The 223,044-nt window shown below is 63.3% G+C and carries 229 protein-coding genes, 1 tRNA gene and 3 pseudogenes (1 of these 233 only partly in view); 108 read left to right on the top strand and 125 right to left on the bottom strand.

Features of this window, described 5'->3' with window-relative positions; translation table 11 throughout:
* Positions 1-209, bottom strand: partial view of a 3-hydroxyacyl-CoA dehydrogenase gene (locus D3227_RS14450; protein WP_120014802.1) — the 5' end (the start) only. It extends 553 nt beyond the left edge of the window; 209 of the gene's 762 nt are visible here — the first part of the coding sequence; the start codon lies at positions 207-209; its stop codon lies off the left edge, out of view.
* A gap of 70 nt (positions 210-279) precedes the next feature.
* Complete coding sequence (locus D3227_RS14445) at positions 280-816, bottom strand: GNAT family N-acetyltransferase (protein ID WP_120014768.1); 537 nt, start codon at positions 814-816, stop codon at positions 280-282.
* A 275-nt stretch (positions 817-1,091) separates the two neighbouring features.
* Between D3227_RS14445 and D3227_RS14440 the strand changes: the two genes are divergently transcribed.
* Positions 1,092-2,084 (top strand): glutathione S-transferase family protein, encoded by a 993-nt coding sequence (locus D3227_RS14440; protein WP_120014767.1) that lies wholly within the window; start codon positions 1,092-1,094, stop codon positions 2,082-2,084.
* Positions 2,085-2,086: 2 nt separating this feature from the next.
* On the opposite strand, the gene D3227_RS41095 is transcribed toward D3227_RS14440, so the two are convergent.
* Both D3227_RS41095 and D3227_RS14430 read right to left on the bottom strand, forming a co-directional pair.
* Positions 2,087-2,533 carry an ABZJ_00895 family protein gene (locus D3227_RS41095; RefSeq protein WP_147377601.1) on the bottom strand — a complete coding sequence of 149 codons (447 nt, stop codon included), beginning with the start codon at positions 2,531-2,533 and terminating at the stop codon, positions 2,087-2,089.
* 18 nt (positions 2,534-2,551) lie between these two features.
* A complete protein-coding gene (locus D3227_RS14430; protein WP_120014765.1) occupies positions 2,552-3,055 on the bottom strand; it encodes an NUDIX domain-containing protein in 504 nt (167 codons plus the stop codon).
* 50 nt (positions 3,056-3,105) lie between these two features.
* On the opposite strand from D3227_RS14430, the gene D3227_RS14425 reads away from it, so the two are divergent.
* Positions 3,106-4,041: a metallophosphoesterase family protein gene (locus D3227_RS14425; RefSeq protein WP_120014764.1), complete on the top strand. Its 936-nt coding sequence runs from the start codon at positions 3,106-3,108 to the stop codon at positions 4,039-4,041.
* Here D3227_RS14425 and D3227_RS14420 read toward each other — a convergent pair.
* From D3227_RS14420 to leuA, 4 genes are all read right to left on the bottom strand, one after another.
* Complete coding sequence (locus D3227_RS14420) at positions 4,031-4,648, bottom strand: hypothetical protein (RefSeq protein WP_120014801.1); 618 nt, start codon at positions 4,646-4,648, stop codon at positions 4,031-4,033. The two genes, D3227_RS14425 and D3227_RS14420, sit on opposite strands and share 11 nt — an antisense overlap.
* Before the next feature lie 78 nt (positions 4,649-4,726).
* Positions 4,727-5,533 (bottom strand): alpha/beta fold hydrolase, encoded by an 807-nt coding sequence (locus D3227_RS14415; RefSeq protein WP_120014763.1) that lies wholly within the window; start codon positions 5,531-5,533, stop codon positions 4,727-4,729.
* A 119-nt stretch (positions 5,534-5,652) separates the two neighbouring features.
* Positions 5,653-7,425: a tetratricopeptide repeat protein gene (locus D3227_RS14410; RefSeq protein WP_120014762.1), complete on the bottom strand. Its 1,773-nt coding sequence runs from the start codon at positions 7,423-7,425 to the stop codon at positions 5,653-5,655.
* A 178-nt stretch (positions 7,426-7,603) separates the two neighbouring features.
* Positions 7,604-9,343 (bottom strand): 2-isopropylmalate synthase, encoded by a 1,740-nt coding sequence (gene leuA, locus D3227_RS14405; RefSeq protein WP_120014761.1) that lies wholly within the window; start codon positions 9,341-9,343, stop codon positions 7,604-7,606.
* Positions 9,344-9,737: 394 nt separating this feature from the next.
* On the opposite strand from leuA, the gene D3227_RS14395 reads away from it, so the two are divergent.
* The 3 genes from D3227_RS14395 to D3227_RS14385 all read left to right on the top strand — a co-directional run bounded on the left by D3227_RS14395 (position 9,738) and on the right by D3227_RS14385 (position 13,023).
* A complete protein-coding gene (locus D3227_RS14395; protein WP_120014760.1) occupies positions 9,738-10,904 on the top strand; it encodes an ATP-grasp domain-containing protein in 1,167 nt (388 codons plus the stop codon).
* A gap of 4 nt (positions 10,905-10,908) precedes the next feature.
* The gene (locus tag D3227_RS14390) at positions 10,909-11,685 is read left to right on the top strand and encodes an esterase family protein (RefSeq protein WP_120014759.1); all 777 of its coding nucleotides are present in this window, start codon (positions 10,909-10,911) and stop codon (positions 11,683-11,685) included.
* Positions 11,686-11,946: 261 nt separating this feature from the next.
* Positions 11,947-13,023, top strand: a complete 1,077-nt coding sequence (locus D3227_RS14385; protein WP_120014758.1) for a siderophore-interacting protein — start codon at positions 11,947-11,949, stop codon at positions 13,021-13,023.
* Between the two features lie 39 nt (positions 13,024-13,062).
* On the opposite strand, the gene D3227_RS14380 is transcribed toward D3227_RS14385, so the two are convergent.
* From D3227_RS14380 to D3227_RS14360, 5 genes are all read right to left on the bottom strand, one after another.
* Positions 13,063-15,168 carry a TonB-dependent siderophore receptor gene (locus D3227_RS14380; RefSeq protein ID WP_120014757.1) on the bottom strand — a complete coding sequence of 702 codons (2,106 nt, stop codon included), beginning with the start codon at positions 15,166-15,168 and terminating at the stop codon, positions 13,063-13,065.
* Between the two features lie 169 nt (positions 15,169-15,337).
* On the bottom strand, positions 15,338-16,426 hold the full coding sequence (locus tag D3227_RS14375; protein ID WP_120014756.1) for an AbrB family transcriptional regulator: 1,089 nt from the start codon (positions 16,424-16,426) through the stop codon (positions 15,338-15,340).
* A gap of 71 nt (positions 16,427-16,497) precedes the next feature.
* A complete protein-coding gene (locus tag D3227_RS14370) occupies positions 16,498-16,806 on the bottom strand; it encodes a putative quinol monooxygenase (protein ID WP_120014755.1) in 309 nt (102 codons plus the stop codon).
* A gap of 49 nt (positions 16,807-16,855) precedes the next feature.
* Positions 16,856-17,635, bottom strand: a complete 780-nt coding sequence (locus tag D3227_RS14365; RefSeq protein WP_120014754.1) for an SDR family NAD(P)-dependent oxidoreductase — start codon at positions 17,633-17,635, stop codon at positions 16,856-16,858.
* A gap of 76 nt (positions 17,636-17,711) precedes the next feature.
* The gene (locus tag D3227_RS14360) at positions 17,712-18,146 is read right to left on the bottom strand and encodes a DsrE family protein (RefSeq protein WP_120014800.1); all 435 of its coding nucleotides are present in this window, start codon (positions 18,144-18,146) and stop codon (positions 17,712-17,714) included.
* Between the two features lie 97 nt (positions 18,147-18,243).
* Here D3227_RS14360 and D3227_RS14355 point away from each other — a divergent pair, with 97 nt between their 5' ends.
* The 3 genes from D3227_RS14355 to D3227_RS14345 all read left to right on the top strand — a co-directional run bounded on the left by D3227_RS14355 (position 18,244) and on the right by D3227_RS14345 (position 20,040).
* Positions 18,244-19,332 (top strand): hypothetical protein, encoded by a 1,089-nt coding sequence (locus D3227_RS14355; RefSeq protein ID WP_120014753.1) that lies wholly within the window; start codon positions 18,244-18,246, stop codon positions 19,330-19,332.
* Positions 19,333-19,411: 79 nt separating this feature from the next.
* On the top strand, positions 19,412-19,657 hold the full coding sequence (locus tag D3227_RS14350; RefSeq protein WP_120014799.1) for an antitoxin: 246 nt from the start codon (positions 19,412-19,414) through the stop codon (positions 19,655-19,657).
* The gene (locus D3227_RS14345) at positions 19,654-20,040 is read left to right on the top strand and encodes a type II toxin-antitoxin system VapC family toxin (RefSeq protein WP_120014752.1); all 387 of its coding nucleotides are present in this window, start codon (positions 19,654-19,656) and stop codon (positions 20,038-20,040) included. Before D3227_RS14350 ends, D3227_RS14345 begins: the two co-directional genes overlap by 4 nt.
* Before the next feature lie 6 nt (positions 20,041-20,046).
* Here D3227_RS14345 and D3227_RS14340 read toward each other — a convergent pair whose 3' ends face one another.
* The 5 genes from D3227_RS14340 to D3227_RS14320 all read right to left on the bottom strand — a co-directional run bounded on the left by D3227_RS14340 (position 20,047) and on the right by D3227_RS14320 (position 26,445).
* A complete protein-coding gene (locus D3227_RS14340; protein ID WP_208646371.1) occupies positions 20,047-20,976 on the bottom strand; it encodes a cation diffusion facilitator family transporter in 930 nt (309 codons plus the stop codon).
* 23 nt (positions 20,977-20,999) lie between these two features.
* Positions 21,000-23,189, bottom strand: a complete 2,190-nt coding sequence (locus tag D3227_RS14335; protein ID WP_120014798.1) for an anthranilate synthase — start codon at positions 23,187-23,189, stop codon at positions 21,000-21,002.
* A 232-nt stretch (positions 23,190-23,421) separates the two neighbouring features.
* The gene (locus tag D3227_RS14330; RefSeq protein ID WP_120014750.1) at positions 23,422-24,471 is read right to left on the bottom strand and encodes a M14 family metallopeptidase; all 1,050 of its coding nucleotides are present in this window, start codon (positions 24,469-24,471) and stop codon (positions 23,422-23,424) included.
* 139 nt (positions 24,472-24,610) lie between these two features.
* On the bottom strand, positions 24,611-25,987 hold the full coding sequence (locus tag D3227_RS14325) for an FAD-containing oxidoreductase (protein ID WP_120014749.1): 1,377 nt from the start codon (positions 25,985-25,987) through the stop codon (positions 24,611-24,613).
* Entirely contained in the window at positions 25,984-26,445 is a 462-nt protein-coding gene (locus D3227_RS14320) for a DUF4126 domain-containing protein (RefSeq protein ID WP_120014748.1), read from the bottom strand. Before D3227_RS14320 ends, D3227_RS14325 begins: the two co-directional genes overlap by 4 nt.
* A gap of 155 nt (positions 26,446-26,600) precedes the next feature.
* Here D3227_RS14320 and D3227_RS14315 point away from each other — a divergent pair, with 155 nt between their 5' ends.
* Positions 26,601-27,158 (top strand): sugar O-acetyltransferase, encoded by a 558-nt coding sequence (locus D3227_RS14315; RefSeq protein ID WP_120014747.1) that lies wholly within the window; start codon positions 26,601-26,603, stop codon positions 27,156-27,158.
* Positions 27,159-27,179: 21 nt separating this feature from the next.
* Here D3227_RS14315 and D3227_RS14310 read toward each other — a convergent pair whose 3' ends face one another.
* Positions 27,180-28,166, bottom strand: coding sequence for a helix-turn-helix domain-containing protein (locus D3227_RS14310; RefSeq protein WP_120014746.1), 987 nt, complete (start codon positions 28,164-28,166; stop codon positions 27,180-27,182).
* 126 nt (positions 28,167-28,292) lie between these two features.
* On the opposite strand from D3227_RS14310, the gene D3227_RS14305 reads away from it, so the two are divergent.
* Entirely contained in the window at positions 28,293-28,940 is a 648-nt protein-coding gene (locus D3227_RS14305) for a cysteine hydrolase family protein (protein ID WP_120014797.1), read from the top strand.
* Positions 28,941-29,458: 518 nt separating this feature from the next.
* On the top strand, positions 29,459-30,823 hold the full coding sequence (locus D3227_RS14300; protein WP_120014745.1) for a hypothetical protein: 1,365 nt from the start codon (positions 29,459-29,461) through the stop codon (positions 30,821-30,823).
* 111 nt (positions 30,824-30,934) lie between these two features.
* Here D3227_RS14300 and D3227_RS14295 read toward each other — a convergent pair whose 3' ends face one another.
* The 8 genes from D3227_RS14295 to D3227_RS14260 form a co-directional block, all read right to left on the bottom strand.
* Positions 30,935-32,614, bottom strand: a complete 1,680-nt coding sequence (locus D3227_RS14295) for a formate--tetrahydrofolate ligase (RefSeq protein WP_120014744.1) — start codon at positions 32,612-32,614, stop codon at positions 30,935-30,937.
* A gap of 430 nt (positions 32,615-33,044) precedes the next feature.
* A complete protein-coding gene (locus D3227_RS14290; RefSeq protein WP_120014743.1) occupies positions 33,045-34,166 on the bottom strand; it encodes a DUF2333 family protein in 1,122 nt (373 codons plus the stop codon).
* A 16-nt stretch (positions 34,167-34,182) separates the two neighbouring features.
* Positions 34,183-35,487, bottom strand: a complete 1,305-nt coding sequence (locus D3227_RS14285; RefSeq protein WP_120014742.1) for a DUF6638 family protein — start codon at positions 35,485-35,487, stop codon at positions 34,183-34,185.
* 9 nt (positions 35,488-35,496) lie between these two features.
* On the bottom strand, positions 35,497-37,407 hold the full coding sequence (locus D3227_RS14280; RefSeq protein ID WP_120014741.1) for an ATP-binding protein: 1,911 nt from the start codon (positions 37,405-37,407) through the stop codon (positions 35,497-35,499).
* A 24-nt stretch (positions 37,408-37,431) separates the two neighbouring features.
* Positions 37,432-38,577: a hypothetical protein gene (locus tag D3227_RS14275; protein ID WP_120014740.1), complete on the bottom strand. Its 1,146-nt coding sequence runs from the start codon at positions 38,575-38,577 to the stop codon at positions 37,432-37,434.
* Between the two features lie 35 nt (positions 38,578-38,612).
* Positions 38,613-39,701 carry a hypothetical protein gene (locus D3227_RS14270; protein ID WP_120014739.1) on the bottom strand — a complete coding sequence of 363 codons (1,089 nt, stop codon included), beginning with the start codon at positions 39,699-39,701 and terminating at the stop codon, positions 38,613-38,615.
* Positions 39,702-40,021: 320 nt separating this feature from the next.
* Positions 40,022-40,411: a c-type cytochrome gene (locus D3227_RS14265; protein ID WP_120014738.1), complete on the bottom strand. Its 390-nt coding sequence runs from the start codon at positions 40,409-40,411 to the stop codon at positions 40,022-40,024.
* 103 nt (positions 40,412-40,514) lie between these two features.
* Positions 40,515-41,126, bottom strand: a complete 612-nt coding sequence (locus D3227_RS14260) for a thymidine kinase (RefSeq protein ID WP_120014737.1) — start codon at positions 41,124-41,126, stop codon at positions 40,515-40,517.
* Between the two features lie 239 nt (positions 41,127-41,365).
* Here D3227_RS14260 and D3227_RS14255 point away from each other — a divergent pair, with 239 nt between their 5' ends.
* The 5 genes from D3227_RS14255 (at position 41,366) to D3227_RS14235 (ending at position 45,977) form a co-directional block, all read left to right on the top strand.
* On the top strand, positions 41,366-42,301 hold the full coding sequence (locus tag D3227_RS14255; protein ID WP_120014736.1) for a choline ABC transporter substrate-binding protein: 936 nt from the start codon (positions 41,366-41,368) through the stop codon (positions 42,299-42,301).
* Positions 42,302-42,420: 119 nt separating this feature from the next.
* On the top strand, positions 42,421-43,275 hold the full coding sequence (choW, locus tag D3227_RS14250; protein WP_120014735.1) for a choline ABC transporter permease subunit: 855 nt from the start codon (positions 42,421-42,423) through the stop codon (positions 43,273-43,275).
* Complete coding sequence (choV, locus tag D3227_RS14245; protein WP_120014734.1) at positions 43,272-44,453, top strand: choline ABC transporter ATP-binding protein; 1,182 nt, start codon at positions 43,272-43,274, stop codon at positions 44,451-44,453. Before choW ends, choV begins: the two co-directional genes overlap by 4 nt.
* An 86-nt stretch (positions 44,454-44,539) precedes the next feature.
* Positions 44,540-44,755, top strand: coding sequence for a hypothetical protein (locus D3227_RS14240; RefSeq protein WP_147377600.1), 216 nt, complete (start codon positions 44,540-44,542; stop codon positions 44,753-44,755).
* A gap of 184 nt (positions 44,756-44,939) precedes the next feature.
* Complete coding sequence (locus D3227_RS14235; RefSeq protein ID WP_120014732.1) at positions 44,940-45,977, top strand: MBL fold metallo-hydrolase; 1,038 nt, start codon at positions 44,940-44,942, stop codon at positions 45,975-45,977.
* A gap of 93 nt (positions 45,978-46,070) precedes the next feature.
* Here D3227_RS14235 and D3227_RS14230 read toward each other — a convergent pair whose 3' ends face one another.
* Complete coding sequence (locus D3227_RS14230) at positions 46,071-48,104, bottom strand: tetratricopeptide repeat protein (protein ID WP_167480694.1); 2,034 nt, start codon at positions 48,102-48,104, stop codon at positions 46,071-46,073.
* Positions 48,105-48,311: 207 nt separating this feature from the next.
* On the opposite strand from D3227_RS14230, the gene D3227_RS14225 reads away from it, so the two are divergent.
* From D3227_RS14225 to D3227_RS14215, 3 genes are read left to right on the top strand one after another with little or no spacing between them, the layout of a single operon-like run.
* Entirely contained in the window at positions 48,312-49,397 is a 1,086-nt protein-coding gene (locus tag D3227_RS14225) for a PLP-dependent cysteine synthase family protein (protein WP_120014731.1), read from the top strand.
* A 26-nt stretch (positions 49,398-49,423) separates the two neighbouring features.
* A complete protein-coding gene (locus D3227_RS14220) occupies positions 49,424-50,896 on the top strand; it encodes a pyridoxal phosphate-dependent decarboxylase family protein (protein ID WP_120014730.1) in 1,473 nt (490 codons plus the stop codon).
* Positions 50,897-50,919: 23 nt separating this feature from the next.
* Positions 50,920-51,750, top strand: a complete 831-nt coding sequence (locus D3227_RS14215; protein WP_120014729.1) for an alpha/beta fold hydrolase — start codon at positions 50,920-50,922, stop codon at positions 51,748-51,750.
* Positions 51,751-51,754: 4 nt separating this feature from the next.
* Here the strand turns inward: D3227_RS14215 and D3227_RS14210 are convergent, their stop codons facing one another.
* The 3 genes from D3227_RS14210 to D3227_RS14200 form a co-directional block, all read right to left on the bottom strand.
* The gene (locus D3227_RS14210; RefSeq protein ID WP_120014728.1) at positions 51,755-52,129 is read right to left on the bottom strand and encodes a YciI family protein; all 375 of its coding nucleotides are present in this window, start codon (positions 52,127-52,129) and stop codon (positions 51,755-51,757) included.
* Between the two features lie 93 nt (positions 52,130-52,222).
* On the bottom strand, positions 52,223-53,632 hold the full coding sequence (locus D3227_RS14205; protein WP_120014727.1) for an ATP-binding protein: 1,410 nt from the start codon (positions 53,630-53,632) through the stop codon (positions 52,223-52,225).
* Positions 53,629-54,345, bottom strand: coding sequence for a response regulator (locus tag D3227_RS14200; protein WP_040582875.1), 717 nt, complete (start codon positions 54,343-54,345; stop codon positions 53,629-53,631). Before D3227_RS14200 ends, D3227_RS14205 begins: the two co-directional genes overlap by 4 nt.
* A gap of 234 nt (positions 54,346-54,579) precedes the next feature.
* Between D3227_RS14200 and D3227_RS14195 the strand changes: the two genes are divergently transcribed.
* From D3227_RS14195 to clpS, 4 genes are all read left to right on the top strand, one after another.
* A complete protein-coding gene (locus tag D3227_RS14195; protein WP_120014726.1) occupies positions 54,580-54,882 on the top strand; it encodes a hypothetical protein in 303 nt (100 codons plus the stop codon).
* 38 nt (positions 54,883-54,920) lie between these two features.
* Entirely contained in the window at positions 54,921-55,166 is a 246-nt protein-coding gene (locus D3227_RS14190; protein ID WP_120014725.1) for a hypothetical protein, read from the top strand.
* A gap of 174 nt (positions 55,167-55,340) precedes the next feature.
* Positions 55,341-55,703, top strand: a complete 363-nt coding sequence (locus D3227_RS14185; RefSeq protein ID WP_120014724.1) for a hypothetical protein — start codon at positions 55,341-55,343, stop codon at positions 55,701-55,703.
* A 136-nt stretch (positions 55,704-55,839) separates the two neighbouring features.
* Positions 55,840-56,145, top strand: a complete 306-nt coding sequence (gene clpS / locus D3227_RS14180; RefSeq protein ID WP_120014723.1) for an ATP-dependent Clp protease adapter ClpS — start codon at positions 55,840-55,842, stop codon at positions 56,143-56,145.
* A 6-nt stretch (positions 56,146-56,151) separates the two neighbouring features.
* Here the strand turns inward: clpS and D3227_RS14175 are convergent, their stop codons facing one another.
* The 4 genes from D3227_RS14175 to D3227_RS14160 are packed head-to-tail and all read right to left on the bottom strand — an operon-like array spanning position 56,152 to position 62,977.
* On the bottom strand, positions 56,152-58,239 hold the full coding sequence (locus D3227_RS14175; protein ID WP_120014722.1) for a hypothetical protein: 2,088 nt from the start codon (positions 58,237-58,239) through the stop codon (positions 56,152-56,154).
* A 3-nt stretch (positions 58,240-58,242) separates the two neighbouring features.
* The gene (locus tag D3227_RS14170) at positions 58,243-61,062 is read right to left on the bottom strand and encodes a DUF4159 domain-containing protein (RefSeq protein WP_120014721.1); all 2,820 of its coding nucleotides are present in this window, start codon (positions 61,060-61,062) and stop codon (positions 58,243-58,245) included.
* Positions 61,059-61,973, bottom strand: a complete 915-nt coding sequence (locus D3227_RS14165) for a DUF58 domain-containing protein (protein ID WP_120014720.1) — start codon at positions 61,971-61,973, stop codon at positions 61,059-61,061. Before D3227_RS14165 ends, D3227_RS14170 begins: the two co-directional genes overlap by 4 nt.
* A complete protein-coding gene (locus tag D3227_RS14160) occupies positions 61,973-62,977 on the bottom strand; it encodes an AAA family ATPase (RefSeq protein WP_120014719.1) in 1,005 nt (334 codons plus the stop codon). The genes D3227_RS14165 and D3227_RS14160 overlap by 1 nt, the downstream gene beginning before the upstream one ends.
* Before the next feature lie 146 nt (positions 62,978-63,123).
* Between D3227_RS14160 and D3227_RS14155 the strand changes: the two genes are divergently transcribed.
* Genes D3227_RS14155 through D3227_RS14145 form a run of 3 tightly spaced genes read left to right on the top strand, consistent with a single transcriptional unit; the run spans position 63,124 to position 65,653 of the window.
* On the top strand, positions 63,124-63,753 hold the full coding sequence (locus D3227_RS14155) for a DUF1285 domain-containing protein (protein WP_120014718.1): 630 nt from the start codon (positions 63,124-63,126) through the stop codon (positions 63,751-63,753).
* Positions 63,753-64,385 (top strand): CoA pyrophosphatase, encoded by a 633-nt coding sequence (locus D3227_RS14150; protein ID WP_120014717.1) that lies wholly within the window; start codon positions 63,753-63,755, stop codon positions 64,383-64,385. Before D3227_RS14155 ends, D3227_RS14150 begins: the two co-directional genes overlap by 1 nt.
* Positions 64,382-65,653 carry a CCA tRNA nucleotidyltransferase gene (locus D3227_RS14145; RefSeq protein ID WP_167480690.1) on the top strand — a complete coding sequence of 424 codons (1,272 nt, stop codon included), beginning with the start codon at positions 64,382-64,384 and terminating at the stop codon, positions 65,651-65,653. The genes D3227_RS14150 and D3227_RS14145 overlap by 4 nt, the downstream gene beginning before the upstream one ends.
* A gap of 2 nt (positions 65,654-65,655) precedes the next feature.
* Here the strand turns inward: D3227_RS14145 and D3227_RS14140 are convergent, their stop codons facing one another.
* The 3 genes from D3227_RS14140 to hemF form a co-directional block, all read right to left on the bottom strand.
* Positions 65,656-65,841 (bottom strand): DUF1059 domain-containing protein, encoded by a 186-nt coding sequence (locus tag D3227_RS14140; protein WP_006202582.1) that lies wholly within the window; start codon positions 65,839-65,841, stop codon positions 65,656-65,658.
* A 265-nt stretch (positions 65,842-66,106) separates the two neighbouring features.
* Positions 66,107-66,550, bottom strand: a complete 444-nt coding sequence (locus tag D3227_RS42670) for a DUF1344 domain-containing protein (RefSeq protein WP_245451752.1) — start codon at positions 66,548-66,550, stop codon at positions 66,107-66,109.
* Positions 66,551-66,612: 62 nt separating this feature from the next.
* Positions 66,613-67,527, bottom strand: coding sequence for an oxygen-dependent coproporphyrinogen oxidase (gene hemF / locus D3227_RS14130; RefSeq protein WP_120014715.1), 915 nt, complete (start codon positions 67,525-67,527; stop codon positions 66,613-66,615).
* 105 nt (positions 67,528-67,632) lie between these two features.
* On the opposite strand from hemF, the gene D3227_RS14125 reads away from it, so the two are divergent.
* Positions 67,633-67,890 (top strand): hypothetical protein, encoded by a 258-nt coding sequence (locus D3227_RS14125; protein WP_120014714.1) that lies wholly within the window; start codon positions 67,633-67,635, stop codon positions 67,888-67,890.
* Here D3227_RS14125 and soxR read toward each other — a convergent pair.
* Together soxR and D3227_RS14115 are read right to left on the bottom strand one after the other, a co-directional pair.
* On the bottom strand, positions 67,887-68,333 hold the full coding sequence (gene soxR / locus D3227_RS14120; protein ID WP_120014713.1) for a redox-sensitive transcriptional activator SoxR: 447 nt from the start codon (positions 68,331-68,333) through the stop codon (positions 67,887-67,889). The genes D3227_RS14125 and soxR overlap by 4 nt on opposite strands.
* A gap of 153 nt (positions 68,334-68,486) precedes the next feature.
* Positions 68,487-68,945 (bottom strand): tRNA (cytidine(34)-2'-O)-methyltransferase, encoded by a 459-nt coding sequence (locus D3227_RS14115; protein WP_120014712.1) that lies wholly within the window; start codon positions 68,943-68,945, stop codon positions 68,487-68,489.
* Positions 68,946-69,390: 445 nt separating this feature from the next.
* Here D3227_RS14115 and D3227_RS14110 point away from each other — a divergent pair, with 445 nt between their 5' ends.
* From D3227_RS14110 to D3227_RS14090, 4 genes are all read left to right on the top strand, one after another.
* A complete protein-coding gene (locus tag D3227_RS14110; RefSeq protein WP_245451751.1) occupies positions 69,391-69,789 on the top strand; it encodes a hypothetical protein in 399 nt (132 codons plus the stop codon).
* A 25-nt stretch (positions 69,790-69,814) separates the two neighbouring features.
* Positions 69,815-71,710: an ABC transporter ATP-binding protein gene (locus tag D3227_RS14105; RefSeq protein ID WP_120014710.1), complete on the top strand. Its 1,896-nt coding sequence runs from the start codon at positions 69,815-69,817 to the stop codon at positions 71,708-71,710.
* Positions 71,707-73,590 carry an ABC transporter ATP-binding protein gene (locus D3227_RS14100; protein WP_120014709.1) on the top strand — a complete coding sequence of 628 codons (1,884 nt, stop codon included), beginning with the start codon at positions 71,707-71,709 and terminating at the stop codon, positions 73,588-73,590. The genes D3227_RS14105 and D3227_RS14100 overlap by 4 nt, the downstream gene beginning before the upstream one ends.
* A 150-nt stretch (positions 73,591-73,740) precedes the next feature.
* Positions 73,741-74,049, top strand: a complete 309-nt coding sequence (locus D3227_RS14090) for a DUF6665 family protein (protein WP_120014708.1) — start codon at positions 73,741-73,743, stop codon at positions 74,047-74,049.
* 46 nt (positions 74,050-74,095) lie between these two features.
* On the opposite strand, the gene D3227_RS14085 is transcribed toward D3227_RS14090, so the two are convergent.
* A complete protein-coding gene (locus tag D3227_RS14085; protein ID WP_120014707.1) occupies positions 74,096-74,440 on the bottom strand; it encodes a cupin domain-containing protein in 345 nt (114 codons plus the stop codon).
* Between the two features lie 314 nt (positions 74,441-74,754).
* Between D3227_RS14085 and petA the strand changes: the two genes are divergently transcribed.
* From petA to D3227_RS14060, 5 genes are all read left to right on the top strand, one after another.
* Positions 74,755-75,315: a ubiquinol-cytochrome c reductase iron-sulfur subunit gene (gene petA, locus D3227_RS14080; RefSeq protein WP_120014706.1), complete on the top strand. Its 561-nt coding sequence runs from the start codon at positions 74,755-74,757 to the stop codon at positions 75,313-75,315.
* 16 nt (positions 75,316-75,331) lie between these two features.
* Complete coding sequence (locus tag D3227_RS14075; protein WP_120014705.1) at positions 75,332-76,633, top strand: cytochrome b; 1,302 nt, start codon at positions 75,332-75,334, stop codon at positions 76,631-76,633.
* A gap of 27 nt (positions 76,634-76,660) precedes the next feature.
* Positions 76,661-77,518, top strand: a complete 858-nt coding sequence (locus D3227_RS14070) for a cytochrome c1 (RefSeq protein WP_120014704.1) — start codon at positions 76,661-76,663, stop codon at positions 77,516-77,518.
* Between the two features lie 302 nt (positions 77,519-77,820).
* Positions 77,821-78,966: an alpha-hydroxy acid oxidase gene (locus D3227_RS14065; protein ID WP_120014795.1), complete on the top strand. Its 1,146-nt coding sequence runs from the start codon at positions 77,821-77,823 to the stop codon at positions 78,964-78,966.
* A gap of 91 nt (positions 78,967-79,057) precedes the next feature.
* A complete protein-coding gene (locus D3227_RS14060) occupies positions 79,058-79,603 on the top strand; it encodes an adenine phosphoribosyltransferase (RefSeq protein ID WP_120014794.1) in 546 nt (181 codons plus the stop codon).
* 10 nt (positions 79,604-79,613) lie between these two features.
* Here the strand turns inward: D3227_RS14060 and D3227_RS14055 are convergent, their stop codons facing one another.
* From D3227_RS14055 to D3227_RS14025, 7 genes are all read right to left on the bottom strand, one after another.
* Positions 79,614-80,084, bottom strand: coding sequence for a MaoC family dehydratase (locus tag D3227_RS14055; protein WP_120014703.1), 471 nt, complete (start codon positions 80,082-80,084; stop codon positions 79,614-79,616).
* Positions 80,081-80,542: a MaoC family dehydratase gene (locus D3227_RS14050; protein ID WP_120014702.1), complete on the bottom strand. Its 462-nt coding sequence runs from the start codon at positions 80,540-80,542 to the stop codon at positions 80,081-80,083. Before D3227_RS14050 ends, D3227_RS14055 begins: the two co-directional genes overlap by 4 nt.
* Before the next feature lie 143 nt (positions 80,543-80,685).
* A complete protein-coding gene (corA, locus tag D3227_RS14045; RefSeq protein WP_120014701.1) occupies positions 80,686-81,660 on the bottom strand; it encodes a magnesium/cobalt transporter CorA in 975 nt (324 codons plus the stop codon).
* 83 nt (positions 81,661-81,743) lie between these two features.
* Positions 81,744-82,847, bottom strand: coding sequence for a redox-regulated ATPase YchF (gene ychF / locus D3227_RS14040; protein ID WP_120014700.1), 1,104 nt, complete (start codon positions 82,845-82,847; stop codon positions 81,744-81,746).
* Between the two features lie 96 nt (positions 82,848-82,943).
* Complete coding sequence (pth, locus tag D3227_RS14035) at positions 82,944-83,669, bottom strand: aminoacyl-tRNA hydrolase (protein ID WP_120014699.1); 726 nt, start codon at positions 83,667-83,669, stop codon at positions 82,944-82,946.
* A gap of 23 nt (positions 83,670-83,692) precedes the next feature.
* Complete coding sequence (locus tag D3227_RS14030; RefSeq protein WP_120014698.1) at positions 83,693-84,334, bottom strand: 50S ribosomal protein L25/general stress protein Ctc; 642 nt, start codon at positions 84,332-84,334, stop codon at positions 83,693-83,695.
* Positions 84,335-84,561: 227 nt separating this feature from the next.
* Complete coding sequence (locus D3227_RS14025; RefSeq protein ID WP_120014697.1) at positions 84,562-85,800, bottom strand: MFS transporter; 1,239 nt, start codon at positions 85,798-85,800, stop codon at positions 84,562-84,564.
* Between the two features lie 123 nt (positions 85,801-85,923).
* On the opposite strand from D3227_RS14025, the gene D3227_RS14020 reads away from it, so the two are divergent.
* The gene (locus tag D3227_RS14020) at positions 85,924-86,808 is read left to right on the top strand and encodes an AraC family transcriptional regulator (RefSeq protein WP_120014696.1); all 885 of its coding nucleotides are present in this window, start codon (positions 85,924-85,926) and stop codon (positions 86,806-86,808) included.
* Here the strand turns inward: D3227_RS14020 and D3227_RS14015 are convergent.
* From D3227_RS14015 to D3227_RS13985, 7 genes are all read right to left on the bottom strand, one after another.
* Positions 86,805-87,740 (bottom strand): ribose-phosphate pyrophosphokinase, encoded by a 936-nt coding sequence (locus D3227_RS14015; protein ID WP_120014695.1) that lies wholly within the window; start codon positions 87,738-87,740, stop codon positions 86,805-86,807. The two genes, D3227_RS14020 and D3227_RS14015, sit on opposite strands and share 4 nt — an antisense overlap.
* 155 nt (positions 87,741-87,895) lie before the next feature.
* A complete protein-coding gene (locus tag D3227_RS14010) occupies positions 87,896-88,507 on the bottom strand; it encodes a hypothetical protein (protein ID WP_120014694.1) in 612 nt (203 codons plus the stop codon).
* Positions 88,508-88,567: 60 nt separating this feature from the next.
* Positions 88,568-89,719, bottom strand: coding sequence for a M24 family metallopeptidase (locus D3227_RS14005; protein ID WP_120014693.1), 1,152 nt, complete (start codon positions 89,717-89,719; stop codon positions 88,568-88,570).
* Positions 89,719-90,513: a peptidoglycan editing factor PgeF gene (gene pgeF / locus D3227_RS14000; protein WP_120014692.1), complete on the bottom strand. Its 795-nt coding sequence runs from the start codon at positions 90,511-90,513 to the stop codon at positions 89,719-89,721. Before pgeF ends, D3227_RS14005 begins: the two co-directional genes overlap by 1 nt.
* 91 nt (positions 90,514-90,604) lie before the next feature.
* On the bottom strand, positions 90,605-91,672 hold the full coding sequence (locus D3227_RS13995) for a class I SAM-dependent methyltransferase (protein ID WP_120014691.1): 1,068 nt from the start codon (positions 91,670-91,672) through the stop codon (positions 90,605-90,607).
* Positions 91,669-92,523: a prolipoprotein diacylglyceryl transferase gene (gene lgt, locus D3227_RS13990; protein WP_120014690.1), complete on the bottom strand. Its 855-nt coding sequence runs from the start codon at positions 92,521-92,523 to the stop codon at positions 91,669-91,671. The genes D3227_RS13995 and lgt overlap by 4 nt, the downstream gene beginning before the upstream one ends.
* A 103-nt stretch (positions 92,524-92,626) precedes the next feature.
* Complete coding sequence (locus D3227_RS13985) at positions 92,627-92,866, bottom strand: BrnA antitoxin family protein (RefSeq protein ID WP_120014689.1); 240 nt, start codon at positions 92,864-92,866, stop codon at positions 92,627-92,629.
* Positions 92,867-93,043: 177 nt separating this feature from the next.
* Here D3227_RS13985 and D3227_RS13980 point away from each other — a divergent pair, with 177 nt between their 5' ends.
* The 3 genes from D3227_RS13980 (at position 93,044) to D3227_RS13970 (ending at position 94,528) form a co-directional block, all read left to right on the top strand.
* The gene (locus D3227_RS13980) at positions 93,044-93,346 is read left to right on the top strand and encodes an accessory factor UbiK family protein (protein WP_120014688.1); all 303 of its coding nucleotides are present in this window, start codon (positions 93,044-93,046) and stop codon (positions 93,344-93,346) included.
* Between the two features lie 316 nt (positions 93,347-93,662).
* Positions 93,663-94,163: a type III secretion system chaperone family protein gene (locus D3227_RS13975; protein WP_006202532.1), complete on the top strand. Its 501-nt coding sequence runs from the start codon at positions 93,663-93,665 to the stop codon at positions 94,161-94,163.
* Positions 94,164-94,168: 5 nt separating this feature from the next.
* Entirely contained in the window at positions 94,169-94,528 is a 360-nt protein-coding gene (locus tag D3227_RS13970; protein WP_120014687.1) for a tRNA-binding protein, read from the top strand.
* A gap of 75 nt (positions 94,529-94,603) precedes the next feature.
* Here D3227_RS13970 and D3227_RS13965 read toward each other — a convergent pair whose 3' ends face one another.
* From D3227_RS13965 to D3227_RS13950, 4 genes are all read right to left on the bottom strand, one after another.
* Positions 94,604-95,626, bottom strand: coding sequence for a glycosyltransferase family 4 protein (locus D3227_RS13965; RefSeq protein ID WP_120014686.1), 1,023 nt, complete (start codon positions 95,624-95,626; stop codon positions 94,604-94,606).
* A 207-nt stretch (positions 95,627-95,833) separates the two neighbouring features.
* Positions 95,834-97,249, bottom strand: coding sequence for a sensor histidine kinase (locus tag D3227_RS13960; protein ID WP_120014685.1), 1,416 nt, complete (start codon positions 97,247-97,249; stop codon positions 95,834-95,836).
* 51 nt (positions 97,250-97,300) lie between these two features.
* Complete coding sequence (locus tag D3227_RS13955) at positions 97,301-98,020, bottom strand: response regulator (protein WP_120014684.1); 720 nt, start codon at positions 98,018-98,020, stop codon at positions 97,301-97,303.
* Positions 98,007-98,540, bottom strand: coding sequence for a MarR family winged helix-turn-helix transcriptional regulator (locus D3227_RS13950; protein ID WP_120014683.1), 534 nt, complete (start codon positions 98,538-98,540; stop codon positions 98,007-98,009). The genes D3227_RS13955 and D3227_RS13950 overlap by 14 nt, the downstream gene beginning before the upstream one ends.
* A gap of 246 nt (positions 98,541-98,786) precedes the next feature.
* On the opposite strand from D3227_RS13950, the gene D3227_RS13945 reads away from it, so the two are divergent.
* The 3 genes from D3227_RS13945 to D3227_RS13935 all read left to right on the top strand — a co-directional run bounded on the left by D3227_RS13945 (position 98,787) and on the right by D3227_RS13935 (position 100,963).
* Positions 98,787-99,680 (top strand): branched-chain amino acid aminotransferase, encoded by an 894-nt coding sequence (locus D3227_RS13945; RefSeq protein WP_120014682.1) that lies wholly within the window; start codon positions 98,787-98,789, stop codon positions 99,678-99,680.
* Positions 99,681-99,825: 145 nt separating this feature from the next.
* Complete coding sequence (locus D3227_RS13940) at positions 99,826-100,143, top strand: hypothetical protein (RefSeq protein ID WP_120014681.1); 318 nt, start codon at positions 99,826-99,828, stop codon at positions 100,141-100,143.
* 178 nt (positions 100,144-100,321) lie between these two features.
* Positions 100,322-100,963: an MBL fold metallo-hydrolase gene (locus D3227_RS13935; protein ID WP_120014793.1), complete on the top strand. Its 642-nt coding sequence runs from the start codon at positions 100,322-100,324 to the stop codon at positions 100,961-100,963.
* A gap of 222 nt (positions 100,964-101,185) precedes the next feature.
* Here the strand turns inward: D3227_RS13935 and D3227_RS13930 are convergent, their stop codons facing one another.
* From D3227_RS13930 to D3227_RS13920, 3 genes are all read right to left on the bottom strand, one after another.
* Positions 101,186-101,602: a BA14K family protein gene (locus tag D3227_RS13930; RefSeq protein WP_120014680.1), complete on the bottom strand. Its 417-nt coding sequence runs from the start codon at positions 101,600-101,602 to the stop codon at positions 101,186-101,188.
* Between the two features lie 193 nt (positions 101,603-101,795).
* Positions 101,796-102,008 carry a cold-shock protein gene (locus D3227_RS13925; protein ID WP_006202521.1) on the bottom strand — a complete coding sequence of 71 codons (213 nt, stop codon included), beginning with the start codon at positions 102,006-102,008 and terminating at the stop codon, positions 101,796-101,798.
* 247 nt (positions 102,009-102,255) lie between these two features.
* Positions 102,256-102,468 (bottom strand): cold-shock protein, encoded by a 213-nt coding sequence (locus D3227_RS13920; protein WP_006202520.1) that lies wholly within the window; start codon positions 102,466-102,468, stop codon positions 102,256-102,258.
* A gap of 525 nt (positions 102,469-102,993) precedes the next feature.
* On the opposite strand from D3227_RS13920, the gene D3227_RS13915 reads away from it, so the two are divergent.
* Both D3227_RS13915 and D3227_RS13910 read left to right on the top strand, forming a co-directional pair.
* Positions 102,994-103,395, top strand: a complete 402-nt coding sequence (locus D3227_RS13915) for a Kazal-type serine protease inhibitor family protein (RefSeq protein ID WP_120014679.1) — start codon at positions 102,994-102,996, stop codon at positions 103,393-103,395.
* 268 nt (positions 103,396-103,663) lie between these two features.
* A complete protein-coding gene (locus D3227_RS13910; protein ID WP_120014792.1) occupies positions 103,664-105,295 on the top strand; it encodes a tetratricopeptide repeat-containing sulfotransferase family protein in 1,632 nt (543 codons plus the stop codon).
* 57 nt (positions 105,296-105,352) lie between these two features.
* Here D3227_RS13910 and D3227_RS13905 read toward each other — a convergent pair whose 3' ends face one another.
* From D3227_RS13905 to D3227_RS13885, 6 genes are all read right to left on the bottom strand, one after another.
* Positions 105,353-105,706, bottom strand: coding sequence for a DUF1428 domain-containing protein (locus D3227_RS13905; protein ID WP_120014678.1), 354 nt, complete (start codon positions 105,704-105,706; stop codon positions 105,353-105,355).
* Positions 105,707-105,786: 80 nt separating this feature from the next.
* Positions 105,787-106,212: a VOC family protein gene (locus D3227_RS13900; RefSeq protein WP_120014677.1), complete on the bottom strand. Its 426-nt coding sequence runs from the start codon at positions 106,210-106,212 to the stop codon at positions 105,787-105,789.
* A 188-nt stretch (positions 106,213-106,400) separates the two neighbouring features.
* On the bottom strand, positions 106,401-106,574 hold the full coding sequence (locus D3227_RS41565) for a hypothetical protein (protein ID WP_167480689.1): 174 nt from the start codon (positions 106,572-106,574) through the stop codon (positions 106,401-106,403).
* 167 nt (positions 106,575-106,741) lie between these two features.
* Positions 106,742-108,268: an ABC-F family ATP-binding cassette domain-containing protein gene (locus tag D3227_RS13895; protein ID WP_120014676.1), complete on the bottom strand. Its 1,527-nt coding sequence runs from the start codon at positions 108,266-108,268 to the stop codon at positions 106,742-106,744.
* 380 nt (positions 108,269-108,648) lie between these two features.
* On the bottom strand, positions 108,649-111,795 hold the full coding sequence (gene uvrB / locus D3227_RS13890; RefSeq protein WP_120014675.1) for an excinuclease ABC subunit UvrB: 3,147 nt from the start codon (positions 111,793-111,795) through the stop codon (positions 108,649-108,651).
* Positions 111,796-111,914: 119 nt separating this feature from the next.
* Positions 111,915-113,165: a hypothetical protein gene (locus D3227_RS13885; protein ID WP_120014674.1), complete on the bottom strand. Its 1,251-nt coding sequence runs from the start codon at positions 113,163-113,165 to the stop codon at positions 111,915-111,917.
* Between the two features lie 166 nt (positions 113,166-113,331).
* Here D3227_RS13885 and D3227_RS13880 point away from each other — a divergent pair, with 166 nt between their 5' ends.
* Together D3227_RS13880 and D3227_RS13875 are read left to right on the top strand one after the other, a co-directional pair.
* On the top strand, positions 113,332-114,387 hold the full coding sequence (locus D3227_RS13880) for a CapA family protein (protein ID WP_120014791.1): 1,056 nt from the start codon (positions 113,332-113,334) through the stop codon (positions 114,385-114,387).
* Positions 114,388-114,463: 76 nt separating this feature from the next.
* Positions 114,464-115,435, top strand: coding sequence for a DUF3137 domain-containing protein (locus tag D3227_RS13875; RefSeq protein WP_120014673.1), 972 nt, complete (start codon positions 114,464-114,466; stop codon positions 115,433-115,435).
* Between the two features lie 95 nt (positions 115,436-115,530).
* On the opposite strand, the gene D3227_RS42665 is transcribed toward D3227_RS13875, so the two are convergent.
* Positions 115,531-115,737 (bottom strand): DUF2314 domain-containing protein, encoded by a 207-nt coding sequence (locus tag D3227_RS42665; RefSeq protein WP_245451756.1) that lies wholly within the window; start codon positions 115,735-115,737, stop codon positions 115,531-115,533.
* Positions 115,738-116,012: 275 nt separating this feature from the next.
* A complete protein-coding gene (locus D3227_RS13865) occupies positions 116,013-116,270 on the bottom strand; it encodes a SemiSWEET family sugar transporter (RefSeq protein WP_245451749.1) in 258 nt (85 codons plus the stop codon).
* 308 nt (positions 116,271-116,578) lie between these two features.
* On the opposite strand from D3227_RS13865, the gene D3227_RS13860 reads away from it, so the two are divergent.
* Entirely contained in the window at positions 116,579-117,205 is a 627-nt protein-coding gene (locus D3227_RS13860) for a hypothetical protein (RefSeq protein ID WP_120014671.1), read from the top strand.
* Positions 117,206-117,215: 10 nt separating this feature from the next.
* Here D3227_RS13860 and D3227_RS13855 read toward each other — a convergent pair whose 3' ends face one another.
* Entirely contained in the window at positions 117,216-117,731 is a 516-nt protein-coding gene (locus D3227_RS13855; protein ID WP_120014670.1) for a hypothetical protein, read from the bottom strand.
* Positions 117,732-118,652: 921 nt separating this feature from the next.
* Here D3227_RS13855 and D3227_RS13850 point away from each other — a divergent pair.
* Positions 118,653-119,591 carry a diacylglycerol/lipid kinase family protein gene (locus tag D3227_RS13850; protein WP_120014669.1) on the top strand — a complete coding sequence of 313 codons (939 nt, stop codon included), beginning with the start codon at positions 118,653-118,655 and terminating at the stop codon, positions 119,589-119,591.
* Positions 119,592-119,683: 92 nt separating this feature from the next.
* On the opposite strand, the gene D3227_RS13845 is transcribed toward D3227_RS13850, so the two are convergent.
* The 3 genes from D3227_RS13845 to D3227_RS13835 are packed head-to-tail and all read right to left on the bottom strand — an operon-like array spanning position 119,684 to position 123,422.
* Positions 119,684-120,601 (bottom strand): NAD(P)-dependent oxidoreductase, encoded by a 918-nt coding sequence (locus tag D3227_RS13845; protein WP_120014668.1) that lies wholly within the window; start codon positions 120,599-120,601, stop codon positions 119,684-119,686.
* Positions 120,598-121,809 carry a mandelate racemase/muconate lactonizing enzyme family protein gene (locus D3227_RS13840; RefSeq protein ID WP_120014667.1) on the bottom strand — a complete coding sequence of 404 codons (1,212 nt, stop codon included), beginning with the start codon at positions 121,807-121,809 and terminating at the stop codon, positions 120,598-120,600. Before D3227_RS13840 ends, D3227_RS13845 begins: the two co-directional genes overlap by 4 nt.
* Complete coding sequence (locus tag D3227_RS13835; protein ID WP_120014666.1) at positions 121,806-123,422, bottom strand: GMC family oxidoreductase; 1,617 nt, start codon at positions 123,420-123,422, stop codon at positions 121,806-121,808. The genes D3227_RS13840 and D3227_RS13835 overlap by 4 nt, the downstream gene beginning before the upstream one ends.
* A gap of 212 nt (positions 123,423-123,634) precedes the next feature.
* Between D3227_RS13835 and D3227_RS13830 the strand changes: the two genes are divergently transcribed.
* Positions 123,635-124,030, top strand: coding sequence for an acyl-CoA thioesterase (locus tag D3227_RS13830; RefSeq protein ID WP_120014665.1), 396 nt, complete (start codon positions 123,635-123,637; stop codon positions 124,028-124,030).
* Between the two features lie 504 nt (positions 124,031-124,534).
* On the opposite strand, the gene D3227_RS13825 is transcribed toward D3227_RS13830, so the two are convergent.
* Entirely contained in the window at positions 124,535-124,903 is a 369-nt protein-coding gene (locus tag D3227_RS13825) for a winged helix-turn-helix transcriptional regulator (RefSeq protein WP_167480688.1), read from the bottom strand.
* Positions 124,904-124,996: 93 nt separating this feature from the next.
* Here D3227_RS13825 and D3227_RS13820 point away from each other — a divergent pair, with 93 nt between their 5' ends.
* Positions 124,997-125,602: an NADPH-dependent FMN reductase gene (locus tag D3227_RS13820; RefSeq protein ID WP_120014663.1), complete on the top strand. Its 606-nt coding sequence runs from the start codon at positions 124,997-124,999 to the stop codon at positions 125,600-125,602.
* 55 nt (positions 125,603-125,657) lie between these two features.
* Here the strand turns inward: D3227_RS13820 and D3227_RS13815 are convergent, their stop codons facing one another.
* A complete protein-coding gene (locus D3227_RS13815; protein ID WP_120014662.1) occupies positions 125,658-126,059 on the bottom strand; it encodes a winged helix-turn-helix transcriptional regulator in 402 nt (133 codons plus the stop codon).
* A gap of 92 nt (positions 126,060-126,151) precedes the next feature.
* Here D3227_RS13815 and D3227_RS13810 point away from each other — a divergent pair, with 92 nt between their 5' ends.
* Complete coding sequence (locus tag D3227_RS13810) at positions 126,152-127,132, top strand: quinone oxidoreductase family protein (protein WP_120014661.1); 981 nt, start codon at positions 126,152-126,154, stop codon at positions 127,130-127,132.
* Positions 127,133-127,146: 14 nt separating this feature from the next.
* Here the strand turns inward: D3227_RS13810 and D3227_RS13805 are convergent, their stop codons facing one another.
* The gene (locus D3227_RS13805) at positions 127,147-128,448 is read right to left on the bottom strand and encodes a glucoamylase family protein (RefSeq protein WP_120014660.1); all 1,302 of its coding nucleotides are present in this window, start codon (positions 128,446-128,448) and stop codon (positions 127,147-127,149) included.
* A gap of 396 nt (positions 128,449-128,844) precedes the next feature.
* Here D3227_RS13805 and D3227_RS13800 point away from each other — a divergent pair, with 396 nt between their 5' ends.
* The gene (locus tag D3227_RS13800) at positions 128,845-130,089 is read left to right on the top strand and encodes a flavin-containing monooxygenase (RefSeq protein WP_120014659.1); all 1,245 of its coding nucleotides are present in this window, start codon (positions 128,845-128,847) and stop codon (positions 130,087-130,089) included.
* A gap of 123 nt (positions 130,090-130,212) precedes the next feature.
* On the opposite strand, the gene D3227_RS13795 is transcribed toward D3227_RS13800, so the two are convergent.
* From D3227_RS13795 to D3227_RS13775, 5 genes are all read right to left on the bottom strand, one after another.
* A complete protein-coding gene (locus D3227_RS13795) occupies positions 130,213-131,523 on the bottom strand; it encodes a hemolysin family protein (RefSeq protein ID WP_120014658.1) in 1,311 nt (436 codons plus the stop codon).
* Between the two features lie 103 nt (positions 131,524-131,626).
* Positions 131,627-132,334, bottom strand: a complete 708-nt coding sequence (locus D3227_RS13790) for an LssY C-terminal domain-containing protein (protein ID WP_120014657.1) — start codon at positions 132,332-132,334, stop codon at positions 131,627-131,629.
* Between the two features lie 73 nt (positions 132,335-132,407).
* Entirely contained in the window at positions 132,408-133,232 is an 825-nt protein-coding gene (locus D3227_RS13785) for an extensin-like domain-containing protein (RefSeq protein ID WP_120014656.1), read from the bottom strand.
* 121 nt (positions 133,233-133,353) lie between these two features.
* Positions 133,354-134,250 carry an extensin family protein gene (locus D3227_RS13780; RefSeq protein ID WP_167480687.1) on the bottom strand — a complete coding sequence of 299 codons (897 nt, stop codon included), beginning with the start codon at positions 134,248-134,250 and terminating at the stop codon, positions 133,354-133,356.
* A 109-nt stretch (positions 134,251-134,359) separates the two neighbouring features.
* A complete protein-coding gene (locus D3227_RS13775; RefSeq protein WP_120014654.1) occupies positions 134,360-134,785 on the bottom strand; it encodes a DUF3775 domain-containing protein in 426 nt (141 codons plus the stop codon).
* Positions 134,786-134,965: 180 nt separating this feature from the next.
* Between D3227_RS13775 and D3227_RS13770 the strand changes: the two genes are divergently transcribed.
* Positions 134,966-135,505, top strand: a complete 540-nt coding sequence (locus D3227_RS13770) for a tetratricopeptide repeat protein (RefSeq protein ID WP_120014653.1) — start codon at positions 134,966-134,968, stop codon at positions 135,503-135,505.
* Between the two features lie 270 nt (positions 135,506-135,775).
* The gene (greA, locus tag D3227_RS13765; RefSeq protein ID WP_120014652.1) at positions 135,776-136,249 is read left to right on the top strand and encodes a transcription elongation factor GreA; all 474 of its coding nucleotides are present in this window, start codon (positions 135,776-135,778) and stop codon (positions 136,247-136,249) included.
* Between the two features lie 232 nt (positions 136,250-136,481).
* On the opposite strand, the gene waaC is transcribed toward greA, so the two are convergent.
* The 3 genes from waaC to rfaD are packed head-to-tail and all read right to left on the bottom strand — an operon-like array spanning position 136,482 to position 139,392.
* A complete protein-coding gene (gene waaC / locus D3227_RS13755) occupies positions 136,482-137,465 on the bottom strand; it encodes a lipopolysaccharide heptosyltransferase I (protein ID WP_120014651.1) in 984 nt (327 codons plus the stop codon).
* Positions 137,462-138,469, bottom strand: a complete 1,008-nt coding sequence (gene waaF, locus D3227_RS13750; protein ID WP_120014650.1) for a lipopolysaccharide heptosyltransferase II — start codon at positions 138,467-138,469, stop codon at positions 137,462-137,464. Before waaF ends, waaC begins: the two co-directional genes overlap by 4 nt.
* Positions 138,442-139,392, bottom strand: coding sequence for an ADP-glyceromanno-heptose 6-epimerase (gene rfaD / locus D3227_RS13745; RefSeq protein WP_120014649.1), 951 nt, complete (start codon positions 139,390-139,392; stop codon positions 138,442-138,444). The genes waaF and rfaD overlap by 28 nt, the downstream gene beginning before the upstream one ends.
* Before the next feature lie 161 nt (positions 139,393-139,553).
* Between rfaD and D3227_RS13740 the strand changes: the two genes are divergently transcribed.
* The 4 genes from D3227_RS13740 to D3227_RS13725 all read left to right on the top strand — a co-directional run bounded on the left by D3227_RS13740 (position 139,554) and on the right by D3227_RS13725 (position 143,042).
* On the top strand, positions 139,554-140,186 hold the full coding sequence (locus D3227_RS13740) for a LysE family translocator (RefSeq protein ID WP_120014790.1): 633 nt from the start codon (positions 139,554-139,556) through the stop codon (positions 140,184-140,186).
* 144 nt (positions 140,187-140,330) lie between these two features.
* Positions 140,331-141,818, top strand: a complete 1,488-nt coding sequence (gene rfaE1 / locus D3227_RS13735) for a D-glycero-beta-D-manno-heptose-7-phosphate kinase (protein ID WP_120014648.1) — start codon at positions 140,331-140,333, stop codon at positions 141,816-141,818.
* Positions 141,819-141,826: 8 nt separating this feature from the next.
* On the top strand, positions 141,827-142,399 hold the full coding sequence (locus D3227_RS13730; protein WP_120014647.1) for a D-sedoheptulose-7-phosphate isomerase: 573 nt from the start codon (positions 141,827-141,829) through the stop codon (positions 142,397-142,399).
* A complete protein-coding gene (locus tag D3227_RS13725) occupies positions 142,392-143,042 on the top strand; it encodes a D-glycero-alpha-D-manno-heptose-1,7-bisphosphate 7-phosphatase (RefSeq protein WP_120014646.1) in 651 nt (216 codons plus the stop codon). The genes D3227_RS13730 and D3227_RS13725 overlap by 8 nt, the downstream gene beginning before the upstream one ends.
* On the opposite strand, the gene D3227_RS13720 is transcribed toward D3227_RS13725, so the two are convergent.
* Entirely contained in the window at positions 143,029-143,508 is a 480-nt protein-coding gene (locus D3227_RS13720) for an Lrp/AsnC family transcriptional regulator (RefSeq protein WP_120014645.1), read from the bottom strand. The genes D3227_RS13725 and D3227_RS13720 overlap by 14 nt on opposite strands.
* 243 nt (positions 143,509-143,751) lie before the next feature.
* Between D3227_RS13720 and trxB the strand changes: the two genes are divergently transcribed.
* Positions 143,752-144,726 carry a thioredoxin-disulfide reductase gene (gene trxB, locus D3227_RS13715; RefSeq protein WP_120014789.1) on the top strand — a complete coding sequence of 325 codons (975 nt, stop codon included), beginning with the start codon at positions 143,752-143,754 and terminating at the stop codon, positions 144,724-144,726.
* A 72-nt stretch (positions 144,727-144,798) separates the two neighbouring features.
* Positions 144,799-145,695: a LysR family transcriptional regulator gene (locus tag D3227_RS13710; protein ID WP_120014644.1), complete on the top strand. Its 897-nt coding sequence runs from the start codon at positions 144,799-144,801 to the stop codon at positions 145,693-145,695.
* Positions 145,696-145,761: 66 nt separating this feature from the next.
* Here D3227_RS13710 and D3227_RS13705 read toward each other — a convergent pair whose 3' ends face one another.
* The 3 genes from D3227_RS13705 to D3227_RS13695 form a co-directional block, all read right to left on the bottom strand.
* Positions 145,762-146,259 (bottom strand): methyltransferase family protein, encoded by a 498-nt coding sequence (locus tag D3227_RS13705; protein WP_120014643.1) that lies wholly within the window; start codon positions 146,257-146,259, stop codon positions 145,762-145,764.
* Between the two features lie 673 nt (positions 146,260-146,932).
* Positions 146,933-148,984, bottom strand: coding sequence for an elongation factor G (locus tag D3227_RS13700; RefSeq protein WP_120014642.1), 2,052 nt, complete (start codon positions 148,982-148,984; stop codon positions 146,933-146,935).
* A gap of 240 nt (positions 148,985-149,224) precedes the next feature.
* Positions 149,225-150,091 (bottom strand): alpha/beta fold hydrolase, encoded by an 867-nt coding sequence (locus tag D3227_RS13695; RefSeq protein WP_120014641.1) that lies wholly within the window; start codon positions 150,089-150,091, stop codon positions 149,225-149,227.
* Between the two features lie 141 nt (positions 150,092-150,232).
* Between D3227_RS13695 and D3227_RS13690 the strand changes: the two genes are divergently transcribed.
* Positions 150,233-150,781 carry a methyltransferase family protein gene (locus tag D3227_RS13690; protein WP_167480686.1) on the top strand — a complete coding sequence of 183 codons (549 nt, stop codon included), beginning with the start codon at positions 150,233-150,235 and terminating at the stop codon, positions 150,779-150,781.
* Positions 150,782-150,930: 149 nt separating this feature from the next.
* Positions 150,931-151,326, top strand: coding sequence for a (R)-mandelonitrile lyase (locus D3227_RS13685; RefSeq protein WP_120014788.1), 396 nt, complete (start codon positions 150,931-150,933; stop codon positions 151,324-151,326).
* A gap of 70 nt (positions 151,327-151,396) precedes the next feature.
* Here the strand turns inward: D3227_RS13685 and D3227_RS13680 are convergent, their stop codons facing one another.
* Positions 151,397-152,599, bottom strand: a complete 1,203-nt coding sequence (locus D3227_RS13680) for a pyridoxal phosphate-dependent aminotransferase (protein WP_120014639.1) — start codon at positions 152,597-152,599, stop codon at positions 151,397-151,399.
* Positions 152,600-152,798: 199 nt separating this feature from the next.
* On the opposite strand from D3227_RS13680, the gene D3227_RS13675 reads away from it, so the two are divergent.
* From D3227_RS13675 to D3227_RS13665, 3 genes are all read left to right on the top strand, one after another.
* Positions 152,799-153,698 (top strand): EAL domain-containing protein, encoded by a 900-nt coding sequence (locus D3227_RS13675; protein ID WP_120014638.1) that lies wholly within the window; start codon positions 152,799-152,801, stop codon positions 153,696-153,698.
* Positions 153,695-154,555 carry an EAL domain-containing protein gene (locus D3227_RS13670; protein ID WP_120014637.1) on the top strand — a complete coding sequence of 287 codons (861 nt, stop codon included), beginning with the start codon at positions 153,695-153,697 and terminating at the stop codon, positions 154,553-154,555. The genes D3227_RS13675 and D3227_RS13670 overlap by 4 nt, the downstream gene beginning before the upstream one ends.
* An 84-nt stretch (positions 154,556-154,639) precedes the next feature.
* Positions 154,640-155,248: a glutathione S-transferase family protein gene (locus tag D3227_RS13665; RefSeq protein WP_120014636.1), complete on the top strand. Its 609-nt coding sequence runs from the start codon at positions 154,640-154,642 to the stop codon at positions 155,246-155,248.
* A gap of 339 nt (positions 155,249-155,587) precedes the next feature.
* Here the strand turns inward: D3227_RS13665 and D3227_RS13660 are convergent, their stop codons facing one another.
* Positions 155,588-155,800, bottom strand: a complete 213-nt coding sequence (locus D3227_RS13660) for a cold-shock protein (protein ID WP_006202464.1) — start codon at positions 155,798-155,800, stop codon at positions 155,588-155,590.
* Positions 155,801-156,134: 334 nt separating this feature from the next.
* Here D3227_RS13660 and D3227_RS13655 point away from each other — a divergent pair, with 334 nt between their 5' ends.
* Positions 156,135-156,458 carry a hypothetical protein gene (locus D3227_RS13655; RefSeq protein ID WP_120014635.1) on the top strand — a complete coding sequence of 108 codons (324 nt, stop codon included), beginning with the start codon at positions 156,135-156,137 and terminating at the stop codon, positions 156,456-156,458.
* Positions 156,459-156,516: 58 nt separating this feature from the next.
* Here D3227_RS13655 and D3227_RS13650 read toward each other — a convergent pair whose 3' ends face one another.
* The gene (locus tag D3227_RS13650; RefSeq protein ID WP_120014634.1) at positions 156,517-157,086 is read right to left on the bottom strand and encodes a methylated-DNA--[protein]-cysteine S-methyltransferase; all 570 of its coding nucleotides are present in this window, start codon (positions 157,084-157,086) and stop codon (positions 156,517-156,519) included.
* Positions 157,087-157,246: 160 nt separating this feature from the next.
* Here D3227_RS13650 and D3227_RS13645 point away from each other — a divergent pair, with 160 nt between their 5' ends.
* The 3 genes from D3227_RS13645 to D3227_RS13635 all read left to right on the top strand — a co-directional run bounded on the left by D3227_RS13645 (position 157,247) and on the right by D3227_RS13635 (position 160,545).
* Positions 157,247-158,185, top strand: coding sequence for a lytic transglycosylase domain-containing protein (locus D3227_RS13645; RefSeq protein WP_245451748.1), 939 nt, complete (start codon positions 157,247-157,249; stop codon positions 158,183-158,185).
* 5 nt (positions 158,186-158,190) lie between these two features.
* Positions 158,191-158,679 carry a GNAT family N-acetyltransferase gene (locus D3227_RS13640; protein WP_120014633.1) on the top strand — a complete coding sequence of 163 codons (489 nt, stop codon included), beginning with the start codon at positions 158,191-158,193 and terminating at the stop codon, positions 158,677-158,679.
* A gap of 183 nt (positions 158,680-158,862) precedes the next feature.
* On the top strand, positions 158,863-160,545 hold the full coding sequence (locus tag D3227_RS13635; protein ID WP_245451747.1) for a peroxidase family protein: 1,683 nt from the start codon (positions 158,863-158,865) through the stop codon (positions 160,543-160,545).
* A gap of 278 nt (positions 160,546-160,823) precedes the next feature.
* Here the strand turns inward: D3227_RS13635 and D3227_RS13630 are convergent, their stop codons facing one another.
* The gene (locus D3227_RS13630; RefSeq protein WP_120014631.1) at positions 160,824-161,168 is read right to left on the bottom strand and encodes a hypothetical protein; all 345 of its coding nucleotides are present in this window, start codon (positions 161,166-161,168) and stop codon (positions 160,824-160,826) included.
* 204 nt (positions 161,169-161,372) lie between these two features.
* Between D3227_RS13630 and D3227_RS13625 the strand changes: the two genes are divergently transcribed.
* The 3 genes from D3227_RS13625 to D3227_RS13615 all read left to right on the top strand — a co-directional run bounded on the left by D3227_RS13625 (position 161,373) and on the right by D3227_RS13615 (position 163,310).
* Positions 161,373-161,789 (top strand): lysozyme inhibitor LprI family protein, encoded by a 417-nt coding sequence (locus D3227_RS13625; protein WP_120014786.1) that lies wholly within the window; start codon positions 161,373-161,375, stop codon positions 161,787-161,789.
* A gap of 138 nt (positions 161,790-161,927) precedes the next feature.
* A complete protein-coding gene (locus D3227_RS13620; RefSeq protein ID WP_120014785.1) occupies positions 161,928-162,671 on the top strand; it encodes a DUF899 family protein in 744 nt (247 codons plus the stop codon).
* Positions 162,672-162,845: 174 nt separating this feature from the next.
* The gene (locus D3227_RS13615) at positions 162,846-163,310 is read left to right on the top strand and encodes a cupin domain-containing protein (protein WP_120014630.1); all 465 of its coding nucleotides are present in this window, start codon (positions 162,846-162,848) and stop codon (positions 163,308-163,310) included.
* 7 nt (positions 163,311-163,317) lie between these two features.
* Here D3227_RS13615 and D3227_RS13610 read toward each other — a convergent pair whose 3' ends face one another.
* Positions 163,318-163,638 carry a DUF1476 domain-containing protein gene (locus D3227_RS13610; RefSeq protein WP_120014629.1) on the bottom strand — a complete coding sequence of 107 codons (321 nt, stop codon included), beginning with the start codon at positions 163,636-163,638 and terminating at the stop codon, positions 163,318-163,320.
* Positions 163,639-163,912: 274 nt separating this feature from the next.
* Here D3227_RS13610 and D3227_RS13605 point away from each other — a divergent pair, with 274 nt between their 5' ends.
* The 4 genes from D3227_RS13605 to D3227_RS13590 all read left to right on the top strand — a co-directional run bounded on the left by D3227_RS13605 (position 163,913) and on the right by D3227_RS13590 (position 165,576).
* Complete coding sequence (locus D3227_RS13605) at positions 163,913-164,302, top strand: DUF6152 family protein (protein WP_120014628.1); 390 nt, start codon at positions 163,913-163,915, stop codon at positions 164,300-164,302.
* On the top strand, positions 164,303-164,770 hold the full coding sequence (locus tag D3227_RS13600; protein WP_120014627.1) for a hypothetical protein: 468 nt from the start codon (positions 164,303-164,305) through the stop codon (positions 164,768-164,770).
* Positions 164,771-164,842: 72 nt separating this feature from the next.
* On the top strand, positions 164,843-165,235 hold the full coding sequence (locus D3227_RS13595) for a Rid family hydrolase (protein ID WP_120014626.1): 393 nt from the start codon (positions 164,843-164,845) through the stop codon (positions 165,233-165,235).
* 41 nt (positions 165,236-165,276) lie between these two features.
* On the top strand, positions 165,277-165,576 hold the full coding sequence (locus D3227_RS13590) for an FAD-dependent monooxygenase (protein WP_120014625.1): 300 nt from the start codon (positions 165,277-165,279) through the stop codon (positions 165,574-165,576).
* A 50-nt stretch (positions 165,577-165,626) separates the two neighbouring features.
* Here D3227_RS13590 and carB read toward each other — a convergent pair whose 3' ends face one another.
* The 4 genes from carB to D3227_RS13570 all read right to left on the bottom strand — a co-directional run bounded on the left by carB (position 165,627) and on the right by D3227_RS13570 (position 171,543).
* The gene (gene carB / locus D3227_RS13585) at positions 165,627-169,130 is read right to left on the bottom strand and encodes a carbamoyl-phosphate synthase large subunit (RefSeq protein ID WP_120014624.1); all 3,504 of its coding nucleotides are present in this window, start codon (positions 169,128-169,130) and stop codon (positions 165,627-165,629) included.
* A gap of 192 nt (positions 169,131-169,322) precedes the next feature.
* On the bottom strand, positions 169,323-170,123 hold the full coding sequence (locus D3227_RS13580; RefSeq protein WP_120014623.1) for an SH3 domain-containing protein: 801 nt from the start codon (positions 170,121-170,123) through the stop codon (positions 169,323-169,325).
* A 229-nt stretch (positions 170,124-170,352) separates the two neighbouring features.
* Positions 170,353-171,111 (bottom strand): metallophosphoesterase family protein, encoded by a 759-nt coding sequence (locus tag D3227_RS13575; RefSeq protein ID WP_120014622.1) that lies wholly within the window; start codon positions 171,109-171,111, stop codon positions 170,353-170,355.
* A 72-nt stretch (positions 171,112-171,183) separates the two neighbouring features.
* Entirely contained in the window at positions 171,184-171,543 is a 360-nt protein-coding gene (locus D3227_RS13570) for an ArsR/SmtB family transcription factor (RefSeq protein ID WP_120014621.1), read from the bottom strand.
* A gap of 194 nt (positions 171,544-171,737) precedes the next feature.
* Here D3227_RS13570 and D3227_RS13565 point away from each other — a divergent pair, with 194 nt between their 5' ends.
* Entirely contained in the window at positions 171,738-172,916 is a 1,179-nt protein-coding gene (locus D3227_RS13565; RefSeq protein ID WP_120014620.1) for an MFS transporter, read from the top strand.
* Positions 172,917-172,939: 23 nt separating this feature from the next.
* On the opposite strand, the gene D3227_RS13560 is transcribed toward D3227_RS13565, so the two are convergent.
* Positions 172,940-173,395, bottom strand: a complete 456-nt coding sequence (locus tag D3227_RS13560; protein ID WP_120014619.1) for a MarR family winged helix-turn-helix transcriptional regulator — start codon at positions 173,393-173,395, stop codon at positions 172,940-172,942.
* Between the two features lie 179 nt (positions 173,396-173,574).
* Here D3227_RS13560 and D3227_RS13555 point away from each other — a divergent pair, with 179 nt between their 5' ends.
* Positions 173,575-174,369, top strand: a complete 795-nt coding sequence (locus tag D3227_RS13555) for an SDR family NAD(P)-dependent oxidoreductase (protein ID WP_120014618.1) — start codon at positions 173,575-173,577, stop codon at positions 174,367-174,369.
* Positions 174,370-174,388: 19 nt separating this feature from the next.
* On the opposite strand, the gene D3227_RS13550 is transcribed toward D3227_RS13555, so the two are convergent.
* A complete protein-coding gene (locus D3227_RS13550; RefSeq protein WP_120014617.1) occupies positions 174,389-174,988 on the bottom strand; it encodes a LysE family translocator in 600 nt (199 codons plus the stop codon).
* Between the two features lie 95 nt (positions 174,989-175,083).
* Here D3227_RS13550 and D3227_RS13545 point away from each other — a divergent pair, with 95 nt between their 5' ends.
* Positions 175,084-175,953: a LysR substrate-binding domain-containing protein gene (locus D3227_RS13545; RefSeq protein ID WP_120014616.1), complete on the top strand. Its 870-nt coding sequence runs from the start codon at positions 175,084-175,086 to the stop codon at positions 175,951-175,953.
* Between the two features lie 63 nt (positions 175,954-176,016).
* Here the strand turns inward: D3227_RS13545 and D3227_RS13540 are convergent, their stop codons facing one another.
* The 3 genes from D3227_RS13540 to D3227_RS13530 all read right to left on the bottom strand — a co-directional run bounded on the left by D3227_RS13540 (position 176,017) and on the right by D3227_RS13530 (position 179,028).
* Positions 176,017-176,667: a dihydrofolate reductase family protein gene (locus D3227_RS13540; protein ID WP_120014615.1), complete on the bottom strand. Its 651-nt coding sequence runs from the start codon at positions 176,665-176,667 to the stop codon at positions 176,017-176,019.
* Between the two features lie 93 nt (positions 176,668-176,760).
* The gene (locus D3227_RS13535) at positions 176,761-177,606 is read right to left on the bottom strand and encodes a protein-L-isoaspartate O-methyltransferase family protein (RefSeq protein WP_120014614.1); all 846 of its coding nucleotides are present in this window, start codon (positions 177,604-177,606) and stop codon (positions 176,761-176,763) included.
* Between the two features lie 54 nt (positions 177,607-177,660).
* On the bottom strand, positions 177,661-179,028 hold the full coding sequence (locus tag D3227_RS13530; RefSeq protein ID WP_120014613.1) for an Nramp family divalent metal transporter: 1,368 nt from the start codon (positions 179,026-179,028) through the stop codon (positions 177,661-177,663).
* A 236-nt stretch (positions 179,029-179,264) separates the two neighbouring features.
* Here D3227_RS13530 and mntR point away from each other — a divergent pair, with 236 nt between their 5' ends.
* The gene (gene mntR, locus D3227_RS13525) at positions 179,265-179,720 is read left to right on the top strand and encodes a manganese-binding transcriptional regulator MntR (RefSeq protein ID WP_120014612.1); all 456 of its coding nucleotides are present in this window, start codon (positions 179,265-179,267) and stop codon (positions 179,718-179,720) included.
* Between the two features lie 83 nt (positions 179,721-179,803).
* Entirely contained in the window at positions 179,804-179,992 is a 189-nt protein-coding gene (locus D3227_RS13520; RefSeq protein ID WP_120014784.1) for a hypothetical protein, read from the top strand.
* Positions 179,993-180,019: 27 nt separating this feature from the next.
* Here the strand turns inward: D3227_RS13520 and D3227_RS13515 are convergent, their stop codons facing one another.
* Entirely contained in the window at positions 180,020-182,104 is a 2,085-nt protein-coding gene (locus tag D3227_RS13515) for a hypothetical protein (protein WP_120014611.1), read from the bottom strand.
* A gap of 173 nt (positions 182,105-182,277) precedes the next feature.
* Here D3227_RS13515 and ypfJ point away from each other — a divergent pair, with 173 nt between their 5' ends.
* Together ypfJ and D3227_RS13505 are read left to right on the top strand one after the other, a co-directional pair.
* Entirely contained in the window at positions 182,278-183,204 is a 927-nt protein-coding gene (gene ypfJ / locus D3227_RS13510) for a KPN_02809 family neutral zinc metallopeptidase (protein WP_120014610.1), read from the top strand.
* Positions 183,205-183,357: 153 nt separating this feature from the next.
* The gene (locus tag D3227_RS13505; RefSeq protein ID WP_120014609.1) at positions 183,358-184,626 is read left to right on the top strand and encodes a TCR/Tet family MFS transporter; all 1,269 of its coding nucleotides are present in this window, start codon (positions 183,358-183,360) and stop codon (positions 184,624-184,626) included.
* A gap of 41 nt (positions 184,627-184,667) precedes the next feature.
* Here the strand turns inward: D3227_RS13505 and carA are convergent, their stop codons facing one another.
* A complete protein-coding gene (carA, locus tag D3227_RS13500) occupies positions 184,668-185,873 on the bottom strand; it encodes a glutamine-hydrolyzing carbamoyl-phosphate synthase small subunit (RefSeq protein ID WP_120014608.1) in 1,206 nt (401 codons plus the stop codon).
* 278 nt (positions 185,874-186,151) lie between these two features.
* Between carA and D3227_RS13495 the strand changes: the two genes are divergently transcribed.
* Positions 186,152-186,601, top strand: coding sequence for a GatB/YqeY domain-containing protein (locus D3227_RS13495; RefSeq protein ID WP_120014783.1), 450 nt, complete (start codon positions 186,152-186,154; stop codon positions 186,599-186,601).
* A 41-nt stretch (positions 186,602-186,642) separates the two neighbouring features.
* Complete coding sequence (locus D3227_RS13490; RefSeq protein ID WP_120014607.1) at positions 186,643-187,200, top strand: GNAT family N-acetyltransferase; 558 nt, start codon at positions 186,643-186,645, stop codon at positions 187,198-187,200.
* Positions 187,201-187,207: 7 nt separating this feature from the next.
* Here the strand turns inward: D3227_RS13490 and D3227_RS13485 are convergent, their stop codons facing one another.
* The 3 genes from D3227_RS13485 to D3227_RS13475 all read right to left on the bottom strand — a co-directional run bounded on the left by D3227_RS13485 (position 187,208) and on the right by D3227_RS13475 (position 190,514).
* Entirely contained in the window at positions 187,208-188,389 is a 1,182-nt protein-coding gene (locus D3227_RS13485; protein ID WP_120014606.1) for an MFS transporter, read from the bottom strand.
* Between the two features lie 117 nt (positions 188,390-188,506).
* Positions 188,507-188,716, bottom strand: a complete 210-nt coding sequence (locus D3227_RS13480; RefSeq protein WP_120014605.1) for a DUF2061 domain-containing protein — start codon at positions 188,714-188,716, stop codon at positions 188,507-188,509.
* 136 nt (positions 188,717-188,852) lie between these two features.
* Complete coding sequence (locus D3227_RS13475) at positions 188,853-190,514, bottom strand: Na/Pi cotransporter family protein (protein ID WP_120014604.1); 1,662 nt, start codon at positions 190,512-190,514, stop codon at positions 188,853-188,855.
* A gap of 389 nt (positions 190,515-190,903) precedes the next feature.
* Between D3227_RS13475 and D3227_RS13465 the strand changes: the two genes are divergently transcribed.
* The 5 genes from D3227_RS13465 (at position 190,904) to D3227_RS13445 (ending at position 196,735) form a co-directional block, all read left to right on the top strand.
* Entirely contained in the window at positions 190,904-191,272 is a 369-nt protein-coding gene (locus D3227_RS13465; RefSeq protein WP_120014602.1) for an RcnB family protein, read from the top strand.
* A 140-nt stretch (positions 191,273-191,412) separates the two neighbouring features.
* Positions 191,413-193,353: a DNA primase gene (gene dnaG, locus D3227_RS13460; RefSeq protein ID WP_120014601.1), complete on the top strand. Its 1,941-nt coding sequence runs from the start codon at positions 191,413-191,415 to the stop codon at positions 193,351-193,353.
* A gap of 362 nt (positions 193,354-193,715) precedes the next feature.
* Positions 193,716-195,743, top strand: coding sequence for an RNA polymerase sigma factor RpoD (gene rpoD, locus D3227_RS13455; RefSeq protein ID WP_120014600.1), 2,028 nt, complete (start codon positions 193,716-193,718; stop codon positions 195,741-195,743).
* Between the two features lie 197 nt (positions 195,744-195,940).
* A complete protein-coding gene (locus D3227_RS13450) occupies positions 195,941-196,234 on the top strand; it encodes a GYD domain-containing protein (protein ID WP_120014599.1) in 294 nt (97 codons plus the stop codon).
* A 132-nt stretch (positions 196,235-196,366) separates the two neighbouring features.
* On the top strand, positions 196,367-196,735 hold the full coding sequence (locus tag D3227_RS13445) for a thiol-disulfide oxidoreductase DCC family protein (protein WP_120014598.1): 369 nt from the start codon (positions 196,367-196,369) through the stop codon (positions 196,733-196,735).
* Between the two features lie 78 nt (positions 196,736-196,813).
* On the opposite strand, the gene D3227_RS13440 is transcribed toward D3227_RS13445, so the two are convergent.
* Complete coding sequence (locus tag D3227_RS13440; RefSeq protein ID WP_120014782.1) at positions 196,814-197,071, bottom strand: DUF2798 domain-containing protein; 258 nt, start codon at positions 197,069-197,071, stop codon at positions 196,814-196,816.
* 273 nt (positions 197,072-197,344) lie between these two features.
* Between D3227_RS13440 and D3227_RS13435 the strand changes: the two genes are divergently transcribed.
* Positions 197,345-198,013, top strand: a complete 669-nt coding sequence (locus D3227_RS13435) for a PadR family transcriptional regulator (RefSeq protein ID WP_120014597.1) — start codon at positions 197,345-197,347, stop codon at positions 198,011-198,013.
* Positions 198,014-198,084: 71 nt separating this feature from the next.
* Here D3227_RS13435 and D3227_RS13430 read toward each other — a convergent pair whose 3' ends face one another.
* Positions 198,085-198,345, bottom strand: a complete 261-nt coding sequence (locus D3227_RS13430; protein ID WP_006200022.1) for a YiaA/YiaB family inner membrane protein — start codon at positions 198,343-198,345, stop codon at positions 198,085-198,087.
* A gap of 60 nt (positions 198,346-198,405) precedes the next feature.
* A complete protein-coding gene (locus D3227_RS13425) occupies positions 198,406-199,083 on the bottom strand; it encodes a PspA/IM30 family protein (protein WP_120014596.1) in 678 nt (225 codons plus the stop codon).
* Positions 199,084-199,241: 158 nt separating this feature from the next.
* Between D3227_RS13425 and D3227_RS13420 the strand changes: the two genes are divergently transcribed.
* Entirely contained in the window at positions 199,242-199,883 is a 642-nt protein-coding gene (locus D3227_RS13420; RefSeq protein WP_120014595.1) for a TetR/AcrR family transcriptional regulator, read from the top strand.
* A 59-nt stretch (positions 199,884-199,942) separates the two neighbouring features.
* Complete coding sequence (locus tag D3227_RS13415; protein ID WP_120014594.1) at positions 199,943-200,236, top strand: HlyU family transcriptional regulator; 294 nt, start codon at positions 199,943-199,945, stop codon at positions 200,234-200,236.
* Positions 200,237-200,243: 7 nt separating this feature from the next.
* Here the strand turns inward: D3227_RS13415 and D3227_RS42660 are convergent, their stop codons facing one another.
* From D3227_RS42660 to D3227_RS13405, 3 genes and pseudogenes are all read right to left on the bottom strand, one after another.
* Positions 200,244-200,381 carry a hypothetical protein gene (locus D3227_RS42660; RefSeq protein WP_245451755.1) on the bottom strand — a complete coding sequence of 46 codons (138 nt, stop codon included), beginning with the start codon at positions 200,379-200,381 and terminating at the stop codon, positions 200,244-200,246.
* Positions 200,361-200,723, bottom strand: a pseudogene (locus D3227_RS13410) (3' terminal RNA ribose 2'-O-methyltransferase Hen1); the annotation flags it as partial. The gene D3227_RS42660 and the pseudogene D3227_RS13410, both read right to left, overlap by 21 nt.
* Positions 200,724-200,780: 57 nt before the next feature.
* Positions 200,781-201,416: an FMN-dependent NADH-azoreductase gene (locus D3227_RS13405; protein ID WP_120014593.1), complete on the bottom strand. Its 636-nt coding sequence runs from the start codon at positions 201,414-201,416 to the stop codon at positions 200,781-200,783.
* Between the two features lie 111 nt (positions 201,417-201,527).
* Between D3227_RS13405 and D3227_RS13400 the strand changes: the two genes are divergently transcribed.
* Positions 201,528-202,475, top strand: coding sequence for a LysR family transcriptional regulator (locus D3227_RS13400; RefSeq protein WP_120014592.1), 948 nt, complete (start codon positions 201,528-201,530; stop codon positions 202,473-202,475).
* On the opposite strand, the gene D3227_RS13395 is transcribed toward D3227_RS13400, so the two are convergent.
* On the bottom strand, positions 202,417-203,043 hold the full coding sequence (locus D3227_RS13395; protein ID WP_120014591.1) for a TetR/AcrR family transcriptional regulator: 627 nt from the start codon (positions 203,041-203,043) through the stop codon (positions 202,417-202,419). The genes D3227_RS13400 and D3227_RS13395 overlap by 59 nt on opposite strands.
* Before the next feature lie 66 nt (positions 203,044-203,109).
* Between D3227_RS13395 and D3227_RS13390 the strand changes: the two genes are divergently transcribed.
* A complete protein-coding gene (locus D3227_RS13390) occupies positions 203,110-203,532 on the top strand; it encodes a VOC family protein (protein WP_120014590.1) in 423 nt (140 codons plus the stop codon).
* A gap of 18 nt (positions 203,533-203,550) precedes the next feature.
* Here the strand turns inward: D3227_RS13390 and D3227_RS13385 are convergent, their stop codons facing one another.
* Positions 203,551-204,501: a S1C family serine protease gene (locus D3227_RS13385; protein ID WP_120014589.1), complete on the bottom strand. Its 951-nt coding sequence runs from the start codon at positions 204,499-204,501 to the stop codon at positions 203,551-203,553.
* Positions 204,502-204,671: 170 nt separating this feature from the next.
* On the opposite strand from D3227_RS13385, the gene D3227_RS13380 reads away from it, so the two are divergent.
* From D3227_RS13380 to D3227_RS13370, 3 genes are all read left to right on the top strand, one after another.
* Positions 204,672-205,544, top strand: coding sequence for a S1C family serine protease (locus D3227_RS13380; RefSeq protein ID WP_120014588.1), 873 nt, complete (start codon positions 204,672-204,674; stop codon positions 205,542-205,544).
* Between the two features lie 8 nt (positions 205,545-205,552).
* Entirely contained in the window at positions 205,553-206,203 is a 651-nt protein-coding gene (locus D3227_RS13375) for a helix-turn-helix transcriptional regulator (RefSeq protein ID WP_120014587.1), read from the top strand.
* A gap of 264 nt (positions 206,204-206,467) precedes the next feature.
* Positions 206,468-207,334 (top strand): SDR family oxidoreductase, encoded by an 867-nt coding sequence (locus D3227_RS13370; RefSeq protein WP_120014586.1) that lies wholly within the window; start codon positions 206,468-206,470, stop codon positions 207,332-207,334.
* Positions 207,335-207,368: 34 nt separating this feature from the next.
* Here D3227_RS13370 and D3227_RS13365 read toward each other — a convergent pair.
* Both D3227_RS13365 and D3227_RS13360 read right to left on the bottom strand, forming a co-directional pair.
* A pseudogene (locus D3227_RS13365) lies at positions 207,369-207,887 on the bottom strand (TIGR00645 family protein).
* Between the two features lie 320 nt (positions 207,888-208,207).
* Positions 208,208-210,385: an OmpA family protein gene (locus D3227_RS13360; RefSeq protein ID WP_120014585.1), complete on the bottom strand. Its 2,178-nt coding sequence runs from the start codon at positions 210,383-210,385 to the stop codon at positions 208,208-208,210.
* Positions 210,386-210,613: 228 nt separating this feature from the next.
* On the opposite strand from D3227_RS13360, the gene D3227_RS13355 reads away from it, so the two are divergent.
* The gene (locus D3227_RS13355; RefSeq protein WP_120014781.1) at positions 210,614-211,060 is read left to right on the top strand and encodes a YcgN family cysteine cluster protein; all 447 of its coding nucleotides are present in this window, start codon (positions 210,614-210,616) and stop codon (positions 211,058-211,060) included.
* Between the two features lie 221 nt (positions 211,061-211,281).
* On the top strand, positions 211,282-211,635 hold the full coding sequence (locus tag D3227_RS13350) for a hypothetical protein (RefSeq protein WP_120014584.1): 354 nt from the start codon (positions 211,282-211,284) through the stop codon (positions 211,633-211,635).
* Between the two features lie 200 nt (positions 211,636-211,835).
* On the opposite strand, the gene D3227_RS13345 is transcribed toward D3227_RS13350, so the two are convergent.
* Positions 211,836-212,561 (bottom strand): SIMPL domain-containing protein, encoded by a 726-nt coding sequence (locus D3227_RS13345; protein WP_120014583.1) that lies wholly within the window; start codon positions 212,559-212,561, stop codon positions 211,836-211,838.
* Positions 212,562-212,694: 133 nt separating this feature from the next.
* On the opposite strand from D3227_RS13345, the gene D3227_RS13340 reads away from it, so the two are divergent.
* The 6 genes and pseudogenes from D3227_RS13340 to D3227_RS13320 all read left to right on the top strand — a co-directional run bounded on the left by D3227_RS13340 (position 212,695) and on the right by D3227_RS13320 (position 217,439).
* A tRNA-Ile gene (locus tag D3227_RS13340) sits at positions 212,695-212,770 on the top strand.
* Positions 212,771-213,338: 568 nt separating this feature from the next.
* Entirely contained in the window at positions 213,339-213,707 is a 369-nt protein-coding gene (locus tag D3227_RS13335; protein WP_120014582.1) for a hypothetical protein, read from the top strand.
* Between the two features lie 167 nt (positions 213,708-213,874).
* Entirely contained in the window at positions 213,875-214,384 is a 510-nt protein-coding gene (locus tag D3227_RS13330) for a pyridoxamine 5'-phosphate oxidase family protein (protein ID WP_006203652.1), read from the top strand.
* Between the two features lie 82 nt (positions 214,385-214,466).
* Positions 214,467-215,708: a cation:proton antiporter gene (locus D3227_RS13325; protein WP_120014581.1), complete on the top strand. Its 1,242-nt coding sequence runs from the start codon at positions 214,467-214,469 to the stop codon at positions 215,706-215,708.
* A 100-nt stretch (positions 215,709-215,808) separates the two neighbouring features.
* Positions 215,809-215,937, top strand: a pseudogene (locus tag D3227_RS42655) (endonuclease/exonuclease/phosphatase family protein); the annotation flags it as partial.
* 101 nt (positions 215,938-216,038) lie between these two features.
* Positions 216,039-217,439, top strand: a complete 1,401-nt coding sequence (locus D3227_RS13320) for a phospholipase D family protein (RefSeq protein ID WP_120014580.1) — start codon at positions 216,039-216,041, stop codon at positions 217,437-217,439.
* Between the two features lie 129 nt (positions 217,440-217,568).
* On the opposite strand, the gene D3227_RS13315 is transcribed toward D3227_RS13320, so the two are convergent.
* From D3227_RS13315 to D3227_RS13300, 3 genes are all read right to left on the bottom strand, one after another.
* Positions 217,569-218,552, bottom strand: coding sequence for a YihY/virulence factor BrkB family protein (locus tag D3227_RS13315; protein WP_120014780.1), 984 nt, complete (start codon positions 218,550-218,552; stop codon positions 217,569-217,571).
* Between the two features lie 96 nt (positions 218,553-218,648).
* Positions 218,649-219,110 (bottom strand): DUF982 domain-containing protein, encoded by a 462-nt coding sequence (locus D3227_RS13310; protein WP_120014579.1) that lies wholly within the window; start codon positions 219,108-219,110, stop codon positions 218,649-218,651.
* A 976-nt stretch (positions 219,111-220,086) separates the two neighbouring features.
* Positions 220,087-220,281 carry a hypothetical protein gene (locus D3227_RS13300; RefSeq protein ID WP_120014577.1) on the bottom strand — a complete coding sequence of 65 codons (195 nt, stop codon included), beginning with the start codon at positions 220,279-220,281 and terminating at the stop codon, positions 220,087-220,089.
* A 924-nt stretch (positions 220,282-221,205) separates the two neighbouring features.
* Here D3227_RS13300 and D3227_RS13285 point away from each other — a divergent pair.
* On the top strand, positions 221,206-221,502 hold the full coding sequence (locus tag D3227_RS13285) for a PilZ domain-containing protein (protein WP_081482229.1): 297 nt from the start codon (positions 221,206-221,208) through the stop codon (positions 221,500-221,502).
* 176 nt (positions 221,503-221,678) lie between these two features.
* Here D3227_RS13285 and D3227_RS13280 read toward each other — a convergent pair whose 3' ends face one another.
* The 3 genes from D3227_RS13280 to D3227_RS13270 form a co-directional block, all read right to left on the bottom strand.
* Complete coding sequence (locus D3227_RS13280; protein ID WP_342633999.1) at positions 221,679-221,954, bottom strand: hypothetical protein; 276 nt, start codon at positions 221,952-221,954, stop codon at positions 221,679-221,681.
* Between the two features lie 75 nt (positions 221,955-222,029).
* The gene (locus D3227_RS13275) at positions 222,030-222,308 is read right to left on the bottom strand and encodes a DnaJ domain-containing protein (protein WP_245451746.1); all 279 of its coding nucleotides are present in this window, start codon (positions 222,306-222,308) and stop codon (positions 222,030-222,032) included.
* Positions 222,309-222,504: 196 nt separating this feature from the next.
* Positions 222,505-222,690 (bottom strand): hypothetical protein, encoded by a 186-nt coding sequence (locus D3227_RS13270; RefSeq protein ID WP_120014574.1) that lies wholly within the window; start codon positions 222,688-222,690, stop codon positions 222,505-222,507.
* Positions 222,691-223,044: the final 354 nt, after the last annotated feature.

The raw sequence follows: 223,044 nt of genomic DNA, 5'->3' as shown, positions 1-223,044 counted from the left end.
TCGGCGAGTGCGGCCACACCGCTGTCGCCGCTGCTGACGTCGCACTGCACGGCAATACCGCCAATAGCGGCCGCCACCGTGCTGGCGCGGTCGATGCCGACATCGAGGATGGCGACGCGCGCGCCTTTGGCGGCTAACGTTCGGGCCGTCGCCTCACCGAGGCCGGAGCCGGCGCCGGTGACGATCGCAATCTGGCCATTCGGGTTCATGCCGGCGTCCTCCACACATTTCGCATTATGCTACGAAGCTCGCAGCGCAGGCGCAACCGGCAGGACAGCCTCAAGCCATGACCGGGACGGGATCGGAAATCCGCGCCACGTCGGCATGGCAGACCTCGCCCGACAGCCGGGCCACGGCGCCGGGCACGATCTCATGCGACAAAAGCCGGTCAAGGTCGACCGGGCGCGGCATGGAGATCTGCCCGCGCGGGATCCTTTTGAAGCCGAGTGGGCCGTAATAGGGCTCGTCGCCGACCAGTATCACCGCCGGCATGCCGGCCTTGGCGGCGGCCTCCAGCGCAATTGCCACCAGCCGGCGGCCGATGCCGAGATTCTTGAAGGCCGGCCGCACCGCGAGCGGTCCGAGCATCAGCGCGCGCCCGGCGCCGGCCGCGATGCGCGTCATCCGCACCGAGGCGACGACAATATCGCCATCGACGGCGACGAAGGACAAAGCGCGCTCATGCCCTCCGGCTTCCCGGATCTTGTAGGCGGCAAGCACGAAACGGCCCGGCCCGAAGGCCTCGTCGTTGATGGCTTCGATGTCGGTATCGTGCGCCGGGGTTTCCAGCAGGTATTTCACGTCGGCAAGGCTCATGGTCTTTGCGTTCCGGTAGAGGAGGAAAAGGTTCGCTGCAAACGGCAGCGTTCGCCAGTCAGCGCTTCATCAAGCGCGGGCGCCCTTTCGTCGTCGGTCAAACCGGATCGTGGCAAAGTCGAACATGCGGATTGTCCGCTAGCATCAAATTCCGGCCGCTGCAATCGGCCGTTTTCGTCCGCCGTTTCGGTCGAGTGACAGTCTGTTCAGCACATGACGCCTTCGGCACGGCAACCTTGCGCCTACATGGACGACTAAGACGCAAGGAGATTTGCATGGGATTGCTGGTCGAAGGCAGGTGGCAGGACCGCTGGTATGATACGGCGGACAGCGGCGGCAGGTTCGTGCGGGCGCAGGCGCAGTGGCGCGACTGGATCACCGTTGACGGGGCGCCGGCCGAAGGCCGCAAGCGCGGTTTCAAGGCCGAGCCCGGGCGCTATCACCTTTACGTCTCGCTTGCCTGCCCGTGGGCGCACCGGACGCTGATCCTGCGCGTGCTGAAGAAGCTCGAAGGCATCATCTCGGTGTCGGTCGTGCATCATTTCATGGGCGCGAACGGCTGGACGTTCCTGGCCGAGGACGGCGCCACCGGCGATACGCTTTACGGCCTCGATTTCCTGCGCCAGATCTATGCCAAGGCCGATCCGGCCTATTCGGGCCGGGTGACGGTGCCGGTGCTGTGGGACAAAAAGGAGCAGACGATCGTCTCCAACGAGTCTTCCGAGATCATCCGGATGCTCAATTCAGCGTTCGACGAATGGGGCGATGCGAGCCTCGACTTCTATCCCGAGGGCCTGCGTGGCGAGATCGATCGCATCAACGCGCTGGTCTATCCCGCGATAAACAACGGCGTCTATCGGGCCGGCTTCGCCACCACGCAACGCGCCTATGAAGAGGCGTTCGGTGAATTGTTCGACGCGCTCGATACGCTGGAGGAGCGGCTGTCAAAACAGCGCTATCTCGCCCGCGACCGCATCACAGAGGCCGACTGGCGGCTGTTCACCACGCTGGTGCGCTTCGACCCGGTCTATTTCGGCCATTTCAAATGCAACCTGCACCGCATCGCCGACTATCCGAACCTGTCGAACTATCTGCGCGATCTCTACCAGGTGCCCGGCGTCGCCGACACGGTCAACCTGCACCACATCAAGGCGCACTACTACGCCAGCCACCGGACGATCAATCCGACCGGTATCGTGCCGGTCGGTCCGGAACTGGACTATGCCGCGCCGCATGACCGGGCGGCGCGGTTCAGAAAGGCTGCGTGAAATCAGCCGGTTGGCAAACAGCCTATCGGAAAGGCCCCGTGTCGATCTGGGTCTGCTTGGTGCGATTGGCCCTTGAGCAAGTTTTTGCCGAACCGGTTGGAAATGCCGGCGGCATTGAGGCAAAACCCAAAAACCGCGCCCATCACCAACATGGCGATCCAGACTCCGGCAGGAATGCCGTTCAAGCCTTCGGGCGTTGCGCCGACTGCACCCGAAAATAGCAATGAAGCGACTGAGAACAGCAATGTGGAGGCTGTTGAAAGGAGAACCAGTCTCCAATACTCGCCACGATGAAGAAGCCTTCCGTTTCGTTTTATGAACATTGAATAGGATGAAAGGGTGGAGGCAAAATGACCCCTGCGCCGACGGCTTTGCCTGCATTTTCCGCAGCAGAAGGAACCATAGATTACAAAAGCGACCCACAGCAGCGACAATATGATTGTCGCCATTAAACCGCTTTTCAGAAATCACCAGTAGGGCGAGGGCTTTTCGCCGTAAAAAACCTCGGCGATCCGGCGCAGCGTCGCCGGGGTGGTTGCTTCCGGCAAGTGGTCGAGCGGGAAGAAGGCGGCTTCGGCGATCTCGGGGTCCGGCAGCTTCGGCGCCGTCTGGCTGAAGGCTTCGATCAGATAGAGGCCGACATGGTCGCGCTTGCTGGAACGGCGGTTGAAATGCATCGACTTCAGCACCGGCGGAGCGATCAGCGCGATGTTGCCCTCCTCAACAAGTTCGCGCGCCAGCGCCTCGACCAGCGTCTCGCCGGTTTCGACGCCGCCACCCGGCAGTTGCCAGCCCGGAACATAGGTGTGGCGGATCAAAAAGACGCTGTTGGAGCCGCGGTCGTGAATGAGGCCGCGCACGCCGAGCGTCATCGGCCGCCGCAGCAGGAAATAGAAATGGAACAGCCTTGACCTAAGGCCCGGCCAGCCGGTCTGGCGCAAGGCCAGTTCCGGGTCTGACGTTGCCGTCATCCGTGAAACCATGAGTGGAAAGCGGGGGCCGCGTCGCTTATGAATGAGGGATGTTCAGGCTCGCGCATATCTCCGATATCCATCTGGGACCGCTCCCCGGTGTAACCTATCGCGAACTCGCCTCCAAGCGCGTGGTCGGCTACGTCAACTGGCAACGCAACCGCCGCCGCCACATGCACGACACGGTCATCGACACGCTGCTTGCCGATCTGAAGGCCAGCACTCCCGATCACCTCGCGGTGACGGGGGATCTGGTCAATCTGGCGCTCGACGGCGAGATCGAAATGGCCAGACACTGGCTGGAGACGCTGGGTTCGCCGCACGACGTGTCTGTCGTTCCGGGCAACCACGACGCCTACGTGCCGGGCGCCTTCGACAAGTCCTGCCGTTCCTGGGCGGCGTGGATGAGCGGCGACGACGTCAACACACCGGTCGACCGCCATTCCTTTCCCTATTTGCGGGTGCGCGACAACATCGCGCTGATCGGCGTTTCGACGGCGCGCGCCACCGCGCCGTTCATGGCCAATGGCTTCTTCAGGGAAGGCCAGGCGCAGAGGCTCGGCCGAATGCTCGACGCGACGGCCGCGCGCGGCCTGTTCCGGGTCATCATGATCCACCATCCGCCGGTGCGCGGCGCCGTTTCGCAGTACAAGCGGCTGTTCGGCATTGCGCTCTTCCAGAAGATCGTTCGCCGGCATGGGGCCGAACTCATCCTGCACGGCCATTCGCACGATCCGAGCTTGTTCTTCATCGGTGGCCGTGGCGCCAAGATCCCGGTCGTCGGTGTCGCCGCCGCCGGGCAGGGGCTTGGCGACAGGCACCCGCCTGCGCAGTACAATCTGATCGATATCGACGGCGACAAGGGCAGCTGGCAGGTGCGTTTGACGCGACGCGGGCTGACCGGACCGGCGCTGCCGCCTTCGGAGCTGCAGGTGCTGGAGCTTGGTGCCGACGCCGAAGCATCGCGCCAGCTGGTCAGAAGCTGATCTTCATCGCCACGAGGCGGTCCCAGAACAGCACGATCGAGACGGCCAGCCCAACCAGCGCGCCGGCAAAGATCAGACCGAGGCCGGACAGGAAGGCCGACCCGGCCTTGCCGCGCTGAGCAACCCGCAAAGGCGGCTCGGCCTCGGCCACCGCGCTGCGTTGCATGCCGGGGACGGCGTGTTCGACCCCGCCCTCCATCATCCTTTGACGTTCGACGACACGCTCGGCCACATAGCGCGTCACCTGGTCGGCGACGATTTTCATATCGGTCGATTCGGCGAGCACCACGCGGCCGATGCGGGTATCCCTGAGGAACCGGTAGGTGCGGCGATCCCGCCCCATGGCGACATGGCTTACGGCATCGATCCACAGGCGCGGCTGCAGGCCGGACGATATGGCGAAGTCGAAATTGTCCATATCGGCAGGCACATCGGCAAAGACGGGAGCGAGTTCGGAGGCAAGCAGGTCGAGCCGCATACGGTGCGCCTCGCGCAAGTCGACGACCACGTCGTCGCGGTCGGCAAAGGCGTTCTTCACATCGCGAATGGCGTCGGACAGGTTTCGCGACGGATCGATCGGGGTGATTTTCTCGCCTGTTTCCTTCATCGGCGTTGCCTCGCGGTTGGTTAACAGCGAGTTAACATAGTCGTCGGCAAAATGCACCCGCGAGATGATGGCTGCGGATCAGCTCGCCGCCGCGTCAAGACTCGGCTGAAAGCGCCTGCTGCGGCGGCGGTTTATGTTGCGGCGCACCGCCGAGGCGACGAGGTCAGGCGCTTCCTCGGCCAGCATGTGGCCGGCCTCCAGAACATGGTGCAGACGAAAATGTACCGGCATGTCGTCGGCCTGGCAAACCGGCAGCACGGCATCGTCCGTTCCCCAGACCGCCATCACCGGCATTTTCAGCGTTTCGAGCTGTTCGCGCGGGATGGCACCCTGCCGGTCATCCCTGGTCACGGACGCGGCGATCTCGACAAGCTTTTGCAGCTGACCCGGGCGCCCACGCATCTCGTCAAGCACATCCACGATGTGCACCGGAGGCTGGCTCAGCGGCCCGGACATGGCGGCGAGGCAGGCACGGATTTCGCTCTTGCCGGCAGCGGCGGCATAGCGGCGCAGCAAGGGACCGTTGATTTCCGGTCCAAAGCCGCCCGGCGCCAAAAGCGTCAGTGAGGCAACCCTTTCGGGCTCGGCCAACGCCATCAGCACAGCCACCGCGCCGCCCATCGAATGGCCGACCAGGTGCACCCTTTTCATGCCACGCGCGGCAAGGTCCGCCAGAGCGGCCCGAGCGGCCATCCTGGCTGAACCGCCGCCGGGGAAATCGAGAGAAAGCCCATGCCCGGGAAGGTCATAGGCCAGCGTGCGCATGTCGGGCGCAAGCATCGACGTCACGTCGCGCCAGACGTCATGGCAGCCACCGAAGCCATGCAGGAAGGCGACAGTCTTCGGACCGGTACCGCGTTCGGCAGCGTGGAGGGATGAACTCATGAAAACTGATGATTATTGCAAGACCGGACGTATAGCGAATTCCAGACTGTGGCTGGATTGCTCCCAGACCAAATCGATGGCCAGTAAAATTTTCGCGATCCGGGCGTGCTAGCCACGGATCAACTGGCGTTGCCGAGCCCTGCCGCGCGCAGCGCCCCGACCAGCCGGTCGGTCAGGTCACCAGGGTATTTCCTGTCGACGAAGGTTGAGCGCGGATTGGCGGCGAACTTCGGAAACTTGGCGATCAGCTCGTTCGTCAACTGGCTCGCCAGCTGATCGCGGCCGGCTATCTTGGCGCCGATCAATCGCGCCGCCAGATAGTGCGATTTGGTCGCTGTCGTGCGCAACGACTCGCTGGCGATGGCGGCCCTGTTCGTGTCGCCCAGCATGAAGGCGCCGACAAAAAGCCCGTAGTCCCACCATGTCGGGTGGCCGCTGAAGGTTTCGACGGCGTGGGCCAGGATCGGGGTTCCTTCGCTGTACCTGCCGGCGAAAATCAGTCCATAGCCGTAGGCGGCGGCCATGCCGAGGTCATAAGGGTTCAGCTCATGGGCCTTGCGCATCCAGCGGATCGATTCATCCATATTGCCAAGGCGCGAATTGAGATAGCCGTAAGCGCGATGCGCATAGGGGCTGGTCGGCCCCATCTGAATGGCGCGATGGGCAAACGACATCGCCTGTTCGATCGTCGCGCCGGGCGGATAGGAATAGTGATCGGTGACAGCCTCGAGATGCAGGGAGGCGAGCTCCGAATAGACCAGCGATGATCTAGCGCCCTGGCTGGCCAGGGTTTCCAGGCAGCGATAGGCAGCCTCGTGAGTCTTGGCGCTCTGGTCGAGATAGTAGCTGTCGTTGAGCACCAGACAGCCGGTCAGGCCGGTCTCGATGCCGCTCTGTTCGATGTAGGTGTAGATCGGCCCGTAGGCGGGAATGGTCGAGGTCAGTATGTTGGCGATACTGTCTTCGACCGCGCCCGGCGCACTGTCGACGGCCGACAGGTTGCGTGACAACAGCACCCGGCCGGTCGCGACATTCTGCAGTTCGAGCGTCACGTCGCTCGCCGCGGGTCCCGGCAGGATATCGAAGACGAAGCTGGTGGCGTCGCCGGCCGGATCGCGCGTGCCGTCGGCATCACGTCCGATAAAGTCTATGGTGTCGAACCCGGCGAGGCCGGCGCGCAGCGAAGCAGCCACACGGGCAGCCTCCGGGCCATTGGCCTTCACGGCGATGTAGACCAGCGGCAAGGTTTCCACCGGAGGCGACGCTGCGCTGCTCGTCGCCACCGCGGTCTCGACGGCCGAGGCGGAACCGCCGCTGCCGAGCAGGACATCGCTGCCCTGGCGAAGGATCAGCAAGCCGAGCATGGCGATGACCACGGCAATCGCGCCCCAGAAGAACTTCAGGTGGCGGGTGAGCGACGGCCCAGGGTCGGGCGCGGCAGCGGACGACATCAGCGATGCGGCAGGGGCGATGTCGAGGTCGGGTAGTTCCGTCGGTGCGATCGTCGGTGCGGTGCCTTTCGCCGGCTCCGGCTCGGTCGGCAGGCGAATTGCATTCAGTTCATAGGAAGGAACGTAGCCGCCACGCGGAATGGCGATGCGCACCGGTTCGGCAACGCCTTCATTGGCGAAGTAGTTATGCAGAAGCTCGCGCAGCCTGCCAGCCTGGACCCGAACCACGGCATCGGTAGACGGATCGAAATCGCCGTCCTTGCCGAAGACGTCCATGGCGATGGAGAAGCCCTTGAGCCGGTCAGCTTCGCCGGCCTGCTCGCGCTCGACCAGATAGCGCAGCAGTTTTCGCGCACGCTCGGACCGTCCGAACGTTTCGCTGGCTAGCAGTCGCTCCAATGTCTCGCGCACTGCGGGGGCGGCAGGCGTGGCATGCTGCAAGTGTCGATCCTCTCGAAGTCGGCACAGGTTGAGGCGCGATCATATAGCGCTGGCACTGCCGCACAAGCATGGTTGTATTATGCTATCGCGTAAGCCACCGGATAATTGCCCATGGTTAACGCGAGAGCCGGCTCGCGCCTGGAAGCGCCGCTGATGCGGTGCGCCAGGTATGGAAAGATCAGCCGACCTTACGGCCGACGATGCGGTTGGCGGCCGAAACCACGGCTTCCAGCGAGGCGGCGACGATGTTGGTGTTGATGCCGGCGCCGAACAGCTTGCCGCCGGGATATTCCATCTCGACATAAGAAATCGCCGAGGCGTTCGAGCCACGCTGCATCGAATGCTCGGAATAGTCGAGCACCGACATCTCCACGCCGACATGGCGCGACAGCGCGTCGACGAAACCGTCGATCGGACCGGTGCCCGAGCCTGATATCGTCACCTCCTTGCCGTTATCGAGGATGACGGCCTCGACCACGCGTCGGCCTTTGGTCTCGGTGTCCGGATAGGTGTGGTGGTCGAGGAACTTCAGCCGCGCGTCGGGCTGGTCGACATAGGTTTCGAGGAATTCCTCGTGGATGCGCCTGGCGGCCACCTCCTTGCCTTCGGCGTCGGTGATCGCCTGGATGTGCTGGCTGAACTCGATCTGCAAATTGCGTGGCAAATTGAGGCCGTAGTCGGCCTGCAGCACATAGGCGATGCCGCCCTTGCCCGACTGCGAGTTGATGCGGATGATCGCCTCGTAGTTGCGGCCGACATCGGCCGGGTCGATCGGCAGATAGGGCACTTCCCAATGCGGCGTGTTGGCCTTGCGCAGCGCCTTCATGCCCTTGTTGATGGCGTCCTGGTGCGAGCCGGAAAAGGCGGTGTAGACGAGTTCGCCGACATAAGGGTGGCGCTCGGGGATCTTCAGCTGGTTCGAGTACTCGTAGACGTCCTTCATCCGGTTGATGTCGGAGCAGTCGAGCTCGGGATCGACGCCTTGCGTGTACATGTTGAGCGCCAGCGTGACGATGTCGACATTGCCGGTGCGCTCGCCATTGCCGAACAGCGTGCCCTCGACACGGTCGGCACCGGCCATCAGGCCGAGTTCGGTGGTGGCGATGCCGGTGCCGCGGTCATTGTGCGGATGCAGCGAAATCAAAAGGTTCTCACGATTGTCGAGGTTGCGGCACATCCATTCGATGCGGTCGGCATAGATGTTGGGCGTCGACATCTCGACCGTCGACGGCAGGTTGATGATCAGCTTGTTGTCCGGCGTCGGCTTCACGATCTCGGTGACCGCGTTGCAGATCTCCAGCGCCACTTCGAGTTCGGTGCCGGTGAAGCTCTCGGGCGAATATTCGAAGCGATAGCCGCCGCCGGCCTTGGCCGCCATATCGGTGATCATCTTGGCCGCGTCGGTGGCGATGCGCTTGATGCCGGCGACGTCCTTCTCGAAGACGACGCGGCGCTGCAATTCGCTGGTCGAGTTGTAGAAATGCACGATCGGGTTGGTGGCACCCTTCAGCGCCTCGAAGGTGCGGGTGATGAGCTCGGGCCGGCACTGCACCAGCACCTGCAGCGAGACGTCGGCGGGCACATTGCCCTCCTCGATGCACCAGCGGGCGAAGTCGAAATCGGTCTGCGAGGCCGACGGGAAGCCGATCTCGATCTCCTTGAAGCCCATGTCGAGCAGCAGGCCGAACATGCGTGCCTTGCGCTCATGGCCCATCGGATCGATCAGCGCCTGGTTGCCATCGCGCAGATCGACCGAGCACCAGATCGGCGCTTTGTCGATGACTTTCGAGGGCCAGGTGCGGTCGGTGAGGCCGACGGTCGGATAGGGTTGATATTTGCGAGGGGCGTCGCGCATGCCACGTACCCCGCCGTTGCCGGTCACCGCGGCATCGGATCGGATGTCTTCTCGTGCGTTCATCGTTCATTTCTCCCGGCGGCTCGCGGATCCGCCTTCAGACGGATGGGTGGCGAGCGGCGCCTTACCAGATTTTCGTTCGCTTGATGTCAATTGCCAAGGAGCGTGCGCGTAAGCGGCGGTTCGACCGCCGGGCGCTCCTTCAGCGAACCCGGCGATCGCCGATAAGGCCGAGAAGAAGCAGGGTCGAAGCAAGCGCGCGCACGGTCTCGCCGGCAAAGCCGGTCGGACGGGAAGCGACGGAAGAGGCGCGCGTGTTCATGGCGGATCTCTTACAGGAGCGGACAATGAGAGGCAAGTGGGCCGCCGCCCTGGCAAGACGCGCAAGCTCTTCCCCATAGGGAGCAAATACGCCAAACTCGCCTCGACTTTACAGCGACGCCGGGGGAGGCCGTCCATGAATTTCGTTTTCTTCTCGCCGCATTTTCCGGTCAACGGCGCCGATTTCTGCGACCGGCTGAAGAAGGCCGGCGCCACGGTGCTCGGCATCGGCGATGCGCCGTATGAAGCGCTGAACGGAAAACTGAAGACGGCGCTGTCGGAATATTACCGTGTCGCCGACATGGAGGACTACGAGCCAGTGTTCCGGGCGATGGGCCACTTCATCCACAAATGGGGCCGCATCGACCGCTTCGAGTCGCTTAACGAGCACTGGCTGGAACTCGAGGCCAACATCCGCACCGACTTCAACATCTTCGGCACCAAGCTCGATTTCGTGAAGAATCTGAAGCGCAAGAGCCGCATGCGCGCCTTCTTCCGCAAGAGCGGCGTCGAGACCATTCCGCAGCGCAAATGCTCCGATCGCGCCGGCGCCATGACCTTCATCCGACGCGTCGGCTATCCGGTGGTGGTGAAGCCGGATTCCGGCTCCGGCGCCTCGAACACCTTCAAGATCTCCAACTCGAAGGAGCTCGACCAGTTCTTCAGGGACAAGCCCGAGGGCGTGACCTTTGTCATGGAGCAGTTCATCGAGGGCCTGGTGGTGACCTTCGACGGGCTGGTCAACCGGGACGGGGAGGTGGTGCTGGCGGCCAGCCACCGTTACGACCAGAGCGTCATGGAGGTGGTCAACCGCGATCGCCACATGAGCTACACCTGCTTTCCCGAGATCAGCCCGGCGGTGGAGGAGGCGGGCCGGAAGATCCTCAAGGCGTTCGACGTGCGCGAGCGCTTCTTCCACATCGAGCTGTTCGAGACCAAGGACAAGCGCGTCATCGCGCTCGAGGTCAACATGCGTCCGCCGGGCGCCTGGATGACCGATGCGATCAACTACACGTTCGACATCGACGTCTATGCGGCGTGGGCCGAAATGGTGGTGAAAGATGCCGCCGGCGGGCCTTATGAAGGCAAGTATTTCACCGCCTATGCCAGCCGCAAACGCCACCTCGCCTATTTGCACAGCCATGCGGACGTGCTAGCCGCCCACGGCGACAAGATCGTCCACCATCAGGCCATCGAAGAGGTTTTCAGCCGCGCCATGGGACATTACGCCTATCAGATGCGCTCGAGGGATCCGAAGGCGCTGCGCCAAGCGGTCGACTACATCCACGCGGAAAAGGCGTGAGGCGATGGACGTCTCCTATCACAAGGGTTTCGCCCGCAATCTCGGCCGCGATATGGAATACAAGCGCTACGGCCATGCCGGCCGGCCGGTCTTGGTGTTCCCGACCTCGCAGGGACGGTTCTACCAGTTCGAGGATTCCGGCGGCGTCGGTGCGCTTTCGGAATTCATCGACACCGGCCGCATTCAGCTGTTCACGCTCGACGGCATTGATTCGGAATCCTTCTTCGACAAGCATGCCGACCCGGCCGACCGTATCGCCCGCCACGAGGCCTATTTCCGCTATGTGCGCGAAGAAGCGCTGCCGGAACTGCTGACGACGGCGGCAAAAGCCAATGGCGGGCGCGAACTGAAGCCGCTGTTTTCAGGCTGTTCGATGGGCGGCTACCACGCGTCGAATTTCGTCTTCCGCTTTCCGGAACTGGCCAGCGGCGTGATCGCGCTGTCGGGCGTCTACTCGACCCGCGATTTCTTCGGCGGCGCGCTCGACGGCAATATTTTCTTCAACTCGCCGCTCGACTATCTGCCTGGGATCGTCGACCAGAAACTGCTTGGCCGGCTGAAGGCGCTCAGGCTGATCTTCTGTTGCGGGCAGGGCGCCTGGGAAGAGCGGATGCTGGTCGAAACGCGGGCGCTGGAGCAGGTACTGCGCGACAAGTCCATTCCAGCCTGGGTCGACTATTGGGGCGGCGACGTTAGCCATGACTGGCCGTGGTGGCACAAGCAGCTGGTTTACTTCTTCGGCCGTTGGCTGGATGACGATTTGATGCACCGCCTGGACTGATGAACCACGCCCGATCCCATCCGGTGCTTTGTCGAGGCCACCACGCCGGCGGCGAGGGCGACATGACCTTCACACTGGACGACGTTCCATCGCGAGCCTGGTGATCGCCTAGGATCCGCCTGCATTCTTGAGATTCGCTCGCTCGTAAAATATGACTTCTTTCATCATGTTTCTGTGGAAACACCGGCGCCTCTGTGGCATGCCGATGGTTGCGGCGCCTCGGGCGGCGTCGCTTCAACCGGTATTCGAAAGGCTGCACCCATGGAGCAACTGAGCGCGCAAACCCATATCCGCAACGATGCGATCCGGCCGGTCATGGACAAGCTGCGCGCCGAACACAGCGACTTCGAGATCGACACTGGCATCGCCGACCAGTGGGAATTCCGTATGCATTACGGCTCGTTGAACGCCACGCTCGACGACGGCAGCGTGCTGATCCGGGTTGCGGCGGAGGACGAGACCTGCCTGTCCTACATGAAGATGACTGTCGCCGGGCACTTTTCGGAGCATCTTGGCACGACGAAAGGTATTCGCTGGCTAGGCGATGGCAGCGATGCCGGTACGCCGGTCTTCTTCCGCGAGATCAGGGTTGTGTCGGCAACGCGGATTTCTCCGCACATGCAGCGCGTTCGTTTCTCAGGCAAGGATCTTGGGCGGTTTGCGCATGGCGGCCTGCATGTGCGGCTGCTGCTGCCGCCGCGCGGCCGGCAGCCGGTCTGGCCGTCGATGGCGTCGGACGGGCTGCTAGTGTGGCCCTCGGGCAAGGATGCGCTGGTCGTGCGGGTCTACACGATCCGGGCTCTGGACGCCGCCGCCGGCTGGCTCGATGTCGACTTCGTGCTGCATCCCGGCCAGGACACGCCGGCCGCCACCTTTGCCGAGAATGCGCAAGCCGGAGATATCATCGGCATGATCGGGCCTGGCGGGGGCGGAGCGCCCGATGCGGAGGTCGTGCTTCTGGTCGGCGACGATACGGCACTTCCCGCCATTGGCAGGATCCTCGAGGAGCTTGCGCCATCAGCCCGCGCCGAGGTGCTCATCGAAGTGGATGGCCCGGAGGACCGGATGCCGCTGGCCGGAGGCCAGAACATTGCCATCACCTGGCTTTACCGGCAAGGCGTTGAACCCGGCACCGCCTCCCTGTTGCCAGCGGCGCTGCGGGCACGTGATCAAGCTGCGCTCTCTGACGAGCTCTATGTCTGGGCGGCGTGCGAATTCGCCGATTTCCGTGAGATCCGCAAGATCGTGCGCAAGGAGTGGGGCCTGCCGCGCGGCCGACACCTGGTCACCGCCTATTGGCGCCGGGGCGCCGAGGGCGACGACGAGGGCGAGGAATAGCACCGCGCCGCCGCTTGGCGGCAGCGCGGATGGCGTCGGTCAGAAGCGGTAGCGCAGGCTGGCGAACAGCGAACGGCCTTCGTCGCGGTAGCAATAGCCGGCCGAGCAGATGGTCTTCTGGGTGTCGAACAGGTTCTTGGCGTTGACCTGCAGCTTCACGCCTTCGAGCTTCGGATTGCGGTAGCCGAAATCATAGGACAACGAAGCGTCGACGAAGGCGCGCGCCTCGTTCTTGAAGGTGTTGGTGTCGTCGCCATAGCTCGAGCCGGCGATACGCACGCCCGTGCCCAGGCCCAGCCCTTCCAGCGTGCCATTCTCGAACTGGTAGTGGCCCCAGAGCGACAGGATGTGATTCGGCGTCGCCGACAGTTCCTTGCCGGCGGTGAATTGGGCGCCGCGCTCGATCTTGACGCGCAGATAGGTGTAGGAGGCAATGAAGCTGAAGCCGTTGTCCAAGGAGGCATTGGCTTCCAGTTCGACGCCGCGCGAATTGAGGTCGAGCTGGCGCTGCTTGTTGATGCCGGTCGAGGCGTCGAAGACGACGCCGTCCTTCTGGTCGATGTCGAAGAGGGCGGCGCTGACGGTCGCGTTGTAGTCCGGGATCTCGTATTTGACGCCGATCTCCTTTTGCGTCGCGATGGTCGGGCGCGCGACCCGGCCGACAGTGCTGGTGACGTCGTCAAAGACGAAGCCGATGTTGGGCGAGAACGAGGTGGAATAGTTGACATAGGGCGTGATGCCCCATCCGGTCTGGTAGGACAGGCCGAGCCGGCCGGAGAAGGCGCTGTCCTTCTGACTGGACTGGGTGAAGTCGGCGGCGGTCGAGGTCGTGTCGACCCAGTCGTAGCGGCCGCTGGTAAACAGGGTGAGATCGTTCCATTCCATCTGGTCGTGAAGGTAGACGCCGAGCTGGTTCATCTCCTGCCCGCCATAGTGCGGAACCGCGGCCGACTTGATGTCGTCGACCGAGACATATGAGATCCCGCTGCCGGCATCATAGTCCGACCAGGCATAGTCGATGCCGCCGACCGCGGTGTGCCTGACCGGGCCGGTGTCGAACTCGAACTGCGCCATGTTGTCGACGACGAAGTTCTTCATGGTCTCGGTGTAGTGGCCCCAATAGCGCTTCAAGTCCGCGCCGTCCGGATAGTGGCCGCTGTACTCGATGTCGCTGGCGACGGCGTTGTAGCGCAGGTTCTGGCGCACCGTCAGCACGTCGTTGAAGCGATGCTCGAACTCATAGCCGATGCGGCCTTGCGTCTGGTCGAAATCGTTCCAGGCCGGATCGCCCTCATAGACGTTGGACAGCACGCCATAGGCCGAATTGTAAAAGGCGGCGGTGCCGCCGGTGACGGATTTCGAGTACTCGCCGAGGATGGTGAGCTTGGTGTCCTCGTCCGGCTTGAAGGTGACCGCCGGCGCCAGATAGAGCTTGTCGTCTGGATAGCCGGCCAGATCGGTTTCGCTCAGGCGACCGAGGCTGGTGAAGCGGTAGAGAATAGTGCCGTCTTCATTCACCGGCCCGGACGCATCGAGCGCGGCCTGGAAGCGGTTATGCTCGCCGGCCAGCAATTCGATCTCGTGGAACGGTTCGTCCTTGGGGCGCTTGGTGACGACATTGACGATACCGCCCGGGCCGCTGATGCCGTAAAGCGAGGATGCCGGTCCTTTGAGGATGGTGACGCCCTCGATGCCGTAAGGCTCGGTCTTGAACCAGGCAGAGGGGCCGTTGTACTGGCGTAGCCCGTCGCGGAACATGCCGTTGTAGAAGGCCTGGAAGCCGCGCAGGAAAAAGGCGTCGTAGCGGGTGTCGAAGCCGAAGCTGTTGGGATTGGCACTGGCCGTGTAGCCGAGCGATTCGTTCAGCGTGCGCGGCTTCTGGTCCTCGATCTGCTTTTGCGTGACGACCGAAACCGCCTGCGGGATCTTGGTGATCGGCGTATCGAGCTTCGTGCCGATGCGATCCTTCTTGGCGACATAGCCGTCCTGCACCAGGATCTCGTCGCTTTCGGCGCTGACTTCGATCTTGCCGAGCACGGTGGCGTCCCCACTCTCCTGTGCGCCGGCCGGCAGGGTGTGGCCGAGCAGGGCGGTACCGGCCAGCAATGACAGTCTCCAGCACCATGTTGCCGTCAGCGTCCGCATTACTCGTCTCCACTGTCTCATGCTTGATTGCGATCCCGCGCTCTCAAATATGAGTATGTGAGTCAAGTAATTTCTCGTGTTTGCGCGACGACTTGTCCGGACTGTTGCCCGGCAGCAAAAATCACCCGGTTCTGGTGCAGCCGAGCTCAGGTCAAGGGGCGGAAAATGCTTATGGTTTCACGCTTCTTGCCACCAGGCGCGCGACGCTCGGCCCGATCAAGAGCACGACGAGGAAGCGGGCCGATTGCAGCGCCATGACGAAGGAGATGTCGACGTTTTGCGCCGCGGCGGCGATGATGGCGACGCTGTCCATGCCGCCGGGACTGGTCGCCAGATAGGCGGTCAGCGGATCGATGCCGAGCAGATGGCTGATCAGGTATGCGAGGCCGCCGCAAAAGGCGATCAGCGCGACGATAGAACCGATGATCTGCGGCAACGCCCGCGCCGCGTGGCGCAGGATCGGCCGGGTGAAATTCAGGCCGATCGACCAGCCGATAAGCGCATAGCTGACCGCCAGCAGCGATTGCGGCAACTGCATCGGCACGCCGAAGCCGAGATGGACGATGGAGCCGACGATGAAGGTACCGAGGAAAAACGGCGAAGGCAGTCTGCAGAGCTTGCCGAACAGGCCGCCAACGAGCGCAATGCCGATGGTGGCGGCGAAGGCCTGCGGATCGATCGGCGGAAACCAGACGATGGCCGGGACTTCGATGCCTGACGTATCGACCCACATCCTGGCGATCAGCGCCGCCGTCATCGAGACGAAGATGACGCGCAGATACTGCATGAAGGCGACGAGGCGCTGGTCGGCACCGAAAGCGCCGGCCATCAGCACCATCGCCGTGGCCGCGCCCGGCGACGAGCCCCAGACCGCCGTGGTGCCGGGCAGAATGCGCCAGCGGCTGATCAGCCAGCCGAGCAGGCTCGAAGCCGCAACGGTCGCCACCACGACGCCGAGGAACAGCGGCCATTCCTGGTAAAAGACGGGAAAGATATCGGTGGAGATCGAAGCGGCGACGAGGCAGCCGACGACCGCCTGTGCCGAACCGAACAGCGGCTTCGGTATGCGCACCGACGCGCCGTTGGTGCCCGCGAGGATCGCCGCCAGCATCGGGCCGATGAGCAGCGCAGCGGGCAGGGCGGCCAGTTCCAGTGCGCCGGCGAACAGGAGCGAGAAAACCAGCAGGACCAGCCATTGCCAGCGCCTGTGCAACTGCGCCATGCGCTCGACGGGGGGCTGGTCTGGCGAGGAGTCCATATCCGCGTCTTAGACCCGGACGAGCCAAAATGCGAACCCCGTCTAGCGAGGAATCAGCCGCTGCCGAGGTGTCAGCCGGGCTCGGCCGTTGGCAACCCGAAACCGCCGACGGGGCGGGTTTCGACCTGGAATTCGAAACCGGCGATGAAAGGGCGTGCCTTGGCGATCGCCGCCTGGACCTCGGGCAGTTGCAGCGAGGCCTTGTGGCTTGCCTGATCGGTCCACACTTCGGTGACCCAGATCGCGTCAGCGTCGACCGGGTCGATGGCGATGACGTAGCTCAGGCAGCCGGGCAGGGCGCCTGTGGTCTCACGCAGCACGTCCATGACCGCGTCGCGCTGGCCGCGCGCCGCCCGCATCTTGCCGATCAGTCCGTACATTCCCTTGTCTCCCTTCAGGGTTGCGCGAACTGAGTATGCAGGTCTCGGCTCAAGGCATCAACTGGCCGCCATTCACCTCGATCACCTGTCCGGTAATATAGCCGCTCAAAAAGTCGGAGGAGAGGAACAGATAGGCTCCGACGCAATCCTCGGCGGTGCCGGCGCGTCCTTGAGGAATGGTGGCGATCATGCCCTTCATCTGCTCTTCGGTCGAATAGCGTTCGTGGAAAGGTGTACGAATAGTGCCCGGCGCCACGGCGTTGACGCGGATGCCGAAATCGATCAGTTCCTTGGCCATGCCGCGCGTCACATTGGAGACGAAGGCCTTGGCCGAGCCGTAGAGGCCGGCCCCGCCGCCGGCGCCGTTGCGGGCGGCGATCGAGGAGGTGTTGACGATGAAGCCGCCCTGGCGCTTCAGCCATGGTATCGCCTTGCGCGAGGCGGTGAGTACGGAGCGCGCGTTGAGGTCCATCACCGCGTCGTAATGGGCCTCGGTTTGCTCAGCATAGGGCACGCGGCCAAGCATGCCGCCGGCATTGTTGACCAGCCCGTCGAGCCGGCCGAATTTTTCAGCGCTTTCCTCGACGACGCGCTCGACATCGGCCGGCACGGAGAAATCACCTTGCGTGAGGAAGACCTCGCCGCCGCCATCGCGAATGGTCCCGGCGAGTTTCTCGGCCGCATCGCGGCTTGAATTGTAGTGCAGCGCGACGCGGCATTTCTGCGCGGCATAGGCCAGCGCCAACGCCGCGCCGATACCGGTCGAGGCGCCGGTGACCAGCACCGTCTTGCCGGCGAGATCTGGGATGACAAGGGTGGGGGCGGTCATGGGCACCTTTTCCTCTGGGATGTACTGCTCTCCCTTCGTAGGCTCTCGTCGCCCTCACGTTCAAGTCCGTGACGCCTCAATGCCTGAGATAGGCATAGCCCTGGCGCTGCAGTTCGGCGAGCTTGACGACGCCGCCCTCGTCGACGGCATGGAAGCCGTCGAGCAGGTCGGCGAGCGTGATCTCCATGCCTTGCATGGTGTTGCCGCAAGCATGTGGACTGAGGCCCTGCTGGACAAGGCCGGCGAAGCGGCCGGAAATCGCCGCCGATATCCCTTTTGACTTGAAGGCGGCAAGGGCCGGACCGTGCACGACCAGCGCAATATCGACATTGCCGCCGGTGCCTTCATAGTGGTTCTTGATGTTGCCGAGCACGAAATTGACCTTGTCGACGTCGCTCAGATGATAGGCGACTTTCAGCTTTTCCTCGGCGGCAGCGGCCTTGACCTGGCGCAGCCCGAAAAGGCCAGCGGCCCCGGCAAGACCGGCGCGGAACATATCGCGGCGTTGCATCGCTTCCTCCCTGATCCGCCAGTTTTGCATGGCCCCGGCTTCGCTCCTAGACTAGCATAAATTGCAGGCACGTCCTGTCGGTGCGAGGAGGGATCACATGACGTCGAGGACCGTGGTTGGCGCTGGGCTTGGTGCCGTCTTGCTTGCGGCGCTTGCTGGCACGGCTTTTGCCGACGACACACCCAAACTGACCGAACTCAGTCCGAACGGCGCCGATGCCTGTTTCGGGCGGATCTACGATGCAGCCCATCTCAAGGCGCATCCGAAGCAGAAGGTGGCGCGGATCTTCTTCTACTATGGCCACGACCCGGTCAGCCGGCCGAACGAGGAGCCGAGCGCAGGCGCCGACAGCTCCTACAACTCCTTCATTGCCACCACCGTGCGTGGCGCGAAAGGGCCGGAATGGGCCGGCGGCTGGTGCAATCACGAGTCCGAGGATGGCAAGAGCGGGCCGATCCATTGCGGCATGGACTGCGACCGCACCCTGGCTTCGCTCAAGGTCGACGACAAGGGCCGACTGATCGTCACGGATGTGCAACCCGACCTCTATCTCGATGCAGGGGCGGAAGACGAGCTTGGCAAGGCTGAATATGACAGGCAGGCGCTTGGCAAGGAGGATGACAATTTCCGGCTCGACCCGATGCCCGCGGCGACCTGCAAGGCGGAATTCGCGCGCATCGATCCGATCGATCCGGCGCTCGGTCCGCCGCTGCGCGAACGGCTCAAGCCGGATCAACCCTTCTGCTACGGACGCGACTACGATGCCGCGCATATCGGCTCGCATCCCGATCAGGTGACGCAATCGATCAGGGTGTTCCGCGGACCGGTGGAACTGGCGTCCTTTGCCGCCGGCGGGGACGCAGCCAACTGGCCTGACGGCGCCGACATCGCTATTTCGGTCACGACGCGGCAGAAGTCGGGCAAGGTCACGCAGACCTATTCCTGCCAGGGCGAGGCCGACCAGTGGCGTTGTGCGACGAGCGCGAAGATGAGCGACTCTTCCTGCGACATCACGCAGAAGGAAATCTACCTACGCCGCAGCGCCAACGGCACGATGATGCTGGCCAACCCGAACAGCAGCCTGCCGATCATCGACATGTGCTCGAAAGCGGCCGAGGGCAAGACCGCATCGGACGATAAGGTTTATCGGTTGAACCCGATGCCGCAATCGGCCTGCGCGCCGTGAGCTTTGATGGCGCATCGGTCTTGTCTGCGTCCGTAAAATGATATATATCTTTGGCATATATCATTTTGGAGTGAGCACGGTGGAAAAGGCAAAGGTGTTCTGGTCAGGCCGTTCGCAGGCGGTGCGGCTGCCCAAGGAATTTCGTTTCGAAAGCGATGAGGTTTCAATCCGCCGTCACGGCCAGAGCGTAATCCTCGAACCGCTTGCGCAGTATTGGGCCTGGCTCGACCAGGTGACCGGACCGCTTGACGACGATTTCGCTGAGGCGGTGCTGGAGAAGCCGGCGGAACAGCATCGGCCGGCTTTGGACGACGTCTTCAAGTGATCTATCTGCTCGACACCAATGCCGTCATCGCGATCATGAAAGGGGATGCGGAGCTGTTGGCGCGGCTTAAGCAACACAGTCCGCAGGATTTTGCGCTTTCAGCCATCGTCGTTCACGAACTCTACTTTGGTGCCCAAAGGAGCGAGCGAAAGGCGGACAATCTGGCGCGAGTCGAAGCCTTGCAGTTCCCTGTACTCGAATTCGATCGCGACGATGCGAGGCATGCCGGCGAAATTCGGGCAGCGCTTGCGATATCTGGGACTCCGATCGACCCCTCTGATGTGCTTATCGGCGGGCAGGCGCGCGCGCGACACCTGACACTGATGACCCGCAATGTCAGGGAATTCGAGCGGATTAAGGGTCTCGCGATCGAGACCTGGTGAACAACTTCAGGCGAACGGCACCGCCGTGGTGCCCTTAGGCAGTTTTGCCTCGTCATCCGGTTCGACATGGATGGTGACGCGGACCGAGGGGATTTCCGCCTTCAGCGCGTCCTCGATACGGTCGCAGATGACGTGGCTGTCGCCCACCGTCATGTCTGCGTCTACGACCATGTGGAACTCGATGAAGGTGGCGCGGCCGGCAATGCGCGTCTTCAGGTCGTGGACCTCCAGCGCGCCTTTCGAATTGGCCGAGATGACGTCACGGATGCGCATGTGCTCCTGCGTATCCACGGCACGGTCCATGAGGCCGCTCAGCGATTCTCCGGTCAACTTCCAACCCTGGTAGAGAATGTTCAGCGCCACCAGCAGCGCAAGCAGCGGGTCGAGGATATGCCAGCCGGTCATTACCGCGCCGACAAGACCGACGATGACACCAACGGACGTCAACACGTCGGTCATGATGTGCTGGCCGTCGGCGACAAGTGCCGGCGATCGTTCGGCGCGGCCGTTGCGGATCAGCACCAAGGCCCATACCGCGTTGACGACAGCGGCTCCGGCATTGATCATCAAACCCTGCCAGGGCTGTTCGAGCACGGGCGGGTTCTGCAGCGACTGCCACACCTTGGCGATGATCAGCATCGCGGCCACGACGATCAGCACGCCCTCGAGGACCGCGGAAAAGTATTCGGCCTTGTGGTGACCGAACGGATGGTCGCTGTCGGCCGGTTTGTGGCTGATGCGGATCGCCCACAGCGCGGCGGCCGCGGTGATGACGTTGACGATGGATTCCAACGCGTCGGAATAGAGGGCGACAGAGCCAGTGATCCGCCAGGCAACAAACTTCAGCCCCATCACCAGGAAGGCGATGACGATCGACCAGAAGGCAAGGCTGGCAATCCTGCGCTTGGCAGCGGCTTTTGCCGCGGCCGCCGTCATGTCTTCCGTTGCGGCCATCGTTGCTAGGCAGCCTTTTCCTTGGCCTTGCGCGGCAGGTGCGCAACGATGTTCTCGATGATGCGCATGCCGGCATTGTGGCCGAGCGTCATGATCGATTCCGGATGGAACTGTACGGCGGCGATCGGCTCCTTGCGGTGCTCGAAGGCCATGATGACGCCGTCCTCGGTCTCGGCCGTGACGATGAAATCGTCGGGCAGGCGCACCGGATCGGCAAAGATCGAATGGTAGCGGCCGACGGTCACTTCCTTGGGCAGGCCGGAGAAGATGATCCCGGGCTTGGAGACGCGGATGCGCGATGGCTTACCGTGCATCGGAACATGCAACTGCCGCAGCTCACCGCCATAGGCCTCGGCCAGGGCCTGCAGGCCAAGGCAGACGCCGAAGATCGGCAGGTCACGGGCTCGAGCCTTTTTGATGGTCGCGGCGCAATCAAAATCCTTCGGCGTGCCCGGGCCGGGCGAGAGCACGACGAGATCCGGCTTCAGCCGTTCAAAGACCTCTTCCGGCACTGGCGTGCGCACGGTGGAGACATTGGCGCCGGTCTGGCGGAAGTAATTGGCCAGCGTGTGGACGAATGAGTCCTCGTGGTCGACCAACAGGATGTTGACGCCGTCGCCGACGCGCGCGGTGGTGCGTTCGGCACCGGTTGCGTTGCCGGTCTTGGCGTCGCGGATGGCGGAGAGCATGGCGGATGCCTTCAATTCGGTTTCGGCTTCTTCTTCCTCGGGAATGCTGTCGAAGAGCAGCGTGGCGCCGGCGCGCACCTCGGCGATGCCGTCCTTGATGCGGATGGTACGCAAGGTCAGGCCGGTGTTCATGTCGCCGTTGAAGTTGACCATGCCGATCGCGCCGCCATACCAGGCGCGCGGGCTCTTCTCGTTCTGCTCGATAAAGCGCATGGCCCACAATTTCGGTGCGCCGGTGACGGTCACCGCCCAGGCATGCGAGAGGAAGGCGTCGAAGGCGTCCATGCCTTCGCGCAGCCGGCCCTCAATGTGATCCACGGTGTGGATCAGGCGCGAATACATTTCGATCTGACGCCGGCCGATGACGCGCACCGAGCCGGGCTCGCAGACGCGCGACTTGTCGTTGCGGTCGACGTCCGAACACATGGTGAGCTCGGATTCGTCCTTCTTCGAGTTGAGCAGCTTCAAGATCTGTTCGCTGTCGGAGATGGCGTCGTCGCCGCGCTTGATCGTGCCGGAGATCGGGCAGGTCTCGACCCGGCGGCCGTTGACGCGCACGAACATTTCGGGCGAGGCGCCGATCAGGTATTCGCCGTCGCCGAGATTGATGAAGAAGGAATAGGGCGAGGGGTTGATCGCCTTCAGCTTGCGGGAAATCTCGGAGGGCTCGGTCTCACAGCGCTCGTAGAACATCTGGCCGGGCACGACCTCGAACAGGTCGCCGCGCTTGAAGCTCTCCATCGCCCTGCGCACCAGCTTCGCATATTCGCCTGGCTCATGGTCGCCGCGCGGCGGGATGCGGTCGGCGGTCTTGAACGGCTCGACAGCCGCGTCACGCGACAGCCCTTCGGTCGAGAACCCGTCGCCGGAATAATCATAGCGGTCGGTCCATGCCTTGGTCGAATAGTGGTCGACGACCAGGATTTCGTCGGGCAGGAACAGCACGAGGTCGCGCTGGCTCTCCTTGCGTTCGAGCTTGTAGTCGACCGGATCGAACTGGAAGGCGAGGTCGTAACCGAAGGCGCCGTAGAGACCGAGATTGGCGTCTTCCTCGGTCTTGAACAGAGCGGTGATGGCGCGCAGCACGGTGAAGACGGAGGGGACGCGGCTGCGCTCCTCTTCGGTGAAGACGCGGCCGGGCTTGGCCACCTCGAGGCGGATGAGCTTTTTCGACGCTTCGGCGATGGTGACCTCGGTGAGGCCGCCAAGCGCCTTGCCGATCACAGGCAACAGTAGCTCGCCGCGGCTGTTCAGCGCTTCGATGCGGATGGTGCGGCCGCGTGCCGAGATGACCAGCGGCGGGTCGATGATGGCGGTATCCCAGCGCGTATAGCGGCCCGGATACTCGTAATTAGAGGAAAACACCGCACCGCGGCGCGAATTCAGCCCGTCGACATAGGCGTCGATCGCGCCTTCATAGGGCTGCTCGTGGCGCTCGCGGGTGATGGTCACGCCACCGGCGGTGACGAAGCGCTCCGCCCCGGTTTCCAGAATGATCGTCGTCATTGCCGTCTCCATCTTGGGCAACGGACCCGGGAATGGCTTGAAAAAACAAATGGCCGCCCGGACATTCCGTTGCGGCCACCCTCTCTATTCACGCGCACGCGTTCGAACAGGCCGCTGTCAGCGAGCCCACCACCAAATGGTCTTGTTCGAACGCATGTTCATGGCGGATTCCCATAGCGGCGATTGACCGGCCGCGCAACTGGATTCAATGAAGGTGGTAAAACCCGAACCCTCAGTCCTCAAGCGTCCCTGACCTTGCATCGGCGCTCTTCCTGTCGCCGACCAGCTTTAGAAGATCCTCGCCGGCGCGGATGATGCGCCGGGAACGCCGGGTCAGGATGAGGCCGGCCTGCGGCGCGAACACCTCGGTGCGGCCATCGGCTTGGCCCGGCGCGTGGATGATTGTTGCGAGCCGTGTGCCCTTGGCGACGCGGTCGCCGGGCTTGACGTCATAGAGTATCGCGCCAGCCCGGGGCGCCGGCATCATGTCAATGTTTTCGAGCGGCGCGACGGTGCCGGTGAATGGGTTGGGTGCGCACAGGGCCGGATCGGCAATCACGCCGCGTGCCACCAGCAGCCGGTAGAGGCCCTCAGCATCGGAGATGGCGAGAGCACCGTCGACATCGAGTATGCCGCGATACTCGACCGTGGTGGCGACGCGCCGGTCGAAGCGTGCGACATCGGCGGGAACGTTCTGGTAGGGCATGATCGAGGCGCCCTCAAAGGTGCCGTCGCTGTCCTCGCTCCACAGCACCACCGCATCGACGCCCATGGCCGCGGCGCAGTCGGCCATCGCTGGCCACAGGCTGGTGTGGATGTAGAGATAGGCGAGGCCTTCGTCGTCGCAATGCAGGTCGATCACGATGTCGTGGCCGAGCGAGAGCTGCAGCAGACGCGTCTTCAACTGCTGGTCGGGCGTGCCGTGCGCCGGCAAAAGCGCGGTGTCGGGCGCCGCCAGCAGCGGAAAGCCGCGGTTGAAGTTGGTGCGCGTGCCCAAATGGAAGCGGCCCTGGTGCTCGCCGAAATGATATTGCGCACGGCCGATCGGATTGGCCCATGGCACGATGGTGATCGCGCCCTTGATACGGCCTTCGCTCTCGGCCTTGGTCAGCATCGGCATCAAGGCGTCGATGGCGACGACGCCTGGCAGCTCGCCGGCGTGAAGTGCCGCCTGCAGATAGGCTGAAGGCGCCGCCTTGTCTGCTCCGTTGAAGCAGAAGACCGGGAATTCGTAGGAAACGCCCTCGCTGTCGCCGGCGATGCGTTCGATCGATTTCTGCATGGGAGGCCTCCAGAGGCGCAACACATGCACTTTTGCGACTGGGCTGTCGATTGGTCCAGCTTGCGCCGCTATGGGCGCAATGAGGCTATTCGGCGGGAGCCTGAAGGGCGACGGCCGGTGCTCGACGGTCGAGTGCCTGCTAGGCCAACGGCTTCAAGTCCTGGGCGATGGTCGGCAGAAGTTCCGAGACATTGGGATGGATGTGCGTTGCCCGCGCCAGCGTGCTGATCGGCGCCTTGGCATACATCAGGTCGAGCACGCAGTGCACCGCTTCGTCGCCGCCGGGGCCGAGCACCGAGCAGCCGAGGATTTCCCCGGTATCGGCATCGGCCAGAATCTTCATGAAGCCTTGCGTCTCGCCCTTTTCGACGGCGCGGCCGACGCGGGTCATCGGCCGCTGGCCGACCAAAGCGCGCCGGCCGGATTTTTTCACCGCCGCTTCAGTCATGCCGCAGCGGCCGAGCGGCGGGTCGATGTAGAGGGCATAGGCCTCGATGCGGTCGCTGACCTTGCGCGGGTCGTTGTCGAGCAGATTGGCGGCGACGATCTCGTAGTCGTTGTAGGAGGTGTGGGTGAAGGCGCCCTTGCCGTTGCAGTCGCCCATCGCCCAGATGCCGGGCACGCTGGTGCGCAGCTGTTCGTCGACGACGACGAAACCGCGCTTGTCGACCTCGACGCCGGTCTTGTCTAGGCCGAGATCGTCGGTGTTGGGGGTGCGGCCCAGCGCCAAAAGCACATGCGAGCCGACCGCCGGCGCCCTGCTGGCGGAGAAAGTCACGGCAATGTCGTCGCCCTGCCTGGCAAAGCCGATGTCGTCGGCGCCGGTGTGGACGGTGATGCCCTCATTCTCGAGGATGGACAGGATGGCGGCCGAGACGTCCTCGTCCTCGCGGCCGGTCAGGCGCGGGCTCTTTTCGATGACGGTGACTTCTGCGCCGAAGCGGCGGAACATCTGCGCGAATTCGAGCGAGATATAGCTGCCGCCAACGACGATGAGATGGCGCGGCAGCACATCGAGATCCATCATCGACGAATTTGTCAGATAGTCGATGTCGTGGATGCCGGGCAGGTCCGGCACCGAGGCGCGGCCACCGGTGTTGAGGAAGATCTTTGGCGCGGTCAAAAGGTCGTCGCCGACACGCACGGTGATGGCGGATTCGAAGCGCGCATGGCCGCGATAAAGCGTGCATTTGTCCATGTCGGCGATCCAGGTCTCGAGCCCGGCGCGGGAAGCGCCCGACACCTTGTCCTTGCGCGCCTTGATCGCCTTGTAGTCGACGCCGACGGGACCGCCGAGCGTCACGCCATAGTCGGCAGCGCGGCGGGCCAGATGCGCCGCATAGGCGCTGGCGACCATGGTCTTGGTCGGGATGCAGCCGGTGTTGACGCAGGTGCCGCCGACCAGCTTGCGCTCGATCAGCGCCACGCTCATGCCGGCCGCGTTCAGCCGGCCGGCGAGCGGAGTGCCGGCCTGACCGGCGCCGATGATGATGGCGTCGAAAGTCTTTGCCGTCATGCCACGGCCGCCACGATGAGCAGGCCGCCCACGATCGCCACCGCGTCCTCGATGAAGGCGGCGGGCGGATCCTTGCCGAAAGCGGCTGCCAGCCGGCCGCGCACTTCGGCGCCGCCATACGTGCCGATCACCGCGCCGACGGCGCCGGCGATGAGCCCGCCGATGGTGGCGCCGCCGGTCGCGCCGATCACCGCGCCGGCGAAGGCGCCAGCGATGATGCGCGCGCCGAACTGCTGCGGCACTTTCCTGCTCGGCGTCGACGGCAACTGGTCGGTGATCAACTCGACGATGGCCAGGATGGTGAAGATGCCGACGGCGGCCCAGTGGCTCATGAAGCTCGCCCAGGTCCCGGCCACGGGCAGCCAGCCGAGATAGGCACCCCAGGTAACAGCGGCCGGCGCGGTCATGGCGCGCAGACCGGCAATGACGCCGATCAGCAGTGCAAGCATGTAAAGCATGATTGACCCCCTCGATGTCAGGGCCGGGACAGCCCTGCCGGGGCAAGCTAGCATAGGTCGAACATTTGACCAGAGACGGGTCGCACTTCTCGTATTGGGGCCGACTGTACTTTAGTAAAACATCGAAACACGACGCAGAGACAGGAGACACCGCCTTGGCACAAATTGAACGCACGAAAATGGCGGCAGGTGAGTGGTATACGTGCCTCGACGACGAACTGGAGGCGCTGCGCGTCATCGCCCGCGACGCTTTGTTCGAGCACAATTCGCTCCCGCCCGGGCAACGTGGAAACCTCGGGCCAAGCCTGAAGGCGCTGCTTGGAAGCGCGGGCGAGGGCGCGCGGATCGAGGCTCCGTTCCACTGCGCCTACGGCTTCAACGTCTTTCTCGGCGACGGCTCGTTCCTCAATGCCGGCTGCACCATCCTCGATACGGCGCCGGTCCGCATCGGCGAGCGGACGCTGCTCGGCCCGAACGTGCAGATCTATTGCGCCGAGCACCACAAGGAGGCGGCCGGGCGGCAGGCAGGGTTGGAGATCGCCAAACCGGTCGAGATCGGTGACAATGCGTGGATCGGCGGCAGCGCCGTCATTCTCGGCGGTGTCAGCATCGGCGAGGGCGCCATTGTTGGCGCCGGCGCGGTGGTGACGCGGGATGTGCCGGCCAATACGACCGTGGTCGGCAATCCGGCGCGGCCGATAAAGCAGCGCTGAGCGGTTCCTGATTCCGGCCGCTCAGAGCGCCGAGGCGTGGGCCCGGCCCTGAGCGCTCTTTGAAAATTCGCGCCTGTACTGCATCGGCGATGTCCTGAGCCGCGCCGCGAAATGCTGGCGGAGCGACGTGGCGCTGCCGAACCCGGCCTCGAAGGCCACCATATCCATCGATTTGTCGGTCGCCTCCAGCAACCTTTGCGCCAGCGCCAGGCGCTGGTCGGTCAGCCAGTCGCCGAAGCTGGTGCCGTTCGATTTCTGAAAGCGGCGCGTGAACGTCCGGCGGGTGAGGCCGGCGGCATCGGCGACGCTGTCCAGGCTGTGCGCTTCGCCGAGCGTTTTGCGCACTTGGTCGAGAGCCTGCGCGAACCGGTCGGCGGTCGGCGTTTTCGCGACCGGACGTTCGATGAACTGCGCCTGTCCACCTTGCCGGTGCGGAGACAGGACAATGTGGCGGGCGAGCCGCAGTGCTATTTCAGCACCATAGCGGGCTCGCACAATGTGGAGGCAGCAATCCAGCCCGGCGGCGACGCCGGCCGATGTCACGATGTCGCCCTCGTCGACATAGAGCACATCCGCATCGAGGATGATGTCGGGATGAAGCGCCTGCAATTGGTCCGTATAGGCCCAGTGCGTCGTCGCTCGCCGTCCCGCAAGCAGTCCGGCGGCGGCGATGGCGAAGGTGCCGAGGCAGAGTCCCACGATCAGCGCACCGCGGCGATGGGCGCGGCCAAGCGCCTCTGTCAGCGCTGGCGGCAACGGATCCTCAAGCTCTCTCCAGCTTGGGACGATGACTATGTCGGCGTCTTCGAGTGCGGCGAGCCCGTGCGGCACGGCAATCATCAATCCGGCATCGGTATGGATTGCGCCCTGTTCCATCGCGCAGACGCGAAAGTCGAATCGCGGCAGGCCAAGCCTGGTGCGGTCGGTGCCGAATACCAGGCACGGCACGGAGAGGTGGAATGGACTGATGCCATCGAACGCGATGGCGGCGATGATCGGGTCTGCCATGGGACACCTTTGGTTGGAAGGGAGTTTGTCCCAATTCTTTCGAATGATGTCAATCGGGACACTTTTGGACGATCGGCGGCACGCCTATCCTTGCCCAATCAGATCCAAGCCAGAAAGGAAAACACCATGTCTGCAGCAGCCAACAGCAAGGCGCCGCGCCGCGCGCTCGTCGTCGTCGATGTCCAGAACGACTATGACGGCGGCAACCTCGCCATCCAGTATCCGCCGTTCCGCGACAGCGTCGTCAATGTGGCGCGCGCCATGGACGCGGCCGCCGAGGTCGGCGTGAAGGTCGTGGTCGTCAAGCAGATGGCGCCGGAGACGTCGCCGATTTTCGCCAAGGGCAGCCATGGTGGCGAGCTGCATCCGGAGATCGCCCGACGAAGCCGCGACCACTATGTCGAAAAGGCACTGCCCTCCGCTTTCACCGGCACCGACCTCGAAGACTGGCTGCGCGCCAATGTGATCGATACGATCGTCGTTGTCGGCTACATGACGCACAATTGCGATCTCTCGACCATCATCCACGCCGTGCATATGGGTTTTGCGGTCGAGTTCCTCTCCGACGCCACCGGCTCGGTGCCCTATGCCAACAGCGCCGGCTATGCCTCGGCCGAGGACATCCATCGCGTGGTGAGCATCATCCTGCAGTCGCGCTTCGCGGCGGTGCTCAAGACCGCCGAGTGGATCGACTGCCTGACGTCCGGTGCGCTGCCGGAGCGCGACACGATCTATACGTCCAACCAGCGCGCGCTGGCGCGAAACGCCGCGTAGGGAACCGGCTCGGGAAACAAAGGGCGCCGCAGCGATGCGGTGCCCTTCTTGTTTCGCGCCTTTGGATGTCATCCAAGCCGGTCCACGATCTGTCTTGCTCGCTGCAAATCTCTTTTTCGGGCCCAATTCGCTGTTCAAAATAATCCACCGATCGAGCGTGGATTCCACCGCCACTTCAAAGCAAAGGAAAACTACGCAACGAGTGATGTATTTCACAGACGCCAAGCTCGACTTTCCAGAGGGTGAAGTTTGGATCTAATCCAAGTGCGATTGGTAGACTGTGGGGCTAGCAATTGAAAACGCGCGTTGCATGGACTGCAGTTGCTGCCGCGCTTGTTGGTGTCGCGGCAATTCTACCGTGGCCTGCTTTCGCCCAGGTCCCCCCGCACGCTCCAGGTACAATTTGTCATACTCCGAATTTCTGGTGTTGGGCGCAGCCGCCAGGCCCGCCGGGAACGCCCTGTGGATGCCCAAGCCCCTACGGCTTTGTGCCTGGGTGGCTAGGCTGAGGAGGGAACTTGGCGCAACCGACAGAAACCGCAAGCGTCGAGGATCTGCTCCTGGAAGCGGACCAGATTATCGCGGAGGCCTCAAGGAAGGGGAAGCCGCGAAACGAGTATCTTGTATCCGCGCGAGCGAAGGTTGCGATGCTTCCGTTAGAGCAAAGGAAAATGGATCAGACCGATGTTGTTGCGCTGAAGGCCGAAATCGAATCTGCTCGCCTGCTGTTGAAGAGCAGCAACAACGATCGTGTCTCCCGCGGCATGGTCTATACTTGTATTTTCCTGTCAATGTTGCTGATGTTTCTCGTCGGTTCTCTGTCCCTGGTATACAACAGAGGTGTCGCGTTGCTGACGGAGATCCAGACTTTGGCGGCGCAGCAGCCGGATCGTCGTTTCGGTCAATTGGAACGACAACTGCTGATAGCTCAGGATGAGTTGTTCTCTCCAGATCAGGTGCAACTCGCAAACCTTCCGGTTGAATTGGGCGGGAAGCCAGAAGACGCCAAGGTTCAAACGAAACGGCCAATCGACGAGCTGGCTCGTGAATCGTCCTACCTTACCTTGCACGAACTTCGCGATCTCAATTTCAAACTGAAATCCCTGGAAACAAGAGTGGGCGACTTCGAGAATTTGTCGGACTCGCCTTTTCCGGGAGTGTTGAAACTCGAAACCTTCGTTACGACGGCGATGGCCAGCGGTCGGGATATTGTCGGCGCATTCAAGACCGCGGACGTCACCATGTCGGGCTCCCCAACGCCCGAGACGAAGCCGGATGGTGCCGGCGACGCAGATGCCGCCAAGCCACCGCCGGCCGGAAGCGATACCATGAATTTCTTTTGCCAGGCCCAACCGGCAGCGAAACCGGAAGTCATAGACGGCGCCACGACGCAAGCGATCTCCGCGGCTGAACTTGCTGCACATGCCTCCAGTTCTCAGGTACTTGGGATGGACATGAGGAGAATTGTTGGCCAGGCCTGTAAGTATTCTCTGAATTACGTCTCGATGACGGTGCCGTCGGTGGATTCGTGGGCACTAAGGATAAAAGACGCTATCGATCCCTATGCCGTGTGGATTCTGCCGTGCCTTTATGCAGCCTTAGGCTCCATGATCTACTACATGAGGCTTATACTGGACACGACACAGCCGAACCCGCCAGTCTATCGCATCGCGCACCGAATGGCGCTGGCCGCATTGGCTGGAATGATCCTGGCCTGGTTTTGGGGGCCAACCTTTGGCAACAACAGCGAATTCAAATCTGTCGGTTTCGGTCTCTTCACCTTCGCCTTTGTGGTCGGGTTCAGCATAGACGTCTTCTTTGCGCTGCTCGACCGGCTGGTTTTCGTTTCCACAAATGCAATCAGCAAATTCGGCGCGAGCTAACCGGCCGGTGACCGCAAGGATTGGCTGAGCGCGAGCTCCCAATCCTTGCTTTCCAGCAGACGCGTCTTCATCGGTACGCAAAAACGCCTGCGCGACTGATAGTCATGGATCTCAGAACAGGCCTTCGATCTGGCCGGTCTCGTTGAGGAAGATCTTCTCCGAGGACGGCGCCTTGGGCAGGCCGGGCATGGTCATGACCTCGCCGCAGATGATGACGACGAAGCCGGCGCCGGCCGACAGCCTGACCTCGCGCACCGGCACGGTGTGGCCGGTCGGCGCGCCGCGCAGGTTCGGGTCGGTCGAGAAGGAATACTGCGTCTTGGCCATGCAGACCGGCAGGTTGCCGTAGCCGGCCTGTTCCCAGGCGTGCAACTGGTCGCGGATCGACTTGTCGGCGATCGCCTCGTCGCCACGGTAGATGCGCTTGACGATGGTGTTGATCTTTTCGAACAGCGGCATCTCATCGGGATAGAGCGGCGAGAACTGCGACGCGCCGGACTCAGCGATCTCGACCACCTTCTTCGCCAGATCCTCGATGCCGGCCGAGCCCTGGGCCCAGTGCTTGCACAGGATCGCCTGGGCGCCGAGCGAGGCGACGAAATCCTTCATCGCCTGGATTTCGGCATCGGTGTCGGTGGTGAAGTGGTTGATCGCCACCACTGCCGGCACGCCGAACTGCTTCACGTTCTCGATGTGGCGGCCGAGGTTGAGGCAGCCCTTCTTGACCGCCTCGACGTTCTCCTTGCCGAGCTCTTCCTTCTTGATGCCGCCATTCATCTTCATGGCGCGCACGGTGGCGACGATGACGGCCGCCGCCGGCTTCAGGCCGGCTTTGCGGCACTTGATGTCGAAGAACTTTTCAGCACCGAGATCGGCGCCGAAACCGGCTTCGGTGACGACATAGTCGGCGAGCTTCAGCGCCGTCGTGGTGGCGACGACTGAGTTGCAGCCATGCGCGATGTTGGCGAAAGGGCCGCCATGGACGAAGGCCGGGTTGTTCTCCAGCGTCTGCACGAGGTTGGGCTGCATAGCGTCCTTTAGGAGAACGGCCATGGCGCCATCGGCCTTGAGGTCGCGGGCATAGACCGGCAACTTGTCGCGGCGGTAGGCGACGATGATGTCGCCGAGGCGCTTTTCAAGGTCCTTGAGGTCGGTGGCCAGGCACAGGATCGCCATGACTTCTGAGGCGACGGTGATGTCGAAGCCGCCCTCGCGCGGGAAACCGTTGGGGACGCCGCCGAGCGAGCAGATGATCTCGCGCAGCGCCCGGTCGTTCATGTCCATGACGCGGCGCCAGACAACGCGGCGCGTGTCGATGCCGAGCTCGTTGCCCCAGTAGATGTGGTTGTCGATCAGCGCCGAAAGTAGATTGTGCGCGGTGGTGATGGCGTGGAAGTCGCCGGTGAAGTGGAGGTTCATGTCCTCCATCGGCACGACCTGCGCGTAGCCGCCGCCGGCAGCACCGCCCTTGACGCCGAAATTCGGCCCGAGCGAGGCTTCGCGGATGCAGACGATGGCTTTCTTGCCGATGCGGTTGAGGCCGTCGCCGAGGCCGACCGTCGTCGTCGTCTTGCCTTCGCCGGCCGGCGTCGGGTTGATGGCGGTGACCAGGATCAGCTTGCCGTCCTTGTTGCCCTTCACCGACTTGATGAACTCGGCGGAGATCTTCGCCTTGTCGTGGCCGTAAGGCAAAAGATGCTCGGTCGGGATGCCGATCTTTTGGCCGATCTCCTGGATCTGCTTCTTCTTGGCGGCGCGCGCGATCTCGATGTCGGACTTCACTTCGGCCATGACGGCTTTCCTCTGGATTGGACGATGGAGGGGACGGGTTTGATCAGTTTGGTCGCAAGCAAGCTCGAAACGGCCCGGCACTGCAGGCGCGGGCATGTTCTACCCTTGTCGCTGCCTTGGCGTCAACTTTCATGCAACTATGTTTCCCATGGAGAAAAATTCTTGTCGACCTGTCTCGGGTCTTCGCGCCCGGCTATGGCGCCGTATAAAAGCCAGAGCAGGCGCTGGTGCGCCGTCTCAAAACAGCCGCACAATGCACGGAATGCGACAGGGGCGACGACGCAAATCAACAAGCGCCGCCGATGCCGGCAAAACCGCTGGCGTCAGCACGTTGCTGATCTCGACCATGTTGGAACGGACTCTCAGCACATAAAAACCCATCGTCGTCAGGTGCGGCCATCCTCGCGGCGGTGCCGGCGCGGTTTCAAGCTCAGCGGTCGAGAACCGATCGGACCTCAACGAGATTGGAGCGGACCCGCAGCATATAGAATCCCATGGTGGTCAAGTGGGATGGCATGATCCAACCGTCCTCCCGACCATTTGAGATGATGAGGGGCCGAATTTTCAGCGCCGCCTGAAACTGCTGGTCGAGTTGGTCCCAGAGCGGACCGAGCCCGCGCGTGTCGATAACGGCCTTGAAATCAGTGCGCGTGGCTTTCAGGATTCCGTAGTAGCCGTAGAGCTGTCCGTAGGCGAACCAGAATCGGTCGTCCGCGCGCGTATCGAACCAGCCATTGTTGTTTGTCTGCGACTGTCTGCTGAGGATATCCGATGTCGAACCGATATCACTGGCTATACGGTCGACGAACTTCGCCAGATTGTCCGCGCGGGCGTTGAACACCACCTCGCATTTCAACAGGCGGTCGTTGAAGGTGCGAAGCGACGTGATGCCTGTGCGGTAGAAGCTGGGGCTTGGCGTCTTGGGGCCGAATGGCCTAAGGCCGAAATACCACGTTTCCTCGTCGAATTCGACCGCGCCTCTTGCATCCTGCAGGTTTTGATCGATCTGGCTGGTGCCGCGTACTCGGCCGATCGTGTCAACCAATTCGACCGCGGTGCGTCGAACAGCCTGGTGTACGCCGCGCTGGAAAGCCGCCTTGTTGTCCAGGAACGGTGTATGATCCCAGTCCACGCCGAAGAGCCCTAACTTGTACAGGATCATCGACGAGATCCAGGCGTTTTGATTGACATTGAAATCGATCAGATCCGCCGCAACCGTCACGATGCCAGACCTGGTACATGTCTTGACTTGGCCTTCCGCGCCTTCGTCGGTGACTTGCTCGCCGGATCCGGCCGGCGGCGCGAATGTATAAGCATCCGCATAGGCAGGATTGAAGTTCTTCCAATATTGCGTGTTCCAGAAGAAATAGGTGTACAGTCCGACCAAGATCACGATCGCCGTACCGAGCACGGCCTTCAGTATCCAGCCGCGCTGCGTGTACCAGCGGCCGGCCCACATGAACGGCCACAGGATGACGCCGATGGCGAGGCCGATGCCGCGGCCGATCCACTGGAAAATCCGGGTGAAGAAATTCACGATCGGATCAAGCATGGCGATGACACCCCCATCAGTCAGTTAGGCCGTAGAGGCGTGTGCGAAACGCCACCTTGTCCTTCAAATATGTGGTTTTCAGAACGTCCACAACATGCGATCGCCAGGCGTCGCTGTAGCCGTCGAAGTCGCGGTAGAAGCCGGGCTTGTTGAAGACGTAGCGCGAAACGAAGTCCTGCGGCACGAAATCCGAGATCAGGTGGTTGGTCAGCCAGGCATCGGGATGATCGGGCTTGGCCCGGATCGCCAGGAAGCGCTGCTGCGGGAACACGTCCTCGATCTTGAGCTGGCCAAGCTGGGCGACCTCGCGCTTGGCGGCGTTGAGGAAGGGGAAATTGCCGTCCCTGGTGATCAAATCGGCATGGCCATGTATCCAGGTCTGCAGCCAGACCTTATCGACGTCGGTCAGGTTGCGGTCGGGCTCGCTGTCGCGGATCAGGGCGCGCACCACCATCTCGGCGCGGTGCTCGAGATAGCCGGAGGCCTCGATCCACGAAGCACGCGGCAATTCGATACGGCCGGTCGCGGCGAGGAACCTGAACACCTTGTCGGCGTCGTTGATCGACAGGTAGCTCACCTGCCACGGCCGCGAACGGCGGAAGCCGGGCGCCGCCGGGTCGCTGATGACAGTCGTCATATCCGGATCGACGAACACGTAGAGGCCGCCGAAATGGCTGGTCCAATAAGCGTTGTGGCGGAAGATCACCTGGTCTGGCACCAGGGCGTTCTCGCGGATGTCGCCGCAGATCTTGGCGAGCTCCACCATGCGTTGCAGCATGGCGCTGTCGCGCCAGGCATCGGGTTCCTGCTTCAGCCGGTCGACAAGCTTGCCGAGTTCGGCCGCCTTGCCCAGCACGTCCTCGGCCGACAGCACCTTGAACTCGACCTGGTTGATCGACAGCAGGTCCTCGATGTCGTTGACCTTGGGAACTGAATCCTCGATCTCGCCGTAGATGACGTCCTTGATGGTCAGCGCGTCGATGGCGCGCTGGTTCTTCGACATGAACTCGAACATCAGTTGCGAGGTGTTGGAGAAGGCGGTGTGGACCACCGGCAAGTCGATCTGCGACGGCGTCAGGATGATGAAGCGACGGTTGACCTCGTTGGGATCGAGATAGTCGTAATCGCGGCATTCGTCGGCGACCTCAGGCGAAAAGCCGGTGCGGTCGATCTGGAAACTCTCCAGCTTGGTCGGGTTCAGCCCGAAGGCGGCAAGCGCCTTGTTGTAGCGCTGGATAAGATGCGGCTCGTCAACCGTCAGCAGCCGTCCGTAAATCAGCTCGTTGTCGCGCAGCAGATCGGGTTTCTTGGCGGGTTTCATTGCACGCCCTTACGCATTCCAATTTCCCTTGGCCTTCATCTCCTCGATTTCGCGCACGGCGCGGTCGCGCAGCCTTGTGTCGCGGATCATCTTGGTCACTGCCGCATCGTCGGACTTGTCGGAGTAGCGGAATTCCGAGTCGGCATAGCGGTTGATCTCCTGCATGACCATGTCCATCGAGAACGGTCCGCGCAGTTCCTCGATCATCGCCTTCTTCTCATCGTAGCCCTTGTGCATGAAGGCTTCCGGCTTTTCGAACCACTCGTCGGGAAGCTCGATGTCCATGGCGCGCATCTTGATGGCGTCGGTGACGTTCTTGATGGCGCGGCCGGTGAAGCGCGGCTCGGCGTCCTTGATCATGTGCAGATAGGTGCCGATGTCGGCCAGCGACTTCGGCGCGCCGCTTCCCTTCATGTAGCGCTCGTAGACCTTCATCAGCCCGTCTTCCTGCGGCTTTTCATGCTCCTCATAGGCTTCCGTTACCGCGCGCTGGATCTCCTGCGCGGCATAAAGCTTGTGGTCGCCAAGCGGGATCTTGTGGTTCTTGCCAGCGAGCAGGACGAAGATGTCGATGTAGTCGTCGCGGCTCTGCGGCCCGTCGACCAGCCAGCGGGCGCCGGCGCGCTGGCGCAGCGCGTCGTCGACATTTTCGGGGTAGTTGGAGAACATGCCGAAGGAGCAGTTGCCGCGCACCACGGTGCCGGCACCGGCGAAGGCGTCCATCAGGACGCCGGTGATCTCCTGCTGGCCGGCCGAGGCGCGGTCGTCGGAACGGCGCGCCGCCACCTGGTCGATGTCGTCGACGGTGCCGAAGCCGATGACGCGCGGATTGAGCACGTTGTTGATGAACTGCCGGCAGTTCTGACCGGATTTGCCCTGGTAGGATGAAATCTGGTCGACGCCGAAATTCTCATAAGCGAACGGATAGCCGGCGACCTGGCAGTAATTGTTGACGAGACCAGCGATCATCTGGATCAGCGTCGTCTTGCCGGTGCCCGGCGCGCCGTCGCCGATGAAGGTGAAAAGGAAGCCGCCGAGCTCGACGAACGGGTTCATCTCGCGCTCGAAATCATAGGCCATCAGCATCTTGGCGAGCTTGACCGACTGGTATTTGGCGATGTGGTTGCCGACGACCTCTTCCGGCTTCTTGAAGGTCATCACCAGCGGCTTGGAGCGCTTGCCGGGCGCGACATCGAAGCCGTCGAGGGTGAAGTCGTCGACGTCGATGCGGATGTGGGCGTTCTCGAACGGACCGATGCCGTCGAAACGGCCTTTGCGCACCAGCAGTCCGTCGATGGCGACACGGGCAAAGGCGCGCGCCCGGGTCGTCAGATCGGCATCGTCCTTCGAGCCCGCAATCGCCTTGTCGAGACCGGCGACGATCGACTTTACCGCATCCTGCTGCGTGTCGAACAGGAAATCCGGTTCGGCAATATCGTTCGGCGCCTCGCCGTCACTGTCGATCAGCTGGAACAGATAGGAGGCGAGGCTGAAGGCGGAGATATAGGCCGAGGCCGACAGGAGTTTCTTGAAGGTGGCGGCCTCGTCGCCCTCGAGCGGGGCGCGGGCGTTCTTGGCCTGCAGGCTTTCGAGGTCCGAGCCTTCGGCAAAGACATCCGATATGGCCAGCGCGATCGCCAGCCCGCGCCGGGCGCGAAACAAAAGCGTGTGCTGCTGGATGGTCATCAACTGGTCGTCGGGATGGATGGCGGCGACAGTTTTCGACAGCTCGACCTCGCGCGTGCGGCGCACCGAGCCGACCGAGACGGTCGAGACGAAGCGGCGGTTGGTGCCGGCAAGCGCTGTGCCGGATTCGCGCGAGGGATCCTCCAGCACGACGATACGGGTAATGAAGCCCTGCGCCGTGGCTCGATGCTTTTCGATTGCAGCTTCCGAAATCGTGGTCAGGCCGGTGTCCATGAAGGATGCTCCGCGGGTTGACGGTCACACATCACTGATCACCTGTCCCTTCGACAGGATGTGGACCTTGTAGCCGGAAAAGATCTTCTGCGCCTCGCCGGCGGCATAGAGCGCCTGATAGGCCTCGTGCGGGATCAGCGCATGATTCTCGTAGCTCGACACGCCCTGGCGTGCGGCCTCCAGGTCATCGGTGTTGATGAAGAATTCCTGCGTCGTCTTCTCGCTCGAGAACAGCCCCTTGCGGCCGGGCTTTTCGGCTTTCGAATAGACCTCCTGGATGGTCCAGGTCAGCAGCCAGGCGTTTTCGGGCTTGCGCACCTTGGCCAGCACTTCCGTGACCGTCGTGTTGTTGTCGGTGATCCCCGCCGAATAGAACGGGCCGAGCACGACGCGGCGCAACTGCTTTGGATGCAGCGGCTCGAAATCCTTGTCCATGTTGACCGCGATGGTCGCCGGCGACAGCGTGTAAGCCGAATTCTTCTCGGTGAAATCGTCGAAGCGATGGGCGAGTTCGGGATTGAGCAGGCCGTCCACCGGCAGCGGAATATCGACCCTTTCATTCAGCTTGCCACCGCTGTCGACGAGCTGCCGGATCATGTCTTCGGAAGAGTCCTCCACGGTAGCCATGTAGATCAGCGGCAGATTGGCGCTGCCGTCGAAACTGGCCCAATGAACCAGATAGTAGGGCCGCAGCGTCTTCGGGTTGACGGAGACCTTTGCCGTCTGCGCCAGCGTGAACGGGCCGAAGGTCGATCCGCTCTTGACGTCCTCCAGATAGAGCCGCTCGGCCATCGACTTCTGCAGCGCCTCCGGGAATTCCTTGTGGCGCAGGATGAAGTCGGCCATCTCCTCGCGCAATTCGCCGGCCCGCGGGATGCTGGCAAGGCGCGTATCGGCCTGGCGGCGGTCGTTCTCCAGTTCCAGCAGGTTCTGGAACACCGGATAGCCGCTGTCGGCGCGCGAGATGCGGAACGTCTCCATGAAGCCGAGACGGTTGCGCCAGCAGGAAAACGACTTGTCCAGCCGGGCAATGTATTCGGCGACGATCTTGGCGACGATACCGTGCCGGTAGAGCGGCGAGCGGTCGTCGCGCATGAACACTTCCAGCCCGCTCAGCGCCGCCGTGATGGCGGAGAAATAGCGTGCCGCCGCCTCGTTTTCGGGGGTCATGCCGTCAACCTTATGGAGCAGTACGTGTGCGGCAATTACGACTGCACGTAATTGGCCGAATTGTGCTTCTTCATCACCTCGTCGAAGCGGCGGGCAAAGGCATCGTCGGCGAGCTTCTTGCGGCGCTGGATGTCGGCGGTGGCCACCATGTTCTTCTCGTGCATTTCAAGGAGATCGCCAATGTGCTTTTGCGAGGCGGCGCCGATGCCGGCCATGGTCTCCTCGGCGGTGTTGTCGACCTGGCTGCCCAACGTATTGATCTTGTGGGCGACGTCCTGCTGGGCGGCGGTCTTGAGCGAGTCTTCCAGGGCCTTGTAGAGCACGATGCGCTGCTCGGTATCGATCGTCAGCTTGTTGATCAGCGTCGACTGCGCGGCGATCTGGTTGTTGAGCGAATCGACGAAGGTCTGGAACATCGAGGTGTAGCGCTCCAGCGTCTGGCTTTCGGCCAGCAATTCCTGCTCCTTGGCCTGCTTCTCATTGTATTCGGTGGCCAATTTCGAGCGCTCGCCTTCAAGCTGCGTGCGCTCCTTCTGGCTGGTCGAGGCGGCAATCCTGTTCTCGATGTCGAGCAGCATCGGGTTGAGCTCCTCGATGCGTTTCTGCACCGCTTCGAGGTTTGTCATGGTGGTCTTGCGGCGCTCGATGACCTGCGACAGGCTGGCCTCGGAGGTCTTGTAGCGCTGGTCGAGAACCTCTTTCTGCGCCTTGAGGATGCCGACAATGGTGTCGGACTTGGCCAGCAGTTCCTGCAGATTGCCGGCCAGCGACATGTTGCGGACGCGGTCGGTGCGCATGCGCTGCTGACGCTGCTTGGAGAACATGCCGACGAAGTTTTCCCAGCCGGTATAGTTCTTCATGCTCTCGAATTCGGCGCCGAAGACGTTGGTGGCGTCCTCCAGCCCGATGATCAGGTCGGCGATGTTGCCTTCCATCACCTTCTGCTGCTTCAGCACATCCTCGATGCGGGCGTTCTCGATCTCGAAATTGGCGTCGCCGATCTTCTTGTCGGCCTGGGCCAGCGTGTCGAGCACGGTGCCGGACTGCTCGATCTTGGAGCGCATGTCCTGCACGACCTGCTTGGTCTTGGCAATTTCGGCATCGAAATTCTGCAATGTCGCCATAGGGGCCTCCCGCATCGGCATCGGTTTCGTGTCGGCGCGAATATATGTGGAGCATCCGGGGATTGAAAGACGCAAGACAAGAGGAGCTGCGAAAACAAAAGGTTTCGCTCCTCCCTTGAAAGATAAACGAACCATTCTCATGGGTTGACTACCCGGCCGACCGGGCTCAGTTCACCTGCCGCCTGACTTTTGGACGGTCCCGGCGGCAACAAAGCGTTCGATTTTCGCCGCGACGGCTGCCCCGATATTGGGCAAATGTCCGCAACCGATCAGCGGGCGTGCTGGACCGACGCCAAAGCCGGACTGGCCGCCGGCAGGGTTCAGGGCTTGGGGTCGGCCTTCAGATAGGCGATGACATTGGCGATGTCGGTGTCGTTGCTCAGTCCGGCAAAAGCCATCTTGTTGCCGGGAACCTTCAGCTTCGGGGCGTGCAGATAGACAGCAAGGTTCGCCTCGTCCCAGACCAAGCCGGCGGCGCCGGCATCCTTCATAGCCTGCGAATAATGGCCAAGGAAGCTTTCGGCCGTTCCGGCCGTACGGCCAACGACGCCCAGCAGATGCGGGCCGACCTTGTCGCGGTCGGTCGCTGCCTCGTGGCAGGCGATGCATCGGTTGAAGACTTTCTTACCGAGTGCCGCGTCGCCGTCGGCATGCGCGGCAAGAACGCCGGCGAGGAAAAGGACAACGGCGGACGAAACGGCTCGAAGCATTGGCTGACCCCGGAGAGTTCTGGCTGACGGGTTTATAGGAGCGAGGTTTAACAAACGCTGCATCCGGCTGCAGCAGAGCCGGCGGCAAAGGCCGCCGCGCCGGTCAGGACTTGGTGAAGCCGATGAAATCGTCGGGCGTCGCCCTGCCCATTTCCTCTTCCCAGTGGCGGCGGCAGAGCGAGACATAGACGTCCTTGCCGATCGCCACCTGCTCGCCCTGTCTTGCCACCTTGCCGTCCGGGCCGAGGCGTACCACCATCGTCGCCTTGCGGCCGCAGCGGCAGATGGTTCGCACCTCGCGCAGATCGTCGGCAATCGCCAGCAGCGCGCGCGAGCCGGAAAACAGCTTACCCTGGAAATCGGTGCGCAGGCCGTAGCACATGACCGGGATGTTCAGCCGGTCGGCGATGCGGGCGAGTTGCCAGACCTGCTCTTCGTCGAGGAACTGCGCCTCGTCGACGAAGACGCAATGCACGGTCGTGTGGTCGTGATGCTCGGCGACGCGGGCGTAGAGGTCGTCGCCGTCACGGAACATCTCGGCCTCCGTCTCCAGGCCGATGCGCGACGAGATCAGCCCGGTGTCGCCCTTGCGGTAGTGGCCGGCGACGAACAGCATCGTCGTCATGCCTCGTTCGCGATAATTGTAGGACGCCTGCAGGAGCATCGTCGTCTTGCCGGCATTCATCGTCGCATAGTTAAAATACAGCTTCGCCATCCCGCCCTTTTAAGCCGAGTTGTCCCGGTGCGGGGAGGGGCGCGCCGGCTCATTCCCCTGAAAAAGCCGCCTGCCATCAAAAAAGCGGCACGGGTGTCGCTGATCGGCCAGTCGGCGCCGTTCATCGTGATTGCCTTAGTGCTTGAAACCGCACCAGAATGGTGTTTGGCTGACGAAACAAGGCGGAGATAAAAACCGTTCCTTCGCTTCGCCAAAAGAATCGCAATGGGAGAATATCTATGTCGCGTATGAATTCCTACGTCGCCGGCCTCGGTCTGGCGGCTTTCCTGTCCACGGGCGCTGCCTTTGCCGGAGACCCGGAAAGCTGCAAAGCGGTGCGTCTTTCCGATGTCGGCTGGACCGACATCCAGGCGACGACCGGTGTCGCCTCGGTGCTGCTCACCGCGCTCGGCTACGAGCCGCAGGTGATCCAGCTGTCGGTTCCGGTCACCATGGCTTCGCTGAAGAACAAGGACCTCGACGTCTTCCTCGGCAACTGGATGCCGTCTATGACCAACGACATCAAGGACTACACCGCCGACGGCTCGGTCGAGACCATCAGTGAGAACCTCAGCGGTGCTGGCTACGGCATCGTCGTGCCGACCTATGTCGCAGACGCCGGCGTCAAGACGCTGACCGACCTCGGCAAGTTCAAGGACAAGTTCGACGGCAAGATCTACGGCATCGAGGCCGGCAATGACGGCAACCGCATCATCCTCGACATGATCAAGAACCCGAAGGACAATCTCGAAGGCTTCGAACTGGTCGAGTCCTCGGAAGCCGGCATGCTCACCCAGGCCGAGCAGTCGATGAAGAACAACGAATGGATCGCCTTCCTCGGCTGGACGCCGCATCCGGTGATGGGCGCCATGAAGATCACCTATCTCGACGGCATGGGCGATAGCGGCTTCGGCGCTGCCACTGTGCATACCAATGTGCGCAAGGGCTACACCACGGAGTGCCCGAATGCCGGCAAGTTCATCGCCAATCTGAAGTTCAATCTCGACATGGAAGGCGAGATGATGGACGCGATCCTGAAGGGCGGCGACGCCAACACGGTCGCGACCGACTGGCTGAAGAAGCATCCGGACGCGGTTGCGCCCTGGATCGCCGGCGTGACCACCTTCGACGGCGGCGATGCCGCCGCGGCGGTCAAGACCGCGCTCGGAGGCTGAGCCGACCTTGAATCCGGCGTGACCGGAAAAGGGCAGCCATAGTGGAAAAGGCTGCCCTTTTTCATATCCTGTGACAAGATGACCGTCCGGCAAGGATGGCGCAGCCATAGAGGGGCAAGATGGATCCGATTTCGAAATTCCTGGTCGCCTACAAGATCCCCATAGGTCCGTGGGGGAAGGCATTCTTCGGCTTTCTTACAGACAATTTCGATACCGTCTTCAGGACTTTTTCCAACAGCCTCAATTTCCTGCTCGACGGGATAGTCGACGGACTTCTGCTGTTGCCGCCCGTTCTTCTCATCGCGCTGATCGCCCTGCTCGCCTATTTCCTGCAGCGCTCCAAGGGCCTGGCCGTCGCCGTCTTCCTCGGGCTGCTCTTCATCCTCAACCAGAACCTATGGAAGCAGACGGTGGAGACGCTGGTGCTGGTGGTTGCCGCCGCCGCCGCCTCGATGGCCATAGGCGTGCCGCTCGGCATCTGGGCCGCGCACAAGCCGAAAGTCTACCGCATCATGCTGCCCGTGCTGGATCTGATGCAGACGCTGCCGACCTTCGTCTACCTGATCCCGGTGCTGACCCTGTTCGGCCTTGGCAACGCGCCCGGCCTCATCGTTACCATCATCTTCGTCATCCCGACTTCGGTTCGTCTCACCCATCTCGGCGTCACTTCGGTACCGAAGTCGATCGTCGAGGCCGGCGAGGCGTTCGGCGCCACCAAAAGACAACTCCTATGGAAGGTCGAGCTGCCCTCGGCTCTGCCCACCATCATGGCCGGCCTGACACAATCGATCATGTTGTCGCTGTCGATGGTGGTGTTCGCGGCCCTCATCGGGGCCGGCGGCCTCGGCACCGAGATCAACCGGGCGCTCGGCTCGCGCAGGATCGACTTGGGGCTTGAAGCCGGTCTCGCAATCGTCGTGCTCGCCATCGTGCTCGACCGAATGACCCGTATTGGCGTTGGAGGCAAGAAATGACCGTCGCCGTTGATTTCAAGAACGTCGATATCGTCTTTGGCGCCGACCAGGCCGGTTCGCTGGCGCTCATCGACGGCGGCGCCACCCGCGCCGAAATCCTTGAAAAGACCGGCAATGTGCTGGGCTGCGCCGGCGCCAGCCTGACCGTGCATGAGGGTGAGATTTCGGTCCTCATGGGTCTGTCCGGTTCAGGCAAGTCGACGCTGCTCAGGGCCGTCAACCGGCTGAACGTCGTTTCGCGCGGCCAGGTTCTGGTCAAGGACGGCGACGGCACGGTCGACGTCGTTACCTGCGATGAGGTGACGTTGAGAAGGCTGCGGCAGAAACAGGTGGCGATGGTGTTCCAGCAGTTCGGCCTGCTGCCGTGGCGCACGGTGGAGGAGAATGTCGGCCTCGGCCTCGAGCTCGCCGGCGTGCCGGAAGCCGAGCGCAAGGAGCGCGTGCAGCGCCAGCTCAAGCTGGTCAATCTCGACCCGTGGTCGAAGAAATACGCCCACGAGCTCTCGGGCGGCATGCAGCAGCGCGTCGGCCTGGCGCGCGCCTTTGCCACCGAGGCGCCGATCCTGTTGATGGACGAGCCGTTTTCGGCGCTCGATCCGCTGATCCGGACCAAGCTGCAGGACGAGTTGCTGCAGCTCCAAGCCGAGTTGAAGAAGACCATAATCTTCGTCAGCCACGATCTGGAAGAGGCGCTGAAGATCGGCACCCACATCACCATCATGGAAGGCGGACGCATCGTGCAGACCGGCGCGCCGGAGGACATCGTGCTGCGCCCCGCCAACGACTATGTCCGCGACTTCATCGCCAATGTGAATCCTTTGTCGGTGCTGACTGCCTGGAACGTTATGCGCGACCGCCGCGACCTCGAGGAGAGCACGGACGGCTGGGTCTGGCTCGACCGGCGCAAGACGACGCGGTTCAAGATCGACGAGCACGGGTTGGTGGCGGCGGCCGAGCGCGACGGCAAGCCGGCGGTGTGGGTGTCCTGCACCGACATCGAAGCCCAGCCGGAGGAGACCGCTCAGGTGTTCTGGGCAGCCCCAGGCACCTCGCTGAAGACGGTGATGATGGCCATGCACCGTTCGCAGACGGCGCCGGTGGCGTTGTTCGACGACCAGTCGCGCTTTGTCGGCGCCATCGGTGTCAGGGACGTGCTGAGCGCCGTGCTGCGGAGGTAGAGGAAACGGTCCTGAAGCGGATTTGGAATTGGTTGTCCAAACCGCGGGCCGCGCAAGCGGCGGTCGGCGTCCTGCTCGTGATTGCGATGCGGTCGATCCTGGAATTCTTCAGGATCGGCGGGGCGACTGGAGCGCAGCTGAACGGGGATCAGGTCTTCTATATCGAAGGAGCGCTTGCGGCAGTTGTCGCAGGGCTGGCTGTTCTTGTTCTGCATGCAATGGGGCGGCATGGTTGGGCGACCCTCTTTTGCGCGGCAGCGATAATTGCCCTGGTCGCATGGAAGATCGCCGTCATCCGTTGAAAGCAGGCAGAACAGCATCAAATCCCGGCATTCGCGCCGGTCCTGAAGCCGTTCAGCCCCGCGATGCCGTGACCAGTATCCGCTTGGCCGAAGGGCACCGAAACCCTACATTGGCATCATCTGGCTGCTGCGCGGATCGTTGCACCCGCGAAGCGGGCGAATGCAACAGCGGGGCATTGGCAGAATGATCTTCCGACAGCTCTTCGATTCCGTTTCGGGGACCTACTCCTACCTGCTCGCCAGCCGCAAGGGCGGCGAGGCGCTGATCATCGATCCGGTGCTGGAGAAGGTCGACCGCTACCTTCAGCTCGTCAACGAACTCGACCTCAGGCTGGTCAAGGCAGTGGACACGCATCTGCATGCCGACCACATCACCGGCCTCGGCGCGCTGCGCGACAAGACGCATTGCGTCACCGTGATGGGCGAGCAGACCAAGGCCGACGTGGTGTCGATGCGGCTTGCCGATGGCGACAAGCTCGCCATAGAGGGGCTGGCGCTCGACGTGATCTACACGCCTGGCCACACAGACGATTCCTACAGCTTCATCCTGCCGGACCGGGTGTTCACCGGCGATACGCTGCTCATCCGCGGCACCGGCCGCACCGACTTCCAGAATGGCGATCCGCGCCAGCAATATGAATCGATCTTCGGCCGCCTGCTCAAGCTGCCCGACGAGACGCTGATCTATCCGGCGCATGACTACAAGGGCGAGACCGTCTCGACCATCGGCGAGGAGAAGGCGTTCAATCCGCGCCTGCAGGTGAAGTCAGCGGATGAATACGTCGAGATCATGAACAATCTCAAGCTCTCCAATCCGAAGATGATGGACGTCGCCGTGCCGGCCAACATGAAGGTCGGACTGCATCAGGACGATATTGCCGGGCGGGGCTGGTCGGTCACCGCCGAGGCCGCACTTGCGCTGGTCGGCAGGTCCGACGTGGCGCTGATCGATCTGCGCGAGAATGCCGAGCGTGAACGGCATGGCGTCATCCCCGGCGCCATCCATCTGCCCTATCCCCGCCTGCAGGAAAACATTGCCGCCGGCGGCATGCTGCACGAACTCGCCAGGTCGACCGGCAAGCGGCTTTTGTTCTACTGCGCCTTTGGCGAACGCTCGGCGATGGCGGTTCAGGCCGCCCAGGACGCTGGGATCGCCAGCGCCCGCCACATCCACGGTGGCATCGACGCCTGGAAGAAGGCGGACGGACCGCTCGTCCATTAGAGCAATTCCAGGAAAGTGCGTAGCGGTTTTCCGTCCGGAATTGCGTAAAAACAAATACTTAGGCGGAGCCAGCCGCTCATCAGCCCTGGAAGTTCAATTCAAGCCGATGAGCCTGGCGCCATTCCGAAACAGGGCCTCCCCCTCGGAATCGAAGCGGAAGGTGGCGATGAAATCGTCGGCGCGGTAATCCGGCAGCGTCTTGCGGATGGCGGCAGCGAAGTTTCGTGCCTCATCCTGCCGGCCCGCCAGCGCCAGGCAGTGCGCTGCGATCGACAGGATGATGGTGTGGGCGTTGGGCCGTGCGGCCGCTTTCAGCGCCCATTCGGCCGCCTCGTCGAACTGGCCGAGCCGGGCAAGTGCCATGGCCCGTGACCCCAGCATGCCGAACAGCAGCGGATCGAACGGGCTGAGGTGCCGCGAATGGTCGGATGCGCCTATCGCCGCCTTCGGATCGCCCGACTGGGATTGCACGAAGGACAGCGCGTAGTGGCCTAGCGCGAAGTTCGGGCTGAGGTCGACGGCCCTTTCCAGTTCGAGCAAAGACCCGTCTTTTTCGCCGCGCAGCCACAGCGCGCGGCCCATGGCCCAGTGGGCGGCAGGGTTGTGGTCGTCGACCAGCAGGCTTTGGCCGGCGCTTTCGAAGGCAAGCGCGGTTTCCTGGTCGCGATCGCCCCAGCGCTGGAAGGCGTTCTGCCAATGGGTGAAGGAGAGGCCGGCATAGGCGCGGGCGAAGGTCGGGTCCTGCTTCAAGGCCATGCCGAAGAACTGCTGGGCCAGTTCGTTCTCCGTGCGGGTGAAGCGGTACATGTGCCAGAGGCCTCGGTGGTAGGCTTCCCAGGCATTGAGCGAGTTGGGTGCCTTCAGCATGGCGCGGTTGCGTTCGACCGTGGCTATCTCGGCCGCGATCGAGGAGACGATGCTGTTGCCGATATCGTCGAGCACGATGAAGATGTCGTCCGGCTTGCGCTCGAAGGTCTCGGCCCAGACAATCCTTGCGGTGCGCACCTCGATGAGTTCGACCGAGACGATAACGCGGCCCGCCACGCTGCGGACGGTTCCGGTGGCCACGTAATCGACGTTCAGCCGGCGCCCTGCATCCTCCGGCGCGATGTTTTTCTCGGCCAGCGCGAACATCGACCCACGCGCGATGACGAAGAAATCCCTGAGCTTGGCGAGGCGGGTGATGATGTCGTGGGTCATGCCGTCGGCCAGCCCACCGCGAACGCCGTCGGTGCCGGCATGCTCGACAAACGGCATCACCGCGAGCGAGGCCTGGCGCGATGCGGCGGCATCCGGTTCGGTAAGCGCGATCGGAACCTGGGGCGCGAAGGCAATCGCCGGCTGCGCACCTGGCGCCGCATCCGACTGCCGGTCCTTGATCGCGCGCCATGCCTCGCGCACGGGTGCGAATTCCAGCTCTTCCGAGTGAAACAGCTGGGCGGCGACAACAAGGTGTTCCTCGCACTGGCCGATCTGGCCCCGCCTGGTCAGGTTCTCCAGCAGCGCCACATGCGCGCGGACGTCGAAGGGCGCGAGTTCCAGCCATCTGTCGAGATAGGGCGAGACGCCGTCGGAGCCCGCCGGCAAGGTGCTGACCAGATGCTCCAGGATGGCGATATGGCACGAGGTGAACCGGCGGCGCTGCGCAACCAGCCAGCTGTCGAAATGCGGACAGCGGTCCAGCTCCAGCCCATCGAGGAAATCGCCGGCGAACAGGTCCGACAGCGCCCGCAGCCGTTCCGGAGCAAGTGTTCCTATTCCCGCCGCCGCGGCAGCGGCGATCTCGACGGCATCGACTGACACACCGTCCAGGCGCAGCCCGACCGTGTCGCCCTGCGTTTCGACCCTGCTGACATCAGGGTTGTCGAGAACACCGCGCAGCTTGCTGAGGCACCAGCGAAGCTCGCCCCGCGGGTCGTTCGGCACATCCCACAGAAGCTCGCACAGGCGACTGCGCCCGACGGCATGCGGCGTGAGCGTGAGATAGGCAAGCAGCGCACGCAGTTTGCGCGATGCCGGCAATGCGATCGGAACACCGCCGCGCAGAATCGTCAGCGGCCCGAGCAGGCGCACGGAAAGGCCGGCCACCTCGCCATCCAGAGTCTCTTGGACGGATTCCACGGGCAATTCCACGGTTGCTACCACGCTGGCCAATCGGTCCCTGTTCTATCACCGAATGCGACAAGGTGCATCCGGCAGCGAAATCTAGCGCCGGCTGTCGCGGTTGCCGCACTGCCGGCAAGTCGGGAATTGTAACGCGGCAAAGTCTCGAAACCTCGCCGCCCAAACCGCCGGTTTGTAACCGGCTCGTGACGACACAAAGGGAGACCAGACATGTTGCATCAGTTGAAAATCAGAACCACCGCCGGCCGCGGCCGCCTGTTCGACAGCATTCTCGACACGGTAGGGGACACGCCGGTGATCCGTATCAACAATCTCGGCCCGGCCCATGCGACGATCTATGTGAAGGCCGAATTCTTCAACCCCGGTGCCTCCGTGAAGGACCGGCTGGCGCTCAACATCATCGAGGAAGCCGAGCGCAGCGGCGCGCTGAAGCCGGGCCAGACGGTGGTCGAGGCTACCAGCGGCAATACCGGAATCGGGCTTGCCATGGTTTGCGCTCAGAAGGGCTATCCGCTGGTGGTGACGATGGCCGACAGTTTCTCCGTCGAGCGCCGCAAGCTGATGCGCATGCTGGGCGCCAAGGTGGTGCTGACGCCGCGTGCCCAGAAGGGTTTCGGCATGTACAAGAAGGCGGTGGAACTCGCCGAAGCCAATGGCTGGTTCCTGGCCCGTCAGTTCGAGACCGAAGCGAATGCGGCCATTCACGAAGCGACCACGGCGCGCGAGATCATAAATGATTTCGCTGGCTCGCGGCTCGACTGCTTCGTCACTGGCTATGGCACCGGCGGCACCGTTGCCGGCGTGGCGCGCGTGTTGCGCCGCGAGCGGCCGGAGACCCGGATTGTGCTCACCGAGCCGGCCAATGCGCAGCTTGTCGGCAGCGGCAAGCCGCAGGAGCGTGGTACTAATGGCGCACCGGCCGCCAGCCACCCGGCCTTCGAGCCGCATCCGATCCAGGGCTGGACCCCGGATTTCATCCCCAAGGTCCTGCAGGAAGCGATCGACAAACGCCACTATGACGAGGTGGTGCCGATCGCCGGGCCCGAAGGCATCAAATGGGCCAAGGCGCTGGCGCAGCAGGAGGGGATCTTCACCGGCATCTCCGGTGGCGCCACTTTTGCCGTGGCACGCCAGATCGCCGGGACATCGCCGGCCGGATCGGTGATCCTGTGCATGCTGCCCGACACCGGGGAACGCTACATGACGACGCCGCTGTTCGATGGCATCGAGGCCGAGATGGACGCGGAGGAGATCGCGCTTTCGCGTTCGACGCCCGGCTGTCAGTTCGACGCCTGACAGCGCGTATCGCGGGGGACACCACAATGGACGCGATGCCGCAAACCTCGAGCGCGACAACGGAGGAAACGCTCGATCCTCTGGACTGGGCCGATATGCAGGCCCTGTCGCACCGGATCGTCGACGATGCCGTCGGCTATCTGCGCGACGTTCGCGACCGCCCAGTGTGGCGGGAGATGCCGGCCGAGGTGAGGGCGTTCTTCACCTCGCCACTGCCGCGCTCGCCGGCGCCACTCGCCGAAATCTATGGCGAGGTTGCCGACAACGTCATGGCCTATCCGATGGGCAACATCCATCCGCGCTTCTGGTCCTGGTATATGGGCTCCAGCAACTTCACCGGCGCGCTCGGCGATTTCCTGGCGGCGGTCCAGGGTTCCAATCTGGGCGGCGGCAACCATGCCGCCGGCCTGATGGACAGCCAAGTGGTCGACTGGTGCAAGCAGATGGTTGGCTTTCCCGCCTCGGCCAGTGGCACGCTGGTCAGCGGCGGCTCGATGGCCAACATCATCGGGCTCACCGTGGCGCGCAACACCAAGGCAGGCATCGACGTGCGCGAACATGGCGTCGGCGCCGTCACGCAGCCCTTGCGCTTCTATGGCTCGGACCAGACCCACTTCTGCCACCGTAAGGCGATGGAGGTGCTCGGCCTCGGCAACCGGGCGCTTCGCCGCATCCCAAGCGATGCCGCAATGCGCATCGATGTCGCCGCCTTGCGGGCGGCGATCGCGGAAGACCGAAAGGCGGGCTTCAAGCCGGCCTGCGTCATCGGCAACGCCGGCACCGTCAACACCGGCGCGATCGACGATTTGCAGGCGCTTGCGAGGCTGGCGGCGGAAGAGGATCTCTGGTTCCACGTCGACGGCTGCATCGGCGCGCTGATCGCGATCGCGCCGGAGAATGCAGCGCTCGTTGCCGGCGTCGAACAAGCCCATTCGCTTGCGCTCGACCCGCACAAATGGCTGCACGCGCCGTTCGAGGCGGGCTGCGCGCTGGTCCGCGATGCCGAGGCGCATCGCGGCGCCTTTGCCGTCATACCGGAATATCTGGAATCGACCTCGCGCGGCCTCGCGTCTGGAAAATGGCTGCACGATTACGGGCTGCAGACATCGCGCGGCTTTCGCGCGCTCAAGGTATGGATGGCGCTGAAGGAGCACGGCATTGAAAAATTCGGCCGCCTGATCGACCAGAACATCGCTCAAACCAAATATCTGGCCAGCCTGATCGAGGCCGAGCCGGCGCTGGAACTGATGGCGCCGGTGAACATCAACATCGTCTGCTTTCGTCACCGCGCCAACGGACTGTCAAGCGAGCGCCGGAAAGCGTTCAACACCGAGATCATGCTGCGTCTCCAGGAAGAAGGCATCGCGGCCCTTTCCGACACCACCGTGCATGACCAGCATTGCCTGCGGGTGGCAATCGCCAATCACCGCACCCGGCACAAGGATCTCGACCTGCTGGTCGCGGAAATCTTGCGTCTCGGCGCAGAACTTGCCGCGTGAGCGGAGTAGCACAGGAGGGACGCATGCCGTCCAGGGACTATGCGATAGACTATGCGGAAGAAGGCTCGGGACCGACCGTGCTGTTCATTCCGGGATCCTTCAGCACATACGCAGCTTGGCGGCCGATGCAGAAATGGCTGTCGCCTGACTACCGGATGATCGGCACCAGCCTTTGCGGCTATGGCGCGACCGCGGAGACCCGCTCGCGCAACGATTTCGGCATGCGGCACGAGCTCCGCGTCATCGAGCAGGCGGCACGCCGTGCCGGAGGACCCGTGCATCTGGTCGGGCATTCCTTCGGCGGGACCGTCGCCCTTGCCGCAGCCCTGGCAAACTCCATCGACGTGGCGAGCCTGTCGCTCTTCGAGGCAAATCCCCTCGCGCTCCTCAACGGAAAGCCGAGGCAAGGTCTCTATCAGGACGTTCAGAGGCTCAGCCGGGAGTTCAGCGCGGCGCTCGATGCCGGCGACGCCGATGCAGCCGGGATCATCATCGACTTCTGGGGCGGTCGAGGCACGTTTGCGGCGATGCCCGAAATCGTGCGGGGCCATTGCCGGCAGACAGCGGCGGTCAATGTGATCGACTGGCTGACGGATTTCAGTTTCGAGGCTGCCCTCCGCGACTACGGTGCCCTCGACATCCCGGTTCTTCTCGTCAGAGGCGGGTTCGCCAATCCGGCCACGGTGGCAATGACCGACATGCTGCAACAAGCCTTGCCGCATGTGCATAGCGCGGTTGTCGAGGACGCCGGTCACTTCCTCATTGCGACCCATGCGCAAAAATGTGCCGCGCTGCTGACACGGTTCCTGACGATTGCAGACGCGGAGCTGCCGGAACGCGCGATGGTTGCCTGACCCCCTAACCGGCGGGAAGCGGCGTGCCGGGAAGGTAAAGCATGATTGGTCGGATCTCGTAGACGGCAGTGGGATTGACGCGTCTGAGATCGCGCGCTGTTGCAATCGCCTCGTCTTGGCTGGCGCAGTTAAGGACATAGAGGCCCAGCAACTGCTCCTTGGTTTCGGCAAAGGGACCGTCGATCACCATGCCGTCGCCTGGGCCGCGCAGTGTGACGGCCGCCGCGGTTGCGCCCAGCCTTGCCGCCGGGCCGAGTTTTCCCTCACGGGTCAGCCTGGCGTTGACCTCGAGCAGGTCGTCCATCAGTGCCGCATCCTCGTCAGGCGTCCAGGACTGGACGGTCTGTTCGACGTGGTAGGCCAGGATCGCATAGAACATGGGACGGTCTCCTCCTGCCGGATCGGGCGGTAATATCACAAGGATCGCGGGACTGATCCAGCCCCGGTGCCGATCAGGCCTCCTCCTGCTGACTCATGCTGCCAGCGGCAGGCGCAGCTCCGTCAGCAGACCGCCGCCGGGATGGTTGGAGAGGCTGATTTCGCCGCCGGCGGCACGCGCGATGTTGCGGGCAATGGTCAGGCCGAGGCCGAGGCCGCCGGTCTGGCGGTTGCGCGATTGCTCGATGCGAACGAAGGAACCGAACACCGTGTCGAGCTGCGCCTGCGGGATGCCGGGCCCTTCGTCGCGGATGGCGAGCGTGATCGTGTCCTGCGACCGCTCCAGGCTGAGATGCGCCTTCTTGCCGTAGGTCACGGCATTCTGGACGAGGTTGGTGACGCAGCGCTTCAATGCCACCGGCCGGGCGATGCAGATCAGGCCGCGCGGCCGCGTGCCGTCGTGGTCGAACGAGACCTCCTCGAAGCCGTCGGAGATCGCCTCCACCAGCGACCAGAAATCGATGCGTTCGGCCTTCTCCTCGGTCACCTCGAACTTGGCGAAGTCGATGACCGAGCTGGCGATGCTCTCGATGTCGGCGAGGTCGTGCGTCAATGCCGCGCGGGCCGGCGATTTGCGCAGCAGTTCGAGGCGCAACCGCATCCGGGTCAGCGGCGTGCGCAGATCGTGCGCAAGTGCTGCCGCGAGGTGCTCGCGGTCCTCGACATAATCGCGCAGCCTGAGCTGCATGGCGTTAACCGCCTTGGCCGCGGCGCGGATCTCGCGGCTGCCGGTCTCGGAAATCGGCGGGCTCTTCAGGTCGTGGCCGATGCGCTTCACCGCGGTTTCCATCATCCGGTAGGGCGCGGTCAACCGGCGCAGCGACCAGATCGACATCACCACCACCAGCCCGGCGATCAGGGCATAGAGCGGCAGGCTGTCGAAGCTCAATATCGGGCCTACCGGCGTGATCGGCTCGGTGAAGTTCAGCCACTGCCCGTCGGCGAAGCGGAGCGAGGCCGTCAGCTTGTCGCTCTGGGCGAAATCCGCCGCCAGCACCAGCAGGTCGCGCTCCACCTGGCCAACATCCTTGTTCATGATCGCACCGCCGGGAGCATCCGACTCGCGCGTTGCCGGATCGCGCCGCACGCGCGCGTCGGTGATGCCGAATTTGGTCAGGCGCCCGACGAGGATGTCCTCCAGTTCGGCAAGTTCGTCGTCGCCGGCGATCGAGGAGGTGACGGCCGGCGTGTCCGAGACGGTCAGCGCGTAGGTGGCGTTGAACAGGCCGGATGCGGTCGCCTTGCGTTCTTCGGGCGTCGCATCGTGCATCAGTTGCACCAGCGAGAAGGCGCGGTCGTTGAGGCGGTAGAGATCGACCACGTCGTTGGCGGCGTCGCGGTCACGTGCGACGATGTAGAGGGTCGCGACCTGGCTGATCAGCAGGCCGGCAATGACGATGAGCAGCACCCAGACAGGCAGGGTCTGCGGCAGGAAGCGTCTCATTCGGAGGTCGTCTCGGGCAGGAACTGGTAGCCGCCACTGCGCACGGTCAGGATCAGTTTCGGCGTCTTGGGATCGTCTTCCATCTTGCGCCGCAGCCGGCTGACTAGGATGTCGACGCTGCGGTCGAAACTGTAGCCGGTGTCGCCGCCCGAGAGCTCGATGAGCTGGTCGCGGGTGAGAACGCGCTGCGCGCTTTTGACGAAGGTCTGCAGGAGGTTGAACTCCGCCATCGTCAGCTCGACCCTGACATCGCCGGGCGCCGTCAGGCGGCGGCGCGAGCAATCCATCGTCCAGCCGGCGAAGTGGTAGATCTGCTTGGTTGTCGGGCGGCGCGGCTCGGCGGCGCCGTTGCGCCTCAGCACGGCGCGGATGCGGGCCAGGAGTTCGTGCGGATCGAAGGGTTTCGGCACATAGTCGTCGGCGCCCATTTCGAGGCCGACGACGCGGTCGGTCGTCTCGGTGACGGCCGTCAACATGATGATCGGCGTCGTGTGGTTGGCGCGCAGTTCGCGGCAAAGCTCCAACCCGCTCTTTCCGGGCAGCATCACGTCGAGAACGATGAGATCGACCTGCATGCGGCGCAGGATGGCCTCCATCTCGACGCCGTCGGCGGCAACGGTCGTGTGCAGGCCCCGCTTCTGCAAGAACTCCTGAAGCAGGTCGCGTATGCCCTTGTCGTCGTCGACGATCAGTATGTGTGCGTCGGATTTCACGGGAACCCTGTCATTGCTGGGGGCCAAGCGGTCATCAGATCTCCCACACGATAGAATTCGGGCCATATGTTGGCCAGTGGCGATAGCACAGCCCAAGGCGGATTCGGCAGAAACAATCCAGAAACAAATTTCTATAGTCCGGAAAAACTCACGAAAAAATTCAAGGGCATAACGGTGTCGTGGCGGTCAGGTCATCGGCTGCGACGCTAGTCTCCGGAGTAACGGACAAGACCAATGCATAGGTTCTCGATCAGCTTGATGGGTGCGTTGCTCGGCATTTCGCTCGTCACGGCCGCGGTCGGAGCCTCCGATGCAAAGGTGGTGCCGATCACCCGGGCCGAGCGCTGCAGCGACCTCAACCGTCAGGTTGACGAAGCCCTCGAAACCCATGCCGCGGCAACGCAGGTCACCGCGGCGAAAGCACTGCAAAGAAAGGGAACCCGGTTCTGCGCCAACAAGAAGCAGGCACAGGGAATCCGGATGCTCGCAAACGCTTTGAAGCTGCTTGGAGTGACACCGAACGACCCGATTCAGTGACGCTCAAACCCCGACCCGCATAAAAAGGAAATGAAGCCATGAACAAGTCCCTCCTCTCCGCCCTCGGCCTCGCTGTTGCTCTCGCCTTCTCGATGCCGGCTCTCGGCAACGCAGCTGCGACCACGACCGCTGCTCCCGCTGCTTCGACCACCGCGCCGGCGGCTGCGCCTGCCAAGGCTGCTCCGAAGAAGGTCACTGCCAAGAAGACCGTCAAGGCCTGCAAAGTGACCAAGACGCACAAGTGCCCGGTCAAGAAGGCGCCGAAGGCAGCCAAGAAGTCCTGATCCAGGCTTGGCAAAAGCCAGCTTTCCTGACAAGGCCGCTCCAGCCGGAATTCGGCTGGAGTGGCCTTGGATCAAGCCGGAGCGCCGGCGGCGTCCAACCCGGCATGCCAGAACTAGTTTAACGGCCGGCGATCCCTAACCCGATCGCAATGCCGGCCCTGCAGGACAATCCGCATGAAGCGGCTTTCGTCCATTTTGCGTTCGATGGTCATCGGCGGCCTGGTGGTCAGCGGAGTGGCCAAGGTATTGATCCTGCTCTCCGCCAGCCCAGTGCCTGACCCCGCCAGCGGACGAACCGAGCCGTCACTGTTCGCGCCGAAAATATCCACCGACTGGGACTACATCACGCCCGGGCAAACCTGGCTGCTCATCGTACTGACCGGCACGGTGCTGATCTGCTTCATCGCCTGGCCGGTGGCGGCATGGATGGAGCGCCGGGTCGATGCGTCCGATACGCGATCACATCCAGATGCGCCAGCTGTCGGGACGGTGCGGCAGATCCCGCCGCGGCGCATGTTCAGCCGGCATGGCCGTTGAACGGCCCGCGACAGTGACCCACATAGATTTGTGAGAGGCCGCGCGGCTGGGTAAGGGGGTGCGCGCCGGTCGAAAAATGGACGACCGCTTTCGCCCGTGACAAAGTGAAGGCGTATTTCCCGCTTGCAGTTGCCCGATGCCTGAAACCACCACCACACCGCGCACCAAGACACAGCCGAAGACCGAACGGCCGAAGCTCTACAAGGTCATCCTCATCAACGACGATTTCACCCCGCGCGAGTTCGTGGTGACGGTGCTCAAGGGCGAGTTCAAGCTGAGCGAAGACCAGGCGCAGCGGGTGATGATCACCGCGCACCGGCGCGGCGTATGCGTCGTCGCCGTCTTCACCAGGGACGTCGCCGAGACCAAGGCGACGCGGGCCACCGACGCCGGCAAGGCCAAGGGCTACCCGCTGCTGTTCACGACGGAGCCGGAGGAGTGAGGAGCGTTACCGCCCCTCGCGGTACCACATCGAGCCCATCGCCAGAAGCAGCAGGCCGAGGCCGAGGAAGCCCCCGAACAACGGCACGCGCGAGACGGCCTTCAGCACACTGTCGTCGGTGGTGCGCAAGCCGATCCAGTCGTTGCCGGAGGCCGCACCCGTGGAGCGGACCGGGACGATCGAAGGCAGCGTCACACCACCGGTGAGGTTGCCGAGCGTGGACGAAGGCGCCAGCCGGCGCACGCTGCCGCCGGTCGCCTCCGCCGGCGCCTTGAGCCGGTCCTCGGTGGAGATGACGTCGGTGAACTCCGGCGCGTTGATCGGGCCGACATGGGCAAGTGCGGTAAGGTCGCCATTGCCGACCTGGTAGAGGCCGATCTCGCTGGTCTGGACGGTGCCGAGGAAAATGCCGGGCTCGGATTTTTCGAGCCTGACGATCAGCGCCTTGCCCGATGGCGTGATCACCTGTGCCGGGCCGGGGTCGTCGCTCATCGTCTGGCGGCGGATTTCCAGCGTCATGCCGCGCCCGTCGGCGGTCAGGCGTTCCTCTTCGAGCTCGGGCTCCTTCATCAGCCAATGGGCAATGCGGCGATAGAGCTGGACATGCGGGCCACCGCCCTCGAAGCCACGCGCCCACAACCAGCCCTGGTCGGACAGAAGCATGCCGACGCGGCCTTCGCCCTTGCGATCGAGCAGAAGCAGCGGCCGATTGTCGGCGCCCTTCATCACCACCTCGCCCTCGGGGTTCTCGACGCCGATGGTGCGGAACCAGCGGCTCCAGTGCGGCGGATCGGTGGCCGAGCCGTCCAGCCCGCGCGTCACCGGATGACGCTGGCCGAGCTCGGTGAGGCGCGGGTAGAAGGCCTTGTCGACGACCTCGCCGGTCGGCATCGCCGGCAGCGCCGACATCAGCGGCGTGCGGGCGATCGAGCTTTCGCCGGCATATTCGGGGCCGGCGGCGATCAGCAGCGCGCCGCCCTTTTCGACGTATTCGGAGATGTAGTCGTAATAGAGGATCGGCAGCACGTCGCGGTGCTGGTAGCGGTCGAAGATGATGAGGTCGAAATCCTTGATCTTCTCGACGAACAGTTCGCGCGTCGGAAAGGCAATCAGCGACAGTTCGTTGATCGGCGTGCCATCCTGCTTTTCCGGCGGACGCAGAATAGTGAAATGGACGAGATCTACCGACGCGTCCGACTTCAACAGATTGCGCCAAGTGCGTTCGCCGGCATGCGGCTCGCCGGAAACGAGCAGCACGCGCAGATTCTCGCGGATGCCGTCGATCAGTGCGATGGCGCGGTTGTTGGTGTCGGTCAGTTCGCCCGGCACGGGGTCGATGGCGAGCTCGACGATGTTGCGGCCGGCGCTCGGGATGGTCACCTGCAGCCGCATGGCCTGGCCGATCGTGGCGTGCTCGACCGACACCTGATCGCCATTGACCGAGACGCGGACATCGACCGGGCCGGTCTGATTGTCGGTGGCGATGACGCGGTAGCTCATGTCGAGCGGCTTGCCGACCAGGCCAAAGCGCGGCGCGTTCTCGAAGCGTATGCGGCGATCCTTCTCGTGCTCGTTGCCGGTTATCAAAGCGTGCAGCGGCGCATGGAAGTCGGGTGCGCCGCCGGGCACGTCATGCACCTCGCCATCGGTGATCATGATGGCGCCGCCGATGCGCGACGGCGGCACGTCGCGGAACGCGCCTTCGAGCGCGCCGAACAGCCTGGTGTCGGTGCGCTCCTCGGTTGCCTCGGACCGGCCGGCCTCGACGACACGCACGTCGAACTGCTTGAAACGGCCGAGGCGTTGCTGAAGCCCGGCCAGCGCATCGTCGGTCTGTTCGGTGCGCTCGCCGATATCCTGGCTCTGGCTGCGGTCGACGACGATGGCGACGACGCTTTTCAGAGCCTCGCGTTCCTCGTCAAGGAAGACCGGGTTGAGCAGGGCGGCACCGAGCGCGAGCAAGGCGGCGAAGCGGAAGACCGAGCCGCGCTGGCGAAACCACAGGCCGACCAGCGCCAGCAGGACCAACGGCGCCAGCACCAGCGAGAGCAGCGGCCAGGACAGGAGCGGTTCGAAGTTGATCGACCAGTTCATGGCTTACTGCCCCAGCCGTTCGAGCAGGACGGGCACGTGCACCTGGTCGGATTTGTAGTTGCCGGTCAGCATGTACATCATGATGTTGACGCCGGCGCGCAGCGCATAGATGCGCTGCATCGGGTCCGCCGGCACGGTCGGTAAAAGAGGGTCGCCATTCTCGTCGACGGCCCAGGCGCCGGCAAAATCATTGGCTGTGATCAGGATCGGCGAGACGCCGTCGCCGACGCGCACCGGGCGGTTCTCGGTATTGCTGGCATCGAGCGAGGCCTCGACCCAGAGCGGACTGCCGGCGAAGCGGCCGGGAAACTCGGGCAGGATGAAGAAGGACTTGGTCAGCACATGGTCCGACGGCACGGGTTCCAGCGGCGGCACGTTGAGATTGCCGAGGATGTCGCGCAGCCGTTCCGTCGCCGGGCTGGTCGCATCGGCGCCGATGCCGTTGGCGAACTGGTCGCGGGTATCGAACAGGACTGTGCCGCCCTGCTGCATATAGGCATCGACGCGCGCGATCGCCGCTTGGCTCGGCATCGGGGCTGCCGGATCGATCGGCCAGTAGATCAGTGGGTAGAAGGACAGTTCGTCCTTCGAGATGTCGACGCCAGCCGGTGCTCCGGGTTCGAGCGCGGTCTTTTCGGTCAGGAAGCGGGTCAGGCCTTCGAGGCCGGCGCGGCTGATCGAATCGACGCCTGGCTCGCCGGTCAGCACATAGGCGATGCGGGTTTTCGCGATGTCCTCGATCGCCTGGGCGTCGCCCGGTTTCGCGTCGTCGGCGCGGGCGAGGTCGGCATGGCCAAAGAGCGCGCCTAGCGCGATCAGAACGGCAGCGGCCGTCGTTGCGGCGGCGCGGCGCGGCCGGAGCGACAGCAGCCCGCCCATCCAGAACACCGCCAGCGTGTCGAGTACCATTAGCACCAGGGCGGCGGCGACCAGCGCGCCTTTCAGATTGCGCGATTCGTCGAAAGCGTACTGGACGGTGGTGACCGGCAGCGAGATCTGAGGTCGCTCCAGCAGCGCAAAGGTGCTGTCGGCCTCGAGCAAATTGTGGGCGAAGACGCCGGTCTCCGAGCCGTAAAGGCCGGGCGGGTTCTCGAACGTCACCGGCAGCGGGCCGGCGCCCGGCACCAGCGGCCGTGCATCCGGCGTCGGCGGCACCAGATCGCCGTCGGCTGCTATCATGCGGTAGGGCGCTAGCGAGGTGGCGGCGGCTTCGGCGTTGGCGATCGCCGCACCCTGGTTGCGCGACAGCTGCACGATGCGCCTGAGCATCTCGACGAAACTGCCCGATATCGGCAAGTTCGACCAGGTTGCCTCGGGCGTGACGTGGAACAGCACGAGCGTGCCTTTGCCCTTCTTCAGCCCGGTCACCAGCGGCGTGCCGTCGGCAAGCGTCGCCCAGGTGCGCTCGACGATGTCGGGTGTCGGCTCGGCCAATACCTGCCTGGTGACGGTGACCTCGGCCGGCGGCGCGAGATCGGCAAAGGGACCGGCTTTTGGAAACTCGGTGACCGGCTGTGGCGTCGTCCACGACAATGCGCCGCCCATCGAGCGTTCGCCGGTGCGCAGCCTGACCGGCAGCAGATCGTCGTCATTGCCGGCGGCGGCCAGCCTCGAACCGGCAAAGCGCACCAGTGTGCCGCCCTTGTCGACCCAGTCGACCAGCCTTTGCTTCACCTGTTCCGGAATGGTGCCGACATCGGCCATGACGATCATCGCCGGCTTCTGGTCGAGAAGCTGCGGGATGGCGTCGGCAAGGTCGACGCTCGACGGCTCGACTAGGTCGGCGAAGGGCTGCAGCGCGCGACGGATATAGTAGAGCGGCGACAAAAGCGGCTGCGCCTGGTCGGCCTCGGCCTGCGACAACAGCCCGACGCGGCGGCGCTTGGAGCTTTCGTCGAGCACCCGCACGGCGCCGGCCTGATGCTCGCCGTCGAGCGCAATCGAGGCGAAGTCGTTGCGCAGCTCGAACGGTACGGCCATCGTTCCGGTGGCGGTGGATTCGCCTGGCGAAAAGGTCAGCGTCGCGTCGGCGATGCGGCGGCCCTTGTCGTCGAAGGCACCGGCGGTGACCTGAGCCGGCGCCGGATCGCCCGGCGCGCGGATGGCGGTGAGCGCGAACCCGTCGACCTGGTTGTCGGCGACAGTGAGGCCGCTCAGCGATAGCCTGTCGGACGTCGCCCAGACGAGGCGCGCCGCGTTCTTCGACAGCAGCGTGTTGAAGGCGGCCTCGTCGCCTTGTGCCTTCAGCCCGTCCGCGAGCACGGCGACGCTGGCGCCCGGCAGGCGCTCCAGGGCCGCCGCGACACGCGCATAGGTGGCCGGGCGGTCGGTCGGGATCGGCCGCGGCTTTGCCGCGCGCAGCCGGTCGAGTGCGGTGGCGGCATCGAAGGGACCGATCTCGGCATTGGGCTTTTCGGCGGTGAAGGCGATGACGACAGGCACGCCATTCGAACTGGCGTCGGCGATCAGCCGCTGCGCGGTGGCGACGCGCTTGCCCCAGTCGGCAGCACTTGCCCAGTCATTGTCGATGACCAAAGCAAGCGCCGAGCCTTCCGCCGGCAGCTTTTCGCGCGGATTGAAGACGGGTTCGGCAAGCGCTGCGATGACAAGGGCGGCCATCAGCAACCTCAGCAGCGTCAGCCACCAAGGGCTCTGATGCGGTGTCTCCTCGCGCTTCAGCACGCGCGCCAGTATCTTCAGCGGCGGAAACACTTCCGTCTGCGGCTTGGGCGGGGTGAGCCGCAACAGCCACCAGATCACCGGCAGCGCCAGCAGGCCCCACAGCACCATCGGCGCACCGAAGGAAAGCGGCAGCCAGCTCATGCGCTGATCTTTCCGGCATAGCTGCTTTCAGCGGTCATCGCCATATGGATGCGCACTAGCGCCTCGGAAGCCAGCCGATCGGTGTGGTTGACGGTAAAGCTCCAGCCGAGCCGCTTGCACCAGCCGGCCAGCTCCTGGCGGCGCGCGGTGTAAAGCAGGCGGTAGTCGTCGCCCAGCATCTCGGCGCGGCCGGCGGTCAGCTTGTCGCCGGTCTCGGGGTCGGTGAATTCGGTGCGGCCGGCATAGGGGAAGGTCTCCTCGGCCGGGTCGGCGACCTCGATCAGATGGGCGCGCACGCCGTGGCGGGCGAGCACGTCGAGCCAGGCCATGGTGTCCTCGACCGGGTCGAGGAAGTCGCTGACGACGACAATGTCGCAGAAGCGGCGAATGCCGGAAAGATCAGGCTTTGCCGGCAGTTTGCCGGCATGGGTAAGCTGGGCCGCGATGCGCTCGGCGCCGTTGCGGGCGGTGAACGGATCGGTCAGGCCCGGCCAGGCGATGCGTTCGCCGCTGCGCGACAGGAGTTCGGCCAGCGCCAGCGTCAGCACCAGCGCGCGCGATTCCTTCGAAACGCTGGCGCCGGCGGACTTGTAGAGCATGGAGGGCGAGGGGTCGGCCCAAAGCCATACCGTATGGGCGGCCTCCCATTCGCGATCGCGGACATAGGTGTGGTCGTCACGGGCCGAGCGGCGCCAGTCGATGCGCGACGCGTCGCCCTCGACATAGGGGCGGAACTGCCAGAAATTCTCGCCAATGCCGCGCTTGCGGCGGCCATGCCAGCCGGCGATCACGGTGTTGACGATGCGGCGCGCCTCGACCAGGAGGTCCGGCACCAGCGAGGCCCGCAACCGGCCACGGGCGAGCGCGTCGCGCGTCGCTACCGGAGCCTGGACCTCGCCTATGCGCGCCATCAGATGCCTTTTGCCAGTTTCGCCACCACGTCGCGCACCGAGGTGCCTTCGGCGCGAGCGGCGAAGGTCAGCGCCATGCGGTGCTGCAGCACCGGCTCGGCCAGCGCACGGATATCGTCGACCGAAGGCGCCAATCGCCCATTATAGAGGGCACGCGCGCGGGCGCATAGTGTCAGCGCCTGGCTGGCGCGTGGGCCTGGGCCCCAGGCAACGAGCTTGTCGGTTTCGGCATGGCCGTGGCCAGGACGGGCCGAGCGCACCAGCTTGAGGATCGCCTCGACGACGCTTTCCGGCACCGGCATGCGCCGGATCAGCGTCTGGATCTCCTTCAGCCGCGCCGGCTGCAGCACGTTCTGCGCCTTGGCATCCTCGACGCCGGTTGTTTCCAAGAGGATGCGGCGTTCCGCCTCGATTTCCGGATAGAGGATGTCGACCTGCATCAGGAAGCGGTCGAGCTGCGCCTCGGGCAGGGGATAAGTGCCTTCCTGCTCCAGCGGGTTCTGCGTCGCCAGCACGTGGAAGGGCGCCGGCAGGTCGTGGCGGGCACCGGCAATGGTAACGTGGTATTCCTGCATCGCCTGCAGCAGCGCCGACTGGGTGCGCGGCGAGGCGCGGTTGATCTCGTCTGCCATCAGCAATTGCGCGAAGATCGGCCCGGAGATGAAGCGGAACGAGCGCTTGCCGAATTCGTCCTGTTCCATCACCTCGGAGCCGAGAATGTCCGACGGCATGAGGTCGGGGGTGAATTGGATGCGGCGGGAATCGAGGCCGAGCACGACGCCCAGCGTCTCGACCAGCTTCGTCTTGGCGAGGCCTGGCACGCCGACCAGCAGCGCGTGGCCGCCGGCCAGGAGCGCCACAAGCGTGCGTTCGACGACCGCGTCCTGGCCGAAGATGACCCGACCGACACCGTCGCGGACCCTGGAGATGTCGGCCAATGCCTTCTCCGCCTCGGCGATCATATCCTTTTCGCTGATCGGGCTTTCCTTGATCATCACGCTCATGGCCGCATCGATCCTTGTGTTGGAAATACCGGCTTGCACAGTCTGTGCCGCAGAATGCCGCGATTCGGCCTCGCATGGCGCCTGCGTTTGAATTTAAATCACAGACTTAGGCTGACAAGCGGAACAACAGTGACTATTTCGTGACCATGACGGAACGCTCCGAACATGCTGAAGAGAGTCTAACGGCCGCCAGGGAAGCGCGCGGGCTCGAAGCGCTGGTCTCGCGGGCGACGCGCGCCGGCAAGGGTCCGGCGCCGGTGGAGCGCTGGAATCCTGACTTCTGCGGCGATCTCGACATGGAGATCAAGGCCGACGGCACCTGGTTCTATCTGGGCACGCCGATCGGGCGCATGCCGCTGGTGCAGCTCTTTTCCACGGTTCTGCGCAAGGATGCAGACGGCAGAACCTATCTGGTGACGCCGGTGGAAAGGGTAGGTATCCGTGTCGCCGACGCGCCCTTCGTGGCCGTCGAGATGGACGTTTCCGGCGCCGGCGACGACCAGGTCATCACCTTCCGTACCAATGTCGGCGACGTCGTCGAGGCCGGGCCCGGCCATCCGCTGCGCTTCGTCGACGAGGACGCCACCGGTGGCCTGAAGCCTTACGTTCTGGTGCGCGGGCGGTTGGAAGCGCTGGTGGCGCGGCCGGTGATGTACGAGCTGGTCGAACATGGCGAGGAAATCGACGTCGGCGGCAGGACGATGTTTGCCGTCCGCTCGATGGGCGAGGTCTATCCGATCATGCCGGCGGAAAAATTGAAGCGGCTGAGCGCGTGATGGACCAAGTGACGCCGGCGCCGTTTTCCACCGCTGATTTTCGCGCGCGCTTCGCCGCGCAGCCGGATGCGCATGCCGGCGACGATTTTGGCGATCATCGCTTCAATCCCGGCCATCCGCGCCTGACACAAGCCAAGCCACTGCGCGACGCCGCGGTGTTGATCCCGGTGGTCGATCACCAAGGCGACGCGACGGTGTTGCTGACAAAACGGGCCGAGAAGCTGCGCAGCCATTCAGGGCAGGTGGCTTTCCCCGGCGGCACGATCGATGCGACCGACCCAAACCCGGAGGCGGCGGCGCTGCGCGAAACCTTCGAGGAGATCGGGCTTGGCGAGGATCGCATCGAGATCATCGGCCGCATGCCCGATTATGTCGCGGGCAGCGGCTACCGCATCGCGCCGGTCCTGGGCATCGTGCGGCCGGGTTTCCAGCTGACGCTGAATACCGAGGAGGTCGATGCCGCCTTCGAGGTGCCGCTGCGCTTCCTGATGGACCCGGCCAACCACAAGCGGGACAGCCGCATGTGGAACGATCTCGAATGGTTCTTCTACGACATGCCCTATGGCGACCGGCGTATCTGGGGCGTCACCGCCGGTATCATCCGCACGCTCTATGAAAGGCTCTATGCGTGAGTGCTCCGGTGTCGCTGACGGGCAGGGCCGACTGGCTCGGAGAAAAGCATTTGCAGCGCCTGCTTGCTGCACTGACGGATGGCGGCGAAGAGGCGCGCATTGCCGGCGGCGCCGTGCGCAACACGCTGATCGGCCAGCCGGTCGCCGACATCGACATCGCCACCACTTGCCTGCCGGCCGAAACCATCCGGCGTGCTGCGGCTGCGGGGTTCAAGACGGTGCCGACGGGCATCGAACACGGCACCGTCACTGCGGTCGCCGGCGGCAAGGCCTATGAGGTCACCACGCTGCGCGCCGATATCGAAACCGACGGGCGGCGGGCAAAGGTGTCGTTCGGGCGCGACTGGAAGCTTGACGCCGAACGGCGCGACTTCACCATCAACGCGCTTTACGCCGAAGCTGACGGCACCGTGGTCGACCTGGTCGGCGGCATCGCCGACATCGAAGCGCGCCGGCTGCGCTTCATCGGCGACGCGGAGGCGCGCATCCGCGAGGATTATTTGCGCATCCTGCGCTTCTTCCGCTTCTTCGCCTGGTATGGCGATGGCCGGCCCGACGCCGAGGGGCTGAAGGCCTGCGCGCGGCTCAAGGAGGGGCTCAGCCAGCTTTCGGCCGAGCGCGTCTGGTCCGAGTTGAAGAAGCTTCTGTCGGCGCCTGATCCATCACGCGCGCTCTTGTGGATGCGCCAGGCCGGCGTTCTCACCAGCGTTCTGCCGGAGAGCGAGAAATGGGGCATCGACGCCATCCACGGACTGACCAGGACCGAAATGGATCTGGGCTGGGCGCCGGACCCGCTGCTCAGGCTGGAAGCGATGGTGCCACCGGACGCGGCGCGGATGAAAACGCTTGCCGAGAGGCTGAAATTCTCTACCGGCGAGGCGGATCGCTTGCGCCGCTGGGCACTGACGGCCGCTGTCGAGCCAAAGACAACCGAAGGCGAACTGGCGAAAAAACTCTATCGTGGCGATCATCAGGGCTTTGTCGACCGGCTGCGGCTTGCGCTGGCCTCCGCGCGGGCGCGGGCGGTCGAGGACAATGCAGCGCTGCTCGATGCCGGCGGCTTTTCGCGCCTGCTTGGTTTGGCGCTGAAGTGGCAAAGGCCCGACTTCCCGGTCAAAGGCGCCGATCTGACCGAACTTGGCGCTGCGCCGGGGCCGAAGCTCGGCGCCATCCTGAAAAACTTGGAAAGGGAGTGGATCGAGTCCGGTTTTGCGCTTGATCGCGGCGCGCTGCTCGAGCGCGCCGCTGAAGCCTTGAAAGCCAGCTGAGATCAGGCCGCGTCGCGGGCTTTCTCGATGCGCGAGCGGATTGCTTCGACCATCGTCTCGCGGATCACCGTCTCACCATGGGTCTCGCGCATGTGCTCGACGGCGCGGCGCATGATCTCGGCCTCCTCGTCGGCCCGCGTATGCCAGTCACAACCGGGGACGAGCGAGCCGCAGTGGAATTCCTTCATCGGATTTCTCCTTTTCCTCCCTGGAGCGCGTCTGCTGAGACGCGGGCGCTCCAGAACTTTGATCGTTGCATGATCCCTTCCGAAACCGGTTCCGGTCTTGCTGGGCCGACCTTCGGTTCAGGATATGCTCGGGGGAGCAAGCATAACACAGATGGCCGTTTTTGGTTGCCGGCCAGCAACAAAAAGGCGGAGCATTGCTGCTCCGCCCTCTTACGCTACCCGGAGCAAGACCAGACAAAGCTGGTCTGCTCTGGCGAGCAGGCCATCACTTCACGATCTTGACTGCCTCGGCAACTTTGTTCTTGCCGCTCATGTCCCAGGAAACGCGGACCTTTTCGCCGGCCTTCAGGCCAGGATCCTTGAAGGTCTTGGGAAGCGTAAAAGATGATCCATCTTCGAGAACCAGGCTCATGGCCGTTGCGTCAAAGGCCTTGATCGTCCCGGTGGTGTGCTTGACGGCGGCAAAGGCAACCGAGCCAGAGGCGAGAAGGGCGGCCGCGGCGGCCGACACAATGATTTTGCGCATTGCAAAGTACTCCTGGGAAAAGCGGGCATCCTTGTTGAGAGGATGATCCGCGTCGTCTTGGGCCGTCCGGTTGCGTCGAGTCGCGATTCGCGGGCGAACCGCCGGCGCTTCCCGACCCGGGAACGACAAATAACTCAGTTTTTTCAAATGGATATTAGACGAAAAAGAAATCTGTGGCGCCACATTCCGTGCCAGAATTCGGCGAATTGGACGTCATTGCGGCTCACATTCCGCTCACCGATTTTTTACGGCCATCTTACCTCCGGCGGCAGGCTGGACAGGATTGAGGCGACATTGCCGCCAGTCTTCAGGCCGAAGATGGTGCCGCGATCGTGAAGAAGGTTGAATTCGACGTAACGGCCGCGCCGGATCAGCTGTTCGTCACGGTCGCCATCGGTCCAGTTTTCATTGAAATTGGCCCGAACCAGATGTCCGTAGACGACGAGAAAGGAACGCCCGACATCCTGGACGAAGTTGAAGTCGGCGTCCCAGCCGCCTTTGTCCTCGTCCGAATGCAACCAGTCGAAAAAGATGCCGCCGGTGCCACGCGGCTCGTTGCGGTGCGGCAGGAAGAAGTATTCGTCGCACCAGGCCTTGAATTTGGGGTGATCGGCGACGCCGGCGTTCTTCTCGCAGGCAAACTGCATGGCGCGGTGGAAGGCCAAAGTATCGGGGTCGTCCTGGACGCGGCGGCGATCGAGCACCGGCGTAAGGTCGGCGCCGCCGCCGAACCATTGGCGCGAGGTGACGACCATGCGCGTGTTCATGTGCACGGCCGGCACGTTGGGGTTCCATGGGTGGGCGATCAGCGAGATGCCGCTTGCCCAGAAGCGCGGGTCTTCCTCTGCGCCCGGCATCTGCTTGCGGAATTCGGGCGAAAACTCGCCATAGACGGTCGAGGTGTGGACGCCGACCTTCTCGAAGACGCGGCCATACATCATCGACATGGTGCCGCCGCCGCCCTTGCCTTCTTCGCGCTCCCACGGCGTCTTCTCGAAATGGCCGGGCGACCATGAGGCGAGCGGTCCCTGAACATCCTGCTCGATCTGCTCGAAGGCGGCGCAGATGCGCTCGCGCAGCGCCTCGAACCAAAGCCTGGCCTTCATCTTCTTCTGTTCGATGTCGGCCGGCAGCCCCACGGGTATTTCAGGTCGTTCCAATGCAGTCTCCCGTCGCAGCCGACAAATGACTCGTCTTTTCCGGGCGCGATCCCTAATCTCTTAAGGGCAAGGGTCAAGTGTCATTACGGTGCAAGGAGTTGTTTCGTGCGCACCCCGGCAAGACCGAAGCTGGATGGGCTGAAGAAAAGGCTCGATCGTTCGCGCGCCGAGCGCGAGCGCATGCCGCGCGACGGCTTCCTGCGCGAGACCTTCGTCCTGCCGCGCTCCGATGCGCGCCTCAAGGCCAAGGAGTGGTTCGAACGGTTTCCCAAACAGGCCTACTGGACCGAGATCGAAAGCTGGTTCGAGCGGCCGGGTGACGTCATCGAATTCACGATCAGGCGTCTGCCTGCTGCTGACTAACTCTCGACCATCAGCCTTCTTGCCCCCGCTCCTTGCCTTGCCAAACGGTCGCCCTTGTTCCTGAGCGGGCATTTGTCGATCGACATGCAGCCGCAGCCGATACAGTCGGTGAGGCCGTCGCGCAGCTTCTTCAACTGGCTGATCTTCTGGTCGAGTTGGTCGCGCCAGGTCGTCGACAGCAGGTTCCAGTCCTCGCGCGTCGGCGTACGGCCCTCGGGCAAGGAATGAAGTGCTGCCGCGATCTCTGCCAGCGAGATGCCGACCTCCTGGGCGACCCGGATGATCGCCACCCGCCGCAGCACGTCGCGGCCGTAGCGCCGCTGGTTGCCTGACGTGCGGTGGCTGCGGATCAGCCCGCGCGCCTCGTAGAAATGCAGCGCCGACACCGCCACGCCGCTGCGCATAGCCACCTGGCCGACCGTCAATTCTGTTACCGGAGCCATCTCGCACTTTCCGCTTGACCTCAAGTTAAGTTGAGCTTGTAGCGAAGAGATCGAGACAAGGCAAATCAGGAGAAGGCGATGTGCGCCTGGGTGAAAATAACGGAAGCAGCTGAGGTCAACGACAGGGACGGCGTTGCCGCCGGACTCCAGATTCTATCGCAACTGCCGGATCGCCTCGCCCGCGACCATGGCGACGGAAAGCGCGACGTTGATGCTGCGCGTGCCCGGCTGCATCGGGATCACCAGTCGCGCATCCGCGGCCTCGTGGACCGGATCCGGCACGCCTGCGGATTCGCGGCCGAACAGAAGGACGTCGCCATCGGCGAAGGCAAAGTCGGTGTAGGCGGTCGTGGCCTTGGTCGACAGCAGCACCAGGCGCCGCGCGCCACTTTTGCGCCATTGCTCGAAGGCGTGCCAGTCGACATGCCGGGTCAGCGCCGCCATTTCGAGGTAGTCCATTCCGGCCCGTTTCAGCGTCCTGTCGGAGAGCGGGAAGCCGGCTGGTTCGATGATGTCGACGCCGAGACCGAGGCACGCGGCAAAGCGCAGGATTGTTCCGGTATTGCCGGCGATGTCAGGCTGGTAGAGCGCGATGCGGAGACGGTCGTTCATTTCCGCATCCTTCTAATAAGTGGCAGATCGGCCACAGGGATTTCGCGGCTTCGGAAATTCCTGGACTGGCGGGTGGCCATTTTCTGCGAAGTCGGGTATACGCCGATCATTGTCAACCCGAACCGATGGAGGGGTAATTCATGATGACCATGCACATCCAGCACCCCTCTTGGGGCCTTGTACGCCCGACGGCGGTTTCGGTACGACGATTCTCCTGACTTTCTAGACTCTGATCGCACCGATTCCCGCCGAACCCAGTTTCGGCTCTCAAAGGAATCTTGCGATGTTTTTCAAACTGACAAAGGGGCTGAAAGCCCCACCTGAACGTGTCCGGACCGACGCTTGCCGTCGTGTCTCGACTGACGCAATGGGCACCTCCGGCCGAATGCCGGCGGTCGAGCTTGTTTCACCCTTTTTATCGCATTTGCACATGGAGGACGAACCGATGTTCGATCCCTACAAAATACCTGGTTCAAGAAGCCTGCACGAGCGCAAGATGGCGACCTGGGCGCTGCTGATCGGCGAAACCTATTCGTCGGCGGTCCACGCCGAGACGCGCCAGCGTCCGCATCGCGGCATGCTGCCAGACGTCGACTTCTCGCGCGCGGTTCCCGACCACAGCCGACCTTCGCTGGTGCGCCGGATCATCCGCTTGATCCGGCCCGGCGAGAAAAGCCGGGCAGGCGCGACCCTGCCGTCAGGATCGTCGAGCGAGCCAGTCGGCGAAAAACCCGCGACGCCCTATATTGCGCGAAGCAGGGCCGGCGATGCGGACGCTTCCGTATCGCCGGCCCGCGGCGCCCCGCGGCCGAGGAGCCTTGCCCATCAATCCCGCGCCGCGTAAGCGCATGGACTTGTGAGTGCCTGGAATGTTTCGCTGGTTTGAAAAAAGGCTCGATCCGTTCCCGGCAGCGGAACCGGTCGAGCCGCCGAAGACGCTGGTTGGCTTCTGCGTGCATTATACACGCGGCGCCTGGCCCTACATCATCCTGGACGCGATCCTGGTGGCGGCGATTGCCTTTGCCGAAGTGTGGATGTTCGGCTTCCTCGGCCACATCGTCGACTGGCTGTCTGGGCAGAACCGCGAAACCTTTCTGCAGACCGAGGGCTGGAAGCTCGCCGGCATGGCCTTCGTCGTGCTGTTCGCGCTGCCGGGCACGGTGTGGCTGCATTCGCTGCTCAACCAGCAGACGCTGATGGGCAACTACCCAATGCGCATCCGCTGGCAGGTGCATCGCTATCTGCTGAAGCAGTCGATGGCCTTCTACCAGGACGAGTTCGCCGGACGCATCGCGACCAAGCTGATGCAGACAGCGCTCGCCGTGCGCGAATGCGTGATCAAGCTGATCGACGTGCTCAACTACATCATCGTCTATTTCCTCGGCGTGCTGTTCATCGTCGGTTCGGCCGACTGGCGGCTGGCCACGCCGCTGGTCGTCTGGCTCATCGGCTATATCGGGCTGCTGCGCTTTTTCATCCCGCGGCTGGGCAAGGTCGGCGAGGAGCAGGCCAATGCGCGCTCGACCATGACCGGCCGCGTCGTCGACAGCTACTCCAACATCCAGACGGTCAAGCTGTTCAGCCACGCGCGCCGCGAAGCCTCCTTCGCCAAGGAAGGCATGGCCGGCTTTCTCGATACGGTCTACCGGTCGATGCGGCTGGTGACGGTGCTCTATGGCCTGCTCTACATCCTGAACGCGCTGCTGCTGTTCTCCGTCACCGCGCTGTCGTTGTGGCTGTGGCTCGGCCAGGCGGTGACGATCGGCGCCGTCGCCGTGGTCATCGGCCTCGTGCTCAGGATGTGGGGCATGTCGCAATGGATCATGTGGGAAATGTCGGGCCTGTTCGAGAACATCGGCACGGTGCAGGACGGCATCGCCTCGATCTCGCTGCCGCGCCTTGTCGAAGACAGGCCGGGTGCGAAGGACATCACCGTTTCCAAGGGTGAGATCCGCTTCGAGGACATCCGCTTCCACTACGGCAAGCAGAAGGGCGTCATCGAGAACCTGTCGCTGACGGTGAAGCCGGGCGAAAAGGTCGGCATCGTCGGCCGTTCCGGCGCCGGCAAGTCGACGCTGGTCAACCTGCTCTTGCGGTTCTACGACCTCGAAGCTGGCCGGATCCTGATCGACGGCCAGGAGATCGCTTCGGTGACGCAGGATTCGTTGCGCGCCCAGATCGGCATGGTGACGCAGGACACCTCCCTGCTGCACCGTTCGGTGCGCGAGAACATCCTCTATGGCCGACCCGACGCCACCAACGAGATGCTTGTCGAGGCGGCCCGGCGTGCCGAGGCGCTGGATTTCATTGCCGGGCTTTCGGACGCCAGCGGCCGCAAGGATTTCGACGCCCATGTCGGCGACCGCGGCGTCAAATTGTCCGGCGGCCAGCGGCAACGCATCGCCATTGCCCGCGTTATGTTGAAGGACGCGCCGATCCTCATTCTCGACGAGGCGACGTCGGCGCTCGATTCGGAGGCCGAGGCTGCCATCCAAGAGAACCTCTACAGACTGATGCAAGGCAAGACCGTCATCGCCATCGCGCACCGGCTGTCGACCATCGCGGCGATGGACAGGCTCGTCGTCATGGACAAGGGCCATGTCATCGAGGAAGGTTCGCACGATGAACTCGTCGCCAGCGGCGGTCTCTACGCGCAGCTCTGGCAACGCCAGTCGGGTGGCTTCATGCTCGATGATGGTCCGGCCGAGGCCGCCAACGACGCTATCGCCAACGACATTGGCGCCAAGGGTGAAGCCGCCGAATGATGATTGCCGTCTATCGCTGGTTCGAGAACTGGGTCTATCCGTTCCGGGAGCCAACGAATCTGCGGCCACCTGCCAGCGTCGGCGGCTTTCTCTGGCATTATGTCGGGCAGGCGAAGTTCGCCTTCTTCGCCATGCTGGTCATTGGCGGCATCGCGCCGCTGGTCGAGGCCGGACTGTTCTACTTCGTCGGGCGGCTGGTCGACGTTCTCGACCAGCTTCCCGGCGAGCGCAGCTGGCACGCTTTGTGGGCCGCCGCCGGCCCTGAACTCGTCTTCATGGCTGTGGTGGTGCTGGTCATCCGCACCCTCGTCGTCGGCCTGTCGGCGCTGGTCGACGAGCAGACGATCACGCCGGGCTTCTACAATCTGGTGCGCTGGCAGGGGCATCGCCATGTTTCGCGCCAGTCCTACGCCTTCTTCCAGAACGATTTCGCCGGCCGCATTGCCACAAAAGTCTGGCAGGCCGGGCAGGCGACCGGCGACCTGATGGAGAGCTTCATCGAGGTCGTCTGGTTCATGATCGTCTACACTGTGACGACGCTGGCGCTGGTCGCCGGGCTCGATCTCAGGCTGGCGGTGCTGGTGGTGATCTGGATCACCGCTTTCGGCTTCCTGGCCAAGTTCTATCTGCCGGCGATCCGCAAACATGCCGAGGCAACCGCCGAGGCCGGCTCGATGATCACCGGCCGCATCGTCGATTCCTATTCGAACGTGCAGACGCTCAAGCTGTTCTCGGCCGATGGCGACGACCGCTACATCCGCAACGGCTTCGACATTTATCTCGACGCGCTGCGGCCCTTCACCCGCAGGCTGACCGGCGTGCGTATGGCGCTGACGACACTGTCGGGTATCATGATCACCGCGATCGCCGCCTTTGCCATCTATCTCTGGGTCGAAGGCTCGATCACCGTCGGCGCCGTTGCCTTCACGCTTTCGCTGGTGTTGCGGCTCAACATGCTGCTTGGCCGGTTGATGATGCAGCTCAACAGCATCCTCAGGAATCTCGGCGTGTTGGAGAACTCCAAGGCGCTTATCTCGCAACCGCTTGGCCTGACCGATGCGCCGGATGCCGGCGAGCTGGTCGTGGGCGGCGGCCGCATCGAGGTGAAAGACGTCAATTTCCACTACGGCAAAGGGTTCGGCGTGCTCGACGGCATCGATCTCGTCGTGCGGCCGGGCGAGAAGGTTGGGCTGGTCGGGCCGTCCGGCGCCGGCAAGACGACCTTGGCCAATCTGATCCTGCGCCTTTACGATCTCGAGGGCGGCAAGATCCTGATCGACGGGCAGGACATATCGAACGTGACGCAGAACTCGCTGCGCGCCAATATCGGCGTCGTCAGCCAGGATACAGCACTTTTCCATCGCTCGCTGCGCGACAACATCAAGCTCGGCATGCCGGACGCGACCGAGGCGCAAGTGATCGCGGCGGCCAGGAAGGCCGAGGCGCATGACTTCATCCTCGGCCTGCGCGACAACAGAGACCGCCAGGGCTACGAGGCCTATGTCGGCGAGCGCGGCGTGAAGCTGTCCGGCGGCCAGCGCCAGCGCGTCGCGATCGCGCGTGTCTTCCTCAAGGACGCGCCGATCCTGATCCTCGACGAGGCGACCTCGGCGCTCGATTCCGACATCGAGGCGGCGATCCAGGAAAATCTGGCACGGCTGATGGAGAACAAGACGGTCATCGCCATCGCCCACCGGCTGTCGACCATCGCAGCCCTCGACCGGCTGGTGGTGCTCGACGGCGGCCGCATCGTCGAACAAGGCACGCATGACGAGCTGGTGGCGCTAGACGGGCTCTATGCGCGGCTGTGGAAGCGGCAGTCCGGCGGCTTCCTGTTCAACGAGGAAAGCGTGCTGGAAGAGACGCGTCCGGCGGAGTAGGGCATGGGCGGATCGGTGGTAACCGGCTACGTGCTGAAGCCTTTGCTTTCTATGAGGGACTTGGCTTCGAGCCGGTCAGGGGCGAAGAATTCGTCACCCACCGCATGACGTTCGAGACAAAGTCCGCGGCCGGCAGGAAAGGAGACCGAGATGTCGTTGCGCCCGCCATCTGCCGGCAGTTTGGCCGCGGAAGCCGCCTTCGATGCGCTCGGCCACGAAATCCTGGCCGAAAAGGCGGCGGCCCTGGGACGCGCGGGACAGCGCGTCGAGGAGACGCTGGTCAAGCTGCTTGCGAATGGAGACGACAAGGAGCAGCGGCCCAGGCTCCTCAAGGAAGCGGCCGAAGCCGTGCACGGCTACTTCATCCAGCGCGAACTCTGCGGCCTGCGCAAGCACGACGCGGTAATCCGTGAGTACGATATCCCAAGGGCCGTGCTGGTCAGGCTCGGCGCCAAATAGCGGTCTCCACTTTTTGCTACGCTGACCTTCGGTTCGGGATCATGATCTACTCCAGCCATTTGGTGATGAAGCTGCCGTTCTCGTGGATATCGATGGTCTCGAGCAGGCCCGGACCGAGATTGGTGAATTTGTGCGGCGTGTCCGGCGGCACGATGACGATCTGGCCGGCGGACGCCTCGATCTGCCGGTCGCCGACCGTGAACAGGCCGGTGCCCTGACGGATGATGAAGATCTCCGCGTAGGGATGGCTGTGCAGGCGCGGGCCGCCGCCGGCGTCGGGCAAATAATTGAAGATCAGGCAGCTTTTGGAGCCCCAGGCGCCGCACTGCAGTTCGCCTTGCCAGCGGTTGGGCGCTTGGGCCCATGTGTCGCGGTCTATGATATGCGCCATGGGAGAAAGAATAGACCCGGCCTGCGCCGGCTGTCGAGGCGACCACGAGCCTGGATTTCGCGCTGGATTTCCGGTCGTTTCGCTGCGTCGGACGGTCAGCCGGCACAGTGCTTTGGAAAGCGGCGCCGTGTCCCCGCGACAATCTGCCCTTGTGCCTCCACCCCGCTGGACAAAAACGGGCTTCACGCATAAACCGAAGTCCAAATGCCGGAGGAATTCGCTAGCCTGTTCGCCATGCGCTGTCGGGTTGGCGTGAATGAGCGGGGAACGAGGCTCGACCACCGGCACGGACGAGGCGAAAGGATCAGGCACCCGTGAGCGCAACCGACACCCAGGATCCCAACCGTCGTGATTTTCTCTACGTCGCCACCGGCATGGCCGCTGTGGTTGGCGCGGGCGCCGTCGCATGGCCGTTCATCGACCAGATGCGCCCCGATGCCTCGACACTGGCGCTGGCCTCGGTCGAGGTCGATGTCGCTTCGCTGACGCCGGGCATGTCGCTGATCGTCAAATGGCGCGGCAAGCCGGTCGTGGTGCGCAACCGCACCGAGCAGGAGATGAAGGACGGCGAGGCCGTCAACCTCGCCGAGCTGAAGGATCCGATCGCCCGCAACGCCAACCTGCCGGCCGATGCCCCGGCGACCGATGCCAACCGGACCACGCCCGGCAAGGAAGCCTGGATGGTGATGGTGCAGGTTTGCACCCATCTGGGCTGCATCCCGCTCGGCCAGGAGGGCGATTTCGGCGGCTGGTTCTGCCCGTGCCACGGTTCGGTGTACGACACCGCCGGCCGTATCCGCCAAGGTCCGGCACCAGAGAACATGGCGGTGCCGGTATTCAAGTTCATTTCCGATACCAAGATCCTTATCGGTTGAGGCAGGGGATATTTCGATGAGCGAGGGACACTCGACCTATACGCCCAAGACCGGTATCGAACGCTGGTTGGACGCCCGCATGCCGCTGCCGCGGCTGATCTATGACAGCTTCGTCTCCTATCCGGTGCCGCGCAACCTCAACTATGCCTGGACCTTCGGCGGCATCCTGTCGATCATGCTGGTCTCGCAGATCCTGACCGGTATCGTGCTGGCCATGCACTATACGGCCGACACGACCCTCGCCTTCGACTCGGTCGAAAAGATCATGCGCGACGTGAATTCGGGATGGCTGTTGCGTTATCTGCATTCCAACGGTGCCTCGTTCTTCTTCGTCGCCGTCTACATCCATATCTTCCGTGGCCTCTACTACGGCTCCTACAAGGCGCCGCGCGAGCTTTTGTGGATCCTCGGCTGCATCATCTACCTCCTGATGATGGCGACCGGCTTCATGGGTTACGTGCTGCCGTGGGGACAGATGAGCTTCTGGGGCGCCACCGTCATTACCGGCTTCTTCAGCGCCATCCCGCTGGTCGGCAACTGGATCCAGGAGTTGTTGCTTGGCGGGTTTGCCGTCGACAATCCGACGCTCAACCGCTTCTTCGCGCTGCATTATCTGCTGCCGTTCATGATCGCCGGCGTCGTCGTGCTGCACGTCTGGGCGCTGCACGTCGTCGGCCAGTCGAACCCGACCGGCATCGAGGTCAAGTCGAAGACCGATACCGTCGCCTTCACGCCCTATGCGACCATCAAGGACGCGTTCGGCATGATCGTGTTCCTGTTCTTCTTCGCCTATTTCGTCTTCTACCTGCCGAACTATCTCGGCCATCCGGACAACTATACGATCGCCGACCCGCTGAAGACGCCCGCCCATATCGTACCGGAATGGTACTTCCTGCCGTTCTACGCGATCCTGCGCGCCATCACCTTCAACATCGGTCCGATCAACTCCAAGCTTGGCGGCGTGCTGTGCATGTTCGGCGCCATCGTCATGCTGTTCCTGGTGCCGTGGCTCGACACCTCCAAGGTGCGCTCGGCGGTCTACCGGCCCTGGTACAAGCTATTCTTCTGGCTGTTCGTGGCCGATGCCGTCCTGCTCGGCTGGCTGGGCTCGCAGCCAGCGGAAGGCAGCTATGTGTTCATGGCGCAGATGGCGACGCTGTTCTACTTCGCCTTCTTCCTGGTCGCACTGCCGGTTCTAGGCCTGATCGAGACACCGCGCAGGCTGCCGAATTCGATCACCGAGGCGGTGCTCGAGAAGAACAAGGGCGGCGGACATCATCCTGCGGGGGCTACGGCCGCGCCGGAAACCAAGGGCTGAGCGGCAGAGAATCTAAGGGGATTTGGCATGAAGAAGATTCTCACCTCGCTGGCGTTGCTTGGCCTTGTGGTTGCTGGCACTGCGGCGATCGCCGCCGAGGAGGCACACAACGCGGCCGCGCCGACGCACTTCCCGATCGATGAGCCGAAGGAGATGGACTGGAGCTTCACCGGGCCGTTCGGCACCTACGACAAGGCGCAGCTGCAGCGCGGCCTGAAGGTCTACAAGGAAGTCTGCGCGGCCTGCCACTCGATGAACCTGGTGGCGTTCCGCACGCTGGAAGGGCTCGGCTATTCGGAAGGGCAGGTGAAGACGCTCGCCGCCGAATACACCATCCATGACGGCCCCAACGACGCCGGCGACATGTTCGACCGTCCCGGCAAGCCGTCCGACTACTTCCCGGCGCCGTTCGCCAACGAGCAGGCTGCTGCTGCCTCCAATGGCGGCGCTGCTCCGCCCGACATGTCGCTGCTGGCCAAGGCGCGCGGCGTCGAGCGCGGCTTCCCGCGCTTCGTCTTCGACATCTTCACCCAGTATGCGCAGGGTGGCCCCGACTACATCCATTCGCTGCTGACCGGCTACGACGAGACGCCGCCGGCCGGCATGGTGATCCCCGAGGGCACGCACTACAATCCATACTTCCTGTCCGGCGTGTCGCTGAAGATGCCCAAGCCGCTCTCCGACGGCCAGGTGACCTATGACGACGGCGCGCCGCAGACGGTCGACCAGTATTCGCGCGACGTGTCGGCGTTCCTGATGTGGGCGGCCGAGCCGCATATGGAAGACCGCAAGAAGACCGGTTTTCGCGTGCTGGTGTTCCTGCTGCTGTTCGGCGCCCTGGTCTATCTGACCAAGCGCAAGGTGTGGGAAGGCGTGGCGCACTAAGGCCTGTCGATATTCAGGTGAGGCCGGTCTGCAAACAATGGCTTCCCGCGCTTCCGGTGCTCGCTTGCTTTAACTACGCTCCGCTCCGGTTCTCGGAAACCATCGTTTTCGACCTGACCTGAATCTCAAAAGGCCTAAGCCGCTTTGAAGCAAGCATGCAGGGCGCCGGAAGGCGCCCTTTTGCTTGATGGTCGATTGCCGGCCGCCTGAACAAGCCCGATGGCACGGCGCCATGTGATTGCTATGCCACGCGGCGTCTGTGACGAGGGGATCGTCGACGGTATGATGTTTGGAAATCGATGATGCGGCTACGCGACTGCCACAATTTCTCAGATTTCCGGCGCATGGCGCGGCAGCGGCTGCCGGGGCCGATCTTCAACTACATTGACGGTGCGGCCGACGACGAGGTCACCTATCGCCGCAACACCGAAAGCTTCGAGAGATGCGACCTCGTTCCCAACGTCTTGCGTGGGGTGAGCGAGATCGACATGTCGGTGACGGTCATGGGCCAGAAGCTGGCGATGCCTGTCTATTGCTCGCCGACCGCCTTGCAGCGGCTGTTCCATCATCAGGGCGAGCGCGCGGTCGCCAAGGCCGCGGCCAAATACGGCACGATGTTCGGCGTCTCCTCGCTCGGCACCGTGAGCCTCGAGGAGGCGCGCAAAATCAGCAGCGGACCGCAGGTCTACCAGTTCTATTTTCACCGGGATCGCGGCCTGAACCGGGCGATGATGCAGCGTGCCAGGGACATCGGCGTCGAGGTGATGATGCTGACCGTCGACAGCATCACCGGGGGAAACCGCGAACGCGACAAACGCACGGGATTTGCCATTCCGTTCAAGCTCAACCTGGCCGGAATGCTGCAGTTCGCCGTCAAGCCGGCCTGGGCATTCAACTATTTCACCCATGAGGGGTTCAAGCTGCCGCAGCTCGACGAGCACGTCGACATGGGCGGCGGCACCATGTCGATCAGCCGCTACTTCACCGAGATGCTCGATCCGTCGATGAATTGGGACGACGTCGCCGAGATGGTCCGGCTGTGGTCGGGTCCGTTCTGCCTCAAGGGCGTCATGTCGGTGGAGGATGCCAGACGCGCCGTCGAGATCGGCTGCAGCGGCATTGTCCTGTCGAACCATGGCGGCCGGCAGCTGGACGGCTCGCGGGCGGCTTTCGACCAGCTTGCCGAGATCGTCGATGCCGTCGGCGACCGGATAGACGTCATCATGGATGGCGGCGTGCAGCGTGGCACGCATGTGCTAAAGGCGCTTTCGCTCGGCGCCAAGGCCGTCGGCGTCGGTCGCTATTATCTGTTCCCGCTGGCGGCGGCAGGGCAGGCAGGCGTCGAACGCGCGCTCGAACAGATGCGGGTCGAGATCGAGCGCGGCATGAAGCTCATGGGCTGTACTTCGATCGAACAATTGACGCGCGAAAATCTCCGGTTCAGGTAATCTCGCGCGAAAACGGGCCGACGCCCGATTAAGCCAACGGGTCTCGCTCTTCGCGGCAAGACAACAAACACGCCAGTGTGGAGTGCGAACCATGAAATCCTCCCTCGAAGAGACGCTGCTCTCGGCGATCCGCACCATTCCCGATTATCCGAAGCCCGGCATATTGTTTCGCGACATCACCACGCTGCTCGGCAATGCGCGCGCGTTTCGCCGCGCCATCGACGAGCTTGTGCATCCCTACGCCGGGCTGAAGATTGACAAGATCGCCGGCATCGAGGCGCGCGGCTTCATCCTTGGCGGGGCCGTCGCCCACCAGCTTTCGGCCGGCTTCGTGCCGATCCGCAAGAAGGGCAAGCTGCCTTACGAGACGGTGCGCGTCGCATACAGCCTGGAATATGGCCTGGACGAGATGGAGATGCACAAGGACGGCGTTGCCGAGGGCGAGAAGGTGATTCTGGTCGACGATCTGATCGCCACCGGCGGCACAGCGGAGGCGGCGGTCAAGCTGCTCAGGCAGATCGGCGCCGATATCGTCGCCGCCTGCTTCGTCATCGACCTGCCGGATCTCGGCGGCCGCAAGAAGCTCGAGTCGCTCGGTGTGCCGGTCAGGACACTGATCGGCTTCGAGGGGCATTGATAAGGACGAACTACTCGACCTTCACCAGCACCGCGCTGTCGAATTCGATGACCTTGTCGCCGGTCGAATCGGAGGCCTCGCAGCTGAGCGTCAGCAAATGCCAGCCAGGGCGCGCGGCGAGCGGGCGATGGGCGAGCGCGGTGCGGGTGAAGGTCACGGTCTCGCCGGCATAGACGGGCTTCAGCCATTTCAGGTTCCTGAAGCCCGGGGAAGGGCCGAATTCCGGCTGCGGGCCTGGACCTGTCCAGCGGACGCCCTCTGTCTCCATGCGCTTTTCGAGGTTGTATTTCATCCAGGTGGCGGCGGTGTGCCAGCCGGAGGCGCATAGCCCGCCGAGCACGCTCTTCTTCGCCGCCTCCTCATCGACATGGAAGACCTGCGGATCGTATTTGCGGGCGAATGCCTTGATGTCGTCCGGTTCGAACTTGTGCGAACCGAGTGTCACGGTGACGCCGATCAGGAAGAACTCGTCGAGGGTCACGCGGCGGCCTCGCGGGTCAGGAACATGCCTGTGTTTTCGAGTTCGAAGACACTTTCGCCGCGCTGATTGAAGAGTTCGCTGCGCATGGTGATCAACCCAAGCTGAGGCCGCGACTTGGACTGGCGCTTGGCAAGCACGGTGACCGTGCCGCTCAACGTATCGCCGGCCAGAACCGGCTTCTTCCATTTGACGTGTTCGATGCCCGGTGAGCCTTGCGAGGTCGAGTCGAGCAGGAAGGCATCGCACAGCATGCGCATGAACATCGCGCTGGTGTGCCAACCCGAAGCCGACAGACCGCCCAGAATGCTGGCCTTGCCGGCCTCCTCGTCGAGGTGCATCGGCTGGGCGTCGAATTCACTGGCGAATTCGATGATCTCTGCGGCGCTCACCTGCTTCACGCCGAGGTCGAGCGAGGCCCCCTCGACGAAATCCTCATAGGCCCAAGTCTTTCCGGTCATGTCCAAGTCTTTCCGGTCATGGTCCAAATCCGGTTGCGGAACACCGATCGGGACGGATCGGGTTCCCCGGATGAAGGCCGCACGAGTTTTGGTCAAGCAATTTCTGGTGCGCCAGCATCTCTCGCGCGCGGGCTTGGGGGCGTCTAAAGCCAGCCGCGGCGGCGGAAATACCAGAAGGGCAGGATCGCCGACAGCACCATCATGGCGATGGCGAAGGGATAGCCGAACTGCCATTTGAGCTCGGGGATGATGTCGAAATTCATGCCATAAATCGAAGCGACCAAAGTCGGCGGCAGGAAGATGACGGCGGCGACGGAGAAGATCTTGATGATGGCGTTCTGCTCGATCGAGATCATGCCGAGCGTGGCGTCGAGCAGGAAGGAGATCTTCTGCGACAGGAAGGTGGCATGGTCGGCGAGCGACAGCACGTCGCGCGACAGCGTCTTTATGCGCGCTTTCGTATCCTTGCTCATCTTGGTGCGGGTGGAGGCATGGGCGAAGAAGCCAGCCAGGCGCTGCAGCGAGATCAAGCTGTCGCGGATCGAGGAGGTAAGATCTTCCTTGCGGCCGATGGCTTTCAAGAGTTCCTGGAAGTCGCGGTTGCGCTTGGACACCTTGGTCGAGGTCGCCTGGAAGATGTCGCGCGAGATGGCCTCGACGTCGCGGCCGGCGCGCTCCAGAATATCGGCGAGCCGGTCGACGATCGCCTCCAGCAGGCCGATGAGGATGGTGTCGCCGCTGGTGCAGCCGGTCGCCACCTTCTCGGCGCGCTGCGGAAAGGTCTTGAAGGCTTTCGGCTCGTGATAGCGCACGGTGATCAGCCTTGTGCCGGCAAGCACGAAGGTGACCGGCGACATCAAGGGATCGTCGATCTCGGTCTGGGCCGGCAGCGTGGCGGTCATGAAATAGGCGCCGTCCTCGACATAGAGGCGGCTCGAAATCTCGATCTCCTCCATCTCCTCGCGGGTCGGAATGGCGACGCCGAGCCAACTCTCGATGGCGGCCTCTTCCTCCTTGGTCGGATTGAAGAGATCTGCCCAGACGACGTTGTCGCCATTTGCCACGAGATCGTCGGTAACGCGCAGGCGATCATTGTCCACGACGAAGGCCTTGATCATCGCCGGGTCTCCCTTGCTCGTGTGGCGAATTCGAAATTCGCGTTACCCTGGAGCGCCGCCGCGAGCGCGGGCCGCCCGCAAGGTCAGGTGTTGAACTTGAACAGCATGATGTCGCCGTCCTGGACGACGTATTCCTTGCCTTCGTCGCGCGCCTTGCCGGCTTCCTTGGCCGCCACTTCGCCGCCAAGCGCGACGAAGTCGTTGTAGGCGATAGTCTGGGCGCGGATGAAGCCGCGTTCGAAATCGGTGTGGATGACGCCGGCCGCCTGCGGCGCCCTGGCGCCTTTGTGCACGGTCCAGGCGCGCGCTTCCTTCGGTCCGACGGTGAAATAGGTGATCAATTGCAAAAGCTCGTAGCCGGCGCGGATGACCTTGTTCAGGCCTGGCTCGTCCAGCCCCAGAGAGGCCAGGAATTCCATCTCTTCCTCGTCGCTGAGCTGGGCGACCTCGGCCTCGATCGCGGCCGAGATGACGACCGTGCTGGCGCCCTGCGCCGCGGCCATCTTTTCCACTGCCCTGGTGTGCTCGTTGCCGGTGGCCGCGTCGGCTTCGGCGACGTTGCAGACATAAAGCACCGGGTGCGAGGTCAACAGGTTCAGCCCCTGCAGGATGCGCAGGTCGTCCGGCGAGATACCATTGAGCAGGATGCGGGTCGGGCGGCCCTCTTGCAGCAGCTCTAGTGCCGCTTCCATCGTCGGCAGCACCGTAATAGCTTCCTTGTCCTTGCCGGACGCGCGCTTGCGGAACTGCGCGATGCGGCGTTCGAGGCTCTCCAGGTCGGCGAGCATCAGCTCGGTCTCGACGGTCTCGGCGTCGGCGACTGGATCGATGCGGCCCTCGACATGAGTGATGTCGTCATCCTCGAAGCAGCGCAGCACATGGACGATGGCGTCGACCTCGCGGATGTTGGCGAGGAACTGGTTGCCCAGCCCTTCGCCCTTGGAGGCGCCACGCACCAGGCCGGCGATGTCGACGAAGGAGATGCGGGTCGGGATGATCTCCTTCGACTTGCCGATCGCGGCGATCTTCTGCAGGCGCGGGTCGGGCACCGCCACCTCGCCGGTGTTCGGTTCGATGGTGCAGAACGGATAGTTGGCGGCCTGCGCCGCCGCCGTCCTGGTCAACGCGTTGAAAAGCGTCGACTTGCCGACGTTGGGCAAGCCAACGATGCCGCATTTGAAACCCATTTTTGTCCGGTCCTATCGGGAAAGCGAAATTTGATCAGGGCTATGGGCGATAGCGCCAAGGATCGTCAAGCCCTACGGCCGCGATCGCGTCCCGGTTCAGCCCTTGCCGCCGAACAGCTTCTTCAGCATGGCGGCCATCGGGCCGGTTTCGGGCAGCTTGGCAGGCGCCTGCTGCGGCCGTGCCTGGCGAATGTGACTCTGGGCCTTTGGCGCTTTCGGTGGCGGGCGGTCGTCGTCACCGGTCGGTGTCAGCTTGTCGCGCAAGGCCAGCGTCACCCGGTTCATGAAGGAGTTGTCGTCGCCCTTGGCCAGCAATCCGGCGTCGGCGGCGATCGTGTCGAGCAGCACGTTGAGCCACTCGCGGTCGGCCTTGGCGAAGTCGCCAAGCACATGGCCATGCACCATTTCCCTGACGCCTGGATGGCCGACGCCAATGCGCACGCGGCGAAAACCCTTGCCGACATGGTCGTCAAGCGAGCGGATGCCGTTATGGCCGCCCGCACCGCCGCCGACCTTGACCCGAACCTTGCCGGCGGCAAGGTCGATCTCGTCGTAGAAGACGGTGAGGGCGGCAGCGTCGAGCTTGTAGAAGCGCAGTGCCTCGCCGACGGATTGGCCGGACAGGTTCATGAAGGTCTGCGGCTTGATCAGGATGATCTTTTCGCCGTCGATCGTGCCTTCAGCGATCAGGCCTTGGAATTTCTTCGACCAGGGCGAAAAGGAATGGCGGCGGGCGATTGCGTCCGCCGCCATGAAGCCGACATTGTGTCGGTTGTTGGTGTACTTCGCGCCCGGATTGCCGAGGCCTGCAAAGACAAGCATCGTCGTCTCCGGGCGGAAAGGGATTACTTCTCTTCGGCGGCAGGAGCCGCTTCGGGCGCAGCCGCCTCGGTCGTCTCTTCGACCTCCGGCTTCATCGCCGAGGAGCCGGCAATGGTCGCGATGGTGAAGTCGCGGTCGGAGATCACCGGCTTGACGCCGGCCGGCAGCGTAACCGCCGAGATGTGGATCGAGTCGCCGATGTCGGCGCCGGTGAGATCGACGGTGATGAATTCCGGGATCGCATTGGCCGGGCAGTGGAACTCGACTTCGTGACGCACGATGTTGAGCACGCCGCCGCGCTTGATGCCGGGCGACTTGTCCTCGTTGATGAAGTGGACAGGCACGTCGACATTGACTTCGGTGTCCTTGCCGATGCGCAGGAAGTCGACATGGACAGGGAAATCCTTGACCGGGTCGAGCTGGAAGTCCTTGGGCAGGACCTGGATCTTCTTGCCGTCGACATCGATCGTGGCGATCGTGGTCAGGAACCCGCCGCCATGGATCTTGTAGTAGATGTCCTTGTAGGTGAGCGCGATCGCCAGGGGAGGCTGTCTGTCACCGTAAATTACTGCAGGCACTTTACCGTTGCGGCGAACTGCACGGGCGGACCCCTTACCGACCTGTTCGCGCGCTTCGGCCTTGAGCTCGTAGGTATCGTGGCTCATGGCATTTCCTTTCGCGAGTTATGGAGCGTTTGCGGAGGGCAACGTGCCTGGACCGTAAACGTCGAAAGCCGCCAGGCCTGGATGTCCGAATGCCGGAAGCCGCATACGCGGACCTTTGTTCGGGATCGCAAGGGAAGGCAGCCTTCCGCCGCGTTGCCTCCAAGGGTGTCTACGCGGGTGGCGGCTCTATAGCGGAAGGCGCGAATGGGTGCAAGCCGTGGCAGGCATCACCTGGCTTCCACCTTCCTTGCCTCCTTCATGTTCGGAAGGAACACGGTCAGCAGGCCGAGCAGCGGCAGGTAGGAACAGATATGGAAGACGAAATCGATGCCCTTCATGTCGGCGACGACGCCGAGCACGGCGGCGGCGATGCCGCCCATGCCGAAGGCGAAGCCGAAGAAGATGCCGGCGATCATGCCGACCCGGCCCGGCACCAGCTCCTGCGCGAAGACGACGATGTTGGAGAAGGCCGAGGACAGGATCAGGCCGATCAGCACGGTCAGCACCATCGTCCATTCGAAATTGGCATAGGGCAGCGCCAGCGTGAACGGCAGCACGCCGACGATCGAGAACCAGATCATCGCCTTCTGCCCGTAGCGGTCGCCGAACGGGCCGCCGAGCAGGATGCCCAGCGCCGAGGCGCCGAGGAACAGGAACAGCATGACCTGCGACATCTGCACCGAAACGCCGAATTTATGGATGGCGTAGAAGGTGTAGTAACTGGAGATCGAGGCGATGTAGGCGTTCTTGGTCAGCACCAGCAAAGTCAGCACCGCAAGTGCCGCCATCACTTTGCGGCGCGGGAAGGGCGAGACGAAGCTTGCCGCCTTGCGGTTGGCGAGCGTGGCGCGCAGCCGGCTGTACCAGCCGCCGACCCGCCACAGGACGATGATGCCGATCAGCGAGCCGACGGCGAACCAGGAAATGCTGGTCTGGCCGAAGGGCACGACGATGAAGGCGGCGAGCAGCGGCCCCATTGCCTGGCCGAAATTGCCGCCGACCTGGAACAGCGATTGCGCCAGGCCGAAGCGGCCGCCGGAGGCGAAGCGGGCGATGCGCGAGGATTCCGGATGAAAGATGGCCGAGCCGATGCCGATCAGCGAGGCGCCGATCAACAGCAGCCAATAGTGGCCGGCATGGGCGAGCACGATCAGGCCGATCAGCGACGAGGCCATGCCGTAGGGCAGCGAATAGGGCATCGGCCGCTTGTCCGTGACCGCGCCGATCAGGGGCTGCAGCAGCGACGCCGTCACCTGGAAGGTGAAGGTCAGAAGGCCGATCTGCCAGAAATCGAGACCGTAATTTTCCTTCAGCAGCGGATAGATGGCCGACAGCAGCGACTGCATGATGTCGTTGATGCAGTGGCAGAAGCTCACCGCAAGGATGACGGTGAAGGCCGTCGCTTGCGCCGAAGTGTGGCTGGCCGTCGCGGGGGTGGCGACGGCGGTGGCTGTCGTATCGGTCAAGGCATGCTCCGTGGTCTTCTAGCGGGCCGCAGGCGGCGCTATAGGTCGGCAGCCTTATAATCCGGTTGATCGGCGACTTCTTTCGTGGTTTGGTCCAATAGTTTCGCAAGTGGGCCATAGCCTATGCCGCATGGCAGGGAGATATTCAGGGGCGACGCCGCCGAATTGGGGCGCCTGCACCAGAGCCGCTGGCAGTGGCTGGAGCAGGCTGTCGGGCCGGCGGTGGCGTTGCCGACCGAATATCCCGATGGCTATCATGTGCCTCAGCATCATCACAGCCGCAGCCAGCTCTTGCATGCGCTGGTCGGCGTCGTGCTGGTGACGACCAGGCAGGGGCGCTGGATGGTGCCTCCCGACCATGCCATGTGGATCCCCGCCGGCATCGAGCATTCGGTCGAGATGCTGGGCGATGTCTCGATGCGCTCGGTCTATGTGATGCCCGACGCCATTGCCGGGCTGCCGGATGGACTGCGCGTCGTCGGCATCACCGATTTGATGCACAGCCTGATCGTGGAATCGGAAAAGCTGCCGCAAGGTGCGGAGCTGGAAGGGCGCGGCGGGCTGATCATGGGCCTGTTGCTGCACGAGATCCCGAACCTGCCGGAACGGCCGCTTGGCTTGCCTTTTCCTTCGGATCCGAAATTGGCCGCACTTTGCCGGCGCTTCGTCGCGGCACCCTCGCCACATGCGACGATAGACGAATGGGCCGATATCGTCGGCATGAGCCGGCGCTCTTTCACCCGCGCATTCCATCGCCAGACCGGGCTGTCGCTGTCGACATGGCGCCAGCAGGCCTGCCTGTTCGCGGCGCTGCCGCGACTGGCCGACGGCGAGCCGATCACCAGGGTGGCGCTCGATCTCGGCTATGACAGCGTGCCGGCCTTCATCACCATGTTCAAGCGCATGCTGGGCGCCTCGCCGCGCGGCTACATGCGCGGCGCGCGCGATGCCGGCGAGGGCATGAAGCGGCTAAGTGGTCCGGCCAGGCCGGAGAGCGCAACCGTTTAGTCGAACAGGCTCGATACCGATTCCTCGGTCGCCGTGCGCGAGATCGCTTCGCCCATCAGGTCGGCGATCGATATGACGCGGATGTTGGGGGCGTCGAGCACCCCTTGCGTCGGCTGGATGGAATCGGTGATCACCAGTTCCTGCAGCTTCGAGCCGCTGATGCGGGCGACGGCGCCGCCGGACAACACACCATGGGTGATGTAGGCGGTGACGCTGGTGGCGCCGTTGGCAAGCAGCGCATCGGCGGCATTGCACAGCGTGCCGCCGGAATCGACAATGTCGTCGATCAAGAGGCAATCCTTGCCGGCGACCGCGCCGATGATGTTCATGACCTCGGATTCGCCGGGACGTTCGCGGCGCTTGTCGACGATGGCGAGCTGGGCGTCGAAACGCTTGGCGAGCGCGCGAGCCCGCACCACGCCGCCGATGTCGGGCGAGACGACGACGACATTGGCGAGCTGCTTGTATTTCGCCTTCACGTCGCGGGCCATCACCGGCACCGAGAACAGATTGTCGGTTGGGATGTCGAAGAAGCCCTGGATCTGGCCGGCATGGAGATCGAGCGTCAGCACGCGGTCGACGCCTGCGCGGGTGATCATGTTGGCCACCAGCTTGGCCGAGATCGGCGTGCGCCCCGAGGCGCGGCGATCCTGCCTGGCGTAGCCGAAATAGGGGATGACCGCGGTGATGCGCTTGGCCGATGAGCGCATGAAGGCGTCGATCATGATGAGCAGTTCCATCAGATGATCGTTGGTCGGGAAGGAGGTCGACTGCAGGATGAAGACATCCTCGCCGCGCACGTTCTCCTGGATCTCGACGAAGATTTCCTGATCGGCGAAGCGCCTGACGCTGGCCTTGCCCAGCGGGATGTTGAGATAGCGAGCGACCGCTTCGGCCAGCACCCTGTTGGAATTGCCCACGAAGAGCTTCATGCACCGTTCCTGGCGAAGGATGGAGAGACCCGACAGACTCTCATGAGCCTCTAAGCGGGCTTTTAGCGGCCCGTGCCGGTATTGCAAGTCTCGTGATTGGGAATCCGCCGGCTAATCTCAAGAAAGACCTACCCCCGAGGAAAGCCTGCAACAGCTCACCCGGCTTGTCCGCCGAGCCACGCGGCAAACTGGTCGATCGTCTGATCGGCGATCCCCTGCATGGTCGCCGGAGCCACCGCCGCCCAGCCTTCGCCGCCATTGACCGAGGGCGCCTTCTGCTGGCCGTTGATGCGATGCAACCGATTGCCCGCCGGGTCATAGACGTCCCAGACATAGATGACGGTGGTATCGCTGCCTTCCGACATTGTCGAGAAATAGCCCTTCAACACATGCGTGGCGGTCTGGTCGGTGCTGCCGGCGAGCGTAATGCCACGCTGTCTGGCGCGCGCCTGAAGCTCCGCCGTCAGCGGCGTCGCGGCCTCTACGGAGGCGCCGACGATTGGTGCGACCTGTAGCCGCGTCTTCGACAGGGCGGCGCTCTGGGCCGGCATAGTCGGTGTCGATGCTGCCGGTGCAGCCGGGGCTGACAAGGACGGCGCCGGGGCAGGGGTGGCGGCCGCCGTGCTGCCCGAGGTGGCTGGCAGTGTCTGCGCCGATGTTGTCGGCGGGGCGATGGCCGAAGGCTCGAGCACGTCCTTAGCATTGGTGCAGGCAGACAGCGCCAACGCCAAAAGCAATGACACGGTCGTCACATGCGATCGTCTCATTTGCCTGACAACTCCTTGGCGACGTATGCCCCGATGAACGCGCCCCCTCGCATTATGGATTCACTGCACGATCAAGTCGAGATCATGGCGGGAGAGCGCCTTCGGCTGGGATTCGGTGGTCAGGTAGGTGCGGCCAAGGGTCATCGCGGTCTCGGTCTCGGAGTCCATGATGATGATGTGGGAGAACAGCGTCATGTTGGGCGCGATCGGCTCGGGATTGCCTTGGTAGAACATCGGCATGTCCATCCAGGACGGCGTGAAGCGCGCGCCGACGGAGTAGCCGCAGGCGTTCAACCGGTGCTTGGTCAGATTGTGCGTCTCGAGCGTACGTGCATGCGCGTCGAAGACGTCGCCGAAGGTGTTGCCGGGCGTCATGGCCTTCTCCACCGCCAGAAGTGCTGCGTGCGCGGCATCGAACAGCTCCTGATGGCGCTTCGACACCTTGCCGGTCAGCACGGTGCGCATCATCGGGGCGTGGTAGTGGTGGAAGACGCCGGCCCATTCGAGCGTCAGCTGATCGTTCTTGGTCAGCTTGCGGCGCCCGGATTTGTAGCGGCAGAGCAGCGCATCGATACCCGAGCCGATGATGAACTCATTGGCCGGATAATCGCCACCACCGGCAAAGATCGCGCCTTGCATGGCGGCGAGGATCAGCGCCTCGTCGCCGCCCTGCTTGATCAGCGGCAGGGCCGCATCGAGGGCGTCGTCGGAGAGGCTCGCGGCCTTTTCCGCCTTGGCGATTTCGGCGGGGCTCTTGAACAGGCGCAGGCGGCTGACGATGCCGGAGGCGTCGGCGATCTGGCCGAAGGTCTGCAGCTGCTCGTCGAGGCGCCGGCCGTTGTAGGCGGTCAGGCCATGGGTGTCGTATTCGACGCCGATGCGGGCGCCGAGCAGGTCGAGCTCGTTGAGCAGGTTGCGCAGGTCGATCGCCGGATTGGCGCCGTCGCGGTCGGTCCATAGCACGATGTTGTCGATGATCGAGGTGTGGCGCGCCTGGCGCAGATCGGCCGAGCGGGTGAGCAGCACCATCGAGCCGTCAGCCTTCATCACCAGGCACTGGAAGAAGCAGAAGCCGAACGTGTCGTAGCCGGTCAGCCAGTACATGCTTTCCTGTGCGAACAGCAGCACGGCGTCGAGCTTCTTCTCGGCAAGCTCGATCATCAGCCGGTCGCGCCGGGCGTCAAATTCCGAGCGTTCGAAATGCAACGCCATCACTCATTCTCCAATACAATTGCTGAAACCTGTCGTCCGTAGTCCGCTTCCTTGCGGTGCGTGGTGCGCCGGTAGGAGTAGAAAAGGTCTTCCTCGGCGTAAGTGCAGCGGCCGAGCCCCTCGGCCTGCACGCCGGCCTTGTTGAGCCGGTCGACCGTGTAGAGGTTGAGGTCGAACATCGCATGGCCGGTCTTGGCCGACGGCGCGAAATAGCGCGCATTGCCGGCGTCCGCGTCGACAAAGCGGGCGACGAATTCCGGCCCGACCTCGTAGTTTTCCGGACCGATGGACGGGCCGAGAACGGCGACGATGCGTTCGCGGCGGGCGCCGAGGCCTTCCATCACGGAAATCGTGTTTTCAAGCACGCCGGTGAAGGCGCCTTTCCAGCCGGCATGCGCGGCGCCGATAATTCTTGCCTCGGCGTCGGCGAACAGGACCGGTCCGCAATCGGCCGTGGAGGCGCCGACGGCGATGCCCGGCCGGTCGGTGACGACGGCGTCCGCCTTTGGCCGTTCGTCGGGGAAGGGCTCCCTGGCGATGACGACATCGGGCGAGTGGATTTGATGCGCGGTCAAGAGATGGTTCGCCGGCACGCCCATCCAGTCGGCGACGCGACGGCGGTTTTCACGCACCAGCGCCTGGTCGTCGTTCGAGCCGGTGCCGATGTTGAGGCCACGGTAAATGCCGCCGGAGACACCGCCAATGCGGGTGAAATAGCCGTGGCGGATACCTTGCGCTTTCGCCTCGTCAAGCAAGGGCGACCGAACGGGATCCGGTTTGGTCTGATTCAGCATGGATGGGTTTGTTGTCCGCGCGGGCGATTTCGTCAAGGCGAAGTTCGGACAGGTGGCACGACCCTGATGCCGGCTATGAGCCGTATGCTGGTCAGGACGCGCTCGTTTTCGGTTGGATTTTCAACACTTTGAACAGCCCGCCCATCGCATCCGGCCCGGCCAGGCGTTCGACGGCGTCGGAAATGGCCTGCCGCGCCTGCTCATCGGCCTTGGCGCCAAGCTGGCCGGCGCGCTCGATAAGGCCCATGCCGAGCAGGAAGTCGCCCTGCGTCGTCATCTGTACGTCAAGTCCGTGCGCCCGAACCGTCGCGGCAAGGGCGGCGAAGTCGACGTGGGCGGTGAGGTCGGCCTCGCCCGGATTGGCCAGTACATTGTCGTGATCATGCTTGCGCAAGGCCTGCAGCGTGTCGCCGACGCCGGGTCTGAGATGGCCATAGTCGATGAACAGGCCGGCGCCGCCCTGTCCGGCGATTCTTTCGGCAATGGCCGCCATCAGCGCGCTGCGGGCCGGCGCCACCTCGACGACCGATCCTTCCGGCGCATCGGCGGCGTCATCCGGCAGCAAGGACGGGTCGATGGAGCCGGCGCCGGCGAAGAAGCGCAAAGCGTCCGCCTCGTCGAGGCCGACCATCCGTTCGCGCCAGCCCGCGCCGGCGCGGACGAACTGGCGGATGGGAACGGCATCGAACAGTTCATTGCCGACGATGAGCAGCGGCGCCTTTGGCAGCGTGTCGATGGTTTCGTGCCAATCGAGCCTCACCGATTGGCCTGAAAGCGTCTGTCTCTGGATATCGGTCAGGCGCGGGCTGGTTTCGATCATGGCGAAGGAGGCACCGGCGGTGAGTGCCGGATCGAGCCGCGAAAAGGCCCGCAGCATGTCCTTCATCAGCGTGCCGCGGCCCGGGCCGATCTCAGCGATGGTGACCGGCATTGGCCGGCCTGCCGCCTGCCAGGCCTGGTAGAGCCAGACGGCGACCAGTTCGCCGAACATCTGGCTGATTTCCGGCGCGGTGACGAAGTCGCCGGCCGCACCGAAAGGTTCGCGCGTCGTGTAATAGCCGTCCGCCGGGTCGAACAGGCAAAGCGCCATATATTCGTTGACGGGGATCGGCCCCACCGCGCCGATCAGGTCGACGATGCGGGCTTTCAGCCGCGTCATGCCGGCTGCGGCTGTGTCACCGGCTTTGCGGTTAGCATCGCCCAGATGCCAGCCAGCACCATGGGCGTGGAAAGGATCATGCCCATGGTCAGCCAGTTGGTGCCGAGCAGATACCCGAGTTGCTGGTCCGGCTCGCGGAAGAATTCGACGAAGATGCGCGACAGGCCATAGCCGCAGATGAAGGCGCCGCCGACGAATCGCGGCGTCTTCAGCTTGAGCCTGGAGTGGGTGAGGATGCGCAGCACGAGGAACAGCACCAGGCCTTCGAGCAGCGCTTCGTAGAGCTGACTAGGATGGCGCGAAAACGGCCCGCCATTGGGGAATTCCACCGCCCACGGCACGTCGGTCGGCCTGCCCCAGAGTTCGGAGTTGATGAAGTTGGCGACGCGCACCAGGCCGAGACCGACCGGCACGCCAGCCGCCACGACGTCGAACAGCGACCAGGTGCGGATGCCGCGCTTGACCGAAAACAGGGTCATGGCGAGGATGACGCCGAGCAGGCCGCCATGGAACGACATGCCGCCTTGCCAGACTGCGAAGATATCGAGCGGATGGGCGATGTAGCGCGGCAGATCGTAGAACAGCACATAACCGGTGCGGCCGCCGAGCACCACGCCGATGGCCGCCCAGACGATGAAATCGTCTAGATCCTCCGGCTTCATCGGCAGGATGCCGTCCGGCCACAGCCTGGCGTTGGTGACCAAGCGCTTGGCATACCACCAGGCGAAGAGAATGCCGACGATATAGCCGACGCCATACCAATGCACCGCCAGCGGCCCGATCTGGACGATGATCGGATTGATGTTGGGAAAGGGCAGGGAGGCCATTGGCAGCAGGAAATAGTCGTTCAACAGGGTCTCCCGGAAGGGCTCGCGTTCGGGCGCGGACCATGCGGCAGGGTTTTGGCGGGGTCAAGGCAAGGTGGTGGTTGCCTGATCGTCGCAGATGGCGGGCTCAACCCTGAGACTTGCCGGCGACCATTTGCCTTAGGGCGTCGTTGATCCTGTCCTGCCAGCCGGGACCATCTTCCTGGAAATGGTCCAGCACGGCCCGGTCGATCCTGATCGAAACAAGCTCTCTGACATTCGGTGCAGCCGCGGGCTCGCGGATCGGGGCTGCCGGTTTCTTGATCGGCTTGAATGCAGCCTCTGCGGCAGCCATCGGATTTGTCGGTCGGCGCGGGGGCGTTGCCATTGGTTGATCCTGACTGAGAGCGGCTCGTTGCTTGACGCAAGTCGACTTGAAAGCGCTACAATAGGCGACGTGGCGCCATCACGTACAGACCAGCTTATCGAGGTGCAATGCCGCACCAACGTTCTTGCATTCCGCGCGCGGCGCCACTACGTCAGTTCGAGCAAGCGAGGATTTGCCATGTCGACAGGACCGAGCCGCATTCTCGATGAATTCGCCAAGCTGATGACCGATGCCGCGGGCGCCGCGCAAGGCGTGCGCCGCGAGGTCGAGACTGCCTTCAAGGGGCAGGCCGAGCGCGTCCTGAATTCGATGGACGTGGTGCAGCGCGAGGAATTCGAGGCCGCGCGCGAGATGGCCGCGAAGGCGCGGGAAGAGAACACCCGCCTTGCCGCGCGCATCGAAGCGCTTGAGGCGAAGCTCGCCGAACTGACCGGGCAGGCCGCACCGGCGGCGGCGGCAAAGCCCAGATCAAAAAAATAATCTTAAACTTTTCCACAAAGCACGAGCCGAAAAAGCGCTTTGCCGTGAATCGCTTACCGGCATTGCATGAATCTTTGTGACAGCGCCTTTCCACATGCGAATGACGCAGTGCGAAAAATTGGGCTGTTCACGCGACTCCCGATCAATAGACTGAATTTGTTGCATGATTCGGAGCAGGGTCATGCGCCGGGCGGTGGGGTCCGGTCTGGGGTCTTTGCGTTTGAGAAAGTCCTGGCCGTCCGAGTTCTAGACAAGATTGTTCGTCGTGTGTGCCCCGCGGAGCGTGCGGCGCTCCCCTGAACACAGGAAGCATTCCATGGAACTTCTCGAACTCGAATTCTCCCGCGAAATCCACCCGGTGGACGTCATCGAACAGGTGGCGCACAACAATGACTGGTCCTTCGAAAGGGCAGGCGACGACGAGATTTCGATTTCGGTGGCCGGCAGCTGGACCGACTATCATGTTTCATTCTCCTGGATGGAGGATTTTGAGGCGCTGCATCTGGCCTGCGCCTTCGATATCAAGGTGCCGGAGGCGCGCGCGCTCGAAGTGATGCGGCTGTTGTCGCTGATCAACGAGCAGATGCTGTTCGGCCATTTCGACCTCTGGGAGCAGGAAGGCGCGATCATGTTCCGCCAGTCGCTGCTGCTGGCCGGCGGAGTCGAGCCGTCGAGCCAGCAGGTCGAAGTGCTTTTGTCGTCGGCGCTGGAGGCCTGCGAATGCTATTTCCAGGCGTTCCAGTTCGTCGTCTGGTCGGGAACCTCGGCCAAGGACGCGCTCGCCGGCGTGTTGTTCGAGACCTACGGAAACGCCTGAGCCGAATGAGTTCGAGCAACGCACGCAAGCCCGAGATCAGCTTTGCCGATTTCGACCGTGTCGACATCCGCGCCGGCACCATCATCGAGGCCGAGCCATTTCCCGAGGCGCGCAAGCCGGCGTTCAAGCTGAAGATCGATTTCGGCCAAGAGATCGGCGTGAAGAAATCCTCGGCGCAGATCACCAAATACTATGCGCCGGAGACGCTGATCGGCCGGCAGGTCTTCGCTGTGGTCAATTTCCCGCCACGCCAGATCGGCCCGTTCATGTCGGAAGTGCTGACGCTTGGCTTTCCCGACGAGGAGGGCGCGGTGGTGCTAGGCGCCATCGAGCGCAAGGTGCCGGACGGCGGCCGGCTCTTCTAGGACGGTTTGAAGGTCACCGCGCTTTCGCCCGTGGATGACGAAGGCGGAGCGGCGCAGCTGGTCTGCGAGGCTCGGTCAGGCAGCAAGCTTGCGCGGCGTTCCCAGTGCTTCCTCGACCGTATCGAGAAACATTTCCGCGCAAGCCTTCCAGCTGTAGCGCATGGCGCGTTCGCGCGCCTCAGCACGGTCGACATTGAGCGCGGCGAGCGACGCCTCGCGCAGGTCGTTTGACACCGCGCCGCCGACTCCGTCGCCGACGATGTCGATCGGCCCGGTAACCGGATAGGCGGCGACCGGCGTGCCGCTGGCTAAAGCTTCGATGATGACATTGCCGAACGTGTCGGTGCGGCTCGGAAAGACGAAGACGTCTGCCGAGGCATAGATCTCGGCCAGTTCGTCATTCGGGCGGTGGCCGAGGAAATGCGCGTTGGGATAGCGCGCCTTGAGCTTGGCAAGTTCCGGTCCCTCGCCGACGACCACCTTGCTGCCGGGCAGTTCGAGGTCGAGGAAGGCGGTCAGGTTCTTTTCGATCGCGACGCGGCCGACGCAGAGGAACACCGGGCCGGGAAAGCCGAGATCCTTGCGCTTTTCCGGCCGGAAATGATCGGTGTCGACGCCGCGCGTCCAGGGCCTCAGCTTGTTGAAGCCGCGTGCCGCGAGATCGTCGGCAAGCGACTGGGTGGCGACAAGCGTGCCCTGTCCGGAATTGTGGAAATCGCGCAGCCAGCGATAGGCCCAGCTTTCCGGGACAGGCAAGCGCGCGCTCAGATATTCGGGAAAGCGCGTGTGATAGCTGGTGGTGAAGGGACGGCCGGCATTGCGGCAATAGCGCCGCGCCATGATGCCCAACGGACCTTCGGTGACGATGTGGATGTGGTCGGCCTTGCGCGTTTCGATCAGGCGCGCGACGTGACCCGGCGTCGTCAGCGCCAGCCTGATGTCGGGATAGGTCGGCAGCGGCAAGGTGCGGAAGATGTTCGGGGTCAGGAAGCTGACCTCGACGTCGAAGGATTTCAACGTCTCGGTGAGCCGCTCCAGCGTGTGGACGACGCCGTTGACTTGCGGGCGCCAGGCGTCGGTGACCATCAATATGCGCATGGCAGCCCTTTGCTCGAAAGGTCGTCTTTTGCCTTGATACGATGCCGGAACGGCGACCACGCGGCAGCCCTCGCTTCGCTCCAGCGCACCCTGGCGGGTACGGGGTCGAAGTGAGGCGACAGAGCCGAATCAATTGAAATCGCACGCTTCATGCGCGCTCTTCACCATGGTTTCATGACGGGCGGATGAAGCCCAGCTTCCCGCAGATTATGCCGGAACCGTTATGATGGCGCGCAGACCGCCAAGCGGACTGTCCTCCAGCATGATGTCGCCGCCATGGCTGCGGGCAATGTCGCGGGCGATGGAGAGGCCGAGGCCGGTGCCGCTGGCGTCGAGATTGCGCGCCGCGTCGAGCCGCAAGAAGGGCTTGAACACCTCCTCGCGCTTGTCCGGCGGAACGCCCGGCCCATCGTCGTCGATGGTGACGACCAGCGAGCCGCGGCCATGATTGGCGTTGATTTCGACGGTCTTGGCGTAGCGGAAAGCGTTGCCGATGACGTTGGACAGCAAGCGGGCGAAGGCGTTCGGCCGCACATGCACGTCGGGATCGCCGACAAGCGTGGTCGACAGCTTGCATTTGCGCAGCGCCGCTTCCTCGCCGAGCTTCTGGAAACAAGCCGCGAGATCGAAACGGCCGGCGTCTTCCGACGCTTCGCCGCGGGCAAAGGCCAGATAGCCCTCGAGCATCGACTGCATGTCGTCGATGTCCTGGTCGAGCGCTGCCTTGGTTTCGGCCTTGCCGCCGGTCAGAGCCAGCTGCAGCTTGAAGCGGGTCAGGATGGTTCTGAGATCATGGCTGACGCCGGTCAGCATGGCTGTGCGCTGCTCAATCTGGCGTTCGATGCGCTCGCGCATCTGGATGAAGGCAAAGCCGGCGCGGCGGACCTCCTCGGCGCCGCGCGGTCGGAAATCGCGCGGCATCGGCCGGCCCTTGCCGAAGCTCTCGGCGGCTTCGGCCAGCGTCAGGATCGGCCGGATCTGGTTGCGCAGGAAGGGAATGGCGATCATCAGCAGCACCAGCGAGGTGCCGACCATCCAGATCAGGAAAATGTGCGTGTTCGACGCGTAGGCCTGGCTGCGGCGTACGAAGACGCGCAGCACCCTGCCCTCGAGTTGGATGCGCACCTCGACGATGTTGGAGTTGCCGACGGTGTCGATCCAGTACGGACGGTTGATCTGCCGTGTGATCTCGGCCGAGAGGATTTCGTCGAGGATCGAGAAGAACGGTTTCGGGCCAGGCGGCGGCAGCGGGTCGGGCGGCAGCAGGTCGACCTTCAGCTGCATCCTGTCCTGCGCGATGCGGATGATGTTGGCGTAGTCGGCATCGTGCGGATAGGTCTCCATCATGTCGATGATGGCGGCGATGTCGCGCACGGTCGCCTGCGACAGGCGCTGCGTCACGGTCTGCCAGTGGCGCTCCATGAAGACAAAGGCGACCACCGACTGCAACAGGATCATCGGCGCAATGACGATAATCAGCGAGCGGGCATAGAGCCGCTTCGGCATGTAAAGGGCAACGAGGCGCCAGAACCGGGTCCAGGCGCGCGGCATGGCCTTCAGTTTTCGCATCAAGCGATCGCTCAAGCCGCCATTTCCCGGCCTGTCCAGCTGCGTGGTCGCCATTCGCCCTTCCGCTCGTCGATGGCCGTTCAGAAAAGGGCCTTCACGGGCATCCTATTCCACGCTGAGCCGATACCCAATACCGCGCACGGTCTGCAGCCAGACCGGGTTAGACGGATCGCGCTCGATCTTGCGGCGCAGGCGGTTGATCTGGACGTCGATGGTGCGCTCGCCGACTTCCGAATCGTCGCCGACCAGTTCGTGGCGCGGGATCGTCTCGCCGGCCCGCGCCGCGAAGATCGCCAGGATCTCCTGCTCGCGGTCGGTCAGCTTCAGCGCCTCGCCGCCGCGCTTCAGTTCGCGCCTGGCGATCTGGAACGTATAGGGGCCGAACACCAATTGCTCGACCTTCGGCGTCGTCGCGGGGCCGCCGCGGCGCAGGATGTTGTTGATGCGCAGGATCAGCTCGCGCGGGTCGAACGGCTTCGGCAGATAGTCGTCGGCGCCGGCCTCGAGCCCGGTGATGCGGCTGTCGGTCTCGGACAGCGCGGTGAGCATGAGGATCGGCACGTTCTTGTCCGCCCGCAGCGCCTTGGTGAGATCGACGCCGGTTTCGCCCGGCATCATCACGTCGAGCACAAGCAGGTCGAAATCGAGACCGGCAAGCTTGCGCCTGGCCTCGCCGGAGTTTCCGGCAACGGTGACGCGAAAGCCGTTCTCGGACAGGTACTGCTTCAGTAGGTTGCGGATACGGGTGTCGTCATCGACCACAAGCAGATGCGGCGCGTCATCGTCCGGTGCTGTCGGATGATCAACCCTCTCAATGGTCTCCATGGCTCTTCCCCGATATTTTCGCAGGCACAATGTCAATCTGCGCTCTTAGTTCCGGATTGACCATCGCTTCCAGGAAGCGTTCGATCGAGGCACGTTCGTTGGTTCCGGAATCCTCCAATGCAGCACGGATGCGGCGTGACTGTGGCCGCGCCAGCGCCAGCGCCAGCGCACGGCCCCTGGCGGTCGGGTAGAGTTCGCGCTGACGGCGGTCGCGAGGGCCCTGCAACTGGACGATGTGATCGGTGTCGATCAGCTGCTTGAGCACGCGCGCCAGGCTCTGCTTGGTGATCTTCAGCACGTCGAGCAGCTCGGCCACCGTCAGGCCAGGCCTGCGGTTGACGAAATGCAGGACGCGGTGATGGGCGCGGCCAAAGCCGTAGTCGGCCAGGATCTGATCCGGATCGGAGGTGAAGTCGCGATAGGCAAAGAAAAACAGTTCGATGATGGCGAAGTCGATGCCGTCCTCGTCGGTGATCGCCGTCCTGATCGGTTTTCTGGCTGCGGGGCTTCGATCCGTCATCTCGTCTCCATGCGAAGGGGAATATGTCAGTACTATTGACGCAATTTCCCAGCAATGGTAATTTTTGGCAAGCTTTTCGGCGGATTGCGAACGAAAAGGCAAGAGGATGTCGTTTTTCCGGAACTTCCTGAGTTTGCCAGACCTTAAATATCCGCTTACGCTTTGAGAACCCGGTCGCTTGGTGCGGCTGATACGAAATACACAACGATACAACGATATGCGGGGTGGCACCCGCGGGAGGTTATCATGGCATCCGTTCCTTTTGACCAGTTGGACGGCTTCATCTGGATGAACGGCGAGTTCGTCAAATGGGCCGACGCCAAGGTCCATGTCCTGACCCACGGCCTGCACTACGCCAGCGCCGTTTTCGAGGGCGAGCGGGCCTATGGCGGCGAGATCTTCAAGCTCACCGAACATACCGAGCGCCTGCATGAATCGGCGCGTCTGCTAGGCTTCAAGATACCCTATTCGGTCGCCGAACTCGACGACGCTTGCCGCACGCTCTTGAAGAAGCAAGGTTTTCAGGACGCCTATGTGCGCCCGATCGCCTGGCGCGGCAGCGAGCAGATGGGCGTATCGGCGCAGAACAACCGCATCAATTGCGCCATCGCCATCTGGCAGTGGCCGAGCTATTTCGACCCGGCGCAGAAGCTGAAGGGCATCCGCCTCGACATGGCGGAATGGCGCCGCCCCGACCCGCGCACCGCGCCGTCGAAGTCGAAGGCCTCCGGCCTCTACATGATCTGCACCATGTCCAAACATGCAGCCGAGGCCAAGGGCTATGCCGACGCCATGATGCTCGACTGGCGCGGCCAAGTCGCGGAAGCAACCGGCGCCAACATCTTCTTCGTCAAGGACGGCAAGATCCATACGCCGAAGCCCGATTGCTTCCTCGACGGCATCACCCGCCGTACGGTCATCGGCCTTGCCAAGGATCGTGGGATCGAGGTGATCGAGCGCGTCATCATGCCGGAAGAACTCGAAGGCTTCGAGCAGTGCTTCCTCACCGGGACGGCGGCTGAAGTAACGCCCGTGGCGGAAATCGGACCTTACCGATTCGAGGTCGGCGAGATCGCCAAGTCACTGATGAACGACTATTCTGCGGCCGTTCAGCCGAAGCATGCGATCGCCGCAGAATAGCGAAAGTCACAGCTTTTTAATCGACTAGGGGCGGTTTTCGAACCGCCCCTTTTATTTCAGGGTTTCTGCATTTGACTTTCATCCAATTCAGCGTCTCATGATGGCGTCGGCCCGGGAGGCTGACAGTCATGGAGGGACTGCTAATATGGACATGAACACGCTTCTTCCGATCATTGTTCAGGTGATTACGGGTATCATCGGTGGTCAGGCGGTGGGCGCGGCGCTCAAGCAAGCGGCGTTGGGTCAGCTTCCCAAAATCCTGGGTGGCGCCATTGGCGGTGTCGGCGGCGCGGCCATCCTCGGCAGCCTGCTGGGCGGCGGTACGGTCGATCCGGCAGCGGCTGCGGCGGCAGCGGGCGGATTGGGCAGCGCGTTGAACCTGGAAAACATCGTCGGCGGCGCTGGCGGCGGCGCCATCCTGACCGGCATCATCGGCGCGGTCATGAATGCGATGAAAAAGTAAGCCTCGAGACATCAGAGCTTTTCGCATGGGCGGCTTCGGCCGCCCATTTGTTTTGGCCATTCGCCTCGACCTGCCGGCCCGGTGGACGGCGTTCGCATCTGTCTCTACATCAGGCCAGGTTCAAGAGGCCGCTCGTCGTGCGATGCGCGCCTCGCTCGAGCACAGCGAAAGGACAGACATGGGTCAGCTCAATGCCGGTATCGTGCCGGTCACGCCGTTCCAGCAGAATTGCACGATCCTGTTCGACATGGACGACAAACAAGGTGTCGTCGTCGACCCGGGCGGCGACATCGACAAGGTGCTGGCGGTTTTGAAGGACAATGCGATCACCGCGGGCGCGATCTGGATCACGCACGGCCATATCGATCACGCCGGCGGTGCAATGGAGTTGAAGGAGGCGCTCGGCGTCGACATAATCGGCCCGCATGAGGCCGACCGGCCGCTGCTTGCCAATCTGGAGAACCAGGCAAAGCGCTTTGGCATCACCGATGCCGTGCGCAATTGCGTGCCCGACCGGTTCCTCACCGAAGGCGAGACCGTGTCATTCGGAGCGCATTCATTCGAAGTCCTGCACTGTCCGGGTCATGCGCCGGGCCACGTGGTCTACTACAACCGGGCGGCCAAGTTCGCCCATGTCGGCGATGTTCTGTTTCGCGGTTCGGTCGGCCGCACCGATCTGCCCGGCGGCGACCATGCGGCACTGATCGCCTCGATCAAGGAGAAGCTTCTGCCGCTCGGCGACGACATTGGCTTCATCTGCGGCCACGGCCCCGGCGGTCGCTTTGGCGAGGAGCGGAGGACCAATCCGTTCCTAGTCTAGGGTGTGCTGATATTCAGGTGATGCCGGCCTGCGAACGGCGGCTTCCTGCGCTTCCGGTACTCACGTACCCAAAAGTACGCTCCGTTCCGGTTCTCGGAACCCACCATTCTCGACTCGGCCTGACCTGAATCCCAACACACCCTGGGGGGCCCAAACCGGTTCCGAGCCCACAAGAAAAAGCGCCGCCCGAAGGCAGCGCTTGGTTCGAACGGAAAGCCGCTTTCAGTTGGCGACGCAGAAATGCTGATCGCCGTCATTGCCGGTGAAGGTGCCAGTGCGGGCGTTGAAGGTCCGGTAGCGGTCAGAGCAGTATTCGTACCAGGCGCGGGTCCACGGTTCCGCGTAGCGGTCGGCGTAGACGACCCGCGGTTCCGCATAGTAGCGACGAACCGGCGCCGGCCGCACATAGCGATAGTCATAGTCGTCGTCATAATAGCTGTAGCGGGGCTGCGGGTTGCTCAGCGCGCCCGCGATCAGGGCGCCGGCTGCGAGGCCGACAACGCCGGCGGCGAGGGCGTCGCCATGGTTGTGGTGGTGACGGCGCCAGCGCCAGTCATCGGCGTTGGCCGCCGGCAAGGTGGCCAAAATGGTCGCGGCGATGCCCGCGGACAGGATGGTGGTCTTGAGAATTCGGTTCATTTCGGTCTCCTTCGTGCCGGCCCGCGCAGTTTCAGGGGATACGGACCGGTTTTAGCGAAGATTAATAGAAGACCGTGGCTGAACGGGGGCTGAACGAAAATTCGCCGGAAGGATCAAACGCACGCGGCATACCATAGGTCGGGCGGGAGTGGACCCGCCTCATCAGCCTCCGTCCGATCTGTCGTGAGCCGGCTTAACCGATCGACAGATTGACGGCCTTCGGACCCTTGCCGCGCTTGTCCGGCTCGGTGTCGAATGTCACTTTCTGCCCATCTTCCAGACCGGGAAGACCCGACGCCTGCACAGCCGAAATATGGACGAAGACATCCTTCGCGCCATCGTCCGGCGTGATGAAGCCGAAGCCTTTGGCATGATTGAAGAATTTGACGGTGCCGGTCTGCGGCATGGGAAGCTCCCTTTGATCCCATAAACTCCAGTCTCGGGCCGGCAAATGCCCGAGTGGAAATTTGTCCTTTATTTTAGCGCTATCGGCAAGAGAAAGTTTTTGCACGCGCCGGCAAGCATTTAGGGACATGGAAAAGGCGCGACGGGTGACCATCGCGCCTTCAAAAACTCAATCCCGGCCTGGAAGCCGGTTCATGATCTTGCAACTTGCTTCGCTGGTCCGCGTGGACGAACGCGGGTCAGACGGATCAGGCCGCGCGGAGATTGACCGCCTTCGGGCCCTTGCCCATGCGGTCGGGCTCGACGTCGAAGGTGACCTTCTGGCCGTCGACCAGCGTGCGCAGGCCAGAAGCCTCGATCGCGGAAATGTGGACGAAGACGTCCTTGGCGCCGCCATCGGGCGTGATGAAGCCGAAGCCTTTGGTCGCGTTGAAGAATTTAACGGTGCCGGTCTGGGCCATTGGGGAAACTCCTTCACCCGTGTCAGTCTTATGGTTTGCCCGCCGCCTGGCGCCGTGGGCAAGTCCCGGTGGTTGCTTCGGCAGTCATGCATTGGCGCATGGTCAAACCCCCCGCCGAAAAACGGGGCCGTCAGAGATTCACAGTATCGGGGAAAGGTCGTCCAAAACGTTCCGCTCTCCGGGTCGCAAATGCCCGAACACGGAATTTATCGCACGGAAACGTGATGGTTGCAAGACAGAGGTCGCGGGGTGCCCCGATGGGCGCATCTCGACGCAAGGCATCGATAGACCGGCTCCGGGGACGGTCATCGGCCAAAGCCTGTTCGCGCATGATCCAGAGCGCATGGCAATGGTGGGCGAACGGCACTCTGTGCGTTCCCGACCTTCGACAAACGGGGGTTGCAATTGGCAAGGGAATGGCGAGGATCGGCAGGCGCGTTTCGCGCCGGGACGGGGCTACAGCACTGATCTGCGCATGATCCTTTCCGACCCTTTGGTTCTGGATCATTTGCCTGGGAGGTATTGATGAAATTTCTTGCGGTATTGTTTTCGCGACAGGGTTTTGCTCTCCTGTTCCTGTCGGCACTTCTGGCTGCCTGCACCGTGGTGGTGGACGAGGGGCCCGGTCCGCGCCCGCCAAGGCCGGAGCCGCAATTCTGCACCAGGGAATATGAGCCGGTCTGCGCCCGTCGTGGCGGCGACCGCCAGACCTTCGCCAATGCCTGCCTTGCCGATCGGGCCGGATACCGCATCGTGCGAGATGGCCCGTGCCGCGACGGCGGCGGCGGCGGTGGCGACGAGCAGACATTTTGCACCCGCGAATACGCTCCAGTCTGTGCCCGCCGCCGTGGCGAGCTACGCACCTTCCCGAACGAATGCGAGGCTCGTGCGGCGGACTATCGCATCGTCGGCGACGGACCGTGCTGAACGAGGCAGGACCTCGCCATCCTGCCATGGCAAGGATTTGCAACAGGCGTTCCATCTCTTGGCGGGGAGATGGGCGCGACGTTGACTGCCAGGTTCCATGACACGCGTGGCGATGCCGGTGTGTCTTGAAACTGCCGGCCGTATGGCTTAGGTCCGGCTGGCGGACAAACACGGCAGGTTTCCCATCAACAGAGATCAGAGAAGAGCAGCGGGCGCGGGCGCCAGATCGGGTTCCGGAGGGCAGCCGCCCACGGTGCTCGACCGGTATGTGCAGCAGGCGCTGCAGCTGCACCAGACCGGGCGCCGGCAAGAAGCCGAGACGCTCTACCGGCAGGTGCTGGCGCAGAAGCCGAACCATGCCGCCGCGCTGCATTTCCTCGGGCTTTTGCTGCATCAGACCGGGCGCAGCGAGGAAGGGCTCGATCTGATCGAGCAGTCTGTGACGCTGCAGCCGAAGAATGCCGACTTCCTGAATAATTTCGGCACGGTCATGCGCGACCTCGGCCGCGTCGCCGCTGCCGTCGATTTCTTCCGCGGCGCGGTTGAAATTCGACCGGACCAGCTTGCGGCGCGCGACAATCTGGGCTCGGCGCTGAAGCAAATCGGCCAGTTCGAGGGCGCCGAAGAGATCTATCGCGGCACGATCGGTCGCAATCCGTTCCATGTGCGTGCACGCATCGGGCTTGCCGAAACGCTGCAGGAAGCGGGCCGGCTGGACGGGGCGCTCGCCGTCTTCCGCGAGGCGCTGACGTTCCGGCCGAAGGATGCCGAACTCCTGTATGGGCTGGGCGTCGGCATGATGGAAAAAGGTAGGCTTGGCGAGTCTGCCGATCTTGCCCGGCAGGCGCTGGCGATCGATCCCGGCATGGCGAAGGCCTGGCTGCTGCTGACGCAGGTCAAGCGTCAGCAGGAGCGCGATGCCGAGCTTGCCGGCATGGAGGCCCAGCACGCCAAGGCGCCGGAGGGCAGCCTGGCGCGCATGCAGCTTTCCTTCGGCCTCGGCAAGGCGAATGACGACCTGAAGGATTATGGCCGCGCCTTCGACTATTTCGCCGAAGGCAATGCCATCCGACGCCAGGGCATCGCCTACGACGCGGCGAGAACGCGCGACGAATTCGAAGCGATGAAGGCGGTCTTCGACAAGGCCTTCTTCGAAAAGCACCAGCCGAGCGCAATCGCCGACGACACGCCGATCTTCGTCGTCGGCATGCCGCGCTCGGGCACGACGCTGGTCGAGCAGATCATCGCCAGCCACCCAAAAGTCTATGGCGCCGGCGAGCTCAGCATCCTGAAGACGGCGGTCGGCAAGCAGTTTCCGATGAGCATGCAAGGCGGCTTTCCCTGGGGGATCGACATGCCCGACAAGGCCTTCGCCGAGGCGGGCCAAGCCTATCTCGACATGCTGCATGCCCGCTATCCCGGCTTCCGGCACGTTACCGACAAGATGCCCGGCAACTTCCTGCTGGTCGGCTTCATCCATCTGATGCTGCCGAAGGCGAAGATCATCCATTGCGCCCGCGATGCGGCGGCGACGTGCCTGTCGATCTACAAGGTGCATTTCCGCGGCGACAGCCATCGTTACGGCTATGACCTCGGCGAGCTTGCCGACTTCCACAATCTCTACACCGACATCATGGCGCATTGGCGCACCGTGCTGCCCGGCGTCGTGCACGATGTGCGCTACGAGGATTTCGTCGCCGACCAGGAAGGCCAGACGCGGGCGCTGATCGCCCATCTCGGCCTGCCATGGGACGATGCGGTGCTGTCGTTCCACGAGACCGATCGTCCCGTGCGCACTGCCTCTGCAGCGCAGGTGCGCCAGCCGATGTACCAGGGCTCGGTCGATCTGTGGAAGCGCTACGGTGACAGGCTGAAACCGCTGCTGGACAAGCTGGTGTAGGCCAATGTTGAGGTGAGGCTCGGTCTGACCTCAACATTGACCTACCCTGTGAGATGCCTAGAGTTCTATGAAGGGCTGGAAGCCGCCGAAGATCATGCGCTTGCCGTCGAAGGGCATGGTCGACCAGTCACCCTTCAGCCGCTCATCGGCCATCACCTTGGCCATCACTGCGTCGCGGCTCTGCCTGGATTCATAGACGACCCATGCGAAGATGACGATCTCGTCGTCCGTGGCCTGCACGGCGCGCGGGAACGAGGTAAGTTCGCCATAGGGCACGTCGTCGCCGACGCATTCGACATAGGCAAGCGCGCCATGCTCCTTCCAGACGACGCCGGCGGTGTTGGCCAGCTTCTTGTAGTCGTCGAGTCTTGCCTTGGGTACGGCAAGCAAGAAACCATCGACATAGGACATGATCGATCTCCTGAACGGTGCTTCGGGGCCGGCGGCAAAATCGCCGCCAGACGGATGAGGTTGCTACCGGTGCAGAAAGCTCAAGCCTTCACCGGTGCGTTCATCGCCCATTCGACGCCGAAGGGATCGCGCATATTGCCCCAGCGATCGCCCCAGAACATCACTTGCAATGGCATGACAACTTCGCAGCCGGCATCGACGGCGCGCTGCCACCAGGCTTCGATGTCGTCGCTGCCGAGATGGAGCTGCATGGTGTAGCCCTGCGGCTTGACCGGGGACATCCCGTGCTCGGGATAGAAATCGGAGATCATCAGCGTCGAGCCGTTGATGTGAAGGTGGATGTGCATGGTGCGGCCCTGCTCATCCGGCGGATAGAAGAAGACCTTCTCGGCTCCGAAGGCCTTCTGGTAGAATTCGGCGGCCTTGAAGGCGCCGTCCAGCTGAAGGTAGGGCGTCAATCCGCCGAGGACTTTCGCGGCAGACTGGGTTTGCGGCTGATCGTTCATCTTTTGCTCCTCTTTGCGTTTGATTGGCCTTGCGAACCGTAGGACGAATGAGGTGGCGACAATCCTACACGGCCGACGAGATTTTTTCAGTGCCGCGACCGAAGCGCCGGTCGTCGGCGGTTGAAGTGGCCCTGGAGCCTGTCAATGGCCCGCCGCAATGGGTGGGCAGCCGCTTTCATCTCGCTCGTTCAGGGAGCCCTGCAAATCCGAGGGCCGGTTTGCGCGTCGACGATGATTTCCGGCCAGCCGATATCCTTGCGCAATTTGATCGGCAGTGAAAGGAGCGCGCGCTCGCTGCGGTAACGGGCGCGGTTCGCCGCGTAGCGGACCGCTATGCGGCCTATGGATGACAGAATGGACATGATGCTTTCTCCTCGATTGAAGCCGGCATCACCGTGTCGGCATCCCAAGGACGTGGCAGGCAAAGGCGATCCTACCGATCGTCGAAATTTTTGCGAAGCTCGGATTCAATCGAAGAAAGCGCGAGCCGGCATCGCCTCGGCCCGCGTTTCATCATTGCGGGTGGCCCTCAACCGACCGTCTCAGCCACCGAGCGGAAAAAATCCTCCGGGCTGTCGACCTCGGTCAGCCGGCGCTTCTCGATCAGCCAGAAGCGGTTGCCGATGGCGCGGATGAAAGAGCGGTCGTGCGAGGCGAGCACGCAGCTTGCCCGACGCGCCAGCAATTCCGCTTCCAGCGCTTCCTGGCCGTCGATGTCGAGATGGTTGGTCGGCTCGTCGAGCAGATAGAAGTTGGGGTTTGCAAGCCGAAGCGCCAACATCATCAGCCGCGCCTTCTGGCCGCCCGACAGCATGTCGATCCTTCGCTCCTGCATGTCGATGGCGACACCGGCGCCAGCGAGCAGCGAGCGGGCGCGCTGCTCGCCGACATCGAATTTTCGCGAGACCATCGCCAGCGGTGTGTCGTCGCCGCTGATGCCCGTTAGAGCCTGGTCGCTGTAGCCGAGCACGGTCGACGGCGTCACCTTCACGCTCTGGCTGGTTTCCGGTGCGACGATGGCGTTCCTGATCAGGGTGACGAAGCGCGATTTGCCGACCCCGTTGCGGCCAAGCAGGACGATGCGGTCGCCCTGGCAGATATGACGCTTGCCGGTCCTGAACAACTGCATTCCGTCGGGTGTCTCGACCGCAGCATCGTCGAGCGTGATCAGCACTTTTGCGTGGGTGCCGCGATTGGCGAGCCTGATCGCGCCGGCCGATTTCTCGCGATGCGCGGGTGCTGCCGCGTCCTCGAGTCGCTCCGCCCGCTGGTTGAGCTGTTTGGTCTTGACCGTCAGCAGGTCGCTGCCCGAATTGATGCCGATATTGTTCAGCTTTGCTGCCTGCCGGCGCAATTGCTGCGCCACCTTCATGTCACGATGGAATTTGCGCTCCGTCGAGGCGTCGACTTCATCCAGGGCCTCGCGTGCCCGCGAATAGGGCAGCGAAAACACCGGCGACTGTTCGGGCCGCAGGAACAGCGTGCGGTTGGTGGTGGCGTCGAGGAAGGCGCGATCATGGCTGGCGATGACGACAGGCACTTCGCGCGGCATCGCGTTCAGCCAGGTTTCCAGCAGGCTGATTTTCGCGAGGTCGAGATGGTTGGTCGGCTCGTCGAGCAGCAACACATCCGGGTCGGTGACCCAGACGCGGGCGATCAGCGCCAGCCTCTGCCAGCCGCCGCTCAGTGCCCGCATCTCTCGTTCGCGCATCGGCTCGGGCACGTCGAGCGAATCCAGAACGACATCGACGCGCCATTGCTCGCTGTCGGCCTGCTCGCCCGGCAAGGCGTCGGCCACGATCTGATGGAAGCTGCTGACGAGGATAGCAGGCGGAACGGACTGCTCGACATGACCGACACGCAGGCCGCGCGTGCGGGCGATGTCGCCGGTTGTCGGTTCCAACTCGCCGGTCAGACATTTGAGCAAGGTGGACTTGCCGCGGCCGTTGGCGGCGACGATGCCGAGCCGATCGCTGGCGCCGATGGTGAGGTCGAGATTGGAGAAGAGCGGCGCACGCATGGTAACGCCGAGGGATTTGAGGCTGATCAGGGCCATGTCGATTTCTCTGGTCTTGCCGGAAGAAACTCCGGTCGATGCACTTTGACGGTGCGCGGGCAGGCCATCAGGCCAAGCATTGCAGCACCACGAAGGGCAGACCAAAAATCGAAGCGGGAATAACCCGGACCGTCCTGGTCAGCCCTGCAAGCAAGCTCGCAGGGCACAGACAGGGCCGCGCTGACGGTGGTGGTCGAAATTCACGCAGCCCTCCTTTCAAGACGTTGAGTGTGCGCAATGGCTACACCATGGGCGGGGCTGATGGCAAGGGGCTGCCGAGAGAGTGAGCGGGCGCTGAAACTGCCGATCTCCCCCCAAGAGGGGGAGATGTCCGGCAAGACAGAGGGGGCTGTCCCGCTAGCGTTTCGAATAATTTGAACCTACTTCCCCGGCCGTCCCGTCTTCCCCGGCCGGCGCTTTTCGCGGCGGGCGGCGGCAGGGTCTTCGTAGGAACCAATGCCGGCGCGCTGACGAACGATGGGTTTGCTGGAATCGTCGCGTTCCTTCGCGCCCCCCTCTGTCCTGCCGGACATCTCCCCCACTTGCGGGGAGATCGGCCGGGGCTTCGCCGGCACCCTTCCTTCGACCGGCTTTTCCGTTCGACGCACGGTCATCTCGTCAAGCGAGTTCTTCTTGAACAGCGGTTTGACCGGCTCGCCGGGGATGCCGAAATCCGAGCCGTGCGCTTCGGACGCCGACTGTTTCTTGAACAGCGAGCGCGACACCGCCCCCGCCGGCGTCGGCATGTCGGTGCCAGGGCCCATGGCGTCGAGCGACGGCTTCGAGAACAGCGGCTTCTTCACCGGCACGGCGCCGTCGGCGCCCATTTCGTCGAGATCCGGCTTGCGGAAGAGGTTGGGCCGGGCTGCCTTGGCCGCCTCTTCGGCGGCACGCGCTTCGTCGAACTTGCGGAAACGCTCCTGTTCCTCGGTCGTACGATGTTTGGCCACGCCCTTGTTGTGCTTGCCCTTTTCGCGGCCTGAGGCGGGACTTTGGCCTTCCACCTCGCGCGCCAGCGGATCGTCGGAGATCGACAGTTCCATCTCGCGCAGGCGCTTGATCTCGTCGCGGATGCGGGCCGCCTTCTCGAAGTCGAGATTGGCGGCGGCATCGCGCATCTGCTTGTCGAGCGCTTCGAGATGGGCCTTGAGATTGTTGCCCATCATGGCGCCGGCGCTGTCGGTGAATTGCGAGATGTCGGCGCGGACATGGTCTTTCTCGTAGACCGAGTCGAGAATGTCGGAGATGCGCGACTTGACCGATTCCGGGGTGATGCCGTTGGCCGCGTTCCATTCCATCTGCTTTTCACGACGGCGGTTGGTCTCGGCCATCGCCCGTTCCATCGAGCCAGTGACCTGGTCGGCATAGAGGATGACCTTGCCGTCGACGTTTCGTGCGGCGCGGCCGATGGTCTGGATCAGCGAGGTTTCGGAACGCAAAAAGCCTTCCTTGTCGGCGTCGAGGATGGCGACGAAGCCGCATTCGGGAATGTCGAGGCCCTCGCGCAAAAGGTTGATGCCGACCAGCACGTCGAAAGCGCCGAGGCGCAAGTCGCGCAGGATCTCGATGCGCTCCAGCGTGTCGATGTCGGAGTGCATGTAGCGGACGCGGATGCCCTGTTCGTGCAGGTACTCGGTCAGGTCCTCGGCCATGCGCTTGGTCAACACCGTAACCAGCGTGCGGTAGCCGGCCCTGGTGGTGTCGCGGATCTCGCCGACGACATCGTCGACCTGGCTCTTGGCCGGACGCACTTCGACCGGCGGGTCGATCAGGCCGGTCGGGCGGATGACCTGCTCGGCGAAGACGCCGCCGGACTGCTCCAACTCCCAGCCGCCGGGGGTCGCCGAAACCGCGACGGAAAGCGGGCGCATCGCATCCCATTCCTCGAAGCGCAGCGGACGGTTGTCCATGCAGGACGGCAGTCGGAAACCATATTCGGCCAGCGTCGCCTTGCGGCGGAAGTCGCCGCGATACATGCCGCCAATCTGCGGCACGGTGACGTGGCTTTCGTCGATGAAGACCAGCGCATTGTCGGGAATGTATTCGAACAAGGTTGGCGGCGGATCGCCTGGCTGGCGGCCAGTGAGATAGCGCGAATAGTTCTCGATGCCGGCGCAGGAGCCAGTCGCTTCCAGCATCTCCAGATCGAAGCGCGTGCGCTGTTCCAGCCGCTGTGCCTCCAGAAGGCGGCCAGCCTTTTCAAGCTCTTGCAGCCGGTGCTTGAGTTCTTCCTTGATCGACTTGATGGCTTGATTCAAGGTCGGGCGTGGCGTCACATAGTGCGAGTTGGCATAGATCTTGACGCTCTTCAGCTCGCCGGTTTTCTGGCCGGTCAGCGGGTCGAACTCGGTGATCGACTCGATCTCGTCGCCGAACATCGAGATGCGCCAGGCGCGATCCTCAAGGTGGGCAGGGAAGATCTCGATCGTGTCGCCGCGCACGCGGAACGAGCCGCGGACGAAATTGATGTCCTGGCGCTTATATTGCTGGGCGACGAGATCGGCGAGCAGAGCGCGCTGGTCGAGTCGGTCGCCGATCTGCATCTGGAAGGTCATCGCCGTATAGGTCTCGACCGAGCCGATACCGTAGATGCAGGACACCGAGGCGACGATGATGACATCGTCTCGCTCGAGCAGCGAGCGCGTCGCCGAGTGGCGCATGCGGTCGATCTGCTCGTTGATCGAGGATTCCTTCTCGATGAAGGTGTCGGTGCGCGGCACGTAGGCTTCCGGCTGGTAATAGTCGTAGTAGGAGACGAAATACTCGACGGCGTTTTCCGGGAAGAATTTCTTGAACTCGGAATAGAGCTGCGCGGCCAGCGTCTTGTTGGGCGCCAGGATCAAAGCAGGACGCTGCGTTTCCTCGATCACCTTGGCCATGGTGAAGGTCTTGCCGGAACCAGTGACGCCGAGCAGCACCTGGGTGCGGTCGTTGCCGTCGACGCCCTCGACGAGATCCTTGATCGCCGTCGGCTGGTCGCCGGCCGGCTCGAAATCCGACACCATCTTGATGGCAATGCCGCCCTCGGATTTTTCCGGGCGGGCAGGGCGGTGCGGCGTCCATAGCACGCCGTCCTTGTGCAAGGGATTGCCGGACTCGATCAGCGCCGACAGCGCCGCGACCGTCGCGGTGACACCGCTGGAGGTCATGGTTTCGGCGTCTTCCAACGAGATGTCGAGGCCCGCGACCGGGTTGAGGCCGGCTGCTGTGCGTTCGCGGGCAGTGGCCGCGCCGCCCATCGAAGTGCCGCGCGCCGTGCGCCCCGGAGCGGCGGAGCGCTCGGGGATTTTCTTTGCGGCTTTCGGCTTCGGCTGCTGTTCGGCCTCGCGCTCGATCTGTTCGGCCCAATCGGCGATCGAGCCGGTCAGCGGCGTAGCTGAGAATTCGGCCTGCGGTGCCTCGGCAAAGCCGCCCTTGTGCAACGGCTCCGATGCATCGAGGAAATCGGTCAGCGGGCTGCGCCGCTTCGGCACGCCAACGTCGTCGTGCGCCGATGGAGGCGTTTTCTTGTCGGGAAGTTTGGCCATGACCCGAATATGGGAGGACTCGGCCAAAATGGAAAGAGCGGAGTGACGAGGGGCGCACGGCCAAGCCAAGCTGCTGACAGCAGGCTGTCAGGAGCGGTGGCGTGCCGAGATGTACCCGCTCAGTTGAACCACAGCGCGAAAGTCAAAAAACCGGCGCCGCGGAACTGGCGCTGGATCTGGTCGAACTCCTCGCCTGTCAGGATCTTGCCGCTTTCGAGATAGGGCGCGATGGCGGGGCCGGTGATCGACAGCACCAGGTCGAAAGGTTTCGGCTCGTCGAAGAAGCGCTTCATGTTGATGCCCTTGTCGGCGATGCGGAAGTGCGGCAACAGCACACGGCCTTCGAGCAGGTCGTCGGCCATGGTCAACGCGGAGTGCCAGGCCTGGACCTGGTCCTCGCCGACCTCGAGGCCGGTCAGCGGGCTGGCGCCCTTCTGCTGGGGGCCGGGCAGCCATTCGCGGTCATTGTCGGTCTCGGCGCGGATTGCCTTCCAGTCTTCGCGCGACAGTCGGATCATCTCCAGCAAATGGCGGCGCGCCGCTTGCCGGCGTTCCGGCTCGACCACCTGCCAGTTGATGAGATGCACCAGCGAAATGAAGTCGGCAAAGCGCCATTCGGACGAAAAGATGCTGCCGTTCATGCCGCCGTCGAGCGGAACGAGCGTGTCCTGCAGCGGCAGTTTGGCGCGCGGGAACAGCATGTGGAACGAACCATCGAACGTGTTCCTGAAATCATGCGCCAGCCAGAAATCGGCTTGGGCCATCAGGAATTCGGCGTAGCCCTGCAGCCAGTAGCCGTCGGCACGATCGAAGCGGAACGTGAGGGTGGGAGCGGCGCCATCCGGAGCGGCGCCGCCGCGCGCGAGGGCCGCCATGATGGTGAGGGCGCTTTCGTCCGGCGCGATCTGGCCGTCCTCATTGAGATCGATGCCGAAACGGCCGAGATCGATGGCCATGCCGATATCCGCATCGGCAGGCACCGAGCCAAGCGTGGCGGCGGATCTTTCCAGCCGGTCGCGGAAAGCGGTCAGGATGGCGCGGAATTGCCCATAGGTCAGTGGCTCGGGGTTGGCATTGTCGGGCACGGGAAGCCGCATCAGCGGCAGCATGAAAGATTGCGGGCTGTCGAAACCGTGGCGGTGCAGGCCACTCGCCAGGATCTCCAGCGCGGTGAAGAATTCACCGGCGCCGGCGGCATAGGCTGATGCGGGATCGCTGGGAGCGGCGGCTTCCAGCGCGGCGAGCGCGCCATCGCGATCGGCCACGGTCTTGGCCTCGAACAGGGTGGCCGGATCGGGGGCCGCGGCATTGGCGGAAGCAAGCGGCAGCAGGATGACGGCGCAGGCCATCAGGCTCGAAAATCGCTTCATTTTGGGCCCCTCCCTTGGCAATCTGGCACAAACATACACGCATTCGGATCGTTGCGCCTATCGATCCCGTGCCGCGATAAGGTGACAATCGAGGCGCCCATTGCCGACAGATGCGCTTCAACCGATCGGGCAGACAGTCTACACAAGGCAAACAACTGGGCGCCGCGTGTCGAACTATCCGCTTTCCTACAAATTGTCCTGGCTGCCGCGTTTCCTCCGGCCGTCGCTGACTGGCGACGCGCACGGTTTCGCACCAGCGGCCGGGATGCTGATCGAACCGCCGCCGGCGCGGACGGTGCGGTTGGCCTTCGTCGGCGATATCTCGGCCGTCGCCAACCGCAGTGCGCCGGACTGCGATCCGGCGATCAAGGCGTTGCTTGCCTCCGCCGATCTGGTGGTCGGCAATTGCGAAAGCCCCATCGTCGAGCGGCCGAGCGCGGTGATGGGCACGAGGCTCGGCACGCATCATGCGATGACCGAACGCTTTCTCGCCGAGGCATTGGCGGCCGCCGGCGTCACGCACAAAAAGCTCGTTCTGTCGCTGGCCAACAACCATGTCCTCGACCAGGGCGTCGCTGGCTTCGATGAGACGGTCGCGGCGCTGAAGCGGCTTGGCATCCGTACCATAGGTACCGCCGCGAAGGGTCCGGTCGAGCGGCTTGCGGTCGGGCCGCTGACGATCGGCTTTGCCGCCTTCACGTTGTGGCGCAATGCCGATGCAAAAGAATTCTCGAGCCGCGTGTCCATGCAAGGCGACCCGGCGCGGTGGCCGCTGGCCGCGGCCAAGGGCGTCGATCTCGTCTGCGCGGTACCGCATTGGGACTGGGAGTTCCGGCATTTTCCGCACGCTGAGACGAGGATGATGGCGCGGCGGCTGGCCGGGCACGGCGTCGGGCTGATCGGCGGGCACCATGCCCATGTCGTGCAGCCGGTAGAGCGGATCGACAAGACGCTTGTCGCCTATGGGCTTGGCGATTTTCTCGGTACCGCCTTCGCCCGCCAGCCATGGCCGGGCCGTATCGGCTCCATCCTCACCGTCGATGTCAGCGCCGACCTCGGCATGCGCGGCAGGATCGCCGCCTATCGAATGCACCCGTTCATGCGGCTGCGCGCCGGCGATCATGAGCGGTTGGTTCCGTTGCAGGCGCTGGAGGGGCGGATACGCGTCAAGGTCGACGCCCGGCTGAAGGCGATTTTTGGCGAGCAATTCGCAAGCGTGTGAAAGCCGCAGGCTGGCGACTTTCCGGCAAAAGCGGCTATCATGCGATGGCAGAGTCAGGCTTGCGGCGGGGGTGGCGATGGAAACGGCGGATTTCATGCCGAGCGAGGCGGTGATCGCCGGCATCAGGAAGGATATCGAGGCCTATGAGGCCAGGCGGGCGTCGGCCTACCGGCAGGTGCGCTGGCGAGTGCCGGTGTTCATCGGCCTTGTGGTGGTCTTCGTGGTGCTTGTCGCCTGGTTCTTCAACAAGGTCGCCGACCCCTACGAGCAATGGTTCTCGACGCCGCACGTGTTCCTTTATGTCGGCGGTTTCGTTGCGGCGCTGGTGTTCTACTTCCAGGCGGTAAAGCCGGCGACCAGATTGCAGCAATCCTTCCGCGAGACGCTGCTGCCGATGATCTTCGGGTTCATCCAGGACATACGCTACCAGCACGGCGTTCAGCCGAATTCGTTCGACCGGTTGCCCCGTGAGACGGTTGGTCCCTTCAACCGGCAATCGTTCGACGATGTCTTTTCCGGCCGCTACGAGGGGTTTGCGTTCGAGCTTTATGAGGCAGAGCTGCGCGAGGGTACCGGCAAGGGCTCGTCCACGGCATTCAGAGGCGTCATCGTCGCCTTCGAGACGATCACACCATTCCCCGGCTCGCTGGTGGCGACGCGCCGGGCCAATGTGGTCGTTGGCTTTTTCCGCGGCATGTTCGCCAGCAGGATGGAAGAGCTGTCCTCCGGTGTGCCGGAACTCGATGCCGCCTACGAATTCCGCACCGACAATGTCGAAGCGGCGCGGCCGCTGGTCAGCGGCCGGCTGGCGCAGGCTCTGAAATGGCTCGGCGAAACCTGGCCCGACGACCCGGCGCGCGTGGCGCTCGATGGCAGCGATGGGTTCCTGCTGCTGCCGCAGCCGAAGGATTTCTTTGAGCTACCCGATATTTCGGTGTCGCTCGACTACCAGACCCATGTCGCGCCGATGATCGCGGACATGGGCGCGATGCTGGCGACGGCTGCACTGGTGCGCAAGATCGGCGCGACGGACGAAGCGGCGGGTTGAACGACAGCCGGGTATGGACCGCTGCCGCTTTCAACAGTCGAAGCGATAATTGCTGCGCACATAGTCCGCGTCCTGCTTGGACATCTTCTTCAGCATCACGCAAACGGTAAAGCTGCCGACCTGATGGCCGTTCTTGGTGTGGCCCCAGTCGGACTATCGTCGCGGGAAAATTTGATATACTTGCCGTTCACGACATTTTGGACCAGTTTCGGCTCGTTCGCCAATACGCCAGCAAAGTCGGTAGCGGTCTGCTCGAAAGGGATGACCCAGAAATGCTCCGTCGCATTTCCGTCCACGATCATGACCTTCAACTTTGAAGTCGTCGGTTCCCGGCGGCGGAGCTTCGGATAAAACCAGGAAGTCGTCCAGGCTGGATCGGGCCTGCGCAATCGCTGCCGTCATCTCCGGATCATCCCGGGCTACCATCACGGTCTTGTCGTCGCCTTGATCGGCGCTTTGCGCTCGAACAGGCGCGGGTACAAACACCAGCATCAGGGACAGCATTGCGTGGGCCGGAAACTTCATGGCACGGCCCCTCACGAGAGTGGCCGGCATCATCATGCATCAAATTCGGATTTCAACCGAAGCGCAGCTTCATGCCGAGGATGGCGATCACGAACAGGAAGGTGACGCCGTTGGCCAGGATGACCGGCCACGAGCCGATCAACAGGCCGTAGAGCGTCCACAGGAAAACGCCGGTGGCGATCGAGCCGGTGGCGAACAGCGAGATGTCGCCGGCGCGGCGTTCGCGCGCCACCTTGGCGACCTGCGGAATCCAGCCGAGCGTGGTGATAAGCGCGGCAAACGCGCCGATGATTTCAATTGTGGGATGCAAGGGAGGGACTTTCGAAGGAGCAGCGATTGTGCGGTGCACCATATGCCAGATTGGTCGAACCCTGGGAAGCGGGCAGACCGGCTGGACCAATGAACAGAACAATCCGGGTCGATCGCATCGTGGATCACCTCCAGGCTACCGGTTCTGGGCATGCCGTTCCCGCACTGGCCTATGGTTTTTGGCGGCCACGTTATCCGTCAAGAGGGGATGGTATGCGGTTGAACGCGAAGCGGCTTCGACCGCCCTGCTATTGGGCACGGCGATCGAAGGCGTTCAGCGAAACCGCTTTTAAGAGGATAGGACAAGCCATGCGAACGAGACTTGCGGCTGCAGCGCTTGCCGTGACTGTGTTTTACGTCGGGCTGGCCCGCGCCGACGACCTGAAAGCCTTCAAGCTGACGATCGATGGCGTGGTGGTCGACATCGACCCGGGCGAGGATGTGAACGTGAGCTTGCCCGGCGGCAAGACGAGCAAGGTGCGGATCGACCGCAATGACTTCGCCACCTTCTCGGGCGCCACTTTTTCCTTTGTTCATCCAAGCAACATTTCGATCACCAAGAGCGATCTCAGCGACAGCATCACCCAGTATCTCATGGCTTCGGCCCTCGGCACGATCGTCGTGGTGCAGGAATATGACAAGATGAACCCGGTGTCTCTCAACCAGCTGATGCTGCAGGAGATGACGAGGGAATCCGTTCAGGCGGGTGGAACGCTGACACAGGAAACGACGACCCGCAAGCTCGCCGACGGCAAGGAACTGACCGGCATCAAGGCCACCGTGAAGACACGTACCGACAGCGCTGACTTCGAGATCGTCGGCTTCGGCCTTGCCGATCAAGGGCTGCTGTTCATCACGCGAATAGGCGATCAGGACGTTGCAACCGAAAAGCCGCTGATCGACAAGTTCTGGGAGGACCTCAAGGTCAAGCTGTAGGAAAGATGGACTACAGTCCGCTCGGCACGATCCCCGCCAGCCAGTTCGCCGATCGTTTCGCCACGTCGACGGTCGCGGATGCGGCGCGGCTGAGATCGGTCTTGACCACGGCGTAACCAGCCTTGGTGCGGTAGAGCACGGCGCGGCCGCCATCGACCGCGGCTTCATAGGCGACGGGTCTTGCGGCTTCCGTTTCCATCGCGGTCGCCGGCGATCCGACGGGAATGCTCGGCCTGTGGCTGAGTTCAGGCGGCAGCGGATCGCTTGCGGCTTGCCTAGGCGTCGTCAACTCGGGTGCTGAGGCTATCGCCGCCAGTTGGGAGGACGGCACCGAGCCCTTGGTGCGGCAAATGCCCGAAACCAGCGGATAGTTGAAATTCTTCTGGTGAAGCATCTGGCTTTTCATCGCCGCCTCGCAGTCGGCAATGGTCGCCCACTTGGCCGGCGTCTCGCCGATATATTCGCAAAGCTTGGCGTCGCAGTCGCAGCCGACGATGGTCATGGCGACAAGGGCGGTCTTGATCACGGTCTTGTCCCTTTAAGTTGCCTCCCCCACCAGCACCAATCGCTGCGGAACAAGGCGGGATTTGGCCGCGAATGTGAAATGTGCGTGACGGAATGTTTCCGAGATGCCGGCTGTGATCGAGAAACATCAATCGTAACCGTGCCCAGCCTGGCGCCCGCCTAGATCAGCGCCGACAGAGCCGAGTGCAGTTCGCACACGGCGACGGTTAGCTCGGTGCTGCGCGCAGCCGGGTTGGCCGGCGGCGATTGGCTGAACAATGCGTGGGATAGCCCCAAAAACAGTCGGCGCTGGGATTTCTCCCAGCGCCTCCCTGTCAGATCAGGACACGGTCAGGGCAGCAACTTCCGCAAAGTCGTCGCGCCAAGCCGGCCTTGATTTTGACGGTCCTGCCAGTCACCACCCGAGGGCAGTGTCCGTTCCGGACCACGCCGATCTCCACCCTTGCGAGCTTCGCCCAGCGTGCCATCGAAGGTCTTTGCCGTCCTTCATGGCAGCATCGGTCCGCCGTCGGCGTTCGCACGCTTTCCGCGGCCCCGTAGGTCTCGGCTTCCGTCGCTCTAGCAGGCAAGCCTGCTATCGCTCAGGGCCGTACGGGCCTCAGGAAATCCGCCTTTTCGCTTTGCCTTTCGGCCTGGCGATCGGTAGCCGCCTGAGATGGGTTCAATGTACGCCGGGTAAGTGTCCGGGGGAACCTGCCTGAGCCTGTGGATAGCGGGATTATCGGGGACCAAGCTCGGCGGCGAAACATTTTTCGGCGGAGCGCCGTGATCGGCCAAATGAGGTGATCCGGCCTTGTTCTGCCGTGATCGGGCACTGCGCGATATTCCACACTTGCTCCGCAAGGCCGCGCGGGCTTCAATGCCGGCAAAATAATTGAGACGCAAGTGTTGAAGCGTCTGCAATGGCCTTGCGGGAGGTTGCTTGAAAGTCGGGGTGGTTCTCAATCCGATCGCCGGCGGCGGCAGGCTGAAGCGGCACTGGCCGGAGGTCGCGGCATCGCTGAAAAAACATTTTGGCGATTTCGAGCTGCGCGAAACCCAGGCCGAGGGCGACGCCGAAAGGCTGGCGCTCGACCTCGCCGCTAGCGGCTTCGATCTAGTGATCGCGGCGGGCGGCGACGGCACCGCGAGCGAAGTCGCCGATGGCCTGCTGCAGGCTTTCGACGAAAGCGGCCGTACGACCGAACTTGGCCTGCTGCCCTGCGGCACCGGCATCGACTTCGCGCGCGGCCTCGGCCTGCCGCGCGGGGTCGATGCGACGCTCAAGCAGATTGCCGAAGCCAAGCCGCGCAAGGTCGATGCCGGGCGCATCTGCTACATCGACGATCATGGCGCGCTGGCCAGCCGCCATTTCATCAACATCGCCAGCCTCGGCATGTCGGGCGCCACCGACCGTGCGGTCAACGCCGACAAGCGCAAGGGCAAGGTCTCGGCCAAGGCGCTGTTCTTCTGGCGCACCGTGGTGGAGTTCGTCCGCTATCGGTTCCAGGACGTCAGGATCACCGTCGACGATGGCACTCCGGTCGAGGCGCGCATGGCGCTGGTGGCGGTGGCCAACGGCAAGTTCTTCGGCGGCGGGATGATGATCGCGCCGGATGCCGAACTGGACGATGCGCAGTTCGACATCGTCATCCTGCGCGCGGCGGGCAAGCTTCAGCTGATCCGGGATATCAGGCTGCTCTATGGCGGACGGCATCGCAACCATCCGGCAATCACCATCCTGCGCGGCAAGAAAGTGGTTGTCGAACCGCTGGGCGATGTGGAAAAGAACGGCGCGCTGGTCGACATTGACGGCGAGTCGCCAGGGCGCATACCCGCCACCTTCGAGATCCTGCCCGGCGCGCTGACGCTCAGGTATTGAGTCAGGCCGTTAAGGAATTGATTCAGGCAGCTGTGGGCATGAATCCGATTATCCGCTCAATGTTCTGAAATCGTTTGTAAAATTTAGCCGCCTTAGATTTCCAGCTTTGCCGGAAAACCGGGCGCACGCAAGTCGGTGCCGACCGCATCCTCGAGCAGCTTGACGATCTGGGTCGACCAGGCGCCGCCGCCATAGGCCGCTTTGCCCTGTTCGAAAATCGCGTTGACGCGCGTGGCGAGGTCGAGCGGCACGCCGGATTGTTCGGCCATGGTAAGCGCGAAGCCGAGGTCCTTCAGCGCCAGATCCATGGTGAAGCCGATGTCGTAGGAGCCGTTGAGGACGAGCTGGCTTTCGGTCTCGTGGACGAAGCTGTTGCCGGAGGAAGCAACGATGGCGTGATAGGACTGGGCGAGGTCGAGCCCACCTTGCTTGGCCAGCATCAGCGCCTCGCCGGCAGCGACAAGATGGATGAAGGCCAGCATGTTGGTGATGACCTTGATCACTGCCGCCGAGCCGATCGGCCCCATCAGAAACGACTTCGCGCACATCGCCTCGATGGCCGGGCGATGACGCGAGTAGAGTGCTGGATCGCCGCCGACCAGCGCGGTGATCTTGCCGACCGCCGCCAGATGCACGCCGCCGGTGACCGGGCATTCCAGTGTCTCGACGCCCTTTGCCGAAGCGAACTCGGCCAGACGCACGATCTCGTCGCGGCCATTGGTCGACATTTCGATCCAGGTGCCGCCTCTGGGCAGACCTTCGAGCAGTCCCCCGGGACCGGAGAGCACCGTTTCGCTGACCTTCGGCGAGGGCAGGCAAGTGACGGCATTGCCAGCGCGCGCGGCAGCCTCGGCCGGGCTCCTGGCGGTAGTAGCGCCGAGCGCCACCAGGCGCTCGACTGCGGCCGGGTCGCGGTCGAAGACGGTGACGGCGAAGCCGTTGCGCAAAAGGCTGGCGGCAAGGTTGCCGCCGAGATGGCCAAGGCCGACGAAGGCGTAGCTTTCGCTCACGGCATCAACGGCGTCTGCATCATCTGCAGATGCAGGTCCTTGCCGTCATAGGGATGGGCGTCGCAGACCGCCTCGTTTAGTTCGACACCGAGGCCGGGCTCCTTGGATGGGATGACATTGCCATCCTGCCATTCGATCTTCTTCTTCAGCAGCGTGGCGTGAAAACCGTCCCATTGTTTCAGCGATTCCAGGATGAGGAAGTTGGGCAGGGTCACGGCAAGCTGGATGTTGGCGGCGCCGACGATCGGCCCGCAATAGCAGTGCGGCGCGACCTGGATGTGGTAGGCCTCGGCCATGGCGGCGATCTTCTTGGTTTCGAGAATGCCGCCCGAGCGGCCGAGGTCGGGCTGCAGGATGGTGGCGGCGCGGTTTTCGATGACGCGGGCGAATTCGAACTTGGTCGTCAGCCGCTCGCCGGTGGCGATCGGGATCGAGGTGCCACGGGCGACCTGCGCCATCACTTCCGGCATGTCGGGCGGCACCGGTTCCTCAAACCACAGCGGATCGTAGGGTTCGATGGCGCGGGCGAGCCGCAGCGCGCCCGAGGCGGTGAACTGGCCGTGCGTCCCGAACAGGATGTCGGCGCGCGTGCCGACCGCCTCGCGGATCGCCTTGATCATGCGGGCGGAGAGGTCGATGTCGACGAGGCGCGGCTGGTGGCCGTCAAAGGCGGTGTAGGGGCCCGCCGGGTCGAGCTTGACCGCATTGAAACCCTGTTCGACATATTCGAGCGCGCAGGCGGCGGCCAGGTCGGGGTCGTTGTAGACGTTCTTGCCGTGCGCGTCCTCGGAATGCACACTGCCGGTGTGCGGATAGAGATAGGTGTAGGAACGCAAGGTCTCGTGCACCTGGCCGCCAAGCAGCTTGTAGACCGGCTTGTTGGCCTCCTTGCCGATGATGTCCCAGCAGGCCATTTCGAGCGCCGAGAAACAGCCCATGCCGGACACGTCGGGGCGCTGGGTGAAGCCGGACGAATAGGCGCGGCGGAAGAAACTCTCGATGTCGTGCGGATCGCGGCCGACAAGATAGCGCTCGGCCATGTCCTCGATCATTTTTGCCGTGACGTGGCCCGAGAAGGTGGCGTTGTAGGCCTCGCCATAGCCGACCACGCCGCCGTCGGTGGTGAGCTTGACGAAGATGAAATATTTGCCGCCGATGCCGGGCGGCGGGTTGCCGACAACCCAGGTCTTGACGTTGGTGATTTTCATTTCTGATCCTCCAGAACCAGTTCGGCGCCCTTCCATCCGGTCAGGATCGAAGCGGCGTTGGTGTTGCCGGTGATGTTGTCGGGAAAGATCGAGGCGTCGATGACGCGCAAGCCTTCGATCCCATGCACCTTGAGGCGCGAGTCGACCACGGCGCGCGCCGGGTCCGGTCCCATGCGGCAGGTCGACACCGGGTGATAGACAGTGCCCGAGCGCTTCCTGAAATCCTGAATCAGATCGGCGTCCGACGTGATCGAGGGGCCGGGCAGCACTTCTTCCTCGATGATCTCGGCCATGGCCGGCATCGAGGCGATCTTGCGCACGAACTTCACCGCCGCCAGCATTTCGTCGACATCGGCGTTGGTCGAATAGGCGTTGGCCGTGATCCGCGGATAGTCGCGCGGATTCTTCGAGCGGATCATGATCTCGCCGCGGCTCGACGGGCGGCAGTTGGAGAGGCCGATGGAAAAACCCGGCCACGGGTCGGGCGTCAGGATCGGGCGCTCGCCGCTCTTCGGAATGACGGTCGAGAAAGCCTGGAAATAGAGCTGCATGTTGGGGCGAGCAGCGGTCGGGTCGGTGCGGAAGAAACCGCCGGCATTGTTCATCGACAGGGACAGCGGCCCCGAACGGGTCAGAATGTATTGCATACCGACCATGAGCTTGCCCCACCACGGGCGCAAGACCTGGTTGAGCGTCGGCAGCCTGCCCTTGAAGGTGTAGTTGATGCCGACATGGTCCTGCAGGTTCGCGCCGACATTCTCGTTGGCGTGAGCGACCGGAATGCCCAGCCCCTTGAGCAGCGCCGAAGGGCCGATGCCGGAGAGCTGTAGCAGTTGCGGCGAGTTGATCGAGCCGCCGGACAGGATCACTTCGCGGCCGGCGCGAGCGGTCTTCGTTGCGCCATTCTGCAGATATTCGACGCCGACGGCGCGCTTGCCCTCGAACAGGATTCTTGTGGCTAGCGCATTCGTCTCGACGCTCACATTGGCGCGCTTAATCGCCGGGCGCAGGAAGGCGCGCGCCGCCGACATGCGGCGTCCGTTCCGGGTGGTGATCTGGTAGATGCCGACGCCTTCCTGGGAGGCGCCGTTGAAATCCGGATTGAGCGGCAGGCCGGCCTGCTGGCCAGCGGCGAGATAGCGCCGGGTCAGAGGGTGGACCGCGTTCGTGCAGTCGGTGATGTGCAGCGGACCGCCGACGCCGCGCCATTTGTCGGCGCCGGCCTCATTGTCTTCCAGCGCCTTGAAGGCCGGCAGGAGATCGTCGTAGCCCCAGCCGGGGTTGCCGGCGGCTGCCCAGGCGTCGAAATCCTCGCGCGCGCCCCTGATATAGACCATCGCGTTGATCGAGCTGGAACCGCCCAAAAGCTTTCCGCGCGGCCAATGGTCGGCATTGCCGGCGAGGCCGGGGTCCGGCTCGGCCTTGTAGTTCCAGTTGACCGCGGAATCGAAGAAGGTCTTGCCGTAGCCAAGCGGCATCTGCACGTAGAAGCGCCGATCAGTGCCTCCAGCTTCGAGCACCAGCACCGAGAAGCGGCCCGAAGCCGACAGTTTCTCCGCCAGGACCGAGCCGGCCGAGCCGGAGCCGACGATGATGAAATCACAGATCTGCATGATGGGTTGGGCGGCTCCGGAATTTCAGGCCACAGCCTAGACGTCGCGGCGTTCCAAAGTCGCCGTGCCTTCCGGCATTCCTTGTGAAAAAAGCGACTGCTACTGGGACGTGCTTTTCGCAATGACTGGCATTTCCGACATTTCGAGCGCGTTGACGCCTCGACGGCATGCCGATACGTGATTGGACCTAGCGACTACGAGGGGATTTCCGCATGGTGCATTACGCTGAAGGACGGCCGATCGGTGATCTGACGCTGAGGACGCTGGCCATGCCTTCGGACGTCAATGCGGCGGGCGACATTTTTGGCGGCTGGGTGATGGCGCAGATGGACCTAGCCTGCGGCATCCGCGCCGCCGAGCGGGCCAAGGGGCGCGTGGTGACGGCGGCGGTGAAGGAGATGTCGTTCGCCAAGCCGATGAAGATCGGCGACACGCTTTGCATCTATACCCATGTCGAACGTGTCGGCCGCACCTCGATGACGCTCAAGGTCGAGGCCTGGGCGCAACGCTATCTCAGCGACCTGATGGAGAAGGTCACTCATGCCGATTTCGTCATGGTGGCGCTGGACGGCGAGGGCAAGCCGAAGGCGGTTCCGGCGGAAGGCTGACTGGCGCGATTTTCGCAGATTCCCGACGATGGCAAGCTCCTGCCGGGCACTACCGATGGCGACCTCGGCGCAGGTCCTTGGCGCGCTGCCCGCGAATGCGGCGAGAGCAGGGCGACGCGGCCGGAAGACAATGCGTCAACACATGCTGAACGGTGCTGTGATGAGTGGCCTTGCGACCCTGGTCTGACAGCGCCTGGTGCAATCTCGGTTGGCGAGGTCCAGGGAGGCATTTCGGGCGCGAATTTGGTATCGGAAATCCACGCCACAGTCGGTAGTCGGCCAAGTGTCGGACCTGCATCCGCAACGCCTCTGATGCAGCCGCAGAACCGCCGCGTCGCCGCCATGATTAGACGGCCATGCCTCTGCCGATCTGCGGAAATTGCTTGATCCGAAGACGATCCGGGAGCTCGGCCGGATCAGGGAACCTCCGCCGCGCTTGACGCGGCTGCGGCAGCGGGCAGCGCCCATTGAGAGCGATGGGAAAGACCTTGCAACGCAAGGGTTTCAGGCGTGCATCCCGTCGAACTTTTCGCGTGCCGCCCTCACGCGCTCGGTGTTCTTGCGTGCCCATTCACCGAGTGCCGCGACCGGCACCAGCAGCTCGCGGCCGAGGTCGGTCAGCTCGTAATCGACGCGTGGCGGGATGGTCGGAAACACGGTGCGGGTGACGAAGCCGTCGCGCTCCAGCCCGCGCAAGGTGGTGGTCAGCATCTTCTGCGAAATGCCGCCCACGGCGCTGCGCAATTCATTGAAGCGCAGCGGTCCGTCGCCGAGCTTGCCGACGACGAGCACGGTCCATTTGTCGCCGACACGCTGCAGGATCTCCGAGATGGCGCGGCAATCCTCGGTGCGGTGTGGGTGCCTTGGTAACAAAAAAGTGCCTCCTTGCGCTTCGCGCAGACAGTCACTCATATATCTCAGGTATCTAAACGATACCACTATTTCCTGCATGGAGAGCCTCCCAACATGTCCAAGCCCAAGATCGCTATTGTCGTCGGTTCGACCCGCGCCGCGCGTTTCGCCGATGTACCCACCCAGTGGATCGCCAAGATCGCCAAGTCGCATGCCGACATCGACGTCGAAGTCGTCGATCTGCGTGATTTCCCGCTGCCGTTCTTCGACGAGGTCGCGTCCTCCGCCTGGGCGCCGTCGCAGAACGAAGTTGCGCAGCGCTGGCAGAAGAAGGTCGCCGAGTTCGACGGCTTCATCTTTACCGCCGCCGAATACAATCACGGCCCGACGGCCGTGCTGAAGAACGCCATCGACTACGCCGCCAATGAATGGAACAAGAAGCCGGCCGGCTTCGTCGGCTATGGCAGCGTCGGTGGCGCGCGCGCCGTCGAGCAGCTGCGCCTGCATGCCGTCGAATTGCAGATGGCGCCGGTCAAGTCGGCGGTCCATATCGCCTGGGGCGATTTCCTCGCCGTCCGTCAAGGCGAGAAGAAGCTCGAGGAGCTGGAGCACCTGAACCAGGCTGGCGCCGCGCTCGTCAACGACGTTGCGTGGTGGGCCAAGGTCCTGAAGGCAGCGCGCAACGCCGATGCGATCGACCAGGAAGCCAAGGCGGCCTGATCGTCTTTCGAACTATATCCTCCCAAGGATATGGGGCGGCGCTTGCGCCGCCCTTTCAATTTCCGGAGGCTGCTGGCGCTTGTCGCGGCAGCCTCGGACTGATGATGCAGTCGGCCAGGCGGTCCTGCTCGTTCAGCTCGTCGGCATGGTGCTGTCCCCATTCGCAGAGCGCCAGCAGGATGGGCTCGAGGCTGAGGCCAAGCGGCGTGGCGGAATATTCGACGCGCGTGGGGATTTCGGCGAAGATTTCGCGGCGGACGAGGCCGTGCTCCTCCATTTCGCGAAGCTGCTGGATCAGCACCTTCTGGGTGATCGCGGGCACCAGCGACTTCAGCGCCGACAGCCGCCTCGGCCCATCGAAGAGATGATAGAGGATGACCGCCTTCCAGCGACCGGAGATCACTTTCAAGGCGCGTTCCGCCGGCAGCATCGGCAGTCTCTTGATCGGTCCGGTCATGGTCACCTTCCGGTCAGCAGGGGACAAATGTGTGTGTAGTCCGGGCCACGCAGATAGTGGCAAACAGCAGCCGTTGCCATAGCGAGGTTGCCATGCGAGCCATTCAACTCACCCGTTTCGGCGGTCCCGACGTCCTTGATGTCGTGGACATGCCAAAGCCAGAGCCACGGGACGGCGAGGTGCTGGTCCGCGTTCATGCGGCCGGCGTGAATTTCTTCGAGGCGCTGATGCGCGCGGACCGCTACGCGGTCACGCCACAACTGCCCATGATCCTCGGCGTCGAGGCTGCCGGGACCGTGGAGGCGGTTGGGTCAGGGGTGGATTCAGCGCTGCTCGGTGCACGCGTCGCAGCGCCGCTCTTTGCCTCAAGCCGACCCTTTGGCGGTTATGCCGACTATGTCACGATCGACGCGGGCCTTGCCGTGCCTTTGCCTGAAACGCTCTCTTTCGGGGATGCGACGGCATTGATGGTGCAGGGGCTGACGGCCTTGCATCTGCTGCGACAAAGCCCGCCCGCCGGCAAATCGGCGCTGGTCACTGCGGCCGCCGGCGGTGTTGGGTCGCTGCTCGTCCAGCTTGCCAAACGAAGCGGTGCCAGCACTGTGATCGCTGCCGCCGGCAGCAAGGCCAAGCTCGATCTGGCAGTGTCGCTCGGCGCCGATGTTTCGGTCGATTACAGCAGGGCGGATTGGGCCGCCGAGGTGCGGGAGGCGACAGGCGGCGCCGGCGTCGACATCGTCTACGACACCGTGGGCGGCGCGCTGACGGCGGCAGCGCTTGACGCGCTCGCGCCCTGTGGCGAGCTGGTGTTTGCCGCGCTCGGCAGATACGCACTGGGCACTGCCGAGCTGGAAGCGATGATCGGCCGCAACCAGTCGCTAAGAGGGTTCGCCCTGCTGCCGCTGCTTACGCCTGCCGGGCTGCGGGAAAACCTGTCGGAGCTTTTCCAGCTTGCCGCCAGCGGCCAGCTTGTCGTGACGACAGGCGCACGCTTGCCGCTCGACCAGGTCAGCGAGGCGCATCGCCTGCTCGATGATCGGCGCTCGACCGGCAAGGTCGTGCTAATGCTATGAGTCTAAAAGGGTCTTCATAACCAACCGCCCGAAAACCCGGCTCGGCGCAGTCCCGTGGCGATGGCAGGCACGCGGCGCATCAGCCGCCACAGGAAGTCCGACCGGTAGTTCTCGATCATTAGGGCGATCGGCCCCTGATTGATGCCGACATGGTCCGGCGATACCCACCCGCAGGACCGCCTGTCGGCGGCGGCGATTGTCGGATTGAAGCTTGCGGTGAAGCCGTACGGGTTGCCCTCGTGCAGGTCGATTTCGTGGAAATGGCGCAGCGCCGGCAGGACGATCTCCGGCGCAAAGGGCAGTGAAGTAATCGCCGCCCATGGCGACAGCGTGCCGTCATCCGGACCGAAAGGCGCGCCGCGCGCCAGATAGCTGTAGAAGCGGCGGCCACCAGCCGTCTTCTGACGTTTTGTCGGGCCTGGGCCATCGCTGGCGGTGATGCCCCAGCAAGTCTCACCATAACCACTAAAACCTTTTGGATTGCGGATGGCGTAGTCACGCTGCAGATAGGTCGCCTGGCGGCTATTTTCGAAATAGTCGCTGCCGTGATTGCGCATGAAAGCATCGCCGATGCCGCGAAAGTCGATCCAGACATGCGAGAACTGGTGGACAAACAGAGGACCGGCATAAACCAGTTCCCGGCCATAGATCTTCTTCCACTTGTAGGTGGACAGCCAGGCCGCATAGCTCTCGGGCGGCAGCGGATGGGTCGGCGAGCCGAGGCCCAGCACATAAAGGATCACCGCCTCGTCGTAGCCTTGCCAGCGGTAGCGCAGGAAGCCTTTTTCGGGCCGCCAGCCATGGGTGACGGTGGCGCCGCCGTTCTGCGCCCAGCGCCAGTCGGCGCGGCGGTAGAGCGCATCGGCAAGGTGGCGGATTTCCAGTTCGGATTCATCGTCCCCGTCGAAATAAGCGCCGGCTGCCAGCATGCCGGCCAGCAGGAGCGCCGTGTCGACCGTGGACAGCTCACACTTCCAGACGCGGCGGCCGGTCTTCATATCGAGGAAATGATAGTAGAAGCCGTTGTAGCCGGTGGCGTCGGGCTCCGGCCCGTGCGGCGCGTTCCAGAAGAAGCGAAGTGTGGCGAGCGTCCGTGCAGCGGCGGCGGCGCGCGTCATGAAACCGCGCTCGACACCGACGGGATAGGCCGACAAAGCGAGCCCGACGGCGGCTATGCTAGCGGGCGATCCTGGCGTGTTGCGGTCGGCGACCAGGCCATTGGCCGGGTTGGCCTCCTTGAGGAAATAGTCGAAGGACAGGCGCTGGGTGTTCGAGAGAAGCTCGTCGTTCAGCTTGTGTTCGCTCGATGCATCCATGGCTGCCGATATAGAGGCTTTCGCTGTGCTTCCCAGCTTTTTCGGTGGTCAATCATAAGTGAGGAAGGCGAAGGCGGATAGCGGTAGGCGCGAGACGGCGCCAAAAATTCACACTGAAACACAGCTCCTTCTGTCGCAAAACACGCCGCGCCAATCATCACTGCTGAACATTTGGCGACGTGCGTCAGTGGCGCGAGCACGCCGCAGGTCCGAAAGCCAGACAAGCGCCAGACGTCCATAGAGGCGCGCTTACACGAGACGCGACATCTTAGTCATCGCCTCGCCAAGTGCTGTCGTCCTCGTTTTGTTATGCGTGAGAGCAACGCCGTACTGGAAAGCGGACCATTTACTGATTTCACAAAAGTACAATAAGGTGACGATCAGAGGGGGAGCGTAGTGACGGGCGGAACGGACATTCTTGATGCCGTCGTCATCGGTGCCGGTTGGGCGGGACTAGGCGTCAGTCATGCGCTGACGCAGCGCGGCTTGCGTCATAGAGTGTTGGAGCGAGGTCGCATCGGTGAGACTTGGCGGACCCAGCGCTGGGACTCCTTTCGGGTAAACACACCGAACAGCCAAACGGTCATGCCTGGGGATATCTATGACGGCCCCGATCCCGACGGTGCGATGACAAGCGGCGAGTTTGTCGCGCTGCTGGAGGACTATGCCGGCCGGTATGGCCTCCCGGTGGAAACCGGTACGCCGGTGACCGACCTTGTCGCGAGCGACGGCCTGTACCGACTGGCCATTCCGAGCGGCGCCGTGTGGTCGAGGAATGTGGTGATCGCCAGCAGCAACCAGAATTGCCCGACGCGCCCGCCTTTCTCTGCTTTGTTGCCACCCGAAGTCCAACAGATTGATGCATCAGCCTACCGCAACGCATCGGCTCTCGACAGTGGAGCCGTGTTGGTCGTGGGTAGCGCCCAGTCCGGCGGCCAGATCGCCGAGGACTTGGTCCGGGCGGGGCGAACTGTGTTTCTTTCAACGGGACGAGTCGGCCGGCTGCCCCGAATGTACCGGGGTACTCACATCAGTGTCTGGATGGTTCTTACCGGACTGATGGATGTGACGCGCGGGGAATTGCTTCAACAGGGGCCTATCCCGGGAAGGGCACTGACAGGAGCGCTCCATACGATCAGCCTGCAGTCCCTCAGTGCGCAAGGGGTTATCTTGCTGGGTCGGCTCACGGGCGTCGACGACGGCCGCCCCTTGTTCAGCAACGACGCGGAAGAGCATGTTCGCCACGCAGACGAGGGCTCCGCTAGAATTCGAAACCAGATCGACGACTACATCGCGCGCAACGGGATCGATGCCCCCGAGGCTGAGCCGGACCCGGCCGAGGTGATTACCGCGGACCTGCCGAATCCAGCAATCCGATCACTTGACCTCGCCGCGCGAGGGATCACAACGGTGATCTGGTGCACCGGGTTCAGAGGCGATTTCGGGTGGGTGCGCGTTCCCAATGTGCTCGATGCACAAGGCCAACCATTGTACGAGAACCGGTTCGCGAGCGCCCCTGGCGTGTATTTTGCCGGCCTGCCTTTCGCGATCTCGCGGCGGTCGGGAACAATATTGGCAATCGCGGAGGAAGCAGCCCTGCTGGTCGAAGATATCCAGCGTCGTTTAGACACCTGCATCTGACGTCCCGATGCAGTGATGCCGACTCTAGGCGAGTATCATCCGTTAGACGGCTTCTACCTCTCGCGAGATTCATGCGTTTAAGATGAATGGCCGCTTCGGGTCAAAATGCCGGCATTCGAACAATCAGCGCACCACCTCGCGGTGGCCGCTCGCCAGTCGCGTGGCGATGAGTTTGTCGATGCGGCGGCCGTCGAGGTCGACCACCTCGAAGCGCCAGCCTTGCGCGTCGACGCATTCGCCGGTCGCCGGCAAATGGTGCATGTGCGACAGGACATAGCCGGCGACGGTCTCGTAGTCGCGGTTTTCCGGCAGGTCGATGCCCAAAATGTCCGCCATCTCGTCGGCCTGCATGTAGCCGGCGAGCAGCCATGAGCCGTCCTCGCGCTTGACGGCGTTTTCCTCTTCGCCGGCGTCGAGATCGGCGCGGAAGACACCGGTGATGGCTTCCAGGATGTCGGCCGGGGTGACGATGCCTTCGAAATGGCCGTATTCGTCATGGACCAGGGCCATCGGGACATCCGATTCCTTCAGTTTCGACAGGACGTCGAGTGCATCGGCCTGGTCATGCACGATGGGGGCGGCGCGCACGTGCCGGCGCGGCTCCAGCGCCCTGCCGCCGAGGATCGCCGCCAGCACGTCGCGGGTCTGGACGACGCCGATCATGGCGTCGACGCCGCCGTCGCCGGCCGGCAGGCGCGAATGCTGGGTCTCCATTAAGAGCTTGCGTATGGTGGTCTCGTCGGACTGCAGATTGATCCAGTCGACCTCGGTGCGCGGCGTCATCACAGCGCGCACGGCGCGGTCGCCGAGCCGCATGACGCCGGCGATCATGCGCCGCTCGTCGGATTCGATGGTGCCGTGGTGCTCGGCCTCGGCGACCAGCATCTTGATCTCCTCGTCGGTGACCTTCTCCTCGCTCTCGCCGCGCTGGCCAAGCAGCCACAATATGGCGCGACCTGAAATGTCGAGCAGGAAGACCAGCGGTGCCGAGATGGTGGCGAGGATGGTCATCGCCGGGGCGACCCGTGCCGCAACCCGTTCAGGGTCGCGCAATGCGATCTGCTTCGGCACCAACTCGCCGACGATCAGCGAGCCATAGGTGATCAAGGCAACGACAATGGCGACGCCGAGCGGGTCGGCAACGGTTTCACGAATACCGGTCGATGCCAGGAACTGCGCCAGCCGCGCGCCGAGCGTGGCGCCGGAGAAGGCGCCGGAGAGCACGCCGACCAGGGTGATGCCGATCTGCACCGATGACAGGAATTTGCCGGGATTGGAGCCAAGCGCCAGCGCGCGTCCGGCACCCTTGACGTTGCGGTCGATCATCGCCTTGAGCCGGGCCGGCCGTGACGAGACGATGGCAAGTTCGGACATCGACAGAAGGCCGTTCACACAGATGAGGACGACCACGATGGCGATTTCAACATAAAGCATGCGCGGTCAATAGCATTGCGGCGAGGTCTTCGAAAATAGACGGCCATGATTTTTAGAAGAACACGCCTCGCGGCCATTTCAATCCGATCCCGGACCTATGATTTCAAGGCAATTGCCTGAGCACCCCAATCACTGCCTTGCCGTCGGTAAAATAGGGATCGCCGCCGCCATTGCGCCCGGTCTTCGTCGCGCCGATGCCTGGTATGTCGCTGGACGAGATCAGCATGCCGGCGGCGCGGAGGTCGCCGATCAGGAAGTTGCGCTCTGTATCGATGTCGGGACCGATATGGTGGGTTATGGCGCCGGTGTCGTGGCTGAGGCCGACACCACGATCGAAACTGGCGGATCCTAGCCAAAGCGGCCGCCCGTCGTCGCCGCGGGCTTTGCTCTGCCAGAAGCGGACGTGGTGGCGCCGGTCGGCGCTATCGCCGACCGGGTTCTCGAAGGCCAGGTCCTGGGCGCGGCCCTCGAACAGCAGCCGGCTGACCGGCGCATCGGGGTAGGGGCGGCCGAACAGCACGCTTTCGCCGATCTCGATCGCCGTCTTCAGCGTGATGGCATCAGCAGTGTCCCAACCGGCGACGGCGAAGGCGTGGACGACCTCCTTTTCGGTGCCGATGAGGCCGACATTGATCGGGTCGCCCGGAATGCCTTGCGGCGTGTGCGTGATCATCTCGAAGCGCTCCGTGCGGAAGCCGCGGTCTCGCCACGTCCAGAATTCGGGCGCTGCGAAATAGGCGAGCGCCAGATAGAAGGCGCAGAACGCCGCCAGCCAGATTGCGGCGCGTCGTCGAAGAGTGCGTTGGCTCATCCGATACCGCCAAACATGTACGGCATCACTCTATGCGACGTTGCCAGCCTTGGGCAGAGGCCATCCGTCTGGGTCAGCGGCAGGCGCGGTAGCCGCTCTTGCGGTTCTTTATGTCGAAGTGGAAATGGTTGCGGTGGTCGTAGTTGTAACCGGGACCGAGCACGGTGGTGAAATACTGGCAGCCGTCGGCGCGCACGGTGTTGAGGAAGCCGCGGGTGCGGAAGGCGAACAGGCCGGGCTTGCGTACGTCGATGTCGTCGCCATTGTTGAGCTCGATGCTCATCACGTCGAGCGCGTTGCCCTTGCCGTGCTCCGACAACACACCCTCGCCGGCGATGTTGCGGCAGGAATAGCTGGAGCCCTGGTGGATGGTCTTGACGCCGGAGAAATAGCGCCAGCGAGCGGACGGCACGAGTTCGTTCTTCGTCCAGCCGGCGAAGGTGGCGGCCATGTCGCAGGTCAGCGTCGCGGCGGGTTTCATCTGGATGCTGCCGATGGCCGAGACCTTGACCGGAAAGTCTATGCCGCATTGCCCCTCATGGATCGGCGCAACATCGGTATATGCGACGCGGAGGCGCTTGAGCTCGCTGCGGCAATCGATCTCGCTGGCCGGCATCTGCTCGAGCGGCGACATCGGCTCGTCCATGCGCGGATAGGCGGCGGTCATATAGGGGTTGGAGGGAACGAGGCGCTGCATGCCCTGATATTCCGGGACGGCGGCAGGCACCGCGGCGGTCTGGCTGCCGACATCGACGGCGGGCTGGAGCGAGAAGACGTCTCCTGTGGTGCAGGCCGACACCCCCGCAATCGCAAGCACTGTCGCCAGCCGCCCGACGGCGATGCGCGCATGTTTCTTGTACCGTGCCATGGCAAACATGGCGCCAGATCTTCCGGCCATTGAAAGGCATCCTGTCCCCGGATGGGACAAGTCTAGTCGCCAAGAGTAAAGGAAAAATCAGCGCCGGCGTTCACGGCTGCGGCCAAATTGCGGCGCCCGCTCCCTACACCACGCCATTCGCTCACTGGCAGAAAGTGCCGCCGTGGCGGCGCGGTTCGAGGTCGAAGTGGAAGTGCAGCGAATGGTCGGCGTCGCTGCCCGGGCCAAGCACGGTCTTGAACGGCCCGCAGGCTGCCTTGCGCACCGCGTTCAGGAAATTCCCATCCTTTTCGGGCGGCGCCGGGCCAACTTCGATCTTCTTGCCGTCCGAGAGCGTGAAGCTGGCAATGTCGAGCGCGTTGCCGAAGGCGTGTTCCGACAGCTTTCCACCGTTATGGCGCGGCCGGCAGACGAAGGCGGAGGCCTGGCCGATCGACTTCAGGTCGGAGCTGAATTCGGCTTTCACCGCGGGCTGGACGACATCGGCGACAAAGCGCGCCGACGCCTCGGCCATGGCGCAATTCAGTTCGGGGGCTGGGGCGATCGTGACGGATTTGCCGAGCGTCTTCATGGTGATCGGGTAGGGGATCGAACAGCCGATCTCTTGATCGTGCTCGGCCTTGTGTTCTTCGAAGTCGACGCCCATCGATTTCAGCCGCCTGCGGCAGGCCAGCTCTTCCTCGGGCATTTCCGGGGCGGGAACGGAAGCCGATCTCGGGTCCGGAAGTATCTTTCTCTCCGCTGGTTTCTCCTGCGGTGATTTCTCTGCCGGTGGTTTCTCCGTCGGGCTGGGCGCACTTGCCGGCGGCTCCGCCTGCGACGGCTTTTCGGCAGGCGTGGGTGCAGTCACCGGCGGCTCGGCCGGGCCGGACGGCGCGTTGGTCGGGCGCGGCTCGGGAACCGGAACGTCCGCAGGCCCTGGTTCCGACGTCGGTCCCGGCTGGTTGAGCTCAGGCACTGGCACGGTTTCAGGAAGTTTCGGCGCCTTGGCGAGCGCCGGCCCCGCCAACAGCAACGCCGCCGCCAAAGGCAGCGCCATTCTGTAAAATCCTGGGAGGGTCAGCGCCGCCATCGCCCCCAAACGGCGGGGCGGTGCGGAAGTTGCCTTGGAAAGCGCATTCGTCCGATCACGATCGGTAACCGCAATGTCACGCGCCGATCACTTCCAGGCCTTCCTCCAGCCAGTCGGCGAGCTGCGGCATGCCGAGCAGATATTTCGCCGTGCGCTTGTTGGCACGCTCGCGCGCGGCCGCCAGCGCGTCGGCCCATTCCGATGCCTCGTAGTCGCCCCGGCCGACCCAGGCCAGCGCGACCAGTTCGGCCGCCTCGTCGACATTGAGGTCGTTGATCAGTTCGCGAAATTCCTCCTCGGTGAGGTTTTCCGAACTTTCCTCAGCGAGACCGTCATGGTGATGATTGTCATGCGCATCGCCATCGAGCTCGATTTCATGCTCGGCGCCGTCGGCATAGTCTTCGTTGACGGCAGCGCTCAGCGCCTTCGCCTTGAGGATGAACAGGCGCACGGTGTCCGGGCCGATCGAAAGCTCCCATTCCCTTTCGAGGCGCTGCTGCACGGGCCTTCTCCGCATGCTCCATTGGCCGTTTGCCGGATGATAGCGAATTTACAGCATTCGTCACGTCATCTTCGGTTAGCAAGCGTCAAACTGCAAATGTTGGCGGCCGCTGTTTCTTTCCGGGATGAAACGGCATGGCACCTGCGTTAGTATCGCATTGTCATTCTCAAGGAGGCTTCGATGCGCAGACGTTTGCTGATTCAGGTCATGGCTGTTGCCGCCCTGCCGCTGTTTGCGGCGCCCGCTTTCACGGCTGGTGAAGGCGGCGGCGGCGGCGGCGGTGGCGACACCCCCAAGTGCAAAAAGGGTGAGGTCTGGGACAAGAAGCTGAAGAAGTGTGTCACGCCGAAATACGGCATGCTGGACGACGACAACATCTATGAAGCGGGCCATGATTTGGCGATGGCCGGGCGCTATGACGAGGCGATCGCCGTGCTCAGCCTTGCCGCCAACAAGCAGGATCCGCGCATCCTCAACTATCTCGGCTATTCGCATCGCCATTCCGGCCGCATCACCGTCGGCCTCGGCTATTACGAGGAAGCGCTGCGTATCAACCCCGACTATACGTTGGTGCGGGAATATCTCGGCGAGGCGCATCTGCAGATGGGCGATCTCGCCGGCGCCCGCGAACAGCTCCGCGAAATCGAGAAGCGCACCGGCAAGGGTTCGCGCGAATACGGCATGCTGGCCGACCAGATCGACCATTTCATGCGGAGCTGATTCGATCCGCTAAGCATTGGGCCGGCTGCGGGCGATCGCAGCCGGTTTTTGTTGCCTCCTGCACACTTGCCGCTGCGTAAGGTGCGGAATCGGCGGGGATTTCTTAAAACCCGATTTTTTGGCGTGAAAAACGCGTGAAGATTGCTATATTCAGCCAAATTGCGGTGAAACGGTTCCGTTAGCCCGAGGCTGCCGGACCGTTTTCTTTTTGTACCCATCGACAAGGCTATCCCCGAAACGCGGGGGTGGCGGCAGGAAAGGTCAGGCATCATGAACAAGGTCCCGATGACAGGCGAGGGGTTCGCGTCATTGAAGGAAGAACTGCGCTGGCGCCAGCAGGAAGAGCGGCCGCGCATCATCGAGGCGATCTCCGAAGCGCGCTCGCATGGCGACCTTTCCGAAAACGCCGAATACCATGCGGCGAAAGAGTCGCAGAGCCACAATGAGGGTCGCGTCAACGAACTCGAGGACTTGATCGCGCGGGCCGAGGTGATCGACGTCACAAAGCTCAGCGGCGACAAGGTCAAGTTCGGCGCCACGGTGGTGCTGGTCGACGAGGACACCGAAGAGAAGAAGACCTACCAGATCGTCGGCGACCAGGAAGCGGACGTGAAATCGGGCCGCATTTCGATCTCCTCGCCGATCGCCCGCGCGCTGATCGGCAAGGAAGTCGGCGACGCCATCGAGGTCAATGCACCCGGCGGTGCAAGGGGGTATGAGATCGTCCAGGTGCAGTTTATTTGAGGGTCTGGCTGTTGTCCTGCACTTAGGCAGAAACCTACAATATCAATACGTTGCGCCGCCCCTCATCTGGCTGCCGCTACCTTCTCCCCGTAAACGGGGAGAAGGACGCCGTCATAGACGATTTCGCCAATCACCAGCGTTGCGGCCAGCTTCTTTCTCCGCGTTTACGGGGAGAAATGCCCGGCAGGGCAATGAGGGGCAGCGCTGACCTTTCCGATTGAATTGATCAAAATCAATTCTTGCTGGTCAGGCCAAGCATCTGTCGTTCCATCAGCTTTTCAGCCTCTGCCATCACCTCTCCCGGCGCAACACGTCCGCCGGGGGCGGCCAGAAGCGTCGATGCATATGGCCCGCGCGGACCGGTGAGGCCGGGCTCGGTGGCCAGGAACACCGCGACCGTCGGCAGGCCGAAGGCGCTGGCGAGGTGGGTGAGGCCGGTGTCGGCGCCGATGACAAGCGTCGATCGGCCGATGATTGCGGCGATGACGGCGAGCGGCGATTTCGGCACCAGCACGGTCTGTGGAACAGCCTTGGCGATCGCCTCGACCACCGCCTTTTCAGCTTCGTTCGACCAAGTGACGACCGGCGTCATCTGCCTGTCGACCGCCAGCCGGGCGGTTTCGATCCAGTCCGCCACCGGCCATTTCTTGTCCTCGCGGCTGGTGCCGTGCAGCAGGACAGCGGTTTTGCCGCTGACGCCAGTCAGGCCGTCGGCCGGCGGCACGATGCCGGAGCCGAGCCCGGAAAGATCGGGCTGGTAGCCGAGCGCCATTCCGAAGAGCCGCCTTGTACGCTCGATGGCGTGCAGGTCGCGCGGCACGGCGTAGCGGCGGTCGTAGAACCAGATCGCCGAAGTTTCGCGTGCGCTCGAGCGGTCGAAGCCGGCGATCGGAGCCGCGGCCTGCTTCGCGACCAGGGCCGACTTCAGCAAGCCCTGTGCGTCGATGACAAGGTCGTATTGGCTTGCTCTCAAGGCGCGGCGCAGGCCGGCCGCCTCTTGCCAGGTGGCCCCATTGAGCAGTCTCTTGCGCCAGCGCCTGATCGCGACAGTGTGGATCCTGCCGATTGCCGGGTGCAGGCCAACGATGCCGGCAAAGGCTTCCTCCACGCACCAGTCGAACGACACGTCCGGGCGGTGACGGCGGGCATCCTCGAGCGCCGGAAAGGTATGGATGACATCGCCCATCGAGGAGGTCTTGACGATCAGCACCTTCATGCGGCGGCCGGTATTTCCAGCAGGCGGTCCGCTGCTGCGACGACCTGTCCGACCTCAAGCGTGTTCAGGCAGTTGAGATGGCCGAGCGGACAGATCTTCTGGTGGCAGGGCGAGCACGACAGGCCGAGCCAGACCAGTTCGGAATGTTCCGCCAGCGGCGGCGTATTTGTCGGCGATGTCGAGCCGTAGACGGCGACAATCGGTGTACCGACGGCGGCCGCGACGTGCATCAGGCCGCTGTCGTTCGACACCGCAAGCTTGGCCGCTGATATCAGGTCGATGGCGTCCTCCAGCCGCGTCTTGCCGGCCAGATCGACAGCGCCTGGCGCAAGGGCTGCGATTTCCGCCGTCACGTCGGCGTCGTTCTTCGAGCCGAACAGCGCCACCTTCAGGCCTTTGGCCATCATCTCGCGGGCGAGGCCGGCATAGCTCTCGCTCGGCCAGCGTTTTGCGGGGCCGAATTCGGCGCCGGGCATCAGTGCCACGAATTTCTCTGCCCTCAGCCCGAAGCGTTCGAGCAGGGACGTCTGGTTGCCCGCGTCCACGGTAAGCCTGGGCGCCTGGAACGCGCCGCCCCTTGCAAGGCTGAAATAGGCCTGTGCGGTGCGCCGCTTCACCGCGGCGGGCAGCGGGACGATGTCGGTGAGCAGGCCGTAGCGCATTTCCCTGAGATTGCCGGTGCGGCGCGGAATGCGGGCAAAGAACGGGATCAGCGCCGATTTCCAGCTGCCCGGCAGGACATAGGCCATGTCGTAGCGGCCGCGCAGCAGGCGGCCGAAGCGCCGGCGGATGCGGAATTCGAGCGCGCCGGGTTTCAGCGGGAAGTCGATCTGCTGGCGGATTTCGGGCATGCGCTTGACCAGCGGTGCGGCCCAGGCCGGCGCCAGCACGTCGATGGCGGCGTTCGGATATTGCTGCTTCAGCGCCGAGAACAAGCACTGCGCCATCACCATATCGCCCACCCAGCGTGGGCCGATCACGAGGATCGTTGGGCTTTCAGCCATTCGACATAGTCTCTGACGCCGGTTTCGACGGTGCGGAATTGGCCATTGTAGCCGGCTGCGCGCAAGCGGGACATATCAGCTTGCGTAAAACTCTGGTAGCTGCCCTTGAGATGGTCGGGAAATTCGATGAATTCGACCTCGCCCTTGCCCAGCGTGTCGATCACCGTTTCGGCAATGGCGCGGAAGGGCTGGGCGCGGCCGGTGCCGCAATTGAAGATGCCGCTCGAGCCCCGCTTCCACAGCCACAGATTGACGTCGGCGACATCGCCGACATGGATGAAGTCGCGGCTCTGCTCGCCGGGGCCGAAACCGCCATAGGCGCCGAACAGTTTTGGGTTCTGTCCCCGCTCGACCTGGTTGAACAGATGGAAGGCGACCGAGGCCATGGCGCCCTTGTGCGCCTCGCGCGGTCCATAGACGTTGAAATAGCGAAGACCCGCCACCGGCGAGTGATCGGTGTCGAAAACGGTTCGGCGGACGTAATCGTCGAACAGTTTCTTGGAATAGGCGTAGACGTTGAGCGGCCGCTCATATTGCGGCTCCTCGCGAAACTCGGCGCCGCCGCCATAGACCGAAGCCGAGGAGGCGTAGAGGAAGGGCACGCGCAGCGCCAGGCAGGCATGCAGCAGCCGCTTCGAATAGGCGTAGTTCACCTCCATCATGTACTTGCCGTTCCACTCGGTGGTGGTCGAGCAGGCGCCCTGGTGGAAGACGGCCTCGACGCGGCCGAGCCCGCCATCTTCGAGGCGGGCCAGGAACTCGTCCTTGTCGAGATAGTCGGCGATCTGCAAATCGGCGAGGTTGGCGATCTTGTGGCCGTCGGTCAGGTCGTCGACGACGAGGATGTCGTCATGACCTTCGGCGTTGAGCGCGGCGACGATGTTCGAGCCGATCATGCCGGCGCCGCCCGTGACGATGATCATGTTGCTGGCCCTGGTTTCGCTTGCCGATTCCGGCCTTATAAGGGAGGTGTGCCGGCCTGTCGATAAAGCAGGCAGGCATGAAGAGCGCTCGCCACAGTGGCGCCGCAAAGCTCCCGCTTCAGTCGGCTCGTGCCGCCCAGTGCATAATGAGGGACAAGGCAATGCCGTCGACCGAACTGCTGATCGCCTTTTTCGCCACCACGGCGATCTTCGCCTATATCCCCGGTCCGGCGATGCTCTATGCCGCGGCGCAGACCATGGCGCGCGGGCGTTGGTCCGGCCTGACGGCGGCGCTCGGCATCCATCTCGGCGGCTATGTGCATGTGATTGCCGCCGCTGCCGGTCTGTCCGTGCTGTTCCATGCCGTGCCGCCGCTCTACATGGCGGTCAAGCTGATCGGCGCGCTTTACCTGATCTGGCTCGGCGTCTCGCTGTTTCGCGCCAGGACGCAAGGCGATGCGGCGCTGCCGCTCATCGAGCGGAAGTCGGCTCGCCGCGCCTTCTTCGAGAGCATTACCGTCGAGGTGCTCAACCCGAAGACTGCGATCTTCTTCATGGCGTTCCTGCCGCAGTTCATCGATGCCTCGGCGGCATTCCCGGTGTGGCTGCAGTTCGTCGTGCTCGGAACCATCGTCAACCTGATGTTCTCGTCCGCCGACATTATGTGCGTGTTCCTGGCCGGTGCGATGATTGCACGGCTGCGGCGTTCAGGCCGCGCGCAGCGCATGATGCAGCGGGCGGGCGGGGCCGTTCTGGTCGGGCTGGGCGTGCACGTCGCCCTGCAGAAGAGTTGAGCCATCGGCCATACCTGACCGTGACCCGGACGCCGTTGCGCTGGCTCGAATTGCGGTATATCGGCTTCGCCATGAACGACCGGCCCTGCCAATCGACCTTCGAAACGTTTTCAAAACAGGCTTTTTCCGCGCGTTGCCCGTAACATGATCAAGCACAATCCGCCTTCTCCCGAACCGCTGCACCGCGCCATCGCGCGCTTTGGTGACGTCACCGTTCTGGTGGTCGGCGACTTCATCCTTGACCGCTTCGTCAACGGCGTCATCGAACGCATCTCGCCCGAGGCGCCGATTCCGGTGCTGCACGGGCGCGGCGAGATGCTGGCGATGGGCGGCGCGGGCAATGTCGTCGCCAACATCGTTTCGCTGGGTGCTGCCGCGATCCCCGTCTCAGTCATCGGCACCGATGCGGCCGGCGACAATCTGATGCGGATGCTGGGCGAGCTTGGCACCGATACTGGCGGCCTGGCGCAGGACCGCGACCGCATGACCTCGTCGAAAAGCCGCTTCAGCGCGCTCAACCAGCAGGTGCTGCGCTTCGACGAGGAGGAAGTGAAGCCGCTGGCCGCCGCCGAGCGGACGACCTTGATCCGGCATTTCCGTGCCGCGCTTGCCCGGGCCGACATCGTCATCCTGTCCGATTACGGCAAGGGCATGCTGCTCGATGGCGTCGCCGGCGAACTGATCGCGATCTGCCGCGATGCGGGAAAGCCGGTTCTGGTCGACCCGAAGGGCCGCGACTATGCGCGCTATGCCGGCGCGACGGCGATCACGCCCAACCGCAAGGAACTCGGCGAGGCCGTCGGCCACGCGGTGTTTGCCGATGACGAGATCGTCACGGCCGCGCGTGAGTTGATCTTGGCCAACGATTTCGACTTCGTCGTGGCGACGCGCAGCGAAAAGGGCATGAGCGTCGTCGGTCCCGACGATGCCCGCCACATCGCCACGCAGGCGCGGGAAGTGTTCGACGTGTCGGGCGCCGGCGACACCGTCATCGCGACGTTTGCGCTGGCACTCGCAGCCGGCGCCGACCGTGTCATGGCTGCCTCCATCGCCAACGCCGCGGGCGGTGTGGTGGTGGGTAAGCGTGGTACCGCACGGCTGACGGTCGAGGAACTCACCGGCGCGCTGTTTCGTTCGCACGGACCGACCGCCCACAAGGATGCCATCCTCGACGCCACATCGGCCGCACGCATGGTCGCGGCTTGGAAGGATGAGGGCCTCAGCGTCGGTTTCACCAATGGTTGCTTCGACATCCTGCATGCCGGCCATGTCAGCCTGCTGCACGCTGCGCGCAGCCAGTGCGACCGGCTGGTGCTTGGCCTCAACAGCGATGCCTCGGTGCGCCGGCTGAAAGGCCCGGGACGCCCGGTCAACGACCAGCACGACCGCGCCTGCGTGCTCGCCGCCCTTGCTTCGGTCGATGCCGTCGTCGTCTTCGAGGAGGACACGCCGCTGGCGCTGATCGAAGCCTTGCTGCCCGACATACTGGTCAAGGGTGCCGACTATACGGTCGATACCGTGGTCGGCGCCGACGTGGTGCAGAAGGCGGGCGGGCGCGTTGTGCTGGTCGATCTCGTCGCCGGCAAGAGCACCACCGGCACCATCGGCAGACTGCGCGCCAGTACAAACTGAGGATATCCATGTCCCAACTGAACGACTACCTGGCCCGCTCGGCGGCCGCGATCTCGGCGATGGTCGAGCGTGATCTTACCGGCGAGATGGAACGGGCGGTGAGTGCCGTCGTTACGGCGCTTTCCCAGGGCAAGGCCTTGCTGATCTGCGGCAATGGCGGCTCGGCGAGCGATGCCATCCACATCGCCGGCGAACTGGTCGGCCGTTTTCTGAAAGAGCGCAAGGCCTACAACGTGATTGCGTTGCCGGCCAACGCGGCGGTGCTGACCGCCTGGGGCAATGACTACGGCTTCGACACGGTGTTCTCGCGCCAGGTCGAGGCGCACGGGTCTGAGGGCGCGGTGCTGCTCGCCATCTCGACCAGCGGCAATTCGCCGAGCATCCTTGCCGCCGCCGAGCAGGCGCGCAAGATGGGCATGACGGTGATCAGCATGACCGGCGCCACCGGCGGCAAGCTGAAGCCGCTGACGGACATCCTGCTCAACGTGCCCTCGACCTCGACGCCGATCATCCAGCAAGGGCATGTGTGCCTCTACCACCATCTGTGCGAGGTCGTCGAAGCCCGTCTCAGCGATGGCTGAGGCCACCGTGAACCCTTATCCACTGGCGGAGCCGGGGCTGTGGGTGGAGCGGATCGGCAGCAAGGTTTTCCCGGTGGGTACACCGGCGCTGTTCCTCGACCGCGACGGTACCATCAACATCGATACCGACTATCCCAGTGATCCAGCCGAGATCGTGCTACGCGACGATATCGTGCCTGTCGTCGAGGCGGCCAACCGGGGCGGGTTCCCGGTCGTCGTCGTCACCAATCAGTCCGGTATCGCGCGCGGTTATTTCGGCTGGAGCGAGTTCGCCGCCGTCAACGGCCGTTTGCTCGACCTGCTTTGCGAAAGGGGCGGTTTCGTCGATATGGTCATCGCCTGCGCCTACCACGACGCAGGAACTGGGCCGCTGGCGGTCGCCAACCATCTAATGCGCAAGCCCAATCCGGGCATGCTGCTCGAGGCGGCAACGCGCCTTGACCTTGATCTCGGTCGCTCGCTGATCGTCGGCGACAAGCTGGCCGACATGGAAGCAGGGCGCCGTGCCGGCCTGTCGTGCGGCTGGCTGGTCGATGGTGATGCCTCCGAGCAGGCAGGGTTCAAGGTTTCGCCGCTGCGCGACCGCGAAGATCTGGGCGGATTGCTGGCCGCTGTCGAGACGCTTGGCGTCAAGACGCGCTGAACGCCACCAGGCCCTCATCCTTGACCCGGCGGATCGTCAGCGCGGTGCGCACCGTGTCGACATTCGGCGCCGAGGCTAGCTCCTCGATGACGAAGGTCTGGAAGGTACCGAGATCGCTTGCCACGCAATGTAGCAGGAAATCGGATTCGCCCGATACCATCCAGGCGTCGCGCACGATCGGCCAGCCGCGGGTGCGCTCGGCAAAGGTCTTGAGCTCGTTGTCGGCCTGGTGATGCAGGCCGATCAGGCAGAAGGCGACGACATCCATGCCGAGCGCCGGGGCGTTGAGCAAAGCGCGGTAGCCGCGGATGATGCCGATCTCTTCCAGCCGACGGACTCGGCGCAGGCAGGGCGGCGCCGATATGCCGACACGGCTCGACAGTTCGACATTGGTCATGCGTCCGTCGTTTTGAAGTTCGCGCAGAATTTTCCAGTCGATGGCGTCGAGGTCGGCTTTGAGCGGCATTGTCGGCTTTCCCCGCGCGCAAGAATCTTTCGTGATTTCTAATTAGACTCCGGGATGCATTCCATCCCTCTGCCGACGATTTTTGATCCCGGCCCAGATATTGCCGGATATGCCGGCGCCGAAGCTTTCCGGGGACGAAGGCCAACTTGCCTTGCTGGCGTCGCGGGCAGCACTTACATTACGCGCGACATCAGGCGTGATTTCCATGCCGCAATCCCTGGCTGCCCTCCACAGAGGCTCTTCATGACCACCAAACACGCGCCTGTTCTCATCATCGGTTCCGGACCCGCCGGCTATACGGCGGCGATCTATGCCGCCCGTGCCATGCTGAAACCCATGCTGGTCGCCGGCCTGCAGCAGGGCGGTCAGCTGATGATCACCACCGATGTCGAAAACTATCCGGGCTTTGGCGATCCGATCCAGGGCCCGTGGCTGATGGAACAAATGTTGAAGCAGGCCGAGCATGTCGGCACCGATATCATCAACGACATCATCACCGAGGTCGATCTCAATGTGCGGCCGTTCCGCGCCAAGGGCGATTCCGGCACCACCTACACCGCCGATGCGCTGATCATCGCTACCGGCGCGCAGGCCAAATGGCTGGGCATCCCGACCGAACAGACCTTCATGGGCTTTGGCGTGTCGGCCTGCGCCACTTGCGACGGCTTTTTCTATCGCGGCAAGGATGTCGCGGTGATCGGCGGCGGCAATTCGGCGGTGGAAGAGGCGCTCTATCTCTCCAACCTGGCGAAGAGCGTGACGGTCATTCACCGGCGCGGCGATTTCCGCGCCGAGCGCATCCTGCGCGAGCGGCTGTTCAAAAAGGAGAATGTCCGCGTCATCTGGGACACCATCGTCGATGAGATCACCGGCCAGCCCGGCAGGGCGCCGCTGCCGCCTTCGGTGGAAGGGCTGAAGCTGCGCAACATCGCGACCGGCGAGGTGACGCAGCTGAAGGTCGATGGCGTGTTCGTGGCGATCGGCCATGCGCCGGCGGTCGAACTGTTTACCGGCAAGCTGAAGCAGAAGCCGAATGGCTATCTGTGGACGGCGCCGGATTCGACACGCACCGACGTGCCCGGCGTCTTCGCGGCGGGCGACGTCACCGACGACATCTACCGCCAGGCAGTGACGGCTGCCGGGCTCGGCTGCATGGCTGCGCTCGAGGCGGAAAAGTATCTCGCCGGCATCGAGGTTCACCGCGAGGCGGCTGAGTAACGAAGCGGCTTGAGAAAAGTCGTTTAAAAGCCTGATTTTTCATTCAGACGCCAAAACAGAGCGAGGGGAATCATGGCGCTGGACTGGGACAAGCTACGCGTGTTTCACGCTGCGGCGGAGGCGGGGTCGTTCACCCATGCCGCCGAGACCCTGCACCTGTCGCAATCGGCGATCTCGCGGCAGGTCAGCGCGCTGGAGCACGACGTCGGCGTGCCGCTGTTCAACCGTCACGCCCGTGGCCTGGTGCTGACCGAACAGGGCGAGATGCTGTTCCGCACGGCGCATGACGTGCTGATGAAGCTGGAGACGATCAAGTCGCGGCTGACCGAGGCCAAGGACCGGCCGTCCGGCATGCTTCGGGTCACGACCACGGTGGGCCTGGGTGCCGGCTGGCTGACCGAACGCGTGCAGGAATTTATCGAGCTCTATCCAGAGATCAGCCTGCAGCTGATCCTCGCCAATGAGGAACTCGACCTCACCATGCGCCAGGCCGATTGCGCCATCCGGCTGCGCCAGCCGCAGCAGCCGGATCTTATCCAGCGCCGTCTGTTCACCGTGCATTTCCATCTCTATGCCTCGCCGGCCTATGTCGCCAAGCACGGCCAGCCGGCCTCGGTCGCCGAACTGAGGACGCATCGCATCGTGACGTTCGGCGTGCCGGTGCCGTCGCATCTGTCGGAGTTGAACTGGCTGGAGACCGTCGGCGATTTTGAGGGTGGGCAAAGGGTGCCGACGCTGCAGATCAACGACATCCTTTCGATCAAGCGCGCCGTGCAGGGCGGCGCCGGCATCGCCATGCTGCCCGACTACGTGATCAACAAGGACTCAGGCCTGGTGCAGTTGCTGCCGGAGACCGAAGTGCCGTCCTTTGACACCTACTTCGCCTATCCCGATGCGATGAAGAACCAGGCGAAGCTGCACGTGTTTCGCGATTTTATCATTGCGAAGGCGCGCAGTTGGTCCTTCTGAGGGTATGCCGATATTTAGGTGATGCCGGCCTGACCTGAATGTCGACATGCCCTGAAACAACGTGGCTCACCCCCGCCACGGCGTCAGGCGAGGCAGCCAGCCGGGGACGGCGCGGCGGTAGGCTTCGTATTCCGGGCCATAGCGGCGGGCAAGCGTCGGTTCCTCGTAGAGCCTGACGAACGAGACCATGGCCGCGGCGACGACGCCGCCGTAGGCGAAGACGGCCGAGCTCGAAAACAGCAGCGCCTGGCCGAGGATGATCGACAGCACCGCCACGTACATCGGGTTGCGGACATGGCGGTAGATGCCGCCGACGACCAGTCTTTCGGTCGGCGCCACCGGGGCCGGCGTGCCCAGCCCCTCGAGTGCGAAGCGGGCGAAGGAATGGAGCAGCAGGGCTGCTGCAGCGAGGATCAGGACCCAGCCGACCGGGGCAAGGCCCGGCAGTGTCGACAGCGGCAGGCGGTAGCGATCCGTCAACAGCCAGGGCATCACGCCCGCAACGGCGCCGGGCGCTGCGATGAGGAACAATGCGCTGCCGGCGATTGCCTGAATCGTGCGCATCACGAACTCCTGCCGTAGAATTGAACGGGCGCTGCCCGATTCCGCATCATCGGACAGTTTCTGTTTCCTGGAGGCAAAAAGGCGCAGGTTCGGCGTTCCGCAACGGGGTTTGGCCGCGAAATCATTGTCACTTCAGGCGATTTTCCTGGTCCTATCGAGCCCGGGAACGGGTTGGACCACAGCCTGCGTCTTTTTGCATGCGTGTGTTGCAAAATAGATGCTTGTTTCTTGGGCATGATGAGCACATATATAGATCATCTCCTGGGCGCGTTCTCCTCCCATTAGCGCCCTCGAGTGTTCCCCTCTGGAGGTTAGCCTTAATCGGCACTTCCAATCAAACTCAGCCGGATCTTTATTGATCCGGCTTTTTTGTTGCCCGAAGTCCACTGCGCTCGAAAAAAGTCGATCGGCACTGCCACGTAACAGTGACATGTAACCTCTGGTAACATGGCGCAGACGCACTCCATCGATTAAGCAGATCATAGGACGCGGTTGGCTCGTCCGGGAGATGGGGGCATCACTCGGACGGACCGGGCTCAGGCGGCTACCGCGTCCGAACCATTTTTATCCGTCAGCCAACGGCGGAGCGATGCGGCGGACGTGCCGTTTGCCTCCCAGGAGACGGTCCGCAATAGACGGCGTCCGGAACACCCGGGCGCCGTTTTTTGCTTTCTCACGCCGCCTTGCCGCTGGTGTTCATCGCCTCGTCGGCCAGACGCCCGGTGAGTTCGGCCATATGGTCGAACACGGCGCGGTAGCTGGCCACGCCCGCCGTTGCCGAGCGCAACTCGATGATCAGGTCGCCGATCTCCGCCTGCGGCATGGTTGCTTCGACGACATCCCATCCCGGCCAGTCGGGCCGGGCGTCATAGCCAAGAATCTGGCCACGCCGCTGCGGGATGAGCGCGATGATCTTCGAGGTCGCTTCGGACGGCGTGACGATCTCGACCTTCATCACCGGCTCGAGCAGCACCGGCGAGCAGGCGGCCATGCCTTCCTTCATCGCCAGCTTGGCGGCCATCTGGAAGGCCATGTCCGAGGAATCGACGGCATGGTAGGAGCCGTCGGACAGGTTGACGGCGACGTCGACCACCGGGAAGCCGAGCGGGCCGGATTTCAGATAGTCGCGTATGCCCGTCTCGACCGACTGGATATAGGTCTTCGGCACGACGCCGCCGGTGATCGTGTCGCTGAACTGGAAACCCGAGCCGCGCGGCAGCGGCTTGATCTCGATCACCACATCGCCGAACTGGCCGTGGCCGCCGGACTGCTTCTTGTGGCGGCCGCGCTGCTGCGCCTGCTTGCGGATCGTCTCGCGGTAGGGCACGGCCGGTGTGTGGCCCTCGACCGGAATCTGGTTCTTGCCTTCGAGCCGCTCGCGCACGACACGCAGATGCATCTCGCCATGCCCCGACAGCACAGTCTCGGCGGAATCCTGGTTGTGGCTCAAGCTAAGCGAGGGATCCTCCTCGGCAAGACGCTGGATGGCCGCCGACATCTTGACCTCGTCCTTGCGTTCCTTCGGCCGTAGCGCAAAGGCGAAGACCGGTTGCGGTGGCGTAAGCGTGGCCAGCGGCTTGATGCCGCCCTTGGCCAAACTCAGCGTCTCGCCGGTCTTGACGTTGTCGAGCTTGCCGAGCGCGACGGTGTCGCCGGTCTTTGCGATGGCGAGCTTGGACTGGTCCTTGCCGAGCATCTTGTAAATGCCGGACACCTTTGCCGTTTCGCCGCTCGACAGGAAAAGCTCGGCGGCGTCGGCGACCTGGCCGGAGAGCACGCGCGAGACCGAGAGCTTGCCGCCATGCGCGGTGTGGATCGTCTTCATCACCTGGACCACCGTCTGATTGCCGTCGGGGGCGCCCAGGCGTTTGCGTGTCGCCTCGACGTCGGGCGCATCATGGCGGATCGCCTTCAGCAGACGCAGCACGCCATTGCCCTTCTCGGCGGTGCCGATGAGCACCGGCGTCACTATGCCTTCACGCAGGTCGGCCGCAAGGTCGTCGAAGATTTCGTCCTTCGGCGGTTCGATCTCTTCGAGCAGTTGCTCCATGAGCTGGTCGTCATGGTCGGCGAGGGTCTCCAGCATGGAAAAGCGCGCCTCGAGTTCACGCGCCTTGTCGTCACCCGGGATGTCGGCAACCTCGCTTTCGGCATACTCGCGATAAATGTAGGCGCGCTCCAGCGCCAGGTCGATCGAGCCGATGACGACGCTGTCCTTGCGCAGCGGAATCTGGCGCAGCAGCAGCGGCACCGAGCTTGCCGGCTGCAGCATCTTCAGCGTGTCGCGCACGCCTGCGATCGCCTTGTCGACCTTGTTCAGGAACAGGATGCGCGGCACGCCGAGATCGTCGAGCTTGCGCATGATGAGCTGCAGGGCAGGGATCTTCTTTTCATCGGCTTCTGCGACGACCACGGCGACGTCGCAGGCGGCGAGCACAGGCTCGGCCTCGAACGAGAATTCGATGGAGCCGGGACAATCGACGAAGGTAAGCTGCTCGCCCATGAATTCGGTGGTGGCAAAGGTCGCCTCGACGCTCATGGCATGGGCGCGGGCCTCGGGCGAATGATCGGAAACGGTGCTTCCCGACGAAACGGGATTCTGGCGGGGAATGGCGCCCGTGCGGGCGAGTATGGCTTCGAGAAGTGTCGTTTTACCGCTTGCGAAGGGACCGACTATGGCAATGCATTTCGGTCCCGTGCGTCGTCCTCCGGCGCGAGTACCCATGGCTGACCTCCACTCAGGCGTTTCCCTGGGAGCGGCGGCCGGCCTGTACGGCCGTCGCGGGCGGGGGTTCTTTTCGTTTCGCCACCTGCCCGAGGGTATCGTCCCACGGGTTTGCGGGGAGGGCAAGGAAAATAGGAAATTCGCCGGTTTTGGACGTCTCAGGCGATGCGGGCGAGCGACTTGAGCGCGGTTGCCCTGATGCTCGCTAGGTTGGCGCTCATCAATCCACGACGCGGGCGTTCAGCCGGCCTGGCTTCGGCGCTGCTTCACCTGGGCATCGTCTGCGCTCTGCGCCTCGACTGCGTCGCCGAAGCGCGACAGCATCGGGTTGAACAGATCCGGGCGCTCCCAGAAAGGGGCGTGTCCGGCGCCGGGGACGACATGGCAACGTTCCCACAGCGCGCCGTAGTGCAGCGTGTCGAAGTAGCTGAGCCGGACAAACGGATCGTTTTCGCCGTTGACGATCGCAACCGGGAACGCGGCCTGCTCGACCACCTGCCTCTGGTCGGCGCCGTCGCCGCTCATCATGCTGCGCGTCACCGTGGCGCGCAGCTTGCCGTCCGCGCGCAGTATGGCCTGGCGGAACGATGGGCTGGCGCTGTCGCCGAAGCACAGCGTCTCGAAACGCTCGGCATCGCGCTCCGAGTAGATTTTCTTGGAGGCAAGCAGCATGTCCCAGTGCGCATGGAAGCCGCGCAGCATGCCGAACAGCCCTTTCGACACAGGCGGAGCGCCGGTCAGCATCAGTCCGCTGACAGCCGGATGGAAACCCGCGAGCTCCATGGCGACATGGCCGCCGAGCGACCAGCCGAAGACGATGGCATGGCCGATGGCCAGACGGTCGAGGAGCTCACCCGCCGATCGAGCCAGGCCGGCGATCGTGTAGGCTGTCGCCGGATCGTGAGCGTCCGAGGATCCGCCATGGCCGGGAAGGTCGAAAGCGATCAGCCGGTGGGCATCGGCGAGCGGGCTGTCGAACTGCCGCGCGAATACGGCGCGCGAACTGCCCGAGCCATGGATCATCAGGATCGGCATGCCAAGGCCCGACGATTCGCTGAGGCGCAAATCGGCCAGTGATGTGCGGATCGTGCGCTCGGCAACGGCCATGCTGGATTGAACCTCTGGATTGCGTGGCCGGCAACATCTCACAGCGGGGTCTACACCACCTTTAAGTTTCTGGTTAAGAAAGGATTTATCGGGGGCAACCGGTTATAGTGGCCGAATCCTTGGTGAACGATGGGGGTGGTGATGGAACGCGGGCTCGATCTTCTTCTCTCGATCAGCAGCATTGCAACGGTCGGCCAGTATCTCTGGTCGATGCGCGCCCATTTCCAGGCGACTACCATGTCTGCGGGCGCGATGGTGATTTCGGCGGTCGTGGCCGCTACCGCACTGTTCTTTCTGGCGATACTCTGGATCCTGCCGCAGCCGCCGGCGGCGTTGATTGTCGGGCTGGCAATCCAGTTGATCAGCTCTGCCCTGTTCTGGTGGGCGATCTCGACGTCGCGCAAGGCGCGGCTGCGCTTTGCGTTTGCCCAGGACAATCCCCACAGCCTGGTGACCGACGGTCCGTTCGGCTATGTCCGCCATCCGTTCTACACATCCTATATCATCTTCTGGATCGGATGGGGCATCGCCACCTGGTCGATCCTGGCGGTGGTGCCGGTTGCCGGGATAATCGTGATCTATGTGATCGCGGCGCTGGACGAAGAGAAGAAATTTTCGCGCACCGAACTGGCCGACGCCTATGCGGCCCACCGCAAGCGAGCCGGGCTGTTCTGGCCGCGGCTGGGATAACGCTGCCGCAATATCCGTGACTGCCGCTCGCTGGACGGTGTCGAGCAGGCGTTGCGCCGCAGCCGATATCGGACGAAAGTGCCGCTGGCTTCCATGATCGGCGACACAGGACCGGTGGTTGCCGCGCCATCAGCTTGAGGATCGAGACCATGAAGATCATTGCCTGCGGCAGCGTGCCGACCATTATCGCTCCGGACAAATATTTCACCGGCCGCGTGCTACAGACACTGATCATCGAGAAGGAAGCGCCGGCACGGCTCAGGGCCACCCTGGTCAGCTTCGAGCCGGGCGCACGCACCCACTGGCACACGCACCCGCTTGGCCAGACGCTCTATGTCACATCCGGCGCCGGCCGCGCGCAGACATGGGGCGGCCCGATCCAGGAGATCAAGGCCGGCGACGTCATCTCGTTCGATCCCGGCGAAAAGCACTGGCATGGCGCCGGCGTGCAAGCGGCGATGACGCATGTCGCCATGCAGGAGGCGCTGGACGGCGTGCATGCCGACTGGCTGGAGCAGGTCACCGACGAGCAATATGGCAGTTAATATCTTATTGTTTCGAAACAAAAAACCCGGCCGCGGGCCGGGTTTTTCATTGCAATAGTGCTATGCCCGATCAGGTCAGCGAGGCGGTGAAACGCTGGATGCGGGTGCAGGCCTCCTCCAGCAAGGCCTCCGAGGTGGCGTAGGAGATGCGGAAATTCGGGCCGAGGCCGAAGGCCGAGCCGAACACCACCGCCACGCCTTCCGCCTCAAGCAGTTCCGAGCAGAAGGTCTCGTCGGTGTCGATCACCTTGCCGGCCTTCGTCGCCTTGCCGATCAGCTGCGCACAGGACGGATAGACATAGAAGGCGCCTTCCGGCGACGGGCATGTGATGCCGCGCGCCTGGTTGAGCATCGAAACGACGAGGTCGCGCCTCCCTTGAAAGATCGCCTTGTTTTTGGCGATGAAGTCCTGCGGACCGTTCAGTGCTTCCACCGATGCCCATTGCGCGATGGTGCAGGCGCCCGAGGTCTGCTGGCCCTGGATCATGTCCATCGCTTTGATTAGTGGCACCGGGCCCGCCGCATAGCCGATGCGCCAGCCGGTCATGGCATAGGCTTTCGACACGCCGTTCATGGTCAGCGTGCGCTCGTAGAGCTTCGGCTCGACCTCGGCGATGGTCTTGAAGACGAAATCGCCATAGGTCAGGTGCTCGTACATGTCGTCGGTCAGCGTCCAGACATGCGGATGCTTCAACAGCACGTCGGCCAGCGCCCTGAGTTCGGCTTCCGTGTAGGCGGCGCCGGACGGGTTCGACGGTGAGTTCATCAAGAGCCATTTGGTCTTCGAGGTGATCGCCTTTTCCAACACGTCGGCCGTCAGCTTGAAGCCGTTGTCGATCGAGGTGTCGGTAAAGACGGACGTGCCGCCGCAGATCGCCACCATCTCGGGGTAGCTGACCCAGTAGGGGCGGGGGATGATGACCTCGTCGCCGGGGTTCAGCGTCGCCATGAAGGCATTGAACAGGATCTGCTTGCCACCGGTGCCGACGATGGTCTGCTCCGGCCGGTAGTCGAGATTGTTCTCGCGCTTGAATTTCTTGGCGATCGCCTCACGCAGCGGCGCGATGCCGGAAACCGGCGGATACTTGGTCTCGCCGCGGCGGATCGCCTCGATCGCCGCGTTCTTGATGTTGTCGGGCGTATCGAAATCCGGCTCGCCGGCGCCCAGCCCGATCACATCGCGACCGGCATTTTTCAGCTCGCGCGCTTTCTGCGTCACCGCGATGGTCGCGGAAGGCTTTACGCGGGAAAGGGCGTCGGCAAGAAAGGCCATGACCAGATATCTCCAGGGACGGTCGGCGCGGCCAGGAGCGGCCGCGGCGCTTCTCTTGTCGCATCATGCCGGCAAGCGCAAGCATTGTCGGATGAGCCAGACCTCAAATCCGCGGCAACAATAAATTCATCAACGGGCGGTAGAACCTTGAGCGGCAGGATCGCAACCCAATTCCGCCAGTCTTGCGGAGCGAGGAACCGTGTCACGTAACATCGGGCTTGCCCACATCATCCGTCATGATGACGGCACCTCCAGCGGTGTCTGGGGCATCTATACGCTGCAGAGCGCCTTCCAGCCGATCTTCGCCTTCAAGGAAGGCAAGTTGTCGGTCGTCGCATTCGAGGGGCTTATCCGGCCGTTTTGTGATGGCGAGACGCAGCCGCCGATGAGCTTCTTCAGCACCTGTCCGGCGGCCGACCGCCTGCACATCGAGGCGCTGACCAGGACGCTGCATCTGCTCAATGCCGGCGCCTGCCTGCCGGAAGAGGCATCGATCTTCATCAATTTCGACCCGTCGGTGTTCAGCGACCGCGCCATTGCCGACATGGCGCTGCGCGATATGAGGCTGGTGCTGCATGAAGCCGGCATCGACCCGCGTCGCATCGTCTGCGAGGTCACCGAGCAGAAGTCGGCATCGCAGGAAACCCTCTACAGTTTCGTCGAGGCGCTGAGAGCCAGCGGCTTTCGTATCGCGGTCGACGACTACGGCGCCGACGATTCCGACATCAACCGCATCAAGGAACTCAGGCCCGACATCGTCAAGTTCGACGCGCACTGGATCACGCAGCTGATGGAGTCGGGCGCCGGCTTTGCGCTGTTGACCGCCATGGTGACGAGCTTCGAACAGCAAGGCATCCGCACGGTGTTCGAAGGTATCGAGGAAGGCTGGCAGCTCGAGCTGGCGGAAAAATCCGGCGCTTCGATGGTGCAGGGTTTCGTGCTGGCGCGGCCGGAGCTCGCCCCGACCAGTTTTCGCGCTTTCGGCAAGGACGTACAGGCGCAGGCGACAGACAGCACGGCCAAGGCACCCGCCAGCCCGGCCGTGACGCCCTCGGGTCGGCCAGCGGCGCGGGTGTTTGGGCGCAAGGTGGCGCCGTGAGCGGGCGGCCGGACAGGCGGCGTAATGCCGCTGATGCGATCTTTGCCGACGAGGTCGGCATCGAGTATGGCGTCTACGGCGCCTTCCGGCTGCGAAGCGCCTATCAGCCGATCTTCACGCCGCGCAGCGGAACGCTGACCGCGGTTGCTGTTGAAGGGCTGATCGAGCCGCACCGCGCCGGCAGGCCGGTTGCCCCGCCGGTGTTCTTCGACGGCATTGCGGCGGCGGATCGCCTGTTCGTCGAGACGATGTGCCGGATGCTGCATCTGAGGAACTTCCGCAACATCGGCGTCGAAGGGCTCGACCTGTTCTTCAACTACAATCCGCTGATCAACGACCATCCCGGTCGCGCACTGGCCGAAATCCGGCTGATGACCAGGCATCTCGGCGACTTCGACCTCCATCCAGGCATGCTGGTCTGCGAGATCACCGAGCAGGCGGCGGACGACAAGGTGCTTGTCAGCCTGGTCCATGAAATGCGCCGCCACGGCATCCGCATCGCCATTGACGATTTCGGCACCGGACATTCGACCGAGGAACGGATTGCGCTGCTTTCGCCCGACATCGTCAAGATCGACGGCACGTGGTTTGCGCAATTCTGCCGCCATGCCGCTGCCGAACGCTTCTTCCGGCCGCTTGTCTCGATGCTGCACGATCGCGGCGCCAAGGTGCTGGTCGAAGGCATCGAGCAATCGGTGCATCTGCGCGTGGCGCTCGACGGTGGTGTGGACCTGCTGCAGGGATTCCACCTCGCTCGGCCGGCGCTGGCCGGCACGATCTTCAACGAGGAGCCGCTTTCCATCGAGGCGCTGCTCGGCATGGACAACAAGGTCGTGCCGTTGCATCAGCGGCGCTGATGGGAACGCCAAAACAAATCACTGGATGACCTCGTCTGCGCCGCGATAGAGCCTTGCTGCAGGCTGAACGCGTGAGGAGCGGCGATGATACTCTACGGAATGATCGACAGCGGCAATTGCTACAAGCCGCGCCTGTTGATGGCCAAGCTCGGCATGGCCTTCACCAATGTCGAGATGAGCTCGCACACCGGCGACACCCGCAGGGCCGATTATGTCGCCAAGAACCCGAACGCCATGGTGCCGCTGCTCGAACTCGACGACGGCAGGCGGCTCGCCGAATCCAACGCCATCCTGCTTTATCTTGCCGAAGGCACGCGCTTCCTGCCGGCCGACCGCTACCAGCGAGCGCTGGCCTATCAGTGGCTGTTCTTCGAGCAGTACAGCCACGAGCCCTACATCGCGGTGCGCAAGGCGCTGCTGACCTTCCCTGAAAGAGCTGGGGATGCGACGCCGGAGCGGCTGGCGCTGACCTTGGAGCGCGGCAACAAGGCGCTCGGCGTGATGAACCGGCATCTGGAGGAAAACGCCTTCTTCGCCGGCAGCGCGTTCAGCGTCGCCGACATCGCGCTCTATGCCTATACGCATACGGCCGAGATGGGCGGCTTTCAGTTCGATGCCTATCCGGCTGTCGCTGCCTGGCTGAAGCGGGTCGAGGCGGATCCGGGGCATGTGGCGATGGCATGGCTGCCCTGATTTGTTGGTGTGCGTTGCCGATTTTGCAAGCAACGTCGACCACTGGCGAAATGTTCGGCCAGCGCGTTCTTCTCCCCCTATAGTGACGGGGAGAAGAACCCCGGGTCGCCGGTTTCGCCAATTGTCGGCATCTGAAATTCAGGCAAATAAAAAGGCGGGATAAAATCCCGCCTTCCCATTCCGGTAGCCTGATCGGGAGCGTTGGGGCCGGGCCGGCAGCAATCCGCTGCTTCGGCTTGTCGGGGTCCTTCCGCTCCGGCACGCTTCTCGCGCGACCGTCAGTACATCCGTGACTTGCCGCGCGCCCCGAACCTTCGTTCGGCGCGCGCTATCGCCAAATCAGGCTGCCTTGCTCAGAGATCCAGCAGCGGACTTGCCAGTGCGGCGGTCCTGCTCGATCTCGAAGTTGATCTTCTGGCCTTCGACCAGGGTCGACAGTCCAGCGCGCTCGACAGCGGAGATGTGGACGAAAACGTCCGCGCCGCCCGCGTCAGGCTGAATGAAGCCGAAGCCCTTGGTGGCGTTGAACCACTTGACCGTACCAGTTGCCATTTCGATAGTCCTTCACATTTGCTTTAGTTTGACCGGACCGAGGTCCAGCCGGTGGTATCGAGATTTTGGGGATAGACGTCAGCAAACGCGAAGATCGCGAGGCCCGATCGATCGGCCGAAATATCAATGGGAGGCATATAGGCTGTTTCCGCACCGAAAACAAGACTGTGTGAGAAGAGCGTGATTGCGGTATTGTCCAACGGCCGCCCCAATCGCATGGGAAACGTGGCGGCAGGATCGCGTGCCTTTGGAGGCTGCGCATCGTGCTTCCCGAGAAATCGATTGCGATTTTCGGGCCGATGCGGCGGGCACCGATCGGGTATGGGAGAGGGCCATGAAAACCATTCTGCTTGCCGCCTGCCTGACGCTGGTGGCCGCCGCGGCGCAGGCGGCTTCGCGCTATGATCCGACACGCATGAGCTGCGGCAAGGTGCAGGCGACGATCGCGCGCCAGGGCGCGGTCATCCTGCGCTACCAGTCGGCGCGCGTGCCGGGCCTGCCGCTCTACAACCGCTATGTGCAGAGCGAGCGCTTCTGCGATATGGGCGAGATCAGGGCGCGCGCCTACGTGCCGAGCGCCGACACGAAATCCTGCCCCGTCTATATCTGCAAGCGACCGGAGTTCCGGCACTTCCGCCGTCGCCTGCTGCAGAACTAGAGAACCGGCGGCGGTTGTCAGGCCTGCCATCTCGTTCCGGACCGACAGTCGGGCCGTCTCAGAACCCGAACGAAGCCTGCGTGGCCGGCGGCGGGCCGACGCGCACGCCTTCCATGGCCAGCATCTTTTCCTTGGTGGCCGAGCCGCCAGGCGCCGAAAAACCGCCGATCTTGCCGCCGGCGGCAAGGATGCGGTGGCACGGGATGACCAGCGGCACCGGGTTGGCGCCAAGCGCCGCACCGGTTTCGCGGGGCAAGCCGGCATGGCCGGCGCGCTTGGCCAGTTCGCCATAGGTGGTGGTTTCGCCATAGCTGAGTTTTCGCGCCGCGTCATAGATGGCGAGGCGGAAATCGTCGACGCCGGCAAGATCGACCGGCACGCCGGAGAAATCGACGTCCTCGCCAGCGGCATAGGCCTTGATCGAGGCGATCAGTTCGGCGACCCAGCGTGGCTGTTCACCCGATGCAGCAACGCCGGAATGGCGCAGCAGCCGACGTTCCACCGTGTCGCGGTTGCGCTCAGGCAGACAGAGCCGCGTCAGGCCCGCCTCGCTCCAGGCGATGCCCATGAAGCCGAGCACGGTCTCGAAGACCGCATGGCCGGCGGCGGCTTGAGAGGTGGTTTCCATGACATGCTCCTTTCCGTGAAGGGAGGGTATTCAGCACAAATCAGGAACAATATGGCAGTTCCCGGTCGCTCCGACCACCCGAAAACCTTCTCCTGGCCCGGATTGCCGGGGGAAAAGCGCTGGTGTAAAGGACTTCTTAACAACCCGATGAACCGGACCCGTGCGCGGCTTGCCAGCAAAATTCATCTTTTCTGCGATCGGCGTGCTCATCGTCGCGGCCGGCCTGAGCGGCTGCACCTCGACGTCGCAGATGAAGGCGGCGCCCGCGCTTGCGGAAGCAGCGCCCGCAGTTGCCAGCGATGACAGCCCGACGCTGGTGCTGCCCGATACGGTGGCGGTGCTGCCGGAATCGTCCGGCCTGGTCCCGGTGCAGACGGCAGCACTTACCGCCGATGGCAGCGCAGTGGCGGCGGCTGACGGCAGTACCGCGGCGGCCGTTGAGCCGTTGCCGGCGCCCGCCCAGGCGGCAGCTTTTGCCGGGCCGACGCCGCTGGCCGCCCAGCCCGCGGTGATGGCCGGTACCTCTCCGACCAGCCCCGGTTCGGTCGAGACGGCGCCTGTTTATGCAACGGCAGCGATGGCCATGCCGGTCACCGGACAGACGGTCAAGACAGGGGCTATGCCGGGCGTCCAGCAGGTCGCCTATGTCGTGCCTGAGAACCCGGCCCTGCTTGCCCCGGCCGGCCCACTGGCCGAGCACGCGACAGGCCCCCGCGGCGAGATCGAGCGGCTGATCGAGAAATACTCCGCGCTTTACCAGGTGCCGGTCGACCTGGTGCGCCATGTCGTCAACCGCGAGAGCACCTTCAACCCGAAGGCCTTCAATCGCGGCCATTGGGGGCTGATGCAGATCAAGCACGCCACGGCGCGCGGCATGGGCTATCTTGGGCCGGCAGCCGGCCTGTTCGATGCCGAGACCAATCTGAAATACGCGGTGAAGTATCTGCGCGGAGCCTGGCTGGTGTCGGGCGGCAATGCCAAGCGCGCCGACCAGCTCTACCAGAGCGGCTATTACTACGACGCCAAGCGCAAGGGCCTGCTCGAAGCAACCGGCCTCGGCACCGACCGCACGCGGCGGCGCCTGCCGCCCGATGCCTGAGCGCGATGCCTGAACCGCGTCCGCCGGCACCAGACGACATCCGGCTACGCAAGATCCTCGACGACACGCTGCTGCCGCCGCGCTGGCCCGAAGGCTTTGTCATGCGCGGTTTCGCGGCGGCCGATGCACTGCCGCTGCACGCTCTGCTGACGGACGTCTTCGACGATGGCGCCGACGGGCCGTTCGACGAGTGGTGGGCACGAATTTCCGAGGATGCCGAGTTCGACCCGGCTTTGTGTTTCCTCGTCATCGACGCCAAGGGGCGGCTGGCGGCTGCTGCACTTTGCTGGGCAACGGCTTTCGTCAAAGACCTCGCCGTCCATCCCGAGGCGCGCGGCCTGGGCATTGGCGAGGCGCTGATGCGGCACGCCTTCCTCGCCTTCCGCGACCGGGGCGCCTGTCATGTCGACCTGAAGACCAACACAGTGGAGAATGCCGCCGCTGTCAGGCTCTACGAGCGGTTGGGCATGATACCGGTCGCCTGGGAAGGTTAAGTCCCCGTTTACCAAGATTTTTGCGCCATCTTGTCATCGCGACGCTTCGCGGTGGGAAGCACGGTGGCTTTGTGAACCGCTTCACAGCGTCCGGCAAAAAGTAACTGCTAATAGATTTTCGTCACGCAGTGCATCTGACCAAATATTTTGGATAGTCGAATTTCAAAATGGAGGGACGAGACTATGGCAGGACCAAACCTTCGAAAGAGAATTGGGCACGGCTTTGTCAGCCGGCAAGTGTTCGCCGAAAAGGCGATCGAACAGGTCGCGATGGCCGCCAAGACGGCGGCCGCGCCCGGGGCCAAGAAGGCCAAGGCCGGTGCCGCGGCGGCCATCGTGCCCGGCGGAAAGCTGGGCGCAGGCTTCTTCGACTTCATGTTCAAGGATTTGCCCCCCTTTACCGCCAGCGATGCCGACCTTGATACGCTGGCAAAAGCCATGAAGGATCCGGCGCCGGTCGACCAGCCCAACCCCGATCCACACGACAACAAGAAGATCCCGTCCGGGTTCACCTATCTCGGCCAGTTCGTCGATCACGACATAACGCTCGACATGACGCCGCTCAGCCTTGCGCTGGCCGATCCGGGGATGGTGAAGAACTTCCGCTCGCCGAGCCTCGACCTCGATTGTGTCTACGGTGCCGGCCCCGGTCCGCATCGCTTCCTGTTCGCGCGCGAACCGGCCCCTGGCGGCAGTGGCGCGGTGGATTCGCCGAAGCTGCTGATCGGCACCGCGCAGGCTTCGCAAGAAAACAGCGACCGGGTGGCCCAGACGCCGCAAGTACCGGAATTGCCCAACGATCTGCCGCGCAACATGCAAGGCGTCGCGCTGATCGGCGATCATCGCAATGACGAGAACCTGCTGGTGGCGCAGATCCACCTGGCGTTCCTGAAATTCCACAATGCGGTGATCGATCACCTGAAGGCCAAGGGGGTGCCCGATGACACGCTGTTCGAGGATGCGGCGCGCACCGTGCGCTGGCACTATCAATGGCTGGTGCTGCACGACTGGGTCGAGCGGCTGACCGAGAAGGGCTTCGTGGCGAAGATCCTGCAGGAGGGCCGCAAGTTCTACCGCTTCAAGACCAAGCCGTTCATGCCGTGGGAGTTCTCGGCCGCAGCCTATCGCATGGGGCATTCGATGGTGCGCGAGAAATACAGCCACAACCGCATTTTCAGGACACCCAATCCGCATATTGCGGAAGCCAGGCTCGCGACCCTTTTCCGCTTCAGCAACCTTTCCGGCGCTCTGTCCAGCAGCGTGCCCGGTCAAGGCACCTTGCCGAGCAACTGGGTGATCGACTGGCGGCGCTTCTTCGAACTACCGCCGCCGGCCAACACCTCGCAGTTCGAGTTCAATTTCTCGCACCAGCTCGACCCGTTGCTGACCGATGCCCTGCACAAGCTGCCCGGCGCCACCGGACCGGAGGCGAGCCTCGCCTTCCGCAACCTGAAGCGCGGCGTGCGCCTCGGCCTGCCTTCGGGCCAGGCGGTGGCCAAGGAGATGCGCAAGAAGATCACCTTCACGCCGATCACTCCGGACGAGATCGCGTCCGGACCCGACGGTTTGGTGGCGAAGTCGCTTGGTTTCCACACCAACACGCCGCTCTGGTACTACATCCTGAAGGAAGCGCAGGTGAAGGGCGGCGGCGAGCGGCTCGGACCGGTGGGCGCGCGCATCGTCGGCGAGGTCTTTGTCGGCCTCGTCCAGGGTGACGAGGAGTCCTTCCTGTCGAAGCCAGGCTGGAAGCCAGACCTGCCCGCGGCGACGCCCGGCACGTTCTTCATGACCGACCTGTTGAAGTTCGTCGCCAAGGCGGCCGATCCGGCCAATCCCGACAAGGAGCTCAATCCGATCGGCGACTGATCAGCGTGTTTGTGCCCCGGTTGTGTTTCAATCGGGGCACGAGATTTCGGCCCGCGGTCACGAATTTTCGGCCCTGGCGTGGAATCCTCCGGCTTTGTGAACTGCTTCACATAGGCGGCCGCGCCCAGATGCTACCCCTGCGTCATGCCACGCGGGGCGCCGATCGGGGGATCGAGGGCTTGCAAGGCATCGGAGGCGGCTGCGCCGGCATGTGTCAGCCACTCCACGGCGGGTCCCGGGGCGGGTTCGGGGCCCGCTTGCTTGCGTGTACTTCACCTTCAGATGTCCGGCGCGTTGCCGATGTTCTTCTTGAGCTCGAGCGCCCAGGCGCGGCCCTCGTCGCCGCCCCACAGCAGCCAGGCGATGTAACCGGCCGACGGGTTTTTCGAATTGCCGTAGTTCTTGCCGCGCTGGTCGACCTCGTGGCGGGCGAAGTAACTGACCATGCGCCTTATGGTCGACGGCGCGAGCTTTTCCCGGTTCTTCAGTTCGGTAGCGCGGGCCACGCCGACCTCGGTGCCGCCGCGGCCGAACTGCTTGCGCAGTTCGAGCCCCTTGGCGGCATTGTCGGCGACGATCTGCGGGCAGCGCAGGTCGATCTCGTCCTTGTCGGCGTCGTGCATTGTTTCTCCCCAATCCCCAAGAGATCTAGAAGGCCGGAAAGCCGGACGGGTTCCGCCGGAGGGCGCTAAGAAAGAGTTCAGTTCAGAAAGAAACCGTCCACCAAGGTGGCAATCCGCATCTTGCCCACAACCTGTGGGTGGTTAAGTTTGGTCGTGCGGCGCTTGCGCCGCGAGCGGGGCTCGACCGAAACCGGAGGAAACACGATGCGGCTTCTGCTTTCCACTATCGCCACCTTGACCCTCGCCGTTCCGCTTTCTGGCGGCGCAGCACGTGCCGACGACTGCGCCAACGCACAGGACCAGGCGACCATGAACGAATGCGCCGGGAAAGATTTCCACGCGGCCGACAAGAAGCTCAACGACGCCTACAAGCAGATCGAGGGCCGGCTGAAGGACGACGCGGCGGGCAAGAAGCTGCTCATCGATGCGCAGCGCGCCTGGGTCGCCTTCCGCGATGCCGAATGCAAATTCCAGGGCGGGCCGCCCGCCACCGCGGGAACCATCTATTCGATGGTCGTCGCCAATTGCCAGACGTCGCTTACCAACGACCGGCTGAAGGATTTCCAGACCTATCTCAATTGCCCCGAAGGCGAGCTGAATTGCCCGGTGCCGGCGCCGTAGCTTTCGCTACCCTGGCAAGGCATCGCATTTCATTGCCGCTCCGGGCGCAAAATGTCGGAACTGTCCCACGCCGTGCGTCCTTGAAGGGCAAGGCGCGTCGCCGGCAACGGCACGCGTCGCCAGGAGATGGAGATGACGATGATCAGCTTTCCCAACGAATCCAGCGAATACCGCGCCGCCCGCGAAAAACTGCTGCAGAAGGAAATCGAGTTGCGCCGCGCCATGGAGGACGTGGCGGTCGCCCGGCGCGCGCTGCCCAACGGCGGGCTGGTGCCGCAGGACTATGTGTTCGACGGACTTGGAGCGGTCGGCAAGCCGGCGCAAATAAAGCTGTCGGAGCTGTTTGCGCCCGGCAAGGACACGCTGATCCTCTACAGCATGATGTTCCCGCGTCATCCGCAGGAGACGCGCGAGGTGGCGACGAGTGGCGGCACGGCAAAGCTCGCCCGGGTGGACCAGCCATGCCCGTCCTGCACGGCGCTGCTCGACCAGTTCGACGGCGCCGTCGGGCATCTCGAGGCCGCCGGCTTCAACTTCGTGGTGGTGGCCAAGACCGCGCTCGACAATCTGCTGACGCTCGGCCGCGACCGTGGGTGGAAGAACATGCGGCTCATCTCCTCGGCCGGCAACAGCTTCAAGCGCGACTATCAGGCCGAGGCCGAAGACGGCGCGCAGCTGCCCGTGCTGTCGGTGTTCCACCGCGACGGCGATGGTGTCAGGCATTTCTGGTCGTCGGAGCTCGGCTTCGCGCCGCCCGAACCCGGCCAGGATCCGCGTGCCATCGGCACCTGCGAGATCCTGTGGAACCTGATGGATTTTACCCCGGCGGGCCGACCGAACTGGAATGAACAGCTGCAGTATGGCGAGGGGTGTTGTCATTGATTTACCTGCGAGATTGGCTGAGCCGCCCATCACTTCGTCATCCTGGGGCGTAGCAAGGAGCTTGAGGGCATTTCGGCCAATCTCCGCCAGCCCCTTGGCGAACCGTCGCAAGGTGGCTCTTTGCCTGCGCCCGCCATGAACTAGACTGCGGGCATCAATCCGAGGGAGAACTTCATGCCCAAGATCGACCTGTCAGCCGTTCCCGCCCGCAAGGGTTCGCCCTATCCGCCACCTTTCGATGAGCCTTGTGCTACCCGCGTCAGGCGGCGTCTGGGCGATGCGGGTGGCCTCAGCGATTTCGGCGTCAATTTGATGACCTTGCCGCCCGGCGGCTGGTCCAGCCAGCGCCACTGGCACAGCCATGAGGACGAGTTCGTCTATGTGCTCGAAGGCGAAGTGACGCTGGTCGAGGACGGCGGCGAGACAGTGCTGCGCGCCGGCGATTGCGCGACTTTCGCCAAGAACAGCGGCAATGGCCATCACCTGATCAACAGGTCCGCCGCGACGGCGCTCTACCTGGAGGTCGGCTCGCGCAACCCGCAAGACCTCACCACCTGCTCCGACATCGACATGATGAGTTCCAACGCCGACGGACGGTTCGTGCACAAGGATGGGACGCCCTATCCAGGTCAGCGCTGAGCGGTGCTCAGATCGTTCTGATCTGCTCGACCGCGGTCACCAGCAGTTCGTCCATGGCTTGGCGAATCTGAGGATCCGACTGGGCGACGCCTGCCGCGTCGAAATCTGCGCGTACCTTGCGGAACACGTCGTTGTCGCCTGCCTCTTCGAAGTCCGCGCGCACCACCTCTTTGGCATAGGCGTCGGCATCCTCACCGGATTTGCCGAGCTTTTCGGCGGCCCACAGGCCGAGCAGCTTGTTGCGGCGCGCCATGGCCTTGAACTTCGTTTCCTCGTCCATCGCAAACTTCTTTTCGAAGCCTTCCTGACGGTCTCTCATGCTGCTCATGGTTTGCCTCGTTCAGATGTGAGACCGACCTTAACCCGATGTCGCGGAAGAGCGGCCAGAAGACGTGAGAGTGGCGCGCATGGATGTCATTAGCAAGGCAGGATCGTTCATGCCGGCGATCGAGCCGGCGCCCGACGAACGGTAGCGCACCGATCCTGATCGGATTCCGTTGCAAATTCTCGCAATGCCAGAGGCTTTCGTTCCGATGTGAGTTGACGTTGCCGCGCCGTGTCCTACTCTCGAATGCCTGCTGGATGAACAGAGGAGACGAGCGATGCAGTCACCTTTCAACCAGATACGCAGTGTCGCGCTGACAGCGGCGGTGATCCTTGCCGCCGGCACCGCGGTCTATGCCCATCACGGCTGGTCGTGGACGAAGGACGGGTTCTTCGAACTCAGGGGCAAGATCACGGCCATCTATATCGGCAATCCGCACGCCACCCTGGATGTCGATGCGGAGGGCGAGGCGTGGCGGGTGGAGATGGCGCCGCCGTCGCGCACGATCGCCGCCGGCTTCACGGAGGAGGTCGCCAAGGTTGGCGACGAGGTGACCGCGATCGGCAACCGCTCGCTCGACGAGACCGAAAAGCGCATGAAGGCGGTCCGCGTCATCGTCGCCGGCAAGACGTACGATGTCTATCCCGACCGCGTGCCACCGGCGTAAATGGCCGAGTTCCTCGCCGGCATCGAGGAACTCGCCTTCGTGCGGGGACTAAAGGCCTCCTTCATCGCCTACCCGATCGTCAACGCGCTCCACATCATGGCGATCGGCGCGCTGCTGACCAGCATCATGCTCATGGACCTCAGGATCTGCGGCGCCTTCCGCTCGTTGCCCTACGCGGCGTTCGTCGCGCTGCTGCGTCGCACCGCGTTGGGCGCGTTCGCCGGCGCTTTGGTCACCGGTTCGCTGCTCTTTTCGGTCAAGGCGAGCACCTATGCGGCGATGCCGATTTTCCTCGCCAAGATGGCACTCATCCTGCTCGCCGGCTTCAATTTTTTCGCCTTCATGCGCTTGGGCCGCGCAACAGGCAGTGACGTACCGGCCGGCGGGACCACCGCCGTCTTGGCCGTGCTCTCGATGGTGCTGTGGACTTCCGTGCTTTTCGCCGGACGGTTCATCGGTTTTCTCTGACCAAACGGGGCGTCGGCGCTGGCCTTCCCAAGGCGGGCGGATAAGCTCGCTGCAAACAAAGGGAGGATTGCCATGAAGAAGGAAGTCATCGAGGTGCCTGTCATGTCGGCCAAGGTGCGGGCACTCGGCCTGCCGTGTTCGACGGCGGTGAAGGCCAACGGCTTCGTGTTCATCTCGGCCGCGCCCCCGGTGGACATGGCGACCGGCGAGATGGTGCGCGGTGACATCGAAACGCAGACCGAGGCGTCGCTGAAGGCGCTGAAACATTGCCTGGAAGCGGCGGGCACCTCGCTGGACAATGTGGTGATGGTGCGCATCTATGCCGTCAATTCCGGCTTCTACAACGCCATCAACCGGGTCTACGCAAAGTATTTTTCGACGAACCCGCCGGCGCGCAGCTTCGTGCCGGTGGCGTCTTGGCCGATGGAGTTCGATATCGAGATCGAGTGTGTCGCGGTGGCGTGAGGGTGAGAAGCGGTCCGCACAGCGGACGAAAAGCCAATTGCTTGGCTTTTCGAGCTTCGAACGCCAATCAGGCTATCGAAGACGCCGTAGCTTTGGCGACGGTGCTGAGCCACGCAGACCGCAAGTCAGCCCCACGGGCACTGCTGATCTACGAGCAGCTGCGGCGCCAGCGGACTGCCGGCGTCCAGCGCATGTCGCGCGCGAGTGGTGCTCGCTATGACGCATCCAGCGGCGACATGCATACCCGCGACCGCAAACTTGACGCTCAGCGGCAGGAACGCGCCTGGGTCTGGAACTACGACGCCTATGCCGAAGCCGAGACAGCCGCCGCTTCGCTCTGATCGGTTTTCTATTCGCGCTTCGCTGCCGGCTCGCTTTGCGGGTACGCGCGCTAAGCAAAATACTCCTGCAGCGGCCTGACCTCGAGGCTCCCCGCCCTCAGCGCCGCAATCGCCTCGGCCACCGCAGCCGCGCCCGAGAGCGTCGTGTAATACGGCACCCTTTGCATCAGTGTCGCCCGGCGCAGTGACTTCGAGTCCGACACCGCCTTCTGCCCGTCCGTGGTATTGAAGACGATCTGCACCTGGCGGTTGCGGATGGCGTCCTCGATGTGCGGGCGGCCCTCGAGCACCTTGTTTATTTTCTCCGCGACGACGCCGTTTTCGGCGAGGAAGCGTGCAGTGCCGGAGGTGGCCATCACCTTGAAACCCTGGCCGGCGAGGCGCTTTACCGCCGGCAGGATGCCTTTCTTGTCCTCGTCGCGCACCGAGACGAACAGCGTGCCGGAGCGCGGCAGGTCGACGCCGGCGCCGAGCTGGCTCTTGGCGAAGGCCAAAGCGAAGTCGCGGTCGAGGCCCATGACCTCGCCGGTCGAGCGCATTTCCGGTCCGAGCAATATGTCGACGCCGGGGAAGCGGGCGAAGGGGAACACCGCTTCCTTGACCGCGATGTGGCCGGGATTGCGCGGGTCGGGCATGGCGCCGTAATGGGCGAAGGCGTCTTCCAGCTTTTCACCGGCCATGATGCGGGCGGCAATCTTGGCGATCGGACGCCCGATGGTCTTGGCGACGAAAGGCACGGTGCGCGACGCGCGCGGGTTGACCTCCAGCACATAGACCGTGCCGTCCTTGATCGCATACTGCACGTTCATCAGGCCGCCGACATTGAGCGCGCCGGCAAGGGCCGCCGTCTGACGCTCCAGCTCATCCACCAGGTCCGAAGGCAGCGAATGCACTGGCAGCGAGCAGGCCGAGTCACCGGAATGGATGCCGGCCTCCTCGATGTGTTCCAGGATGCCGGAGACGAAGGTCGATGTGCCGTCGCAGAGGCAGTCGACGTCGACCTCGATGGCGCCCGACAGATAGGTGTCGAACAGCAACGGGTTCTTGCCCAAGAGCGTGTTGATCTGGCCGGTCTTGTCGTTGGGGTATTTCTGCTTGATGTCCTCCGGCACCAGGCCGGGCACGGTGTCGAGCAGATAGGTCTGCAGCATGCCTTCGTCATGGATGATCTGCATGGCGCGGCCGCCGAGCACGTAGGACGGGCGCACCACAAGCGGGAAGCCGAGCTCGCCGGCGACGAGGCGGGCCTGCTCGACCGAATAGGCGATGCCGTTCTTCGGCTGGGTGAGGTTGAGCTTGTGCAGCAGCTTCTGGAAGCGGTCGCGATCTTCGGCCAGATCGATCATGTCGGGCGAGGTGCCGAGGATCGGAATGCCGGCCTTCTCCAGCGCATCGGCAAGCTTCAGCGGCGTCTGGCCGCCGAACTGGACGATGACGCCGACCAGCTCGCCCGAGGCCTGTTCGGCGCGCAGGATCTCCAGCACGTCTTCCGCCGTCAGCGGATCGAAATAGAGGCGGTCCGACGTGTCGTAGTCGGTCGACACGGTCTCCGGGTTGCAGTTGATCATGATCGCTTCATAGCCGGCGTCACGCAGCGCAAAGGCGGCATGGCAGCAGCAATAGTCGAACTCGATGCCCTGGCCGATGCGGTTGGGGCCGCCGCCGAGGATGACGACCTTCTTGCGCGACGAGACTTTTGCCTCGTTGGCTAAAGCGCCGGCGAAGGGCACTTCATAGGTCGAGTACATGTAGGCGGTGGGCGAAGCGAACTCGGCGGCGCAGGTGTCGATGCGCTTGTAGACTGGATGAACGTCGAGCTTTTCGCGAATCTTCTGAATCACTTCGGCGTCGGTCTTCGTCAGTGACGCGAGGCGGGCATCGGAGAAACCCATCGCCTTCAGCATGCGCAAATTGACGGCGTCCTGCGGGATGCCGTGCTCGCGGATGCGCTCTTCCATGGCGAGAATGCCGGCGATCTGCTCGAGGAACCACGGGTCGATCTTGCACATGGCGTGCACGTCTTCCAGCGAGGTGCCCATGCGGATCGCCTGCGCCACCATGCGCAGCCGGTCCGGCGTCGGTGTGCCGAGTGCTGCGCGGATGGCGTTGCGGTCGTCGACATGGCTGGCGGGTGCGGTGCCATGGCCAAGGCCGGGGATCTCGATCTCGTCCAAACCTGTCAGCCCGGTCTCCAGTCCGCGCAGCGCCTTCTGCAGCGATTCCTGGAAGGTGCGGCCGATGGCCATCACTTCGCCGACCGACTTCATCGCCGTGGTCAGCACCGGCTCGGCGCCGGGGAATTTCTCGAAGGCGAAGCGCGGGATTTTCGTCACGACATAATCGATGCTCGGCTCGAACGAGGCCGGCGTCGCGCCACCGGTAATGTCGTTTTCCAATTCGTCCAGCGTGTAGCCGACGGCGAGTTTTGCGGCGATCTTGGCGATGGGGAAACCGGTCGCCTTGGAGGCCAAGGCAGAGCTGCGCGAGACGCGCGGGTTCATCTCGATGACCACCAGCCGGCCGTCGGCCGGGTTGACGGCGAACTGCACGTTGGAGCCGCCGGTCTCGACGCCGATTTCGCGCAGCACCGCGATCGAGGCGTTGCGCATCATTTGGTATTCTTTGTCGGTCAAGGTGAGGGCAGGGGCGACGGTGATCGAATCGCCCGTATGCACGCCCATCGGGTCGATGTTCTCGATCGAGCAGACGATGATGCAGTTGTCCGCCTTGTCGCGGACGACCTCCATCTCATACTCCTTCCAGCCGAGCACGCTCTCCTCGATCAGCACTTCGGTGGTCGGCGAGGCATCGAGGCCGGACTGGACGATCTCGTAGAATTCGGCGCGGTTGTAGGCGATGCCGCCGCCGGTGCCGCCCATGGTGAAGGACGGGCGGATGATGGCCGGCAGGCCGACATGGTCGAGCGCCTGGGCGGCGATCGCCATGGCGTGGCTGATGTAGCGCTGCTTGCGGTCGCCTTCGCCGAGGTTCCAGCGGGTCTCCAGCGCGTCGAGCGCGGCATCGAGGTTCTCGGGCTTCTCGGCCTTGAGCGCCGCGCGCTCGGCCTCATGCGTCTTGCGGTCGGCGTTCTTGACGTCGGTGGCGTTGGCCAGCATCGACTTAGGCGTTTCGAGCCCGATCTTGCTCATCGCCTCGCGAAACAGCGCCCGATCCTCGGCCTTGTCGATGGCATGCGCGTCGGCGCCGATCATCTCGACATTGTAACGCTCGAGCACGCCCATGCGGCGCAGCGACAGAGCGGTGTTGAGCGCGGTCTGGCCGCCCATGGTCGGCAGCAGCGCGTCGGGCCGCTCCTTGGCGATGATCTTGGCCACCACTTCCGGCGTGATCGGCTCGATATAGGTGGCGTCGGCCAGCTCGGGGTCGGTCATGATGGTGGCCGGGTTGGAATTGACCAGGATGACCCTGAAACCCTCTTCCTTCAGCGCCTTGCAGGCCTGGGTGCCGGAATAGTCGAACTCGCATGCCTGGCCGATGACGATGGGGCCGGCCCCGATGATCAGGATCGACTTGATGTCGGTGCGTCTTGGCATGGTCGAGGCGTTCCGTTCGGCGAGCGGCTTGCACGAAAAACCGGGCGGGAAGACCCGGCCGGTTGTGCTTGCGATTCTGGTATCAGGCTAGGAGGGCCTTATAGGGAAGAGTTTTGCTGGATGTAACCCCGAAAATGCGGGTTGTAGGGACTGCCCCCAACAAGCACCTCGCTGTCCCTCGACGCCCGCCCCCTAGCCGCCGGTCGCCAAAGCGTCGGTGATCTCGAAGCGCTCGGAAACGCCAACACGGATCATGTTGAGGCTGCCCTCGCGGGTGAAGCGGAACTCGTCTGACGAGTCCGAGCCGGTCGGCAGGCCGCCGTGAAAGCTGATGATGCGGGTGCCGCCATCCGGCCATGTCACGGTCACCGCGCTGTCGCCACCCGTATGCGCGACGCTTATCTCGCAGCGGGTCATTGGCTGGCCGACATTGCGCGCACAGGGAATGCCGGAAGCGGTGCCGTCTCCAGTCGAGGCGGTTTCAACGGTCGCGAAGGCCAGGCCATAGGCATCCTGCATGGCGGTCCTGCCGATTGCCTCGGCGGATTTCGGCGCGCCGTGGGGCTCGGTCGTCTGGTCCGCGCCCAGGCGTGCTGTCAGGTCGGGCGGCGGCGTCGTGGCCGCAGAGTTCGGTTGGGCGGAAAATGCCATATTCGCTTCCGTCAGCACCACCGCGCTGGCGGGGTTGAGGTAGCGCGCCGGAGCCCACCCGCGGATCTGCGGGTTGTCGACCTCTTCGACCTTGCACCACGGATTGCCGTTGACGTCGGCGCAGCCGAAGTTCTTGAGGGGTGAGCCGACCGGCAGGCGCGCCTCGGTCTTGCCGATCGCCGACGGCGAAGCGCGTATGTTGAGGAGATCGTCGGGCGCGAGGCCGCTGACATAGGAGACGACAGGTGCCGGCTCTTCGGCGCTGACCGGCAGTGCCGCCAGCAGAAACGGAGCGGCAATCATGAGGTGCAGCGTCTTCGGGAGCGTAATCGTGCGCCTCATCACCTGGCCGTGGGCGTGCGTTAAAGCGCGGCCCGACTCAGAAGTCGCCGCCGCTTGCCGGAGCGTTTTATAAGGGACGACGCGATGCCATGTCATCCCGAAAAGACGCAGCTGCTTATTCAGCGGGGGCATGAACGCGTACCGCGTTCAGCCTGAGGCATGAACGCGTACCGCGTTCAGCCTGAGGCATGAACCAGTAGGTTCAGTCTGACATGAACGCATTCTGCGTTCAGTCTGACATGAACCCTGTCCTGAGCGCGTGCGCCCATTCCGGTCGTTCCGCCCGTTCGGCCTGCCGTGCGGCCGCCTCATGGTCGTAGTCGACGGCAAAGGCCTCGAAGCGGTCGGGACGGCCGGGTATATCCAGCTCGACAATGCCGAAGCGCGCATGCGGCGAGCCCTGCTCGGAGACATGCGCCGGCGGCGTCGAATCGTCATAGGCGGGGCAGCCGACGCTGCCCGGATTGAAGATGACCGGGCCGCCGGGAATGCGGATTAGCTCGCTGCGGTGGCTGTGGCCGCAGAGCACGATGCGGCACGCTGGGTCGAGCGGCTTCAGCCTTCGCCTTATGGCGGCGAGCGGCGCGCGCACCAGCTGACCGTCGCTAATCGCGTCGGCGAGGTATTTCTCGTCATGGTCGGGCCTTGCGTGGAAGGCGATCACGCCGGGCACGATCTCCAGCGTGAAAGGCAAGGCAAGCAGCGCCTCGCGCTGCGTTGGTGTCAGCCGCTCCTGCGCATAGCGGTCGGACGGCCACATGTTGTCGTCGGCCGGGTCGACGGCGACGCGGCGGTCGTGGTTGCCGCGCACCGTCGGCAGGCCAAGCGCCTCGAGCCGTTCCATGGTCTCGCGCGGCCACAGCGGGCCTGAGACGCAGTCGCCGAGATTGACGGTGAGATCAGCACCGCCGCGGCGCTTGAGATCGTCGAGCACGGCATCCAATGCCAGGACGTTGCCGTGGATATCGGCGAGGACGGCGATGCGCATGAGGGAGCTCCGGTGATGAGGTGGCGTTCCTCTCCCCCGCATTCCGGGGGCGAGGAACCCAAGTTCTGGAGGTTAGGCGGGGATTTCGATCTCGTCGGCGCCACCGACCATCGGCAGCGCCTTGTCTTCGCCGGCGGCCGCGATGACGCTGTCGAGCAGGCCGGGGAAGCGGGCGTCGAGATCGGCGCGGCGCAGCGTGATCATCCGGTTGGTGCCGACCACTTCGGCGCGGGTCACGCCGGCCTCGCGCAGCTTGGCCAGGTGATAGCTGAGATTTGTCTTCGACGCGAGATCGAGGAACTGGCTGCAGCTCAGCGGCACGCCTTCCTTGCTGGCGAGATAGCGCACAATGGCGAGCCTGGTCGGATCGCCGAGCACGGCGAGCACGATCGGCAGGCTGATCTGGTCAGCGTTGGGGTGGGGCAGTGTCATGCCCGAGAATTAGGCGCAAACGATACCGATTTCAACGTATCTCCTCCTTCGGTGCGTGCACGCAGTCTTTTCGTTTCATGCCCTGTCCTGACACAGGGCTGTCAGCAGGCTTCAGCTATTTTTCCGTGGCTTCATTGACATCATGCCCTGTTATGTCCAATTGTTCAATAACTTTTGAACTAAGGACACCCGCCATGGACAAGCGCCTCTTCTGGCTTGCGCTCGGATCGTTCACGATCTCGACCGAAGGCTTCGTCATCTCCAGCCTTCTGCCCGACATCGCAACCGATGCCGGAATCTCCATTCCACTCGCCGGCACGCTGATCACCGCCTTCGCGCTTGCCTATGCCGTCGGCACGCCGATCCTGGCGACGCTGACCGGCGAATGGGACCGGCGCCGCGTCATCCTGTGGACGCTGGTGTTCTTCGTGCTCGGCAATCTGGTGGCGGCGCTGAGCTCATCCTTCGAATTGCTGCTCATTGCCCGTATCATCATGGCGCTGTCGTCGGGCCTGTTCGCGGCCACCGCGCAAGGCACGGCGGTGGCCCTGGTCGATGACCATCACCGGGCCCGCGCCATTGCCGTCGTCGTCGGCGGCACCACGGTGGCCGTTGCCCTTGGCGCGCCGCTCGGTGCGCTTGTCGCGACCGTCGCCGGCTGGCGCGGCACCTTCTTTGCCATTGCCGGGCTCGGTGCTCTCGCCGGCGCGATCCTGTGGTACCGGCTGCCGCGCGGCATCGTCGGCACCAGGCTGCCGCTGAAGCGCCGGCTGGCGGCAGCGCTGCGTCCCGGCGTGATGCCGATCCTGCTGACGACGATGTTGGCACTGATCGGCGCCTTCACCGTCTTTTCCTATGTCGCGCCGCTGGCCATCGAAGGTGGCGGCCTGAGCCCGCTGGCGCTGCCCGGCATGCTGCTCGCCTTCGGTGTCGGGGCCGTCATCGGCAACATTGCCGGCGGGCAGGCCGCAGACCGCTTCGGCGCGACGCGCACCGTCGGCTGGTCGCTGGCGCTGAGCGCGGCCATGCTGGTCATGTTGTCGGTCATCCCGACCTTCCTGCCGCACCATATTGCAGGGCCGGCGCTGATGGCGATGATGGTGCCGTGGGGCATCGTCGGCTGGGCCTTCCCGCCGGCGCAGGCCAGCCGCATCATCAAGCTGGCGCCCGACGCTGCTCCGATCGTGCTGTCGCTCAACGCTTCGGCGCTCTATCTCGGTGTGGCGCTGGGCGCGGTGGTCGGCGGTGCCGTGCTGCGCTACGGCGCGCCGGCCGATCTCGGCCTGATCGCCGCGGCGTTCCCGTTGATCGGGCTCGGCGTCGTGTTGGCCGGGCGGATGCTGGCGCGGCCGGTCGCGGTTCCGGCGGAGTAGTCTTATACGAAGTCGCCGGCCGCCTATCTGGCCGGCGGCATATCGAAATCCAGCGCGGCGACTGCATCAAGCGCCGCGCGCAGCTTCGCCGCCTCGTCCTTGCCGACCATCGCTTCGAAGCGCTGCTGGGCGACACTCCACAGCTTCATCGCTTCGTCGAGCTTGGCTCGGCCTTGCGGCATCAACCGCACGCGCTTGACGCGGCGGTCGTCCTTGTCGGCGAAGGTCTCGACATAACCGTCACGGATCAGCGGCTTCAACGTATGGCCGAGCGCCGACAGGTCCATGATCAGCGCCTCGGCTATGGCGCCCATCGCCGGCTCGCTGCCGATATGGATCTGATAGAGCAGGCCATATTGCGTGCCCTTCAGGCCCGAAGGGGCCAACACATCGTCGTAGAACCGGCCGAGCTTGCGCCCGGCGCGCCGCAGCGTGGCGTTGTTGCAAAGGCTAAGTCCCGGAAGTGCGGCTTTGGTCATGACAACTCCATGCCGGCGGATGGATCCGCCGACCTGCCGCAGAAATAGTTTTTGTCGCCGCCGTTGACAAGATAGTGGCATATACCTACTTCCGCAAAGGTGGCATATGCCACTAATCAAATCTGACGCGGACGAGCGCCTTAGGGCTCGTCTTGCTTTGTCGCAAAAGGAACAGGACAATGAGCACGAAGGACAACAAGGGCACGGCCGTCATCACCGGTGCTTCATCGGGCATCGGCGCGGTCTATGCGGATCGGCTGGCCGCACAGGGCTACGATCTGGTGCTGGTAGCGCGGCGCGCCGACCGGCTGCAGGAACTGGCGGACAGGCTGAGCTATGCCTATGGCCGCAAGGCCAAGGTGATCGGCGCCGATCTTTCCGATGATGGCGATGTTCGCCGGGTCGAGCAGGCCATCGCCACCGATGAGAGCGTGACGCTGCTCGTCAACAATGCCGGCCTCGGCGGCCAGCAGGTCGTAGCAGACGCCGATGCCGATGCGACCGAGCGCATGATCAAGGTCAATGTCGTGGCGCTGACCAGGCTCACACGCGCGGCGCTGCCGGGGCTGCTCGCGCGCAATCGCGGCGCCATCGTCAACATTGCCTCGGTGGCCGCCTATGGCACGGCGATCGGCGGCATCTACAGCGGCACCAAGGCCTATGTCGTCAACTTCACCGAGGCGCTGCAGCGTGAGGTCGCCGACACCGGGGTGAAGGTGCAGGTCGTGCTGCCCGGACCGATCCGCACCGACTTCTGGGAATTGGCCGGCGCCGATCTCAACTCTCTCAACCAGGACTGGGTGATGACCGTTGACGATCTGGTCGATGCGGCGCTTGCCGGCTTTGCCCAGGGCGAGACGGTCACCGCGCCGGGGCTCGCCGATCCGGCCAAGCTCGATGCGTTCATCGGCGCCAGGGACAGTTTCTACGTCAGCCTGATCGCCGGCAAGCCGGCGGCGCGCTACGCAGCTTGAGGTATTGTGGCTGCCGGTCTCAGGCCGGCCGCCACATCGGCACGATCGAGGCGGCGAGCACCAAGCCAAGCACTATGTTGAGCGCCCGCCACTGCCGCTCCGTCTTAAGCAGCCGCGCAAGCAGCGTGCCGGCCACGCACCACAACGAAAGCGACAACGCGGCAGCCAGGCCGAAGACGGCGCCGAGCAGCAGCGCGAGTTGCAGCGGGCCCTCGGCGAGCGCCGCAAAGGATGCGGCGGCGCCCAGCCCCATGGCCCAGCCTTTCGGGTTCATCCATTGCACGCTGGCACCGCCGAAGAAGCTGTTGGGTTTTGCCATCGACACGTCGAGATTGGGCGGGCCGCTGCGGCCGATCTTGAAGGCAAGCCAGACAAGATAGGCCGATCCCGCGATCTTCATCGCCAGCTGCAGCGACGGCACGGCGGCGAGAAGGCCGGCAAGCCCGGCGGCACCGGCAGCCGCGACCGAAGCCAGGCCGGCTGCGCTGCCGGCCATCAGCGGAATGGAACGGCGAAAGCCGAACTGCGCGCCTGAGGCTGTCGACAAGGTCGTGGCAATGCCCGGCGTCGAGGTGGAGACCAGCGCGAACAGAATAAGGGGAAGGATGGTCTCGGGCATGCCGTTTCCTGTGTGGAACCAGCATTTCTAGGGATTGCCTGACATCAGTAAATGCAATGTTTGCCATGGATATCATTAGCGTTCATAATGCAACAATGATCCGCAATCTCGACACCGCCCTGATCCGCACCTTCGTCACCGTCGCCGACAAGGCCAGCATGACGGCGGCGGCGAATGCGCTGCATCTGACGCAAGGCGCCGTCAGCCAGCAGGTCAAGCGGCTGGAGGATCTTTTGGGCTCCAGCCTGTTCGAACGCGACCGGCGCGGTCTAAAACTCACCCGCGCCGGCGAGCGGCTGCTCGGCAAGGGCAAGCGCCTGCTGTCGCTCAATGACGAGATATGGACGGAGATGGTGGGAAATGCGGTTGCCGGGCAGGTGCGGCTCGGCGTGCCCTACGACCTTGTCGGCACGCTTTTGGCGCCGGTACTGAAGGCCTATGCCGGGACTTATCCGCAGATCGAGATTTCGCTGCTTTGCGCTTCGTCACCTGAACTCGCTGCGGCGCTCGCAGCCGGGGCGATCGATCTCGCCATCATCGAGGAGCGGGTCGGTCCGTCCGTCGGCGAATGCCTTCTCATCGATCGGCTGGTCTGGGTCGGTGCCAGAGGCGGTGTCGCCCGCCAAAAGCGTCCCTTGCCGGTGTCGATGGTCGCTGACACCTGCGCCTTCCGCCCGGCGGTGATTTCGGCGCTCGACGAGCATGGGCTGGAATGGCGTACCGTGTTCGAGAATGGCAACATCGACGCGACGACAGCGACGGTGCGCTCGGACCTCGCCGTCACCACCTGGCTGGCTTCGACAGTGCCGGCGGACCTCGAGATTTTGTCTGCCGATGCCGACCTGCCGGCCTTGTCCAATTTCGCGATCAATTTGCATCTGCCCAAGCATGGCATCGAACCGGCCGCGCGAGAATTCGCGGCTCATATCCGCGACGGGCTGGCGCGGCGGCAGCAGGCGGCGTGACCAAGCGGAACTTGGGTTCCTCGCCCTCGCATTCGAAGGGGCGAGGAACCCAACCCTCCAATGCTACTTCCACTTCTTGCGCCGTTCGAGCTCGGCTTCCGAAGGCTTCTCGGTGGCAAACGACCCGGTCTTGATCTCGCCGCCGCGCTCATAGGTGGCCATGATGACGCCGGTGGTCGAGGCCTGTGATTTGATGAGCTTGAAGGCGGCCGGCATCGCATCATCGCCGAACAGCCGTTTGCCCTTGCCCAGCACCAACGGGAAGATCATCAGCCGAATCTCGTCGATCAGCCCGTTGGCGAGTAGGGTCTGGATCAGATTGCCCGATCCCTGGATAAGCAGGTCAGGTCCATCTTCCTGCTTGAGGCGGCGCAACGTCGCGACGATATCAGGTCCAAGCGATTTCGTGTTCTGCCAGGTCAGGCTATCCGGCCGATGCGTCGCCACATACTTGGTCGCAGGGTTGAAGGCATCGGCGATCGGATCTTTCTGATACGGCCAGTACGCGGCGAAGATGTCGTAGGTTCTGCGGCCGAGCAGCAGGGCGAACGGTTTGGAGAATATTTCATCCATGGCCGCGCCCGCCACCTCGTCAAAGTAATGAAAGGTCCAGCCGCCGAACTTGAAGCCGCCGACCGGGTCTTCGTCCGGTCCACCGGGCGCCTGCATGACGCCGTCCAGGCTGACGAACGTGGCGGCGATGATCTTTCTCATTGGACTTCTCCCTTTCGATGATCCGCGCCGTCAGGGCGGGATTTCAGTCTAAGGACGAGCGACAAGGCTCCTTTCCGACACGGCACAAATTTTCTAACGCTTGCTGCCAGTGCCAGTGCGAATTTTCCGCGACGAGAACCAGATATCACCGACGATGGCAGTGGCGGTGCGGTCCGGCTTCTTGTCGGCCGTCAGCCAGACCGAGCGGCTGCTCGCGGCTTGTTGGCGGTCGGGGATTTTCGCCGCCGGACCGGCGAGCGAGGCGCCGACGCAAGGGATGAACCATGAGCCCATGAACGGATCGCAGGCCAAACCCTGCGCGGTGCGGGTCACCACCATTGCCAGGCCAACGCGATCGGCGGGACGCCAAGGAAAGATCAGGCGGCCGCCGGGCTTGAGCGCCTTCAGCCAGGCGGGAGGCGGCGCCACGACACCGGCATTGACATAGATGATGTCGGAAGGCGGCAGTTCGCTTTCGACGGCGTTGCCATGGACAACCGAAACATTTCCATAGGGTTCGAGGTTTTTCCTCGCCCGGGCGGCGAGGCCGGCATTCAGCTCGAATGCGGTGACGTCGCCTGGTGAAACCAGCTTGGACAGCAAGGCGGTGTAGTAGCCGGTACCGGCACCGACATGGGTGACGGCCTCGCCAGGCTTCGGCGCGATCCTGCCGATCCACATGGCGTGCAGGAACGGTTCGCCGTTGTTGATGCCCTTGTCGGCGTCGAGCACCACCAGCACGTTCTGGTAGATGTGAATCGGATCGGCGCTCGGCGTTTCGACCCTGCCGTTGCCGGCAATGATGGTCCATGGCCCGGGACCGAGAAAGGCCTCGCGCGGCACTGCGGCAATCACCTCTTCGAGACGCGGATCGGCCGATGCGGCATGGGCCGCCATCAGCCGTGCGTAGAATCTCCTGGCGTCCTCGATCCTGTTCATGGCGCTGCAGAAGATAGCGCAGGCCGCGGCTTTGTCGCGATGGCAGGATGAAACTCAGCCGAAGCCGACGACGGTGTCGTAGAGCAGCTTGAAGTTGAGCACCAGGATGACGGCGGCGACCACCCAGGCAAGGGCCGCAACGCTGCGAGGAATGGCGAGATTACCCATCTTCTTCTTGTCGGACACGAACTGCACCAGCGGCACAACCGCGAAAGGCAACTGCATCGACAGGATCACCTGGCTGAGAACCAGAAGCTGGCCGGTTCCCTTTTCGCCGTAGAGTGCAGTGACGATCACCACCGGGATGATGGCGATGCCGCGCGTCAAGAGGCGGCGCGCCCATTGCGGGATGCGCAGGCGCAGGAACCCTTCCATGACGATCTGGCCGGCGAGCGTCGCGGTGACCGTCGAGTTCAGGCCCGAGGCAAGCAGCGCCACGGCGAAGAGGATCGAGGCGATGCCGAGGCCGAGCAGCGGCGACAGAAGCTCGAAGGCCTGGCCGATCTCAGCAACGTCCTGGTGGCCGGTGTTGTGGAAGGCCACCGCGGCGACGATCAGGATGGAGGCGTTGACGAACAGCGCCAGGATCAAGGCGATGGTCGAGTCCGTGGTCGCCCATTTGATGGCGTCGCGCTTGCCGGCTTCGGTACGCTCATAGGCGCGGGTCTGCACGATCGAGGAGTGCAGATAGAGGTTATGCGGCATCACCGTGGCGCCGATGATGCCGATGGCGATGTAGAGCATCTCCGGGTTGGTGACGATTGCGGACGACGGCACGAACATCGAATGCAGGATCGAGCCGACCGGCGGGGCGGCGGCAAAAATCTGTATGGCGAAGCAGCCGAAGATGATGATCAACAGCGCAATGATGAAGGCTTCGAGGAAGCGGAAGCCCTTGTTCATCAAGAGAAGCAGCAGGAAGGCGTCAAGCGCGGTGATGATGGCGCCGCCGATCAGCGGAATGCCGAACAGGAGCTGCAGGGCGATCGCCGTGCCGATGACTTCGGCGAGGTCGCAGGCGATAATGGCCAGTTCACAGGCGATCCAAAGCATGAAATTGACAGGGCGCGGATAGTAGGCGCGGCAGGCCTGGGCAAGGTCGCGGCCGGTGGCGATGCCGAGCCTGGCGGCAAGCGCTTGCAGCAGGATCGCCATCAAGTTTGATAGCATGATGATGAACAGCAGCGTGTAGCCGAACTGGGCGCCACCGGCGAGATCGGTCGCCCAATTGCCGGGATCCATATAGCCGACCGAAACCATGTATCCCGGCCCCATGAAGGCGAACAGCCGGCGCAGCCAGAAGCCGGACTGCGGCACGGCGATCGAGGCGTTGACCTCGCGCAGGCTGGGCTGGTCGTCTTCGTCCGGCCTGGCAAATCGCCACGCGGATCGGAGTTCTACGGTGGCTTCGGCGTCTGACATGGAGGGTCCGCTTGAATGGATGGCTGTGCTTCCTACCTATGCCGAGGCTCAACATTATGCAATATGCTATGTTTCATTGATCATGCTTTTGTGATGTGCCGATCGGTGCCCCAGACGGGTAACCGCAAACGCCGGTTGCGCCTGCCCTGGAATGCAAATAAACGGCCAGACCATCCGGGTCCGTGCTATGAGTGCGAAGCCGATTCAGACTTCAAGCTGCCAAGGAGGAGCGCGTATTGGCGCTGAGGAACAGACCGGTTCGACGCGAAAAGCCGCTTCCCGATGCCGACGTTCATTCGCAAGGGTTTCGGCAGACGCGTGAAGCACGCCGCAGCGCGCTCGTCGAAGACTATGTCGAGCTGATCGCCGACCTGATCGAGGATGGTAACGAGGCACGGCAGGTCGACATAGCGGCCAGGCTGGGCGTCGCCCAACCGACCGTGGCCAAAATGCTCACCAGGCTGTGCACCGAGGGATTGGTTTCCAGAAAACCCTATCGCGGCGTGTTCCTGACCGAGGCCGGCCGCAAGGTTGCCGAAGAGAGCCGCATCCGCCACCAGACCGTGGAAGCGTTTTTGCGCTCGCTCGGCGTCAGCGCCGAGACGGCGCGCATCGATGCCGAGGGCATCGAGCACCATGTCAGCGCCGAGACGCTCGAGGCGTTTCGCAAGGCAATGACGGCGGCGCGCTGATCTTGTTCGACCTGCCGGAACGGACACATCCCCGGTGCGTTTGATGTCATGCCGCGCGATTGGCGCGCAGCGAGGAGGACATCATGGGCGTGGAACAGGCACCGACCGCAAAAGGCAAGCAGGCTGCCCGAGGATTGAAGCAAGCCGCGGCGAAGGATGAGCGCAAGACCGAAGCCGAAACCGGCCGGCCGCTGAAGAAGGGCGCGGCGCGCTTCGAGGAGCGTTCGAAAAGTTCCGACGGCAAGAGCGCCGGCACCAAGCAGAAGAGCTAGGGCTCTCCGCTCGCGCCAAATCACGTTTCAGTCCTGCGTGTCCTGCACCCAGCTGCGCGGATGGCCGTCGACGCGGAACTGGAAGATGAAATAGGGCGGGATGCAGGTGCCCTTGCCGGGTTTTGCCTCCGCCAGATCGTCATAGCCGGCGGTGCAAATATAGTCCTCGCGGCAGGGATGGGCCTTGTCGCAGGCGCGCAGGCCGGCGGTCTTGGTGAATTCCCTGGTGCAGAATTTGTGATCCTTGCCGGAACCGATGCAGTCGTTGAAGCCGGTCTTGGCAAGCCGGCCGCAGGTTGCTTCGTCGGGTAGCTTGTCACAGCTTGCCTTGCGCAGCATGCCGCCTGGAAAACCGCCGGTCTTCTGTCCGGGATTGTCGTAGCGCTGGCGCGCCGCGCCATAGCCGGCGATTTTCACCAGCGGCTTCTTGTCCCTGGCCGGGTCGATGGCGCAGGCTTTCGCGGTGGTCGGCGACAGACGGCAATACTGGTCGCTGCCCCATTTCGACATTTTTATCTCGCCGAATTCGACCGGGTCTCCGACCGCGGTTCCCGCCTCGCTGACGCAGGTGCCGAAGCCTGGATGGATGGCGCCTTCATGGACGCCGGCGCAAAGCAGGCCTTCGCCGCAGCTCCAGTCGGAAAAACTTGCATCCGTGCCGCGATAGCAGATCGAGCCCCAGCCATTGTAGAGGTCGGTGCCTTTCAGCGCTTCGGCGTATTTCGCGTCCGGACGGGCGGCGAAGCCCCGGCTGAAATCGGGACGCCTGCCGGCGGCGAATTCCTCGACGATAGCGAGGCGACGCGGCAGGTCGGCGAAGAAGACGGCCGAGCCCGGCACGAAGACGGCATTGCGGCGCGGTTCACTGGCCGGATCGGCGCCTGTATAGTGGAAGCCGGCAATGCCGTGCGTCTGGTGGCAGCCGGTGCAGGTCATCTCATTGAGACGCAAATTGAAGCCGGCCACCGATTTCACAGCGTGAAGCTGATTGCCCCTGGCGAGATAGTCCTTCAACGCCTTTTCGACAGCATCGTCATCAAGCAATCCGTAGGCGATGTTGTTCTGGGAACGGCTCATGCCGCCCGGCGCCACCGAAACGGCGCTGGTCGCCAGGAATTTTTCGTCGATGATCAGCCGGCCGCGATCGAGATCGTAGATGTTGCGGTCGGTGAGCAGCCATTTCGAGAAAGCCTGCCTGTCGGCCAAAACCTGCTTGCGGTCGATCTGGTTCTCCATCTTCGATTCCTGGAAAGTGGCGGTCGCCGGATCCCATTTGAATATTTTCAGGAGGTATTCGGCATGGCCGCCGAAATCGCGGCGGGTCGAGGCCGACAGGCGCAGCACCTGCATGTTGAGCTCGAGCCGCATCATCTGCGAGGAATTCAGCATGGCACCGGCCAGCGGACCTTCGTCGGAGCGCAGCCAGGCCGCCAGTTGGTCGGGCGGAAGGTCCTTTTGTCCGGCAGCCAGCCAGCGCTTTGCCACATCCGCGCAGGAGACCCTGGTCGAGCGCGGCCGGTCCTTCGAAGCGCGATCCGCGGCAGCCGTGGGCTTGGCGTTGAAGACCAGGCTCATGGTCAGAGGCAGGCGGGACGAGATGCGCTGTCCGGGCTTTTCCTCGACCGAATAGTGGAAGCGGTAGATCAGCCGGATCTCGCCGCATTCGGTGTGACCGAGATAGCCGCGATCCATACGGTTGACGACTCCGGTCAGGTCCAGCGTCGAGCCGTCGTCGTCGATGTATTTCGGGTTGAATTTCTGGCTGCTGTCCTTCGACTTTGCCAATGCCGCGACATAGGGATCGGGGCTGTTGCCGGGCTCGTCGGCGATTTGCTGTTTGACGGCGTTGCGGACCGGGGTCAGCGCGCGCACCGAAAACAGGCCGCGATTGTCGACGTCGCGCGTCAGCCCAAGCGCCGGTCCGAGCAGGCGGCTGATCGACAAGCCGCCGCGCTCGAGCGCCTTCAGCGTCTCGGGGTCAGTGACGGCGACGCTGGAATCGAGTGCGACGGCGCGGCCCGTCCCGATGCCGAGACCCATCAATGCCGCCAGCAACAGCAGGAACCGGCCAATCGTCCGCAAGCGCCCTCGCAACCCCTTGTTGACACTCATGCTACAGGCCTTGTGCCGTCTCGGCCAGAGCGGTGAAGCCGCCAGGCCGGCACGCCATCCGGCGCGAAAAATGCTGTGACTTGCTGCAACCATTGGGATAATTGTTTGTTGGGTTAGGCTGGCGTCGGGATGCCGTCTTGACCCTTGGAAATTCGCATTGCGGGGAGTTGCCAATGCTCTGGAGAGGCCGTCGTCAGAGTGACAATGTCGAGGACCAGCGCAGCGGCGGCGGCGGTGGATTGGGCGGCGGCGGCAGCCCCGGCCAGTTCCGGATCCCGATCGGCGGACGCGCCGGCGGCGGTTCGAGCATCTTCATTGTCATCCTGGTCGTCCTTGCCGGATGGTATTTCGGCTTCGATCCGTCGCAGATACTGGGCGAAGGCGACAGCGGCGCGCCGGGTGGCGGCGGCCAGATCACCGACAACAGCGGCGACCAGGGCGGCGGCACGGGTGCGCCGGCTTCCGACGAGATGAAGCAGTTCGTTTCGACCGTGCTGGCCGAGACCGAAGACACCTGGACCGGCATTTTCCAGGCCGAGGGCCTGAAATACGAGGATCCCAAGCTGGTCCTGTTCAGCGGCCAGATCCGCTCGGCCTGCGGCTTTGCTTCGTCCGCAGCCGGGCCGTTCTATTGCCCCAGCGACCACAAGGTCTATCTCGACATGACCTTCTTCCAGCAGCTTGACCAGCAGTTCGGCGCGTCTGGAGAGTTTGCCAGAGCCTATGTGATCGCGCATGAGGTTGGCCATCATGTGCAGAACCTCACCGGCATCCTGCCCAAGTTCAACCAGATGCGGCAGAGCATGGGTGAGGCCGAGGCCAACCACATGTCGATGCAGGTCGAACTCCAGGCCGACTGCTTCGCCGGCGTCTGGGCGCATTTCACCGCGCAAAAGGGCATTCTCGAACAGGGCGACATGGAATCGGCGTTGAACGCCGCCAAGCAGATCGGCGACGACACGCTGCAGAAGAAGATGCAGGGCTATGTCGTGCCGGAAAGCTTCAACCATGGCACCTCGCAGCAGCGGCAGACCTGGCTGGCGCGCGGCTACAAGAGCGGCAAGCTTTCGGATTGCGACACCTTCAACAATCCGATCTGAAGCGCCCGGGTTTCTCGCTGATCTGACCGCGGCATTGCCGTCAGGGGATGTCAGGATGGAAGCATCCGGCTTGTTCCCTTATTGTTCCCGGCCGGGCGCTCGCCTATAAAGTGCGTCCGCCTTTGCCCCGGGGCGGTCCGAGGAGATGCCATCATGATCGATCCCAAAACCGCCAAGCGGGGCCTTGCGCTCGTTTTCACCACGCTGCTGCTCGACATCATCGGCTTCGGCATGATCATGCCGGTACTCCCCGCCTATCTGCAGGAACTCACCGGCGTCGGCGTCAGCGAGGCCGCGATCGAGGGTGGCTGGCTGCTCTTCGCCTATGCGGCGATGCAGTTCGTTTTCGCGCCCGTCATGGGAGGCTTGAGCGACCGGTTCGGGCGGCGGCCGATCCTGCTCGCCTCAGTTCTCACCTTCTCCATCGACAATCTGATCTGCGCCGTCGCCTGGTCGTACCCGATGCTGTTCATCGGGCGCGTGCTGGCCGGTATTTCCGGCGCGAGCTATTCGACGACCTCCGCCTTCATCGCCGACATCTCGAACGATGAGAACCGGGCGAAGAATTTCGGCCTGCTCGGCATCGCCTTCGGCGTCGGCTTTGTCATCGGGCCGGTTCTGGGCGGATTGCTCGGCACGTTCGGGCCGCGCGTGCCGTTCTACTTCGCTGCCGGGCTGGCTTTCGTGAACTTCCTGATTGCGCTGTTTTTCTTGCCGGAGACGCTCGATGACAAGCACCGCCGCCGCTTCGACTGGAAACGCGCGAACCCGGTCGGCACGCTCATCCAGATGCGCAACTACCAGGGCATCGGCTGGATCGGGCTCGTCTTCTTCCTGATGACGCTCGGCCACATGATGTACCCGGCGGTGTGGTCGTTCGTCTCCAATTACCGCTATGGCTGGAGCGAGCAGCAGATCGGCTTCTCGCTCGGCGCCTTCGGCCTGTGCGGGGCGCTCATCATGGCGACTGTCCTGCCGCGCGTGATCCCGAGGCTTGGCGAGTGGAGGACGGCGGTCATCGGCCTTGCGTTCACCGCGCTCAGCGCCTTCGGCTACGCCTTCGCATGGCAGGGCTGGATGATCTATGCGGTGATCGTCGCCGGCTGCCTCGAAGCGTTGGCCGATCCGCCGCTCAGGAGCCTCGCCGCCGCCAAGGTGCCGCCTTCGGCGCAAGGCGAGCTCCAGGGCGCGATGACTTCGATCTTCTCGATCACGTCGATCATCACGCCGCTGCTTTATACGGGGATCTTTTCCTGGTTCACGGGGTCGAACGCACCGGTGACCTTCGGTGGCGCGCCTTATCTGCTCGGCGCGATTTTCCTCACGCTGGCGCTCATCGTGTTCGTCACCAAAGTGGCCAGGCCGACGCCGAAGGAAGTCGAGCGCATGCATGCGCAGGACACAGTGACCGACACGGTTTGAGATTCGCGAAGCGCAGAGAAGTGAAGGCGGCGCGTCCGGCTTTAAGCGCTTTCGGCCAGCAGCTCCTCGCCGCGCTTTTCGCGGATCAGATTGACGAAGCGGCGGAACAGATAGTGCGAGTCCTGCGGGCCGGGCGAGGCCTCGGGGTGGTGCTGGACCGAGAACACGGGACGGCCGGTCAGCGCGATGCCGCAGTTGGAGCCGTCGAACAGCGAGACGTGGGTCTCCTCGACGCCCTCGGGCAGCGAGTCGGCATCGACGGCAAAGCCGTGGTTCATCGAGACGATCTCGACCTTGCCGGTGGTGTGGTCCTTGACCGGATGGTTGGCCCCGTGATGGCCCTGATGCATCTTGGCGGTCTTGCCGCCAAGCGCCAGCGCCAGCATCTGGTGGCCAAGGCAGATGCCGAACACCGGGATGTCGGTCTTGAGCAGGTTCTGGATCACCGGCACGGCGTAGTCGCCGGTGGCTTCCGGGTCGCCGGGGCCGTTGGAGAGGAAGATGCCGTCCGGCTGCATGGCGAGGATTTCCTCGGCGCCGGTTTTGGCCGGCACCACGGTGACCTTGGCGCCGAGGCCCGCAAGCAGCCGCAGGATGTTGCGCTTGACGCCATAGTCGATGGCGACGACATGCAGCGACGGCTCGATCTGTTCGCCAAAGCCTTCGTTCCAGACCCATGACGTCTCGCGCCAGACCGAGGATTGGCCTGACGTGACCTCCTTGGCAAGGTCGAGCCCGATCAGGCCCGACCAGGCAGCGGCGCGGCGCTTCAAATCGTCGAGGTCGAAGACGCCGTCGGGCGCGTGCGCGATAACGGCGTTGGGCATGCCCTTCTCGCGGATCAGCGCGGTGAGTGCCCGCGTGTCGATGCCCGACAGGGCGACGATGCCGCGCTTCTTCAGCCACTGGTCGAGATGGCCGGCGGCGCGGTAGTTGGACGGGTTGGTGACATCGGCCTTGAACACGGCACCGACGGCGCCGGCGCGGGCGACCGGGTTGAGGTCCTCGATGTCCTCGTCATTGGTGCCGATATTGCCGATATGCGGGAAGGTGAAGGTGACGATCTGGCCGGCATAGGACGGGTCGGTGAGGATTTCTTGATAACCGGTCAGCGCCGTGTTGAAGCAGACTTCGGCGACAGCCGATCCGGTGGCGCCGAGGCCGCGGCCCTCGATGACAGTGCCGTCGGCCAGCACCAAAAGGGCGGTCGGCTTCTCGGTGGCCCAGGGGGCGGTCATCGTCGCCATGGCGGCACTCCTATCAGGCTGCGCGCCTCAAACGGCCTGGCGGACCTTTTGGCGCAGCAAACGACGCGAAGCGGTGATCTCTCCGGCTTCCGAGCGTCAACTCATTGTCTCATGCAGGACCGAGTACATAGGGGAAGGTGCCAAAACGGTCAATGTTGCCGCTCGGCGAACGGCAGTGAATTATTTCGCCCAACAAAATCAGTGATTTCCGCCCAGCGGGGATTTGCCTTGCGCATTTGGCGGGGCTATGGTCCGCCGCGTTCGAAGGAGAAAGCACCATGCGCGCAAAAATCGCCGAATCCCTGAAGAGCGCGATGAAGGCGCAGGACAAGCACCGGCTGCCGACGCTGCGGCTGATCCAGGCCGCCATCCACGACCGCGACATCGCCAATCGCGGTACCGGCAAGGAGCCGGCGAGCGACGAGGAGATCCTGCAGATCCTGGCCAAGATGGTGAAGCAGCGCGAAGAGTCGGCCAAGGCCTTCGAAGATGGCAAGCGGCCCGAGCTTGCCGCTCAGGAGCGTGGCGAGATGGAGATCATCCGCAGCTTCCTGCCGAGGCAGCTGGACGATGCCGCGGTGACGGCGGCGGCGCGCGAAGCGATCGCGGCGACCGGCGCGGCGAGCCAGAAGGACATGGGCAAGGTGATCGCCGCGCTCAAGCAGAAATACGCCGGCCAGATGGACTTCGGCAAGGCGAGCGGCATCGTCAAAGGCCTGCTGCAATAGGAGGTTCTCCGCACACGACGCCCGGTTTGTAGTCTGTCGTCATGATCGAAATCGTCAAACCCGCGCTCGAGCATCTATCGTCCTACAAGGCGGCGCTCGAACGCGGCTGGTCGCCGGACAATGTGCGGCTTGAGGAAGCCACGCGCGAGCAGCTTGCGGCCATCGAGCAGGATCCTGTGGCCTTCCTTGCCGACCTCGATGACCCCGAGGGCAAGGGGCCGCCGATCACTTTGCCCGACGGCAGGACAGTGCCGCGGCTGCCGGGTTTCCGGCGCTGGATCTGGGACGGCCAAGTCGCCGGCTCGATCGGCTTTCGCTGGCAGACCGGCACAGCGGCGCTGCCGCCGCATGTGCTTGGCCATATCGGCTTTGCCGTGGTGCCGTGGAAGCGGCGGCGCGGTTATGCGACCGAAGCGGTGCGGCTGATGCTGGACGAGGCGAGGGCGGTGGGTCTTGAGTTCGTCGAGATCACTGCGAAGTCGCACAATCCGGCGTCGCACAAGGTGATCCTGGCCAATGGCGGCAAGCTCGTCGGCCGCTTCGTCGAGGATGCCGCCTATGGCGGCGCCGAAAGCCTGCGGTTCCGGATCGATTTGTAGGCAGGCCCTATTCGGCGGCGGCCGGCAGCGGCGGCGTGGCGCGGCTGCGTCCTTCCCAGACATAGGAGGCTAGCGCCACCGCTACTGCCACCAGCATGGCCATGGCGCCAACTACCGGCAAGGCGCGATAGCCGTAACCGGCGTTGAGCATAGCGGCGCCGAGCGACGCGGCGAGCGCAATGCCGACATTGAAGCCGGAGGGGATGAGCGAGGAGGCGAGGTTCGATGCATCCGCCGTCCAGGCCAGGATGCGGGTCTGGATCGGTGTGCCGATGGAGAAGTTGAGGCCGCCCCAGATGACGATCGCAACGATCATCGGCAGGGGATAGGGGCTGACGACATAGATCACCGCAAGCGTGACCGCTTGCAGGCAGAGCAAGGTGATGAGCGACGGCATCAGCTTCCAGTCGGAGAGCTTGCCGCCGACGAAGACGCCGATCGTGGCGCCGACGCCATTGAGCAGAAGCACCCAGGGCACCAGGCTCTTGTCGAGGCCGGTAACTTCAAGCAGCGTCGGGGTGATGTAGGTAAACAGGGTGAACTGGCCGATCATCAGCATCAGCATAAGGATGAGCGAGGTCCAGACCTGCTGACGGGCCAACACGCGCACCTCGCGGGCAAAGTCTGCCTGCTGGTTCGATGCACCTGCTGTGCGCGGCAAAAGCGCCAGCATGGCCAAGGTCGCCACCACGCCCAGCGCGCACATCACCCAGAAGGTGGTGCGCCAGCCCCATAGAGTGCCGATCGCGGTGCCGGCCGGCACACCGATGACGTTGGAGACGGTGAGGCCGGACAGGATGACCGCCACCGCCATGCCGCGCTTGTCCTCGGCGACAAGGCCGACCGCGACCACCATCGCGACACCGAAATAGGCGCCATGCGCCACGGCCACTGCAATGCGCAAAAGCAGCATCGAGGCAAAGTCGGGCGCCAGCGCGCAGGCGGCCTGGCCGATGGTGAACGCTATCGAAAGGCCGAGCAGCAGGGCTTTTCGCGAAAAGCCTTTGGTGGCGAGCGTCAGCAGCGGGCCGCCAATCGCTATGCCGCAGGCGTAGCCGGAGATGAGGTAGCCCGAGGTGGGAATGGAGACGCCGAGGCCATCCGCCACCTGCGGCAGCACGCCGGCGATAACAAATTCCGTGGTGCCGAAGGCGAAGGCGGCAATGAACAGTGCGAATAAAGGAAGCATGACGCAGCAAGCGGCCCCAAGATGAGTTGGCCTCAAACCACGGATGGACGCTGCCGGCAATGCAGAAATTGTCGACGCCGCTTTAGCTTTTCTTGACCGGACGCGCCGGCAGGACGGCTAAGCTGGCGTCTTCCTTCCGTAGGGAATCTTCAGCCATGCCCGCTCGTGAAGGTAATAGAGCAGCGACTTGGTGACGACCTCGGTGGCACCGATGGCCGCGGCAAGCTTGATGCTGCCGGTGATGACGAGCGAGATGATCATGGTGTCGATGGTGCCGGTGGCGCGCCACGAAAGCGCCTTGGCGAAGCTGCGCGAATGGGTATCCAAACCTATCCTCCCGATGGACCTGGTCCGATGCTTAGCCGACGGATGGCTGGAGGAGCAAAGACTAATTTTCCCGCTTTGGCGCCGATTGCGGAAGCTTGTTCCCAAGTTGATATCGGGGCAGCAATTTTTCGGCTTGCTAACCGGCCTTGAGCCGCGAGCCGCCGAGCAGGCCGCGTTCCTCCAGCACCGGGTAGGCCATGGAGGCGAGCAGCGAGTTGATCTGCTTGAGGTCGCGGATGGTGTCGAGGTGGATGGAACTGGTCTCGACGCTCTTGGCGGTGCCGTCGCGCAGCCGCAGGAAATGGCTGGCGCTGGTTTCCTTCTCGCGGTCGCGCAGGCGGTCCTTTTCCAGCACAAGCTGGCGCGCTGTCTCGGCATCGCGCGACACCAGCACGTTGAAGGCAAGCCTGGCATTGGCAAGCACCGAGGCGTGGAAGGCGCAAAGCTCGCGCCAGCCTTCGGGCGTGAACTCCAGGCCGCGCTCGAGCTTCTTCCTGACATGCACCAGCATGTTGCGCACGATGATGTCGCCGACCTGCTCCAGTTTGACGCAGGCGCCGATCAGTTCCTGGCAGCGCAGCGCTTCGTCTTCGGAGAGCGGGTTCTTGGTCACCTTGGCCAGATAGAGTTTTATCGCCGCATGCTTCTTGTCGACGCGATCGTCGAGTGCCGCCAGCGCCTTGATCTTGTCGGCGTCGGCGCTCTCATAGAGCTCGATGATGCGCTTCAGCATGATCTCGACCGTCTCGCAGACCCGCACCACCTCGCGCGTGGCATTGGCCAGCGCCTGGCTCGGTGTGTCGAGAGCGCTCTCGTTCAGAGCGGACAATTCGATGACGTCGAGCGCGGCCGGTTCCGACTTGGCGCCAAGCGCCACGATCTTCTCCGACGCGCGGTAGACGAGCCCGGCGAGCGGCAGGCCGGCGAGCAGGATCAGAACATTGAACAGGATATGGGCGTTGACGATCTGGTCGGGCACGCTGGTGCCGAGGAAGGCGACCGTTGGCTTGAAGGTCAGTAACAGGATCAGCATGACCAGCGAGCCCATGCCGCGCATCAGGAGATTGCCGATCGGCACGACACGAACGCCGGGCTCGGCGTTGCGGGTGAGTAACGGCGCAATGATCGAGGAGCCGAGATTGACGCCGAGCACCAGCACGATGCCAAGCTCCGGTGGGATGAAGCCGCGGCCGGCGAGCGTGACCATCAAAAGCACGGCGGCGATCGAGGAATGGAATAGCCAGGTGATCAGCGCCGCCAGCAGATAGGCGGTCACCAGGTCGCCGGAGAAGTAGTTGACGATGACCGGCATCAGCGTGCTTTGGCGCAGCGGTTCCGATGCCTGGCCGATCATTTCCAGCGACAGGATCAGGAGGCCGATGCCGATCAGGATGCGGCCGAACTGGCGCCAGTCCCGCCGCTCGGTAGCCATGAACATGACGGTGCCGGCGACAAGGCAGACAGGTACCAGCAGCGACAGGTCGAAGGTGAGCAGTTTGACCACCAGCGCCGAGCCGATTTCGGCGCCGCGCACTGCCAATTGGCCGGACATGCCGGAGACGATGCCGGCGCCGGCGAAGGAGCCGACAAGCAAGGTGACCGCGGTGGAGCTCTGCAGTGCGATCGACAGGCCGCAGCCGGCAAGCACCGCCATCAGTGGATTGCGCATGGTGGCGCGCAGCCGATGGCGCAGCACGTCGCCATAAGCGCGCTCGACACCCGTCTTGACCAGGCGGGTGGCAAACAGCATCAGCGCCACCGCGCCGGCAAGGTGCAAAAGGACGATCGAACCGCTCATGCCTGGGCTCGCAATCCAAGAGACGCGCGCGGCGCGGGGGCCATGCCATCGATGAGGTCAAGAAGGGCGCGAATCATGGGCATTGTAAGGGTCGAGCATACTCTCATTGCTTTTAGCCGGATAATAAATTTCGCCTGACTGAGCCGGCTGCTGGCGCGCGACAGGGCGTGTCGGAAATGGATGGACGGCAAATTGGTTGCATGGCCGGACGCCGTCAGGACAGCGGTGCCGCCCGGCTCCCGCATCCGCTTCCATTCAAGTCTAAGAGTGGCGTTGAATTAGATCATGTAAATATTGGAAATCATTACAGAAACGTAATCTCGACGTTCAGTTTCAGTTCATCCTTGGCGCCCTATTGCTTGGGCATCGACAACCAAGGAGTACCCGTCATGAAACGTCTCGTTCTTTCCGCTGTCGCCGCCTCGATGCTGGCGGCCACGTCCTTCTCGGGCCAGGCCGCGCCGCTCAACGCGCCTGTCGCGCCGCAGTCGAACTACAGCCAGGTCGACTGGCAGAAGCCCGACAGGCATGTCGTGAAGAAGAAGGTCGTGGTGAGGAAGAAGGTCGTGGTGAAGCGGAACCATTGGCGCAACGGCCAGAGGTATTCCAGCTGGAAGCGCCACCAGCCGATCCGCGACTACGGCCGCTATGGCCTGCGTCGTCCAGGCCCCGGCCAGGAGTGGATCCGCGTCGGCAACGACTATGTGCTGGTCAGTATCCTCTCCGGCATCATTTTCGGCGCCATCGCCGCGCACTGATCTATCTCGAATAGTATCGCAGGAAGGCGGCCGCCAAGGCCGCCTTCTTTTTTGCCCTGTGAAAACCGGGTACGGTCGGCATTAGGAGTCGTCGTGTTCCGCCTGCGTGATTATATGGAGAACAAACGAGCCGTTGCCTGATGCGCTTTCCGCCCGCCTTTCTCGACGAGATCCGCGACCGCGTGCCGATTTCCTCGGTGATCGGCCAGCGCGTCGCGTGGGACAGGAAGAAGACCAACGCGTCGCGCGGCGACTACTGGGCCTGCTGCCCGTTCCATGGTGAGAAGAGCCCGTCCTTCCACTGCGAGGACAAGAAGGGCCGCTACCATTGTTTCGGCTGTTCGGTTTCGGGCGATCACTTCAAGTTCCTGACCGAACTCGACGGGATAAGCTTTCCCGAAGCGGTCGAGAAGATCGCCGACATGGCCGGCGTGCCGATGCCGGTGCGCGACGAACAGGAAGAACGGCGCGAAAAGGAACGCGCCAGCCTGACCGACGTCATGGAGATGGCGACCACCTTCTTCCAGGAGCGGCTGCAGGGACCGGAAGGCGCAAAAGCCCGCGCCTATCTGCGCGAGCGCGGGCTGACATCGGCGACACAGCAGTCGTTCCGCCTCGGCTATGCGCCGGACAGCCGCAACGCGTTGAAGGAGCATCTTGCCGCCAGGGGCGTTCCAAAAGCCGATATCGAGGCCTGCGGGCTGGTGCGCCATGGCGATGACATCCCGGTCTCCTACGACTGGTTCCGTGACCGCATCATGTTCCCGATCCCGGACTCGCGCGGCAAGATCATCGCGTTTGGCGGGCGGGCGCTGGCGCCGGATGCGCTGGCCAAATACATGAATTCGCCCGACACGGAGCTCTTCCACAAGGGCAATGTGCTCTACAATTTCGCCCGGGCCCGCAAGGCGCTGGCCAAGGGCGGCACGGTCATTGCCGTCGAAGGCTATATGGACGTGATCGCGCTGGCGCAGGCCGGCTTCGAGAATGCCGTGGCGCCGCTCGGCACGGCGCTCACCGAAAACCAGCTCGAGCTTCTGTGGCGCATGGCCGGCGAGCCGGTGCTGTGCTTTGACGGTGACCAGGCCGGGCTGAAGGCGGCATGGCGCGCCGCCGACCTGGCGCTGCCGGCGGTCCAGCCGGGGCGCTCGGCGCGTTTTGCGCTGTTGCCCGAAGGCAAGGATCCCGACGATCTGGTCAAGGCCGAGGGGCCGGATGCGTTCCGTGCCGTGCTGGCTGACGCGCGGCCGCTTGCCGACCTGTTGTGGATGCGCGAGACGTCGGGCGGCGTCTTCGACACGCCGGAACGGCGGGCGGAACTGGAAAAGACGCTGCGCGAACTGACCAGCCGCATCCGCGACGAGAGCCTGCGCTATCACTACCAACAGGAAATGCGCGAGCGGGTGCTGAGTTTCTTCGGCTCGCAGCGCAGTGCCCGGCAAGGTCGTCAGGACTGGAAACCGGGGCAGGGCAAGACGCCCGCACCCGGCGGGCAGTTCGCGCGCGGCGGCAATGCCGGCGGACGCACCGCGATCACCGAAAGCCTGGGACGTTCGGCGCTGGTCAAGCGCGGTGCCGAGGGCATGTCGGTGCGCGAGGCGACGATCATCGTGGCGCTGATCAACCATCCGGCGCTGATCGATGAGAATTTTGCCCATGTCGAATTCCTCGATCTCGCCAACACCGACCTGAAGCGGCTGCACGCCGCCATCCTCGACGCGATGGCGCATGACATGGCCAACGACCGCAAGGCGGTGATCGCCACCGTCGAACGGGCTGGCTGCGGCGATATCTGGGAACGCGCGGTTGCGCTGATCAAGCGCGCGCGGCAATGGCCGGCGCTGGAAACCGCCGCCCTTGAGGATGCCCGCGACGCCTTCAACCAAGCGCTGCACTTGCAGCGCAGCGCGCGCACCTTACATAGAGAGCTGAAACAGGCGCAGGCAGCGCTCGATCAGGATCCTTCGGACGAAAACTTCCGGCATCTGATCGAGATTCAGGCGCAATTCAACGATGTGCAAGCAACGGAAGCGCTGATCGAAGGGTTCGGCGTGTCCTCGGGCAGGGCTGGTCGCGCATAGGTGGAAACCTGCGCCAAGAATGAAGTGGAAATGCGTCGCGCGTCGTTTCGACGCCCCTAAGTCGGGTAATTGATTCGCTTTTTTCATGCGAATCATGCGAGAGGCGCTTGACCTTCTGGCAGAATGGCGGAATCAGGACGATTCGAAACGTTAACCCGTGCCCGGCGTCGACGGGAAACGAGCGATGTGAGGTACTGGTCACTGGACAGGCGGCACGCCTGCCACAGATACCAGGGTTAATCTGGACTTAACGAGAGATGCGGTTACTGGCCCGGTGACGTGCGTTTGAAGCGAGCGCATCCGATTTGACCGGCCCGGCAGCTTACGCGGCTCGATGCAGAGCCGCTTGGAGACGATAAAGAATGGCGACAAAGGAAAAGGAAGAGGTCGAGACCGAACGTGAAGGCGCCACCGATGGCCCTCTGCTCGACCTTTCCGACGATGCTGTCAAGAAGATGATCAAGGCCGCCAAGAAGCGCGGCTATGTCACCATGGACGAGTTGAATTCGGTGCTGCCCTCGGAGGAAGTGACCTCCGAGCAGATCGAGGACACGATGGCGATGTTGTCCGACATGGGCATCAATGTCGTCGAGGATGATGAGCAGGGCGAGGAAGCCGAGACTGGCGACACCGCGGCAGACGCCGAGGAAGACGCCAACGAACTGGCCGAGCAGACCGGCACGGCGGTTGCCGCCACCACCACCAAGAAGGAGCCCACCGATCGCACCGACGATCCGGTTCGCATGTATCTGCGCGAGATGGGCTCGGTCGAGCTTTTGTCGCGCGAGGGCGAAATCGCTATTGCCAAGCGCATCGAGGCCGGCCGCGAGACGATGATCGCGGGCCTGTGCGAAAGCCCGCTGACCTTCCAGGCCATCATCATCTGGCGCGACGAGCTCAACGAATCGAAGATCCTGCTGCGCGAGATCATCGATCTGGAAGCCACCTATGCCGGGCCGGAGGCCAAGCAGGCGCCGGTTGTCGAGCGCATCGAGGAAGCCCCCAAGGTCGAGGACAAGCCGCGCCGCGCCAGCCGTGAGGACGAGGACGACATCACCAATGTCGGCGGCGACACCCGCGGCCTGACGGACGACGATGAGGAAGACGAGGACGAGGTGAGCCTGTCGCTGGCGGCGATGGAAGCGGAACTGCGTCCGCAGGTGATGGAGACGCTCGACGTCATCGCCGACACCTACAAGAAGCTGAGGAAGCTGCAGGACCAGCAGGTCGAGAACCGGCTGGCCGCGGCCGGCACGCTGTCGCCCAGCCAGGACCGCCGGCTGAAGGAGCTGAAGGACCAGCTGATCAAGGCGGTGAAGTCGCTGTCGCTCAACACGGCGCGCATCGAGGCGCTGGTCGAGCAGCTCTACGACATCAACAAGCGGCTGGTGCAGAACGAAGGCAAGCTTTTGCGGCTCGCCGAAAGCTATGGCGTGCGCCGCGAGGAATTCCTCAAGGAGTACCAGGGCTCGGAGCTCGACCCGAACTGGACGCGCTCGATCGCCAATTTGACGTCGCGCGGCTGGAAGGAATTCACCAAGAACGAGAAGGACGCCATCCGCGACCTGCGCGCCGAAATCCAGCATCTGGCCACCGAAACGGCGATCTCGATCCTGGAATTCCGCAAGATCGTCAACCAGGTGCAGAAGGGCGAACGCGAAGCGGCGATCGCCAAGAAGGAAATGGTCGAGGCCAATTTGCGCCTCGTCATCTCCATCGCCAAGAAGTACACCAATCGCGGCCTGCAGTTCCTCGACCTGATCCAGGAAGGCAATATCGGCCTGATGAAGGCGGTCGACAAATTCGAGTACCGCCGCGGCTACAAGTTCTCGACCTACGCGACATGGTGGATCCGGCAGGCAATCACCCGTTCGATCGCCGACCAGGCGCGCACCATCCGCATCCCGGTGCACATGATCGAGACGATCAACAAGATCGTGCGCACCTCGCGCCAGATGCTGCACGAGATCGGCCGCGAGCCGACGCCTGAGGAACTGGCCGAAAAGCTTGCCATGCCGCTGGAAAAAGTGCGCAAGGTGCTGAAGATCGCCAAGGAGCCGATCTCGCTCGAAACGCCGGTCGGCGACGAGGAGGATTCGCATCTCGGCGATTTCATCGAGGACAAGATGGCGATCCTGCCGATCGACGCGGCGATCCAGGCCAATCTGCGCGAGACGACCACGCGCGTGCTGGCCTCGCTGACGCCGCGCGAGGAGCGTGTTCTGCGCATGCGCTTCGGCATCGGCATGAACACCGACCACACGCTGGAGGAAGTCGGCCAGCAGTTCTCGGTCACCCGCGAGCGTATCCGCCAGATCGAAGCCAAGGCGCTGCGCAAGCTCAAGCACCCGAGCCGGAGCCGGAAGCTGCGCAGCTTCCTGGACAGCTGACACCGGCAGCAACGACATATTTCTCGAAGGGCGCCGATGGCGCCCTTTTTGTTGCCGGCGTGACGGCTCTTGTCGCCCATCTCCGTCGGGAGGATACTTCCCAGGTCGGATGCATGTTCTGGGCGATAACCCGGATGCCCGCCCCGGCGGAGGTCACGACCTGCCGCCGTGCTCCGTGGCCCGGAGGGAGGTGTGCCATGACGACTTACATCGTGCTTATCAACTGGACGGAGCAGGGCGCAAAGAATGTGCGCGACTCGCCGAAGCGGCTCGACGCCGCCAAGAAGCTGTTGGGAGACATGGGCGGATCGTTCAAGTCGTTTTATCTTACCATGGGTGAGTGCGACATGGTGGCGGTGGTCGAAGCCCCCGATGACGCGGTGCTCGCCCGTTTCGCGCTGATGCTGGCGACCGGCGGCAACGTCAAGACGCGGACACTGAAGGCCTTCCCGGAATTCGCCTATCGCGAGATCATCTCCTCGCTCGGATAGGCGCCATGGCGGAAGGGTTCGGACCGACAAGTCCGGAACATTTTCTTTCGCGCGCAGCCAAACGGGCGCCGTCTTGACGGCGCCTGTTCGTCCGTGGTCCTTCGCTTGCGTTACCAACCGAATGCCGGGGCCATGCTCACCGTCTGGTACAACACACGCTGCCCTGTCTGCGATGCCGGCATTGCCAGGCAGAAACGGCGGCTGATCGAAGCGGTCAAGTCAGGCCGGATCGAATTCCGCGACATCAATCTCGAGCCGGCGGCGCTTGCCGGGTATGGGGCGTCGCTGGAAGATATCCGCCGTCGGCTGCATGCTACCGACGCCGACGGTAGATTGCTGGTCGGCGCCGATGTCGCGATTGCCGTCTGGCAGGCGACGCCGGGCGAGGGCTGGCTGGCGGCTCTGTTCGGCAATCCGGTTCTCCTGCCGCTGACGCGGTTCGCCTATGACCGTTTCGCCGACCTCCTCTATGCCTGGAACCGGCGCAAGGGCCGCTGGTAGCCTGCGCCTTGCCGACAAGGTCGGCATACTTGCGTAGGAGGAACGGCCCGGATTGTCTCCCGGCCTTGCCGCTGTCGGTTATCTGGCCGCGGGCTCGCACAGCCAGCCGACGATGCGGCGCACCACCGGCAGCACCAGCAGCAGTGTCGGAAACGCCACCAGCCAGGACAGACCCCACGCCGTCAGCCAGATGGCCGGCAGGTCGGGATGGAAGCCAAGGCTCTTCAGCGTCGAAATCAGCGAGACGATGAAGGTCATCAGCAGCGACAGCACCAGCGGGCTGACGACAGCGGCGTAGCGCGCAGGCAGCTTCCTGCGCGGGATTTTCATGGTCATTTCTGGATTTTCCTTGAAGTGTCCGGTCCGTCGCATTGGCATCCGTTCGCCGGTTTTCGGCGCAACTGCCCGGAAAGACCGGGGATGGATGCGTTGCTTGACGTCAGACGCTTACGGAGCGGTCGTCGACCCTCGACCGCCTTCTAGCCGCCGCTCCCGGTGAAATCAATCCGGCTGGTGCCGTTTTCAGATACATCGTAAGATATATCTTGACTCGGTGGAGGCGTGCACTTAATTAAGATATATCGTAAGACATAACTCAAGGAGTAAATTATGCCCAGACATCATCAATTTGGCGAGCATCCCTTGCGCGCATTCATGCATATGGCCGGCAAATTCGGTGGTGGTCGTGGCGGCGGCTTCGGCCCATTCGGCCACGGTGGTCGTGGCGGCGGCCGCGGCGGACCGGGGGACATGTTCCGCGCCGGGCGCATGCTGGCCGACGGCGATCTCAAGCTGATCACGCTGTCGCTACTGGCCGAGGCGCCGCGCCACGGCTACGACATCATCAAGGCGCTGGAAGAGCGCACCAGCGGCGTCTATAGCCCGAGCCCGGGTGTGGTCTATCCGACGCTGACCTTCCTGGAAGAGGCCGGCTATGCCACCTCATCGGCGGAAGGCAACAAGAAGGTGTTTTCGATCACCGAGGCCGGGCAGGCGCATCTCGAGGAGAACCGCGAGATGATCGACCATGTGCTCGACCATCTCGAGCGTTTCGGCCGCAAGATGGCCAAGGCGCGCGACTGGTTCGGCTGGAACGACGACGGCGAGGAGGGCGGCCGGCGTGGCCGCCACGAAAAGCGCGATGCGTTCCGCGCCGTACGCCACCGACTGCGCGCCGCGCTCAGCGACATTGTCGATGCGCCTGAAGAGAAGCAGGCCCAGGCGATGAGCATCCTGGAAAACACCGCCGAAGCACTGGAAGCGCTGTCGCGCCGCTGAAGCCGCTTCGCACTCCAGACAAAAAAGCCCGGACGATCCGGGCTTTTTTCGTTACTGGGCAATACCGGTCGCTATTCCTTGCCGACATATTCGCTGATCAGCTTTTCATTGCGCGCCTTTTCGATCTTGGCGGTCATTTCGGCCGAAAGGCGCTCGTCGGTGCGGTATTTGACCAGGTTCACCAGGCTGCCGGTGAGGAGCAGGATGCCCATGCCCCAGTAGCCTTTGGTCGACAGGTCGACTGGGGCCAGCCACAACGACAGGCCGAGCATGAAGTAGGCGGCGCCGACCGATATGCTGTTGAACATGATGTAGGTCTGATTGGCGTTCATAATCTTTCTCCGTTTGGTTGGTGAGGAATCGGGTGTTGTTGAGGAATCGGTTTTCGTGGATCAGTGGGTGGATTTCAGACGGTCGAGCACATCTTGTGCGCGCACCTTGGTCGAGGGGCCGTGACCGGCATCCTCCAGCCTGCTGCGAATGGCTTCCTGGCTGAGACCGGCGTCGATCTCATCGAGAATGCTCGCTTCCTCGAACGGATCGCTGCGCTCCCTGATGCGCGCCAGCAGCGCCTCGGCCTCGTTGAGGCTTGCCGTCCGACCGATGGACCGGTTCAGCCGGCGCTGCGCCTTCTGTTCCGCGTCGATGGCGCGGGCCGAGATCATGCCCTGGTTGAGGTCGACGATGCGCCGGTGCGCCTGTTCCAGCGACATGCGCATGCGCAAGGTCTTTTCCACCAGGCTGCGCACGGTGGCGCGGCGGACCTCGCGTTCGTTCTCCAATTCGGCGATGGCGCCGGCGCCATCGCGGGCGAGGGGCTCGTTGCCAGCGGCAAGGGCGCTGCGGGTGCGCTCCTCCAGATCGGCGATGCGGCGGTCGAGCTGGTCGAGGCTGGCCTGTTCGGCCCGCTGACGCACGATCAGCGAGGCGAGTGTCTGCTTGGCCGAAGCGAGGCCGGCTTCGGCATCGCGGATGCGCTGGGCGAGAAGATCGACAGCGAACTGGTCTTTCAGCCTGTCCTCGGCCTTGGCGCTCGCGCCGTCCAGCAATGTCCTGATAAGACTAAGCATTTTTTCGTTCCTCCGGTTATGAACGGTGTTCACAAATGCACCATAACAGAAAATGAACAGTGTTCAAGGAGAATTTTGAACGCTGTTCATGGATGCCGGATCATGGTAAACAAGAGCAGCCTTGGCGCGCGGGTTGACGGGTTTTACGGAGAACGGGTTTGGCACTGGACAAGGAAGAGATGAGCGAGCGTGTCATAGCCATCGCTGAGGATCTGATCGAGGCGGGCGGGGCGGAGAACCTCAAGGCCAGGACCATCGCCACGCAGGCCGGGATCGCGGTCGGCTCCATCTACAATCTGTTCCGCGACATCGACGATCTGCACCGCGCGGTGAACATGCGGTTGCTCGGTCGGCTGGGCGAAGCCGGCGCCTCGGCAATGGCAGAGCTGCAGAAAGCCGGCGTGACCGATACGCGCCAACGCCTGCTGGCGCTGGCGCGCGCCTATGCTGGGTTCGTGGCAGCGCATCCAGCGAGCTGGCCGGCCTTGCTCGCCTTCAATCGGCGTCAGCTGCCGCATGCTGAGCCGGATGCCTATGAGGCGCGGCTCAGCGCCTTGCTGCAGATCATCGCAAGGGTGCTTGCCGACGGCAGCTTCGGCCTCGACGAAACCCGGCTGCGGATCGCCGCCCGGACCTTGTGGTCAAGCGTGCATGGCATCGTCACCAGCGGCTATGCAGCCAATTCCGCCGGCAGGCAGGCCGATGAAACCTGGGAGCAGGTCGAGCTGCTGGTCGCCGTCTTCATCAAGGGGCTGGAACGCGGCGGGACATTCGATCATGCTGGGACAGCACCGTCGTGAATCGTGACGGTCGGCGCCGGCGATGCCATGGCGCCGGGGTGAAAGTGGAGATTTGAACCATGTCTTTTCTAAAACGACTTTTCGGCGGTGGCGGCGGTGAGGCGGACGAGCCAAAGAGCGCTGCGCCGGCAAAGCAGATCGAGCACAAGGGCTTCCTGATCAGCGCCACGCCCTACAAGGCTGAAGGCCAGTACCAGACCTGCGGCGTGGTTTCGAAGGAAGTCGACGGCGTCATGAAGGAGCACAAATTCATCCGTGCCGACCGCTTCGCCGGGCTCGACGACGCCGTCGACATCTCGATCAAGAAGGGCATCCAACTGGTCGACGAACAGGGCGAGAGGATGTTCGGGTAGACCGTCGCTACAGCCTTGGGTCGATCGGCTCGCTCTCCAGTGCCAGCACGCCGAAGACACATTCGTGTATCCGCCGCAGCGGTTCCTTTGCGACAAACCGCTTCAGCGCCTCGAGGCTGCGAACCAGAACCTCACCGCCACGCATCGGCAGCGGCGTTACCACGGCCTCCAGCGGCAGGTCGCTGGAGGCCAGTTCCTGGCGCTCCTTCGATATGCCGGTCATCGCGGTCCGCAGTGTTTTGTTGAGGGCAACCTAGAGGAAGGACGATGCCGCATAGGGCCGGTCGTTTACATACTGGTCCAGCAGGCCTTCTGCCTGACCCTTGCCCCGGACGAGCCCGATCGGGTCGACATCGAGGAGAAGTGCAGCCTCGCAACGCTCTTCCGTCGCCTCGGGATAGAGCAGCCACGCCTTGCCGAAGGCCAGGTCGGTCTCATGCAGACGATCGGGATGCTTGTGCAGCAGGAAGCCGAGATCTGTGGCCAAAAGGCAGGCGCCGTGCTGGCGTCTGCCTTTTGTTTTCGACCAAGGATGGCGCGTGGGTTACGCGGCGACGCGCTCGCCTGCGGTCGCGGCCACCACCGCGTCGACCTTGGCGGTTGCCTTGGCGAGAGCCGCGGTCGCCGCATCGGCGCCCATGGCGACGCCTTCGATGCGGATGACGTCGACATCGGTCATACCGATGAAGCCGAGCACGCTGCGCAGATAGGGGATGGCGTGGTCGAACTGTACGGCCGCACCCTCGGAATAGATGCCGCCCGAAGCCAGCACGATATAGACCTTCTTGCCGGTAACGAGACCCTTGGGGCCGTTCTCGCCATAGGCAAAGCTCTTGCCGGAGCGGGCGACGTGATCGACCCAGGACTTCAGCGTCGAGGAGATGTTGAAGTTGATGAAGCCGGTGGCCAGGATCACCGTGTCGGCGGCAAACAGCTCGTCTAGCACGGCGTCGGAAACGCCGACGACTTCGGCCTGGCGCGGGGTGCGGGATTCAACCGGCGTATAGATGCCGGTCGAGTAGTCGGCATCGATGTGCGGCAGCGGGTTGGCGACGAGGTCGCGCACCACCAGCGTGTTCGACGGATCGGCGGCGACGAGCTTCTCGGCGAATTCGGTGGCGATGCGGGTCGAGTGCGAGGCGGCGCCGCGCGGGCTAGACGTAACAAGAAGAATGGACATGGCGGTGTCTCCAGTTGAAGTGAACTTGTCCCGCCAGATATGGGACTATCGACCCATTCGAAAAACTGGTATATTTTCTATATGATCCATCTATAAATTGGATATGGCGCGATGCAGCCCAATCCGACACTCGACCAACTTCAGATTTTTGTGACGGTCGCCGAAACCGGCAGTTTCTCGGCCGCCGGCCGCAAGCTCAACCGGGCGCAGTCCGTCATCAGCTATGGCATCGCCAATCTCGAGGCGCAGCTCGGTCTGAAACTGTTCGAGCGCGAGGGTACGCGCGAGCCGCAACTGACCGAGATCGGCCGGGCGATGCTGGAGGATGCGCGGCGCATGACCGGTGTGCTAGAGCGCATCCGCTCGCGCGTCGACGGCCACCATCAGGGGCTGGAGGCGGAAGTCGCGCTGTCGGTCGATGCGGCGCTGCCCTCACCGGTGCTGGTGCGGGTGCTGAAGGCGTTCGAGGCGCAGTTTCCGACCGTGATGCTGCGCCTGCATATCGGCACGCTCGGCCTGATCCCCGATCATGTCGTCAGCGGGCAGGCCGATCTCGGTGTTGGCGGCCTGCTGGGCGAGGTCGACGTCCACCTTGTGCGCATCGGCTTCATGTCGATAGTGCTGGCTGCCGCGCCCAGCCACCCGCTGGCGCTGCTGCCGAAGCCGGTGGCGATCGAGGATGCGCGCGAACACATCCAGCTCGTCGTCACCGACCAGTCCGAGCGCACCAAGGGGCGCGACTTTGGCGTCTTTGCCTACCGCACCTGGCGGCTGACGGACTTGCGCACCAAGCATATGCTGATGCGCGAGGGGCTGGGCTGGGGCGGGCTGCCGCGCTGGCTGATTGCCGACGATCTGGCGAGCGGACGGCTGGTGGAAATCGATCTGGAGCCGTTCAGCGAGGTGCGTTCGCCACTCTATGCTATGCACCGGGCCGACCGCAGTCCGAAACCGGCGGCGGCTTGGCTGATCGACCAGTTCAAACGCCAGCTCGGCTGCTTCAACGAGTTCGAGCCGGGCCAGGTGCCGGACGACGAGCGGGAGACAATCCATCGATAAGCGCTACAAGCACGCCACGATGGTCTTCGATCGAGCCCCCGGCCTCGATGGCAAGAGCCGCACGGTCGAAGGCGGCGGCAAGCAGCGCGGTCAGCGCGTCCGCGGGTAATTTCGTCATCGTCTGCGCACGCATTGCCGCGACAAGGCCTTCGCGCAGCGAGCGGTTGCCATGCCGGTTGTCGATCTCGTCCATGCCGGCGCGGCCGAGCACGGCCGGCCCGTCGAGCAGCAGCAGCCGCGTGCGGCCAGGCGTGCGCATGGCGGCGAGATAGGCGTCCGACCCGGCGATCAGCGCGTCGCGGGCAAACAGCGAGGGCGGTGAAGCGCGATCTACCTCTGCCGCGACGGCCTCCGCCTCCTGCTCGACCACGGCGGCGAACAGCGCCTGCTTGTCGGCAAAATGGTGGTAGAGCGCGCCGCGGGTGACACCGGCGGCCGCAACGATCTCGGGCGTACCGGTCTCGGCATAGGGCTTTTCAATGAACAGTTTTCGCGCCGCGGCGATCAGATCGGCGCGCGTCGTTTCGGTGCGATCACGATTGGAGCGGCGCGCGGTTTCACGTTGCATACATGCAGCCTGTATGTTATTGAAATTTACATGCAGACTGTATGTTATCTGACGGGAGAAGGAAAGATGAAGACGACGAGCTATTATCCGGTGCTGATGACGGGCGACGTGGCTGGCACGAAAGCCTTCTATATGAAGCACTTCAGCTTCAAACCATTGTTCGAAAGTGACTGGTATGTGCATCTGCAGTCGGCCGAAGATCGCCGCGTCAATCTCGGAATCGTCCAGGGCGACCACGAGACGATCCCCGAGGAGGGGCGGGGGCGGACGTCGGGCCTGCTGATCAATTTCGAGGTCAGGGACCCGGACGCGGTCTATGAGCGGATCCTTGCCGCCGGCCTGCCGATCCTGTGCAGCCTGCGCGACGAGCCCTTCGGCCAGCGCCATTTCATCACCAAGGACCCCAACGGCGTGCTGATCGACGTGATCAAGCCGATCCCGCTCAGCCCGGAGTTTCAGGCACAATTTGTCGAAGGGCCGGCAGCCTAGGCGGAGAAACGAAGGGCCTCAACTTGCCCTTGCCACCGGTGTCACCGTCACCTGGCTGATGCCGGTCCGCCGCACCAAGGTGCATAGCGTCTCGCGGCCGATGCGCTCGGCGTCGAGCATGCGCACGAGATCGTCGACGCCGGTGATCGGACGGCCGTCGATGGCGGCGATGATGTCACCTTCCTTCAGGCCGGCCTTCGCCGCCGGGCCGTTCTTCTCGACGCTGCGCAGGCGTACGGCCGTATTGCTCGACACTTGCGACAGAAGGGCTGCCCGGCGCGGCAGATTGGTGGTGTCGGCGGAGACGCCGATGAAGGCGCGGCGCACGCGGCCGAAGCGGATGAGTTCGGAGATGACGAAATTGGCGGTATTGGAGGCAACCGCGAAGGCGATGCCCTGTGCGCCGTGGATCATGGCGGTGTTGACGCCGATCACCTCGCCGGCCGACGACACCAGCGGTCCGCCGGAATTGCCGGGGTTCAATGCCGCGTCGGTCTGGATGACGTCGTCGATCAGCCGGCCGGTGGAGGCGCGCATCGAGCGGCCGAGCGCCGAGACGACGCCTGACGTGACGGTCCATTCGAAGCCGAGCGGATTGCCGATGGCAATGGCGATCTGGCCGCGTCGCAGACGCTTGGAATCGCCAAGTGGCGCGACATCGGCAAAGCTGCCGTCGGAGCGCACCAGCGCGATGTCGGTGTCAGGGTCGCGGCCGAGCACGCGGCCTTCGCGCGAGGCGCCGTCCGGCATCGACACGCGCACTGTTTTCGCGTCGCCGACGACATGGAAATTGGTGACGACCAGCCCGTCCTGCGCGATGACGAAGCCGGAGCCATGGCCGCCGGCGCCAGCGATGCGCTCGATGCGGCAGACGGCCGGACCGATGCGGTCGACAGCGTCGGCAACGGTCGCCGAGTAGGCATCGAGTAGCGTGTCGTCGGGTTGCAGTTTCTGGGCGGGTAGGGCCATTTTCTGGGGCTCCGTGTCATAAGGCATAAGGATGACTATATGTGCGGAGCGGCCTGTTCGGCCGCGACCTGACCAGATGGCCAGTCACACCGGCAACTAGCCGTCAGGCGAGTACCAACCTTCGCACAAGGCAGCGATATCTGGGACATGAGAAACCCAGGAGACCAATCATGAGCGACTTCAATCTGAGCGCGTTTTCCGACGCCGTCGCCGATGTCGCGGCCACTGCGGCGCCGGCCATGGCGAGCCTTGCCACGCATCACCATCGCACGGTGAGCGCCTTCCACTGGCGTGACGGCTATTTCGTTACCGCCGAGGAGGCCGTGGAGGCGGGTGAGGAGATCGAGCTGACGCTGGCTTCGGGCGAGACGGTGAAGGCCGAACTGGTCGGCCGCGACCCTTCGACCGGCGTCGCCCTGCTGAAACCGGCCGAAGCGGTCAACACCGCGCCGCTGACCAAGGCCGATGGCGTGCGGCCGGGCAATCTGGCCATCACCGTCGGCAACAGCGACGGCGGGGCGCTTGCCGTGTTCGGAACGGTCGGCGAGGTCGGCCCGGCCTGGCGCTCGATGCGCGGCGGCGCGATCGACCGGCGCATCAATCTCGCCGTCAATGCCGGCGGCCGCTTCGAGGGCGGCCCGGTGCTCGACGCCAAGGGCGGGCTGATCGGCATGCTTCTGTTCGGGCCGCGACGGCGGGCGCTGGTCATGCCCTACGAGACGATCGAACGGGCAGTTGTGACGCTGCGCGAAAAAGGCCATGTCGCGCGCGGCTATCTCGGCGCGGGCCTACATCCGGTTCACAACAGCGACACGCATGGCGCGATGGTGATGAGCCTCGACGACAGCGGTCCGGCCAAGGCCGCCGGCCTCTATGTTGGTGACATCATCGTGGCGTGGAACGGCGAGGCCGTGCATGGGCCGCGCGATCTGATCCGCAAGCTCGGGCCGGACAGCGCCGGCGCCTCGGTGACGCTCGGCGTCGTGCGCGGCGGCGAGCAGCGCGATGTCGCCGTGACCATCGGCGAGAAGCCGCTGAGCTGAGAGGACGGATGGCGGACAGCGCAAGCCATATCATCGCGAGGAGCGAACTGGCGGGCCACCGGTTGACGGTGCTGATCGCGCTTGGCGATGCCGCGCGCGCCGAACGGCTGTGCGCGACCCTTGCCGCTGCCGGTGACCTGCAGCCGGTCATGGCCGGCAGCAACTCCAGCCAGGCGGCGGATATGGCCATCGTCGATGAGGGCGGTCTGGAAGGTATCGACCTCGCGACACCTCGGGTGCTGCTGTCCCGCGGGACCACCCAAAGGCCGCTGACCGACAACCTGCTTGCCGTGCTGCCGGTGATGGCCGACGACCTGCTGATTGCCGCTGCCGTGCGGCTGGTGGCGGCGGGCTACCGGATTTCGGGGGGAGGCCGTGCCTTGCCCGACCGGCACGACGATTTCGCTTTCCATGACGGCGATCTGTTCGACGAGGAACCGGCAGATGACAAAGTCGGCCGGCCGGCGCTGTCGCCGCGCGAGGCGGAAGTGTTGGCGCTGCTCGCCGAAGGCGCGCCCAACAAGGTGATTGCCAGGCGGCTGAATATTTCCGTGCACACGGCGAAGTTCCACGTCGCCGCGATCCTGATCAAGCTCGGCGCTGCCAACCGTACCGATGCGATCGCTATCGCCATGCGGCAGGGCTTGGTGCTCGTTTAGGGTCTATCGATATTCAGGTGACGCCGGTCTGCAAACAGCAGCTTCGCGCTTCCGGTGCTCGCGTACCCAAAAGTACGCTCCGCTCCGGTACTCGGAACCCGTTGTTTCGACTCGGCCTGACCTGAATCGCAACAGACCCTGGTCCGGCTTCACCAGTTTCCGACCCTACGCAGCGTAACCAGCTTTGCATGCTTTCGGCTCTTGCGCTGCGGTTGCCTGCCGCGCAAAGGTTCGCACCTGTCGTGCTAAAAGGGAGGTGGAAAAATGTCGCTCAAGGGAAAGACGCTGTTCATCTCCGGCGGGTCGCGCGGCATTGGGCTGGCGATCGCGCTGCGCGCGGCGCGTGACGGTGCCAATGTGACGATCGCCGCCAAGACCGCCGAGCCGCACCCCAAGCTGCCGGGCACGATCTATACGGCGGTCGAGGAGATCGAGCAGGCGGGCGGCAAGGGGCTGCCCGTCTTGTGCGACATTCGGGAGGAAGCGCAAGTCGCCGAAGCTGTCGCCAAAACGGTCGAAAAGTTCGGCGGCATCGACATCTGCGTCAACAATGCCAGCGCCATCCAGCTCACCGGCACGCTTGAGACCGACATGAAGCGCTACGATCTGATGCACCAGATCAACACGCGCGGCACCTTCCTGGTCTCCAAAATGTGCATTCCGCACCTGAAGTTGGCTAAAAATCCTCACATCCTGAATCTGGCGCCGCCGCTCGACATGAAGGCCAAATGGTTCAAGAACCACGTCGCCTACACGATGGCCAAGTTCGGCATGTCGATGTGCACGCTGGGCATGAGCGCGGAGTTCGCTAGGGACGGCATCGCCGTCAACTCGCTGTGGCCGATCTCGACCATCGACACGGCGGCGGTGCGCAATCTGCTCGGCGGTGCCACTGTGGTGGCCATGAGCCGTTCGCCCGACATCATGGCCGATGCCGCGCATGCGATCTTCATGCGGCCGTCGCGCGAGGCGACCGGCAATTTCTACATCGACGAGGAGGTGCTGCGCACCGAAGGCGTCAGCGATTTTTCCGTCTATTCGCCAGGAGCGACCGGACCGCTCGCCGGCGACTTTTTTGTCCCCGACGACGTGTTCGCGAATTCTGCAACGAGCATCAAAAGGATTTACTAGCGGGACGGCGCTGCTGTCGCTTTGCCTATAGGCGTCAATCCGCCCCGCCCTTCGCAGCCTTGCCCAGACCCATCAGCCGGTCGATGTAGGCCAGCATGAAGGCCGACAGCACGAAGGCGAGGTGGATGATCGTCAGCCACATCAACTGATCGGTCGTATAGGAGACCGAGTTCAGGAAGACCTGCAGCAAGTGGATGGACGAGATGGCGACGATGGTCGAGGCGACCTTGACCTTCAGCGAACCGAATCGATCGTGCCCAGCCAGTGCACCTCGCCGTCATTCTCGTCGAAACGGCTGACGAAGTTCTCGTAGCCCGAGATGATCACCATCACCAACAGCGAAGCGACAAGTGCTGCGTCGATCAGGCCGAGCATCTTGAGGATGGTGTCGGTGTCACCAAGCGTGAACGCCACGGTGACGAACTCGTAGAGTTTCTTGCCGAAGGACAGGGCATAGATGGCAAGTGCCAGGCCTAGCCCGATATAGAACACGACCAGCAGCCAGCGCGTGGCGAGAAATGATCGATTCGATGGCGAGTTCGAGACGTTTCATATTTGGTTCCGGTCTATTTGGCACTGTCGTATTTCGGGCAGGCCGCCACGGTTTGCAAGGGCGGTTGTCGAGGGAAACAAAAACCCCGCCGGAGGGGACCGGCGGGGCTCATGTGTCCCGCTGGAGTCGGGACAGGGCAGGGAACGCCCTTTCGAAATCTGGGGTTGTCAATGCGGCTATTCAATGATCTCCACCGAATCGCCGGCTACAATTCTTCTTGAGTGTGCTCCTTCGCGAGCAGGCCCATCCCAGCAAAACGGGATGGGTCTGCTCTTGCTTTCGCGATTCCGGAAACCCGCTCAGGCTTCTGGAATCATGCACTAATTCGCGCTGGCCACCGGCGCCACCAGCGAGGTGATGCGGCGAATGCCAACGCGGCGGTTCTCACGGTTGGGGCCCGACGTGTCGACCTTGAGATACTCTTCGCCATAGCCCTGCGTCGTCAGGTTCTCCGGCGGGATGCCGAAGGCATTGGTGAGCGCCTCGGCGACCGCTTCAGCGCGTCGGTCGGACAGAGCAAGGTTCGCCTCCGGCGTGCCGACGGCGTCGGTATGGCCTTCGATCAGGAAGGTCTCCGCGGGGTTCTTCTTCAACAACTTCTCCATGGCACTGGCGACGCCGTCGAGCTTCTGCACCTCGGTATCGGAGATGGAGGCCGAACCGAACTCGAAGTTCAGCGTGTCGAGATCGACGCGGCGGGCAATGTCGCGCACCCGGGCCGAACGTTTGACCTCGTCGATCGAGTAGAGGCGCTGCACCCGCTCTACCGGCGGCTGTTCGAGGAAGGTGTAGTAGTCGTCGGGATCCTCGACATCCTCGGAGTCCAGGATGTACTCATCGCGCGGAATGGTGAGCTGCATCGGCGGCAGGTCGTCGCCGGGATCGCGCCAGTCGCCATCATCCTCATAGTGACGCTCGTCGACATAGCTCAGCACATATTCGCGACCATCCGGCGCAATGCGCGAACGCTGGATGACGTCGCCGTAGCGGTTGCGGATGGTGACGATCTGGACGCCGTTGTCACGCTCGACGATTTCCCGGGTGCGATTGCCCGACAGATCTTCATAATAGACGTTCCTGGCGCCGCGGTGCATGCGCGGTGAATCATTGCTTTCCACGATCGTCTGGTTGTTGAACTGCAGGATGACGCGGTCACCGAGTTCCCTGACGACGTCGACGCCTTTCGGACGCCGGCGGTCGCGCACGTTCTCATCAGGCGCACGCTCGACGCGCTTGCCCTTTTCCTCCGTCACCGGGGCGATCTTTTCAGGCTGGATTGCCTGCTGAGCCGACTTGTCGTCGGTGGGCGGCGGTCCCTGGTCGACCGGAGCCGGCTTCGGGGCTTGCACCTGTTCGCCATTCTGCTGGGCGGGCTGGTTGGCCTGTTCGCCGCTCGCATTCTCGCCTCCCTGCTGGCCGTTCTTGCCCTTGCGCTTGCGCAGGACATCCTTCTGGCTGTCGAGGATAGGGGCTGCGTTCTTGTCGGCCGGAGCTTCGCCCTGGGCCGCATTCTCACCCTGGGCCGGCTGTTCGCCGGTCACGGGCTGCTGGCCATTGGCGGGTTGTTCGGCCGTCGAAGGCTGTTCTCCGGTGGCCGGCTGCTCTCCCGTCACCGGCTGTTCGCCGACAGGCTTCTTGCCGCGCTTCTTCTTGTCCTGAGGCTGTTCGCCCTCGGCGGGCGCCGCCTGCTGCTCAGGCTGAAGCGGTTCGGCCTGCGGGACCGGCTCGCCGGCGGGCGCTTCCTTCTTGGCCGGCGCCTGTTCGGCGGGCGCGGCTTCGATCTGCTGATCCTGCTTGCGCTTCTTGCGCAGGGGCTGTGGGTTGTTGTCGTTTGCCGGGGCCGCCTGCTCGGCTGGCTGTTCGGCAGGTGCGGCCTCGATCTGCTGCTGCTGGTCGCGCTTCTTCTTGCGCGGCTTTATCGGTTGCTCTTCGTTTGCCGGAGCGGCCTGCTCGGCGGGCTGTTCGGCAGGTGCGGCCTCGATCTGCTGCTGCTGGTCGCGCTTCTTCTTGCGCGGCTTGATCGGCTGCTCTTCGTTTGCTGGAGCGGCCTGCTCGGCGGGCTGTTCGGCAGGTGCGGCCTCGATCTGCTGTTGCTGGTCTCGCTTCTTCCTGCGCGGCAACTGCTGCTCAGCGGCAGGCGCGGCCTGTTCGGCCGGAGCCTGTTCGGTTTGCTGCTGTTGATCACGCTTCTTCCTGCGCGGCTGCTGCTCCTGCTCGCCCTGTGCCGGCGCGGCCTGCTCCGCTGGCGCGGATTCTGTTTGCTGCTGCTGGTCGCGCTTCTTTCTCTTGGGCTGCTCCGGCTCCCCCTGCTGTTTCTGCGCGCAGGCCTCTGCCGATTCGCCCTCGGCACAGGCTGCTTGCGCCAGGATCAGCGGCGCGGCGGTGTGCTGCAGAGGGCCGAAAGCGGCACTGCCCTGCAGCGGGTACGCGCCCAACGGCGCGGATGCCATCAGCAGGCCAATTGCTGTGCCTGCCAGAATCCGTGGTTGGCGTTTCATCTCAAATTCTCCTTGTGGGGTCCCATCCCTGCCCAAACTTTCATCATCCGGATTTGGTTCCGGCTTGCGGGCATTACTGGCAACGAAGGACGATTGACCGGCCTTTTGAAGGCAACTTCGTGTTTTTCGTATGGTGCCGGCCGCATTTGCGGCGATCGGATGGCACAAGCCGCCTCTGCTGCGATGACGGCGCTTGACCTTGGCGCCAGCTGGGGCCACATGCCGGCAATGGACGCGCCGTTCTGGAAAACCAAGACGCTCGAGGCGATGACGCCCGCCGAGTGGGAATCGCTCTGCGACGGCTGCGGCAAATGCTGCCTGTCGAAGCTCGAGGACGAGGACACCGGCGAAATCTACTGGACAAGCGTCGGCTGCAGGCTGTTCGACGCCGAAAGCTGCCGCTGTGCCGACTATGCCAACCGGCTGGCGCGCGTTCCCGATTGTGTCGGGCTGACGCCGCAGAATGTGCGCACGATCACCTGGCTGCCAAGAACCTGCGCCTATCGGCTGGTGGCGGAGGGGCATGACCTCTACTGGTGGCACAGGCTGGTTTCGGGAAGTGCCGAGACCGTGCACGAAGCCGGCATCTCGATCCGCGGCCGGGTCAAGGCCACGGAGACAGACCTGGCCGATCCGGACGATTATTTCGACTATATGCTCGATGACGAACCCTGACTCGATTTTCGCCGCAAAGCGGTAGCAAATACCACGCGCCGACCCGGCTTCGTCCGGAACCGGGGAGGCGATCGGGCGTTTGAGTTCCGATCGCACAACCGATGATTTGCCACATGAACCGAAGATGAATGGACGGTTCGCAAAGAGTTCAGACTGGCAAGCGCATTGTTCCCCCATCGGTTCACGAGGACGGGCGAGAGCCCGCAACAAGGAGAGAAGACATGTTCAACATCAAGACGGCAGCCCTTTCGGCCTTGGTCGGTCTCGGCACGCTGGCCACCATCCCGGTCACCACTGCTCATGCCGATAGCATCTATCTCGGCTTCGGCAACAACAATGAACCGCGCATCGGTGTCTACAGCGGCGATGATGATGGCTACCGCCGTGAACGCGACTGGCGCCGCCGTGGCTGTTCGCCGGACCGCGCCCTCGACAAGGCCGAGCGCATGGGCCTGCGCCGCGCCCGCATCGTCGACGTCAGCCGGCGCACCGTGAAAGTTGCGGGCCGCCAGTATGGCGACCGCGTGGTGGTCGTGTTCGCCAACGAGCGCGGTTGCCCGGTCATCTATCGCTAGGTTCCGGCCGAGTATCTGGGCATGATCTTCTAGCGAAGATCAGCCTTGAAGATCGGCTATGAGTAGCAGAGCCCCTTTTTCGCCAGGACGGAAGCGTGCGGCTCAAAAAACCCCGGAGGACCAGTCCTCCGGGGTTTTTCATGGTCTTGTGCCGATCCGAACCGATCAGTTTTCGTCCCGTCGATGGCGGTTGACGGTGCTTACTTCAGCTCGAAGGTGACGGTGACCTGCACCGCGTAGGAATTCTCGCCGGCTTGCACCGGAACTGCCGCGCCCGCGGCATCGAAGGCCTTGGCATTGATCGGCATCGGTGGCGGGGCGATGTTCTGATCGGTGATCTCGAGCACACGCCCGATGCCGACGCCCGCGGCTTCGGCCAGGGTCTTGGCCTTGGCCATGGCGTTGGCGACCGCCTTCTTGCGGGCCTCGGTCACCGCAGCGGACGGATCCTCGTTGGAGAAGGCGATGCCGCCGCCCTGGTTGACGCCGAGCGACACCGCCTTGTCGAGGATATCGCCTGTCTTGTCGATGTCGCGGATACGCACCGAAAGCGTGTTGGTCACCTGATAGGCGACGAGCTCGGCCTCCTGGCTGCCGTCCGGCTTGTTGGTGTAGTTGTAGCGCGGGTTGATCTGGATGCCTGCCGTCTGCAGGTCGCGATCCTTGATACCGGCCGATTTCATCGCCGCGATCACGGCGGCCATGGCATCGTTGTTGGCATCGAGTGCTGCGCGCGCCGTCTTGGCCTCGCGCATAACGCTCAGCGTCAGCAGCGCCAGATCGGGAGCCGCGGTCGCCTGGCCTTCGCCCGAAACGATGATGCGGGGCGGGGGCTGCGAATCGGTAGCGCCGGCCATCGCCGGAAAAGCAAGCGCGGCGGCGAGCGCCAAGGGCATGAGTGTCAGCGGCAAAAGATGTCTGGTCATCAAAAATCTCCTCGGTCTGCGATCCAGTCGCATCTGGCAACTAGGGCGCAAATATGGGCGATTTGGGCGATCGCGGCCAGCCCGTCCGGAAAGCCTTGTGCCGGCCGGGGAAAAACACTAATCCAGCCGCGTGGGGCCTGTAGCTCAATGGTTAGAGCCGGCGGCTCATAACCGCTTGGTTGGGGGTTCGAGTCCCTCCGGGCCCACCAACTTGTTGCAAATCAGTGGCTTACGCTTAATTCTTCTGGTTTGAATTGAGCGTTATCGTGTAAATCTCTGTCTTTTGGCTGAATGGTTTTGGGCCGTTTGTCAAATTTCTCCGTCTCGTTGATGGCACCCGTCGTACGTAGCTCAACATTCCCGGTTTCAAAAGACCTTTCAGCAATGCGTGCGGTAATCGGCGGCAACGACGTGCAATTAGGCGGATCGTGACCCTCGACTACTGTCTCAAAATGCTCGAAGGCCCTCGCTTTCTTCGCTGTCGGGGACTTGAACTACTTCCGCATAGGCCTGCGCGAGGGATTCGATGAGGAAATGCCATGCCGGACAGTTGCCACCGATTGCGCCTGTGGTGGCCACTCGACGGTGAAGACAGCGTCAGCTCTAGCAGGGGTATTTGGCTCGGATTGAATTCAAAGCATGCGGTCCTCCGGGAGCATAGGCTCCGGGACGCGCCGAGCAGGCAGGCATGCTCGGCGTGGCAGCGCGATAGATTCTCTTTTTGTTGCGTTGGCCCTTACCAGATTGCGGGCGGCGGAGGCGGCGCGGCGGCTAGCAATGATCTTTGGCGACGAACCCGTCGAGATCGTCCGCCTCGATGCGGACTTGCTGGCGCTGGAGTTTCCGGCCCGCAGCTTCCCGTTGGACCCGGGAAATACGGGCGCGGCCGAGCAACTCGGCACCGAAATCAGGGAAGCGCTTGGGGCCCGGTTGGTGGCGCCTGACCTGCCGCGTCAGGCGGCGCCGGTCAAAATGACAATCGAGCGACGATCTTCGCTGGCCTCACCGACGGCGCCACAGGCGCATTCGGCCCAAAGCGGCCAAATCTCGACGTTGGGAAAACACGCCGCGCCAGGCCTTGATCTCATTCGAGCTCCTCATTGGTCGTCTGAAGTCTCCTCATTGGTCGTCTGGAGTCCTTGTTGACGCTGGCGGCTCCTCATTGGCGACTTCAGCTCTTCGATCGCCGTTTCATATTCTTCGACAATTGAATGGAGCGCGTCGCGCGCGCCGACTTGTTTAGCCGAGCCCAGTTGGAACGTCGGAACCCCACGCGAGTTGTACAAGCGCAATTCACTCGCTGGAGGAACCTTATGGCCAAGCGTAAAGAGCAAAGGACAGATCTTACATCAGCCGAGGCCACAGACCGTATCTGGGAGCTCGCCACAAATATCGACATCTGCATGTTTGTGACGTGGGACGGCGAATACAATCGCGCTCGGCCGCTCTCTGCGCGCGTAGACCGTGACGAAGGTGCGATCTATTTCCTCGTCAATGATGACAGCGCTAAGAACGAGCAAATTGCGAAATATCCCAAAGTGACATTGGCCTGGAGCGACAGCAGCCACTACAAATATGTCACGATCTCTGGTCCGGCTACGGTCACAAATGACAGAGAAAAAATTGCAGAACTCTGGGAGAAGACTGACAAGGCTTGGTGGAAGGACGCCAACGATCCGGAAATCCGTCTAATAACAGTCACCCCAGACGAAGGCGAATTGTGGGACAGCCCGGGGCTGATAGTCGCGACCGCAAAGATGGTGTTCGCTGCTGTCACCGGAGCCAAGCCTGATGTGGGTGACAACGCCAAGGTCGACCTTTGAAAACTAACGGATGTCTGCAAGTTTCCGACGGTCAAAAGGTCTTGAGGGTCTTTCGAGCATGCGTTCAACGGCCTAAACCCACATGCCTTCCTATGCCCTCCTCTTGGCAGTTTTTGGAGCAATCGTGCTCCTTACAGCCTGGCTACCCATGCTCCTTAGGAAGCTTCCGCTTTCGTTGCCAATGATTTGCATCGGGATCGGGGTTCTTTTGGTTTGGTCACCATTCTCTCCGCTCGTAGGGGTGAATCCACTTGAGAACCGGATACTAACCGAGCGTCTCACAGAATTCGTTGTCATCGTCGCCCTTATGGGGGCTGGCCTGAAGCTGGACCGGGCAGTGAGTTGGCGGGGTTGGGAGTCCTCATGGCGCCTTCTCAGCATCGCCATGCCTCTGACGATCGCAGGAATTGCGTTTCTCGGCTGGTCAATTCTCGGGCTTGGCATTGGCGCCGCACTTCTGCTTGGCGCTGTTCTCGCACCAACTGACCCTGTCCTGGCAAGTGACATACAGGTTGGTCCACCCCAATCCGGCAAGGAGGACGAGGTGCGTTTTGCCCTTACCTCCGAGGCCGGCCTCAATGATGGAGCGGCCTTTCCGTTCGTCTATCTCGCCATCGCAATTGCGCTGTCCCGTGCGTCCGGCGAGCCCTTCTTCACACACTGGCTCGTCGTCGATGTTCTCTGGAAGATCGCCGCAGGCGTTGGCATTGGATGGCTGGGCGGAAAAGTCATGGGCTACCTAACGTTTCGCCTGCCGAAAAGGTCGGGGTTGTCAGAGACGAGAGACGGCTTTGTTGCGCTCGGTATCACCTGCCTTGCGTACGGCTCGACTGAATTTCTTCACGGCTATGGCTTCCTTGCAGTGTTTGTCGCGGCGTTGGCACTACGGTCCGTCGAGCGGCAGCACGAGTATCATGAGAGTTTGCACGATTTCGCGGAGCAGATTGAGCGATTGCTGATGATGGTCCTGCTGGTCTGCTTTGGGGCAGCCATCGCAGAGGGGTCCATTTTTGGCGCCTTGAGCTGGCAAGTGATCGTCACTACCGCCCTAGTGCTGTTCGTGGTGCGACCGCTCTCAGGGTGGATTGGGCTAATTGGATTTCCGGCGTCATCAAAAGAAAAGGCCGTGATTGCCTTTTTTGGAATACGCGGCCTTGGCTCGTTTTACTACCTCGCATTTGCACTCGGGCAGGCTGAATTTGAGGGTGCGACAATCCTTTGGGTGACTGTCTGCTTCGCCGTTCTGAGTTCAATTGTTATGCACGGCGTAATGGTGACTCCGGTAATGCGACAGCTGGATCGCGGTCGGCCACCCCGCTCATGACTGAGGATGCCCCATGCTCGTCCCAGGGCTGTAATCCCTTCGCCGATCGGCGCTCCGCTATAATCTTCACTATCGATGAGCCACCATCGACCGTGGCTCTCCCTTGCTTGCGCTGGATCGAATTCTCGCCAGACCGCCCCGTCTGATCTCCAGCCTAGAAGTGCACTGTACACCACTATCTCGGATCGCATCGGATCATCTGCCGATCAAGGCACGCTTGAACCTACAGGGGATTTATACAGCTGCATATGCAACCGGATTACCCCTGAAAGGTTCTTGCTATGAATTTGAGCCAGGCCGGCTTCGATCACCGCCAAAGGTAGTCAATTTATGGACGTATCCGTTTCGCGAATTGCGGACGACCACATCAAAGCAGGGAAGAGCGGCTTGCTGCTCGTTGCAGACAATTATGACGCCTTCGCCGTGCGCGTCCTGGCGGCAAGAAGTTCGGTTCGAACCCTCGACCTCATGTACTACCTTTGGCACGATGATCACACGGGCCGCTTGCTTCTGCAGGAAGTTATTCGGGCCGCTGAGCGCGGCGTGCGGGTCCGTATGCTCCTTGACGACGTCAATCCGCGCAAAAGCGATTCAGCATATCGAGCGCTGAGCAATCATCCAAACATCGAATTGAAGCTCTTCAATCCGAGCGGCATCAGGCAACGCAGCATTTTTCGCGGAGTGGAAGTTCTGTTGCGACTTTTTGCGTTGACCCGGAGGATGCACAACAAGGCTTGGATCGCTGACGACAACATCGCCATCGTCGGCGGGCGGAACGTTGGCGATGCCTATTTCGACGCAGCGGAAACCAATTTCCGCGACCTCGATGTGCTGCTCCTCGGTCCTGCCGTGCAGCAAACCGCCGAAATATTTGAGGCATTCTGGGCTTGCGAGGACGCAAAACCAATTGAATCACTTGGTTCCGTCGCTGATAACGACCATTCCGATTTGTTTGCAGGAAGCGATCTCGAGACCGAGTCAAAGCTTTTGAACGGGATCGGTGACAGAGGGTCTATCGCCGAGTTCATAGCGGCCAGCAACGACGTGCACTGGGTAGAGCGAGCTCGGGTGATTTCCGATCCTCCAGAGAAGGTGCGCGGTTGGAGACGTCGCAGCTGGCTTATGAAAGAGTTGCGTCCCATCATTCAATCGGCGCGAACCCGTGTGGAAATTGCATCGCCCTATTTCATCCCAGGCAAAAGGGGGTCCGCGATCCTGTTAGACCTCGTCAGCAACGGGGTTGAAGTTTCGGTTTTGACCAATTCCTTGGCCGCTACAGACGTCGCCGCGGTGCACGGCGCTTATGCAAACTATCGCAAGCGATTGCTGAGGAATGGCGTCAGACTTTTCGAGCTCCAACCATTCCGTCGCCAGCCGGTGATCTCGGTGTTCGGCTCGAAGGGTGCCAGTCTGCATACAAAGGCTTTCACCGTTGACGATTCGACCGGTTTCGTAGGCTCGTTCAATTTTGATCCAAGGTCAGTGTCTTTGAACTCGGAAATGGGAGTGCTCTTTGAGGATGAGCAATTGGTCGGCGAGTTGCGGCAGTTTTTTCAAACAGAGATATCACCCGAAACCAGCTATCGGCTGGAACTAAAAAATAATGTTTTGCACTGGCATGGATGCGACGAGGGCAAGGTTCAGGACTATACGCATGAACCAGAAGCTGGAATATTTCGCCGGGCTCTAGCGGCCTTGGTCCGCCACCTTCCTGTCGAGTCGCAGCTTTAGCCGCGACCCAATGCGTCGCAGGCGTGCCTGGTGCGCGAGGGCGACAAATTATGGGCCGCCCTGCGCTTTGCCACCCTTCTGTTTGCGTGTCGTGGGATCGTGGGCAATGACAATGCACAACGTAGAATATCAATCCGCAGTCTTGCCCAACGTGTCGGCTACGACCGCACCGCGCTCGCCCATGGGTCGCGCCGGACCTGTGGTCGAGTCTATGGCCGTCTGATGTTCCATCTCAGCATTGATGGCGGCGCCTGCGATGAGAATAATGACAGAAATCCATGTCCACATCATCAAGCCGACAACAGCGCCAAGCGATCCGTACGTCGCGTTATAGTTGGCAAAATGCTGGAGATAGAACGAGAAGATCCACGGTGCAGCGATCCACACCACCGTCGCCGACACGGACCCCCAACTTAGCCATCGCCATTTCGCGTGTTCACGGCTGGGTCCGAAGCGGTAGAGTAAGGAAATCCCGGTCAAAATTGCCACGACCAGGACAGGCCATCGGGATACCGCGATAAGCACTTCCGTCCACGAATCAAGGTAGAAAAAGCGCAACAGCGCTGGGACACCGCCCACCGTGAGGAGGAGCACGATGCCAATCAGCAAGGCTCCAACGGTGAACAGAATCGACATCAGATTTAGGGTAATGAAACTGCGTTTCTCGCTTTCCTCGTAAGCGATGTTCATTGCATCGAAAAGCGCCTTCATCCCGCTGTTGGCACTCCAGAGCGCGATGGCCAAACCAATGAAAAAACCTGTCCCGAGGGAGACCGGCTTTTGTTTTGCCAGAGCTTGGAGTTGGTCGCGAATGAGATCGAGCCCACCCGTTGGAAGCAATCCTCCGAGATATGCGACATGATCCGCGACCGAGACTGGATCCGCGACAAAACCATAAATTGAAATGAACGCGGCCAGTGCCGGAAACAGCGCCAGCAGGAGATAGAATGTAGCCCCGGCTGCGACCAGGAGAACCCGGTCCTTGTTGAACTCTTCCCACAACCGCCAGAATATATCCTTCCAACCGAGCGCGGGGATCTGCGAGGGCCAAACGGCATCACGACCTCGGTCCCCTTGCTCCAACCTTAGGGCTAATTTGCTGTCTTCGGTCATTGACAACGCGCGGCTAGCCGCTTCGTCGTCGATTAGCGACGACTGTCTGCCAGTCGCATGTTGCCTCCGAGTCGCTTCAGAAGACATGGCATTCCCTTAGGCGGGGCTGCTTCCGACCAGGATGCCTGCGTCCGCTGCTAATACCGCGAAAGCCTCTCTTGCCTGATCTGGCGTTGCTTTGCCGTCCAGTGCTGCTTGCACCACTTCACGCGCGGATTGATAGTCAGGACCCCGCTTGGCGTGCGGCCAGTCAACGAGCACTTCGCAGGCGCCGTCAACCGACTTTACATCGCGCACGGAAGATTTGCCGTATGGCCGGATTTTTACACCGCTCTCGAAATACATCCGTTGCCGGACTTCGAGCTCGGGGTCAACCAGTACCCCAGCTTCGCGAGCGGCCTCTTCGAAACTGGCGCGGCCGTCGACCGTGGAGCGGCTCCCCTCCAGTACCTTTTCGGCTGTTTCAAATGCGACTCGATGCAGCGCGGTTCGCTCAGCTGGCCAATCAGTGCCGGCTAGTAGCCCCGACGCCTGATGGGCGGAACTTACCGAGAGCACCTTCGCACCTCAGCGAGCCGAACCTTTACCGGCCGATCGAATCTTTTGTCATCCATGGCGACGCCCCCCTTGTTCGACGTCAACGTTCGAACCCAGATGAGGTTGCCGATGCCTTAAATGGATGTCGGAAGCGTCATGCTTGGCATCCCAGCAGGATTGTGAACATTGGCCGGCACGCACCGGGTGGCCGTCGGGACATGCAGGGTCACGCGATCCTCGATGCGCTTGCCCGCCGTGGCGATCCAATTGGCCCGCGCCTCCGCTAGCCTAGGGGCGCGGGTGCGGCGGCGCGGCTGCCCCGCCGGCCTCCCGTTGCCCCAGCCGCGCCCGCTGCGCTCGCCACAGATTTTCGCCATTGCGAGAATGGAAATGCCATGACTTGGACGTGCTCGCTAAGCAAATCGCTTCACGGGCTTTCCTTAGGACAGTGTCGCTGTACTCGAAACAGACCGGCGACACGTCGACGAAGGTGTGATTATTTCTTCTTCGGACCACGGCCGGGCGGGCCGGTGCGAACGTGGTTCTTATCCCCCAGCCATGGCCCGGTTTTGAACCGGCCGATTTGGCAATCGCTCTGGAGTTCAAGCTTGTGCCGAGCAGAACCGTCATCGCCGGTGGCGTCACCGCTGCGAAACGTCCCGCCTTCTTGAGAAAATCGCGACGTGCTTGAGACTCTCAGACGAGCCTCTCGGGCGTGTTTTCCGAATGGTTTGTGTTTTCGGTCGACATGTCATCAGGCCTCCCAATGCAACATGTTATGTTACCATTCGAAGCATTGGCCGCTACAAGGCCAATAGGTTTAGAGGCTGGCCGAAAAGGAAGTAGGGACCGGCTGCAAAGCGCCTGCATCTAGCCAATGAGCTGTCTTCGAGCGGCCGCTAGTATGGGCGTGAGGTCCTAACGCGGTTCGCACAAATCCGTAATTAGCCGGTGTAGGCTTTGCCCAAAGCCAGTTCCCAAAATGCACCGGCCATTTCTATTGCTGGGTGCTTTGCCCGCCAGGTTCTTCGCTGGGCTCGCCTTGGATCGCTTGTTCAACGAACAATCTGGCATGTTCAGCCCAGTCGGCAGGGCCAATGTCATTCTCCCGGGTCGACTTTTTGAAGGCCTCCCGCAGCGCGTCGAGGTCAAAGGCCGATAGGCGCTTGCGGTCCGATACCGTTCTATCCATCGCTGCACCCTAGAAGCAATGGGACCACCGGGGTGGCCCGGCCTGCTTGTCGGTGGACACAGGATTTCGCAGACCGGGCTATGCACCGGGCACACGGGAAGGCCGGGCAACAAGATTATGATGCGCTGCGCCAGCGTTCAATTCAAAAAACTGTACGGATTCGTACCCGAACGTGAGCGCCGCCCCCTACCGATGAGCTAATCCACCGTATCGTGGGCGTCCTACGCCTTGGGGCGCGGTATTTCTCGACCAGTCTGACCTTGTCGAGTGCGACAGCGGTCCCAGAGCGATCGTAACGCCATTTTCGTCGATCTCGGCAGGAATGATCGTCGCGTATCGTGTCGATGTCGAAATTTCTCCTTGGATCTTGGGAACAAAGTTCTTGCTCGCCAGTTTCTTGGCGCCTTCAACATTAGGGAGCGACCTATGAGGTTTACTGCGGTACAGGAGCCGTCTGGGACGTGGGCGGTTTTTGATCAGATTTTCGATCTGCCAGCCGAATTAGCCGGCCGATCCCTTATTGGATTGACGCGGGATGAGGCCGATCGTCTCGCCGCAAGTGCCAAACAGGAAATCTCTAGGTGGCGGCCGACTTCTGGATCTGCTGGGGCGAGTTCAAGGGGGTAGCGGATGTCGCTCGGGGAAAAGTTTGGGAGATGGCGAAGGCCGGGCGGGTCATCAGACGAGCCTGGTGCCGCCGTGCCGAAGCACGAGTTGGAACACATCATGAGGCTTGGGCGACTCAACCGCGACCAAGCTTTAGCGCTGCTCACAAAGTTCCAGGGCGATAGAGAGGCGATGTTTGCGGACCTGGCGTCTCTTCGGAAGCAGGACCGTCAGAAGAGTGAGGATTTCGGTTAGCATGCCGCTAACCATGCTCTGCCGAGCGTACGGATCGATGCGGAGCCCTTGGAGTTTATCCCCATGGAACAATTCGCGCCCAAAGACGATGTACGTCGCCAGCGCCGATCACGCGTGCTTAAGGGCGCGAGCATCATTACCGGAATCCAAAACTCCGAGGTTAGCTGCACTGTCCGAAATCAGCATGTGAACGGGGCTGAATTGCGTGTGGCGCCTGACGCGAAAGTCCCAGAGCGCTTCCTGCTCTATGTTCCGGTGGATGGAATTGCCTATCGAGCCACAGTTTGTTGGCGCAAAAATGATCGGGTAGGCGTCCAGTTTAATGGGACTGAGCCCAAGCCGAAGCTCCACTATGGTTGAGGCCCCGTAGTTCGCGGTCGAGCGTTCGCAATGATTCAGTTTTGCCATCATGGGCGGCCCGATTGCCTTAACCTTCGGGGAGAGGACAACCGGGCCATGCCGGAGATGGGTAGCCCCGGCGAGTTCTAATCTGCAACTTTGCTAATTTCATTGCAATCGCTGGCTACAGGCCGAGGCTAGTCGACCAAGTCACGGAGTGGCTTCTTGCGCTTTGGCGGCCGGTATTTGTCCACCAGCCTGACCTTGTCGAGTGCAACGGTCACAAGCGGACCTAGGGCGATTGTCACAGTCTCGTTATCGATGCGCGTGACCTCACCGGTAAGCTCGACCTGCTGGCCGCGCATTGTCATTTTCGACGAATCGCGGATCGAATAGGGAAAGTTGTAGCTGGGGATGGCAACGCTGACGTGACCTGGATTGATCCGCCAGCGCACGGTCGCGGTTACCGCCACCAGATCTCCAACGCCAATTTTTCCCGTCGCCATGCAGACAATTCTGGAGCGAGCGCGGGCTTGGTCAACAGATTGCTAATATATGCGAACGGCATGGGAACAAAGAATTGCCTCCCTCGTTGAAACATAAAGCAGCGAGAGCAGTTTCGCTTGGATGTCGCTATCTCGTTCGATGCCCTTGGAGTTGCTGGCTTCCTGAGCCAGATCAAGGCGAATGTTCAAATGCTCTTTGTACTCGATGTCGTATTGCGCCCGCTTGACCGGATCCTTGAGCGTATTGTGTGCCTCCACGAGTTCGCTGAAGCGTACTTCATCCCCGGTGTCCTGATTGTCGGGATGGGTAACGCATCGCAAAGTAGCGGAATATCCGCTCGATCGTTTCCAAATTGGCTCGCGGACTGATCTCTAGAAGCTCGTAGTAGTCTGTAAACAAAGGTGTTCCCCATAACACACGGGGGCAGGATGTTATATTGCTCGCGAGCACGCAAGGGCGACCGAAGGCCCAATACACTACGCATTAGGTCCGAAGATGTTTAAAATTGTCTCGAATTCAATCCGCCAGATACCTTACACAGATCAAGACTGCGGCCCAACCGATCACGTAAAACCACATCCAGCCCATGCCGGCGAAAGTATCTTTGATACCCTGTTTGCCGTCGAGTAGTGCAGCGCAAGCTACAACCATTGCCGCCAAGGCAATCACCGCGAAGAGGAAGACGGTCCAGTCGTTGTCCATGTGCGCCGAGCGTGTCTCAACGGGAATTGAAACTTATTAAAATGGCCGATGCAGTCTGGGTATGCTCGCTGCTGTCTATTTGCACCACACCGGCCATTGCGGGATAGGAAGAAGCCCCAAGCCCCGCGCTGATTAGGCTACAGGCACATTAGAATCGGCTCAATTACGACTGAGTGCCCTGGGTTGACCGGGCCTAGAGCGGTTCAGGCATTGACAGAATCGGAGGGGATTCCCGTTTTGGCTGATTTGTGATTCAAGATGCTGGCTGGATCGGAGGCCAGCATCGGATGACGCGACCTCTTTCGAATGATCTTCGTGAGCGTGTTGTTGTGGCGATCGAGGCCGGCGAAAGCT

The organism is Mesorhizobium waimense (assembly GCF_003601975.1).
Classification (GTDB): domain Bacteria; phylum Pseudomonadota; class Alphaproteobacteria; order Rhizobiales; family Rhizobiaceae; genus Mesorhizobium; species Mesorhizobium waimense.
This window is presented reverse-complemented; position numbering and strand designations above follow the sequence as displayed.

Bases quoted from the DNA above. Each gene is read 5' to 3' on its own strand.
- D3227_RS13810 (WP_120014661.1), top strand. From the start codon at position 126,152: ATGCGAGCCATTCAACTCACCCGTTTCGGCGGTCCCGACGTCCTTGAT.
- D3227_RS13440 (WP_120014782.1), bottom strand. From the start codon at position 197,071: ATGACCATGAAAATCCCGCGCAGGAAGCTGCCTGCGCGCTACGCCGCT.
- D3227_RS14365 (WP_120014754.1), bottom strand. From the start codon at position 17,635: ATGACCGCCCCCACCCTTGTCATCCCAGATCTCGCCGGCAAGACGGTG.
- D3227_RS13465 (WP_120014602.1), top strand. From the start codon at position 190,904: ATGAAACGTCTCGTTCTTTCCGCTGTCGCCGCCTCGATGCTGGCGGCC.
- D3227_RS13725 (WP_120014646.1), top strand. From the start codon at position 142,392: ATGGCTGAGGCCACCGTGAACCCTTATCCACTGGCGGAGCCGGGGCTG.
- D3227_RS13575 (WP_120014622.1), bottom strand. From the start codon at position 171,111: ATGCGCATCGCCGTCCTCGCCGATATCCACGGCAACGTCCTGGCATTG.
- D3227_RS13415 (WP_120014594.1), top strand. From the start codon at position 199,943: ATGTCTTTTCTAAAACGACTTTTCGGCGGTGGCGGCGGTGAGGCGGAC.
- D3227_RS13385 (WP_120014589.1), bottom strand. From the start codon at position 204,501: ATGGCCCTACCCGCCCAGAAACTGCAACCCGACGACACGCTACTCGAT.
- D3227_RS13815 (WP_120014662.1), bottom strand. From the start codon at position 126,059: ATGACCGGACCGATCAAGAGACTGCCGATGCTGCCGGCGGAACGCGCC.
- D3227_RS13920 (WP_006202520.1), bottom strand. From the start codon at position 102,468: ATGGCCCAGACCGGCACCGTTAAATTCTTCAACGCGACCAAAGGCTTC.
- D3227_RS14115 (WP_120014712.1), bottom strand. From the start codon at position 68,945: ATGAACGACCGTCTCCGCATCGCGCTCTACCAGCCTGACATCGCCGGC.
- D3227_RS14310 (WP_120014746.1), bottom strand. From the start codon at position 28,166: ATGGCAGACCCGATCATCGCCGCCATCGCGTTCGATGGCATCAGTCCA.
- D3227_RS14215 (WP_120014729.1), top strand. From the start codon at position 50,920: ATGCCGTCCAGGGACTATGCGATAGACTATGCGGAAGAAGGCTCGGGA.
- D3227_RS14110 (WP_245451751.1), top strand. From the start codon at position 69,391: ATGTTCGATCCCTACAAAATACCTGGTTCAAGAAGCCTGCACGAGCGC.
- D3227_RS14330 (WP_120014750.1), bottom strand. From the start codon at position 24,471: ATGCAGAAATCGATCGAACGCATCGCCGGCGACAGCGAGGGCGTTTCC.
- D3227_RS13930 (WP_120014680.1), bottom strand. From the start codon at position 101,602: ATGAACCGAATTCTCAAGACCACCATCCTGTCCGCGGGCATCGCCGCG.
- D3227_RS13475 (WP_120014604.1), bottom strand. From the start codon at position 190,514: ATGAGCGGTTCGATCGTCCTTTTGCACCTTGCCGGCGCGGTGGCGCTG.
- D3227_RS13550 (WP_120014617.1), bottom strand. From the start codon at position 174,988: ATGCCCGAGACCATCCTTCCCCTTATTCTGTTCGCGCTGGTCTCCACC.
- D3227_RS14430 (WP_120014765.1), bottom strand. From the start codon at position 3,055: ATGACGGCAACGTCAGACCCGGAACTGGCCTTGCGCCAGACCGGCTGG.
- D3227_RS14390 (WP_120014759.1), top strand. From the start codon at position 10,909: ATGGACGTCTCCTATCACAAGGGTTTCGCCCGCAATCTCGGCCGCGAT.
- D3227_RS13495 (WP_120014783.1), top strand. From the start codon at position 186,152: ATGCGCGCAAAAATCGCCGAATCCCTGAAGAGCGCGATGAAGGCGCAG.
- D3227_RS13945 (WP_120014682.1), top strand. From the start codon at position 98,787: ATGGCATCCGTTCCTTTTGACCAGTTGGACGGCTTCATCTGGATGAAC.
- D3227_RS14335 (WP_120014798.1), bottom strand. From the start codon at position 23,189: ATGACGACGATCATTCTGGAAACCGGGGCGGAGCGCTTCGTCACCGCC.
- D3227_RS14175 (WP_120014722.1), bottom strand. From the start codon at position 58,239: ATGAACTGGTCGATCAACTTCGAACCGCTCCTGTCCTGGCCGCTGCTC.
- D3227_RS14270 (WP_120014739.1), bottom strand. From the start codon at position 39,701: ATGGCGACATTGCAGAATTTCGATGCCGAAATTGCCAAGACCAAGCAG.
- D3227_RS14225 (WP_120014731.1), top strand. From the start codon at position 48,312: ATGTTGCATCAGTTGAAAATCAGAACCACCGCCGGCCGCGGCCGCCTG.
- D3227_RS13895 (WP_120014676.1), bottom strand. From the start codon at position 108,268: ATGGCCCTGATCAGCCTCAAATCCCTCGGCGTTACCATGCGTGCGCCG.
- D3227_RS13975 (WP_006202532.1), top strand. From the start codon at position 93,663: ATGGAACTTCTCGAACTCGAATTCTCCCGCGAAATCCACCCGGTGGAC.
- waaF (WP_120014650.1), bottom strand. From the start codon at position 138,469: ATGGCTGAAAGCCCAACGATCCTCGTGATCGGCCCACGCTGGGTGGGC.
- D3227_RS13885 (WP_120014674.1), bottom strand. From the start codon at position 113,165: ATGAAGCGATTTTCGAGCCTGATGGCCTGCGCCGTCATCCTGCTGCCG.
- D3227_RS14015 (WP_120014695.1), bottom strand. From the start codon at position 87,740: ATGAAGCTCTTCGTGGGCAATTCCAACAGGGTGCTGGCCGAAGCGGTC.
- D3227_RS13785 (WP_120014656.1), bottom strand. From the start codon at position 133,232: ATGGCCGGAAGATCTGGCGCCATGTTTGCCATGGCACGGTACAAGAAA.
- D3227_RS14285 (WP_120014742.1), bottom strand. From the start codon at position 35,487: ATGAAACCCGCCAAGAAACCCGATCTGCTGCGCGACAACGAGCTGATT.
- D3227_RS14305 (WP_120014797.1), top strand. From the start codon at position 28,293: ATGTCTGCAGCAGCCAACAGCAAGGCGCCGCGCCGCGCGCTCGTCGTC.
- D3227_RS13685 (WP_120014788.1), top strand. From the start codon at position 150,931: ATGAAGATCATTGCCTGCGGCAGCGTGCCGACCATTATCGCTCCGGAC.
- D3227_RS13315 (WP_120014780.1), bottom strand. From the start codon at position 218,552: ATGACCGAAGACAGCAAATTAGCCCTAAGGTTGGAGCAAGGGGACCGA.
- D3227_RS13545 (WP_120014616.1), top strand. From the start codon at position 175,084: ATGATCCGCAATCTCGACACCGCCCTGATCCGCACCTTCGTCACCGTC.
- carB (WP_120014624.1), bottom strand. From the start codon at position 169,130: ATGCCAAGACGCACCGACATCAAGTCGATCCTGATCATCGGGGCCGGC.
- D3227_RS13320 (WP_120014580.1), top strand. From the start codon at position 216,039: ATGGACGTATCCGTTTCGCGAATTGCGGACGACCACATCAAAGCAGGG.
- D3227_RS14355 (WP_120014753.1), top strand. From the start codon at position 18,244: ATGACGTCGAGGACCGTGGTTGGCGCTGGGCTTGGTGCCGTCTTGCTT.
- D3227_RS14235 (WP_120014732.1), top strand. From the start codon at position 44,940: ATGATCTTCCGACAGCTCTTCGATTCCGTTTCGGGGACCTACTCCTAC.
- pgeF (WP_120014692.1), bottom strand. From the start codon at position 90,513: ATGCTGAATCAGACCAAACCGGATCCCGTTCGGTCGCCCTTGCTTGAC.
- D3227_RS42665 (WP_245451756.1), bottom strand. From the start codon at position 115,737: ATGATCGTGGACGGAAATGCGACGGAGCATTTCTGGGTCATCCCTTTC.
- D3227_RS13610 (WP_120014629.1), bottom strand. From the start codon at position 163,638: ATGAGCAGCATGAGAGACCGTCAGGAAGGCTTCGAAAAGAAGTTTGCG.
- D3227_RS13375 (WP_120014587.1), top strand. From the start codon at position 205,553: ATGGCGGACAGCGCAAGCCATATCATCGCGAGGAGCGAACTGGCGGGC.
- D3227_RS13925 (WP_006202521.1), bottom strand. From the start codon at position 102,008: ATGCCGCAGACCGGCACCGTCAAATTCTTCAATCATGCCAAAGGCTTC.
- D3227_RS14170 (WP_120014721.1), bottom strand. From the start codon at position 61,062: ATGAGCTGGCTGCCGCTTTCCTTCGGTGCGCCGATGGTGCTGTGGGGC.
- D3227_RS13655 (WP_120014635.1), top strand. From the start codon at position 156,135: ATGAAAACCATTCTGCTTGCCGCCTGCCTGACGCTGGTGGCCGCCGCG.
- uvrB (WP_120014675.1), bottom strand. From the start codon at position 111,795: ATGGCCAAACTTCCCGACAAGAAAACGCCTCCATCGGCGCACGACGAC.
- D3227_RS13900 (WP_120014677.1), bottom strand. From the start codon at position 106,212: ATGAACGATCAGCCGCAAACCCAGTCTGCCGCGAAAGTCCTCGGCGGA.
- D3227_RS14375 (WP_120014756.1), bottom strand. From the start codon at position 16,426: ATGGACTCCTCGCCAGACCAGCCCCCCGTCGAGCGCATGGCGCAGTTG.
- D3227_RS13390 (WP_120014590.1), top strand. From the start codon at position 203,110: ATGAAGACGACGAGCTATTATCCGGTGCTGATGACGGGCGACGTGGCT.
- D3227_RS14155 (WP_120014718.1), top strand. From the start codon at position 63,124: ATGACGGAACGCTCCGAACATGCTGAAGAGAGTCTAACGGCCGCCAGG.
- D3227_RS14065 (WP_120014795.1), top strand. From the start codon at position 77,821: ATGCGGCTACGCGACTGCCACAATTTCTCAGATTTCCGGCGCATGGCG.
- waaC (WP_120014651.1), bottom strand. From the start codon at position 137,465: ATGAAGGTGCTGATCGTCAAGACCTCCTCGATGGGCGATGTCATCCAT.
- corA (WP_120014701.1), bottom strand. From the start codon at position 81,660: ATGATCAAGGCCTTCGTCGTGGACAATGATCGCCTGCGCGTTACCGAC.
- D3227_RS13830 (WP_120014665.1), top strand. From the start codon at position 123,635: ATGGTGCATTACGCTGAAGGACGGCCGATCGGTGATCTGACGCTGAGG.
- D3227_RS14165 (WP_120014720.1), bottom strand. From the start codon at position 61,973: ATGGCGCGCATAGGCGAGGTCCAGGCTCCGGTAGCGACGCGCGACGCG.
- choV (WP_120014734.1), top strand. From the start codon at position 43,272: ATGACCGTCGCCGTTGATTTCAAGAACGTCGATATCGTCTTTGGCGCC.
- D3227_RS13530 (WP_120014613.1), bottom strand. From the start codon at position 179,028: ATGTCAGACGCCGAAGCCACCGTAGAACTCCGATCCGCGTGGCGATTT.
- D3227_RS13780 (WP_167480687.1), bottom strand. From the start codon at position 134,250: ATGGCGCTGCCTTTGGCGGCGGCGTTGCTGTTGGCGGGGCCGGCGCTC.
- D3227_RS14280 (WP_120014741.1), bottom strand. From the start codon at position 37,407: ATGGACACCGGCCTGACCACGATTTCGGAAGCTGCAATCGAAAAGCAT.
- D3227_RS13940 (WP_120014681.1), top strand. From the start codon at position 99,826: ATGGACATGAACACGCTTCTTCCGATCATTGTTCAGGTGATTACGGGT.
- D3227_RS14140 (WP_006202582.1), bottom strand. From the start codon at position 65,841: ATGAAGGAATTCCACTGCGGCTCGCTCGTCCCCGGTTGTGACTGGCAT.
- D3227_RS13635 (WP_245451747.1), top strand. From the start codon at position 158,863: ATGGCAGGACCAAACCTTCGAAAGAGAATTGGGCACGGCTTTGTCAGC.
- D3227_RS13560 (WP_120014619.1), bottom strand. From the start codon at position 173,395: ATGACCAAAGCCGCACTTCCGGGACTTAGCCTTTGCAACAACGCCACG.
- D3227_RS13955 (WP_120014684.1), bottom strand. From the start codon at position 98,020: ATGGAGACCATTGAGAGGGTTGATCATCCGACAGCACCGGACGATGAC.
- D3227_RS14420 (WP_120014801.1), bottom strand. From the start codon at position 4,648: ATGAAGGAAACAGGCGAGAAAATCACCCCGATCGATCCGTCGCGAAAC.
- D3227_RS13995 (WP_120014691.1), bottom strand. From the start codon at position 91,672: ATGACGCGGCTGAAAGCCCGCATCGTCGACCTGATCGGCGCGGTGGGG.
- rfaD (WP_120014649.1), bottom strand. From the start codon at position 139,392: ATGATCATCGTCACGGGCGGCGCCGGCATGATCGGCTCGAACATCGTC.
- D3227_RS13450 (WP_120014599.1), top strand. From the start codon at position 195,941: ATGACGACTTACATCGTGCTTATCAACTGGACGGAGCAGGGCGCAAAG.
- D3227_RS13665 (WP_120014636.1), top strand. From the start codon at position 154,640: ATGATACTCTACGGAATGATCGACAGCGGCAATTGCTACAAGCCGCGC.
- D3227_RS14440 (WP_120014767.1), top strand. From the start codon at position 1,092: ATGGGATTGCTGGTCGAAGGCAGGTGGCAGGACCGCTGGTATGATACG.
- D3227_RS13970 (WP_120014687.1), top strand. From the start codon at position 94,169: ATGAGTTCGAGCAACGCACGCAAGCCCGAGATCAGCTTTGCCGATTTC.
- D3227_RS13640 (WP_120014633.1), top strand. From the start codon at position 158,191: ATGCCTGAACCGCGTCCGCCGGCACCAGACGACATCCGGCTACGCAAG.
- D3227_RS13795 (WP_120014658.1), bottom strand. From the start codon at position 131,523: ATGCTTTATGTTGAAATCGCCATCGTGGTCGTCCTCATCTGTGTGAAC.
- D3227_RS13485 (WP_120014606.1), bottom strand. From the start codon at position 188,389: ATGCTTCCTTTATTCGCACTGTTCATTGCCGCCTTCGCCTTCGGCACC.
- D3227_RS14195 (WP_120014726.1), top strand. From the start codon at position 54,580: ATGCATAGGTTCTCGATCAGCTTGATGGGTGCGTTGCTCGGCATTTCG.
- D3227_RS13625 (WP_120014786.1), top strand. From the start codon at position 161,373: ATGCGGCTTCTGCTTTCCACTATCGCCACCTTGACCCTCGCCGTTCCG.
- D3227_RS13445 (WP_120014598.1), top strand. From the start codon at position 196,367: ATGCTCACCGTCTGGTACAACACACGCTGCCCTGTCTGCGATGCCGGC.
- D3227_RS13380 (WP_120014588.1), top strand. From the start codon at position 204,672: ATGAGCGACTTCAATCTGAGCGCGTTTTCCGACGCCGTCGCCGATGTC.
- D3227_RS13700 (WP_120014642.1), bottom strand. From the start codon at position 148,984: ATGGGTACTCGCGCCGGAGGACGACGCACGGGACCGAAATGCATTGCC.
- D3227_RS14385 (WP_120014758.1), top strand. From the start codon at position 11,947: ATGGAGCAACTGAGCGCGCAAACCCATATCCGCAACGATGCGATCCGG.
- D3227_RS14325 (WP_120014749.1), bottom strand. From the start codon at position 25,987: ATGACGGCAAAGACTTTCGACGCCATCATCATCGGCGCCGGTCAGGCC.
- D3227_RS13770 (WP_120014653.1), top strand. From the start codon at position 134,966: ATGCGCAGACGTTTGCTGATTCAGGTCATGGCTGTTGCCGCCCTGCCG.
- D3227_RS14190 (WP_120014725.1), top strand. From the start codon at position 54,921: ATGAACAAGTCCCTCCTCTCCGCCCTCGGCCTCGCTGTTGCTCTCGCC.
- D3227_RS14295 (WP_120014744.1), bottom strand. From the start codon at position 32,614: ATGGCCGAAGTGAAGTCCGACATCGAGATCGCGCGCGCCGCCAAGAAG.
- D3227_RS13505 (WP_120014609.1), top strand. From the start codon at position 183,358: ATGATCGATCCCAAAACCGCCAAGCGGGGCCTTGCGCTCGTTTTCACC.
- D3227_RS14030 (WP_120014698.1), bottom strand. From the start codon at position 84,334: ATGAGCCACGATACCTACGAGCTCAAGGCCGAAGCGCGCGAACAGGTC.
- D3227_RS13965 (WP_120014686.1), bottom strand. From the start codon at position 95,626: ATGCGCATATTGATGGTCACCGACGCCTGGCGCCCGCAAGTCAACGGC.
- D3227_RS13840 (WP_120014667.1), bottom strand. From the start codon at position 121,809: ATGAAAATCACCAACGTCAAGACCTGGGTTGTCGGCAACCCGCCGCCC.
- D3227_RS13600 (WP_120014627.1), top strand. From the start codon at position 164,303: ATGGCCGAGTTCCTCGCCGGCATCGAGGAACTCGCCTTCGTGCGGGGA.
- D3227_RS14220 (WP_120014730.1), top strand. From the start codon at position 49,424: ATGGACGCGATGCCGCAAACCTCGAGCGCGACAACGGAGGAAACGCTC.
- D3227_RS13710 (WP_120014644.1), top strand. From the start codon at position 144,799: ATGGCGCTGGACTGGGACAAGCTACGCGTGTTTCACGCTGCGGCGGAG.
- D3227_RS13430 (WP_006200022.1), bottom strand. From the start codon at position 198,345: ATGAACGCCAATCAGACCTACATCATGTTCAACAGCATATCGGTCGGC.
- D3227_RS13595 (WP_120014626.1), top strand. From the start codon at position 164,843: ATGAAGAAGGAAGTCATCGAGGTGCCTGTCATGTCGGCCAAGGTGCGG.
- rfaE1 (WP_120014648.1), top strand. From the start codon at position 140,331: ATGATCAAGCACAATCCGCCTTCTCCCGAACCGCTGCACCGCGCCATC.
- D3227_RS14085 (WP_120014707.1), bottom strand. From the start codon at position 74,440: ATGGCGCATATCATAGACCGCGACACATGGGCCCAAGCGCCCAACCGC.
- D3227_RS13370 (WP_120014586.1), top strand. From the start codon at position 206,468: ATGTCGCTCAAGGGAAAGACGCTGTTCATCTCCGGCGGGTCGCGCGGC.
- D3227_RS13540 (WP_120014615.1), bottom strand. From the start codon at position 176,667: ATGAGAAAGATCATCGCCGCCACGTTCGTCAGCCTGGACGGCGTCATG.
- D3227_RS13425 (WP_120014596.1), bottom strand. From the start codon at position 199,083: ATGCTTAGTCTTATCAGGACATTGCTGGACGGCGCGAGCGCCAAGGCC.
- D3227_RS13950 (WP_120014683.1), bottom strand. From the start codon at position 98,540: ATGACGGATCGAAGCCCCGCAGCCAGAAAACCGATCAGGACGGCGATC.
- D3227_RS13650 (WP_120014634.1), bottom strand. From the start codon at position 157,086: ATGGAAACCACCTCTCAAGCCGCCGCCGGCCATGCGGTCTTCGAGACC.
- dnaG (WP_120014601.1), top strand. From the start codon at position 191,413: ATGCGCTTTCCGCCCGCCTTTCTCGACGAGATCCGCGACCGCGTGCCG.
- D3227_RS13620 (WP_120014785.1), top strand. From the start codon at position 161,928: ATGATCAGCTTTCCCAACGAATCCAGCGAATACCGCGCCGCCCGCGAA.
- D3227_RS13300 (WP_120014577.1), bottom strand. From the start codon at position 220,281: ATGGATAGAACGGTATCGGACCGCAAGCGCCTATCGGCCTTTGACCTC.
- D3227_RS13395 (WP_120014591.1), bottom strand. From the start codon at position 203,043: ATGCAACGTGAAACCGCGCGCCGCTCCAATCGTGATCGCACCGAAACG.
- D3227_RS14060 (WP_120014794.1), top strand. From the start codon at position 79,058: ATGAAATCCTCCCTCGAAGAGACGCTGCTCTCGGCGATCCGCACCATT.
- D3227_RS13905 (WP_120014678.1), bottom strand. From the start codon at position 105,706: ATGTCCTATGTCGATGGTTTCTTGCTTGCCGTACCCAAGGCAAGACTC.
- D3227_RS13980 (WP_120014688.1), top strand. From the start codon at position 93,044: ATGTCGACAGGACCGAGCCGCATTCTCGATGAATTCGCCAAGCTGATG.
- D3227_RS13790 (WP_120014657.1), bottom strand. From the start codon at position 132,334: ATGAGCCAACGCACTCTTCGACGACGCGCCGCAATCTGGCTGGCGGCG.
- D3227_RS13270 (WP_120014574.1), bottom strand. From the start codon at position 222,690: ATGGACAACGACTGGACCGTCTTCCTCTTCGCGGTGATTGCCTTGGCG.
- D3227_RS13740 (WP_120014790.1), top strand. From the start codon at position 139,554: ATGCCGTCGACCGAACTGCTGATCGCCTTTTTCGCCACCACGGCGATC.
- D3227_RS13355 (WP_120014781.1), top strand. From the start codon at position 210,614: ATGGACGCGCCGTTCTGGAAAACCAAGACGCTCGAGGCGATGACGCCC.
- D3227_RS14050 (WP_120014702.1), bottom strand. From the start codon at position 80,542: ATGACCGGAAAGACTTGGGCCTATGAGGATTTCGTCGAGGGGGCCTCG.
- D3227_RS13515 (WP_120014611.1), bottom strand. From the start codon at position 182,104: ATGAGTGTCAACAAGGGGTTGCGAGGGCGCTTGCGGACGATTGGCCGG.
- D3227_RS13820 (WP_120014663.1), top strand. From the start codon at position 124,997: ATGTCCAAGCCCAAGATCGCTATTGTCGTCGGTTCGACCCGCGCCGCG.
- D3227_RS14160 (WP_120014719.1), bottom strand. From the start codon at position 62,977: ATGAGCGTGATGATCAAGGAAAGCCCGATCAGCGAAAAGGATATGATC.
- D3227_RS14290 (WP_120014743.1), bottom strand. From the start codon at position 34,166: ATGCTTGATCCGATCGTGAATTTCTTCACCCGGATTTTCCAGTGGATC.
- D3227_RS14020 (WP_120014696.1), top strand. From the start codon at position 85,924: ATGCCGCATGGCAGGGAGATATTCAGGGGCGACGCCGCCGAATTGGGG.
- D3227_RS14340 (WP_208646371.1), bottom strand. From the start codon at position 20,976: ATGACGGCGGCCGCGGCAAAAGCCGCTGCCAAGCGCAGGATTGCCAGC.
- D3227_RS13435 (WP_120014597.1), top strand. From the start codon at position 197,345: ATGCCCAGACATCATCAATTTGGCGAGCATCCCTTGCGCGCATTCATG.
- pth (WP_120014699.1), bottom strand. From the start codon at position 83,669: ATGCTTGTCTTTGCAGGCCTCGGCAATCCGGGCGCGAAGTACACCAAC.
- D3227_RS13345 (WP_120014583.1), bottom strand. From the start codon at position 212,561: ATGACCAGACATCTTTTGCCGCTGACACTCATGCCCTTGGCGCTCGCC.
- D3227_RS42660 (WP_245451755.1), bottom strand. From the start codon at position 200,381: ATGCGTGGCGGTGAGGTTCTGGTTCGCAGCCTCGAGGCGCTGAAGCGG.
- choW (WP_120014735.1), top strand. From the start codon at position 42,421: ATGGATCCGATTTCGAAATTCCTGGTCGCCTACAAGATCCCCATAGGT.
- D3227_RS13615 (WP_120014630.1), top strand. From the start codon at position 162,846: ATGCCCAAGATCGACCTGTCAGCCGTTCCCGCCCGCAAGGGTTCGCCC.
- D3227_RS13555 (WP_120014618.1), top strand. From the start codon at position 173,575: ATGAGCACGAAGGACAACAAGGGCACGGCCGTCATCACCGGTGCTTCA.
- D3227_RS14185 (WP_120014724.1), top strand. From the start codon at position 55,341: ATGAAGCGGCTTTCGTCCATTTTGCGTTCGATGGTCATCGGCGGCCTG.
- D3227_RS13400 (WP_120014592.1), top strand. From the start codon at position 201,528: ATGCAGCCCAATCCGACACTCGACCAACTTCAGATTTTTGTGACGGTC.
- greA (WP_120014652.1), top strand. From the start codon at position 135,776: ATGAACAAGGTCCCGATGACAGGCGAGGGGTTCGCGTCATTGAAGGAA.
- ypfJ (WP_120014610.1), top strand. From the start codon at position 182,278: ATGCTCTGGAGAGGCCGTCGTCAGAGTGACAATGTCGAGGACCAGCGC.
- D3227_RS13690 (WP_167480686.1), top strand. From the start codon at position 150,233: ATGGAACGCGGGCTCGATCTTCTTCTCTCGATCAGCAGCATTGCAACG.
- D3227_RS13490 (WP_120014607.1), top strand. From the start codon at position 186,643: ATGATCGAAATCGTCAAACCCGCGCTCGAGCATCTATCGTCCTACAAG.
- D3227_RS14210 (WP_120014728.1), bottom strand. From the start codon at position 52,129: ATGTTCTATGCGATCCTGGCCTACCACGTCGAACAGACCGTCCAGTCC.
- ychF (WP_120014700.1), bottom strand. From the start codon at position 82,847: ATGGGTTTCAAATGCGGCATCGTTGGCTTGCCCAACGTCGGCAAGTCG.
- D3227_RS14380 (WP_120014757.1), bottom strand. From the start codon at position 15,168: ATGCGGACGCTGACGGCAACATGGTGCTGGAGACTGTCATTGCTGGCC.
- D3227_RS14425 (WP_120014764.1), top strand. From the start codon at position 3,106: ATGTTCAGGCTCGCGCATATCTCCGATATCCATCTGGGACCGCTCCCC.
- D3227_RS14150 (WP_120014717.1), top strand. From the start codon at position 63,753: ATGGACCAAGTGACGCCGGCGCCGTTTTCCACCGCTGATTTTCGCGCG.
- D3227_RS13805 (WP_120014660.1), bottom strand. From the start codon at position 128,448: ATGGATGCATCGAGCGAACACAAGCTGAACGACGAGCTTCTCTCGAAC.
- carA (WP_120014608.1), bottom strand. From the start codon at position 185,873: ATGGCGACGATGACCGCCCCCTGGGCCACCGAGAAGCCGACCGCCCTT.
- D3227_RS13935 (WP_120014793.1), top strand. From the start codon at position 100,322: ATGGGTCAGCTCAATGCCGGTATCGTGCCGGTCACGCCGTTCCAGCAG.
- D3227_RS13660 (WP_006202464.1), bottom strand. From the start codon at position 155,800: ATGGCAACTGGTACGGTCAAGTGGTTCAACGCCACCAAGGGCTTCGGC.
- D3227_RS41095 (WP_147377601.1), bottom strand. From the start codon at position 2,533: ATGGCGACAATCATATTGTCGCTGCTGTGGGTCGCTTTTGTAATCTAT.
- D3227_RS13350 (WP_120014584.1), top strand. From the start codon at position 211,282: ATGTTCAACATCAAGACGGCAGCCCTTTCGGCCTTGGTCGGTCTCGGC.
- D3227_RS13565 (WP_120014620.1), top strand. From the start codon at position 171,738: ATGGACAAGCGCCTCTTCTGGCTTGCGCTCGGATCGTTCACGATCTCG.
- D3227_RS14255 (WP_120014736.1), top strand. From the start codon at position 41,366: ATGTCGCGTATGAATTCCTACGTCGCCGGCCTCGGTCTGGCGGCTTTC.
- D3227_RS14070 (WP_120014704.1), top strand. From the start codon at position 76,661: ATGAAGAAGATTCTCACCTCGCTGGCGTTGCTTGGCCTTGTGGTTGCT.
- D3227_RS13285 (WP_081482229.1), top strand. From the start codon at position 221,206: ATGGAACAATTCGCGCCCAAAGACGATGTACGTCGCCAGCGCCGATCA.
- soxR (WP_120014713.1), bottom strand. From the start codon at position 68,333: ATGGCTCCGGTAACAGAATTGACGGTCGGCCAGGTGGCTATGCGCAGC.
- D3227_RS14075 (WP_120014705.1), top strand. From the start codon at position 75,332: ATGAGCGAGGGACACTCGACCTATACGCCCAAGACCGGTATCGAACGC.
- D3227_RS13875 (WP_120014673.1), top strand. From the start codon at position 114,464: ATGGAAACGGCGGATTTCATGCCGAGCGAGGCGGTGATCGCCGGCATC.
- D3227_RS14360 (WP_120014800.1), bottom strand. From the start codon at position 18,146: ATGCAACGCCGCGATATGTTCCGCGCCGGTCTTGCCGGGGCCGCTGGC.
- D3227_RS13985 (WP_120014689.1), bottom strand. From the start codon at position 92,866: ATGGCAACGCCCCCGCGCCGACCGACAAATCCGATGGCTGCCGCAGAG.
- D3227_RS14105 (WP_120014710.1), top strand. From the start codon at position 69,815: ATGTTTCGCTGGTTTGAAAAAAGGCTCGATCCGTTCCCGGCAGCGGAA.
- D3227_RS14275 (WP_120014740.1), bottom strand. From the start codon at position 38,577: ATGACCCCCGAAAACGAGGCGGCGGCACGCTATTTCTCCGCCATCACG.
- D3227_RS13360 (WP_120014585.1), bottom strand. From the start codon at position 210,385: ATGAAACGCCAACCACGGATTCTGGCAGGCACAGCAATTGGCCTGCTG.
- D3227_RS14320 (WP_120014748.1), bottom strand. From the start codon at position 26,445: ATGCTTTACATGCTTGCACTGCTGATCGGCGTCATTGCCGGTCTGCGC.
- D3227_RS13630 (WP_120014631.1), bottom strand. From the start codon at position 161,168: ATGCACGACGCCGACAAGGACGAGATCGACCTGCGCTGCCCGCAGATC.
- D3227_RS14395 (WP_120014760.1), top strand. From the start codon at position 9,738: ATGAATTTCGTTTTCTTCTCGCCGCATTTTCCGGTCAACGGCGCCGAT.
- D3227_RS14370 (WP_120014755.1), bottom strand. From the start codon at position 16,806: ATGTACGGACTGATCGGCAAGATGCGGGCGGCGCGCGGCCAGCGCGAC.
- D3227_RS14100 (WP_120014709.1), top strand. From the start codon at position 71,707: ATGATGATTGCCGTCTATCGCTGGTTCGAGAACTGGGTCTATCCGTTC.
- D3227_RS14010 (WP_120014694.1), bottom strand. From the start codon at position 88,507: ATGAGACGATCGCATGTGACGACCGTGTCATTGCTTTTGGCGTTGGCG.
- rpoD (WP_120014600.1), top strand. From the start codon at position 193,716: ATGGCGACAAAGGAAAAGGAAGAGGTCGAGACCGAACGTGAAGGCGCC.
- trxB (WP_120014789.1), top strand. From the start codon at position 143,752: ATGACCACCAAACACGCGCCTGTTCTCATCATCGGTTCCGGACCCGCC.
- D3227_RS14090 (WP_120014708.1), top strand. From the start codon at position 73,741: ATGTCGTTGCGCCCGCCATCTGCCGGCAGTTTGGCCGCGGAAGCCGCC.
- D3227_RS13330 (WP_006203652.1), top strand. From the start codon at position 213,875: ATGGCCAAGCGTAAAGAGCAAAGGACAGATCTTACATCAGCCGAGGCC.
- D3227_RS14005 (WP_120014693.1), bottom strand. From the start codon at position 89,719: ATGGCGTTGCATTTCGAACGCTCGGAATTTGACGCCCGGCGCGACCGG.
- D3227_RS13835 (WP_120014666.1), bottom strand. From the start codon at position 123,422: ATGCAGATCTGTGATTTCATCATCGTCGGCTCCGGCTCGGCCGGCTCG.
- D3227_RS13705 (WP_120014643.1), bottom strand. From the start codon at position 146,259: ATGCGCACGATTCAGGCAATCGCCGGCAGCGCATTGTTCCTCATCGCA.
- clpS (WP_120014723.1), top strand. From the start codon at position 55,840: ATGCCTGAAACCACCACCACACCGCGCACCAAGACACAGCCGAAGACC.
- D3227_RS14445 (WP_120014768.1), bottom strand. From the start codon at position 816: ATGAGCCTTGCCGACGTGAAATACCTGCTGGAAACCCCGGCGCACGAT.
- D3227_RS14415 (WP_120014763.1), bottom strand. From the start codon at position 5,533: ATGAGTTCATCCCTCCACGCTGCCGAACGCGGTACCGGTCCGAAGACT.
- D3227_RS14205 (WP_120014727.1), bottom strand. From the start codon at position 53,632: ATGAGACGCTTCCTGCCGCAGACCCTGCCTGTCTGGGTGCTGCTCATC.
- D3227_RS13335 (WP_120014582.1), top strand. From the start codon at position 213,339: ATGATCTTTGGCGACGAACCCGTCGAGATCGTCCGCCTCGATGCGGAC.
- D3227_RS13605 (WP_120014628.1), top strand. From the start codon at position 163,913: ATGCAGTCACCTTTCAACCAGATACGCAGTGTCGCGCTGACAGCGGCG.
- D3227_RS41565 (WP_167480689.1), bottom strand. From the start codon at position 106,574: ATGTCCATTCTGTCATCCATAGGCCGCATAGCGGTCCGCTACGCGGCG.
- D3227_RS13720 (WP_120014645.1), bottom strand. From the start codon at position 143,508: ATGCCGCTCAAAGCCGACCTCGACGCCATCGACTGGAAAATTCTGCGC.
- D3227_RS13695 (WP_120014641.1), bottom strand. From the start codon at position 150,091: ATGGCCGTTGCCGAGCGCACGATCCGCACATCACTGGCCGATTTGCGC.
- D3227_RS13405 (WP_120014593.1), bottom strand. From the start codon at position 201,416: ATGTCCATTCTTCTTGTTACGTCTAGCCCGCGCGGCGCCGCCTCGCAC.
- D3227_RS13680 (WP_120014639.1), bottom strand. From the start codon at position 152,599: ATGGCCTTTCTTGCCGACGCCCTTTCCCGCGTAAAGCCTTCCGCGACC.
- D3227_RS13580 (WP_120014623.1), bottom strand. From the start codon at position 170,123: ATGAGGCGCACGATTACGCTCCCGAAGACGCTGCACCTCATGATTGCC.
- D3227_RS14240 (WP_147377600.1), top strand. From the start codon at position 44,540: ATGCGGTCGATCCTGGAATTCTTCAGGATCGGCGGGGCGACTGGAGCG.
- D3227_RS13960 (WP_120014685.1), bottom strand. From the start codon at position 97,249: ATGGCGACCACGCAGCTGGACAGGCCGGGAAATGGCGGCTTGAGCGAT.
- D3227_RS13860 (WP_120014671.1), top strand. From the start codon at position 116,579: ATGCGAACGAGACTTGCGGCTGCAGCGCTTGCCGTGACTGTGTTTTAC.
- D3227_RS13730 (WP_120014647.1), top strand. From the start codon at position 141,827: ATGTCCCAACTGAACGACTACCTGGCCCGCTCGGCGGCCGCGATCTCG.
- D3227_RS13570 (WP_120014621.1), bottom strand. From the start codon at position 171,543: ATGACACTGCCCCACCCCAACGCTGACCAGATCAGCCTGCCGATCGTG.
- D3227_RS13535 (WP_120014614.1), bottom strand. From the start codon at position 177,606: ATGAACAGGATCGAGGACGCCAGGAGATTCTACGCACGGCTGATGGCG.
- leuA (WP_120014761.1), bottom strand. From the start codon at position 9,343: ATGAACGCACGAGAAGACATCCGATCCGATGCCGCGGTGACCGGCAAC.
- D3227_RS13915 (WP_120014679.1), top strand. From the start codon at position 102,994: ATGAAATTTCTTGCGGTATTGTTTTCGCGACAGGGTTTTGCTCTCCTG.
- D3227_RS13520 (WP_120014784.1), top strand. From the start codon at position 179,804: ATGGGCGTGGAACAGGCACCGACCGCAAAAGGCAAGCAGGCTGCCCGA.
- D3227_RS14265 (WP_120014738.1), bottom strand. From the start codon at position 40,411: ATGCTTCGAGCCGTTTCGTCCGCCGTTGTCCTTTTCCTCGCCGGCGTT.
- D3227_RS13325 (WP_120014581.1), top strand. From the start codon at position 214,467: ATGCCTTCCTATGCCCTCCTCTTGGCAGTTTTTGGAGCAATCGTGCTC.
- D3227_RS14260 (WP_120014737.1), bottom strand. From the start codon at position 41,126: ATGGCGAAGCTGTATTTTAACTATGCGACGATGAATGCCGGCAAGACG.